This is a genomic window from Modestobacter marinus (assembly GCF_019799945.1).
Taxonomy (GTDB): Bacteria; Actinomycetota; Actinomycetes; order Mycobacteriales; family Geodermatophilaceae; genus Modestobacter; species Modestobacter marinus_B.
This window is the reverse complement of the sequence record NZ_JABGCH010000008.1, coordinates 1-163751: the sequence shown is the minus strand read 5'-3', so window position 1 is coordinate 163751 and position 163751 is coordinate 1. Positions and strand designations below refer to the sequence as shown.

The following is a 163751-nucleotide window of genomic DNA, read 5'->3' as shown; positions in this document are numbered from 1 at the left end:
ATGGCGGCCGTCGCCACCACCCAGCCGCACCAGCGCCTCGGCGAGGTCGTCCACCGCTACCTCGACGCCCTGGACCCCGACGGGCCGGAGCCGGACCCGACCGAGGGCCGGCGGCTGGTCATCGCCCAGCACGCCGACGGCAGCATCACCGGCCGGTTCGACCTGGACGCCGTCGGCGGGGAGAAGGTGCAGGCGGCGCTGGAGTCCATCGTGCAGGCATCGAGGCCGAAGGGCGACCTCCGGACCAGGGCGCAGCAGCAGGCCGACGCGCTGGTGCAGCTCGCCGACAACGCCCTCGCCTCGGGTGGGCTGCCGTTCCTGCGCCGGGTCAAGCCGCACGTGGTGCTCACCATCGGCGTCGAGGACCTGGCCGACCCGGGCCGGAACCCCGGGGCGGCGGAGACCGGGTTCGGCGCCACCCTGTCCGCCGCCCGCGCCCGGTGGGTCGCGTGCGATGCGACGCTGACCCGGATGGTGCTCAACCCCGACGGGCTGCCGCTGGACGTCGGGCGGGAGCTGCGCATCGTGCCGCCGCACCTGCGCAGGGCGGTGGAGCGGCGGGACCGGCACTGCGTGTTCGCCGGCTGCGGAGCGCCCACGCACTGGTGCGACGTCCATCACCTGCTGGAGTGGATCAACGGCGGCGAGACCAGCCTGGACAACAGCGCGTTGCTGTGTGAGCGGCACCACACGAAGGTCCACCACGGGTTCCGGGTCGACCGCGACGACGCCGCACCACCGGGCAGCCGATGGCGCACCTACCGCCCCGACGGCACCGAGATCCTCATCCACCCCCGGATGTGAGGGCCGACGCCCGCGCTGGCGTCCTGCGCCATGACCAGCAGCTCGTGCCCGAACTGCGGACACGTGTGGAACCTCCACCCCGGGGCGTCGATCTGGGTCCACGCCTGCGCTGTCTGCATCGCCGAGGAGGACGAGGGCGCCCGGGACGGGAACGACATGTGTTTCCACGTACCGCCGGGCCCCAGCGCGAGCCGGCGGGCCGTGTCCTGGTCGCTTCGTACGAACGTCGGCCTCTGAGGGGTGATGGTGTGTCCGTCGAGGACCGTCATGGCCAACGGTGGGCATTCATCCGGCCTGCTGGGGCGACACGCTCGCAGGTCGAGCGCCTGCTGGCACAAGTCCAGGAGGCCCTGCGGGTCGCGGCCGCGGTCGCCTTCCGGGACGCGTACCGGCCGCTTGAGAAGTGATCGGGCGCCGTGTCTGTCCGCCCGGGCCGCGCGCCTGGACTCGCTGGCGACGGCGGGCGCAGCCTGGTATCAGCTGGTCGGAGGTTCCCGCCCCGCTGTTCGTCGCGGCGCTCATTGCCACGCCGGGGTCGGGCGGCCGTGTTGACGTGATGAAGGGCTGATCTGCGACAGGAGCCGGTGGTCACGGTTGTGGCAGGGTGCCGCCGTGCCGCCGCCCACTCTCTCTCCACCACCGACGACCACGCCGGCGGCTGGCCGTTTCGCATCGTTTCCGGGTACGTGCTGCGGTGAGGTTCCTCGACGCGGACGCCGTCGCCGCGCTCGGCCCGGTCGCGGCCGTCCGGGCGATCACCGACGCGCTCCGTGGCGGGCTCGACCCCGCCACCGACCCGCCCCGGACGACGGTCGGCCTCTCGCAGGGCCAGTTCCTCCTCATGCCCTCGGAGACGGCGGCCGCGGCCGGCGTGAAGGTCGCCACGGTCGCCCCGGGCAACCCCGCCCGCGGCCTGCCCCGCATCCAGGCCACCTACCTGCTGTTCGACCGGGAGTCTCTCGCGCTGCACGCCGTCCTCGACGGCACGGCGCTCACCACGCTGCGCACGCCCGCGGTCTCGGTTGCCGCCGTCCTCCCGCGGCTGCCGGACCGGCCACTGCACGTGGCGGCGATCGGCGCCGGACCCCAGGCGGTCGGGCACGTCGCCACGCTGGCCGCCGTCCGGCCGCTGGCCGGCGTCACCCACCTGGTCCGCGATCCGGAGCGGGCCCCGCTCGACGCGCTCCGGCTCGGGTCCGCGGCGGCCGAGGAGGCGCTGCGACACGCCGACGTCGTCGTCTGCGCCACCTCGGCACGCACACCGCTCTTCGACTCGGCCCTGCTGCGCGACGACGTCGTGGTCGTCGCGGTCGGCTCGCACGAGCCCGACGCCCGTGAGCTCGATGCAGCTCTGCTGGGCCGGGCCGGTGTCGTGGTGGAAGACGTCGCCACAGCACTGCGCGAGGGCGGGGACGTGGTGCTCGCGATCGCCGAGGGCGCACTCAGTGCCGCTGACCTCGTGCCGCTGCGCGACGTCGTGACTGGTGAGGCCACCGTGCCCGGCGACCGGCCGCTGGTGTTCAAGAGCGTCGGCATGTCGTGGCAGGACCTGGTCGTGGCCGAGGCGGTCCTCAGCGCGAGCGCCGGAGACGCTGCCTCGTAAGCTGGTCTCCCGTGAGCTTGACCATCGGGATCGTCGGCCTGCCCAACGTCGGGAAGTCGACCCTCTTCAACGCCCTGACCAAGAACGACGTGCTCGCGGCGAACTACCCGTTCGCGACCATCGAGCCCAACGTCGGCGTGGTCGGCGTCCCCGACCCGCGGCTCGGGAGGCTGGCCGAGCTGTTCGGCTCCCAGAAGATCGTCCCGGCGACGGTGTCCTTCGTCGACATCGCCGGCATCGTGCGCGGCGCCAGCGAGGGGCAGGGACTGGGCAACAAGTTCCTGGCCAACATCCGCGAGAGCGACGCGATCTGCCAGGTGATCCGCGTCTTCACCAACCCCGACGTCGTGCACGTCGAGGGCAAGGTGGACCCCGAGGACGACATCGAGACGATCAACACCGAGCTCGTCCTGGCCGACATGCAGACCCTGGATAAGGCAATCCCACGGCTGGAGAAAGAGTCGCGCAAGGACAAGGACCGCAAGGCCCTGCTCGACGCCGCCATTGCCGCGCAGGCCGTGCTCAACGAGGGCACCACGCTCTTCGCCGCCGGCGTCGACCCCGAGCCGCTGCGCGAGCTGACCCTGCTCACCACCAAGCCGTTCATCTACGTCTTCAACGTCGACGCCGACGAGCTGGCCAACGAGGAGATGCTGGACGAGCTGCGGGCGCTGGTCGCGCCGGCCGAAGCCATCTTTCTCGACGCGCAGACCGAGTCCGAGCTGATCGAGCTGCCCGCCGAGGAGGCCGCCGAGCTGCTCGAGTCGATCGGGCAGAGCGAGCCGGGCCTGGACCAGCTCGCCTCCGTCGGTTTCCGCACGCTCGGGCTGCAGACCTACCTGACCGCCGGACCGAAGGAGGCCCGCGCTTGGACGATCCGCCAGGGCGCCACCGCCCCCGAGGCCGCCGGAGTCATCCACACCGACTTCCAGCGCGGCTTCATCAAGGCCGAGGTCGTCGGCTTCGACCAACTCATGGAGGCCGGGTCGATGGCCGAGGCGAAGTCCCGCGGCTGGGTGCGGATCGAGGGCAAGGACTACGTCATGGCCGACGGCGACGTCGTGGAGTTCCGCTTCAACGTGTGACTGACTGGTCGTCTTTGATCGAGGGGTCGTTGAGGAGTTCGAGTCCGCATGTGATTGGTGTTCCTGAGGCCGAGGACCGACTACCCACCCGGGTACCCGGAGCAGGTGCGCGCACGCGGACTCAAGAAGGTGCCTCTTCCACCAGTATGTCGTCAGGCGCGTTGGCGAGCTCTACCGACCTCTTTCCTTCCCATTCTTGGACCCGCTGGTACTCGCTTCTCAGTTGTCGGTAGCAGGCTCCGACTTCACCGGGGGCGCTCAGGTCGTCGTTGAGGACCCGAAGGGTCTCGACTTGCAGGACAGGGGCTCCGATAATCACATTGCCGGCATCGAGTGTCTCCGCGCTACCGTCCCTGATCAAGGACACGCCTAGTCGGTACAAGTGCGTTCCGGTGATCTCCTGGGGGTTGGGGATCTGCATGGAGAACTCAAACCGGTCGGCTTGTGCCGGTTCGACGTCCTGGGCCACATCTACTCCAATCAGCTGACCCGGATCCGGATCCAACGGCAGAGGTACGTCGTAGGTTCTGCTGACTTCCAGAGCGCCCCCGGCTTCGCAGACGGGAAAGAAGGCGTGGTCGAGGACCTCCAATCGGGCGCCGGTCACGACGGACACTTGGTCGCCGACGTTTCGGAGCGCCACCTGCACCTTCGGTGGTACGAGCTCGTACTCGCCGTCTCCCTCATCGTCAACGGCTTCGCCCTCTTCGACCGTGAGTCCCACGACCTCAAGATCGGTCGTCGGTCGGCTCAGCCACCATGTCAAGACAGAACCGAAGATCGCCAAGACCACTGGGATGAGGATGGCGATCACCAGCTTCTCAGGTGTCAGCCAGTGCGACGTGGACTTGCCTGGCTCGTGTCGTCGAGTGGTCATGGGCACCTCCACGGCTCGACTCGTCCAGAGGTATGGCGCCGCCCTCACGGCTGCCACGCGGTCATTACGCGCGCTCGGACGGACATACCAGCCTGCGCGTCACCAGAGCGTCACGAGTCCGTCAGCGAAGGGGCATCGATCCTCATCGACACCCGCGGCAGGTGTGGCGGCATGATGGGTGTGGGCCCCATTCTTGAGGAACCGAGCGTTCCCCAATCTGTCGGTGCCCAGCTCGGTCGCACGACCGCCCTCTGCATGTCCGGGACGCGCTTGAGCAGGAGATGAACCAAAGCTGGTCGTGTCACCGGCACAACGGCGTCAACATGATCATCGTGGACACGGAAGTTTCTGGCTGACTCTCTGGTTGCCTGCTGTCGTTCGAGTGGCCGGAGTCCTACCGGGCATAAAGTCGGTGGGACGCGCTGCATCAACCCCAACTGGGTTCCAGAGTCGATGGCTGCTGCGCAGAGCACGGTGGGCGCGTATCCGCGCGTCGCGGTCGCGGGTGGGCACGGCGGTGAAGGCTGCGTCGGCCTCCCGGTGGTTCACCGCGTAGCCCTGCCACCTCGTCGAGCCGGCCGCCCAGCCGGGGGCTCGTCCATGAGTACCTCCTGACGGCCCAGCCGAGCCGGCTCGGTCGCACTCTCTGGAGAGGACGGCCGCATGACCACTCAGGAGCCTCCGCGCTCACGACCGTGGGCACCGCCGGCTGTCAACCAGTCGACGCCATGCTCGGCCCGCTCCTGGCCCGCGTCGGCACGGTCCATGGGGCTTCCCAGCCGCGGCATCGAGCGCGCACTGCGGGCACGGTCGACGACGGCGGCAAGGGAGTCGTCATGCGCGGTATGAGGCGACGGTCCATGGTGCAGGCCACCGCCTGCACGGGCGTGGCCGCGGTCCTGGGGAACGCCTTCGTCGGCAGGGCAGCGATGGACTGGTTCCGAGACCTCACCGCTCCACGCTGGCAGTTTCCGCTGGCTGCCTTCCTGGTCGTGGGTGCGTTCGACTACTTGTTCATCGGTTACGTGCTGGCACGGAGCATCGACCGTCGCGACGCCGGGAGCACTGCATGGAGCCTGCCGGTGCTCGTCGGTAACGAGGCCTGGAACGTCGCGGCTTCGGCAGCGGGAGCGCTCGTGCCGGGTTTGTCGGCCTGTGCGCCTTCGTCGTTCCCCTCGTGGCGCTCCGGCGATCGGTAGCGGGGGACGCACGCTCGCGCCGCACCCTGGCCCCGTACACGGCCTACGTCCTGCTCTACGACCTGCCGTGGATCTACCGGCTGTGGCAGCTGAACCCGACACGTGTGCCGACGAGCCCACCCGCCATCAGCAGCTGACGACCTCCGCGGACGACCGCAGGCCCCGCCGCGGGGAGCGGGCGGGGCCTGCGTCGTGCTGGCGTCAGAGGCTGCCCTGGCGCATCTCCTCCAGCAGGTGCTCGGCCTGGCGGATCGCCAGCGCGACGATGGTCAGCGTCGGGTTGGCCGCCGCACCGGTGGTCATGACCGAGCCGTCGCTGACGTACAGGTTGGTCACGTCGTGCGCTCGTCCCCAGCGGTCGACCACACCGTCGGCGGGGTCGGCGCTCATCCGGCAGGTGCCCAGGTTGTGCGTCGCCGGGTACGGCGGCGTGTGGTGGACGCCGAGCGCCCCGACGGCCCCGTACAACTGGTCCGCCGCGTCGTACGCGTACGTGCGCATGGCGACGTCGTTGGGGTGGTCGTCGAAGTGCACGTTCGGCACCGGCAGGCCGTGCTGGTCCTTCACGTCGGTGTTGAGCGTGACCCGGTTGCTCGGCTGAGGCATGTCCTCTCCGACGATCCACATCCCGGCGAGGTGGTCGTAGGAGTCCATCCAGCTGGTGAACTCACGACCCCAGCCGCCCGGCTCCAGGAAGCTGGCCATGAAGGCGGGCCCCAGCGACAGGGTCTCCATGTAGAACCCGCCGGCGAAGCCGCGCGAGGTGTCGTGCTTGGCCTCGTCGGCGACGATCCCGGCCATGGTCTCGCCCCGGTACATCCGCACCGGCCGCTCGAACCTCGCGTACGCCGACCCGGTCAGGTGGCGCATGTAGTTGCGGCCCACCTGCCCCGAGGAGTTGGCCAGGCCGTCGGGGTGCTGCCCCGAGGCGCTCATCAGCAGCAGCCGGGGGGTCTCGATCGAGTTGCCGGCCACGCAGACCACCCGTGCCGCCTGCCGCTGCAGCGCGCCGTTCGCGTCCAGGTACTCGACCGCATCGACCTTGCCGGTGGCGTCGTGGGTGATCCGGACCGCCTGGCAGTTGGGCCGGAGGTCCAGTTTGCCGGTCTCCAGCGCGCGCGGGATCTCGCGCACCAGGGTCGACCACTTGGACCCGTTCTTGTCGCCCTGGAAGTTGAACCCGTCCTGGATGCTGGCGGGCCGGCCGTCGTAGGGCGTCGCGTTGGTCCCGTACGGGCCGGTGGCGTAGTACCGGTAGCCGATCTTCTCGGCGCCGTTGGCGAACACGATGTAGTTGTTGTTGGCCGGCAACGGCGGGCGGCCGTGCCGATGGGTCGAGCCCATCGCCTGCTCGGCCCGGTCGTAGTAGGGAGCCAGGTCCTCCAGCGTGATCGGCCAGTCGAGCAGGCTCGCGCCGTCCACCTGGCCGTAGGTGGTGCGGGCCTTGAACTCGTGCGTCATGAACCGGGGCGTCGCACCCGACCAGTGCGTCGTCGACCCGCCGACGGCCTTGACGATCCACGCCGGCAGGTTGGGGAAGTCGCGGGCAATCCGCCAGCTCCCCGAGGTGGTCCGCATGTCCAGCCAGGCCATCTGGCCGAACGCCTCCCACTCGTCGTTCACCCAGTCGTCCTGCGTGAGGTACGGGCCCGCCTCCAGGACGACGCACGTCGCGCCCTGCCGGGTCAGCTCGTAGGCCAGGGTCCCGCCGCCGGCCCCCGAGCCGATGATCACCACCACCGGCTCGGACTGCTCGACCGGTGACCCGTGCCGGGCGACCTCGTCGACCGCGGTCATCGGGCCGTCTCCTGCGACTGGGACTCGACGAGCTCGACCCGGGGCTCACCGGGGTACTCCTCGATCCGGGGATGCGGGAGCCAGTCCAGGTCGTCGAACCCGCGGTCGATGTAGCCGCCCAAGGCGTAGGAGGGGCCCTCGTAGCCGACCAGCTCCCAGACGTCTGCGTTGTCGTAGAGCACCACCGCGGCGGTGCTGCGGATGCGGCGGAAGAAGTACTCGTCGGCGCGGTCGCGCAGCAGCGCCTCGGCGGCGGCGTCGTCCAGCGCGAGGAAGTCCCCGCCGGCCGCGCGGTCGAGGCCGGCCAGGCCCTGGGTCAGTGCCCGGTCGTCGGCGGCGTTGGAGTGGGCGGCGTCCTCGACGGCTGCGGCGGTGCGCTCGTAAGGCCCGTCCGGGAAGCGCTCGTGCGGATAGGCGACGCGCAGCAGGCGGACCAGCACCCGGCGGGCGCGGCCGGAGTCGGTGAGCTGCGCCCCGCCCTCCGGTGGTCCCTCGGTCTGCGCGCTGGTGTCGACCTGCAGGTCGGTGGGTTCCTGCTCGGACTGGTGCTGGGCGGTCTCCTGGGTCACAGAGGCTCCTGCTCGCGACGACGTTGTCGAGTGGTGTGCGTCACAGTAGGGCGCAGCCGACCCGCTGCCAACGCCGTGAGCTGCAGTTGACGCTGGCCGGGCGGCTGTCCAGCATGACGCCGTCGCAGCCGATCACGGAGAGGTCAACTCGTGTACTTCATCGTCGTCAAGTTCCAGACCAAGCCGGAGTGGACCGACCGCTGGATGGACCTCGTCCGCGACTACACCGCGGCGACCCGGGCCGAGCCGGGCAACCTGTGGTTCGAGTGGTCCCGCAGCCTGGAGGACGAGCACACGTTCGTGCTGGTCGAGGGCTTTACCGACGACGGCGCAGGCCCGCACGTGAACAGCGAGCACTTCGCCCAGGCGATGAAGGACCTGCCGCAGGCCCTCGCGTCCACCCCGAAGATCGTCAGCCGCCAGGTCGACGGGAACGGCTGGGAAACCATGGGCGAGCTCAGCGTCGACTGAGGGCCCACGAGGTCGCCCGGGCGCCGGCGGGTGCAGACTCGGGCGGTGCAGACCCGGAAGCTCGTGCTGATCCGCCACGCCCAGGCCGCCGACGGCCCGGTCGACATCGACCGGCCGTTGACAGAGCAGGGCCTGCGGCAGGCCGCGGCGATCGGACCCTGGCTGGAGCGCAACGGGCTGGTGCCCGGCGCCGTGCTCGTGTCCCCGGCCCGGCGGGCGCAGCAGACCTGGGACCGGGCGGCCGCTCCGCTGGAACCGGCACCGACGCCGACCGTCGACGCGCGGGTCCTCGACAACACCGTCGAGGCGGTGCTCGCGGCCGTCCGGGAGACGCCGGAGGAGGTGGAGACCCTGGCCGTCGTCGGGCACAACCCCGCGGTGCGGGAGCTCGTCGAGTTCCTCGACGACGGCCAGGGCGATCCGGCGGCCCGGCGCACGCTGGACACGAGCTTCCCGACCTGCGGGGTCGCGGTGCTCGACCTCGCCACGCCGTTCGCCGACGTCGCCCCGGGTGCGGCGACGCTCAGCGTCTTCGCGGTGCCGGGCGACTGACGTCCGGCCGCCCGGCACGGCGCGCCCGTGACGGGGCCCCGGCGAGGTGATGACCTCTTGTGAGCTCAGCGCCCGGACCTGGCACGCCGCGGTGGAGATCGCCCACCGCCACGGGTGGGCGTGAGCCTCGCCGGGCGGTCGAGGTGCTGGTCAGCTCCGGCCCGGACCGCCAGGATGGTGATCTCCGCCGGCCCACCACCCCGGGAGCGCCACCGTGACCGTCCCCCCGTACCAGCAGCCGGCCGCGATGGTCGTGCCGGCCTTCTTCGTGTCCCAGCGGATCACGATGATGATCAACCGGTACGAGGTCCGGGCGGCGAACCCCGACGGGTCGGAGGGGCAGCTGCTGGCCCTCGCCGAGCAGAAGCGGATGAAGCTCAAGGAGGAGGTGGTCTTCTTCTCCGACGAGTCCAAGAACCGGCCGGTGTTCTCCTTCAAGGCCCGTCAGCGGCTCGACGTGCACGCGCAGCACGACGTGTACGACGAGCAGGGCATGGTCCTGGGCACGTTCAGCAAGGACTTCGGCGCGAGCCTGATCCGGTCCACCTGGCACCTGTCGGCCCCGGGGCTGGAGGCGGTCGGGCGGGAGCGGCGGCCGGTCATCGCGGTCCTGCGCCGGGTCTGGGACTTCCTGCCCTACATCGGTGACGTCTGGGTGCCTTTCGTCTTCCACTTCGACTTCGTCGACACGGCCACCGGTCAGACGGTGCTGGTCAGCGAGCGGAAGAAGGCCATCCGGGACCGCTACACGGTCACCGTGCCCGACCCGCGGCTGGACTTCCGCGTCGCCGCGTCGATGGCCGTGGCCCTGGACGCGCTGCAGAGCCGCTGAGGCCGGACCTCAGACGTACTTGTCCTCCAGCTCGGCGAAGAACTCCTTGGCCAGCGCGACGAAGTCGGCCTCGCGCAGGGCGATCTCGTCACCGATCCGGTGGCCGAGCACCGAGGACTGGTGGCACAGCCGGATCTGCTTGTCGGCGAGCAGCGTGGTGCCGTGCATCAGCGAGCTGGCGAGGACCCGCACCTCGTTGAGCGCGTTCCCGTCCATGCCCTCGATGCCGCGCCCGCGGTGGACGAACCAGCTCTCCAGCACCAGGACCAGGTCGTTGAAGTAGACGGGCTCGAACTCGTGCACGGCGTGCGGCGCCTGGGCCTCGGCGACGAGCTTCCGGAAGGCCTCGACCCTGGCCTCGACCGCCGCCCGCCGGCCATCGATGTAGTCCTGGCTGTACGTGCTCGTGCTCAACACGGGGAGACGCTCCCTTGCGCCGGTGGTACCGGGCTCCGGTGTTGACCCGGTCTGTCAGCTTGACACGTCCGGCCGCCCGGCGGAACGCCCCCACCGGAACGCGCTGGTCAGCAGCCGCCCCCTGATGCCGTGATCACAGCGGGGAAGCGGATCGGGCGATGTCGCGTTGCTCCGGGCAACCGACTGGAAAGGCCTGTTCCATGCTCATCCCGCTGTCCGTCCTCGACCTCGCCCCGATCCCCCGCGGGGAGACCGCGAGCAGCAGCATCGCGGCCAGCGTCGCCCTCGCCCAGCGCGCGGAGCAGCACGGCTACCGGCGGGTCTGGTACGCCGAGCACCACAACATGCCGACGATCGCCTCCTCGGCCACCAGCGTGCTGATCGCGCACGTCGGCGCGCAGACCAGCACCATCCGGCTCGGCGCCGGCGGGGTGATGCTGCCGAACCACTCGCCGCTGACCATCGCCGAGCAGTTCGGCACCCTCGACGCGATGTACCCCGGACGGATCGACCTCGGTCTGGGTCGAGCCCCGGGGTCCGACCAGGCCACCATGTACGCGCTGCGCCGCGACCCGAACTCGGCCGACACGTTCCCGCAGGACGTCGTGGAGCTTCAGGGCTACCTCACCGGGGAGTCGCGGGTGCCGGGCGTCGACGCCGTCCCCGGCAAGGGCTCGAACGTGCCGCTCTACGTCCTCGGCTCCTCGCTGTTCGGCGCCCGCCTGGCGGCCGCGCTCGGCCTGCCCTACGCCTTCGCCTCCCACTTCGCGCCGCAGGCGCTGGAGGCGGCGGTCAGCACCTACCGCCGGGAGTTCCGCCCGTCGGCGCAGCTGGCCGAGCCGCACGTGATCGCCGGGGTGAACGTGGTCGCCGCGGACACCGAGGACGACGCCCGGCAGGCGCTGGCGGCGGTCCGGCGCGGCCTCGCCGTCGGGCTGTTCGGCCGTGGCGGCTCGTTCACCGACGAGGAGGCGGACCTGCTGCTCGACCAGGGCGCCGGCCATCACGTGAGCACGATGCTCACCCACACCGCGATCGGCACCGGGGACCAGGTCCGCGACTTCCTCCTCCGCTTCCAGAAGCGGGCCGACGCCGACGAGCTGATCGTCGCCTTCCAGTCGCCGACGCCCGAGGGCCGGTTGCGCGCGGTGGAGCTCACCGCCCAGGCGATGGAGTCCGTCCCCGCGTAGTCCCGCTCAGGCGCTGGGCCGGGCGGCGCCGATGAAGCCGCTCCAGCGCATCGAGGACACCCGGACAGCCGAGCCGCTCTGCGGGGCCTCGAGGACCTGGCCGTCGCCGAGGTAGAGGGCGACGTGGTGGATGGTCGACGGGCTGCTGGTGTCCGTCGCCCAGAACACCAGGTCACCGCGCTGCAGATCGGCCCGCGACACCTTCGGCAGCGCCCCGTACTGGGCGCTGGAGTTGCGGGGCAGGCTGATCCCCGCCTGGGCGTAGGCGTACCGGGTCAGCCCGGAGCAGTCGAAGCCGACGATCCCCGCGTCGACGCCCCAGCCCATGCTCGGGCCGCTCAGCGAGCCGCCGCCCCAGGCGTAGGTGGTGCCCAGCCAGCGCCGCGCGGACGCGATCGCCGTCTCCACGGCCGAGCCGTCGGCGGTGCCCGCGGTGGGGGCCGGGCTGCCGGCGGCCAGTGCACGCGTGACCGGCGCGGCGGCGGACGACGAGGCAGTCGGTCGTGGTGCGGGCCGGGCGGCCGCGGCGGCCCGCTGCGCGGCGGCGGCCTGCTCGGCGGCGTACTGGCGGGCGGCGGCCCGGGCCCCCTCCAGGCCGAGCAGCGCCTGCTGGGCCTGCTGGAGCTGCGCTTCGACGGTGGCCTGCTGGGTCGCGAGGTCCACGGCCTGGGCCCGCGCTGAGACCTCGAGCTGCTCGGCGGCGGCCAGCGCCTGCGCGGCCTCGTCCTTGAGGGCGGCGGCCGCGTCGAGGGCGGTGCGCGCCTCGGCGTCGGCCGCGGCGGCCAGCTGCTGCGCGGCGGTGACCAGGATGACGACGTCGGACCGGTGGGTGCCCGCGGCGTCGAGGAGGGCGGCCCGCTCCAGCATCTCGGCGGGGCCGTCGGCGGTGGTCAGTGCCTTCAGCCCGGGGGAGGTGCTGCCCTGGATGTAGCTGTGCCGGGCGAAGGTGGCGACGTCGGCGCGGGCGGTGGCCAGGTCGGCGTCGGCCTGCGCGGCGGCGGCGGCCGCGGTGTCGGCGGTGGCCTGCGCGGCCTCGTACTCGGCCTGCTTGCCCTGGAAGGCGTCGAGCGCGATGGCCGAGCGGGCCCGGGCGGCGTCCACCTCGGCCCGGGCGCCGGCCAGCTGCGCCGAGAGGGCGCCGACCTGCTGCGCGGCGGCGTCCTTCTGCTGCTGGGCGGCGCTGATCTGCGCGTCGCTCGGCGCGACCGGCGCCGCGGTGGCCACGGTCGGGGCGACGACCAGGAGGACGGCGGAGGCGGCGACCACCCCGGCGACGCGGCGGACCAGAGGTGCTCCCGACCGTCGGCCCGTGCTGATCTGCGTGCTCACTGATCCGCTCCTCGCGCTCTTCCCGGCCACCCGATCGGGTGACCCGACCCAGTGATCGACGCGCTCGGCGCACTGCTTGAGGGAGGACACGTCTGAGTTGCGCTCAGCACATACCGGTGGCGGCGGGCCCACGGCACGGGACCGCGGTGCCGTCCGCCGTCGGGTGCGATCTCCGGTACCGCTTCGGCCGGAAGCGGACCGTGCCGGGGTCTGCCAATCTGGTCGTTCGTGAGCACGGACGAGCACGCCGCGCTGCCCGATCCCCTGCGGTCCCTCCTGCACGAGCTCCACCTGCTTGCCCCCGACCGGCTGGCCGAGCGGGTCGCCGTGCACGCCGGCGACCTCGGGTTCCGGGAGACCGTGATCTACCTGGTGGACTACGAGCAGCTGCTGCTCCAACCGCTGCGGGGAGAAGGAGTACCGGAGCGTCAGGAGCTCAGCGTCGAGGGGTCGGTGGCCGGTCGCTGCTTCCGGACGGTGCAGTCGGTGCGCACCCCCGCCCCCGCCGGCGGTGAGCGATTGTGGCTGCCGCTCCTCGACGGTGTCGAACGGCTCGGCGTCGTGGAGCTCCTCGTCGAGCGGTGGAGCGACGGGCTGGAGCAGAGCGCCAGGGCCTACGTCTCCCTGATCGCCGAGCTGCTCGTGGTCAACGACGCCTACACGGACATCTTCAGTCGGCTGCGCCGGCGCAGGACACTGAGCCTGGCGGCCGAGATCCAGTGGGAGCTGCTGCCGCCGATGACCTTCGCGACCGACCGGGTCGTCATCTCCGGTGCCCTGGAGCCCGCGTACGACATCGGCGGCGACAGCTTCGACTACGCGGTCAACGGGCCGACCGCGGACGTCCTGGTGCTCGACGCGGTCGGCCACGGGCTGCCCGCGGCGCTGTTGGCCAGCGCGGCGATCGGTGCCTACCGGCACGCCCGCCGTGAGAGGCACGACCTGCCCGACATCGCCGTGGCCGTGAACCGGGTGGTCGCCGAGAACTTCACCGGCAGTCAGTTCGCCACGGCGGCCATCGTCCGGCTGGACCTGGACACCGGGCGGCTGCGCTGGGTCAACGCCGGGCACCCCGAGCCGCTGGTCCTGCGCGAGGGGGCCTTCGTCCGCCCGCCGGCGTGCCGGCCGCACCCGCCGCTGGGCCTGCAGACGAGCAAGCCCGGCGTCTGCGAGATGCAGTTGCACCCCGGCGACCGCGTGCTGATCTACAGCGACGGCATCGTCGAGGCCCGCTCGGTGGCGGGGGAGTTCTTCGGCGAGGAGCGGCTGGCCGACTTCGTCATCCGGGCCGGGGCGGCCGGCGACGCGGCACCGGAGACCCTGCGCCGGCTGATGCGGCACGTGTTGGAGCACCAGGGCGACCAGTTGCAGGACGACGCCAGCATCGTCGTCCTGGAGTGGCTCACCGCGACGTCGCAGCGGCTCTTCCCCTGACCGGGCGGGCCCCGCGCGTTACCTTCCCGGCCATGCCCGCCGACGTCCCCGCCCTGCCCACCGCCGAGCTGCACGTGCACATCGAGGGCACGCTGGAGCCGGAGCTGGCCTTCCGGCTGGCCGAGCGCAACGGGGTGCGGCTGCGGCACGCCGGCCTGGAGGAGCTGCGCCGGGCCTACTCGTTCAACGACCTGCCGTCGTTCCTGGACCTGTACTACGAGCTGACGGCGGTGCTCCTGCAGCCGCGGGACTTCACCGACCTCGCCGATGCCTACCTCGGTACGGCGGCGGCGCAAGGCGTGCGGCACGCCGAGGTCTTCGTCGACCCCCAGGCGCACCTCAGCCGGGGCGTGCCGCTGGAGGTCGTCATGGACGGGCTCGCCGAGGCGTTCCGGACGGCGGAGGAGCGGCACGGCCTCAGCGCCCGGCTGATCGTGTCCTTCCTGCGGGACCGCGACCCGGCGGACGCCGAGGCGCTGGTGCCCCGGCTGCGCCCCTGGCACAACGTGGTGATCGGCGTCGGCCTGGACAGCGCGGAGGTCGGCTTCCCGCCCGAGCCGTTCGCCCGGGCCTACGCGCTCGCCGCCGACGACGGGCTGCACCGGGTGGCACACGCGGGGGAGGAGGGCCCGCCGGCCTACGTGTGGGGGGCGCTGGACCGGCTCGGCGTCGAGCGCGTCGACCACGGCATCCGCAGCCTGGAGGACCCGTCGCTGGTCGCCCGGCTGGCCGAGGAGCAGATCGGGCTGACGGTCTGCCCGCTGTCGAACGTGGCGCTGCACTGCGTCGGCGAGCTCACCGACCACCCGCTGCGCCGGATGCTGCAGGCGGGCCTGCGCGCGACGGTCAACTCCGACGACCCGGCGTACTTCGGCGGCTACCTGCACGACAACACCGCGGCCGTCACCCGGGCACTCGGGCTGACCGCCGACGAGCGCCGGCTGCTGGCCGAGAACAGCTTCCGGGCGAGCTTCCTGCCCGAGCCGGAGCAGGCCCGGCACCTCGCCGCGGTGGCCGCGGCGGCCGGCTGACGTCAGCCGCGGAAGGTCCCGACCGTCACTGGTCGCGGTGCTCGGTGACCAGCCGGCGGGGCGCCCGGCACTCCCAGGCCTCGTCCAGCAGCTCGGCCAGCTCTCCGACCTCGATCGCGTCCAGCCGGACGAGCACCGCCGGGTACCCGTTGAAATGCGCGGTGGTGAAGTAGACGTCGGGGCTGTCGGCGATCAGGGCGTCGCGGGCGCCCACGTCGGGCACCTGGACGGCGAGCACCGGGCCGGTCGGTGCCCGCTCGCCGAGCTCGGCCAGGTCGGCCTTGCGCAGCGGCCGCTCCCACGCGAACGCCTTGTCGCGCACCCGCCAGCTGCGCGCCTGCTCGTAGGTCGGGCGCTCGGTGGTCTCGGGCAGGGCGCGGGCGAGCCGGTCGACGTCGTCCCAGGTGGCCATGGCCGGACCGTACGACCACCGGGCCGTCCTGCCCAGGCCGTGTCGCACGGGGAGAGCCGGCACGCGGGAGACCCACGTGCTGTCGGTGACCGAGGCGCTGGCCCAGTTCAGGGTCGGGTACCCGTTCGTCGACGACGCGATGGCCGCCGAGCTCTCCGCCCGCGGGGGCTGACGCCGGCGGGGACCACGCCGGGCGCGGTATCAGCGGGCTGCAGGCGGTCTCTGGAGGGGGTGATCGAGACGAGTCGGCATTCCCGCGCCGGGCGAGGGCCATCTCACGGCACAGCCGGGCACCCGCGCGGCGTTGCACCTGGTGTGACCTTCCGCTTCCTCGTCCTCGGCGACTCCCTTGCCTTCGGCACCGGCGCCACGCACCCGGAGGACACCCTGGGTGCCCGGCTGACCCGGGAGCTGGAACAGGCGGGGTACGCCGTCGACCTCGACGTGGTCGCCGTGCCCGGGGCCACCTCGCTCGACCTCGCCGCCCAGGTGCGCCGCGCCGGTGCGCGGGACGCCGACGTCGCCCTGCTGGTGATCGGCGCCAACGACCTCACCCGGCAGGTCCCGTCGGCGCGGGCCGCCGCGGCGCTGGGTGCCGCGGTGGGTGAGCTGCGGCAGCGTGGGACCGACGTCCTCGTCGTCCCCACGCCGGACATGAGCTCCGTGGCCTGGGTGCCGCCGGCGTTCCAGAGCGTCGTCGCCGGGCTGTGCGACCAGGCCCGCGCGCTGCAGACCCGCGCCGCGGAGGCGGTCGGGGCCGTGGTCGCCGCGGTGGCCCCCGAGGTCTCGCGCCGCTTCGCCGTCGAGCCGGCGCTGTTCTCCGCCGACCGGTTCCACCCCTCCTCGGCCGGCTACGCGCTGGTCGCCGAGGCTCTGGCGCCGCACCTGCTGGACCTGGTCGCGGGCCGGGAGGACGCGGCGGCCTGACGGCCGGGCCTTCAGCCGACGTCGACGACCAGCGCGCGGTGGTCCGACAGCGGCAGGGAGGGCGCCCACGTCCCGGTCACCGGTCCGAGCTCACCGCGCAGCAGCACGTGGTCCAGCTGCCGGTCGGGGACGTCGACCGGGAAGGTGAGCCCGCCGGCCAGCGGCCGCCACCCGGTCACCCGGGCCGGTGTCGGCGGCGTCATGTTCAGGTCGCCCATGAGCACCAGCGGCCCGGGGAACGTGGCGAGGTCCCGGCGCAGCCGGCGCAGCTGCACCCGGTTCCAGCCGGGCACGAACGACAGGTGCGTGTTCACCACGGTCAGCTCGCCCCGCGGGGTCTCGACCACGCCGATGAGGGCGGCGCGGGGCTCCTCGTCGACCACGATCACCTTCCGCGGGCCGGGCAGCCACATCGGGAAGGTGAAGGGGATGGCCGGCAGGCGGACCACCTGCCAGGAGCGCACCGGGTACCGGGAGAGCAGCGCGATGCCGTACGTCGCCGTCCCCGGCTGCTCCTCACCGGTCGCGGCGGTCCAGGTGGCCCCCGGCGTGCCGGCGATCGCGGCGGCGAAGTGGGAGTCCACCGCGCCCATGGCGGCCGCGGCCACCGCGGTCAGGTCGGCCAGGTGCGAGCGCGGCTGGTCCCGGTCCACCTCCTGGAGGGCCAGGACGTCGGCGTCGAGGTCCTTCACCGCGGTGGCGAACCGGTCGACGTCCACGCGGTCGTCCGCGAGCGAGCGTCCGTGCAGGATGTTGAAGGTCGCGAGGCGCACGCGTGAGCGCTACCCGGCCGGGTAGCCCCACACCCCGAGAACGCCCGCCGAGCCGAGGAGTTCGATTGCCCGCCGAACGGGATGCCCTGCGGACCGCACTGAAGCGCACCGCCTCCGCCCTCAAGTCCGACGGCGTGCCCTTCGCCCTGGCCGGTGGCTACGCCCTGTGGGCGCACGGCGCCCCGGAGTCGGAGAACGACGTCGACTTCGTGATCGCCGAGGAGGACACCGAGCGCGCAGCCAACGTGCTCGAGAGCGCCGGCTTCGAGGTGACCCGGCCGCCGGAGGACTGGCTGTTCAAGGTCGGCTGCGACGGCGCGATGGTCGACGTCCTGCACCGGATCGTCGGCGAGCCGGTGATGCCGGAGCTGCTGGAGCGGTCCGAGGAGATGGACCTGCTCGGCATCCGGCTCCCGGTGCTGCCGGCCACCGACCTGCTGTCGAGCAAGCTCCGGGCGATGACCGAGCACTACTGCGACTTCGGCCGGCTCCTCCCGCACGTCCGCGCGGTCCGCGAGCAGCTGGACTGGGAGCGGCTGCGCAAGGAGGTGGCGGAGAACGACTTCGCCGTCGCCTTCCTCTTCCTCGCCGACCGGCTCGGCATCACCCCGACCGAGGACGCCGGCTCCTGAGGAAGGACCCCGTCCCCCTCATCCCTCGCAAGCTCGGGACGAGCCTCCGGACGGGGCCTCGTTCGCGAGGCGCCGTCCGGAGGCAGGGGTCCTTCTATCAGCTGGTCGGCACGGCGCCGGCGCGCAGGGCGCCGAGCAGGTCGTGGTTGAGCCGGCTGATGGTCTCCATCGAGATGCCCTTCGGGCAGACCGCGGAGCACTCACCGATGTTGCTGCAACCGCCGAAGTCCTCGGCGTCCTGCTGCGCGACCATCCGCAGCACGCGCATGTCCCGCTCGGGCTGGCCCTGGGGGAGCAGCCCGAGGTGGGAGACCTTGGCGGCGGTGAACAGCATCGCCGAGCCGTTGGGGCAGGCGGCGACGCAGGCGCCGCAGCCGATGCAGGTGGCCGCGTCGAACGCCGCGTCGGAGTCCTTCTTCGGCACCGGCACGGCGTGCGCGTCCGGAGCGGTACCGGTGGGGGCGCTGATGAACCCGCCGGCGGAGATGATCCGGTCGAGGGCCGACCGGTCGACGACGAGGTCCTTGACGACCGGGAAGCCCCCGGAGCGCCACGGCTCGATGTCGATGACGTCGCCGTCCTTGAACGACCGCATGTGCAGCTGACAGACGGTCGCCTGCTCCGGACCGTGGGCGATGCCGTCGATCATCAGCCCGCAGGAGCCGCAGATGCCCTCGCGGCAGTCGTGGTCGAAGGCCACGGGGTCGTCGCCCTCGAGGATCAGCTTCTCGTTGAGCACGTCGAGCATCTCGAGGAACGACATGTCGGGCGAGACGTCGGTGACGTGGTAGGTCACCATCTTGCCCTTCTGCGTCCTGTCCAGCTGCCGCCAGACCTTCAGGGTCAGGTTCATCACTTGTAGCTCCGCTGTGCGAGGTGGACGTACTCGTACTCGAGGGCTTCCCGGTGCAGCACCGGCGGGGTCCCGTTCGGGGTGTACTCCCAGGCGGCGACGTAGGCGTAGTTCTCGTCGTCGCGCAGGGCCTCACCCTCGGGCGTCTGGCTCTCGGCCCGGAAGTGGCCGCCGCAGCTCTCGTTGCGGTGCAGGGCGTCCACGCACATCAGCTCGGCCAGCTCGATGAAGTCCGCGACCCGGCCGGCGTGCTCGAGGTTCTGGTTGAAGCGCCCTTGTTCGCCGGAGACCTTCACGTTGGTCCAGAACTCGTGCCGGATCTCCGGGATCCGGTCCAGCGCCTTGCGCAGGCTCTCCTCGGACCGTTCCATGCCGCACAGGTCCCACATCAGCTTGCCCAGCTCCCGGTGGAACGAGGCGACCGTGCGGGTGCCGTTGATGGACAGCAGCCGCTCGGTCTGCGCGCGCACGCCCTGCTCGGCCTCGACCGCCGCCGGGTGGGTGGCGTCCACCTTCGGGAACGGGCCGGCGGCCAGGTAGTTGCTGATCGTGTTCGGCAGCACGAAGTACCCGTCGGCCAGACCCTGCATCAGCGCGCTGGCGCCCAGGCGGTTCGCGCCGTGGTCGGAGAAGTTGGCCTCACCGATCACGAACAGGCCTGGGATGGTCGACTCGAGGTCGTAGTCGACCCACAGCCCGCCCATCGTGTAGTGCACCGCCGGGTAGATGCGCATCCCGGTCTCGTACGCGTCCTCACCGGTGATCCGGTTGTACATGTCGAAGAGGTTGCCGTACTTGGCCTCGATGGTCTTGCGGCCCATGCGCTGGATGGCGTCGGTGAAGTCCAGGTAGACGCCCAGCCCGCTCGGCCCGACGCCGCGGCCCTCGTCGCACACGTTCTTCGCCTGTCGGGAGGCGATGTCGCGGGGGACCAGGTTGCCGAAGGCCGGGTACTTGCGCTCGAGGAAGTAGTCGCGCTCGTCCTCGGGGATCTGCCGCGGGTCGCGCTCGTCGCCCCGCTCCTTGGGCACCCAGACCCGGCCGTCGTTGCGCAGCGACTCGCTCATCAGGGTCAGCTTCGACTGGTAGTCGCCGCTGACCGGGATGCAGGTCGGGTGGATCTGCGTGTAGCAGGGGTTGGCGAACAGCGCGCCCCGCTTGTGCGCCCGCCACGCGGCGGTCACGTTCGAGCCCTTGGCGTTGGTCGAGAGGTAGAAGACGTTGCTGTACCCGCCCGAGGCCAGGACGACGGCGTCGGCGAAGTGGCTGCTGATCGCGCCGGTGATCAGGTCGCGGACGACGATCCCGCGGGCCCGGCCGTCGACGACGATCAGGTCGAGCATCTCCGTGCGCGGGTGCTGCTCGACGTTGCCCAGCCCGATCTGCCGCTCCAGTGCCTGGTACGCGCCGTACAGCAGCTGCTGGCCCGTCTGGCCCCGGGCGTAGAAGGTGCGTGACACCTGGGCGCCACCGAAGGACCGGTTGTCCAGCAGGCCGCCGTACTCGCGGGCGAAGGGCACGCCCTGGGCCACGCACTGGTCGATGATGTTCGTGCTCACCTCGGCGAGGCGGTACACGTTGTCCTCGCGGGAGCGGAAGTCGCCGCCCTTGACCGTGTCGTAGAACAGCCGGTGCACGCTGTCGCCGTCGTTGCGGTAGTTCTTCGCGGCGTTGATCCCGCCCTGGGCGGCGACGCTGTGCGCGCGGCGCGGGCTGTCCTGGAACCAGAAGTTCTGGACCCGGTAGCCCATCTCGGCGAGCGTGGCCGCGGCCGAGCCACCGGCCAGGCCGGTGCCCACGACGATGATCGACAGCCGGCGGCGGTTCGCCGGGTTGACCAGCTTGGCCCGGAACTTGCGCTCGTCCCAGCGCTTGTCGATCGGGACGTCGCGGGGTGCCTTGGTGTCGGCGATCGGTTCGCCGACGGTGAAGAGGTCGAGAGGCATGTCGGTTCCCGTCAGTCGATCAGGCCGGAGGCGATGGACAGCGGCACGAGCAGGAAGCCCGCGGTGAGCAGGGTCGCCACGACGTAGGCGATCCCGTTCACCGCGCGCTCGCGGCGCTTGTTGGTCTGCCCCAGGGTCTGGGTGGCGGCGAAGATGCCGTGCCGCAGGTGCAGGCCCAGCAGCACCATCGCGAGCACGTAGAACAGCGTGATCGGGATGTTCTGGAAGCTGGCGACCAGCCGCTCGTAGGGCGTGGTGCCCGTGCCGGCGGGATTCACCGCGCCGAAGGTGAGGTCGAGGATGTGCCAGATGACGAACAGCAGCAGGATCACCCCGCCCCAGCGGACGGTGCGCGAGGCGAAGCTCTGCTGGACCCGCTTCTTGGTCACGTAGGCGACGGGGCGTGCCCGGCGGGCCTGGCGCCACAGTGAGATGGCCGACCAGAAGTGTGCGACGACCGACGCCAGCAGCACGAGCCGGATGATCCAGAGGACCGTGCCGTGCGGCGCGGCGGGCTCGCCGATGGTGCGGATCCAGTGCGAGTACTCGTTGAACTCGTCGGCACCCTCGAAGGCGTGCAGGTTCCCGATCATGTGTGCGATCAAGTAGAGGATCATGATGATCCCGCTGACCGCCATCACCGTCTTCTTGACGACCGAGTTGCTGAACCGCCCGGTCTTCGGCGCCCTGCGCTGGGGCTGCTGCGTCGTCACTGTCGCCACAGCCTCACAAGGTATTCCCCTTGCACACGTCACACCCAGCCAAGCCATCGTGACACGGCTCATGTAAGGCGACCCTTCCCCAGGGCCGCGGCCAGCGGGCGGCGGACGGCGCCGGCCGCCGTGACCGGCCCGTGACCGGCGGGCTCCCGGACCCGGGGGGAGACACCGCCCCGGGTCGGGAGGAAGATCGGGCACGACCGGACGTCGGGGCACCCGGAGGTGCCCTACCGAGAGGACGGGCACGTGCCAGGACCCACCCGCGGCTTCCTCGGCCGCCGGCGCACGACCAGCGATCCGCGGCTGCCCCCGGGGCAGTACGACGTCGGCGGGGACTGGCCGGTGCTCACCGCCGAGCCCACCCCCCGGATCAGCCCGGAGACGTGGTCGATCACCGTCGACGGGGAGGTGGAGAACCCGACGACCTGGACCTGGGACCAGGCGCACGCGCTGCCGACGTCGGCCTACCGTGGTGACATCCACTGCGTGACGACCTGGTCGAAGTTCGACACCCACTTCGCCGGCATCAGCGTGGACACGCTGCTGGACGTGGCCCGGCCGACCGCCGAGGGGCGGTTCGTCATGGCCGTCTCGAAGACGGGCTACACCACCAACCTGCCGATCGAGGACGTCACCGGCGGCAAGGCCTGGCTGGTGTGGGAGTTCGACGGGCAGCCGCTCCCGATCGAGCACGGCGGCCCGGTGCGGATGCTGGTGCCGCACCTGTACTTCTGGAAGAGCGCCAAGTGGATCCACACCATCACGGTGATGAAGCGGGACCAGCCCGGCTTCTGGGAGCGCAACGGCTACCACGACCGGGGCGACCCCTGGAAGCAGCAGCGGTACCAGGGTGACTGAAGACGGATCCCGCTCTCCTCACCCCTCGCACGCTCGGGACGAGCCTCTGCGCGGGGCCCAACTCGAGCCCCCGGCCGCCGAGCTCGGTGGGACCCAGGCACCCATGGGCGGCTGGCGGACGGCGACCGTCGCCGGCGTGCGCCGTCCCGTCGTGCGCTCGGTGCAGCTGCGGCTGGACGTCCACGACCGGGTCGACCACCTGCCCGGCCAGCACTACGTCGTCCGGCTGACCGCGGAGGACGGGTACACCGCGCAACGGTCCTACTCGGCGGCCTCTGCGCCGAGCGACCCGCTGGTGGAGCTGTTCATCGAGCGGCTGGCCGACGGCGAGGTGTCGACCTACCTCGCCGACGTGGTGGAGCCGGGGGACGAGCTGGAGGTGCGCGGGCCGATCGGCGGCTGGTTCGTCTGGGACGGCGCGACCCCCGCACTGCTGGTCGGTGGCGGCACGGGCGTGGTGCCCCTGGTGGCGATGATCCGGCACGCCCGCGACCTCGGGCGGCTGGACCTGCTGCGGGTGGCCGTCTCCAGCCGCACGCTCGCCGAGCTGCCCTACGCCGACGAGCTCGCCGCCGCCGGGGCGCTGGTCGTGCTCACCCGCGAGGCCCACGGGATCCGCCCGGCCGCGCGGATGACGGGGATGGACCTGTTCCCGCTGGTCGAGCCGGGCCAGACCGCGTACGTCTGCGGGTCGGCCGGCTTCGCGGAGGCGGCCAGTCAGCTGCTCGTGGGGCTCGGTGTCCCGCCGTCGTCCGTGCGGGTGGAGCGGTTCGGCCCCTCGGGCCTGCCGGACGCCTGGCGCTGAGCTGGGGGGCGTTCCGGCGCCAGGTCAGGTGAGGCTAACCTCAGCTCCTCGCAGTCGATCATGAGGAGCTCCCGTGCGACGCACGTCCCGTCTCGTCGTCCCCCTCGCCGTCCTGGCGCTCGCCACCGGGCTCAGCGCCTGCGGCGTGTCCGACGACGGCACCGCGCCGGCGGCGGAGTCCTCGCCGGCGTCCGACGCCTTCCCGGTCACGATCGAGCACAGGTTCGGCACCACCGAGATCGCCGAGGAGCCCGAGCGGGTGGTCACGGTCGGCTTCAACGACGAGGACTTCGTGCTGGCCCTGGGGGTGACCCCCGTCGGCGTCCGCGACAACATCGGGGACTACGACGCTCCTGGCCGTCCCTGGGCGGCGGAGCAGCTGGCCGGCGCCCAGCTGCCCACCGTCGGCGGCGAGGAGCTCGCCCTCGAGCAGATCGCGGCGCTGGAACCCGATCTGATCATCGGCGTCTACTCGTTCATCGACCAGGCGGTCTACGACCAGCTGTCCGGCATCGCGCCGACCCTCGCGCAGACCGACGAGTACGCCGACGGTGCGACGCCCTGGCAGGAGCAGACGCTGCTCACCGGCCAGGCGCTCGGCCGCTCGGCCGAGGCGCAGCAGCTGGTCGACGAGGTCGAGAGCCAGTTCGAGCAGGCGACGAGCGAGCACCCCGGGTTCGCCGGGACGTCGCTCGCCGTGGACCTGACCGGCGTCGGCTCGGGTCACTACGCGCTCGGACGGGACGACCTGCGCACCCAGTTCTTCACCGACCTCGGCTTCACCGTCCCCGAGACCAGCACCGACGTCAGCCAGGAGCGGCTGGACCTGCTCGACGCCGACGTCCTCACCGTCCTCGGCTACACGCCGGAGGACGCGGCGGCCGACACGCTGTTCTCCGGCCTCGACGTCGTCACCCAGGACCGCACGGTCCTGCTGGGCAGCTACAGCGGCGACGTGGCCGCCGCGCTGGGCTTCGGCAGCCCGCTGTCGCTGCCCTACCTGCTGGACACCGTCGTCCCGGCGCTGGCCGCCGCGGCCGACGGTGACCCGGCGACCGCCGTCCCGGCGCTCGGCTGAGCCGCCGGCGCCGCACCCAGGCCGGCGGGCTTGCCGGGGGTGAACAGCCAGGTCTGGAACAGCTCGTCGAGCTCCTGGCCGGACACCTCCTCGGCGAGGGCGGTGAAGTCCGCCGTCGTCACCGCCTCGCCGGCCTGTGCGGACACCCACTCGCGGACGAGCCTGGCGAACACGTCCTCGCCGACCGCGCTGCGCAGCGCGTGCAGCGTCATCGCGCCGCGGTTGTAGACCGCTGCGCTGAACAGGTCCTCCAGGGCCGGTCCGGGGTCGCCGGGGAGGTCCTCCCACAGCGGCGACTCCGGCGGCAGCGCGGCCAGCTGGTCGAACGACTGCTGGGCGGTCCGAACGCCCGCGCGCTCCAGCCACAGCCACTCGGCGTAGGTGGCGAAGCCCTCGTTGAGCCAGAGGTGCTGCCACGCGGCGATGCGGACCAGGTCGCCGGTCCACTGGTGGGCCAGCTCGTGCACGACGACGACGTCGCCCCGGAGCTGGTCGGTGAAGTACAGCGGGCTGTAGACCGGCCGGGTCTGCGTCTCGAGGGCGAACACCAGGGCGGCGTCGTCGTCGACGATCCCGCCGGCCGTTCCGAACGGGTAGTCGCCCAGCCAGTCGGAGAGCCAGTCGATGACCTCCGGCTGCCGGGCGAGGGAGGCGGCGGCGATCTCGCCCCGGGGCGGGCCGCCCATGACGGGGGTGAACAGGTCGGGGTCGAGGGCGTCCCAGTAGCGGACGCCGTCGGCCTCGTACTCGCGTACGTCGAACTCACCGATCGCCAGGGTCACCAGGTAGGTGGCCATCGGCTCCGCGGCGTCCCAGCGCCACGTCGTCCACCCGTCGGCGGTGGACTGCTCCTCGAGCGCGCCGTTGGAGATCGCCTCGAGCCCCTCGGGCACGGTCGCGGTGACCGTCACCGTGGCGGGGTCGAGCGGGTGGTCGTTCGCCGGGAACCAGGTGGCGGCCCCGTCGGGCTGCCCGGCGACCACCGCGCCGTCGTCGGTGTGCAGGAAGCCGGAGACGTCCGGCAGGGTCGCCGGGACGCCGGAGTAGGTGATCACCGTGGTGACGTCCTGGCCCTCCTCCAGGGGCTCGGCGGGCGTGATCGTGAGCTCGCCGCCGTCCCGGGTCCAGGTCGCGTCGTCGTCCTCGACCGTCACCGCGGAGACCGTCAGCCCCTGCAGGTCGAGGTTGAACGAGGAGAGCGGCTGGGTCGCCGCCGCCTCGATCGTCGCGGTGGCGGTGAGCTCGTCGGTGGCCGGGTCGTAGCGCAGCCGCAGGTCGTAGTGGTCGACGTCGTACCCGCCGTTGCCGTCCAGCGGGTAGTAGGGATCTCCGAGGCCCGGCGCGCCGGGCACCGGCTCGTCCCCCGGGGCGGCCACCGCCGTGCCGGGCAGCAGGGCGACGGCGACCGCGGTCACCGGCAACAGGACGAGGCGGCGACGGACCATGACCACTCCCCGGGGGACGTCGGGTGTCGAGGGGGCGGACGGTAGGACGCCGTCGTGATCATGGCGACCGCAGGGCACACGGCACCGCTCGTCGTGACGTGCCGCGTCGCGCGGCGACGGAGTGCCGCGTGTCCGCTGTCGGCGGCCGCGCCGGTCTGCTGGGGTGGCCGCGGAGGTGCTGGTGATCGAGATCGAGGGACTGACCAAGCGGTACCGCTCGCGGACGGCGGTCGACGACCTGACCGTCCGGATCGAGCCCGGCCGGGTCACCGGCTTCCTCGGCCCCAACGGCTCGGGCAAGACCACGACCATGCGGTGCGTGCTGGGCCTGACCCGGCCGACCCGGGGGACGGCGACGGTCCTCGGCGTCCCCTACGCCGAGCTCGACGAGCCGATGCGCTGCGTCGGCGCACTGGTCGACCCCCGGGCCCGGCACCCCGGGCGCACCGCGCGCAACCACCTGCTGGCCCTCGCGCAGAGCAACGCCCTGCCCGCGGCGCGGGTCGACGAGGTGATCGAGATGGTGGGGCTGGGGGCGGTGGCCGACGAACGGGTCCGCGGCTTCTCGCTCGGGATGGGCCAGCGGCTGGGGATCGCGGTGGCGCTGCTCGGCGAGCCCGAGGTGCTGCTGTTCGACGAGCCGGTCAACGGCCTGGACCCCGACGGCATCCGGTGGGTGCGGGAGCTGCTGCGGATCCTCGCCGCCGAGGGTCGCACCGTCCTGGTCTCCAGCCACCTGATGAGCGAGATGGAGGACACCGCCGACCACCTGGTGGTGCTCGGGCGCGGCCGGCTGCTCGCCGACCTGCCGATGACCGAGCTGCTCGGTGCCGACGCCGTCGTGCGGGTACGCAGCCCGCGGCTCGCGGAGCTGGCCGGCGCGCTGCAGCGGGCCGGCGGGCGGGTGGCCGCCGAGCCGGACGGCAGCCTGGCCGTCCGGGGGCTGGACCCCGCGGGGGTGGGGGACGTCGCCTTCCTCGCGGGCGTCCCGGTGCACGAGCTCAGCCGGACGACGGCGTCCCTGGAGGAGGCCTACCTCGCGCTCACCGGAGCCGAGGTCGAGTACCGGGCGGCCTCCCGGTGAGCCGCCCGGCGCGGCTGCCGGCCCTGCTGCGCAGCGAGTGGACCAAGCTGCGCTCGCTGCGCTCCACCTGGTGGTCGGCGGCGGTGTTCGTGGTGCTCGTCGGCACCGTGGGGTGGTTGGCCGCGGCGAGCACCCCGTCGGCGGACCGGCCCGGCACCGCCCTGGCGATCGCCCTCCTCGGGTTCGCGTTCGGGCAGCTGGTGCTCGTGGTCCTCGGCGTGCTCGCCGGCGCCGGGGAGTTCGCGACCGGCCTGGCCGTGGCGTCGCTGGTGGCGGTGCCGCGGCGGGTGCGCTGGCTGGCCGCCAAGACCGTCGTCGTCGCGGGGGCGGCCGCCGTCCTCACCGCGGTGGTGGCGCTGGTCTGCTGGCTCGCGGCGCGCACGCAGACGGCGGTGCCCGGCGGGGTGCCGCTGGCCGACGGGGAGGTGGTGCGGCCGCTCCTGCTGCAGGTGGCCGGTGCCGGGCTGCTGGTGCGGTGCTGGGGGTCGGGCTGGGCGTGCTGCTGCGCTCCACCGCCGGCGGGGTGGGCATCGGGGTGGCCCTGGTGTTCGTGCTGCCCCCGGTGCTCGCCTTCGGCGGAGGACGGACGGGGGAGCGGCTGTCCCAGGTGCTCCCGGCGCTGCGGGTGGGGGACGACGCGTTCCTCGCCGTCCCGACCAGCTGGCCGGTCGGCCTGGCGGTCGCGGCGGGCTGGGCCGCCGTCGCCTGGACGGCCGCCGCGGTCACGCTCGTCCGACGCGACGTGTAGCGAGGAGGTCGTTCCCGGGAGGTGCTCACCACCGGATGGCCGGCGGCCTCCTGGTGGTGACGTTGCTGCGGAGGCCGGGGCTTGAGTCAGCCGGCCGCGGTCCGTCGGATCGCCCTTACGTACCGGTCCAGCGCCAGCGACTGGGCCCGCCGGGCGACCGGCCCGCCGAGCCGGGACAGCGGTGTGGCGAGCCGGGAGAACGCCCGCAGCGAGTAGACGACGTCGCCGTCCGGCTCGAGGGTGACCACGAAGGACTCCTCGCCTCTCGCCGGGTGGCCGGGCAGCGTGCCGTAGCCGAACCCCCGCCGGTCCGGCTCGTCGAGCACCCACACCACCCGGCAGGGGACGTCCAGCCCCAGCCGGCGCAGCCCCGCCGTCAACAGGACGACGGTGCCCGGGGTGCTCGCCGGGCCGCTCGCCTCGATCCGCAGGCCCGCCCCGCGCTGCGCGGTCCAGCGGAACACCGCCGCGGCGGCCCGGTCGAACGCGTCGCGGCCGTGCCCCACCACCGCGGACCTGTCGACGTGGTCGTAGCCGGCCGGCAGCGCGCCGTCCCGGGTGGCGCCCACCTCGGGATAGGTGAACGGCGCGGCGGCCAGTCGCTCGAGGGTGCTGCGGCGGAGGAGTCCCACCCGGTCAGTCTGCGGGAGCGCGGGTAGGTGCCCGGCATGGGGACGGCGCTGGTGGTGGGAGCGGGCAGTGCGATCGGGTCGGCGGTCGCGGAGACGCTGGCCGGGTGCGGCCACGAGGTGCTGGGTTGGGGGCGGGACCCCGCGCGGTGGGCGGCGGCCGGGGTCCGCGGGGACGTCGTCGACCTGCGGCGCCCCGACCAGGTGCGGGCCGCGCTGGACCGGCTGCCCGACCGGCTGTCGGTCGTGGTGTACGCGGCGGGGCTGTTCGACTGGGCGCCGGCCGACGTGGGCGACCCCGACGTGTGGGACGAGCTGCTCGCGGTGAACCTCGCGGCGGCGATGCGGGTGACCCGGGGCGTCCTGCCCGCGCTGGTCGCCGGGGCGCCGTCGTGCCTGGTCCTCCTCGGTTCGGGCGCGGCCCGCACGCCGTTCGCCGGGAACCCGGCGTACGTCGCGAGCAAGCACGGCCTCGCCGGGTTCGCCCGGTCGGTCTTCCTCGACGTCCGGGACCGGGACGTCGCGGTCACCCTGCTCTCACCGGGCCTGGTGGCGGCCGGTGCCGGGCTGCGCGCCCCGGGGGTGCGCCCGGAGCAGCTCCTCCAGCCCGCGGACGTCGCCGACGCCGTCCGCTGGGTGGTCGGCACCCCGGCCCGCGTGTGCCCCGTGGAGGTCGAGCTGCAGCCCCAGCGCACCCCGTAGGCTGCGGCGCACTGTGCTCACCTCGGTCACCGCCACCCGGTACGTCACCCCGCTGCGCGAGGGCGGCTCCCTGCCCGGCCTGATGGAGGCCGACGACCTCGGCACGTACGTGGTCAAGTGGCGGGCCGCCGGCCAGGGCGTCAAGGTGCTCGCCGCCGAGGTGGTCTGCGGGGAGCTGGCCCGCCGGCTGGCGCTGCCGGTGCCGGTGCTGGTCACCGTCGACGTCGCGCCGGAGCTGGCCGTGGGGGAGCCCGACCAGGAGGTCCAGGAGCTGCTCCGCAACTCCGCCGGGCTCAACCTGGGCATGGATTACCTGCCCGGGGCGCTGGACTTCGAGGCCGGTGCCGCCCAGGTCGACCCGGAGCTCGCCGGCCGGGTGCTCTGGTTCGACGCGCTGGTCGGCAACGTCGACCGGTCCTGGCGCAACCCCAACATGCTCTTCTGGCACGGCCGGCTGCAGCTGATCGACCACGGGGCGGCGCTGACCTTCCACCACCACTGGCCCGGCGCCGCCGCGGCGGTCACCCGGTCCTACGACGCGGGGCAGCACGCCCTGGTCGAGTGCGCCGCCGACGTGGCGGCCGCCGACGCGGCCCTCGCGCCGCGGGTCACCCGGGCGCTGCTCATCGAGGTGCTCGCCCTCGTCCCCGACGCCTGGCTGGAGGGGCCGTCCCCGGACGAGCCCGCCGACGAGGTGCGCGCGCGGTACGTCGACCAGCTGCTCGCCCGGCTCGACGCCCGGGGCGCGTGGCTACCCGGCGTGGTCGCCGCGGCCGCCGACGGCGGGGCCGGGCGGCGCAGCGCGCCGCGGGGCCAGAACCGGCCGGCCTGGCTGGGGCCGCCCCCGCCGGAGGGGGTGACGCAGCGGTGAGGGACACCTTCGAGTACGCGCTGCTGCGGGTCGTGCCGCGGGTCGACCGGGGGGAGTCGCTGAACGCGGGGGTGCTCGTGTACTGCCGGCAGCGCGACTACCTCGGCTCCCGGGTGCACCTGGACGTCGACCGGTTGCGGGCCCTGGACCCGACCGCCGACCCTGCGGCGATCTCCGCGGCGCTGCAGGCCGCGGCCGACGTGTGCTCGGCCGCCGTGGGGGCCGGGGCCGCCGGGCGGGAGGCGCTGGGGTCGCGGTTCCGCTGGCTGACGGCGCCCCGGAGCACCGTCGTCCAGCCCGGCCCGGTGCACACCGGGCTCACCGCGGACCCCGACGCCGAGGCCGACCGCCTGCTACGCCTGCTGGTGCTCCCGCTCGAGGGCTGAGCGGTCCGCGACCGGCGCGGGCAGGTCCCGGCCGCGGCGCAGCCGGCCGGCGACGATGACCGGCACCGCCAGCCACATGACCGCGCCCATCAGCTTGCTGCCGTCCTCGATGATCAGGATCTGCCGGCTCACGACCTCGTCGAAGGCGACGGAGATCCCGAGCAGGCCGAGCCCGAGGAGGAAGGCGATCAGGGGCCCCGGCCGGCCGCCGAGCACGAACAGCGCCAGCAGCACGAGCCCGGAGGCGGCGTAGAGCGCCAGGAACCAGGGCTGCGGGATGCCGTTGTCCGGCCCGGCGACCTCGTGCAGCTGCAGCGCGTCGTCCGCGGCGAGAACCCCGGTGAACAGCGCCAGGCCGCTCAGCCGGAGGCGGTCCTCCGGCTCGAGCCAGGCCACGAGCAGCGACAGCCCGGCGACGACCGCCCACACCATGCCGTTGAGCAGGCTGACCGACCCCGAGTACCACGGCAGGTTGCCCAGCGCCGAGCCGTCCTGGGTGAAGACGGCCACCGGCTCGTGGAACCGGACCGCGGCCAGGACCATGGTGGCCAGGAGCAGCACGCCGATCGTCAGGGCGCCGGCGATCGCCTTCCAGGCCGGCAGGACGGGCCAGGCACCCGTGCGGAGGTCGGTGGAGATGGCTGGGCGGCGGCGCACTCGGTCACTGTAGGTGAACGCTCGGGTGCCTCGTGTTCACCCGATGGGGTGAACCTCTGTCACTCCGCGGGGCGTCACTCACGAAGGGGCATCGGCTGGAACAGTGCGTCGACGCGGCGGGCCAGCCGCAGGTCGAGCTCGGTGACGCCGCCGGCCGAGTGCGTGACGACGGCGACCCGCAGCGAACGCCACCGCAGGTCGAGGTCGGGGTGGTGGTCGAGCTCCTCGGCCACGTCCGCGATCGCGACGACCGCGTCCACGGCGGCCCGGAAGCTGGGCAGCCGCACCGTGCGCTCGATGCCGTCGGGCCCGCCGGACCACAGCGGCAGGTCGCGCAGGCCGTCCGCGACGGCGTCGGGGGACAGGCGAGGTGGGCGGGGCACGCGCCCATCGTGCTCGTCAGACGTGCAGGCCGCACTCGGTCTTGCCGCGGCCGGCCCAGCGTCCGGCGCGCGGGTCCTCTCCGGCGGCGACGGGACGAGTGCAGGGCGCGCAGCCGATCGAGGCGAACCCGATCTCCTGCAGCGGGTTCACCGGCACCTGGTGCTCGGCGATGTAGGCGTCGACGTCGTCCTGCGTCCACGCCGCGAGCGGGTTCACCTTCACCATGCCGCGCTTGGCGTCCCAGTCGACGACCTTCGTGCCCGCCCGGGTGGCCGCCTCGTCCCGGCGGACGCCGGAGCCCCACGCGCTGAAGCCGGCCAGCACCCGCGCCAGCGGCTGCACCTTCCGCAGCGAGCAGCACAGGTCCGGGTCGCGCTCGTGGAGCTTCGCGCCGTGGACGGCGTCCTGCTCGGCCACGGTGTGCGGCGGCGTCACGTTGACCAGCGTGATGGGCAGGACGCCGGCGATCCAGTCCCGGGTGCCGATCGTCTCGGCGAAGTGGTAACCGGTGTCGAGGAACACGACGTTGACGCCGGGGATCGCCCGGCTGGCCAGGTGGGCCAGCAGCCCGTCGGCCATGCTCGAGGTGATCGCGAAGTCCTGGCCGAAGGTCTCCCCGGCCCAGGTGAGCACGGCCAGGGCCTGCTCGACCGGGTCGGCGATGCCCTCCAGGCGCGCGTCGGCCTGGGCGGCCAGCTCCGGTGTCGGCTGGACGAGGGCGGTCGTCATCAGCGCTGCACCCCCGTTCCGGTCAGGCGGACGGTGAAGGTCCGCAGGCAGGCGCCGCAGTGCCAGCCCGCGGCGTCGTCCCCGTGCGGCGTCAGGTCTTCCTCACCGCAGTACGGGCAGTGGAACGGTGGGAGGTCTCGGGTCCTTCCGGACGTGGGCTCGCTCACAGCAGCCACTCCTCCTCCGCGCGGGAGACGTAGGCGGCGAACCGCTCGCCGGGCTCGCGACGCTCGAGGTAGCCGCGCAGCACCCGCTCGCAGTAGTCGGCCGTCTCTTCCTTGGTGATCTTGTGGCCGCGGAACTTGCGGCCGAAGCTCGCCTCGACGCCGAGGTGGCCACCCAGGTGCACCTGGAAGCCCTCGACGCTCTCGCCGGCGGCGTTGCGGACGATCATGCCCTTGAAGCCGATGTCGGCGGTCTGGAACCGGGCGCAGCTGTTCGGGCAGCCGTTGACGTTGATGCCGATCGGCTCGTCGAAGTCCGGCAGCCGCTTCTCGAGCTCGTTGTACAGGTCCTGCGCGTGCTGCTTGGTCTCGACGATCGCGAGCTTGCAGAACTCCAGCCCGGTGCAGGCCATGGTGCCGCGGCGGAAGGCGCTCGGGCGCACCAGCAGGTCGTGCTCGGCCAGCGCGGCGACCAGGTCCTCGACCCGCTCGTCGGGGACGTCGAGGATGACCAGCTTCTGCTGCGTCGTCGTCCGGATCCGGCCGCCCCGGGTGCCGTACTCGGCGGCCAGGTCGGCGATCCGGGTGAGCAGGCTGCCGCTGATCCGGCCGGTGCGCAGGGCGAAGCCCACGGCGTTGGCGCCGTCCTTCTGCTTGCTCACGCCCACGTGGTCGCGCTGGTCGTGCTTGGCCGGCGCCGGGGCCGGGCCGTCGGGCAGCTCGGCGTGCAGGTACTCGTCCTGCAGCACCTGGCGGAACTTCTCCGGACCCCAGTCGGCCATCAGGAACTTGATCCGGGCGTGGTTGCGCGACCGGCGGTAGCCGTAGTCCCGGAAGATCGAGGTGCAGCCCGCCCAGACGTCGGTGACCTGGTCCGGGCGGACGAACACCCCGATCCGCTTGCCGAACATCGGGTTGGTCGACAGGCCGCCACCGACCCACAGGTCGTAGCCGGCCTCGCCGGCCTCGTTGACCACGCCCACGAACGCGACGTCGTCGATCTCCGGCTCGGTGCAGTGGTCGACGCAGCCGCTCATCGACGTCTTCCACTTGCGCGGCAGGTTGCTGAACGCCGGGTTGCCGATGTACTTCGCCACGGTCTCGGCCAGCACCTCGGAGGCGTCGAGCACCTCGTCCTCGAGGATCCCGGCCAGCGGGCAGTTGAGCATCACGCGGGGCACGTCACCGCAGGCCTCGGTGGTGGACAGCCGGATCGACTCGAGCCGGCGCCAGATCTCCGGCACGTCCTCGATCCGGATCCAGTGCAGCTGCACGTTCTGCCGGTCGGTGACGTCGGCGACGTCCCGGCCGAACTCGGTGCTGATGCCGCCGATGACCCGCAGCTGCTCGGTGCTCAGCTGCCCGCCGTCGATGCGCACCCGCATCATGAAGTAGGAGTCCTCGAGCTCCTCGGGCTCCAGCACGGCGGTCTTGCCGCCGGGGATGCCCTGGGCGCGCTGGGTGTAGAGGCCCATCCAGCGCATCCGGCCGCGCAGGTCGCCGGCGTCGATGCCGTCGAACCCGGTGTGCGCGTAGATGTCGAGGATCCGCTGGCGCACGTCCAGGCCGTCGGAGTCCTTCTTCATCCGCTCGTTCGGGTTGAGCGGTTCCCGGTAGCCGAGCGCCCACTGGCCCTGTCCGCGCTGGGGCCGGTTGCTGGTGCGGGTGGGGGAGGACACGTCAGTACTTCTCCAATTGCGCCGGCACGGGCGTGCGCGACGCGGCCAGGTGCGGAGCAGCCGAGAGGGCTGCGGAGGGGGCCGAGGTCAGCGCGCGGTGGGACACGCAGCGCTGGAGACCCGCGCCAGGTCGACGTGCAGGCGGGCCACGAGGAGGGCTCCGCAGTCGGTCACGCCGCCCATCCTCCCACACGACGGAAGGGGTCGGGCCCGTCCGGCGGTCAGAGCCGGGCGAGGAGGTCCCGGACGGCGGGCAGCAACGGCCGGTCCGCGGGGATCCAGTCCAGGTCCTCCAGCTCCTCCGCCGTCGCCCAGCGCAGGTCGGTGTGCTCGTGGGCGACGAGCTCGCCGCCGCCCACCCGGGCCCACCACACCCGCAGCGTCGACGCGCCCGGGGTGCCGCCGGCGACCACGCCGTCCAGCGGCACCTCGCCGAGGAACGCCTGCGGCAGGACCTGCACGCCCAGTTCCTCGGAGCACTCCCGGACCAGCGCCGACAGGTCGGACTCGCCCGGCTCCACCTTGCCGCCGGGGAACTCCCACAGCCCGGCCAGCAGCCCCGAGCCGCGCTGGGCGACCAGCACCCGGCCCCGGCCGTCGACCAGCGCCGCGCCCACCACCTGGGTCACCTCCAGCGCCCGGGAGGCCGCTGCCGCGGCGAAGGCGTCCAGATGCGCCTGCATGGACCGGACGACCCGGCGGCGCAGCAGCGTCTGGTCCAGCAGGCTGCCGAGCGGGCCGGGCACCACGGTCTCCCAGTCGACCTGCTCGGAGACCAGCGTGCCGGCGCCGGTGGCCGAGAAGTGCCGGGTGTGCACCAGGCTGCGGAGGCCCCCACCGGGTGCCGCGGCGTACCGGTCGCTCCAGGGACGCACGGACTCGACCTCCCGCAACGGCCGCGGCCACGGGCGACCCAGCGTGCGGGCGACGTCGAACGCGACGGTCAGCGGGGCCTCCACCAACGTGGTGAACCTCAGCTGGGACACGCGTTCCAGCTTCGCAGACACGGCAGGATGACCTCGTGCGCATCTCAGCTCGGGTCGACTACGCCGTGCGGGCCGCCGTCGAGTTGGCGGCCGTCGCGCCCGGCTCGCTGACCTCCGAGCGCATCGCCCAGGCGCAGAACATCCCCACCCGCTTCCTCCAGGCGATCCTCGGGGACCTGCAGCACGCCCGGCTGGTCACCAGCCAGCGCGGCCGGGAGGGCGGCTACCGGCTGGCGCTGCCGCCCTCGGAGGTCTCGATCGCCCGGGTCATGCGCGTCGAGCAGGGCTTCCTGGCCGAGGTGCACGGCCAGCGGCCCGAGGAGGTCGAGTACCCGGGCGCGGCCGCTCCGCTGGCCAACGTCTGGGTCGCGGCCCGCGAGGCCTACCGGCGGGTCCTGGAGAACGTGACCCTGGCCGACGTCGTCGCCGGCACGATGCCCCCGCAGGTGGCCGAGATGATCGAGCTCGAGAGTGCCTGGCGGTCCTTCGGCGTCCCCATCCCTACCGACTGACCCCCCGCATCGGGAGCCGGGCGTAGCCGTCGGCGCGCATCGAGCCGCGTACTCCAGCCCGGCCACGGCGGCGGAGTCCCGCCCCGGCGAGCACGCCGACCCAGACGCCGTCGCGCACCGCGTCGCGGGCGGCGGCCGGGGTGCCCTCGTCGTCGAAGCCGAACGAGCCCAGCGCACCGGGGATGGTCGGGTCGATGGTGATGTTCACCAGCTCGGAGCCGAAGCGGAGCGACCCCAGCCGGTCCAGGTCCAGCCACGAGGTGCCGGCGAAGGCCGCCTCCCAGCCGAGCTCGCGCACCAGCTCCCAGCCGCGGGTGCCGTACTGCCCCCGGAAGGCAGGGTAGGAGCGGCGCTGGGTCTCGCCGTCCCCGACGGTGAGGCAGTGCATCCCGGCGCCGCACTCCCGGATGTGCTGCCCCAGCCGCGCGCCCTCGCTGGAGACGAGGGCGGTCCGGGTGTCCCAGGCCTGCGACAGCGCCTCGGCGACCGCGACCCCCGCGGCCCGCATGGTCCCGGTGACGCCGGTGGGCAGGTCGCCCTTCTCGGCGATCGGGACGGCGAAGGGGCCCTCCCGGCACCGCTGGCCCAGCCGCCCCGGACCGGCGGGACGGCGACCAGCTCCATCGCCGGGCACGGCGGCCGAGGCCTGCGCGATCGCGCGGTCATCGACTCGTGGCGCCGGTCGACAAGGCGCGCGTCGGCGTACCGGGCCCCCACGGCCAGGGCGCCCTCCACGGCGGCCGCCGCCGCGTCGAAGGCCGCGGCGTCCACGGGAGCAGCTGAGCTCGTCATCACCGGTCATCCTGCGCCGGGTCGTCCACCGGCACGAGCAAGCCCCCGCAGCCAACGAGCGCCGTCCCCGGCGGGCGGGGACGGCGCTCGTGACGTCCGGTTCAGCGACCCGCAGGGGTCACTTGAAGACGTCCTTCACCTTCTCGCCGGCCTGCTTCAGGCTGCCGGCGGCCTGGTCGTTCTTGCCCTCGGCCTGCAGATCGCGGTCGCCGGTGGCCTCGCCGACCTTCTCCTTGCCCTGGCCGGACACCTCCTGGGCCTTGTTCTTCATCTTGTCCATGCCACTCATGTCAGTCTCCTCGACTCGGGGGCCGTGCCCCGGTGGTACCCAGCCGGAGGACGTGGCACACCCGGGACGGACGCGGCGTCCGGGCGGCGCGCGGAACCCTGTGGTGGGTCGCCGGAAGGGCCGTAGTTCCTGCGGCTGTCGGGCCTCCCATCCGGGCAGTTTCCGTGCCCGCGCCGGTGGTCCTGAGCACAGGTCACGAAACGATGACGGACGTGGACTGCGGGTAACGGCTCTGCCTAGGGTTCGGCCGTCGCCTCCCTTCGACAGCGTCGTGCCAGCTGCCTGACAGGGGGTGCCATGGAGAACCCAAGTTCACCCGGCGATCCGGGGTCGCTCCGACCTGATCGTCCCCCCGCGCCCGCGGGTCGAGGAGGCAAGCAGACGTGAAGTTGAGCAAGCGCACCGCGATGCTGGTGGCCACCGGCGTCACCGGCGCGATGGTGCTGTCCGCCTGTGGCGGCGACAGCGACAGCGGGGGCGGCGAGTCCGCCAGCGGTGAGGGCCGCGTCGTCTTCGGCGAGGCCACCGACTGGCCGGAGAACCTCTTCCCGCTGATCTCCGCGGGCAACGCCACCTCGACCGCCGACATCGAGGCCGAGCTGCTGCCGCAGGCCTACGAGATCCAGCCGGACTTCACCGTCCAGTGGAACGACGAGTTCCTGACCGAGGAGCCCACCTCCGAGGTCGTCGGGGACAGCCAGACGGTCACCTACAAGATCAACCCGGACGCGGTGTGGAGCGACGGCACCCCGATCACGGCCGACGACTTCGAGTTCAGCTGGCGCATGCAGCGGTCCTCGGACCCGGCCGCGGGCGGGTGCCCGGCGCTGCTGAGCACCTCCGGCTACGACCAGATGACCGCCGTCGAGGGCGCGGACGAGGGCAAGACTGTCACCGTCACCTACTCGCCGCCGTTCGCCGACTGGCAGTCCTCCTTCGCCGGCAACAACAGCCCGGTGTTCCCGGCGCACCTCATGGACAAGGACACGCCCGAGGCGCTGTGCGAGTCCATCTCCACCGGCTGGCCGATCGCGGACGGCCTCCCCGGCGACATCTCCGGCGGTCCCTGGCAGCTGAAGAAGGAGAACATCAACGTCGGGCAGCAGATCGTCGTGCTCACCCCGAACGAGAACTACTGGGGCGAGAAGCCGCAGCTGGCCCAGCTGGTCATCCAGGGCATCGGCAACGACCCGACGACCGCCGTCCAGGGTCTGTCCAGCGGTGAGCTCAACGTGATCTACCCGCAGCCCCAGCTGGACCTGGTCGACCAGGTGCAGGGCCTCGAGCCGAACGTCACCAGCGAGATCAACTTCGGTCTGTCGTTCGAGCACCTGGACTTCAACACCACCGACCCGATCCTCTCCGACGTGAACGTCCGCAAGGCGTTCGCGCTGGCGCTGAACCGGCAGGAGATCGTCGACCAGACGGTCGGTCAGTTCTCCTCCGACGCCCAGGTGCTGAACAACCACATCTGGAAGAACAACCAGCCGGAGTACCAGGACAACGCGCCGGCCGAGTACAACGCCCCCGACCCCGAGGGTGCCAAGGCGCTGCTGCAGCAGTCCGGCTGGACGCCGGGCCCCGACGGCATCTTCACCAAGGGCGGCCAGCGGCTGTCGATCCGCGTCGACACCACCGCGAACAACCCGCTGCGCCAGACCACGATCGAGGTCATGATCCCGCAGCTGGCCGCGGCCGGCATCGAGGCGACGTTCAACGCCAACCCGGACATCTTCGCCGGCCCGGACAAGCCGACCAGCCTCATCGCCGGTGGGTTCCAGGCCGCCCTGTTCGCCTGGGTGGGCAACCCGTTCGTCTCCTCGCAGCCGCCGATCTACCAGCAGGTGGTGGGTGACGCGGTGGGCCAGAACTACTCCCGCATCGGCACCCCGGAGATCGACGCGCTGTTCGACCAGCTCATGGTGACCCCGGAGCGCGAGCAGCAGGTCGCGATCACCAACCAGATCGACTCCCTGCTGTGGGAGCAGATGGGGACGCTGCCGCTGTACCAGAAGCCGACCTTCATCGCCTACACCAGCAACATCGAAGGCGTCGAGGACAACCCGACCCAGGCCGGGCCGCTCTGGAACGCCTCCACCTGGACGGTGCAGTGACCCCTCGGGTCAGCTGAGCACCCTCTGCGCACCACCCGGTCCGGTGCCGCCCCCACGGCGGCACCGGCCACCGGCGCCCACGGCCCCCGGTCCCCCCGGGGGCCGTGGGCGGTCCGGGAGCCATCCGCACGACCCGGGCGCCCCTCCGTGTCGGGGGCGCTGAACAGGTCGTTCCTCACCGGACGACGTCGTCCGTCGGCGTAAGGTCACCGCATGCTTTTCTTCACGATCCGGCGCATCCTCGCGTCGGTCCTCGTGTTGCTCGTCAGCTCGTTCCTCGTCTTCGCGCTCTGCGCCGCGAGCTTTGATCCGCTGTCGAACTACTACAACCTCAACCCCCGGCCGCCGCAGGCGTTCTTCGACAACCTGCGCGAGCAGCTGGGCCTGAACGACAACTTCTTCGTCCGGTACTGGAACTGGCTGTCCGGGGCCCTCACCGGCGACTTCGGGACGACGGTCAACGGCACCCCGGTCGCCGACCAGCTCGGCACCCGGCTGATGGTGACCGGCCGGATGATCGTCGCCGCGGTGATCATCGCGGTGATCCTGGCCATCGTGATCGGCGTGATCGGCGCGGTCCGCCAGTACAAGGCTTCCGACTACGTCTTCACCTTCATCGCCTACCTGCTGATCGCGCTGCCGGTGTTCTGGTTCGCCGCGCTGCTCAAGGAGTTCGTGGCCGGCGGGATCAACGACCTGCTCGGCAGCCAGGTGCTGTACACGATCGGCGAGGAGACGCCGGGGCTGTCGTTGTACGCGTCCGGCTGGGAGCTGTGGTCCGACCGGTTGGGTCACCTCGTGCTGCCGACGATCAGCCTGGCGCTGCTGTCCTTCGCCGCCTGGAGCCGCTTCCAGCGCGCGGCCATGCTCGACGTGCTCGGCTCGGACTACATGCGCCTGGCCCGGGCCAAGGGTCTCACCTACCGCCGGACCGTGCTCAAGCACGGGCTCCGCAACGCGCTGATCCCGCTCACCACCGTCGTGGCCCTGGGCATCGGCACGCTGTTCGGCGGCGCGATCATCACCGAGACGGTCTTCGTCTGGCACGGGATGGGGGAGTACCTGATCCAGGACGGCATCAGGAACAACGACACCAACGTCGTGCTCGGCTGGCTGCTGGTCAGCGCCGCCTTCGTCGTGGTGTTCAACCTGGTCGCCGACCTCCTCTACGCGGTGCTCGACCCGCGCATCCGGCTCTCCTGAGCCGCAGCTCTCCAGGAAGAAGGAGTTCATGGCCACGACCCAGGCCACTCCGGACAGCACCGGCGGGGTGCTGCCCGCGGTGCCCGGCACCCCGCAGGGCGGCGGCGGGGTGCAGCGCGAGTTCGGTGTCAAGGCGCGCAGCCAGCGCCAGCAGATCGTCCGGCGCTTCCTGCACAACAAGGTCGGGATGGCCGGCCTGGTGATCTTCGTGCTGATGGTGCTGTTCGGGTTCGTCGGCCCCTTCGTCCACGGCATCGACTACGGCAGCCAGAACGCGCAGGCGCAGTCCGTGTCGCCGGGCACCGCCGGCTACCTGCTGGGCAGCGACGAGATCGGCCGGGACCTGCTGGCCGGGCTGATGCAGGGCGTGCAGCGCTCGCTGTTCATCGTGCTGCTGTTCGTGGTCATCGCCCTGCCGCTCGGGCTGCTGGTGGGGGCCCTGGCCGGCTACTTCGGCACGTGGGTCGACAGCCTGCTCATGCGCGTGGTGGACCTGATCCTCACGGTGCCGCTGCTGGTCGTGCTGATCGTCGTGGCCAGCAACTTCCCCGGGTCCCGCACGCCGCTGGGGGTCGGCATCATCCTCGGCCTGTTCGGCTGGCTGGACCTCGCGCGGATCGTCCGCAGCCAGTTCCTCTCCCTGCGGGAGAAGGAGTACGTGGAGGCCGCGCACTCGCTGGGTGCCTCCGACGTGCGGATCATCTTCAAGCACCTGATCCCGAACGCGCTGGGCTCGCTCATCGTCTGGACGACGCTGGCGGCGGCCACCGCGATCATCCTCGAGGCGTCGCTGACCTACCTCGGCTTCGGCGTCAACGGGGCCAACCAGACCTCGCTGGGCCGCCTGGTCTCCGACGGGGTGCAGGCCGCGAGCACGCGACCCTGGCTCTTCTACTTCCCGGGCATCACCCTGCTGATCATCGTGCTGTCGATCAACCTGATCGGCGACGGGATCCGGGACGCCTTCGACCCGAGCAACCGCCGCGTGCGGGCCTGACGGCACTGATCACGAGGAGTTCCATGTCCATCGGGACCTCGGGCCCCGGCGCGTCCGCGACCGGTGCCAGCTCCCTCGGCACGCTGAGCAGCGGGCGGTCCACCAGCCTGCGCGGCTTCGACGTGTCCGCCCCGCTGCTGGAGGTCACCGACCTCAACGTGCAGTTCCCCAGCGAGGACGGGCTCGTCCACGCGGTCCGCGGCGTCGACTACACCCTCCGCTCCGGGGAGGTGCTCGGCATCGTCGGTGAGTCCGGCTCCGGCAAGTCGGTCACGTCGCTGGCCGTGATGGGCCTGCTGCCGGGCAACGCCCGGGTCACCGGATCGGTGCGGTACCGCGGCCAGGAGCTGCTCGGCCAGACCGACCGCAGCATGTCGCGGGTGCGCGGCAAGGGCGTCTCGATGATCTTCCAGGACCCGATGACGTCCCTGGACCCGGTGTACCGGGTGGGCGCCCAGATCGAGGAGACGCTGCGCACGCACGACCGGTCGCTGTCGTCGCAGGCGGCCGAGGCCCGCGCGGCCGAGCTGCTGGAGCTGGTCGGCATCCCGAACGCCCGGGAACGGGTGCGGTCCTTCCCGCACGAGTTCTCCGGCGGCATGCGACAGCGCGTCGTCATCGCCATCGCCATGGCCAACCAGCCGGACGTGATCATCGCCGACGAGCCGACGACGGCGCTGGACGTCACCGTGCAGGCGCAGATCCTGGAGGTGCTGCAGACCGCGCTCGAGGAGACCGGCGCGGCGATGGTCATGATCACCCACGACCTGGGCGTGGTCGCCGGCATCGCCGACCGCGTGCTGGTCATGTACGCCGGGCGGCCGGTCGAGGTCGGCAGCGTCGAGGACATCTACTACGAGCCGCGGATGCCCTACACGCTCGGCCTGCTGGGCTCGCTGCCCCGGTTGGACGCCAGCACCCGCGAGCGGCTGACCCCGATCGTCGGCTCGCCGCCGTCCCTGCTGAGCATGCCGCCGGGGTGCCCGTTCGCGCCGCGCTGCCCGCTGCACGTGCCGCAGTGCGACGAGGCCGAGCCGCCGCTGCTCGAGGTCGGTCCCGGGCACAGCGCCGCCTGCATCCGCACCGAGCAGGTGGAGCGGGCCCACGGGCACGCGGCGGAGGTCTTCAGCGAGACCGCCGCGGACACCCTCCTGGCCGGGGAGTCGCTGCCGGCCGACTACACCGTGGGCGAGGGCGCGCGCGACGCGTCGTCCCCGGGCGCACCCCTCGCCGACCAGCCCGAGCCGGCCGCCACCGGGCCGGGCGCCGGCAGCGACACCGGCAGCGTGGTCTCCGACCACCGCCCCACGAACGGAGACCGGGCATGAGCGCCCCCACCACCGACCGCGCCGACGGCCCGGTCCGCCGCGGCGAGCCGATCCTCTCGGTGCGCGGCCTGGAGAAGCACTTCCCGATCAAGGGCGGCGGGCTGATCAAGCGCACCGTCGGTGCGGTGCGGGCCGTCGACGGGGTCGACCTGGACCTCTATCCGGGCGAGGTGCTCGGCCTGGTCGGCGAGTCCGGCTGCGGCAAGTCGACCACCGGCCGGGCGATCCTGAACCTGCAGCCGGCCACCGGCGGCTCGGTGAAGTTCGAGGGCCGGGAGCTGGTGGGGCTGTCCCGCAAGCAGATGCGCCCGCTGCGCCGGGACATCGCGCTGGTGTTCCAGGACCCGTACGCCTCGCTCAACCCGCGGCTGCCGGTCTTCGACATCGTGGCCGAGCCGCTGGTGATCCACGGCCTCACCAAGGACGACGCCGAGCTGCGCAACCGGGTCCGCGAGCTGGTCGAGACGGTCGGGCTGAACCCCGAGCACACCAACCGGTACCCCGCCGAGTTCTCCGGCGGCCAGCGGCAGCGCATCGGCATCGCCCGGGCGCTGGCGCTGCAGCCGAAGGTCCTGGTTCTCGACGAGCCGGTCTCCGCGCTGGACGTGTCGATCCAGGCAGGGGTGATCAACCTGCTCGAGGACCTGAAGAACGACCTGGGCCTCAGCTACCTGTTCATCGCCCACGACCTGTCGGTGGTGCGCCACATCTCCGACCGGGTCGCGGTCATGTACCTCGGCCGGATCATCGAGGTGGCGGAGCGGGACGAGCTGTTCGAGCGGCCGGCCCACCCCTACACCCAGGCGCTGCTGTCGGCGATCCCGCTGCCCGATCCGCGTCGGGAACGCGCGCGGCAGCGGATCATCATCTCCGGGGACGTGCCGAGCCCGGCGAACCCGCCGTCGGGCTGCCGCTTCCGCACCCGCTGCCAGAAGTTCGCCCACGTCCTCACCGACGCGCAGCGGCAGAAGTGCATCGACGAGGACCCGCAGCTGGCCGACCGCGGTGCCGGCCACCTGAACGCCTGCCACTACGCCGAGGCCACCCGCGTCATCTGAGCGCTCCCGCCCGGTCGGACACCCCCGCCCGGGTGATCGGGCGGGGTCGGCGAGGATGTCCGGGTGACCGCGGACCGCCGACTGCTGCTCGTGCACGCCCATCCCGACGACGAGACGATCAACAACGGCGCCAGCATGGCCCGCTACGTCGCCGAGGGGACGGCCGTCACCCTGCTCACCTGCACCCTCGGTGAGGAGGGCGAGGTGCTGGTGCCGGAGCTGGCCCAGCTCGCCGCCGACCAGGCCGACCAGCTCGGCGGGTACCGGATCGGTGAGCTCGCCGCCGCGATGGCTGCCCTCGGGGTCACCGACTGGCGGTTCCTCGGCGGCGCCGGCCACTTCCGCGACTCCGGGATGATGGACACCCCGGCCAACGACAAGCCCCGCGCGTTCTGGCGGGCCGACCTGGCAGAGGCCGTGGCGCACGCGGTCGCCGTCGTGCGGGAGGTGCGGCCCCAGGTCGTGGTCACCTACGACGAGAACGGCGGCTACGGCCATCCCGACCACATCCAGGCGCACCGGGTCGCGATGGGCGCGGTCGAGACCGCCGCCGACCCGGGCTACCGGCCCGACCTGGGCGAGCCTTGGACCGCGGCGAAGGTCTACTGGACCGCCATGCCGCGCTCGGTGGTGCAGGCCGGCATCGAGGCGATGGCCGCGCTGGGGGAGGGCTCGCCGTTCGAGGGGCTCGGCGACCTCGACGACGTCCCGTTCATCGTCCCCGACGACGTCGTGACCACCGCGGTCGACGGCCGGGCGTACGCCGGCCAGAAGGACGCGGCGATGCGCGCCCACCCGACGCAGATCATGGTCGACGGCCCGTTCTTCGCGCTGTCGAACAACCTGGGCCAGGAGGTCATGGGCACCGAGTACTACCGGCTGGTGCGCGGCGAGCGCGGGCCGGGCGCCGGTCCGCACGGCTGGGAGGACGACCTTTTCGCCGGCCTGTCCTGATGCGTGCCCTGCGGCTGCTCGGCTGGGCGGTGGCGGCCGTCGTCGTCGCCGCCTGGCTGGCGCTGGTGGAGGTCTTCTGGCTGCCGTGGCGGCTGGCCGGGATCCCCGTCCCGGTCTCGATCGTCGCCGCGGTGGTGGGCAACCTGCTGCTCGTCGACGCCGCCCGGCGGCTGTCGGGGTCCCGGCTGGTGGCCGCGCTGCCGGCGGTCGTGTGGCTGGTCATCGCGGTGGCGGGGGCGATGCGCCGTCCCGAGGGCGACCTGCTGCTGCCGGGCGGGGACACGGTCACCTCGACGCTCTCGCTGGCGTTCCTGCTGCTCGGCGTCGTGGCGGCGGCGTTCGCGGTCGGCCGGGCCCTGGGCGGCCCGGTGCCGCGCCCGCAGGTCAGCCCACCCGGCGCCGGTAGTGGTACCGGTGGTGCTCGATGAGGCCGGCCCGCCGGTAGAGGGCCCGCGCGGCGGTGTTGCCCGCGGTCACCTGCAAGTAGAGCGAGTGCGCGCCGCGGTCGACCGCCCAGGCCCGGAGCCCGGCCATGACGGCGGTGGCCAGACCCTGCCGGCGTTGCTCCTCGGCGACGGTCACCGCGGTCACCCCGAGCCAGCCGTCGGTGAGCACCCCGCGGCCGACCGCGGCGAGCGGCGCCGGCGCGGGGGTCAGCCGGACCGAGGCGAACACGACGTCCTGGGCGTTCGTGAGCACCCGGGCGGCGACCGGGGGCAGCTCCGCGCCGCGGTACCGGTAGCCGGCCAGCCAGGCGTCGTCCGGCGCGGGCGCGAGGTGCACCGGGACGCCGTCCAGCTGCCCCCGGACGAGGGGACCGGTCAGCACGAGGACGTCCTCGTCGCGGGCCCAGCCGGCGGCGGCGAGGGCCGCGTCGGCGGCCCGGGAGGCGACGCCGGGGAGCTGCGCGCACGGCTGCAGTCCTCGCTCGTCGTACCAGCGGGCGACGGCCGCGACGGCCTCCGGCAGCGGCCGGCCCGGGTCCCCGACGACGAGGGCGGAGTTCGCCCGGCCGGTGAAGCCGCCGGCCGCGCGCAGCAGCCAGTCGCCCAGCCGGTCCTCCTCCAGTGCCCGCCACCCGCGGGCGGCGACGAGCTCGAGGTCGGCGACGCCGAGCGGCGAGCGTCTCTGTCCCATGCCGCGATCCTGCGGGGCGGGGATCCGCGGGCGGCCGGTGGGGTGTGCGGAGCGACCCGTCGCGCTGGCGGGGAGGACGACGGGTGATACTAGGGAAGATCGATCCCCGCCCTGGTCCGGCCAGGGGAGCAGCCCGCCAGCACGTCCCGGAGGAACCCGTGACCTACGTCATCACCCAGGCCTGTGTCGACGTCCTCGACAAGGCGTGCATCGACGAGTGTCCGGTGGACTGCATCTACGAGGGCGAGCGGATGCTCTACATCCACCCCGACGAGTGCGTGGACTGCGGCGCCTGCGAGCCGGTCTGCCCGGTGGAGGCCATCTACTACGAGGACGACGTCCCGGACAAGTGGAAGGACTTCTACAACGCCAACGTGGAGTTCTTCTCCGACCTGGGCAGCCCCGGCGGCGCGGCCAAGACCGGGAAGATCGCCAAGGACCACCCGCTGGTCGCCGCCCTGCCGCCGCAGGGCGAGGCGCACTGACCACGGGCGGGTCGGCCTCTCCCCGCCGGCTCCCCGACTTCCCCTGGGACTCCCTCGGAGCGGCCCGTGCCCGGGCCGCGCAGCACCCGGGCGGGGTCGTCGATCTGTCGATCGGCACGCCGGTCGACAGCACGCCCGAGCTGCTCGCCGCGGCGCTGGCCGGTGCCGGGGACGCCCCCGGCTACCCGACGGCGCTGGGGACGGCGGAGCTCCGGCGCACCGCCGCCGCCTGGCTGTCCCGCCGGCTCGGGGTGGAGCTCGCCGACCCGCTGGGCGCCGACCCCTCGGTGGTCCCCACGGTCGGCTCCAAGGAGCTCGTGGCCCTGCTGCCCACGCTGCTGGGCCTGCACCGTGGCACCGTGCTGATCCCGGAGGTCGCCTACCCCACCTACGAGGTGGGCGCGGTCGTCGCCGGGCTCGCCGTGGTCCGGACGGACACCCCACCGACCGATCCGGGCGACGCCGTCCTGGTCTGGCTCAACTCCCCGGGCAACCCGCACGGCCGGGTGCTCACCGACGAGCAGCTGGGCGCGTGGGTGACGTGGGGACGGGCGCACGGGGTGCCGGTCGTCGCGGACGAGTGCTACATCGAGCTGGGCTGGGACGTCGCTCCCCGCTCGCTGCTGCACCCCGACATCGCCGGGCCCGACCACCGCGGCCTGCTCGCGGTGCACTCGCTGTCCAAGCAGTCGACCGCCGCCGGCTACCGCGCGGGGCTGCTGTCGGGTGACCCGGCGCTGGTCCGCCGGGTGTGGGAGGTCCGCCGTCACCTCGGGTTGCTCGTGCCCACGCCGGTGCAGGCGGCGATGGTCGCCGCTCTGGGCGACGACGAGCACGTCGAGCGGCAGCGCGAGCGGTACGGCCGCCGGCGCGACCGGCTGGCCGCCGCGGTGCGGGCCGCCGGCGCGCGGATCGACCACTCGGAGGCCGGGCTCTACCTGTGGGTGACCCGGGACGAGGACTGCTGGACGACGATCGACTGGCTCGCCGAGCGGGGCGTCGTGGCGGCGCCGGGCACCTTCTACGGCCCGGCGGGGGCGAGGCACGTCCGGATGGCGTTGACCGCGACCGACGAGCGGGTCGACGCTGCTGTCCAGCGCCTGGCCGGTTGAGGCTATACACGCACCGTAGCCTTTTGTGCTTAGCGTGTAGCGACGCGCTCGAATTGTTTCGGGTTCAACCGTCCCGTTCAGCTGTTTGAACGCGCTGTCCGCCGGATCCCCGGCAGGCGCCCTCTTACGGTCCTGACGTCGCGTGACCCAACGGGGGTCGGCTGTCATCGAGGATCCGCACACACATGTCTCCTGCTCGTCCTGCCGCCGCGTCCTTCTCGGCGTTCCGGTCCCCGAGGCGCGTCGCCGCCGGCCTGGCCATCTCGGCGTTCGTGGGCGGGCTCGGTGTCCTCAGCCCCGCGGTCGCCGACGCGGCGCCCGCCAGCGGCATCTGCAACGGCGTGGTCAACCAGCTGGCGCACCGCGGAGCGGTGCAGGAGAACCTCCTCAAGGCCGCCGCGAAGAAGAACGCGGACCAGCTCGCTCAGCTGCAGACGGAGCGGGCCACCCTGCAGGCCCAGGCGGACGCCCTCGCCGGGCAGATCGCCGACGTCGACGCGGCCCTGGCCGACCTCGAGGTGCAGGGCACTCAGCTCGACACCGACATCGCGGCCGTCCAGCAGCAGCTGGACGCGCTCACCGAGCAGGAGAAGGCCACGACCGCTGCCGTGGCGGCCGCCCAAGGGCAGCTCGCCGGGCTCCAGACGCAGCGCACCGCCGTCCAGGACCAGCTGACCCCGCTGCAGCAGCAGCTCCAGGCGGTTCAGGACGAGCGGCAGGACCTCGTCGCCCAGGCCGGGCAGCTGTCGTCGGACATCGAGGCCGCGCGTGCCCTGGCCGCCACCGCCGGCGAGCAGCTCCGCGCCCTGCAGACCACCGGCGACCAGGCCGCGGCCGCGTTCGCCGAGGCGCAGGCGGCCGTCCGGGGCGGGGAGGGTGAGCTGGCGGACCTGCAGCAGGTCGCCGACGCCGCCGCGGCCGCCGTGGACGAGGCGCAGCAGGCGGTCACCGACGCGGAGTCCGAGCTGGCCCGGCTGGCGACCGACGAGACGGCCGCGCAGGCCGACGTGGACGCCGCGCAGGCAGCGCTCGACGACGCCGACGCGCGGCTGACGACCCTGCAGCGCGAGGCGGACGACGCCGAGGCCGCCGTCGTCGCCGAGCAGACGCGGATCAGCGCGGCGGAGCGGGAGCTGACGTCGCTGCAGGCGGACACGAAGGCCGCCGCCGACGCCCTCGCCGCCAAGCAGGCGGAGATCGCCCAGGCCGAGTCCGGGCTGCCGGCGCTCGAGGCCCAGCAGCGGAAGGCCGCCGACGCCGTCGCCGCCAACGCCGCGGCGATCACCACGGTGAACGACCAGATCGCCGCGCTCCAGCGGCAGCTGACCACCGCGACCGCGGCCGTCACGGCCAAGCAGGCCGAGCTCACCAGGGCGCAGGGTGAGCTCGCCACGCTGCAGGCCGGCAAGACCAAGCTCGAGACCGAGATCGCCGACCTGACCAAGCAGATCGACGCCATCAACGGCAACGGCGCGGCCAAGCGGGCGCTGCAGGACCAGCGCACCGCCAAGCAGGCGGAGCTGACCACGGTCAACCAGCAGCTCACGGCCAAGACCGCGCAGATCACCACGCTGCAGAACGACTTCAAGGCACTGCAGGACCAGGTCGCCTCGCTGAACGCCCAGCTGCTGGCCAAGCAGACCGCCAGCAGCGACCTGCAGAAGCAGGCCGCTCCGCTGCAGGCTGCGCTGACCGACGCCACCGCCGCCGTCACGGCCGAGCAGGCCCGGATCGCCACGCTGCAGGGCCAGCTGCCCGCTCTGCAGTCCGCCGTCACCTCGGCCAACGGTGCGGTCGCCGGCAAGCAGAGCGAGCTCAGCACGCTCCAGGCGCAGCTGCCCGGGCTGCGGTCCGCGGTCGACACGGCCGCGGCCAAGGTCGTCGCACAGCAGGCCGTGGTCGCCGACCTCGAGCGCCAGCTGACCACCGCCAAGACCGGCCTCGACGCCCTGAAGAAGAAGGTCAGCGACCAGAAGACCGTCCTCGCCTCGGCGCAGAGCGCGCTGACGAAGGCGCAGGGCGCCCTCACCTCGGCGACCGCCGCGGTGGAAGCCAAGAAGCTGGACCTGGCGACGCTCCAGGCCCGGGCGCGGACGGCGCAGGCTGCCCTGGACGCCGCGAACGCGGCGGTGACCGACGAGCAGGCCGAGCTGGCCGCCCTCAACGGTCAGGTCGACGGACTCGTCGCCCAGCTCGCCGACCTCAACAGCCGGATCACCGCCACGGAGGGGGAGGTCCTGGCGCTGCAGGGTCAGGTCGCTCCGCTGCTGGCCGAGCTCGACCAGCTCAACGGCGGCGTCAGCAGCACGGAGGCCCAGCTGGCCACGTTGCAGGGCCAGCTGACGTCGCTGGACACCCACCTCACCGGCGCGCAGGCCACGCTGCGGGACCTGGAGGCGCAGAAGAAGGCGAACAAGGACGCGATCGCCGCCCAGAAGGTCACGGTCAACCAGCTCGAGGACCGGGTCGGCGCCGTCCAGAAGGAGATCAGCGCCCTGGACGGCCAGATCGCGCTCGGCGGCTGCGTCGCCTGAGCGAGCGGGACGGACCGGGCGGGCAGGGGGCCGATGACCACCTGCCCGCCCGACCCGTGTCCGCCCTGGTGCGTGACGCCGCACGGCGAGCTCGCCGGGGAGGACGACCGGGTCCACGTCGGGGAACCCGTCGTGATCGCGGACGGCGTCCTGGCGCGGCCCTGCATGTCCGTCGAGCCCGGTACGGGGACGACCGACGGCCCCTACGTGCTGATCGGGTCGACCGAGTGCACCCCGGCGGAGGCGGAGGCCCTCGGGAGGGCGCTCATCGCGATGGCCAGGGCCGGTGCGGTCACCCGCCCCGCAGCACCTGGAAGGCGCTCTCCCGGTCCTTGACCCGGAGCTTCCGCAGCACGGTGGAGACGTGCACCCGGACCGTGGTGGGCGAGACGAACAGCCGCCGGGCCACGTCCTCGGTGGCCAGGCCCTCGCCGAGCAGCTCCATCACCTCCCACTCCCGGGGGCTGAGCTTGGCCGCCGCGGCCGAGCGGCGCCGGAACCGCGGCCGCGCCGGGTCCCGGAACTCCGCGAGGATGCGGGTGACCAGCGACGGGGGCATGGCCGCCTCGCCGGCGAGCACGCCCCGCAGCGCACCGGGCAGCTCCTGCGGGTCGCCGTCCTTCAGCAGGTAGCCCGCCGCTCCGGCGCGCAGCGAGTCGAACAGGTCCTCGTCCGCGCGGGACTGGGTGAGCATCACGATCGCGGTGTGCGGCAGTGCCCGGCTCAACCGCCGGGCGGCCTGGATGCCGCTACCGGGCATGTGCACGTCGAGCAGGACGACGTCCGGCCGGTGCTCCAGGGCCAGCTGCACCGCCTCGTCGGCCGTGGCGCCTTCCGCGCACACCTCGCACCCACCGGCCTCGAGCGCCTCCCGGACCCGACCGCGGACGCGCGCGTGGTCGTCGGCGATCAGGATCCGCACCCGGTCGTCGGCTACCACCTGACCGTCACCACGCTCCCCCTCCCGGGTGCGGCCCGGACCTCCAAGGAGCCGGGGAGCGCGCGGGCGCGCTCCCGCATGCTGGTCAAGCCGTAGCCGCCGCTCCCTGCGGTGACCGCGGCCACGTCGAACCCCGTGCCGTCGTCGCGCACGGCCAGCCTGCTGCCTGCCGGGTCATTGCTCAATTGGACGCTGATCCGCCGGGCACGTCCGTGCCGCACGGCGTTGGAGACGGCCTCCCGCGCGATCCGCACGAGGGCGTGCCGCTGGTCGGGGCGGGCGTCGACGGCGTCGTCCAGGTCGACCTCCAGATCGACCTGGTACCGGCGCGACAGCTCCTCCGCCGCCCGGTGCAGGACCAGGCCCAGGGGCTCGTCGGCGGTGCGGCCGAGCGCCTGGACGGCGGTCCGTGCCTCGTCGAGGGCGCGGTCGCAGGCGCTCGTGATCCGGTCCCGGGCAACCACCGTGGCGGGCAGGGCGGAGCTCTCGGCGCGGATGTACGCGAGCTCCTGGAGGAGCCCGTCGTGCAGTTCGCGGGCCAGCCTCCGGCGGTCCTCCAGCACTGCTGCGTCGGCGCGCAGCCGCCAGTAGGACTCGATCTCGCGGACCGCACCGACCAGCAGGCACAGGTAGAAGCCCAGCCGCAGCGCGTCGCCGCTGTAGACGTAATCGGAGTAGATCGAGGGGAAGAGGAAGTAGTGCACCCGCGCTGCAGCGGCCAGCACGCAGCCGGCGGCGAGCCAGCGGAGCAGGTCGTCGCCCCCGGCCGGCCGGGCCTGCCGGACCAGGGCCACGGCGGCGACGCCGTAGAGGACGGCGCCCAGCGCCTGCGCGGCCAGGACCGCGGGGTGGGCCACGAGCTGGGGGCTGGTCGCGTCGCCGATCGGTGCGGACAGCTCGACCAGCGGGGAGAGCTGCTCGCCCCGGACGACGCCCAGCGTGCCCGCGCCGATGACGAGGGCGGCCACGGCCCCGGTGAGCGACCGGGCCTGGCGCCGTCCCGCTCGCGCCGTCCGGGGGACGAGCGCGGCCACCGCCAGCAGGAGAGTGCCGAGCAGGCGGACCGGGACGGCTCCCCAGTGGCTGGCGTCCTCCACGGCGGCGGAGACGGCGGAGGGCAGCGCGGTGAGCGCGAGGTTGGCGAGTGCGACGACCAGCAGACCGAGCGTGAGCAGCAGCTCCTGGGTCCGGGCGCTCTGCCTGTACCGGCCGTACAGGAGGAAGGCGACGAGCAGGGCGACGACGGCGTTGGCCGTCTCCAGCACCACGTGGAGGGTCGGTGCCCGGTAGGCGAACCGCAGGTCCGGGATGGTGACCACGGCGAGGGTGAGCGCGGTGGCGACCGCTGCGGCCGCGCAGCTGAGGCGCGCAGGCCGGGGCAGCACCGCCCGACCCCCCGTGGCCGTCATGCGCGGAGACTAACCACCACGTGAGCACACCCAGCCGGCCGCCCGGTGGTCCGCCCTCGGAAGGGTGACCGGCGGGTCAGCCGGCGACCTCGAACCGCAGCGGTGCGAGGGCGGTGCCGGGGGCGGGCGTCCACCCGTCGGCCGGCGTCCACCGCCAGCCGTCCGCGGTCACCCGGGTGAGCCCGAGCCGCTCGGCCTGGGCGACGGCCCAGGTGCCCCCGGGCCGGCCGGCCGCCGCGTCGACCTCCACCACGCCGTCCGGACCGACGGTGGCGGGCACCCCCAGCTGAGCGGTGGCGGCGGCGGCGACGGCGGCCGGGTCGCCGCCGCCGGCCGTGGAGGGGGCGCAGGCGAGCGCGCCGGCCTCGGTCGAGTACAGGGCGCCGGTGAGCGTCACCGCCATGGTCTCCCACTGCTGGTAGGCCTCGGGGAAGCCGCTGCGCTGCACTCGCTGAGCGACCTCGGTGAGCCGACTGATCTCCCAGCCCGGCACGCGCACGAGACCGTCGTAGAACTTCCCGGCGGCGTACACCGGGTCCTGCACCTGCGCCTCGCTGCCCCAGCCCTGCGACGGGCGCTGCTGGAACAGCCCGAGGGAGTCGCGGTCGCCGTAGTCGAGGTTCCGCAGCCGGGACTCCTGCTGGGCCGTGGCCAGGGCGATCACCGTCGCCCGCGGCGGCAGGCCCCGGGTGCGGGCGACCGCGGCGATCGTGGCGGCGTTCGCGGCCTGCTCGGTGGTGACGGTCAGGTCGGAGCCGCGGACGGCGCAGGTGCCGGCGAGCACGCTGGGTCCCTGCTCCGGGCGGGTGTGCCAGAGCCACACGCCGACGCCGACGAGCAGGACCACCAGGAGCAGGGCGCGGCCGGACCCGCCGCGCTCCTGGCGCCGCGGGGGCTTCCGGCGCGCGGGCGGGCGACCGGACCGGGCGGGTGGCCGGCGGGCCGGGGGGCGACCGGACCGGGCAGGTCGCTGCCGGGTCGCCGTGCGGGTGGTCGCCATCACGCCGATGGTAGGTGGGGCTCCTGTGCCGGACCTGCAACGACGACCGTGGGCAGGCTCACCCGGCGCGCCGTAGCCTCCCGACGACGCCGGGGCCCGCCCGGTGCCGCGCACGGACAGGAGACCGCATGCCCGCCGCCGTCCCGTTGCTCCCCGGGATCGTCGCCACCGACGTGCCCACCGCCCGGCTCACCCAGCAGGTGCTGCACCCGGCAGGGCTCGACCCGTCCGGCGGTGAGGCGCTGCTCTTCGTGCACGGCAACGTCAGCTCGGCGGCGTTCTGGCAGCCCCAGCTGCTGACCCTGGACCCGCGCTGGCGCCCGCTCGCCGTCGACCTGCGCGGCTACGGGGGGACCGAGCCGCTGCCGATCGACGCCCGCCGGGGCCCGGGCGACTGGTCCGACGACCTGTCGGCTCTGGTCGACGCACTGGACCTGGAGCGGGTGCACCTGGTCGGCTGGAGCTTGGGGGCCGGCGTCGTCCTGCGGTTCCTGCTCGACCGTCCCGAGGCCGTCGCCTCGGTCGCCCTGGTGGCGCCGGTGTCGCCCTACGGCTTCGGCGGGACGGCGGGGGCCTCCGGCCGGCCGATCCACCCCGACGGCACCGGCTCGGGCGGTGGCGCCGCGAACCCCGCGTTCGTGGCGGCCCTCGCCGCGGGCGACGCGACGGCGGACACCCCGGTCAGCCCCCGGTCGGTGCTGCGCGCCCACTACGTCGCGCCGGGGTCGCTGCCGCTGGACCCGCAGCTCGAGGACGTCTTCGTCGCCGCGATGCTCAGCACCCGGACCGGCCCCGACCACTACCCGGGCGACGGGGTGCCCGTGGACGCCTGGCCGGGCATGGCGCCGGGGGAGCGGGGCGTGCTCAACACGATGGCGCCCACGGTGCACGACCTGTCGGGGATCACCGAGCTGGCCCGCAAGCCGCCGGTCCTGTGGGTGCGCGGCGAGCTGGACCCCATCGTCTCCGACGCCTCCGCCTACGACCTGGCGTACCTCGGCTCGCTGGGCGCGGTGCCCGGGTGGCCGGGCGCGGAGGCCTTCCCGGCCCAGCCGATGATCACCCAGACCCGCGCGGTGCTCGACCGCTACGCCGCCAGCGGGGGCAGCTACCGCGAGGTGCTGATGCCCGGGGTGGGTCACTCACCGCACGTCGAGCGGCCTGAGGAGTTCGCCCTGGCGCTGGTCGAGCACCTCACCCACCCGGCGGCCGCGCCGTCCAACACCCCCGAGACGCCCAGCCCCGACGACCTCCGCATCTGAAGCGGGCCCCCTTGCAGGGGGGCCCGCTTCAGTTCGCGTGCAGGGCGGCGTTCAGGGCGCCCCAGTCGCCGTCCCGGGGAACGGCCTCGAGCGCGCCGCTCACCGAGTTGCGGCGGAACAGCAGCCCGTCGCGGCCGGAGAGCTCTGCCGCCTTCACCAGGGAGCCGTCCGGCAGCGTGACCTTGGAGCCGGCGGTCACGTAGCACCCCGCCTCGACCACGCACCGGTCGCCGAGGGAGATCCCGATGCCGGCGTTGGCGCCGAGCAGGCAAGCCGTCCCGATCGAGATGACCTGCTTCCCACCGCCGGAGAGGGTGCCCATGATCGACGCGCCGCCGCCGATGTCGGAGTCCGCGCCGACGACGACGCCCGCGCTGATCCGGCCCTCCACCATCGACGGGCCCAGGGTGCCGGCGTTGAAGTTGACGAAGCCCTCGTGCATGACCGTGGTGCCCTCGGCCAGGTGGGCGCCCAGCCGCACCCGGTCTGCGTCGGCGATCCGCACCCCCGACGGGACGACGTAGTCGACCATCCGCGGGAACTTGTCGACCCCGAAGACGGTGAGGTGCCCGGTGGCGCCCCGCAGCCGCCCGCGGACGGCGTCCAGCTCCGTCGCGAGCACCGGTCCCGCGCTGGTCCAGGCCACGTTGGCGAGCAGGCCGAAGACGCCGTCCAGGTTCACCCCGTGCGGGCGGACGAGCCGGTGCGAGAGCAGGTGCAGCCGCAGCCAGACGTCGTACGTGTCGACCGGCGGCTGGGACAGGTCGGCGATGGTGGTGGCGACGCCGATGACCTGCACCCCACGGGCGTCGTCGGTGCGCACCAGCCCGGAGTGGTCCGGCCCGAGAAGACCCTCGAGTTCGAGCACGCCGAGCCGCTGGGTGCCGCTCTCGCCCTGGTCGGCGGAGCTGAGCGACGGCCGGGGGAACCAGGTGTCCAGCACGGTGCCGTCGGCGGTCACGGTGGCCAGGCCGACGCCGTTGGCGCCGGTCGTCTCTGCTGCGGTGGTCACGGACGTCGAGGCTACCCAGCGGCCGGAGCTGCAGGCGGGCTGCAGGGGCCCGGCCCGAGCGTCAGCGAGGGCGGGGCAGTCGAGGTCCTCCCACCCCGCGTTCATGTGAGGGCTCGGGTGGCGCACCGGTGCGCCGGCGGCCCGGCACTTAGGCTCGGCAGGTGTGAGCGCCCCCGCCGAGCCGGCTCCCGAGCTGGACCTGACCGCCGACGTCCTGACCCTGACCAGGGCGCTGGTCGACGCGCCCTCGGTGTCGGGCAGCGAGGGTCCGCTCGCCGACGCGGTGGAGGGCGCGCTGCGGCAGCTCGGCGGCCTGGACGTCGAGCGCGTCGGCGACACCGTGCTCGCCCGGACCAGCCTCGACCGGCCGACCCGGATCGTGCTGGCCGGCCACCTGGACACCGTGCCGATCGCCGGCAACCTGCCCAGCTGGATCGACACCGTCGACGGCGAGGACCGGCTCTACGGCTGCGGCACCAGCGACATGAAGGCCGGCGACGCGGTGATGCTGCGGCTCGCCGCCCGGTTCGGCGTGCCCGGCGCGCAACCGGCCCGCGACCTCACGTTCGTCTTCTACGACAACGAGGAGGTGGAGGCGGTCCGCAACGGCCTGGGCCGGGTGGCCCGGGAGCGGCGCGGCTGGCTCTACGGCGACCTGGCGATCCTGCTGGAGCCGACCGACGGTGTGGTCGAGGGCGGCTGCCAGGGCACGCTGCGCGTCGTGCTGACCGTTCCGGGGAAGCGCGCCCACAGCGCCCGGTCGTGGCTGGGCGTCAACGCCGTCCACGGGGCCGCGGGCATCCTCGGCACGCTCGCCGGCTACGCCGCGCGGGAGGTGGAGATCGACGGCCTGCTGTACCGCGAGGGTCTCAACGCCGTGCGGATCGAGGGCGGGGTGGCGGGCAACGTCGTCCCCGACGAGTGCCGGGTGACGGTCAACTTCCGGTACGCCCCCGACCGCGACGAGGACCAGGCCGAGGCACACGTCCGCGAGGTCTTCGCCGACGCGCTGGCCGCCGGGGTCACCCTGGAGGTCACCGACTCCTCCGGTGGCGCGCTGCCCGGGCTGTCCGAGCCGGCCGTCGCCGCGTTCGTCGCCGCCACGGGGCAGCCGGCCCGGGCGAAGCTCGGCTGGACCGACGTCGCCCGGTTCGCCGCCTTCGGCATCCCGGCACTCAACTACGGCCCCGGCGACCCGAACCTGGCGCACAAGGCCGACGAGCACGTCCGCCTCGACCGGCTCCAGCCGGCCGAGGACGCCCTGATCGCCTACCTCAGCGGGAGTGACGCATGAGCAGCACCAACGGCACCGGCCGGCGCCCACGGCCCACAAGGCACCGCGGGCCGGTCACCCTGCGCGGCGGCGAGCCGGACCCGCAGGAGCGGGGGACGACGACCGACCAGCGGCTGCTGGACCAGCGTGGCCCGACCGACTGGGTGCACGCCGACCCGTGGCGGGTGCTCCGCATCCAGAGCGAGTTCGTCGAGGGCTTCGGGCTGCTCGCGGAGCTCCCGCGCGCGGTCAGCGTGTTCGGCAGCGCCCGCACGCCGCGGGACTCCGAGCACTACCGGACCGGCGTGGAGATCGGCGCCGCCCTGTCCGAGGCCGGCTACGCGGTGATCACCGGTGGCGGCCCGGGGGCGATGGAGGCGGCCAACAAGGGGGCCTCCGACGCCGGTGGCCTGTCGGTCGGGCTCGGCATCGAGCTGCCGTTCGAGCAGGAGCTCAACGAGTGGGTCGACGTCGGCATCAGCTTCCGCTACTTCTTCGTGCGCAAGACGATGTTCGTGAAGTACGCGCAGGCCTTCGTCATCCTGCCCGGCGGCTTCGGCACCCTCGACGAGCTGTTCGAGGCGCTGACGCTGGTCCAGACCCGCAAGGTCACCCGCTTCCCGGTGATCCTCTTCGGCTCGTCCTACTGGTCCGGGCTGGTCGACTGGATCCGCGACACCCTGGTTGAGGCGGGCACGGTCAGCGCCGCGGACATCGACCTGCTGCACGTCACCGACGACGTCGACGAGGCGGTCGCGCTCATCCGGGAGGCGGAGTCCGCCCGCGTCGCCGAGCCCGGCGGCATGCGGCTGCGGCCGGCCCAGGGCCTGCCCGCCGCGGACGAGTCGGTGCCGTCGGCCACGGTCGACGACTGACGTGTCCGCCGTCGCCTTCGTCATCGGCCTGCTGCTCGTCGGGGGCCTGCTCTTCCTCGGCGCGTCGCTGCTGCTGGGACGGGGCGAGACGCAGCCGCCGGCCGAGGCTGACCGCTCGCCCGTCGAGCTGCCCGAGGACCGGCCGGTGGTCGGGGACGACGTCCGCGCGCTGCGCATCTCGGTCGCCGTCCGCGGGTACCGGATGACCGAGGTCGACTGGCTGCTGGAGCAGTTCGCCGCGGTGCTCGACGAGCGGGACGCCGAGATAGCGACGCTGCGGGGCGAGCTCGCTCGCCGTCCGGCGCCGGTCGTCGACGTGGACCAGGACACCGACCCGGGGACCACCCCGGCCGGGGCGGGCGAGCGCGGTACGGAGGGGGAGGGGCGCGGTGCCTGAGCTCGTGGAACAGGTCGAGGTCGACGCGCCGCCGGAGCGGGTGTGGGCGGCGCTGGTCGACTGGGACCGGCAGGGCGCGTGGATGCTGCTGACCGACGTGCGCAGCGACGACGAGACCGGCGGTCAGGGCGTCGGCGGGCGGCTGGCGGCGGTGACCGGGGTGAAGCTGCCCGGGGGCCGCCGGGTGGGCGTGCTGGACAGGATGCTGATCACCGAGTGGACGCCACCGCGGATCGTGCACGTCCGGCACACCGGCCGGGTGGTGCGCGGCACGGGCACCTTCGAGGTGCGGCCCCGCGGGGACGCGGCGTCGACGTTCGTCTGGACCGAGAGTCTCGACCTCCCGCTGGGGGTGCTCGGCCGGCTGGGCTGGCCGCTGGTGCGGCCGGTGATGGCCGCCGGGGTGCGGCTGTCGCTGCGGCGGTTCGCCGTGTTCGCCCGCGACCACCGGGGCTGACTCAGCCGGTGACGGCCGGCGCGGCCCGGGTGGCCTCCCGCGAGCGGTACCAGCCCAACCACAGCAGCCCGGCGACGAGCACGTGCACCACCGTGCCGCCGTGGTACATCAGCTGCGCCCCGGCCTCGGCGTGCAGTGTCCCGGCCGGCGGCTCGACGTACAGCCGCTTGGCCAGGACGTCGTGCGCCGCCGTCCCGGCGGCCAGGGCCACCGCCCGGGCGACCACCCCGCGGCGGTGCGGTGCGGGGTCGACCGCGAGGACGGCGGCGGTGGCCAAGCAGCCGGTGAGCAGCACGTGCCCGGTGACGAGCAGGTGCACCCCGGGCCGGTGCGCCGTCGCGCCGAGCAGCCCGGTGCCGTAGACGGCCCACAGCCCGGCGACGTTCAGCGCGGTGGCGACGAACGGGTCGGTGAGCAGCCGGAACGGACGGCTGCGGAGACCGCGGGCGAGCCGCCGGCCGGCCGGCACCGGCAGGGCCCGCAGCCCGAGCGTGACCGGCGCGGCGAGGACGAGGAGCACCGGCGCGACCATCCCGGCGAGCAGGTGCCCGGCCATGTGCGCGCGCAGGTCGCCGTGGGCGTCGGCCAGGGGGCCGGTGAGCGCCGCCGCCGCGCAGCCCAGGCCGGCCAGCCAGCTCGCCGTCCGCCGGGAGGGCCAGGGAGAGCGGCTGCGTCCGGTGGCGCCCAGGTACGCCACCGCGAGCAGCAGCAGGACCCCGAGCGCCAGGCCGGTCACCGGGTGGCCGCCGCCGACCTGCTCCGCCGCAGCAGGAGGACGCCGGCCAGCAGCAGGAGCACGCCGCCGGCCACCCACGTGACGTCGTAGCCGGTCAGGTCGACGCCGTAGCGGATCTGGTGCACGCGCAGCACCTTGTGGTCGACCAGCCCGTCGAAGGTCTGGAAGCCGCCGGCCCCGGCCAGCACCGCGCCCCACCAGCGGCGGGGTGCCCACACCCCGCGCCGGCGGGCGTCGGCCAGCAGGGCCAGCCCGGCCACCGTCGCCGACCAGGTCGCGGCGTGCAGGACGCCGTCGGAGACCAGCCCGACCGCGCCGGTGGACCGGTCGTAGAAGTGGTGCCAGTGCAGCAGCTGGTGGAAGACGATCTCGTCGACCGCGCCCATCGCGCCGGCGCCGAACAGCAGGCCGGCCACCAGCAGGCGGCGGTCCGGCGGTGCGGCGGTGGTCATGGGCCCTCCGGTGGGTCCCCGGCTCGCTGCCCACCGGCGCATCCGGGGAAACGGCGGCGGCTCCCGCGGCAGCGGCGCGGGGGTGTCGGTGGGGTCGGCCAGAATGACCGCGTGACGACGACGTGCGAGGTGTCCGGGTGAGCCGCCGGGGCTGGGTGCTGTTCCTGGCCATGTCGCTGATCTGGGGTGTCCCGTACCTGCTGATCAAGGTCGCCGTCGAGGAGTTCTCGCCGGTCCTCGTGGTCTTCCTGCGCTGCCTGATCGGCGCGGCGCTCCTGCTGCCGTGGACGATCGCCCGCGGCCAGCTGCTGCCCGCGCTGCGGCACTGGCGGGCGCTGCTGCTGTTCACGGTGCTGGAGATGACCGGCCCCTGGCTGCTGCTGTCCTGGGCGGAGCAGTCGCTGTCGTCCTCGCTCACCGGGCTGCTGGTGGCCGGGGTGCCGTTCGTGGCAGCGCTGACCGCGCGGCTGGCCGGCGACGAGGACCGGCTGTCCCCGGTGCGGGTGGTCGGGATGCTGGTCGGCGTGGTCGGCATCGTCGCGCTGCTCGGGCTGGACGTCGCCGGGGCGCAGCTGACCGCGATCGGTGCCGTCGCGCTGGTGGTGATCGGCTACGCGACCGCGCCGATGGTGGTCAACCGGGCGCTGGCCGACGTGTCGGGGGTGACCGCGAGCGCCATCGCGCTGACGGTGACGGGCCTGGTCTACGCGCCCTTCGCGGTGCCGCAGCTCGGGGACGTCGCCACCGCCCCGGCCCGCGCCTGGGGAGCCGTGGTGGCCCTCGGCGTCGTGTGCACGGCGGTGGCGCTGGCGCTGTTCTTCGCGCTCATCCGGGAGGTGGGCCCGCAGCGCGCGCTGGTGATCACCTTCGTCAACCCGGCGGTCGCGGTGCTGCTCGGCGTCCTGCTGCTCGACGAGCCGTTCACCCTGGGCATCGCCGTGGGCCTGCCGCTGATCCTGCTCGGCTGCGCGCTGGCCACCCGGCGCAGTCCCCGGCAGACCGAGCGCTGCGAGCTCACCGACGTCGACGCCGCCGTCCCCTGACTCAGCCGAGCCGGCGCAGCTCGGGCCAGATCCGCGACCAGGGGGCGGTCCGGTCCGAGGCCACCCACACCGGCCGGCCCTGCTCGTCGTTGTCCAGGCCCACCCCGTTGTCGATCCGGGCGGCCTCCCGCACCTGGCCGAACCAGCGACGCAGCTCGGCCTCGGGCAGCCCGACCGCGAGGACGGTGTCCGCCGACTCCGGCGGTGGGCCCCAGTCCCAGTAGGCGTTGTGCCGGCTGTACGCCGGCGCGAGTCCGGGCAGGTACCGGTCGACGGCCCCGGCCTCCCCGTAGTTGCCGGTGAGGACGACGACCTCCGCGCCGGCCGGCAGCTTCTCGCGGACCCCGGCGACGGTGGCCGCGAACGCCGGCCAGCCCACCGTCTCCCCGGCGTCGTAGTTGATCGCGGGGACCGGGCTGCCGGCGAGCCGGTCGACCGGCAGCACCGGCAGGAACAGCAGCCCGCCGACCAGCAGGCTCAGCGCGGGCGCGGCCGCGAGCAGGCCCCGGCGGACCCGGGACCGGCCGCGGCGGGCCCAGGCCAGCGCCGGGTCGGCGCCGGCGGCCAGCAGGACCGGGTAGAGCCCGGCCAGGTAGTAGGGCTTGCCCCCGGTGAGGAGGAAGACCACCGCGAGCAGCGCGTAGGCGACGGGCAGGCAGCGCCACGGGCGCAGCGCCGGGTCGCGCAGCAGGCGCCACCACCCGGCGGCCCACACCGGCCACAGGAACGGGCTGACCAGCACCAGCTGCATGGGCAGGAACAGGAACCACGGCTCGCTGGTGCCCGAGCCGCCGGCCGCGATCGCCGCCGAGAGCTCCAGCTGCGGGAACCCGTGCACCGCCTGCCAGACCAGGTTCGGCGCCCAGAGCAGCAGCGCGACGGCGGCCGCCGCCCACGGCCACCCCGACCGCAGCACGGCGCGCGGCCCGGCCATCAGCAGTCCGCCGAGCACCGCGGCGAGCAGGAAGGCGGCGAGGGTCTTGTTCTGCAGCGCCACGCCCGCGGCGAGCCCGACCAGCAGCCAGCTGCGGCCGCCGTTCCGCAGCGCCCGGACCAGCAGCCAGCACAGCAGCGTCCAGGCGAGCACGTCGAGCGTCGCCGTCGACAGCAGGTGGCCCACGGCCAGCAGCACCGCCGCCCCGGCGGTCGAGGCGGCCGCGAGCAGCTGGGCGGCCCGGCCGCCCCCGAACTCCCGCGCGAGCAGCCCGGCGAGCAGCACCACCGCGCCGGCGGCCAGCGCCGAGGGGAGCCGCAGCGCGACGAGGGAGCCCGGGGCGAGGCTGTCCATGAGCCGGGCGAGCAGCGGCGTCAGCGGCGGCTGGTCGACGTAGCCGAAGGCGAGCTCCCGGCCGGCGCGCAGGAAGTACAGCTCGTCGCGGTGGTACCCGTACCGGCCGGCGGCGGCCACGAGCAGCGCGGCCAGCCCGGCGGCGAGGACGGCGAGGCCCCGCCGGCTCACGGGGGGACGGAGAGGACCGGTCGCGAGCTCCGGGGACGTCGCTGCGGCCACGGAGGCAACCTAGTGCCGCACCCGGGCGCCTGACGCCGCTAGCCTCAGCGCCCGTGGACCGCTCCCGATGCGCGTGGGCGACCAGCGCCCCGGAGTACGTCACCTACCACGACGAGGAGTGGGGCACCCCGCTGCACGGCGACGATGCCCTCTTCGAGCGGCTGTGCCTGGAGGCGTTCCAGTCCGGGTTGTCCTGGATCACCATCCTGCGCAAGCGCCCGGCGTTCCGGGCCGCGTTCGCCGGGTTCCGGATCGACGCGGTCGCCGAGTTCACCGACGACGACGTCGCGCGCCTGCTCACCGACCCGGGGATCGTCCGCAACCGCGCGAAAGTGCTCGCCGCCGTCCGCAACGCCCGCGCGGCGCAGCAGCTGTCCGAGGGGTTGTCCGCCCTGCTCTGGTCCTTCGCCCCGGACGGGACCCGGCCGCGGCCGCAGACCCTGGCCGAGGTCCCGGCGACCAGCCCGGAGTCCACGGCGATGGCCAAGGAGCTCAAGAAGCGCGGCTTCGCCTTCGTCGGGCCGACCACGGCCTACGCGTTGATGCAGGCCACCGGCATGGTCGACGACCACGTCGCGACCTGTTTCCGAGCCCTCCCGTAGGCCGACCCGCGGGGTCCGGGTTGGTCGAACAGGGTCCGATACGGGATCATGAGTGCCGGAGCTCTGCACAACAGGTGCCACACCGCGGTCGTTCGGGTCGTGGGTGGCGGGTGAAGGAGGCACGCATGGCGGCCATGAAGCCGCGCACGGGTGAAGGTCCCCTCGAGGTCACCAAGGAGGGCCGCGGCCTGGTCATGCGCGTACCGCTCGAGGGTGGCGGGCGGCTGGTCGTCGAGCTGTCCCCGGACGAGGCCACCGCCCTCTCCGAGGCCCTCAAGGGCGCGACGAGCTGACCCGCCGCGGGCCTGCCCCCGGGCAGCTCCGCGGACCACGACACGGCCCCGGCCGTCGGCATCACGCCGGCGACCGGGGCCGAGTCGGTTCCCGGGGACCGTCGTCCCCCCGGACGGGTTGCCGACCGGGCGCGGCGGGCATGGCTCCTCCTGTCGCGCGACGAGGCGCGACCTGATCGGAGGGGGACGCACATGACCGGCGGACTGGGCGACAAGGCCAAGGACTTCCTGGGCAGCGACAAGGGCGAGCAGGCCAGCGACAAGGCACTGGACAAGGCCGGGCAGGTCGCCGACGAGAAGACCGGCGGCACGCACGACGCCCAGATCGACAAGGGGCGCGACCTCGCCGACGACCGGCTGGGCACGCCCGGCGACGGCAGCTGACCGACCGCCCGCGGGGGACGGTGCCGCTCCCGGCGCCGTCCCCCGCGGGCGTCCGGCAGGATCGGCCGGGTGACCGACCCGGGCGCGGACCAGACCAGCGGCGTCGTCTTCCCGACCGGCCCGGACGGGCGGCGCAGCACCGCGGCCGTCGGCCGTGCGGTCGTGGCCGACGCGCTCCGCCCGGTCGACCCTCCGGGCGCCCGCGCCGCCGAGCACGAGACCAACTGGCGGACCGGCTACCTGACCCACGTGCGCCGCACGGTCGAGGCCGCGGAGCCCGCCCGTGAGGCGGCGCTCGCCGTGGCCGGCGCGGGACTCGCCTCGCTGCACACCCGCATGCGGGTCGCCGGCCCGGACGGCGAGGCGGACCTCGGCACCCTGGCCACGGCACCCGCCCGGCGGACCCTCACGACCGTCGATCTCACCGGGCAGGCCGAGCCGGAACGTGAGTTCACGCTGCCCTACCGTGGCCGGCGGCTGCGCGGGGACGAGGTGTCCCGCCGGCTGGACGCGTGGGTCGCCGCCGGCGTGGTCGAGCCGAGCTGCGCGGAGGCCGTCCGCACGGTGCTGGCGCACCCCGAGTGGCTGGCGCTGCCGGGCAGCACGGTGGCGGTGCTCGGCGCTGGGGCCGAGATGGGCCCGCTGACCGCCCTCCTGCGCTGGGGCGCCCGGGTGGCGGCGGTCGACCTGCCCCGCCCGGTCCTGTGGCAGCGCGTGCTCGACACCGCGCGTCGCGGGGCCGGGACGCTGCTGGTCCCGGCGGACGGCGACGCGGACCTGGCGGCCACCGCCGGCGCCGACCTGATCGCGGAGGTCCCGGAGGTCGCCGACTGGCTCACCGGGCTGCCCGACGATCTCGTGCTGGGCAACTACGTGTACGCCGACGGGGCCACCAACATGCGGGTCTCGGTGGCGGTCGACGCGCTCACCCTGCGGGTCACCGGCGCCCGGCCGGACACCGCGCTCGGCTTCCTCGCCACGCCCACCGACGTGTTCGTCGTCCCGCGGGAGGCGGTGGAGGCGTCCGTCGCGGCCTACGCGGACCGGTCGCGGTCGGCGAAGCTCCTGGGCCGCCCGCTGCGGACGCTGTCCGCGGGCCGGCTGCTGCAGCGGGCGTACGTGCCCGGCGCCGACCCGGGGATCAGCGACAGCCTGGTGCCGCAGCAGGGCCCGAACTACGCGCTGGCCAAGCGGCTGCAGCGCTGGCGGGCGTCGGTGGCCAGGGCCGCGGGGGCCACCGTCTCGCTCAACGTCGCCCCGCCCACCCGCACCCGCTCGGTGGTGAAGAACCGGGCGCTCGCCGCGGCGTACGCCGGCGCCCACCGGTTCGGGGTGGAGGTGTTCGAGCCGGCGACGTCCAACGTGCTCATGGCCGCGCTGCTGGTGCACGACCTGCACACCGGCGGCGGGCCGGCGCACGCGCACCCGTGGCAGGACGAGGCGCACGCGGCGGCCCACGGCGGGCTGTGGCGCACGCCGTACGCGCCGCGCAGCGCGCTGGGGCTGGCCGCCGTCCTCGGGCTCGGCGCGGCCCGCGGCTGACGTCCCCACGGCCCGCGGACAGGGTAATCACTCAGGGTCGGTTGGGGGAACGCTCAGGGCGCTCCCCGATGTACGCGGCAACCATCCGCCGACAGGCTCGTCGGCATGCACACCACACCCCCTCAGCACCGCCGGGTGTCCCGTTGATCGCCGTCCGGGGGCTCACCAAGACCTACGGCCAGAAGGTCGCCGTGGACGGCGTCACGTTCACCGTCGAGCCCGGCCGGGTCACCGGTTTCCTCGGCCCGAACGGGGCCGGCAAGTCGACCACGATGCGCATGATCCTGGGGCTGGACCGGCCGACGGCCGGGAGCGTGACGGTCAACGGGCACCGCTACACCGACGCCCCGGCGCCGCTGCGCGAGGTCGGCGCGCTGCTCGAGGCCCGTGCGTTGCACCCGGGCCGCACCGCCCGCAACCACCTCCGCTGGCTGGCGGTGAGCAACCGCATCCCCGAGCGCCGGGTCGACGAGGTGCTCGACCTGGTCGGCCTGACCGAGGTGGCCGACCAGCGGGTCGGCAAGTTCTCGCTGGGCATGGGCCAGCGCCTGGGCATCGCCGTCGCGCTGCTCGGTGAGCCCCCGGTCGTCGTCCTGGACGAGCCGGTCAACGGCCTGGACCCCGAGGGCATCCGCTGGGTGCGCACCCTGGCCCGGCAGCTCGCCGAGCAGGGGCGCACGGTGCTGGTCTCCAGCCACCTCATGTCGGAGATGGCCCTCACCGCCGACCACCTGGTCGTGATCGGCCGTGGCCGCGTGCTGGCGGACTGCTCGATGCCGGAGTTCATCGCCGAGCACGCCGCTTCCCACGTCCGGGTGCGCACCCCGCGCGCCGCCGAGGGGGAGACCCTGCTGCGCGGCCACGGCCTGGACGTCGCCCGCACCGGCGACGAGCTCCGGGTGCAGGGCCTGGACGCCGCGGGCGTGGGTGAGCTGCTCGGCGGCCAGGGGCTGCTGCTGCACGAGCTGACCCTGGTCCGGTCGTCGCTGGAGGACGCCTTCATGACCCTGACCGCCGACAGCGTCGAGTACTCCGCGGCGATGCCGCAGGAAGCGGGGGCAACCCGATGATCGACACCGTCTCCCTCGACCCCAACCGGCACGTGCCCGGCGTCCGCCGGCCCGGCTTCGGGGACACGGTGCATGCCGAGTGGGTGAAGTTCTGGTCGGTGCGCTCGACGTTCTGGTCGATCGCGATGCTGTTCGTGCTCGGCGCCGGCCTGACCGTGCTGGTCTGCGCGACCAGCGCCGAGTGGCTGGCCAGCAGCGACGCCGACGAGTCGCCCGCCGCGTTCGTCACCTGGGGCATGATGTTCGCCCAGATCACTGCGGTCGCGCTGGGCACGCTCATCGTGACCACCGAGTACGGCACCGGCATGATCCGGGCCACGCTCGCCGCCAGCCCGCGGCGCGGCTCCGTGCTCGCTGCCAAGGCGGTCGTGCTCACCGGCACGCTGCTCGTCGCCGGGACCGTCACCGCGTTCGCCGGCTACCTGGGTGGCAACTGGTTCCTCGACCGCGAGGGCATCGGCATCGCGCTGTCCGAGGACGGCGTGCTCCGCGCGATGGTCGGCAGCGGGCTGTACCTGGCCGGGCTGGGGCTGTTCGCGATGGCCGTGGGGTTGCTGATCCGGCACACCGCGGCGGCGCTGTCGATCGTGCTGGCGCTGGTCTTCGTCGTCGGCAACATGGCGTTCCTGCTGCCCGGCTCCTGGGGCGAGTATATCGCCAAGCTGCTGCCCGGCAACGCCGGCGGCGGGATCGCCACGCCGGTGTCGTTCAACCCGCAGCTGCTCGGCCCGTGGACCGGCTTCGCGGTCTTCGCCGCGGAGACGGCGGCGCTGCTGATCGCGGCGTACGTCGTCTTCCGGCGCCGGGACGCCTGAAGGAGACCCGCTGCCCCCCACCCTGCAGCGGGGCCGACGGCGCCGAGCCCGTGCTCCGCACGGGTTCGGCGCCTGTCACGCGGGACCGATGAGCCCGGCCACGATCTGCGCGGAGAGGGTGACCAGCGGCAGCCCGCCACCGGGGTGCGCCGAGCCGCCGACCAGGAAGAGTCCCGGCACCGGGGAGGCGTTGCCCGGCCGCAGGAAGGCCGCCCGGGTGCCGTTGCTGGAGGTGCCGTAGATGGAGCCGCCCGGGGTCGCGGTGTCGTGCTCCAGGTCGGCGGGGGTGCGCACGACCCGCCAGCGCAGCCGGTCGCGGACGTCCAGGCCGCGCGCCGCCATCGTCGCGAGCACGCGGTCGGCGCAGGAGTCGGCCAGGCCCGGGGCCGTCCAGTCCACGCCCGCGCCCGGCTCGTGCCGCGGCGCGTTGACCAGCACGAACCACGACTCGCTGGCGTCGTCCGGCCGGAGGGTCGGGTCGTCGGGTGCGCTGACGTAGACCGTCGGGTCGGCGACCGGCCGCTTCGGTCCCCGCCGGCCGAACAGCGCGTCGAACTCGGCGTCGTAGTCGGCGGGGAACAGCACCGTGTGGTGCCCCAGCCCGGGGGTGCGGCCGCGCAGCGCCAGCAGTAGCACCAGGCCGGAGGAGGACGGCGTCGTCCGGCGGAGGCCCGCGCGCGGGCGCCGGGCGGGCACCGACGGGGGCAGCAGCTCGCCGTACAGCGCGGCGGCGTCGGCGTTGCAGACGACGACGTCGGCCGGCACGCGCGTGCCGTCCCCCAGCCGCACCCCGGCCACCCGCCCGCCCTCGACGAGCACCTCGCGCACGGGCATCTCGGTCAGGACGTCGGCCCCGCGCTCGGCGGCCCGCTCGGCGACCGCCTCGACCAGCCGCCGCAGCCCGCCGCGCACGTACCAGGAGCCGAAGGCCTGCTCGACGTACGGGACGGTGAGCAGGGCCGCCGGCGCGCGCCGGGGGTCGGAGCCGGAGTAGGTGGCGTACCGGTCGAGCAGCATGCGCAGCCGCGGGTCGGTCAGGTACTGGCGGCCCACGCCGCGCAGGGTGCGGCCGGGGGCGACGGTCCGCAGGCCGGCGGCGTCCCGGGCCAGCCGGAGGAGGGTGGCCGGACCGGCGAGCGGGGAGCGGAGGAACGGCCCCTCGGTGGCCCGCCACATCGCGGCGGCCCGCTGCAGCAGTGCCGCCCACTGGGCTCCGGTGCCCTCGCCGAGGGCGGCGTCGAGCGCGGCGGGCACCTCGGCCAGCTGACCGGGCACCGCCAGCGACGTCCCGTCGGCGAACCGGTAGCCGACCGCCGGGTCGAGCCGCCGCAGGTCCAGCACGTCGTCCAGGGCCGTGCCGGTGGCGTCGAACAGGTCGCGGAGCACCTGGGGGAGGGTGACCAGGCTCGGGCCGGTGTCGAAGCCGTGACCGTCGCGGCCGTACCAGCCGAGCTTGCCGCCGACCTGCGGCGCCTGCTCCAGCACGGTGACCGTGTGCCCGAGGGCGCCCAGCCGGGCGGCGGCGGCCAGGCCGCCGAGTCCGGCACCGACGACGACGACCCGGGCCACCCCCTCACCGTAGCCAGCCGCCCGGGCACCCGTGGTGCGCTCGGTGGTCCGACCGCCCGCGGGCTGGCACGCTGCCCGGATGGTCTCCTGGCACCGGCACGCCCGCCGAGCGGACGTCGCGCTCCGTGATCTGCTGTCCCGGATCGCCCGGCGCGCGGGGTGGACGCCGACCGTCCTGGCCCACCCGGGGTACGGCAGCGGCGGCCGGCTCCGGGTGCTCGGCCGGGTGCTGCTGGCCCCGCGGGTCCTGCACCCGGAGGAACGCCGCGCCGTGCCGGGCTGGCAGCGCTTCCTCACCCTGGAGAGCCCTGGCGCGGAGGTGACGGTCGAGGTCGCCGGGCAGCAGCACCGGGTCCGCAGCGACGACGACGGGCTGCTCGACGTCACCCTGGACGTCCAGCTGCCGGACGCGGGCGCCGTGCCGGTGACCCTGCGGGCCGGCGACCGGACGTCCTCGGCGCCGGTGCACCTCGCCTCCCCGGACGCCGCCCGGGGAGTGGTCTGCGACATCGACGACACGGTGCTGGTCACCGGGATCACCACGCCGCTGCGCGCCGCGTGGCGCACGTTCGTGCAGCCGATGGACGAGCGGCAGGCGGTGCCCGGGATGGCCGAGCTGCTCCGGGTGCTCACCGGGGGCGCGCCGCACGTGCCGGTGGTCTACGTGAGCAACGGCCCGTGGAACCTCGCCGGGCCGCTCACCCGGTTCCTGGAACGCGCCGGGTTCCCCGCCGGGGCGCTGCTGCTCACCGACTGGGGGCCGACGTCGGACCGCTGGTTCCGCGACGGGCGCGCGCACAAGCGGGCCACGCTGCAGCGGCTGGCCACGGACCTGCCGGGTGTGCGGTGGACGTTGGTGGGCGACACCGGCGAGCACGACCCGGCGCTGTACGAGGAGTTCGCCCGCGCGCAGCCGGACCGGGTGCGTGCCGTGCTGCTGCGGGACGTCTCCAGCAGCGGCACCCGGGTCGAGCGGTTCGGGGACGTCCCGGTGGTCTACGCCCGGGATGGCGCCGAGCTGGCCACGGCGCTCCCGGTGAGGGACTGACGGCCGAACAGCTCCGCCAGCGCCGCGTCGGACCCGGCCAGTGCGCGCCGGTCGAAGGTGCTGCTGGAGGCCACCAGCTCGCCCGCACCGGTGCGGTCCAGCAGGTCACCGAGCCGCTCGCCGACCTCGGCCGCCGGCCCGGCGATCGCCGCACCCGCGGTCTCCGCCACGTACCGCTGCTGGGTCGGCGTCATGGGGTGGGCGCGAACCGCGGCAACCGGCTCGAGCGGCGGGAACGTCCCGGCCGTGCGCGCCTGCGCCATCGCCCACGCCTCCGGCAGCAGCAGCTCCTGGGCCCGGGCGGCGGTGTCCGCTACCAGCACGTCGAGGCTGACGGCGACGGTGGGCTCCGGGTGCTCCACCGAGGGGCGGTACTCGTCCCGGTAGCGAGCCAGCGCGGCCGCCCCCGGGCCGGGGTCGCCGCCGACGCCGAGCAGCGGGCCGCCCACGATCACCGGCAGGCCTAGCGCGGCGGCCACCGACAAGCCGCGGCCGGTGGCCAGGACGGTCATCGGCACGGGTGCCGCGGGGCGGGGGCGGGCGGTGATCTCCGCCGTCCCGGCCAGGTACGCGCGCAGCTCGGCGAGGTCGGCGGCGAAGTCGGTCTCGTGCTCCCGCAGCGCCCGCCGGACCGGGGCGGTGAAGCCAGGGGAGCGGCCGAGGCCGAGGTCCACCCGGCCGGGCGCGAACGCGGACAGCATCGCGAATTGCTCGGCGACGACGAGCGGCTGGTGGTGCGGCAGCATCACGCCGGCCGAGCCGAGCCGGAGGGACGTCGTCCGGCCGGCGATGGCCGCCAGCAGCACCGCAGGGCTCGCTCCGGCGACCCCGGAGACGCCGTGGTGCTCGGCGACGAAGAAGCGGTCGTAGCCCAGCTGCTCGGCGCGCACGGCTCGCTCGACGGTGCCGGTCAGCGCGTCGGCGTCCGGCTCTCCGGCGCGGGTGCGGGAGCGGTCCAGCAGGGAGAGCCGCATCAGAACGCGTACCTGATCCGCAGCCACGAGGCGTGCTCCGCGACGAGCTGCCGCAGCCGGTCGACCCCGGCCCGCTTGACGTCGTTGCGGTAGCGGACGTTGAGCTGGCCGTTCTGGCTGCGCTTGGGCTGCTGCAGCTCCGGCCGCCACAGCACGTCCTCGGCCTTCGGGTGCCAGCCCAGGTTGACCTCGTGCAGCCCCGCGTTGTGGGTCAGCGTGATTACCTCGGCGGCCGCCTGCGCCTTGGCCACGGCGCCGAGCCCGTCGTCCAGCTGCAGGAGCAGCGCCGTCCAGTCCGCCTCCCAGCCGTCGCGCAGCACGACGGGGGAGAGGTTGAGGTGCACCTCGTACCCGGCGGCCACGAAGTCGTCGACCGCGGCGATCCGCTCGTCCACCCGGCTGGTGCGGACGTCGAGCAGGCGGGCGTCGGCGTCGGGCATCACCGAGAATCGGATGCGGGTACGGCCCTGGGGGTCGAGGTCGAGCAGCTGCCGGTTGACGTACTTGGTCGCGAAGGACGCCTTCGCCGTCGGCAGCTCGCGGAAGGTGGCGACCAGGTCGGCCACGTTGTCGCTGACCACCGCGTCCACCGAGCAGTCGCTGTTCTCGCCGATGTCGTAGACCCAGCTGACCGGGTCGGCCTCGTCCGGCTCCGGCTTGGGGCCCTGCCGGGCGACGTGCCGGCGCAGGTAGCCGCTGATCTGGTCGATGTTGGTGAAGACGGTGATCGGGTTGGCGTAGCCCTTCCGCCGCGGCACGTAGCAGTAGGCGCAGGCCATCGCGCAGCCGTTCGCCGTCGACGGCGCGATCCAGTTGGCCGAGCGGCCGTTCGGCCGCGCGGACAACGACTTCTTCACCCCGAGCACGAGGGTCTCGGTCTTCACCCGCACCCAGCGGTCGACGTTGCCCTCGTTGCCGTGCAGCTCGGGGATCTGCCAGTGCGAGGGCACCTCCACCAGCTCGGCGCGGGGGAAGCGGGCCAGCACCTGTCGACCGCGCGGCGACGCGGCGGCCGCGGGCTCGGCGTACACGGTGCGGACCTGCAGCAGCCGGCTGTCGACCGGGGTCTCGGAGGGCCCGACGTCGAAGAGGGTCAGCGCGTCGGTCACACCAGGTGCAGCGCGCGGCCCGGCACGGCCATTCCGGCACCCGCTGTGCCCTTGCCCCTAGGCTCGCAGCGCTCCGCCGTCCCGACCCCGGAGGTCTTCTGTGCTGGCCAGCATCGGATACGCCGTCGCCTACACCGGCGTCGGCATCCTGCTCCTCGTGGTGGGCGCCGTGGCGCTCGACCTGCTGACCCCGGGCCACCTGGCCCGGCACATCTACGAGGAACGGTCGGTCAACGCCGCCGTCGCCCTCGCGGCGGGCTTCCTCGGTCAGGGGGCGATCGCCTTCACCACCATCTGGACGAACGCGACCAGCGGGTTCGGCACGGCGCTGGGCTGGACGGTGGTCTTCGGGCTGATCGGGATCGCCCTGCAGGTCGTCGCCTTCGTCGTCCTGGACCTGCTGACCCCCGGCAAGCTGGGCGCGGCGCTCATGCAGGTGCCGTTCCACCCGGCCAGCCTGGTGACGGCGTCGGCCACGCTGGCGGTCTCGGCGATCATCGTCGCCTCGATCTGGCCCTGACGATGAGCCGGATCAACGACGTCGGTGGCATGTCCGGGTTCCCGGCGATCATCGAGGAGCCCGACGAGCCACCGTTCCACGCCGACTGGGAGGCGCACGTCTTCGCGCTCAACGGGGCGCTGATCAAGCGCGGCGTCTACAACCTCGACGAGTTCCGCGACGCCCAGGAGCGGCTGCCGGTGCAGGAGTACCTCGCCGCCTCGTACTACGAGCGCTGGTTCGCCGCGATCAGGACCCTGCTCGCGGAGAAGGGCGTCGCGACGCCGGACGAGCTGCATGTCCCGCACGACTGAGCTCGCGCCCGGGATGCGGGTGCGCACCCGGGCCACCGACCCGGTCGGGCACACCCGGCTGCCGCGGTACGCGCGCGGGGCGGTCGGGGTGCTGGTCGAGCGGGCCGGTGCGCACCCGCTGGCCGACGAGCGGGCCCGCGGCCGGGCGACCGAGCCGCACCCGGTGTGGCACGTGCGGTTCGCCGCCGCGGACCTGTTCGGCTCCGGGGACCACACGGTCACCGTGGAGCTGTGGGAGGACTACCTGACCCCGGTGGAGGAGAGCTGATGAGCGACGACCACGCGAGTTCCCTGATCTCCGCGGAGGTCCGGCACGTCGAGGCGCTGCTGGAGTCCCGCGGCCTGCTGGGCGCCGGGGAGATCGACACCCGGATCGACGAGTTCCTCGCCGGCGGCACCCCGGCCAACGGCGCGCGGATCGTCGCCCACGCCTGGACCGACCCGGGGTTCGCCGCCCGGCTGCTCGCCGACGCGAACGAGGCGATCCGCGAGGTCGGGCTGTCGATGGCCGGCGGGCTGCAGGAGCAGCGGCTGAAGGTGGTGGCCAACACCGCCGAGGAGCACAACGTCGTGGTGTGCACGCTGTGCTCCTGCTACCCGATCGCGCTGCTAGGGCCCTCGCCGAGCTGGTACAAGAGCGAGGCCTACCGCTCGCGCGTGGTCCGGGACCCGCGCGGGGTGCTGGCGGAGTTCGGGCTCGAGCTCCCGGCGGCCACCCGCATCTCGGTCTGGGACGCCAGCGCGGAGTCGCGGTACATGGTGGTGCCCCGCCGTCCCGCCGGCACCGACGGGCTGACCGAGCCGGAGCTCGCCGGGCTGGTCACCCGCAAGGGCCTGATCGGCACCGCCGCCGTCTGAACACGGCGGCGGGATCGGGGCCGTGCGCGCGGGATCAGCCGCGGGCGGCGAGGACCCGCTCGTAGACCTGCACGGTCTGCTGGGCGATCGCCGGCCAGCCGAACTCGGCGAGCACGCGCTCCCGGCCGGCCCGGCCCATGTCGGCCGCCCGCGCGGGGTCGGCGAGCAGCTCGCTGACCCGCGCGGCCAGGCCGGCGGCGAAGCCCGTGGGGTCCTCGGCGTCGTAGGGCACCAGCAGCCCGGTGCGGCCGTCGTCGACCACCTCGGGGATGCCGCCCACGGCGCTGGCGACGACCGCCGTCCCGCAGGCCGCCGCCTCCAGGTTGACGATGCCCAGCGGCTCGTACACCGACGGGACGACGAAGACGGTGGCACCGGTGATCAGCGGGACCAGCTTGTCCCGCGGCACCATCTCCTCGATCCAGATCACGCCGGTGCGGCGGGTCTGCAGCTCGGCGACCGCATCCGCGACCGCCTGCCGCTCCGCCGGGGTGTCCGGGGCGCCCGCGCACAGCACCAGCGCGGCCTCCGGCGGCAGCTGCTCGGCCGCGGCCAGCAGGTGCATGAGGCCCTTCTGCCGGGTGATCCGGCCGACGAACAGGGCGTAGGGCCGGTCGGGGTCGACCCCCATCGAGCGGACGACGTCCGGGTCCTCGATCGGCCGGTAGGCCTCGGCGTCGACGCCGTTGCCGACCACGAGCACCTTGGCCGGGTCCAGCTCCGGGTAGACGTCGAGCACGTCGGCCTTCATGCCGCGGCTGACCGCGATCACCGCGTCGGCGGTCTGGTAGGCGGTGCGCTCCACCCAGGACGACAGCCGGTAGCCCCCGCCGAGCTGGTCGGCCTTCCAGGGCCGGCGCGGCTCGAGGGAGTGCGCCGTCACCACGTGCGCCGCGCCGTGCACCAGCTGGGCGAGCAGCCCGCCGGTGTTGGCGTACCAGGTGTGCGAGTGCACCAGGTCGGCGCCGCCGAGGGCGGCGGCCATCTCCACGTCGATGCCGACGGCCTGCAGCGCGCCGTTGGCGCTGCTGAGGCCCGGCGGGACGGCGTGGCCGGTGGCGTCCGGACGCGCGCCGCCGAAGCAGTGGACGTCGATCTCCGGGCCCCCGGGGAGCTCGCGGAGCGCGGCGACGAGGTGCTCGACGTGCACCCCCGCGCCTCCGTAGACGTCCGGCGGCCATTCCCGGGTGATCACTCCGACGCGCACGGGGTCACCCTAGGGCCGGGCGGGCCGGTTGGCGCTCCGTGCCCGCGCGCTCCCTGCCCCGCCGGGCCGACCGGGCCGGCAACGGTCCGCGTCCGTCCCCGCCCGGGTGACGCAGCGCCGTCCGCCGGTTTCTGGCTGTCACCGCCGCTGACCTGCTGTTCGTCGCGGCGGGTGACGAGAATGGTGAGCCGGTGCCCACGAGTGCGCAGTGCGGGCGATCACCGGATACGTTGCGACCATGCGTGGCGGTCCGAGAGTCCTGGGCATGGTGCTGGCCGGTGGAGAGGGGAAGCGGCTCGCGCCGCTGACCCAGGACCGGGCCAAGCCGGCGGTGCCGTTCGGCGGCAACTACCGGCTCATCGACTTCGTGCTCTCCAACCTGGTGAACGCCGACATCCGGCGGATCGCGGTGCTCACCCAGTACAAGAGCCACTCGCTGGACCGGCACATCACCACGGTGTGGCGGATGTCGACGCTGCTGGGCAGCTACATCACGCCCGTCCCGGCGCAGCAGCGGCTGGGGCCGCGCTGGTACACCGGCAGCGCCGACGCGATCTACCAGAGCCTCAACCTCATCTACGACGACCGCCCGGAGATCGTCGTCGTCTTCGGCGCCGACCACGTGTACCGGATGGACCCGGCGCAGATGATCGCGCAGCACCTGGCGACCGGCGCCGGGGTGACCGTGGCCGGGCTGCGGGTGCCCCGCAAGGAGGCCACCGCGTTCGGGGTCATCGACTCCGACGAGAGCGGCAAGGTCGTCCAGTTCCTGGAGAAGCCGGCCGACCCGCCGGGGCTGCCCGGCAGCCCGGACGAGACCTTCGCGTCGATGGGCAACTACGTGTTCACCACCGACGCGCTGCTGGAGGCGCTGCGGGTGGACGCCGCGGACGACAACTCCGTGCACGACATGGGCGGCTCGATCATGCCGATGATGGCCCAGGCCGGGGACGCCTACGTCTACGACTTCAGCAGCAACCAGGTGCCCGGGGAGACCGAGCGCGACCACGGCTACTGGCGCGACGTCGGGACGATGGACGCCTACTACGACTCCCAGATGGACCTGGTCTCGGTCACCCCGATCTTCAACCTCTACAACAACCGTTGGCCCATCTACACGCTGCCGCCCCAGTTCCCGCCGGCCAAGTTCGTGCTCGGTGGGCGGGCCGAGGAGTCGATGGTGAGCGCCGGGGTGATCATCGACGGCGGCTCCGTGCGCGGGTCGGTGGTCTCTCCGGGGGTGCGCATCGAGCGCGGCGCCCGGGTCGAGGACTGCGTGCTGATGGACGGCGTGCACATCGGTGAGGGCGCGACGGTGCGGCGGGCGATCCTGGACAAGAACGCGATCGTCCCGCCGGGCGCGCGCATCGGCGTCGACCTGGACCGGGACCGGGAGCGGTACCACGTCAGCGAGGGCGGAGTGACGGTGCTCGGCAAGGGTGCCCGCGCCATCTCCTGAGAAAGGGCCCCCGTGCCCCCCGACCCGCGCCCGGCTCGGGCCGGGACCCTGCACGAGGGCGGTTCCAGCCCGGCGCCGCTGGTCGTCACGCTGCTGCTCGACGAGGTCGCGCAGCAGCACTTCGACCGGCTGCGTGCGGCGCACTTCCCGGCGGCCCGCAACCACCTCGCGGCGCACGTGACGCTCTTCCACGCGCTGCCGGGGGAGCGGGTCGCCGACGTGCGCGGCGAGCTGGCCGCAGGTGCCGACCGGCCGGCGTTCGGCGTCGCGGTGACCGCCGTGCGGTTCCTCGGCCGCGGCGTCGCCTACGACCTGGCGGCTCCCGAGCTGACCGCGCTGCGCGACCGGCTGGCGGCCGTGTTCACCGCGGACCTCACCCCGCAGGACCGGCAGTGGCGCCGGCCGCACGTGACGGTGCAGAACAAGGTCGACCCGGCGGTCGCCCGGGCGGTGCACGCCCGGCTGGCGGCCGGCTTCCAGCCGTGGACGGCGGAGGCCCGGGGACTCGGCCTGTGGTGGTACCGCGGCGGCCCGTGGGAACCCGCAGGCGCCTACCGGTTCGCCTGATGGACGGAGTCCTCTCTCAGACGCGTTTGGTGGCGACCAGCAGGCCCGCGCCCATCGGCAGGACGGCGCAGGTCAGCGTCTCGTCCTCACGGAGGATCCGGGCGATCTCCCGCCAGGCCACCGTCTGCGCGTCCCGGGCCGACCGGTCGGCGATCCGGTCCTGCGCCAGCAGGCCGTGGCAGACGAGCGAGCCGCCCCGGCGGACCAGCCCGAGCAGGCCGTTGAGCTGCCCGGAGTACTCCAGCGGCGGGCCGGCGCAGACGACCAGGTCATAGGCGCCGGGGGAGAGCCGGGGCAGCACCTCGGCGGGGGTGCCGAAGATCAGCCGGGTGCGCCCGCTCGGCGTCGCGGCCTCGGTGAACGCGCGCCGGGCGGCCCGCAGCTCGGCGGGGTCGCCGTCCAGGGCGGTGAGGACGCCGTCGGGCCGCATCCCCTGCAGCAGCCACAGCCCGGTGACCCCGCCGCCGCTGCCGATCGAGACGACCGCCCGGGCGTCGGAGCCGGCCGCGAGGACGGCGAGCGTCGCGCCGACGGCGGGCTCGACGGGCTCAGGGGTGCCGAAGGCGGTGGCCGACGTGAGGGCGCGCTGCCTTGCCGCGAGCATCGCGGGGGTCTCGGTGGCGAAGGAATCGGCCCAGGCCGCGGCACCGGTCGGGGAGCCTCCGGAGGGGGGCGGTCCCGCGGTGCTGGTCACCCGGCGAGGGTAGTGGCGGGGCGGTGTGCCCGCCGTGGCGGGTGCTGCCTGGGAACTCCCTGTGGGTCTGCGCCTCCGGGAACACCGCCCGGGACGTCCTCCGTTGATCAGGACGTGCGTCTGCCGCGTACCGCCGTCCGCCGTCCCTCCGATGAATCCGTTCCTGCCGGGGAGGTGTCCGGGCCGGGCGTCTGCGATCCTGGTGTGGTGAGCGAGGCCGCAGCGACCGGGCCGGGTACCGCCGTGCCCGAGGCCGCCCCCGTCCTGCCGGCCGACGCCGCCGACGGGTGGGTCGCCCCGACCTGGGACCAGGTCGTGCGCGAGCACTCCGCGCGGGTGTACCGGCTGGCCTACCGGCTCTCGGGCAACCAGCAGGACGCCGAGGACCTGACCCAGGAGACCTTCGTCCGGGTCTTCCGCTCGCTCGCGGACTTCTCGCCCGGCACCTTCGAGGGCTGGCTGCACCGCATCACCACGAACCTCTTCCTGGACATGGTGCGGCGCCGGCAGCGGATCCGGTTCGACGCGCTCCCCGAGGACACCGAGCGCCTGCCCGGGTCGGCGCCGTCGCCGGAGCAGGTCTACGCCGACACCCACCTGGACCCGCAGGTGCAGGCCGCGCTGGACGCGCTCTCCCCAGAGTTCCGGGTGGCCGTGGTCCTCTGCGACATCGAGGGCCTCACCTACGAGGAGATCGCCGCCACCCTGGGCATCAAGCTCGGCACCGTGCGCAGCCGCATCCACCGCGGTCGCGTGCAGCTGCGCGAGGCGCTGGCCCACCTGGCGCCCCGCCGTCCCGCCGCCGCGGAGGAGGTGATCCGGTGAGCATCCCGGAGAGCCACCTGGCGCAGGAGGCCATCGCCGCGCTGGTCGACGGCGAGCTCTCCGGCGGCGCCGCGAACCGGGCGGCCCGGCACCTCACCGGCTGCACCCAGTGCCGCCTGGCCGTGCAGGCCCAGCGGGAGGCCAAGGCCGCCCTGCAGCGGGACGCGGACGTCGCCGTCCCCGGTGCCCTGCTGTCCCGGCTGAACGCCATCCCGTTCACCGCCGACGTGTCCGGTGGCGGCCTGGGCGGGCTGAGCGCCGCCGCCGGCGGGCTCACCGCCGGCTCGTGGGCGATCCCGCTGGCACCGCCCGAGCCCCCGGCCCGCCCGGGTCATGCCCGCTGGCTGCGCCGGGGCATGACCGGCGCCCTCGCCGGCCTCGGCCTGGGTGTCGCCGTGCTCGCGGTCGGCCTGCCCGCGGCCGAGCGCACCAAGGACGTCCCGCCGCCCGGCTCGGTCGCCGGGGCGGTCCGCGAGACCCTGCCCACGGAGCGCACCGACGTGGTGCCGCCCGTGGTGCGCACGATCAACGCCGTCACCGCACTGCCACCCGGCGGGCCGAACTGACGGCGAGCACCGGCGCGGGCTCGCGTCCGGACGACTCCGCCTCCGCGCAGCCCCCCGTCGAAACCGCCGGCGAGCAGGCCTTCGCGCGCCCGGCCGGCACCGCGGGTCCCTTCGCGCCGGCTGACCGCCCACCGCCTCCGCGCCCGGTGCAGAGCCCCCCGCCGCCCCCGGCCGAGCAGGCCGCGTTCGGGCGGCCCGGGGACGTCGCCGGCTCGTTCGCCGGCGACCGGCCGACGGCGCCCCCGCGCCCCACGCCACCTCCGCCGCCCGAGGCGGTGCTGCGCGCCTTCGCCCCGCGCGGCGGGGCCACCGGCCTCGGGGAGCCGCCGGAGGGGCGCCGCCAGCCGCGGCGGACCGCGACCGGCCCGTTCTGGAAGGCGGACGCGACCGCCGACCCGTGGCGGGACCCCTACGCCCCTGCGGCGCTCGGCGCGCCGGCCCGCTACCCGGAGGACGAGGAACGCCGCTCTGGCCCGTTCCTCGTCGACGCTCGCGGACGGCGCAAGGTCCGGCTGCGTGACGTCTCGGTCCGGCTCGCCTCGCTGGCGCTGCTCGCCCTGATGCTCGTCGGCCTGGTCAGCGGCACGACGGCCTGGTTCCTCGGCCGCACCGCGGACGAGGAGCCGTTGCTGTCCCCGGACACGCAGCTGTCCGAGGTGTCCCCGGGCGCCAGCCGGGAGCCGGGCTCGGTCGCCGACATCGCCGCGCGGGTGGGCCCGGCCGTTGTCTCGGTCGAGGTCCGGCTGGCCAACGCCGGCGCCACCGGGTCGGGGGTCGTCGTGGACGCCGAGGGCGGCTACGTCGTCACCAACAACCACGTGATCTCCGGTGCCGCGGACTCCGACGACGCGGAGATCCGGGCGGTGTTCAGCGACGGCAGTGGCTCCGCGGCCCGGATCGTCGGGCGTGACCCGGCCAGCGACCTCGCCGTCCTGAAGGTGGAGAAGCCGGGGCTGGTCGCCGCCTCCCTCGGGGACTCCGGGGAGCTCGTCGTCGGCGACCCGGTCGTCGCCATCGGCTCGCCGCTGGGGCTGGCCGGCACGGTGACCAGCGGGATCGTCAGTGCGCTGGACCGGCCGGTGCGGCTGTCCGGGGAGGGCAGCGACACCAACGCGGTGATCAGCGCGGTGCAGACCGACGCGCCGATCAACCCGGGCAACTCCGGCGGAGCCCTGGTCGACAACGCCGGCGCGGTCATCGGCATCAACACCGCGATCGCCTCGGTCGGCGGCAACGGCACGACCGGTGGCTCCATCGGGCTGGGTTTCGCGATCCCGGTGGACACGGTCCGGGAGATCGCCGAGCAGTTGATCTCGACCGGTCAGGCGGTGCACGCCTCGCTGGGCGTCAACGCCCGCTCGGTCACCGACGGCACCCGGGACGGTGCGCTGGTGGTCAACGTCGAGCCGGCCAGCGCCGCGGCCGAGGCCGGCATCCAGGAGCAGGACGTCGTCATCGCGGTCGACGGCGAGCCGGTCGGCAGCTCGGAGGAGCTGCAGGTCGCCGTCGACGCCCACGACCCGGGCGACACGGTGACGGTGGAGCTGGTGCGCGGCGGCAGCTCGACCGAGGTCGAGGCCACGCTCGACACCGCCTGATGGAGGACCGCCGTCCACCTCCGGCCCGGGCGGCCCACCTACCCTGGACGGCGACCGCGGCTGCGCCGCAGGGGTGCCGGGCGCGAGGAGGAACGGTGTTCGACTCGATCGGCTGGGGTGAGATCGTCGTCCTGGCGCTGGCCGCGCTGTTCATCTTCGGTCCCGACCGCCTGCCGACCCTGGCCAAGGACGCGGCCAGCGGACTGAGGAAGGCGCGCACGGCGATCACCGGGGTCCGCGGCCAGCTGCACGACACGCTGGGCGACGACTTCGACCACCTGCGCGACCTCGACCTGCGGCAGTACCACCCCAGGACGTTCATCCGGCAGCAGCTGCTCGAGGACGAGGAGCCCCCCGCGCGGCGGGCCGCCGGGTCCAGCGCACGCACGCGCAACGCGGCGGTGCGGACGGCGGAGGCGCAGCGGCCCCGGGACTCCGCCGTTCCCCCGCCCTTCGACGCCGACGCGACCTGACTGTCGTCCTACCGGACCCCACCGCGGCCAGCAGAAGGACCTCGGTGCCCCCACGGGCCCCTGCACCGAGGCCGGCACGACAACGTAGCGGCCGGCCACCCCTCGCGGGGTGACCGGCCTCCGTCGTTCAGGCCTTACCGGCGGACGGGGGTGAGCCCGAGCGACATGCCGGACAGGCCGCGCTGACGGACGGCGAGGCCGTCGGCGATCGCGCTCAGCGCCTGCGCCGCGGGAGCGTCCGGCTCGGCCAGCACGATCGGCGCGCCCGCGTCACCGGCCTCGCGCAGCCGGGTGTCCAGCGGGATCTGGCCGAGCAGCGGCACCCGGGCGCCGAGGGTCCTGGTCAGCGCGTCGGAGACCGCCTGGCCGCCACCGGAGCCGAAGACCTCCATGCGGGAGCCGTCGGGCAGCTCCAGCCACGACATGTTCTCGATGACGCCGACCACCTGCTGGTGGGTCTGGGTGGCGATCGCCCCCGCCCGCTCGGCCACCTCGGCGGCGGCCAGCTGCGGGGTGGTGACCACCAGGATCTCGGCGTTGGGCAGCAGCTGGGCGATGGAGATCGCCACGTCACCGGTGCCCGGCGGGAGGTCGAGCAGCAGGACGTCGAGGTCGCCCCACCACACGTCGGCGAGGAACTGCTGCAGCGCGCGGTGCAGCATCGGCCCGCGCCAGACGACCGGGGTGTTGCCCGGGGTGAACATGCCGATCGAGATGACCTTCACGCCCATCGACTGCGGCGGCATGATCATGTTGTCGACCTGAGTGGGCTTGTCGTCCACGCCGAGCATCCGCGGCACCGAGTGGCCGTAGATGTCGGCGTCCACCACGCCCACCGACAGGCCGCGCCTGGCCAGCGCGGCCGCCAGGTTCACCGTGACGCTGGACTTGCCGACCCCGCCCTTGCCCGAGGCGACCGCGTACACGCGGGTCAGCGACCCCGGCTGGGCGAAGGGGATGACCGGGTCGGCGGCGTCGGTGCCGCGCACGGTCTTGCGCAGCTCGGCGCGCTGCTCGTCGTTCATGATGTCCAGGACGACCTGGACGGCGGTCACGCCGGGGACGGCGGAGACGGCTTGGGTGACCCGGTTGGTGATCGTCTCGCGCATCGGGCAGCCGGCGACGGTCAGGTAGACCTCGACCCGGACGGCGCCCGGGTCGCCGCCGACCCCGATCTGCACGTCCTTGACCATGCCGAGCTCGGGCAGCGGGCGGTTGATCTCCGGGTCCTGGACGGTCGCGAGCGCCGCGTTGACGGCGTCCAGCGCCGGCGACCCGGTCAGCGTGTCGGACATGCGGGATGAGTCTCCTTCGACGGGGAGCCCGGGACAGCCGAGCCCCGCACCTGCGAGAACCCGGACGCGGGCGAACTCCACTGTACGGCCGGGGACGGGGGCGCCCGTTCGTCGCTGGTGTGAGCCAGGGCATGTCAGTACCGCTCACTAGGGTCAGCAGGGTGTCGACGTCGGACCGTTCCCGGACCCTCCGCGACGCCATCGGTCTCGGGGCCGCCGTCGGCCTGTACGGCGTCGCCTTCGGTGCGGCGGCCGCGGGAGCCGGCCTGAGCACCTGGCAGGCGCTGACCATGTCCGCGGTGATGTTCACCGGCGCCTCGCAGTTCGCGCTGGTCGGCGTGCTGAGCGCGGGCGGGGGAGCGGCGGCCGCCGTCGGCAGCGCGCTGCTGCTGGGCACCCGCAACACCGTTTACGGCGTCCGGCTCGCGCCGCTGCTCGCGCCGCGCGGCTGGCCGCGCCGGGCGGGCGCCGCGCACTGGGTGATCGACGAGACGACCGCGATGGCCGTCGCCGCGCCGGACCGCGAGCTCGGCCGGGTCGCCTTCTGGGCCACCGGCGCGACCATCTACCTCGGCTGGAACGTGACCACCGTGATCGGCTCGCTGGGCGCGGCCGGCCTGGGGGAGACCGCGCAGGCGGCACTGGACTCCGTCGTCCCGGCCGCGTTCCTGGCGCTGCTGTGGCCCCGGTTGACCCGCGCGGCGAACGAGCCGGCCGTCCAGCGGCGGGTCGCGCTCGGCGGGGCGGTCGTCGCGCTGGTGCTCACGCCGTTCGTGCCGCCGGGCGTGCAGGTGATCCTCGCGGTGGTCGCGGTCGGGCTGGCCGGCCGGCCGCGCCGGGTCGCCGCGGAGGAGACCGCGTGAGCTCCGGGACGCTGTGGGCGGTCGTCCTCGTCGGCGCGGTGGGCTGCTACCTGCTCAAGCTCGCCGGGCTGTCGGTGCCCGCGGCCTGGGTGGAGCGGCCGTGGGTGACGCGGGTGGTGGAGTTCGTGCCCGCCGCGCTGCTGGCCGCGCTGGTGGCCGTGCAGGTGGCGAGCTCCGGCTCGGCGCTGGTCCTCGACGGGCGGCTGGTCGGGCTGGCGGTCGCCGCCGTCGCGCTGGCGCTGCGGGCCCCGTTCATCGTCGTCCTGGTGCTGGCCGGCGCTGCCGGCGCGCTGGTCCACGTCCTCACCGGCTGATCGCCCTGCGGGCAGGATGGGCGGTGTGCTCATCGTGATCGGCGGGGTGCCCGGCGTGGGGAAGACGACGGTGGCCCGCGCGGTGGCCGGCCGGCTGGGGGCCGCGCACCTACGGATCGACGCCTTCGAGGCCGCGCTCGTCGTGCAGGGCCTCGTCCCGTCCCCGGCCGGGGTCGGCACCCACGGGTACGACCTCGCCCGCGCGGCCGCGGACACCTGCCTGGCCGCCGGCACGGACGTCGTGGTCGACGCCGTGTTCCCGGTGGCCGCGTCCCGCCGGGCGTTCCGGGAGCTGGCGGCCCGGCACGACACCCCGGCGCACTGGCTGCGGCTGATCTGCACCGACCCGGCCGAGCACCGCCGCCGGGTCGAGCAGCGGGTCGCGGACCTGCCCGGGCACCTCGCCGCGGACTGGCCCGCGGTCACCCGGCGGGACGTCGACCAGTGGCACGAGCGGCACACCGTCGTCGACACGGCGAAGGGCGACCCGGTGGCCGCCGTCCTCACCGCCCTGGGGCGCTGAGCCTCAGCCCGCGGTCTCCGGCGCGGCCTCCCGCCGCTTCTTGCCGGACTTCTTCTTGCGGTCGTGACCGCCCTCGTCGCCGTCCTCGCTCAGAACCCGGTTGAGCTCACCGCGGATGAAGTCGCGGGTGGCGAGCTCCCCGACCGCGACCCGCAGCGAGGCCAGCTCGCGGGCGAGGTACTCGGTGTCCGCACGGGTCTGCGCGGCCCGGCTGCGGTCCTCCTCGGCCTGCACCCGGTCCCGGTCGGCCTGCCGGTTTTGCGCCAGCAGGATCAGCGGCGCGGCGTACGCGGCCTGGGTGGAGAAGGCCAGGTTCAGCAGGATGAAGGGGTAGGGGTCCCAGCGGAGGTTGACCGCGGCGACGTTCAGCACGATCCAGACGATCACGATGATCGTCTGGACGGCGAGGAAGCGCCCGGTTCCCAGGAAGCGGGCGATCCCCTCGGCGAACCGACCGATCGCGTCGGGGTCGAAGCGCAGGGCGCTGCCCAGCGACCGGTTGCCGCGGGGCTGGTCGAGCCGCTGGTCGGCGCGCCGGTCCGGGTCAACCACGGCGGGTCCGCTCGCGCCAGTCCTCGGGCAGGAGGTGGTCGAGGACGTCGTCCACGCTCACCGCGCCGACCAGCCGCCCCTGGGCGTCGACGACCGGGGCGGCCACCAGGTTGTAGGTGGCGAAGTAGCGGGTCACCTCGCCCAGCGGGGCCTCCGGGTGCAGCGGCTCCAGGTCGTCGAGGACCCCGCTGACCAGTCCGGACGGGGGCTCGCGCAGCAGTCGCTGGATGTGCGCCAGCCCCAGGTACCGGCCGGTCGGCGTGGCCGACGGCGGCCGGCAGACGTACACCTGGCTGGCCAGCGCCGGGGTCAGCTCGGGCACCCGGACCCGGGCGAGCGCCTCGGCGATGGTGGCGTCCGGAGTCAGGATCACCGGCTCGCTGGTCATGATCCCGCCGGCGGTGTCCTCCGAGTACTTGAGCAGCTGGCGCACCGGCTCGGCCTCGTCGGGCTCCATGAGCTCCAGCAGCCGGTTGCGGTCGACGTTGGACAGCTCGGCCAGCAGGTCGGCGGCGTCGTCGGGGTCCATCTCCTCGAGCACGTCGGCGGCCCGCCGCTCCTCCAGGGTGCCCAGGATGACGATCTGCTCGGCCTCGGGCAGCTCGCCCAGGACGTCGGCCAGCCGCTCGTCGCTGAGCGCCTCGGCCACCTCGTGCCGCCGCTTGATCGGCAGCTCCTGCAGCGCGTGCGCGACGTCGGCGGCGTTGAGGTCGCGGTAGGTGGCGATCAGCGTCTCGGCGCTCTGCCCGGTCTCCGGCAGGGCCAGCCCGTTGACCTCGTCCCAGGCCAGCTGGTGGAGCTGGCCGCGGCGGCCGAGCCGCCCGGGCTCCTGGACGGCGAGGCGGGAGAGCACCCAGTCGCCGGTGCGGGTCTGCTCGATCGCCGCGTCGACGACCGTGGCCGGCCGGCCGGACTCCACGATCGTCACCGACCGGTCCAGCAGCTCCCCGAGCACGAGCGTCTCGCCGGCCCGCTGCTCGAAGCGCTTGAGGTTGACGGTGCCCGAGGAGAGCGTCACCGAGGTGGCGTCCAGTCCGGTGACCCGGCCCATCGGGCAGAAGATCCGGCGCCGGGCGACCACCTCGACGATGAGGCCGAGCACCCGCGGCACGGCCGTGCCGACCCGGAGGGCGACCAGCACGTCGCGGGCCTTGCCGACCCGGTCGCCGTTGGGGTCGAAGACCGTCAGCCCGGCGATGCGCGAGACGTACGCCCTCGTCACCGTCGTCACGGGGGGAGGCTACCGTCGCGACTGTGACGACCCCCGGAGATGGACGGCTGGACTACGAGGTCGTGGACGTGTTCGCGCCGCATCCGTTCAGCGGCAACCAGCTCGCCGTCGTCCTGGACGCCGGGGACCTGACGACGGCGCAGTGCCAGACGCTGGCCGCCGAGTTCGGCTACGCCGAGTCCACCTTCGTCAGCGCGCCGACCGAGCCGATCGCCTCGTATCGGGTGCGGATCTTCACCCCGCGCACCGAGCTGCCCTTCGCCGGGCACCCCAGCGTCGGCACCGCGCACACCCTCGTCCGGCTCGGCCGGCTGCCCGCCGGGGTCGTGCAGCAGGAGTGCGGGGCCGGCGTGGTCGCCATCGAGGTGGACGACGCCGGTGCCCGGCTCACCGGCGGCACGGTGTCGCTGCGCCCGGGACCGGAAGCCGCCGCGCTGGCCGCGGCCCTCGGCCTCGACGCCGCGGACACGACCGGCCGCCCGGCGCACCTGGTCGGCTGCGGCATCGACTTCGCCCAGCTCGAGGTGCGGCCCGGGGCGGCAGAACGCGCCGTGCCCAACCCGGCCGCGCTGGGCGCCGCGCTCTCCGGGGTGCACGGCGGGGTCTCCGTGCTGGAGTGGGACGCCGCCACCAGCTCGGGCACGGTGCGGGTGTTCGCCGACGGCCTGGACTTCCAGGAGGACCCGGCCACCGGCTCGGCTGCCCTGGGCACCGGCATCTGGCTGGCCGCGGTCGGGCTGGTCGGCGAGGGCACCACCGAGTACCGGCTCGCCCAGGGCGCCGCGGTCGGCCGGCCGTCCGAGCTGGCCGGCCGGGTCACCGTCACCGGCGGCGAGGTCGCCCAGGTCAGCGTGGCCGGGGCGGTGCGGCCGGTCGCCACCGGCACCGTCCTGATCCCATGACCGGCGTCGCCGCGGCGGCACCGGCCTGGGCGGTCACCCGGCCGGGGAGCCGCGAAACCGCGCTCATGGCGGTGGCCGTCGCCGGCGTCTCCTTCTCCGGCCCGCTCACCGCGATGGTCACGACGTCCTTCCTGGCGATCGCGTTCTGGCGCAACGCGGCCGGTGCCGCCCTGCTGCTGCCGGTCCTGCTGCTGCGCGAGCGCGGGACGCTGGCCGGCCTGCGCCCCCGCGACCTCACCAGCTCGGTGGTGGCCGGGCTGTTCCTGGCGGCGCACTTCGCCGCCTGGCTGCCGAGCCTGTCGATGACGACGGTCGCCGCGTCCACGGCCCTGGTGACGACCACCCCGGTCTGGACGGCGCTGGCCGCGCGGTTCTCCGGGGTCGAGCTGCCCGCGAAGGTGTGGTGGGGGCTGGCGCTGGCCGTGCTCGGCGCCGCACTGATCGCCGGGGTCGACGTCACCGTCTCCTGGGAGGCGCTGGCCGGGGACGGCCTGGCGCTGCTGGGGGCGATCTGCGCGGGCGGCTACATGCTCGCCGGCGCGCGGGCCCGGGAACGGCTGACCACCTCGGCCTACGCGGTGACCTGCTACTCGGTGTGCGCCGGCGCGCTGGCCATCGCCGCGCTGCTGGCGGGCCTCCCGCTGGCCGGCTTCAGCACCCGCGACTGGTGGCTGATCGCGGCGATCACCTTCTGCGCCCAGCTGCTCGGGCACACCCTGCTGAACCTCGTGCTCTCCTCGGTCGGCCCGACCGTGGTGGGCCTGGTGATCCTGCTGGAGGTGCCCGGCGCGCTGCTGGTGGCGCTGGTGCTGCTGCAGCAGGTCCCGCCGCTGCTGGCCCTGCCCGGGATGCTGGCCGTCGTCGTCGGCGTCGCCCTCGTGGTGCGGGCCGGCCGGCCCGTACCCGAACCCGAGCCGCTCTGAGGAAGGACCCCCCGCCCCCCGCCACTCGCGAGCTCGCGGCGGGCCCCTGCGGGGCGGCCGACCTCTACTCTTCGGTAACGACGCGCCGTCGATCAGCGGAGGCACCGTGGCCGAGCTCCGATCCCGTCGTTCGAACCTCGCCGTCCCGGGGAGCAACCCCCGGTTTCTGGAGAAGGCCAAGGGACTGCGCCCCGACCAGGTCTTCCTCGACCTTGAGGACGCCTGCGCTCCGCTGGCCAAGCCCGCGGCCCGCAAGAACATCGTGGCGGCGCTCAACGAGGGCGGCTGGGGGCCGAAGATCCGCGCCGTCCGGGTCAACGGCTGGACGACCGAGTGGACCTACCGCGACGTCATCGAGGTCGTGGACGGCGCGGGCGCGGAGCTCGACTGCGTCGTGCTGCCCAAGGTCGCCGACGCCGGCGAGGTGCGGGCGCTGGACCTGCTGCTCGCGCAGGTGGAGCGGGCCAACGGGCTCGACGTCGGCCGGATCGGCATCGAGGCGCAGATCGAGGACGCGCGGGGGCTGGTGAACGTCAGCGCGATCGCGTCCGCCAGCCCGCGGGTCGAGACGCTCGTCTTCGGCCCGGCCGACTTCATGGCCAGCATGAACATGAAGACCCTCGCCGTCGGCACCCTGCACCCCGACTACCCCGGCGACCCCTTCCACCACGTCCTCATGACGATCCTGGTGGCCGCCCGTGCCGCCGGTGTGCAGGCGATCGACGGGCCGTTCCTCCAGGTCCGCGACGTGGACGGCTTCCGCGCGGCGGCCCGGCGCTCGGCGGTCCTCGGCTTCGACGGCAAGTGGGTGCTGCACCCGGACCAGATCGAGGCGGCCAACGAGGTGTTCGCGCCGTCCCAGGAGGACTACGACCACGCCGAGCTGATCCTCGACGCCTACGACTGGTCCACCTCCGCGGCCGGCGGCGCGAAGGGCTCGGCGATGCTCGGCGACGAGATGATCGACGAGGCCAGCCGCGCGATGGCGCTGGTGATCGCGGGGAAGGGCCGGGCGGCCGGCATGTCCCGGACGTCGTCCTTCACCCCGCCGCAGGCCTGAGCAGGTCCTCCTGCGCACCCTTGTGCTCTGAGTGCAGGGGGCACTCAGAGCACAGGCGTCCGCAAACTGTGTCCTCCCGGCCGCTCGTGCTCTGCCCACCACGGTGGGCAGAGCACCACTCTCCGGGGAGGGCTCAGCCGGTGGCGCCAACTCGTCCGCCGTCGAGGTGCTTGGCTGCCTCGCCGGGACAGCGGGCTGAGCTCGTGCTCGGCCAGGAACCGGCGGACCCAGGCCGGATCGGTCTTGGCCAGGTCGCGCAGCGCCCAGCCGATCGCCTTGCGGACGAAGAACTCCGGGTCGGCGGCGTTGACCTCGATCACCTCGGCGAGCAGCTCGGTGTCGGTGCGGTCCTTTGCCCCCACCTGCGCGATCACGGCGCTGCGCCGCAGCCACCGGTCCGGCGAGCGCGCCCAGTCCCGCAGCACCGGCGTCATCGCCCCCGGCTGTGCGAGCAGCAGTGCCCGCACCCGGGGGGAGACGCCGTCCACCAGGTCCCACCACGCCCCGGTGACGATCATCTCGGTGTGCAGCGGCAGCAGGTCGAGGGCGCCGTCGGCCACCGGCAGACCGGTGAGCGCGGTGGCCGCGTACCGCTCCTCCCGGTACGTGGCGGCGCGCCAGAGCTCGCCCGCTGCCCGCTCGACGGCGCCGACCGAGGCCGGCGGGTGCTCGGTGGCCGCCGTCCGGGTGAGCCGACGGACCTCCGGCATGCGCACCCCGATGCAGGGCTGCGTCGACTTGAGATAGGTCTGCATGCCGCGGCCGCGCTCGGGGTCGGCGGCCGCCCGCAGCGCCGCGCGCACCGCGGAGACGAGGGCGGTCAGGGCCGGTCCCCGCGCCGGGCCGCCATCGGCAGCCACACGGCCACCGCCATGATCAGCAGGGCGAGCGGCAGGTGCAGCGCGAGGCTGCCGTCACCGGCCCGGCCGAGGAAGTACTCGGCCACCAGCAGCACCAGCAGCAGCGCCGTCCCGACCAGCAGGTCGCGCCGGGTGCGCAGCCAGAGGGCGGCCGCGATCGTCGCGAGGGCGGCCAGCGTCACCGTCGCCTCGCCGCCGTGCTGGTGGACCGAGTACCAGGGGCCGCCGGCGTCGGGGCGCAGGAACAGGCCGGCCCACAGTCCCTGCAGCAGCACGCCGAGGGTGGTCAGCCCCACCAGGGCGCTCCACGCCGGGTGCGGGCGGGCCGTCCGTACGGGGGTGTGCCGAGGAGTGACCATGCCCCGAGTCTGCCGTGTGCGCTCCACTCCCGAAGGCGCCGACGCGGCGGCTCCCGGTGTCCCGGGGGCCGCCGCGCCGTGGTGACGTGAGATCAGGGCCGGTAGCCGTGGTCGGTCTTCCATTTGCTGACCGCGGCGTCCCACACGGACCGATCGCTGACGACCCGCATCCCGGCCGTGTCGGCCGGATAGGCCCCGCCACCCAGCCACACGATGGTGGAGGGCTTGTCCGGGCAGGCGGAGTCGTCGACGACCGTCCCCGGAGGCAGTGCCATCGAGTCGGTGCCGTTCAGGGACACCGAGTCGACCTTGAACACCGAGCACTTGATGATCACGCGGTTGCCCGACTCCGACCACTTGAACAAGGCGTTCTCGCCCATCACGACCTTGCCGCCCTCGACGTGGGGCGTCTCGTAGAGGCCGATCAGCATGTGGTCGAGGGTGAGGGTCTCCGACGCGGGCGTCGGCCACGACCGGTCACTCGACGGGCGCTCGGAGATGCCGGTGTTGCACTGCTCCCACAGGTTGTCACGGAGCACCCCACCGACGGTGTAGTCGTTCTCCATGCAGTCGTCCCGGATGCGGGACAGGTAGGTGCCGGTCACGAGGAACGTGGCGTTGTTGGCGTTGACGCCGTTCTCCTGCGGCTTGATGCCGTCCTCGACGTTGTCGCAGCGGACGTTGTGCACCTGCATCGACTCGATGGCGATGATCTTGACGCAGGCCGCGTTGAACTGGTCGTGGTAGTAGCTCCAGGTCTGGCTGTCATCCGCCTGGCCGAGGATCGTGCCGCCGACGATGCACGTGCGGGCGGCCGCAGTGCCGGTGCCGGCCGCGAAGACCGAGTTGGTCGCCGGGTACGCGGTCGAGGTGATCCCGGACAGGTCATAGGTGGCGTCGTTCTGCGGGGCCTTCGCGACCCACTGGGTGGTCAGCGTGGTGCCGGCCGAGAGGGGGCGCACAGCGGCGCGTCCGGCACCTCCGCACCGGTTCGGGGTGACGGTCCCGGCGCCCGCGCCGCTGCCGGGGGGCGTGGGTGCTGGTGCCGCCCCTGGTGCTCCTGAGGGTGCCGGCGTCGGCGGCTGCGCGGGTGACGGCGACGGCGACGGTGCTGGTGCTGGTGAGGGGGCCGGCACCGGTGCCGGTGCCGGTGCCGCGCTCGATGCGGTCGCGTACTCGATGTGGAGGGCGGGGGACTTCTTCGCGCCGCTCTCGAACGCCTCGGCGGTGCGCGTCCCGGTCCCGCTGATGACGAGGGCGAGGGCGCTGCCGCTCTCCCAGCCGGAGCGGGAGACGACCTCCTGGACCACCGACGACAGGTCCGGGGTGCGCTGATCGGCACCGCGGGCCCCCGCCGTCGACCAGGGTGCCGGCGTCCAGGAGACGTTGGCCGTCGTCCGCGGCCGGGCGGAGACGTCCGTCGAGGCGGCGGTGAAGATCGCCGCGTCGTCGGCAGCCTGGCCGGCGATGGTCAGCTCGGCCGGGTCGGTCCCCACCTCGTCGGACTGGAACTGCACGTAGGCCCTGCTGATCGTGGCCCCGGCCGGAACGGAGATCCCGGTGAACCGCAGGCCCACGCTCTGCGCCGTCGACCCGTCGGTGCCGAGGTCCAGGTCGCTGCCCGACACGGCGGTCCGGCCGGGGCGCTCCTCCACGTCGTTCGCGGCGGCCTGTACGCGGATGTCAAGCACGGAGGGTTTGTCTGTGGACGACAGGACGCCCAGGCCGGAGGACGCGAGCGTGACGGCCAGCGACGCGGTCGCCAGCTTGATGGAGCGCTTCATCAGTTGTGTGGATCCTCAGGTGAGTGAGTGCGGTGAGTACACGCTACGTAACGAATTGTGATCTTCACGTAGTGGTGCGGGGGGTGGGGGTGGACTCCGAACCCGCTGGTGGGCACGGCGTGCCGCAGTGGAACTGCCCCGGTGTGCGCCTGCAGCTCGGGATGAGATGTGGCGAACGTCACAGCGATTCGGGTGTTTCGCCGTTCCTGGGTCGAAGTCGCGTCGGATCGCCCGACGAGTACGGCCCCTCGGCGCGTCAGCGGGGAGCGCGGGACACGCGGGTGGCTACCTACGCCGGCAGTGCCCATGCCCCGGGTCCGCCGCGCGACGAGCCGTGCGGGCGGGCTCCCGCGCCGATCGGCCGCTGACCTAGGGTCTGCGGCACCGGTGACCCCGTGCTGGTCGGACCCGCAGCGGCCCCGGCGAGGGAGCGAGCGTGACCGACCAGGGGGTGACCGGGGCCGAGGAGCTGCAGCGGGAGCTGGCCGGGCTGCGGATCGCGGAGCGGCGGGCCGAGGAGCGCCTGCAGCGGCTGGCCGCCGTGGCTCTCGACCTGCTCGGCGCTGAGACCGTCGAGGACCTCACCGCCGTCGTCATCGGCCGGGGGCTGCCGGTGCTCGGGGCCGACGGCGGTGCGGTGGCCGTGCGCGACGAGAAGGCCCGCGTCGTTCGGCTGGCGGTCAGCGAGGAGCTGGGCCAGGAGGTCCAGATCGCCTACGGCGAGCAGCCCTGGGACAGTCCGCTGCCCGGGGCCTGGGTGGCCGTCCACGGAGAGCAACTGCTGCTCCCGAACGAGGCCGCCGGACTCGCCTGGGCGCCGGAGACCGCCCCGGTGTTCGCCACCACCCAGCGGTACGCCTGGGCCGCGCTGCCGTTGCGGGTGGGCAACCGGCTGCTCGGCTCACTGGTGGCCTCGTGGGTGGAGGAGCGGGAGTTCGCCGAGGACGAGGTCGACCTGCTCCGCGCGTTCGCCGCGCTGTGCGCCCAGGCGCTGGACCGGATCCAGCACCTGGAGGCTCAGTGGGAGGCGGTCCGCGCCGTGCAGCGGCTGGCCGAGGGGCTGCAGCGGGCATTGCTCACCCGGCCCGCCACCCCGGACGCGTTGGAGATCGCCGTCCGCTACCAGCCGGCCGCCCAGCAGGCCCAGGTCGGCGGCGACTGGTACGACGCGTTCATCACCGCGGCCGGGGCGACGCTGCTCGCGGTCGGCGACGTCAGCGGCCACGACACCGAGGCGGCCGCCGCGATGGGGCAGTTGCGGAGCCTGCTGCGGGGGCTGGCCTATGACAGCGACGACGGCCCGGCGCGGCTGCTGACCCGGCTCGACCGCGCGATGCGGGGCCTGGAGGTGGAGACGCTGGCCACCGTCGTCCTGGCCCGGGTCGAGGAGGACGCTGACAGCACCCGCTGGCTGCGCTGGTCCGCCGCCGGCCACCCGCCGCCGCTGCTGCGCCAGCCCGACGGCCGGGTGGAGGTGCTCGACTCGGTGGACCTGCTGCTCGGCCTGGATCCGGAGTCCCCGCGCAGCGAGCACCGCGTGCGGCTGCCGCCGGGCAGCGTGCTGCTGCTCTACACCGACGGGCTCGTCGAACGGCGCGGCAGCGACCTGGACGCGGGCGTGCGGCGACTGGTCGAGGTGCTGGGGGCGGAGCTGGACCGGAGTGCCGAGGAGTTGTGTGACGCCGTCCTCGCGGCGATGACCGACCTGGCCAACGACGACGACATCGCCGTCCTGGTGCTCCGCACCGCCGCCTGACCGCGACCGTGCGTCTTGGGACGTCCCGGATGATCAGCGTCCCGGCCGCGTGGTAGCTGGTGCGCGCCGGCAACCTGCCCGCCCTGCCTGCGCGCGACCCGCGCCGGGCGGAGCGCCGTCCGGCTGCGGCTCATGACCGCCGCCCCCGAGACGGGCCGCCTGGCTCCAACTCGTGTGAGAACGATCGCTGCGTGACGCTCGGTAAGAAAGTCATCGCCATCCGTTGCTGGTGCGACAGAAAGACTACGGTCCGTCCACAGGAGCTCGGCAGAAGGGTGCTCCTTGCCCTTACAGTCACCCGACCTTTGAGGCGAAGTGACTGTTCAACGGGGGTGTCGTGGCTGCTGCGCGCAGCGCTGTGGACGTGGTCGACGGCGAGGTCCGGGAGCTCATCCGGCGACGCGGTCTCGACCCGTTCGTGGATCCGGCGCCGGTGCGGGTGCTGGTCCGCGACGTGCTGGCCGACTACTCCGAGCGGTCGCTGTCCTCGGCGCTGCCGCCGGTCGGTGACCCGGAGGCGGTGGCCCGGGACGTGCTGGACCGGGTGGCCGGGTACGGGCCGCTGCAGCGGTACCTGGACGACCCGGAGGTCGAGGAGATCTGGGTGAACGCGCCGGGGCGGGTGTTCGTCGCCCGGCGCGGCCGGTCGGAGCTGACGACGACGGTGCTGGGGCCGGGGCAGCTGGCGGACCTGGTGGAGCGGATGCTGCGCACCTCGGGACGGCGGGTGGACATGTCGACCCCGTTCGTGGACGCGATGCTGCCCGACGGCTCCCGGCTGCACGTGGTGATTCCGGACGTGACCCGCCGGCACATGGCGGTGAACATCCGGAAGTTCGTGCTGCAGGCGCACAGCCTCGACGAGCTGGTCGCGCTGGGCACACTGACCGCGCAGGTGGCCCGGTTCCTGGATGCCTCGGTCGCGGCGGGGCTGAACGTGCTGGTCTCCGGCGGCACCCAGGCCGGGAAGACGACGCTGCTGAACTGCCTGTGTGCGGCGATCCCGGCGCGGGAGCGGGTGATCACCTGCGAGGAGGTCTTCGAGTTGCGGGTGCCGCTGCCCGATGTCGTCGCGATGCAGACCCGGCAGGCCAACCTCGAGGGCGCGGGGGAGATCCCGCTGCGCCGGCTGGTGAAGGAGGCGCTGCGGATGCGCCCGTCCCGGCTGGTGGTGGGCGAGGTGCGTCAGGAGGAGTGTCTGGACCTGCTCATCGCGCTGAACTCCGGACTGCCCGGGATGTGCACGCTGCACGCCAACAGCGCCCGCGAGGCGGTCGTGAAGATGTGCACGTTGCCGTTGCTGGCGGGGGAGAACATCGGTCACGCGTTCGTCGTCCCGACCGTCGCGTCCAGCGTCGACCTGGTGGTGCATGTGGGCACCGACCCCTCCGGCCAGCGCCGGGTGCGGGAGGTGGTCGCGCTGCCGGGCCGCACCGAGGGCAGCGTGGTGGAGACCGCCGACGTCTTCACCGGCCGCGACGGCCGGCTGGTGCGCGCCGACGGGTACCCGCCGCACGCCGACCGGTACGCCGCGCACGGCTTCGACCTGGCCGCCCTGCTGGGGGATCGCCCGTGACGGCGTCGGGTGGGCTGCTCGGTCTGCTGCTCGGGGTGGGGCTGCTGCTGGTCTGGCGCAGCGGGCCGCGCGCGCCGGTGCGGCGCACCGCCACACGGCCGGGGCGGCGCCGGCGGCTGCTCGCCGCCGCCGGGCTGACCGGCATCAACGGCGCCCAGCTGTTCGCGCTGCAGGTGGCACTGGGCCTGGTCGGAACCGTGCTGGTGCTGCTGACCACCCGGACGGTGACGATCAGCCTCACCTTCGGCTGTTTCGGCGCCGCCGTGCCGTACCTGCTGGTGCGCCGGCTGGCCGGCAAGCGGCGCGCCGATCTGCGCGAGGTGTGGCCGGAGGTGGTCGACAACCTGGCGTCGGGGGTGCGGGCGGGGCTGTCGCTGCCCGAGGCGCTGGGCGCGCTCGCCGTCCGCGGGCCGGAGGTGCTGCGGCCGGCGTTCGCCCGGTTCGCCGCCGACCACCGCTCCAGCGGCCGGTTCGGCGAGTCGCTGGACCGGCTCAAGGACGACCTGGCCGACCCGGTCGGCGACCGGATCGTGGAGACCCTGCGGGTGGCCCGCGAGGTGGGCGGCAGCGATCTGGGCCGGGTGCTGCGGACCCTCGCCGCGTTCCTCCGCGAGGACGCCCGGGCGCGGGCGGAGCTGGAGACCCGGATGGGCTGGGTGGTGTCCGCGGCCCGGCTCGCGGTCGCCGCGCCGTGGGTGGTCCTCCTGCTGCTGGCGACCCAGCAGCAGACGCTGGCGGCCTACGACAGCCCGATGGGCACCGCGCTGCTCGCCGGCGGCGGGGCGGTCTGCGTGGTCGCCTACCGGTTGATGCTGCGGATCGGCCGGCTGCCGGCCGACGTGCGGGTGCTGCAGTGAGTGAGCATCGCAGCGAGCGCCAGCGGGCGGGGAGCGGAGCGAACGGGCCGCGGAGCGGATGGGTGTCGTCGTGAGCTCGGGTCTGCTGGGGATGCTGCTCGGGCTCACCGCGGGCACCGGGTTCCTGCTCGCGTTCGCCTTCGCGCCGCCGTTCCGGCGGGTGCGGCTGGTCGACCGGCTGGCGCCCTACGTGCACGACACCCCGGCGCCGTCCCGGCTGCTGGGCACGGCCACCCAGCCGGGGCTGCTGTCGGCCGCGCGCCGGGTGTTCGGCCCGGTGCTGGTCGACGGCGCCCGGCTCGTCGACCGGGTGCTCGGCGGTCGTGCCTGGGTGCGGCGGCGGCTGGACGCGCTGGGCGAGGAGACGTCGGTCGAGGACCTCCGGGTCGAGCAGCTGGTCTGGGGCGGGCTCGGCCTGCTCGGCGGCGTGCTCGTCGCCGGGGTGGGCTCGGTGCTGGCCGGAACGGTGAACGTGCTGTCGGTGGCGCTGGTGTGCGTGGCCGGGCTGGTCGGCGGGGTACTCGGCCGGGACTGGTGGCTGACCCAGCAGGTGCAGCGCCGCGAGGAGCTGCTGCTGGCCGAGTTCCCGGTCATCGCGGAGCTGCTGGCACTCGCGGTGACGGCGGGGGAGAGCCCGACCGCGGCGATCGCCCGGGTGGTGCGGCTCTCGGGCGGCGAGCTGGCCGGTGAGCTCGACGCGGCGCTGGGCCGCGCCCGGGCCGGGGTTCCGTTGGTCGAGGCGCTGCAGCAGCTGGCCGACCGCACGTCGCTGGAGGCGCTGGCCCGGTTCGTCGACGGCCTGGTGGTCGCGGTCGAGCGCGGGACGCCGCTGGCCGAGGTGCTCCGGGCGCAGGCCGCCGACGTCCGGGAGGCCGGCAAGCGCCGGCTGCTGGAGGCCGGTGGCCGCAAGGAGATCGCCATGATGGTGCCGGTCGTCTTCCTGGTGCTGCCGGTCACCGTGGTGTTCGCCCTGTTCCCGGGGTTGATCAGCATCGTCTCGCTGGCGCAGTGACGCGCGGCGACGGAGAGAGGAAGGACGACGGATGCGCGCGTACGCGTTGCTGACCGCCGCGCTGCACGCCTGGATGGCGCGGCTGCGGAAGGGCGATCCCGAGCGGGGTGACGTGCCGGGCTGGGTGATGATCACGGTGATGACGGCGGCGTTGGTGCTGGCGATCCTGATCCCGTTCCGGGAGGCGATCGTCACCGCGGTGACCAACGCGTTGTCCTCGGTCACGAGTGCCCAGTGAGCCGCTGACCGGGGCCGGTGACCGCGAGCGGGGCAGCGCGGTCGTGGACTTCGTGCTGGTCGGCGTGCTGGTGGTGACGCTGCTGCTGGGGGTGCTGCAGGTGGCGGTGTACGTGCACGTGCGGAACGTGGCGGTGGCCAGCGCGCAGGAGGGTGCCCGGTACGCGGCGAACGCGGACGTGCCGGCGGAGGCCGGGGCGGCGCGGGCGGTGGAGGTGCTCGGGCGGGCCACGTCGGCGCGGACGGCGGCGGGGCTGCGTTGCACGTCGACCGAGGAGGTCGCCGGCAGCGGGCTGCGGCTGGTGGTGGTGCGGTGCTCGGGGTCGGTGCCCAGCCTGCTGGCGGCGTTGGGGGAGCTGTTGCCGTTGTCGGTGACCGGCCGGGCGGTGGAGGAGGGCCCGTGACCGGCACGCCACCGGTCGACGACGGTGAGCGGGGCTCGGCGATCGTGGAGTTCGTGTTCATCGCGCTGGTGGTGTTCGTGCCGCTGGTGTACCTGGTGGCCGGGTTCTCGGCGGTGCAGCGCGGGGTGTTCGCGGCGAACGAGGCGGCGCGGGAGGCCGGGCGGGCGCTGGGCACGGCGCCGGACCCGGCCAGCGGGCAGGCGCGGGCGGCGGAGGCGGTGCGGATCGCGGTGCAGGACCAGTCGGTGGCCGCGACCGACGTCCGGCTGGCGTACGCCCCGCCCGGGGCCGGCTGTGGTGCGGCGGGGAGCTACCGGCCGGCGTTGGTGCCGGGGGAGGAGTTCTCCGTGTGCGTGACGGTGACCGTGCGGGTCCCGCTGCTGCCGCAGTTCATCGACGCCAACACCGCCACCGGCCAGTTCCTCGTCGAACGCGATCGCTACATCGACGGTTGAGAGTCGTCGACGGCCCCGGAGCACCGAGTGCACCTGCCACCGGGGCAGCGTGTTGCTGCTCTACACCGACGGGCTCGTCGAACGGCGTGGCAGCGACCTGGACGCGGGCGTGCGGCGACTGGTCGAGGTGCTGGGGGCGGAGCTCGACCGGAGTGCCGAGGAGCTGTGCGACGCCGTCCTCGCGGCGATGACCGACCTGGCCAACGACGACGACATCGCCGTCCTGCTGCTGCGCACCGCGGGCTGACCCGCGGCCGCAGCGCGGACGCCGGTCGACTCAAACGGTCGCGTCCAGGGTGTCGGTGTACCCGTCGTAGGCCAGGGTCGTCGCCCCTGCCGTCTGGCCGTCCGTGATGCGGTTGATCCGGAAGGCGGCGACGTCAGCCTTGCGCACCACCTGGTCGTCGGCGCCCGTGCACACCTCGTTGAAGGTCACCGAGGACCCGGACCCAGGGCTCATGCAGCTCGGGATCCAGACGCCATCGCGCGTCTGCACGTCGAGCGAGTACGTGCTGCCTGCCGTCGCGCTCCATCGCAGAGCGACGGTGTTCAGCGTGTTGAGGGAGCCGTCGGCCTTGAACATCAGCGGCTGGACGTAGACGTCGCGGCCGGCGTAGTCGCCGTCCGCGGTGAACCTGGCGACGTGGTACAGCGTGTAGAACTGGCCGTGCCGATCGGTGACGGTGTTGTGCCCCTGGTTCTCGATGAGTCGACCGTCGCGTGCCTTGAGGGGCGACGAGAACGAGTGCTTCGCCTGCTCTCTGGTCAGATCGCTCACCTGGGCGCCCATGAAGTACTGCATCCCGTAATTGCTCTTCATGTTGCCCTGGCTGTAGAAGAGGTACTGCCTGCCCTCGCGGCTGAAGAGCGTGGGCGCCTCATTGATCTTCTGCTCGGCCTGCCGGCTCGGTCGGGTCACCTCGAAGACCTGCTCCGGCGCGTCGAGTGGGAAGGCGGACACCACCGTGCCGGCCGCCGGGTCGAACCAGGTGTAGTGCAGCCACAGGCGGGCCCCGTCGGAGTACACCGACGGATCCAGTCGCATGGCGTTCTCGCACCCGTCGTCCGGGCAGTCCTTCGTCTCGTAGGTGCGGGGATGTGTTGTGTTCTCGTTGATCGCGTGCGGCGCGCCGAATTGCATGTCGTTGGTGGTGGCCGGCGCGGTCGCGTAGAAGATCGTCTGCTGGCTGTTGTTCGACGGGCAGGGGTCGTCCTTGTCCACCCGACTGGCCACGAAGTACAGCACGTAGTCGCTGCCCTGCTTGTTCAGTTCCGGTGCCCATTCCCGGCAGTACCGATGGTCGGGGTCGAGCGCGTCCGGGTCGTAGCGCTGCAGCAGGCTGAAGGTCAGCAGGTCGGTCGAGGTGTAGATCGGCAGGAAGTCCTGGGACGACGTTCCGGACATGAAGTACAGGTTGTCGTCGACCTTGTAGATGTCGGGGTCGGCGAGCCCCTCCACCGCGAGACTCCGGCCGTACGGCGAGATGTCGGCGTGAGCGGCGCCGACGCCGACCAGTTGCGGCAGGAGGGCGGCGAGAAGGGCGAGCGCGAGCGCCGGTACGCGGCGGCGCCTGGGCGCACGGACGTGGCGGATCTTCCTGTCGGACATTTCGTGGCCCCCCGTGTGCCGTGCTGCCCTCGAACGAACGTCTTGCCGCGGCGCTCCGCACTGCCGGCCGATGCGGGCTCCGCGGTTCGGTCGGGGCGGACCCGAGCGAATATGGCATGCCGGGCCGGTCGGCAGCACCCAGGCATCGGGGTGGCGGTGACGCTGCGAATTGGCCACACCGAGCACCGCGTGCGCCAGCCTCCTGATGCGGCCCTCCGGGGGGCGCAATGCGGATGCGGCAGCTCCGTGACAGGTGCGGTCCTCCTCCCGGTCGACCACCATGTCCGGGCGGAGCCGCCTGGGCCCGCCGCTGGACCGACCGGAGGGCGTCGATGCCGCGACCTGCCTGCGACGACTCGCGGCCGTCTCACGCCACGACCCAGCCGCGGGAGCACGACGGGCACGGAAGGGAGTTCCGCGCCGACATCGAGGGGCTCCGCGCGATCGCCGTCCTCGCGGTCGTGCTCTTCCACGCCGGGGTCGCCGGACTGGCCGGCGGCTACGTCGGGGTCGACGTCTTCCTGGTGGTCTCCGGCTTCCTGATCACCGGGATGCTGTGGCGCGAGCTCCAGGCGACCGGCACGGTCCGCCTGGCCCGCTTCTACGGCGGCCGGGCCCGACGTCTGCTGCCCGCCGGCGCCGTCGTGCTGGTGTCCACGGCGGTCGCTGCAGCCTGGCTCCTGCCGCCGCTGTCGGCGCGGGTGGCCCTCGGCGACGCCGTGGCCGCTGCGGTCTACGGAGCGAACTACCGGCTGGCGCTCCGGGGGACGGACTACCTGGCCGCCGACGAGCCGCCCTCACCGTTCCAGCACTACTGGTCGCTGGCGGTGGAGGAGCAGTTCTACCTGCTGTGGCCTGCCCTGCTGGTCGGTACCGCCTGGTTGACGGGGCGCCGTTCCCTCGTTGCCCGGCGGGTGGTGCCCGCGGTGGGAGTGCTGACCCTGGTGACCGCGGGCTCCTTCGCCCTCTCGCTGTGGTGGACGCACTCGTCGCCACCGTGGGCGTACTTCTCGCTGCCCTCGCGGGCGTGGGAGCTGGGGGTCGGTGGACTGGTGGCGTTGAGCGTCCCGGCGTGGCGCCGGCTGCCGCCCACGGTCGCCGCGACGGCGGGGTGGACCGGTCTGGCCGTCGTCCTGGCCAGTTGCTGCCTGCTGGACGAGGGGACGCCGTTCCCCGGAACGGCCGCGCTGCTGCCGGTACTGGGGACGGCGCTGCTGCTCGGCGCCGGGAGCCGAACGACCAGGCGGGGTCCCGCGGTCGTCCTGGAGCTCTCCCCGCTGCGGCGCATCGGGCGTTGGTCCTACTCCTGGTACCTGTGGCACTGGCCGGTGCTGGTCCTGGCACCCACGGTGGTCGGGCGCGAGCTGGGGCTGGGGGACCGGTTGCTGGCCGCGGCCGTGGCCCTCGTGCTCGCGGTGGCCACCCTGCACGCGGTGGAGGACCCGTTGCGCTTCGCCGCGCCGTTGCGGCGGTCGGCCGGACGCAGCCTGCTGCTGGGCGGTTCCGCCACGGCCATCGCGGCGACCGCGGCGCTGGTCGCGCTGGCCGCCGTCCCGGCGCCGGTCGGCAGCGGTGCCGCCGTCGAGGCGGCGCACCTGTCGGTGCCGGACGTCCCGACCTCGACTGCCTCCCCGAGCCCCGAGGTCGATCCGGTGCCGGTGCTCGACCCCACCGAGGTCGTCGTCCAGCAGCTCACCGCCCAGGTGCAGGCCGCGGTGGCGGCGTCGGCCGGCGCCCAGGCCGTGCCGTCCAACCTGACCCCGTCGCTCAGCGCGGCCAAGTCGGACGTCCCCGCGGTGTTCAGCAGCGGCTGCGTACGGACCTGGCTGGCGGCCGAACCGCGGACCTGCGAGTACGGCGATCCCGCCGGGCCGGTCTCGCTGGCCCTGGTCGGCGACTCGCACGCGGCTCAGTGGGTGCCGGCACTGCAGCCACTGGCCGAGCAGCGGGGCTGGCACCTGCAGTTCACCGGCAAGGTCACCTGCCCGCTGCTGGACCTCGCCATCACCAGCCCCTATCTCGGCCGCGCCTACACCGAGTGCGTGGCCTGGCGGCAGCAGGTCGTCGAGCAACTCGAGGCGCACCCCCCGACGCTGGTGCTGCTCAGCATGGTGCGCCGCTACGGGGCGGACTTCGGCTTCACGTCCTACGACCAGCAGTGGCTCGACGCCCTCACGCGCCTGGTGAGTGATCTCCGCGCGACCGGGTCGCAGGTGCTCGTGCTGGGCCCCATCCCGGATCCGCACACGGTGGTGCCGACGTGCCTGTCCGCGCACCTGGACTCCGTCGGGGCCTGCACGCCCGCCCGTGCCACCGCGGTCGACGACCAGGGGGTCGCGGCGGAGGTGGTGGCCACCGAGGCGGCCGGCGGCGACTACGCGGACGTCACCGACCTGTTCTGCACGGACGCCTCGTGCCCGCTGGTCGTCGGCAACCGGCTCGTCTTCCGTGACGACAACCACCTCACCGCGAGCTATGCGACCTTCCTCGGGCCGGTCATCGGAGCGCTGATCGACCGGGAGCTGGCCACCGGATCACGCTGAGCGCACCGTCCGGGGAGCCGGCCACGGCCGCCGGGGCAAGGGGCACGGGGCGCGCGTGGTACGGGCCCCGTGCCCATCGGCCGGCTCAACCGCAGGCGGGTTCGGCGCTCGCAGAATCAGTCGTCGTGGTCGTCGTCGTCGTCGTCGTCGTCGTCGTCGGGTGGCTCCTCGTCGTTGCCCCCTCCCACATCTGCGGCCTCTCCGGTCCAGAACGACGTCTCCTTCATCGCTCCACTCCACGTCAGCGAGATGTGGATGTGGTCGGTGTGCGGGTTCGGCCCGCCGTACCGTCGCCAGCCGTCGTCTTCATGGGAGGCCGACCAGATGCGGCCGTTCCAGATCACGTACATCACGCCGAGTCGTCGGGCGTTGTACGCGTCCTCGTCGTCCGGGCCCTCGTCGAGGAGCCAGTCGATGAAGTCCTCGGCGACCTCCCGCTCGTTCGGCCGGTTGACGCTCAGCATCCAGTCGAAGGCGCGGCCCTCCTTGTGCTCGCTGCGCCCCCCGATGGAGCAGTTCCGGGTGATCCCACCGTTCCGCCCCGTGCCGTAGTAGTCGAACAGCAGCTGGGCGAGCGCCTGGGTTCCGGGCTTGGCCACCGGATCGCAGGTGGACTGGGGCTGGTAGTCGGCGAAGGGCTCGATGGGGTCCGGCGCCTCGGCCGGGGCCTCTGGCCCGTTGTCGGACGCCGCCTGAGCGGCCGGGGCAAGGCCTCCCATCACGCCGGTCGTCGCGAGGGCGACCGTGCAGGAGAGCAGCACCCGCCGGAGGGAGGCGGGGCGCCGGGGGGCGGTACGGCGGAGGGGGCGAGCTGAGGAGTCCATGAGCGCTCCGTAGGTGAGTGGTATCGCCCCACCCAAGGGAACCGGTCCGGTCCGCGTCGAGGGTCTCGGCCGCGAAACGTCGTCGACACCCGCCCGACTGCGGCGCGTCAACTGCTGTTTCGAACTGATTCATTTCGGACCGTTCCTGTCCGTCTGATGGAATCCCGGCGCGCGGCCTCGCTGCTGAGAACGTCAATGGACAATCCTGCAGACCACGCTGCCGGAGGTCATCGACGCAGACAACACCGCGGACATTTCGGCGTGGACCGCGACGGCTACGTCGTTCGGCCGTGGCCGCCCTGGTCGACATGGAGTGCGCTGATCACGTGGCACGAAGGCCTGATCGCGAGCTCCGTCATTCAGTCGGGGGAATTGAGGCCGTGTCGAAGGAATGAGTGCTGCCGCGAGCGCAGGGCACTCGTTGGCCCGCCGGACACCTCCTCGGCCCATTGTCATCAGACCGATCCGGGTGTGCTGGTCGGTATTGCGCTGACCTGCGATGACCCTGTCGATCGTGTGCTCATCTGCGTGGTGAACAGCCGATCTCCGGAAGGCGGCGCAGGATGCAGCGGAGTGTGCTGCCGGTGGGGCACGGCATGCCGGCCTGCGCACCGGCAGCCGGGGAGGTGCTGAGGTGCGTCGAGCGCTGACCGGTACTGGCTGTCGACGTCGTGGCAACGCCTCGGGTCGCGGACGCGGCACCCAGGCAGGTGGCAGCGCGGGTGCGGCGGTCGGAGTGGCGGCGCGCCGGTGAGCCGAGGCCGTGAGCCTGCGAGATGACCCGGATGATGAGTGCCCGGGCCGCGTGGCAGCTGCTGCGCGCCGGCAACCTGCCCGCCCGCCTGCGCGCGACCCGCGAGGGGCAGAGCGCCGTCCGGTTGCAGCTCGTGGCCGCCGCCCTCGAGACCGGCGTCCTCGACGCCCTGGGGGTCCGGTCGGGGACGACCGAGGACCTCGCGGAGCGCACCGGCGCCACGGACACCCCGCTGCTGGCCGCGTTCCTCCGGGTGCTCGCCGCCGCCGGGTTGGTGCGGGCCGACCGGGCCACCTGGCGGCTCACCAGCAAGGGCCGTGTCGTCCTGGACGACGACGTCGTCCGCGCCTCGTACGAGGCCTTCGGCGGCTTCCACACCGCTCTGTACCGCGACCTCCACCGGCAGCTGACCGGCGGCCCGTCCCGCCGGGACGTCGCCGAGCGCGGGGAGGTCATCGCCCGTGTCTCCGCGGCCTTCGAGCCGTTCGTCCGGGCGGTGCTCACCCGCACGGTCGTCGAGCGGCGGCCCCGGCGGGTCCTGGACGTCGGCTGCGGCGCGGGCCTGGAGCTGGCCACCATGCTCGAGGCCGCGCCGGAGGCCGAGGGCGTCGGCGTCGACATCGACGAGCCTTCCGTCGAGCTCGCCCGGCGGACGCTCGAGCGGCGCGGCCTCGCCGGCCGCGCGACGGTCCTCCACGGCGACGTGCGCCGTCTCCCCGGGCAGGTGGGCGAGGTCGACCTCGCCCTGCTGGCCAACGTCGTCTATTACGTCCCGCTGGGCGACCGGGTCGCCTTCCTCCGCGACCTCCGCCGAATGCTCGCCCCTGGCGGCGTCCTCCTCGTGGTCACCACCGCGGCCACGCCCTCCCTGTTCAGCCGGCACTTCGACCTGCTGCTGCGCGCGCAGGAGGGCGCTCTGGAGCTGCCGGACGCTGAGCAGCTGGTCACGCAGCTGACGGAGGCGGGGTTGCGCCCGGAGCAGTCGCAGCGCATCGCCCCCGGCGCCCCGATCGTCGCGGTGGCCGCCACCCGCACCTGACCCCGTGCACGGCTCCCGGGCGCCGGACGCGGGGGACGGTCGGGTGGCCCGGCGGTCCCTTCCCCGGCCACCTGCCCGAGCCCTACGTTGTCCCCCGGACGTCCGCACCGGGGGAGTGGGGTTCGGCATGCCTGAGTTCGTCGGAGTTCCGGACTGGACCTGGTGGGAGAACGCCGGCGCGGGCCTGGCGATCGCCGATGTCGACGGGGACGGGCTGCCCGATCTGGTGGTCCTGACGATCGACGAGCCGGAGGGGACCAATCGCGGCTTCTACCGGGTCGGGTCCGGGTTCGTGGACGGTGCGGTCACCCAGGGCTGGGGGCCGTGGCAGGAGGTCCCGGACTGGTTCGCCGAGTCCAACGCCGACGCCGGGGTGGCGGTCGTGGACGTCGACGGCGACGGCGCCCTGGACCTCGTCGTCTTCATGGTCGACTCGCCGTTCGGGCAGAACGGCGGCTACTACCGCGTCGGCTCCGGCTTGGCCGCCGACGGGACGGTGACCGGCGGCTGGGGGCCGTGGATCGCCGTCCCGGACTGGACCTTCTGGGAGAACCAGGGAGCCGACATCGTGGTCGCCGACGTGGACGGCGACGGCCGGCTCGACCTCGTGGTGGTGATGGTGGACGCCCCGGAGGGCGCCAACGCCGGCTACTACCGGGTGGGCCGGGAGCTCGCCGCCGACGGCACCGTGACCGGCGGCTGGGGGCCGTGGATCGCCATCCCGGAGTGGAACTTCTGGGAGAACCAGGGCGTCGGCGCGGCCGTCGCCGACCTTGACGGCGACGGCCGCCTCGAGCTGGTCGTGTTCTGCGTCGACAACCCGGTGGAGGACAACGGCGGCTTCTACACCGTGGGCTGGGGGCTCGACGGGACCGGCCGGGCGGTCGACGGCTGGGGCCCCTGGACGCAGCTGGACACCTGGCCGTTCTGGGAGAACGCCGGTGCGTCGATCGCGGTCGTGCCGGCCGACGCGGGTCACCGGCTCGTCGTCCTCACCGTCGACAACCCCCCGCAGGGCAACGGCGCGTACCACTGCGTCACCGAGCTGACCACCGACCGGGACACGGCCGGGGACGTCGGCGTCTGGCGGATGCTGGACTTCGAGACCGAGGTCAACCCGGTGCACGCCGCGCTGTTGCACACCGGTGAGGTGCTGTTCTTCGCCGGGTCCGGCAACGACGAGGCCAAGCTCGCCGCGCAGCAGTTCCGCACCCGGGTGTGGCGCTACCCGTCCCCGGTGCTCGAGGCGCCGGACACGCCCATCGACCTGTTCTGCTGCGGTCAGGCATGGCTCCCCGACGGCCGGCTGCTCGTCGCGGGCGGCACGGAGCAGTACGACCCGTTCCACGGCCTGCGCGACGCCCTCGTGTTCGACCCGGCCACCCGCGTCTGGTCGGAGCTGACCCCGATGGCCGGCGGCCGCTGGTACCCGACGCTGGCGCCGCTGCCGGATGGGCGGGTGCTGGCGATCTCCGGGCTGGGGGACGACGGACACCTCAACGACGTCCCCGAGGTCTACTCCCCGCCGGACGACGCGTGGACGCCGCTGCCCTCACCCGGACCGTGGCCGATGTACTGCCACCTGGTGCTCCTGGCCGACGGGCGGTTCTTCTACACCGGCGGCCAGTACATGGGGAACAACGGCGTCCGGCCCTCGGTGTGGGACCCCGCCACCGGTGCGGTCACCGAGGTCGGCGGGATCAACTCCCCGGACCTGCGCAACCAGTCGGCCAGCGTGCTGCTGCCGCCCGCGCAGGACCAGCGGGTGATGATCGTCGGCGGCGGCCCCTCCGACATGCACAACATGGCGATGGCGGTGCCCGACGCCGCGGTCGTGGACCTCACCCAGGCCACGCCGGTCTACCAGCCGGTCGCGCCGATGCACATGGGGCGGATGCACCTGTGCGCCACGCTGCTGCCCGACCGGACCGTGCTGGTCAACGGTGGCTCGGAGATGGAGGAGAGCACGGCCGAGGCCACCTTGGACGCCGAGATCTTCGATCCGGCCACGGGGGAGTGGATGCACGCCGCGGCGTCGCGGGTGCCCCGGCTCTACCACTCGGTCGCCCTGCTCGTGCCCGACGGCCGGGTGGTCACCGCCGGGTCGAACCCGGCCCGCCGGGTCGAGGAGCTGCGCATCGAGGTCTACTGGCCGCCCTACCTCTTCCGGGGCGGCCGGCCGACGCTCGCCCTCGCGGATACGGCGACCGGCTACGGGGACACCGTGTCCGCCACGGTGGCTGGCGAGCGGCCGATCCGCTGGATGTCCCTCATGCGCCCCGGCGCCGGCACGCACTCGACGGACAACGAGCAGCGGCTCGTCGACCTGGCCTTCACGACGGGGGAGGACGACGAGGTGAGCGTGCAGCTGCCCGGGAGCGCCGCACTCGCGCCGCCCGGCTGGTACATGCTCTTCGCCGTCGACGAGGACGGCGTCCCCTCCGAGGCCGCCTGGCTGCAGCTCGGCTGAGCAGCTGTCGCCTGCCGACCTGACCGGCTGCCAGGCTGCTGCCCGTCCGCCCGGAACGGCTGACGTGTCGGCTCAGGACTCGGGGGTGTCCTGCTGCACCTCACGTTCGGAGATCTCTTCGACGGTCACCGGCGCGGGTGCAGCGGGCCCGAAGACCCGCGAGGCAGCAGTGATCGTGCCCTTGAGGACGTACTGCATGTAGTTCGCGGCGGCCATGGGCCCCACGCCGAAAGGCAGCAGCCCGGCCAGGAGGGGCGGTCCGACCGCCAGCGACCAGGCCCGGAGGATCTCCGACTGTGAGGCGGCGATCTCCTGCCGCTCCTTCGGCGTCAGGGCCGCCAGGGCGTCATACGCAGCGGCCTGTCCCAGCAGGGACGCATGCGGTCCCAGGATGGCGTCGGGGCGGATCTTCCCGGTCTTGTCGAGCTTGACCGCTCCGTCCGTGAGAATCAGGAGGACGGCGATGCGGGTGAGTTCCGGGTCAGTGAGATCCCTGTCGTGGAGGAGTCCGACCTTGATCGCCGCACTCACCGACTCCTTCAGGACCTCCCGCAACGCGACGGGGAGCGCGGCGGCCGAGATCGCTGTTCCCACGCCCGGGAGGATCGACGGCAGGGAGTAGGAGACCGCCCGCGCCGCCTTGATCCGGTTTCCGCGCGTCACCTGGTTGACTAGGTCTCCCGGCGCCACCAGGGGCTTGCTCGCCCGGACCTTGTCGACAGCCGCCCGCGCCTCCTCGAGGGAGGGTTGGAGAGTCCGGTTGATCAGCGCCATCGCACGCTCGACCGTCGCCTCGACATCGAACTCCGGCTTCGGGAGGTTGAAACCGCCGGTCATGTGGGTCTCCTGTCCGTTGGCGACTCATGGAGGATGCCAGCAGACACTCCGGTCGGAGACCCCGCGGGGTCCCGACCGCCGATCAGGCGATGCGCTCCGACTCCTAGACGGAGCCGGGGTCCGCTCGAGTCTCGCTCGACCTAGTGACGCTGGGCGATCGAGTCACCGCCATCCGTTGCTGGTGCGACAGAAAGATCACGGTCCGTCCACAGGAGCTCGGCAGGAAGGCGCTCCTTGCCCTTACAGTCACCCGACCTTTGAGGCGAAGTGACTGTTCAACGGGGGTGTCGTGGCTGCTGCGCGCAGCGCTGTGGACGTGGTCGACGGCGAGGTCCGGGAGCTCATCCGGCGACGCGGTCTCGACCCGTTCGTGGATCCGGCGCCGGTGCGGGTGCTGGTCCGCGACGTGCTGGCCGACTACTCCGAGCGGTCGCTGTCCTCGGCGCTGCCGCCGGTCGGTGACCCGGAGGCGGTGGCCCGGGACGTGCTGGACCGGGTGGCCGGGTACGGGCCGCTGCAGCGGTACCTGGACGACCCGGAGGTCGAGGAGATCTGGGTGAACGCGCCGGGGCGGGTGTTCGTCGCCCGGCGCGGCCGGTCGGAGCTGACGACGACGGTGCTGGGGCCGGGGCAGCTGGCGGACCTGGTGGAGCGGATGCTGCGCACCTCGGGACGGCGGGTGGACATGTCGACCCCGTTCGTGGACGCGATGCTGCCCGACGGCTCCCGGCTGCACGTGGTGATTCCGGACGTGACCCGCCGGCACATGGCGGTGAACATCCGGAAGTTCGTGCTGCAGGCGCACAGCCTCGACGAGCTGGTCGCGCTGGGCACACTGACCGCGCAGGTGGCCCGGTTCCTGGATGCCTCGGTCGCGGCGGGGCTGAACGTGCTGGTCTCCGGCGGCACCCAGGCCGGGAAGACCACCTTCCACATCTCGTCGAGTGGACGTGAGTGCCGTCGGCAGCCCCTGCAACGACGACAGGCCGCTCTGATCGTGTATCAGGCCGCTTCCTCCCGCGCTCCTCACGACTGATGTTCCGTCTCGCATCGAAGGGAGCCGACCATGGGGAAGTTTGATTCCGTGGACCGGGTTGGCCGTAGTCGCAGTTGGTCTCGGGCTGCTGTTCCTCCTCCCTGCCAGTCCTTACTGTCCCTACGCGGGAGGTACCGGCATCGTGGCCGCCAGCCCGTGCGACGAAGCGCAGGCGGCGGAGGAGAGCAAGGGCACCCTCCAGTGGATCACCGCAGCTGGTTACCGGGATGATGGGTCTCGGGGCGCTCATCCAGGCGGTCAAGAAGCACTGACGGACGCGGAAGTGTCGGCCGCCACGTGGTCTTGGTGACCAACGCACCCCAGCGGCGGCTGGTCCTCTTCGTGCGGCTGGCCCGGTGACGAGTGACGTACGCGGCCTCGACCAGCGCCCCGCCACGTCGAGGTGCTGCACGGCGGCCCGTGGATCGCCGGGGTCCGGGACGGCCTGGGGCCGCCGGACGGCGAGTGGCGGGCATCGGTGACCTACTCAGTCGTCCACGCCGTGCAGACCGCGTTCTGCAGCGGGCAGCGGACGCAGACCGCGTCTCGCACGGACCGGTGCCGGAGACGGGCTGTGCAGCCGCTCCGACCTGGAGGGACTTCTTCTGCGCTCTCGACCCGACGGGCGAGGGCGATGGACCGGTCGCGTCTCCGGCACCGCCGGGTCTCGCGTACGCCGGGTGATGGGTGTACGGCTGACGCGTGAGCGGTCGGGGCACCGATTTCTTCATCAGTCACGCCGGTCGGGACACCGGGTGGGCGGAGTGGCTGGGGTGGCAGCTGCAGGAGGCCGGCTACAGCGTCGAGCTGGACGTGTGGGACTGGGCCCCAGGCCAGGACTTCGTGGCCCGGATGTCCGCGGCGCTGGAGCGAGCCGATCGGCTGCTGGCGGTGTGCACCGAGGCCTACTTCGCCTCCGCGTACGGCGGTGCGGAGCTGCGCGCGGCCTTCGCTCGCCAGGCGAAGGCGGGAGGCCGGATCGTGCCGGTGCTGGTGGAACCGGTCATCCTGCCCGCGTTGTACGCGCCGCTGATCCATCTGGATCTGACCGGCCTGGACGAGGCTGCGGCGGCCGCCCGGCTGCGGACCCGGCTGGCCGGGGGCCGCCCGACCGGCCCGCCCGCGTTCCCCCGCGGGGATCCGGCGCGGGCTGACAGCCGAGGCGACCGGCCGCGGTTCGCCGGTGCCCTGCCGGCGGTGTGGCGGGTGCCGCCGCGCAATCCACGGTTCACCGGCCGGGACGGCATGCTCACCGAGCTGCGTCGGCGGCTGCACGCCGACGAGGGCACGCTCGTGGTGCAGGCGCTGTACGGGCTGGGCGGAGTGGGCAAGACTCAGCTGGCGATCGAGTACGCGCACCGGTTCGCCGCCGACTACAAGCTGGTCTGGTGGATCGACGCCGAACAGCCGGTGCTCATCCCCGATCAGCTCGCCGGGCTCGCCGCCCGACTCGAACTGCCACCCGGGCCGACGGTGGCCGACACCGTGGACCGGCTGCTCGCCGAGCTGCGCAGCCGCGGCCGGTGGCTGCTGATCTTCGACAACGCCGAGCGGCCGGCCGACATCGCCGCCTACCGGCCGGGCGGGACCGGGCAGGTGCTGATCACCTCCCGCTATCCCGGCTGGGGCGCCTTGGGCGGGCGGCTGGAGGTCGACGTGCTGGCCCGGATGGAGACGATCGCGCTGCTGCGCGCCCGGATCCCGCAACTGGCTGAGGAGCTGGCCGACAAGCTCGCCGTAGAACTCGGCGATCTGCCGCTGGCCGCCGCCCAGGCCGCCGGTTACCTGGAGCAGACCGACCTGCCGGCGGCGGATTATCTGCGCCGGTTCCGTGCCCACCGGGCGAGCCTGCTCGCCCGCGGCGACGTCGTCGGCTATGCCGGCCGAATCGACACCGCCTGGGCGTTGTCTCTGGATCGGCTCAAATGCGACGACCCGGCGGCGGTGCAGCTGCTGGAGCTGGCCGCCTTCCTCGCGCCCGAACCGATACCGCTGTCGGTGTTCGGCGACCACGCCGACCTGCTGGATGAGCCGCTGCGCACCACCGCCGCCGACCCCGACGCCCTCGCCGACACCGTCGGCGCGCTGGTCGGCTACTCGCTGACCCGCCGCTCCGCCGACGGCTTCCAGGTGCACCGGCTGGTGCAGGCGGTGATCCGCCAGCAGCTTGCCCCCGACCGGCGGCAGGCCACCGCCGAGCAGGTGATCGCGCTGCTGGCCGCCGCATCCCCCGGCGACCCAGACAATCCGGTCAGCTGGCCCGGCTACGCCCAGCTCGCTGCGCACGTGCTCGCGACCGCCCCGCTGGGCGACTCCTCTCCCACCGGCCGGCGACTGGTCTTGGATGCCACCCGCTACCTGCAGGTGAAAGGAGACAGCTCCGGCAGTCGGGCCGTCGTCGAGCCGCTGCTCGACCGCTGGCGGTCGGTCCTCGGCCCGGATCATCCGGACACCCTGACCTCCGGGAGCAGGCTCGCTTTCGCCCTGATCGGGCTGGGCGAGGCAGAGCCGGCCCGCGCGCTGGGCGAGGACACCCTGCAGCGGAGCCGCCGGGTGCTCGGCCCGGACCACCCGACCACTCTGGAGGCGGCGGCCGCCTTAATACACGTACTGGGCTTGGTCGGCGAGGTGGAGCCGGCCCGCGCCCTGGCCCAGGACATGCTGCAGCGCTCCCGTCGGGTGTTCAGCCCAGACCACCCCCTCACCCTGTGGGCGGCGGCCGCTGTGACCGTCGCTCTCGTCTTGCTGGGTGAGGTGCTGGCGGCCCGGGCCGTGGGCCAGGACACGCTGCAGCGCTGCCGCCGAGTGCTCGGCCCCGACCACCCCAGCACCCTGTCGGCGGCGGGCGGCCTCACCTGCGCACTTGTCCCGCTGGGTGAGGCCGGGCCGGCCCGCGCCCTGGGGGAAGACACGCTGCAGCGCTGCCGCCCGGTGCTCGGCCCCGACCACCCCAGCACTCTGGTGGCGGCGAACGGCCTCACCCTCGCCCTGGTCGTGCTCGGCGACGCCGAGCCGGCCCGCGCCCTGGGCCAGGACACTCTGCAGCACTGCCGCCGGGTGCTCGGCCCGGACCACATCCTCACCCTGACGGCGGCGGTCGCCCTGATCGGCGCCCTGGACCGGCTGGGCGAGGCCGAGCCTGCCCGCGCCCTGGGCGAGGACACGCTCAAACGCTGCAGCCGGGTGTTCGGCCCGGACCACCCGGTCACCCTGTTGGCGGCGAGTGCGCTGACCCACGCCCTGGTCCTGCTCGGCGACAGTGAGCTGGCCCGCGCCCTGCGCCGAGACACCCTGCAGCGCAGCCGCCGGGTGTTCGGCCCGGACCACCCGGTCACCCTGTACGTGACCCAAGTCGCCAACATTGGCCATGCCACACCGGGTGATGAGGCTGCGGAAGGCACGAGCGGGCCGCCGTGAACGTCCTATCCATCACCTGGAACCGAAACCTTGACGTCTTCCCGCGACCCGCCCCCCGGGGGAGGATCCCGGACCGAGGCGATGGCGTCTCCACGTGTCTCAGTCCATGCGGCGCACCATCACACCGCCGCCGTAAGGGAGTGTCCCTCAGCGGGGAACGACTACGGACGCCAGTGGTTGAGTGCTCAAACTTCTGAACCTGGCGCGCCGATTGCTCACCTCACGGACGGTCATGTAGAGGGACGGGGCAGGGGGTACCCCCCGGTTGTCCGCCACTGCTCGTCGGTTCTACGCCTCGGCAACACTTGCGACGACGTCATGCTGACGGCCGTTTGGCGACGACGTCGGCGACCCCCGCAGCACCATCACCCCTTGCACACGTCGACGTACTCAAAGCCGGAGACATAGTCGCCCCACTCGTCGCGGCTGAGGCCGCCGCCGGTGATGGAGCAAGCCGTCACCATGGCGTGATCTCGAAGTTCTAGAAGATCGGTGAGGTTCCACAGCCGCACCGTGCCGTCGAAGCCGGCGGAGGCCAGGGTGTGCCCGTCGGGGGCGAAGGCCACCCCGCTGACCCCGTCGGTGGGGCCGGTCAGCGGGGAGCCAGCCGGGGTGGGGGCGGCCGGATCGGTGAGGTTCCACAGCCGCACTGTGCCGTCATCGCCGGCGGAGGCCAGGATGTGCCCGTCGGGGGCGAAGGCCACCGATAAGAACCCGGCGGTGTGGCCGGTCAGCGGGGACCTCAGGAGGGTGGGGGCGGCCGGATCGGCGAGGTTCCACAGCCGCACCGTGCCGTCGAAGCCGGCGGAGGCCAGGGTGCTTCCGTCGGGGGCGAAGGCCACCGAGAAGACTGGACCCCCGTGGCCGGTCAGCGGGGACCCCAGCGGGGTGGGGGCGGCCGGATCGGTGAGGTTCCACAGCCGCACCGTGCGGTCGCGGCCGGCGGAGGCCAGGATGTTCCCGTCGGGGGTGAAGGCCACCGACAAGGCTCCGCCGCTGTGGCCGGTGAGCGGGGAGCCAGCGGGGTGGGGGCGGCCGGATCGGTGAGGTTCCACAGCCGCACCGTGCGGTCGCGGCCGGCGGAGGCCAGGATGTTCCCGTCGGGGGTGAAGGCCACCGACAAGGCTCCGCCGCTGTGGCCGGTGAGCGGGGAGCCAGCGGGGTGGGGGCGGCCGGATCGGCGAGGTTCCACAGCCGCACCGTGCCGTCGATGCCGGCGGAGGCCAGGATGTGCCCGTCGGGGGCGAAGGCCACCGACAAGGCCCCGCCGCTGTGCCCGGTGAGCGGGGACCTCAGGAGGGTGGGGGCGGCCGGATCGGCGAGGTTCCACAGCCGCACCGTGCCGTCGATGCCGGCGGAGGCCAGGATGTGCCCGTCGGGGGCGAAGGCCACCGACAAGGCCCCGCCGCTGTGCCCGGTGAGCGGGGACCTCAGGAGGGTGGGGGCGGCCGGATCGGCGAGGTTCCACAGCCGCACCGTGCCGTCGATGCCGGCGGAGGCCAGGATGTGCCCGTCGGGGGCGAAGGCCACCGACATGACTTGGCTGCCGTGGCCGGTCAGCGGGGCGCCCAGCGGGGTGGGGGCGGCCGGATCGGTGAGGTTCCACAGCCGCACCGTGCCGTCGAAGCCGGCGGAGGCCAGGATGTGCCCGTCGGGGGCGAAGGCCACCGACCACACCTCGCGGGTGTGACCGGCCAGGGCCCCCGCATACGGCGTCGTGAGCACGTTGTTCACCAAGGCAGATCGGGTCTCAGGACTGTCATGAAGGTGAACGGCGGCTTCGTTGAACCGCAGCGCCGTGCGTGGGTCTTGGTCGAGACGAACTTCGGCCTGGGCCAGAAGCTGGCGGGCGGTGGCGAGGAGTTGGCGCTCCTCGGCGACACGCCTCTGGTCCTCCGCGGTGCGTTGCTGGTCGAACGCGAAGGCGGCGAGGCCCAGAGCGAGGACCAAGAGCGACGACAGGATGGTGACGGCTCTGCCGCGGCGGCGCCGGTCGCGGCGGATGCTGGCCCGCAGGAAGTCCCGAGCGTGGGCGCTGAGCTCGACGCGGTCGGCAACCAGGTTCCGGCGGGGGCGTGGCCACCGGCTCGCCCATCCTCGCCTTGGAGCAGGCACCTCCGCGGCGGGCGCCGTTCCGTGCGATGTGCGGACGGTCTGAAGCCGGGCACCGGTGTCGGATAGCGCGGCGGCCAGGTGCCCCCGTTCCCACAGCCGCGCCGACGGCTGCCCTTGCTCGGCCCAATGTTCGGCGGCTCGCTCGATCTCGCGGCGGGCGCGCAGCGCCGTAGCGGAGGCGGTAATCGCCTGGCCCAGCGGTGGCCACGCGGAAAGGAAGGCTTCGTGGGCGACGCCGAGGACGACGCGGTCATTGTCCGTGTCGGTGGTGAGCAGCCGGCGGTCGACGAACGGCTGCAGCTCGGTGCGCACCTGTTCGGGGAGCTCGTCGCGGCGGATGCGCCACCGGGTGGGGCGGTCTTGTTCGTCGACGGTGACCAGTCGCAGCAGCTCCCGGATCACCTGGTCGGGGTTGCGCCCCCCTGCGGTGACGGCGTCGGCGAGTGCCGCGTCGGCCTGCCCGGCCAGCACTCCGTGCACCTCGCCGAGTTGCTCGTACCGCGCGGTGGATAGCCGGCCGCCGCGGGCGACGCCCTTGGTGAGCTGGGCCAGGGTGTAGGCCAGCAGGGGCAGGGCCTCGCCGCCGCCGGTGTCGGTGACCAGCCGGGTCACCAGGTCGGCGTCGATGGCGATGCCGGCCCGGTCGGCCGGGCCCTCGATGACCGCGCGCAGCGCCTCGGGTCGCAGCGGCCGCAGCGCGTGCGTGCGGGCCGGGAGGACGGACAGTTCCGGGCTGGCCAGCACTTGATCGAGGAACTCCGGGCGCAGCGTGGCGATCACCTGCACCGGCCCGGCGAGGGCGTCGCGCAGCAGCTCGGTGAACCGGGACCGCTCCTCACACCCGGTCTGGGTCAGCAGCTCCTCGAACTGGTCCACCATGATCAGCAGGTGCCGGCGGCGGCGACCGGGCACGGCGAGCAGCAGGTCGTCGACCAGCCCGCCGACCCCGCCGTCGTCGAGCCGGCGGCGCACGTCGGTAGCGGTCCAGCACAGGCCGAGCTGTTTGGCCGACGCGGCCAGCTCGCGGGCCAGCGCCGCGGTCGGTTCGGTGCCCGGCAGGATCGCCGGTAATATCCACCACTCCGCCTCCGCGGCCATCACCGGCAGCAGCCCGGCCCGCACCAGCGAGGATTTGCCGCAGCCGGACGGGCCAACGACGGCCAGCATCGCCGGATCGGCTCGCTCCGCCGGCGAGCGCAGCAGCGTGGCCAACTCGTCGATCTCCCGGGCGCGGCCGAAGAACACCGAGTGCTCGTCGGTGTCCAGCGGGCGCAGGCCCGGGAACGGCGAGCGGTCGTCGAGCCAGCCGGACCCGCCCGCGGCGTCCACCCGCAGCAGCTCTGCGGCTAGCTTCGCCCGGGCGGTGGCCGGGTCCTTGGTCATGTCCACGTGCTGGAGGGACTTCACCAGCGGGTGGCTCACCTCGGGTTCGGCTCGGACGGGCAGAACCCGGCTGCCCCGCGAGTGGGCGATCGCCACCTCGGCGGAGCACCACACCGACTCCAGGTAGGCCGAGGTCAGCACGCAGACCACGGCGTCGGCCCAGCGCAGCCGCTCGTGCAGCCGCCTCTCCCACTCCTCTCCGACACGGATGCCGCCGTCGAGGTCCTGATCGAGGAACACGTCGTGGCCGTCGTCGATCAGCCATCGGTGCACCTCGCCGGCCAGGGCAGTGTCCTCGCCGGAGTGGCTGACGAAGACCCTGGCCATGAGCCACCCCCAGGGGCGTGTTCCGTGCCGGTTCAGCGTCGCGGGTTCACCACGGACCGTCGACGCCGAGCGCGCCCCGCCGCCGGGGCTTCCGTGTCCGGATCGGTCTTCAACAGAGGCCCGGACGAGCGCCCGTGATACGGCCCTGTGGTCAGCCCGCCGGTGGGCGCTCTCGGTCAGCCAGTTCGCGGCCCTGCGTCCACTTCGCGTGCTCCTGGGAGATGAGGCCCTCCAGCCGCTCCGCGAGCACACGCTGCCGGTCCCCGGTCGCATAGGGCCCGGCGCCGGACAGGAACAGGAACTTCTCGTGCTTCAGCGCCTCGGCGGTCGACCGGTACAGCACCCAGTTCGTCTGCCACTGGAACAGGTGCTGAACGGACTCCAGGATGACGACGGTCGCTCCCAGCGCGGCCGTGAGCAACGCCGGTCCGCCCACCCCGGCCACCACCGGGATGGCTGCCGCGACGACGATCTCCACGACCTTCAGCCGGAGGAACGCCCGCTGAGCGGCGGTGCTCTTCCGGTCGTACCAGTCGAGCTGGTCGACCAGCCGCGCCCAGGCCGGATGGTCCAAGCCGGGGTCGGCGCGTGACCCGGTGTCCTCGGGACCCGTCATGGCGCCATGCTTCCGCGTTGGGCTCGGGTCGGTCCATCAGCCCGACCCTGCGACGCGCAGACGGGAGGTGCCTAGTAGCGGGCGGCCGGTGCGTCTCCAGGAGCCGCCGGTCCGGCCGGGAGCTCCGGGCAGGTCCGTTCGTACGGAAGTCCGGGCAGCACCTGGTGCCACTCCTGGATCGACATGTTGCGGTTGAGCAGCGAGCAGCCCGCTATCAGCCACGAGTCGAACTCCCGGTCCCACAAGCGTGCCGTCCCGTGAGGCTCGCGCTGGCGAGCTGCCGGCCGTCGGGGCTGATCGCCACTCCGAGGACCTGGTCGGAGTGGCCGGTCAGCACGCGAGCGCCGGACGAGCCGTCCGCGCTGTCGCAGAGCCGGATCGCGGGGTCCCCGATCGATGCGGCGAGGAACCGCCCGTCCCGGCTGAACGCCACGCCGTAGACCTCGCCGGTCGCGCCGGTCAACGGCCCCCCGTGCGGACGGCGGGCGGGGAGGTCCCACCGCAGCACGGTCCCATCGGCGCTGGCCGAGGCGAGCTGTCTCCCGTCCGGGCTGAACGCGACGTCCCACACGGCGTTCGTGTGGCCGGTGAGCGGCGGGCCCGTCCTGCCGACCTCTCGCCACGTCCCAGACCCGGACGGTTCCGTCCTTCCCTGCGGAGGCGACCGACGCGCCGTCCGGGGCGAACGCCACTCCGTAGACCTCCTCGGCGTTCCCGGTGAACTCCATCAACTGCCGGCCTGACGCCGCATCCCACAGCCGCACTGTGCCGTCGACGCCGGCCGAGAGCAGCTGCCGGCCGTCCCGGCTGACGTCCACCGCGGTCACCTCGCCCACATGTCCATCCAGCACACCGGTAGGTCTGCCGGTCTCGGCGTCCCACACCCGGAGGGCTCCATCCGCACCGGCGGTGGCGAGGAGCCGGGAGTTCCGTCCGAACGCGACACCGTTGACGGCCGCGGGGTGGTCGAGCACCGGGACGTCGTACGGCCGGCCCGACGAGACCTCCCACAGCCGGGCGGTAGCGTCCTTACCGGCCGTGGCCAGCAGGCGGCCGTCCAGGCTGAAGGCCACGTCCTCGACGGCGTCGGTGTGCCCGACGAGCGGGCGGCTGACCGTGATGGTCTCGACCACGTCCCACAGCCGGACCGTGCGGTCCCAGCCCGCGCTGGCGAGGGTGCGCCCGTCGGGACTGGACACGAGGCCCTCGACCTCGTCAGTGTGGCCTCGGAGATCGAGACCGAGCGGCCGGCCGGTGTCCACGCTCCACAGCCGCACCGCGTCATCGGCGTCCGCCGTTGCCAGCAGTGTGCCGTCCGGGCTGAAGGTCACGCCGCGCACGGCGTGTTCGTAGCCGTCCAGCGGCGGACCGTTCGGTTGGTGCGTGATCGGATCCCAGAGCCGGACGGTCTGGTCCCAGCTCGCCGTGGCCAGCCGGCGACCGTCAGCGCTGAACGCGACAGCCTGGACATCGTCGGCGTGCCCGACGAGCGGGGCGCCGTCCGGGCGGCCGCTGGTGACATCCCAGAACCGGGCGGTGGTGTCGGCGCTCACCGACACCAGGAGACGGCCGTCCGGGCTGAACGCCACGTCGTAGACCTCGCCGGTGTGGCCGGCGAGAGGCTCGCCGCGCTGCCGTCCCTCGGCGACGTCCCAGAGCCGGACGGTCCCGATGGTCGACCTCGGGCTGTTCTTCTGGCGCCCGGAGGACGCGGCCGATCCGCTGCGGTTCGCCCGCGACTACTTCTTCGAGCTGACGCCGCAGATGGGCGCGCTGATCGCGGGGATATCCGCACCGCCCGAGCCGTGCGTACCCCCCCGAGCTCCAGGGCACCCCCGGGTTCGCCATCCTGGTCGTGAGCTGGGGCAGTTCCGAGGAGCACGCGGCCGCCGTCGAGCCGCTGCGCAGCCGCGGTCCGGCCTTCGAGCTGGTCGCCGCGATCCCGTACGTCGCCCTGCAGCAGATGCTCGACGCGGGCTCGCCGTGGGAAGCCCACGCCTACGACGAGTCCCTCAACTTCGACGAGCTCCCGGACGAGGCGATCGACGTCCTCGTCAGCTGGCTGCCCCGCAAGACCAGCCCACTGTCCCTGCTGCCGATGTTCCCGCTGCGCGGCAGGGTCCGGGACGTCCCCGACGACGCCACCTCCTTCGGCCCGCCGCGGAGCCGCCGCTGGGCGGTGAGCATGGAGGCGGTCACCACGGACGCGGAGACCCTGGCCGCCGACCGGCAATGGGCGCGCGACCTCTGGACGACCCTGCGGCCGTACGCACCTGACGACGGCGCCTACGTCAACGTCGAGTACGACACGGACGCCGCGCGCGTGCGCACCTCCTACGGCGAGCAGAAGTACCGGCGGCTGGCTGCCCTCAAGGCGGAGTGGGACCCCGAGAACGTGTTCCGTTCCACCGTCAACATCGCACCGGAGCCGGCCGGGGCCGACGTCCCCTCCCCGCGCGGCACCACGGAGGCCTCGGTGACCGAGCGCAGCGGCTGAGCGGCTTGCTGGGCGGCGGTGCATCGAGGGTGATCACCCTCGTCGTCTGTCAGGCGTCCTTGTCCCGGTTCGCCTTGACCAGCTCGGCGAGCAGCCGGTTGGTCTCGCGTTGCTGCACGACCAGTTCCTCGAGGAGTTGACGAGTGACGACGGTCTCGTTGAGCGGAGGGGCGCCGAAGCTCGTCGAGATGGCCTTGACCATGGGCCGACGGTAGATGGACCAGCTCGCTCGCGCGCGGTGGCGACCCGTCCGGACGGATGAGATGGCGAGGTGGCTCCCTGCCGGGCTCGGACCGACACCTGGGTGAGGTATTTCCAGCCCTTGGTGTCCTCGTGGCAGGCGGCCACCGCGCCGACTCTCGGTCCAGCTGATCGGGCGTCCGCCCGGACCCTGACCCGAGGGAGCACCGGATGACCACCATGGGTGTTGAAGAGCCGCCATCGGCCGAAGTGCCACAGCGCGGAGGGTTCCTCGGATCGACCGGGTCCACCGGGCGGGCGAGCCCACGCTTCGAGCTGACGCTCGCCGTGCTCGGCGCGGTGTGCAGTGCTGTCGCCACCGGTGTCCTGGACCGGCTCGACGTCTCTGCGACCGGCAAACTGATCGGCTTGGCGGTAGGTGCCGCGCTCCCACCCTTCATTGCCGTGGCCGGCCGGTGGCAGCACGTCCGGGTCGCGGCCGCGACGCTGATGACGGTCCTGGCGCTGATCCTCTCCTACAGTGGCTGGCTGGTCTTCGCGAACGTCTCCGATACGGAGCCCGTCGTTCCAACCCCACAACAGGTCATAGTGGGGCTGGCTGGCGGGGGCGACGCCCCGGCCGATGCCCCGGCCGAAGACCCGACCGACGCCATCGAAATGTGGGAAGGTGAGCTCGGCATCCGTGTGTCGCCCGGTTCCATCACGTGCGACGAGTCGGGGGCGTGCAACGGCGTGACCGTCACCAGCATCGGTACGGGATTGCTCGCCATCACGGGCCTCGAGCTCGAAGATGAAGGCGCGACGACCTTGCAGGCGAGCGGCTGTGACAACGCACAGCTCACACAGGGCGGCAAGTGTATTATCACACTCGCCTTCGCTGATGGGAAACCGCCGAAATCCGTGCCGACCCACCTGGTGATCCACCAAAACTTCAAGGGTCCCGCGACGAAGGTCCCGCTCGTCGCGGCCGACCCGGCCGACCCGACCGACGCCATCGAAATGTGGGAAGGTGAGCTCGGCATCCGTGTGTCGCCCGGTTCCATCACGTGCGACGAGTCGGGGGCGTGCAACGGCGTGACCGTCACCAGCATCGGTACGGGATTGCTCGCCATCACGGGCCTCGAGCTCGAAGATGAACGCGCGACGACCTTGCAGGCGAGCGGCTGTGAGAACGCACAGCTCACACAGCGCGACTCGTGCTTTATCACGCTCGCTTTCGCTGATGGGGGACCGCAGGAATCCGTGTCGACCCGCCTGGTAATCCACCAAAACTTCAGAGGTCCCGCGACGAAGGTCCCGCTCGTCGCAGAAGGCCAAGACAGCTCGTCATCGAACCTCGCGGTCGGCAAGGCAAAATGCTTTGTCTCGGGTGGTGATCCGGACCCGGACACGGGCGAGGTGGCAGGGCTTCTTACCATCGACGTGCCGCTCTCTTGGGAAGGGGCGTCCGACCCGCCCACGGTCACCGCCAGCGTGGCCGTGGACGGTCTGCAGTGGACGTCATCCAATGTGGACACGGCCGCGGGCACCCTTCACGTCTCCGACAAATATGAGGGGCCTCAGCCGAGCGAAATCCGGATCATGGTCGACTCGGCAAGTCAGTTCGCCGAGTCGGACGAGCGCGACAACACCGCCGTCTGCTAGCTGTACCCGGCCAGGACGTTGGTGACGGCGGTCGGGCCTGAACGCAGGAGAACCTCCGAGTGGAGTGTGGCTTGTATAAAGGCCCCCATCCGCCCGGAGGTTCTCGTGTCCCACGGTGATACCCGACTCACGGTCCACGGCGTAAGCTGATCATCGACCGGCGTACTTCGGGCTGGAAGCAAGCGCACATTGCCGCGGCGATGGGCATCTCGCGCAAATGCGTGCGGAGCTGGCTCGCCCGCTACGAGGCCGAGGCGGTCGCGAGGGGCGTCGAGGTACCTCCGTGTGGCCCCTGTGGAGCCCGCGGCACAGCGTGACCGACTCGTGGTCGGCTGCGAGAGAGTCGCGGTCGCGGCCCAGCGCTGTGAGGACGATGGCGTAGGTCTGTAGGGCGCCCGGCCAGGTCGAGGGTATAGGTGTCGGGGTGGGCGGTGGTCAGCGCCCGGTAGGTGGCGGTGGCCTTCTCGATGGCGGCCAAGGCGTCCTCGCGGCGGCCCAGGTCGCCAGCCGACCCGACAAGCTGTTCAGCGACGGCGCGCATTCTCCGAGGAGGCGGTCAGGGGCAGGTGGCTCATCGCCCTGCTGCAGATCTTGACGGTCGTATGGGCCTTCGTCGGGCGTCACTGCGCGGGAACGGCGAACGTCCGTCGGGACCACCCGGCCCGAGCCGAGCACGAGACGAGCACGGGGACGCGTAATCCCGGTGCTCGTCGCGCCGGACGGCCCTCAAGTGACCGCGAGCGCGCCGTCCCTGGACCGGGCAGCGGTCGGTAGTTGCGCGGCGGCGTGATGCAGCCGGAAGCAGCCGCCCTCAGAACGACGAGTGCGGCGCCCCCATGCCCGGGTCGATCTGCGCCGGTCCGGCCGCCGAGGGCTCCACGTCGATGTCGAAGATGCCGGTCGGGACGTAGACGGTCGCGCACGAGTTCGGGATGTCGACCACCCCGGACAGCCGTCCCTCGATCGGCGCCGACCCCAGCAGCAGGTACACCTGCTCACGGCTCCAGCCGAACCTGCTGAGGTAGTCGATCGCGTGCAGGCAGGCCCGCTGGTAGGACAGGTCGGAGTCCAGGTACCGCTGCTCGCCGTCCAGCGTCACCGACGTGCCGGAGAACGCCAGCCACCGGTCGTAGCGCGGCTCGACGTTGCCCGGCATGAAGACAGCGTTCTCCGCCACCCCGTAGGTCTCCATGCCGCCCTTGATCAGGTCGACGTGCAGGTCGAGGAACCCGCCCATCTCGATCGCGCCGCAGAAGGTGATCTCCCCGTCGCCCTGGGAGAAGTGCAGGTCGCCCATCGACAGGTTCGCGCCCGGCACGAAGACCGGGTAGAACACCCGGGTCCCGCGGCTGAAGTTCTTGATGTCCTGGTTCCCGCCGTTCTCCCGCGGCGGTGCCGTCCGGGCCGCCTCGGCCGCGACCCGGTCGAAGTCGGCGCCGGTCAGCGAGCCGAGGACGGCGTCCTGCGGGAGCGGGGGCAGCGCCAGCGGCGGCACCCGGTCCGGGTCGGTGGCGATCAGGGCACCCTCGCGCCGGTTCCACGTCGCGAGCAGGTCGGCCGACGGCGCCGTCCCCATCAGCCCCGGGTGGATGATCCCGGTGTAGGAGACCCCGGGCACGTGCCGCGACGTCGCCGTCTGACCGCGGAAGTCCCAGATCGCCTTGTAGGCGTCCGGGAACTGGTCGGTGAGGAAGCCGCCCCCGTTCTGCTTCGGGAAGATCCGGTGTACCCCCACCCCTGGCCGGCCAGCGGGCCGGAGTCCTCCTGCGGGATGGGCCCGACGTCGAGGATGTCGACAAGCAGCAGGTCGCCCGGCTCGGCGCCCTCCACCGCGATCGGGCCGCTGAGCACGTGCACCGTCGACAGCGGGGCGTCCCGGACGTCGTCGGCCGAGTCGTCGTTGTGGATCGCGCCGTCGAACCACTCCCGGCAGTGCACCCGGAAGACGTCGCCGGGCCGCACCGTCACCGCCGGCGGGATGTCCGGATGCCAGCGGTTGTGCCCGACCAGCTCCTGCTCGGTGAACCGCTTCGACGAGTCCAGGGGGAAGACGAGCTCGGGCATCAGGGGCTCCAGGCCTAGGGACGGGGGAGTCGAGCGAGGGCGGGGTTGTGCGGTGCCGTCGGCGGGCGGCCGCGCGACGGCGGCCGGGAGACGACGGCGGGGGTGTCTGCGGTGCTCTCCGTGCGATCCAGCAGTGCCCGGTGGCTCGCCGACCCGAGCGACAGGCCCGGCGGGGTGAACACCCGGGGCGCGGCCGAGTCGCAGTGCGGACAGGGGGACGTGTCCGGCGCCGTGCCGATCGGTGCGGCCACGTCCAGCAGGCCGTGCTCGGCGCAGCGGTACACGTAGACGGCCATGCGGCCGCTCCCCTCGGAGGCGGACGTGACCCGGGGGATGGTGCTCCCGTCGACCGACGGAGCACCAGCCCTTTCGCCGCGGTGGCGGGAACGCCGAGGGGCGGCCCCGGGAAGCCCGGGGCCGCCCCCGTGGAGCGCGAAAGGTGCGGTGCGTCAGAAGGCCTTGCAGGTGAGGTAGGCGAAGCCCTCCTGCGCGGCCTGGAACGGGTCGAACGTGGCGTCGCCGAAGCGCGGGTCGTGCTCGACGACGTAGTACTTGGTGCTGCCGCCGGCCGCGGCGAAGATCGACGGGAAGTCGATGCTGCCGCGGCCGACGATCTCGATGCGGTCCCCCAGCTCGGGGTTGAGGTCCTTGACGTGGAACAGCTGGATCCGATTGCCGTACTGCTCGATCAGCGCGACCGGGTCAGCACCGGCGAAGGTCGCCCAGTACAGGTCGAGCTGGTAGACGACGTTCCGCGGGTCCGTGTTCTGCATCAGCACGTCGTACGCGGTGCGGTCGCCGAAGACGGTGGTGAACTCCCAGTCGTGGTTGTGCACCATCAGCGTCTGCCCTGCCTTGCGGGCCTGCTCACCGACGCCGTTGAGGTACTGCGCGTAGGCGGTCCACTCCGCTTCGGTCTCCAGCTTCGGGGTCGCGCCGGAGGAGAAGTACTTCACGCCCAGCACGCGGTTGTCCTGCAGGATCTGCGCGATGTCGGCGGGGCTGGTGGGCGTCCCGACGTCCACGTGCCGCCCCGAGGCCTTGAGCCCGTACTCCTTCAGCACGTCGGCGTACTGCTCCGCGGTCCAGCCGCTGAGGGTGAACGGCTCGACGTTGCGGTACCCCATCTCGCTGAGTCGGCGCAGCACCTCTTCATGGCGGGCCTGGGTGGCCGCGTCGGTCCCGAAGCCGACGTACTCGGCGAAGGTCCACAGCTGGATGGAGACCTTGCTCGCCGGGAGGCTGTTACCGACACAGTCGGAGCTGCCGCGGGCTGCGGTCGACGGCGCGGCGCTCGCCGTGCCGACCAGCCCCACGAACAGGACTGTCGACAGGGCAGCGAGCAGCACGGCCCGCAACGTGTGGCGCAGGCTTCCTGATGTCTTCATGAGTCCCCTTCGAGTCATGGAACGGAGCACGCCGTCGTCCCCACGCTCACCTTGGCGAGGTCACCGAACGCAGCTGGATGTGTGCCGTGCGCCACAAACTAGCAACGCTGCTGCACCCCCTTGGGGTGAAGGTGGGTCACTCGTGCGCGGGAGTCCGGAGCGGGCGGGGCCGCCCCCCCGTCGTCGCCGTCGGTCACGTCCGGTCGGACGCCCGGGGGTCGGGCCGGTCACTGGGGCGCGTGGTGCCGCTGGGGCGCCCTGACCCGTCTGTGCTGGTCAGCGCGGCGATGCCCCTGACATGCTCCGCGGAGCCGATCGGCGCGATCCACGGGGGACGACATGAACAAGCTGCAGCGCGCCATCACCGCGACCACGATCGCCGGGGTCGGCCTGACCCTGCTCGCGAGCCCGGCGCAGGCCAAGGGTGACGAGATCGGCGGGGTCGGCGAGCAGTACTTCCTCAACGACAGCTTCAACGGGGCGGCCAACCGCGTCCTCTTCTACGGCGAGGGCCGCGACCGGGCCTACGTCGGCGACTGGGACGGCAACGGCACCGACACCCTGATGCTGCGCCGCGGCAACACCTTCCTCGTCCGCAACAGCAGCACCACCGGTGGAGCCGACTCGACGTTCGCCTACGGCGACCCCGGGGACACCGTCCTGGTCGGTGACTGGGACGGGAACGGCACCGACACCCTGGCGGTCCGTCGCGGCGGCACCTACCACGTCAAGAACACGGTCAGCACCGGCTACGCCGACACGGTCTTCTCCTACGGCGACCCGGGCGACAGCGTGCTGGTCGGCGACTGGGACGGCGACGACGACGACACGCTCGTCGTCCGCCGCGGCGGCCGCTACTTCGTGAAGAACGACCTGAACACCGGGTACTCCGAGACCGACTTCTACTACGGCAACCCCGGTGACACCGTGCTCGTCGGTCACTGGTCCGCCGGTCAGAAGGGGGACGCTCTCGGCGTCCGCCGCGGCGGGACCTACCACCTGCGGAACTCACTCACCTCCGGGCCCGCGGACACCGTGTTCGGCTACGGCAACCCGGGCGACACCGCCTTCGTCGGCGACTGGAACGGCGACGGGATCGACTCTCTCGGCGTCCGGCGCCCGAGCAATCCCGGCGACGACCTCGACTGTCCCGATTTCCCGACACGGTGGGACGCGCAGGCGTACTTCGACTACTACTACCCCTACTACGGCGACGTCGCCCGCCTCGACGCGGACAACGATCGCAAGGCCTGCGAGGCGAACGCCGGCTGAGCGGAGGGCCTGCCGGCGGGTAGTGGAACGTCCACCGGCAGGCGCTCCGGAATGGCCCGGGAATGGCTCCCGCGTGCGGCCGTCCCGGGCCATCGCCATGCCGTGGGAGGCGCCGGACAAAGCGACCGGGCGCCCACTCCCGGTGTGCATGAAGTGGTGCTCGGGTTCGACGACGACACCCTCCGGTGTCGCCCGCCACCGTGTCCACCGACGTGACCGACGACGAGAGCGACACCAGCGCACGCCCTCCCGGAGGCGCCGGTCCCGGTCGCCGCGCCGTCCCGGCGGTGACGAACAGCCCGGTCACGGTTGCTGAGAGCGCTCACATAGTCCCACCCCGGTAGACCCACGCACCAGGTCGGTCGGAGCGAGTTCAAGCCCCTGACCTGTGTCTTCGCAGGTTTCTCAGAGAGAGGGCTTGACGAGCGCTGAGATAGCGCTAACTTATGACGTAGCCCCACCCGTGAGGCAGGTCACAGACCCTCCCGGGACCGCAGTGCAGCGCACCACCGCACCGCGAACGCGCTGGTCGGAGGCTGCCTGCAGCGCACGCAACGTCGCTCGACTGCACAGAGAGGAATCAGGGATGACCGTGCACGATGCCGCGACGGCACCGGACAGCTCGGTGGCACTCACCTTCTTCAACGATGCCGAGGCGCGCACCGTGGAGGCGATCTCCGAGCGGATCATCCCCGACGGGGGTGACGGCGCGGGCGCGACGTCCGCCGGGGTCGTCTACTACATCGACCGCTCCGTCAGCGGCATCAGCCAGAACCTCCAGCACGTGTACCGCACCGGCCTGCGGGCCCTGGAGCGGTTCTGCCAGAGCGAGTTCTCCGCCCCGTACGTCGATCTCTCGGCCGAGCAGCAGGACGACGTCATCCGGCGCTTCCTGGGCCCCGAGGTCGTGGGCCCGGCGGAGACCCCGCAGATGTACGGCGACGAGGTGGGAGAGCGCGGCGAGCTCGACCGGGACCTGCCCATCCTGCGGCGGCTGTTCGCCGTCGTCCGTGAGCACGCGATCGAGGGCTTCTTCTGCGACCCCGTCTACGGCGGCAACCGCGACGCCGTGGGCTGGCAGCTCGTCGGCTTCCCGGGCGCGTACTGGGGCTACACGGCCGAGCAGATGGGTCCCGGCTTCGACGGCCGCACGCTCCCCATCGCCACCCTCTCCGACCTGCGCCGGCAGCTGCAGGAGAAGTCCCTGCCCGACAACTCGACCTACTACGGCAACGAGGAGAAGTGACCATGCCCGCGAGCAAGATCGACGTCATCGTCGTCGGGGCCGGTGCCTCGGGTGCGGTCATCGCCTCGGAGCTGGCCCAGGCCGGCCAGAAGGTCGTCCTCCTCGACAAGGGCCCCAAGCACACCACCGAGGACTTCCGGCTCAAGCAGGACGAGATCCGCTACTACGCCCGCGGCTCGCTCGTCCCGAGCATGGACACCGACCCGATCACCTGGCGCGAGACCAGCCAGGACGGCGACGGCGAGCTGGCCCCCTGGGCGGCCGGCCCGCTGGGCACCGCCAACCCGCTGCACCTACCGCCGTCCCTGGGCGCCGGCGGCGGCACCATCCACTGGGGCGGGGCCTGCTGGCGGTTCCGCGAGACCGAGTTCCGGATGAAGACGGAGATCGAGGAGCGCCTGGGCAAGGAGGCGCTCCCCGAGGGCCACACGCTGGTCGACTGGCCGATCAGCTACGCCGACCTCGAGCCGTACTACGACAAGACGGAGTGGGAGCTCGGCATCTCCGGCCGCGGCAGCAACGTCGCCGGCCGCCCCGAGCTGAACGAGAACCCGTGGGAGGCGCCGCGCCAGCGCGACTACCCGATGCCGCCACTGCGCCAGGGGACGGCGGACATCGAGTTCGCCGACGCCTGCACCCGGCTGGGGTACCACCCGTTCCGCACCGCCGCCGCCATCGCCTCAGAGCCGTTCAAGGGTCGCTCGGGCTGCACCTACTGCGGCTTCTGCCACGGCTACCCCTGCCACGTCGACGCCAAGACCTCGACCCACGTCGCGGCCCTGCCCTACGGCGAGGCCAGCGGCAACCTGGAGATGCGCGACTACTGCCGCGTCTACAAGGTGAACCGCTCGAACGACGGCAAGCGGGTCACCGGGGTCTCCTACTACGACGCCGACGGCCGTTCGGTCGACCTCGAGGCCGACCGCGTGGTGCTCGCCTGCTACGCGCTGGAGAACGCGCGGCTGCTCCTGGCCTCGGGCATCAACGCCAACGGCCAGGTCGGCAAGCACCTCATGACCCACGCCTTCGGGTTCTTCATGGGCCTCACCAAGGAGCCCTCCAACCCCTACATGGGCACCCTGGTTGCCTCCACGTCCATCGAGGACTTCAGCGGCGAGCTGGTCCACGAGTACGACCCGACCGTCCTGTGGGGCGCGCCGATCATCAGCTGGCCGGGGGACTACCAGCCGATCGAGATCGCGCACGCGATGCCGCCGGCCGCACCGCGGTGGGGCGCCGGCTTCCGCGACTGGATGCGGGACAACTACGGCCACGTGTGGTCGATGTACTCGCAGACGGCGAACATCCCGACCAACGACACCTACGTCGACCTGGACCCGACCAGGAAGGACCCGTGGGGTCAGCCGGCGCTGCGCATGACGCACGGCTGGGGTCCGTGGGACCAGAAAATGGTCGAGTTCCTCCTCACCATCAAGCGCAAGATCGCGCAGGAGATGGGTCTCACCTACTGGTGGGAGGAGACCACCAAGCCGGACTACCACCTGTCCACGCACGAGGTCGGCACCCACCGCATGGGTGAGGACCCCGCCACCTCGGTCGTCGACGTCCACGGCCGGTCCCACGAGTGCGACAACCTGTACGTCGTCGGCGGCGGCCAGTTCCCCAGCTACCACGGCTACAACCCGACCGAGACCATCTGGGCGATGGCCTACATGACGGCCGACGACATCCTCGGCCGCTCCGCGCCGGCGCCCGTCGCCGCGCACACCCACGACGGCCACACCGGCCACGCCTCCGCCCACACGCACGCCCACTGAGAGGACCAGAGCATGCAGACGCGAGCACTGGGCAGCACCGGGCTGTCCGTCACCCCGCTGTGCCACGGCACGAGCCCGCTGGGCAACTTCCCGGCCCAGTACGGGTACGAGGTCAGCGAGGAGCAGGCCGTCGCGACGATCCTGCGGGTCCTCGAGGGGCCGATCAACTTCATCGACACGTCGAACAACTACTTCGACGCCGAACGCCGGATCGGGATCGCCCTGCGCGACCGGGGCGGCCTGCCCGACGGCTTCGTCCTCGCCACGAAGGTCGACCCCGAGCACGGCAGCACCGACCTGTCCGGCGCCCGGGCGCGGCGCTCGGTCCAGGAGAGCCTCGAGCGCCTGGGGCAGGACCGCCTCCAGCTGGTCTACATCCACGACCCGGAGATCCACGACTTCGACGAGGCCACCGGCCCCGGTGGTGTCGTGGAGGCGCTCGTCGCTCTGCAGCAGGAGGGCGTGATCGACCACATCGGCGTCGCCGGCGGCCCGATCGACCTCATGCAGCGGTACGTGGAGCTCGACGTCTTCCAGGCGGTGATCAGCCACAACCGGTTCACGCTGGTCGACCAGTCGGCCCGGCCGCTGATCGACTCGGTCGCGGAGCGGGGCATGGCCTTCGTCAACGGCGCGCCGTACGGCGGCGGGATGCTGGTCAAGGGGCCGGACGCCCACCCGAACTACTGCTACGCGCCGGCCCCCGAGGCCACCAAGAACCGGGTCCGGGCGATGGAGCGGGCCTGCGCGGAGCACGGCGTGCCGCTCGCGGCGGCGGCCCTGCAGTTCTCGCTCCGCGAACCGAAGGTGGCCTCCACGATCGTCGGCATGTCCACGCCCGAGCGGGTGGAGCAGACCCTCGCGCTGGCCGCGACGGAGATCGCGCCGGACCTGTGGGCCCAGCTCGACGAGCTCGCGGCCCCGGGCCGGAACGGCGTCGAGGAAGCGGCTGCCCAGACGACGTCGTGATAGCGCTAACACCGCGGGTGGTGCCCGCGCGGCACCACCCGCGGCGAACCCGCACCCATCGGCACTCCCGTACTCGGACAGGGCGGTCAACATGAGCACGAGCACGGCGGGCCCGGCGCTGCGCGCCGTTGGGCTCACGAAGAGATACCCCGGTGTCACGGCGCTGGCGGACGTCGACCTCGACGTCCACGCCGGCCGGATCCTGTCGCTCTCCGGCGCCAACGGTGCGGGCAAGTCGACCCTGGTCAAGATCCTTTCCGGGGCGGAGCGGCCCGACGAGGGGCGGATCTGGGTCGACGGCGAGGAGGTGCACCTCACCAGCCCGCACGCCGCGCGACAGGCCGGCATCTACACCATCTATCAGGAGCTGAGCCTGGTCCCGTCGATGTCGGTCGTGGAGAACATCTTCCTCGACGACTTCGCCACCGGACTGCTGGTCCGCCGCTCGAAGCTGGAGGCGAAGGCCGAGGCGCTGATGGAGCGGCTCGGGGTGGACGTCGACGTCCGGGCCGCGGTGAACACCCTGCCGCTGGCCAAGCAGCAGCTGGTGGAGATCGCCAAGGCGCTGAAGTCCGAACCCCGAGTGCTGCTGCTGGACGAGCCCACGACCACGCTCCCGCCCCGGGACGTGAACCACCTGCTGGAGCTCATGCGGGACCTCGCCCGGTCGGGGGTGGGCCTCATCTTCATCTCCCACCGCCTCGACGAGGTCACGGACGTGTGCGACGAGGTCGACGTCCTCCGGGACGGCCGGCGCGTCGGGCACTTCGACACCATCCCCCCGCACCACGACATCGTCCGGGCGATGGTCGGCGACCGCCTGGAGAACTCGCTGTCGGCGGCCGTGGCGGAAGGCGCCGAGGGGACGCTCGGCGGGGTCGCCACCGACGAGGTCGTCCTCCGGGTGCGGGACCTCACGGACGGGCACCGGCTCAGCCCCTTCTCCTTCGACCTGCGCCGGGGGGAGGTGCTCGCGGTCACCGGCCTCCTCGGCGCCGGCCAGACCGAACTCACCGAGTGCCTCTTCGGCATGCGGGAGACCGTCAGCGGGACCGTGGAGATGGAGGGCCGCAAGGTCCGGGTCCGCTCGCCACGGGAGGCGATCGGGGTCGGGCTCGGGCTCATCCCGGAGGACCGCAAGTCCCAGGGCCTGGTCCTGGACATGAGCGCCAGCAAGAACATGACGCTGGCCTCGCTGGGGTCCTTCACCCGCATGGGCGTGCTGGACCACGTCCGCGAGAGCCGGCACGCCCGCGGTCAGGTCGACGAGCTCGCCATCAAGTGCAGCAGCGTGAACCAGACCGCCCGGACCATGAGCGGCGGCAACCAGCAGAAGCTCCTGCTCGCCCGCTGGCTCACCAAGAACAGCAAGGTGCTGGTCCTCGCCGAGCCGACCCGTGGGGTCGACGTCGCGGCCAAGGAGGAGATCTACCGCCTCATCCGCGCCTACCTGCGGCGTGGCGGCGCGGCGGTCGTGGTGACCTCCGAGGTCGCCGAGGCGGCGCTGTGCGACCGCGTGATGGTCCTGTCCGGAGGCCGGGTCGTCGCGGAGGCCACGCACCAGGAGATCCGCAGTCAGCAGCAAGACCTCCTCACCCACCTCAGATGAGCACCACTCCCGATCCGATGGAGGAACCCATGTCGGTCTCTTCAGAGACTGCATCCCAGAGGCCACCTGGCCTCACGTCGTCAGGGCCGGCCTCCGCGGGAGGCGGCGGCAAGCGGCGCCGGCTCCGGGTCGGCCCCCAGGGCTACCTGCTCGGAGTGTTCGTCCTCGTGGCCCTCGTGGGCTCCTGGACCTCGGAGTTCTTCTTCACGGTCCGGAACCTCGAGAACATCGCGGTCGCCGCATCGGTGGTCGCGGTGCTCGGCATCGCCCAGTTCATCGTCGTCGTCACCCGGGGCATCGACCTCTCGGTCGGGTCCGTCGCGGCCCTGGCCACGGTGGTCGCGGCCGTGCTGCTGAGGCAGGGGCAGGGCGTCCTCGTCACCGTCGTCGTCACCCTGGTGGCCTGCGCATTCTGCGGTCTCATCAACGGCCTGCTGATCGTCTACGCCAGGATCGCGCCGTTCGTGGCGACCCTGGCCATGCTGAGCATCGCCCGTGGTGTGGCCTTCCTGGTGCAGGTCGGCACGCTGATCGTGATCAGCAACGAGACCTTCCTCGACATCTTCGGCGGGCGCACCGGATCCGTGCCCAACGTGGTGATCATCGCGCTGGTCGTGACGCTGGTCGCGGCGTTCGTCATGCGGTTCACCCCGCTCGGCCGCCGGTTGTACGCCCTCGGCGGCAACCCGGAGGCGGCGCGACTGTCCGGCCTGCCGGTCAAGCGGGACCAGGTCATGGCCTACGTCACCAGCGGCCTGCTCGCGGGGCTCGCCGGGCTGATGCTGGCCGGGCGGCTGTCCCAGGGCAGCTCCCTGGTCGGTGCGGGCTACGAGCTGGACTCGATCGCGGCGACCGTGGTCGGCGGCACGTCGCTGTTCGGCGGCACCGGCGACCCGATCAGCACCGTCCTGGGCGCGCTGATCATCGGGATGATCGGCAACATCATGAACCTGGCCGGCATCCAGTCCGAGCCACAGCTGATCATCCGCGGACTCGTCATCCTCGTCGCGGTCTTCCTCACCTCCGGCGGCGGCATCCAGCGGATCCGCGCGGCCTTCTCCAAGCTCCGTCGCGGCGGCAAGTCAGGCGCTGACGGCGGTGGTCCCACCCCTGCTCCAGCCCCACCCGAGCCGGTTCCGGCTGCGGGCGGCTCCGACCTGTCCGCAGAACCCCGCCCCACCCCGCCACACGACACCACGGAAGGAACTCGATGATGCGCACCACCACCGGCGTCGCCGTCACCACTGCCCTCGCGCTCGGGCTGACCCTCACCGCCTGCGGCTCCGGAGACGGCGGGGGTGGCGGTGACGGAGCCGCCGCGGCCGACGGCGACACCATCCAGATCGGCTTCTCCCAGCGCCGCCTCGCCGGCAGCGACTGGTGGGCCACCCTGCTCCAGGGCGCCGAGGACAAGGCCAAGGAGCTCGGCGCCGAGATCACGGTGACCGACGCGGGCGGCGACACCGTCAAGCAGAACTCGGACGTGCAGACCCTGCTCACCCAGGGCATGGACGTCATCATCATGAACCCGCACGACCCCACGGGCGTGTCGGAGGCGGTCAACGCCACGGTGCAGGACGACGTCCCGCTCGTGGTCGTGAACAGCAACCTCTCCGAGGAGCTGGCCGCGAACCAGTTCTGCTACGTCGCCGAGGACCAGACAGCGGTCGCGGAGTCCCTCGGTGCGGCCATCGCCGAGGAGGCCAAGACCAAGTGGGGCAGCGAGCCCATCACCGCGGTCGTGGTCGGCGGGTACTCGGGGGAGACCGTCACCACCCTGCGTGGCGACGGCGTGGTCGCCGGGTACGAGAGCGTCGAGGGCGCCCCGCCGATCACCTACCTGCCGATCCGGTACGGCGAGTGGCTGCCGGACAAGGCGCTGAACCCGGTGCGTGACGTGGCGACCGCCAACCCGGACCTCGACGTCGTCTTCAGCCTGAGCGACGTGATGCTCCCGGGTATCAAGCAGGGTCTCCAGGACGCCGGGATCCTCGACCAGGTCGTCATCGGCACCTACGACGGCCAGATGTCCGTCGTCAAGGAGATGATCGACAACCCGGTGGGGCCGGTCCAGGCGGACGCCTCGAACGAGCCCTACAAGATGGGCGCGACGGCGGTCGAGAAGGCCGTCGCGGCGGCCAAGGGCGAGACCCAGGACGACGTCTGCCCGGGCAGTGAGTTCTTCATCGACACGTTCATCGCCACCCCCGAGACGGCCGAGCAGTACTACGACCCGTCGCGGATGTACTGATCCAGAACTCCTCGCCCGGCCGCCGTCGGCGCGGGTGGGGACTCCGCGGCCACTCGGCCGCACCCCGGGTCCGGGATCCCCTCCCGGACCCGGGGGCCGGCGGTCCCGCAACGGGACCGCCGACATCCTCCGACGACCGGCAGGGCCGAGTCGTGGACCCCAACGCAGGACCAGACGTGCGCGGGCGCATCTCCGTGCACATGATCGAAGGAGCTCCAGTGGTCGAGCCGTATTCCGTCGTCGCACTCTCCCCGCGGACCTTCCAGATGAAGGAGCGCGAGGACGGCGTCGAGAACGTCAAGCGCATCAACAACTTCATGGACACGGCCGTGATGGTCGGCGCCTGGGAGGGCGCACCCGTCCGCCTCGTGGTCATCCCGGAGATGGCCATCCAGGGCATGATCGCCAACACCCCCGGCAACCGGGAGCGGGAGGCCCACTTCGCGGTCACCATCCCGGGGCCGGAGACCGACGAGTTGTCGAAGAAGGCGCAGCAGCTGAACACCTACATCGCCGCTGAGCTGTACATGGTCAAGGACGACGACTTCCCGGACCGCTACTTCAACGTCGCCTTCATCATCGACCCGAACGGAGAGGTCGTCTACAAGCGGTACAAGGCGACGAGTGACGCCTATGAGGGCGGCATGCTCGGCAACATGAACCCGCATGACGTGTGGGACGAATTTGTCGAGAAGAAGGGCAACGGGAACGCGATGAACGCGATCTTCCCGGTCGCCCGGACCGAGATCGGCAACATCGGCATCGCCATCTGTCACGAGGGCGTGTACCCGGAGATCGCGCGTGGCCTGGCGATGAACGGGGCGGAGATCATCATCCGGCCCACGCTGATCGAGCCGGCGGTGATGACCGGGATGTGGGAGATCCAGAACCGGGCGCACGCCCTGTTCAACGCGGCGTACGTCGTCGCTCCGAACCTGGGGCCGGAGATCCTGCCCGACGGCGGGATCCAGGACCTGTTCGGCGGGCAGTCGATGATCGTCAACCCGCGTGGGCAGATCGTCGCGCAGCAGAAGGGGTGGACGTCGGGCGACTCGTTCGTCTGCACCACCATCGACATCGAGGCGCTCCGCCGCCAGCGCATCGCCAACGGTCTGTACAACCAGTTCAAGGACCTGCGGACCGAGCAGTACCGGGCCATCTACGACCAGCCCATCTACCCGAAGAACCAGTACCTGGACGCCCCGCCGACCGAGGGCTGGCTCGCTCGGGAGGACGCCACGCGCGCCCGCAACATCGAGCTGCTCATCGAGCGGGGGGTCCTGACCCCGCCGACCGGTTACCAGCGGAACGGTGGCAGCGCGAACACCCCGATCTCCGACACCGTGGAGAAGACCGCCAAGGGGTGAGCCGGCCGGCGTGCGCAGCGGCGGGGCTCCTCCTCCGCCGTTGCGCACGCCCCGGGCCCGCGGGAATGCCGCGACCGGCTGATCCGTCGTTCGAGGCAGGCGACCGGACGTCGTCGTCGACCGGTCGGGCTGAACCGGACTGCACCCGAAGGGGCAATTGCAGGATCTGGCCCGGAGACTACGGTCCGAAGAGGCGGTCTCGGCCACACCCGGGCGACAAACGAAAGGCATGGAATGTCGGTCCCCAGCGAGTCAACGGCGCCCCGGATGATCGACGTCGCACGCTTGGCCGGCGTCTCGCAGCAGACCGTCTCGCGGGTGCTGAACCAGAACGCCTTCGTCAGCAAGGAACTGCAGGAACGTGTGGAGCGCGCGGTCCGGGAGCTCGGATACCGCCGCAACAACGCCGCCCGGGCCCTCGTCACCCGGCAGACCATGCACCTGGGTGTGGTGACGGCGGGCCCGATGCAGTACGGGCCGGCCCAGGCGTTGTTCGGCATCGCCGAGGCGGCCCGCGAGCTCGGGTACGCGACCAGTCTCGTCAGCCTGGGGGACATCGACCGGGAGACCATGCGCCAGGCGCTCGACCACCTCGTCGCGGACGCGGTGGACGGGATCATCGTGCTGGCCCCGACGGTGGCCGCGGCGGACGCCGTCGAGGGGCTGGCGTCCTCCGTGCCCCTCGTCATGTTCGAGCCCGGTGCGCTGGACCGCCCGCGCACCGTGGCGCACGACGAGGTGATGGGTGCCCAGACGGCCACGCAGTACCTCCTGGACCTCGGCCACCCGACGGTCCACCACCTGGCCGGTCCTCCGGGTTGGCTCGGTTCCGCTGCCCGGATCGAGGGGTGGCGCCGGGCCCTGACCGAGGCCGGTTGCCCCATCGCCGAGCCGAGGGTCGGCGACTGGACCTCCGCGTCGGGGTACGACGTCAGCCTCCGGATGCTGCAGCGCGACAAGCCCACCGCCGTCTTCACGGCGAACGACCAGATGGCGATCGGCCTGCTGAAGGCGGCGTCCGAGCTCGGCATCCAGGTCCCCGAGGACCTCAGCGTGGTCGGGTTCGACGACATCCCGGAAGCGCAGTTCTTCAAGCCCGGCCTGACCACCATGCACCTGGACTTCATGGAGGTGGGGCACCGCTGCGTCGAACGCCTGCTGCAGTACATCCGGGGCAGCCAGACGCCCCCCGAGCCCGTGGTGGCCCCCTTCCTGGTGCCCCGCGCGTCGACGGCGCCGTACCGGCCGCGCTCCTGACGCCGCGGGGGCGGCCGGCTGGGAGCGCCGGGGTCAGCCCATCGTCTTCTGGCCGTCGATCGACTCCCGCAGGATGTCGGCGTGACCGGCGTGCTGGGCGGTCTCCGCGATGACGTGCAGGAACACCCGCCGGGCCGACCAGCGGGCGCCCGGCTCGAACCAGGGTGCCTCCGGCAGGGCGTGGTCGGCGTCCAGGTCGGGAAGGGTGGCGACGAGCTCGTCGGTGTGCTGCGCGACCGCCTCGTAGTCGGCCAGCAGGCCGGCCAGCGTCTCACCGGCCGCGAGGTGCCAGTGCCGGTTCAGCACGTCGGGGCCCCAGTTGCGGTGCATCGCCCTCGCCCCGGCCTCGGCGAAGCGGACCCATTCCGCCTCGGTGGCCGCCACGTGCTTGATCAGTCCGGCGAGGTTGAGGGCGCTGGCGGTCGGTCGCAGCATGGCCTGCTCGTCGGTCAGGCCGCGGACTGTGAAGCGCAAGAAGTACCGGTGCCGCCGCAGCGACTCGATCAGGTCGGCCCGCTCGCGGGTGAGGGTGGTCGAACCGGTCATGGGATCCGCCTTCCGTCGTCCTCCGGTGGGTGGGTGCCGACGCTAGGGGCAGCGGGCGCCGGATGGGACGGACGGCGATCTCCGCGGACGGCGGATCCGGCACGACCCCACGGGTCGGAACGACCAGGTCGTTGGACTCACGAGGACGAACGCCCTGGTGCGGAGGGTGCGGCAGGTCCTAGCCTCCGTGCCCTTGCCCCGGCACCGGAGAGGACCCCCGCCCCCATGACCGACGACGTCGCCCAGTCCTACCTGGTCAGCCCGGCCTGGTTGATCGGGGGCCTGCGCAACGTCCCCGGCTATCTCGGTGCGGGTGGCGGTCGGCTGACCTTCGTCAGCGACACCCCGGTGTTCGACGTCCCCCTGGACGAGGTCACCGACGTGACGTGGCCCTGGTACTGGTTCGGCGGGGGCGTCAAGCTCAGCGCGGGCGGCCAGCGGTACAAGGTCACCTTCGTGCGGCCGAACGGCATGCCCGCCCCGGACCCCTCCATGCTGGAGTCCGCCATCGGTGTCTTCGGGTTCCTCGCCGGGACCTGGCACGACGTCTCCGCGCTGCGCGGGCTGGCCGACATCGGCACGGGGCGCGCTGCCGGCAAGCGCTGGAAGGAGTTCCTCGGCGCCTGACCGCACCCGGCCGAGGGGGAGGACCCCACCCACCCGTGCGCTCCGCCCCCCGGAGGTGTGCTGCTGGCAGCCTGTCGCCTCGCGGCGCATCCTCCTAGCTTCGTCCTCGAGATCCGCTCGAGGAGGAGACATGAGCACCACGACCACGACCACGCCGACGACGGGCGGCCTCGCCGGGCTCGCCCGGCGGCACCCCGTCCCGGTCTTCCTCACCATCGCGCTCGGCTCCGGGTGGACCGCGCTGACCATCCCCAACCTGGTCGGGCAGGAGAACGGCCCGTTCCTGGTCCTGATGCTCGTCGTCCTGGCCGGGAGCGCGCTGCTCGTGACCTCCTGGACCGGAGGACCGGGAGCGGTCCGCCGGCTGCTGGCCCGGGCGCTGCTGTGGAGGTTCGAGCCCTGGCGGTACGCGGTGGTCCTGCTCGGCATGCCGGTCGCCACGCTCGCCGTCGGAGCGGCGCTGGGGACCGCGGCGGTCCCCGACGACTGGGCCGCCTTCGCCGGCACCTACCTGTTCATGACGGTGGTGTTCGGGTTGCTGCTCGGGAACCTGTGGGAGGAGTTGGCCTGGACCGGCTTCCTGCAGTCCCGGTTCATGGCGCGGCACGGGCTGCTGCGTGGCTCGCTGATGACCGCTCCGTGGTTCGTCGCGATCCACGTGCCGCTGAGCTTCACCCCGGGGTGGACCTGGTCCAGCGCCGCGTTCAACCTGGCGCTGGTGCTGCTCATCGCGCCGTTCATGCGGTACCTGCTGGGCATGCACTACCTCGACACGCGGGGCAGCCTGCTCGCCGTCGGGCTGCAGCACGCGGCGTTCAACGCCTCGGCCGACCTGGGCAGCGCGGGGTGGGAGTACGCGATCGGGCTCGTCGTCCTGACCGTCGTCATGGCGGCGCTCCGGCACCGCCCCCGGGGGCCTGGTGCGCCCCGCCCCCGTGGCGAACGCTGACCCGGCAGGTCTCGATCCCTGCTCGTCGACCGAGGCGGAGTCCGTGATGACCGATCAGCGAGCCCGTGCCCGGACCCCCCTCCTGGCGGCTCTCGTGCTGCTCGCGGGGTTGCTCGCCCCGCAGGTCGCCGCGGTCCCGGCGCACGCCGCGGCGCCCGACGACACCGCCCTGGAGACGGCGTTGCAGGCGGACGTCGAGGCCTACCTCGCCGACCGCGGCACGGCCGAGCACATCTCCGCCGCCGGGCTGAGCGTCAGCCTCGCCGACCGCGACTCCAGCATCGACGTGGGCGCGGGGACGACGAGCATCGGTGGCGCGGAGCCGATGCGAGCCGACGGCGTCTGGCAGCTCGGCAGCCACACCAAGGCGTTCACCTCGGTGCTGCTGCTGCAGTACGAGGCCGAGGGGCGCCTGTCGATCGACGACCCGCTGGGGGAGTGGCTGCCGCAGTACCCGCAGTGGGCCGACGTGACGATCCGGCGACTGTTGAACATGACCAGCGGCATCGCCGACTACGACTCCGAGCCGGCCTTCCTCGACGCCTACGTCTCCGACCCGCGGACCCACTTCTCGGCCGAGCAGCTGATCGGCTACGTCGAGGACGCCCCGGGCACAACCGGCTGGAGCTACTCGAACACGAACTACGTGCTCGCGGAGCTGGTCGTCGAGGAGGTGACCGGGAACAGCTACCGGGAGGAGCTGGAGGAGCGGCTGCTCGAGCCGCTGGGCCTGGGAGACCTCTTCTACCGGGAGCACCTCTACCCGTCCGCGGTGACCGATCGGGAGCCCGCCGGCTACTTCGCCAACGACCAGGTGCCCCACCCGTACAAGGAGTTCGTCGGGACGGACACCAGCCGGGACACGCTGTCCTGGGCGCGGGGCGCGGGCGGCATCATCGGGACGACGGGTGACCTGACCCGCTGGGCCCGCGCCCTGTACTCGGGCGAGCTCCTACCGGCCGAGCAGCAGGCCGAGCTGACCAGCCTGGTCTCGACCACGACGGGGCAGCCGATCGAGCAGACGTCGACGGACGACCCGAGCGCGTTCGGTCTGGGGGTCGCCCAGGTCATCGCCGAGCCGCTCGGCACGTTCTGGGTGTACGAGGGCGGCACGCTCGGCTTCCGGACGCTGCACGTGTACCTGCCGGAGTCCGGGGTGATCATCGCCATCGGGCTGAACAGCGCGACGGCCGACGACCAGATCATCGCCCTGGCGCTGTCGGTGCACGAGACGCTGGTCGCGCAGGGGGCCGTCCCCGCACCGGTCGCGGCGGCCGCCTGACCCTGGGGCGCGGGCGTGATCAGCAGCGGCGACAACGGGCCGCGGCGCGAGTAGAACTGGGGCGAGGGACCGCATCCCCCGTGGTCCTCCGCTCGTCGCCACCGACGCATCCCGGGAGCTCCCATGAGCACTCCCATCCGCACCCGCCGACACCTGGGGATGCACCGCCGGGGTCCCGGCTCCACCGGCCACGGCGCCCGTCGTCCCGCGCCCGGGGACCGCTCCGGTTCCCGCCACCCCACCGGCCCCGAGCAGACTCCCTTCTGGGACCGGCACCACTGGGTGGTCCCGGCGCTCGCCGTCGGTGCGGTCGTCGGCGCCTTCCTGATGATGATCCTGCTGACCGCCCTCGCCGGCGGCTCGACGCCCTTCACCGGCTGACCGGCGGCCCCACCCCGAGCAGGCCGGTCGGGACGTCCGTCCCGACCGGCTCACTGCACCATGTCGCGGTTCTGGGTGTGCTCGCTGACCTGGGGCGGTAGGTCCGGGCTGGACCGGCCCGCCTGCACCAGTGCGGTGGCGTGTGCCCAGCACAGCCGGCACAGGTGGGTCGGGTCCGGCGGGAGGATCGGGTGCCCGCCCAGCGGCCGCACCTCCACCCAGCCCACGGCGTCCGGTGCGGCCGAGACGGCCCCGCACTCCGAACAGCGGTAGAGCACGCTCATGCGTCCGTCCTCCAGGCTGAGGAACGACGTCGGTCCCCGGGACGACCAGGGTGCCCCTTTCCGGCGCGCCCCGCAGGCGGCCCGGCCAGGGCGCCGCCGTCAGCTCCCGCGCTTCACCTCGGCGTCCAGGACCCCGCGCAGCGCCGTCTGGAGGGCCGGGTCGGCGTGCTCGCCGCGGTCGAGCGCCTCGCGGGCCGGGCCGGGCAGCAGGCTCACCTCGATGTCGTCGAGCCAGGTCATCTCGCCCCCCACCTGGCGCCCCAGCCGGAGGGTGCCGCCCTCCCGCCGGACCTGGTACTCCTCGCCACCGAGCTCGATCGTCATCGATCCGTCCACGCTGCGGCCCTACCCGGGCCGGCGCCACGTTCACACCCGCGGTGGACGTCGTGACACGCCGTACGGACGACACGCCGACAGCCGGTGACGACGCGCCCGGCCCTGCGTCGGGGCGGCGTGCGTGTGCTCACTCTTTCCGGGCGACCCGGCGTGGCTTCATGCAGTCTGCGGCGGCGGGTGTCGATGGTGACAATGGACTGGTCGCGGGGACGGCGTCCGGCGTGTCGCCGGGCGGGCGGAGGTGGACGTGGCGGAACGAGCCGATCGGCCGGAGCTGCCGGTGGACGTGCGCAGCGGCGGTTCAGCGGGCAGCCACGCCGTCCTCGTCGAGGCTGTTCTGGACGCGCTGCCCCTACCGACGGTCCTGCTGGACGCCGACGGCCGGATCCTGCTGGCGAACACCGCCTGGACGGTGGCGACCGAGTTCCTCGAGGACCCCCGGCTGCAGGTCGGGGTCGGCGACGACTACCACGAGATGGCCCTCTCGCTGCGCGACGACCTGCGCACCCGGATCCTGATCCAGCAGCTCCAGGAGCTCGGCCGCGGCGAGCGGGAGACGGTCACCTTCGACTACGCCCTGCCACACCGGAACGACGCCCGCTGGTACCACCTGCAGGCGTCCCGGGTCGACCAGGCCGGCCAGGTCGTCGTCACCCACACCGACATCACCTCCCGGGTGCAGGCCGAGCAGACCTCCGCCTGGCAGGCCCGGCACGACCACCTCACCGACCTGCCCAACCGGGCGCACCTGCACGAGCTCATCTCCGCGGAGCTGCTCCGGCCCGACCGCGGCCCGGTGAGCGTGCTGTTCATGGACGTCGACGGCTTCAAGGACGTCAACGACACCCTGGGCCACGAGGTGGGCGACCAGCTGCTGCGCGAGCTGGCGCGGCGGCTGAGCAAGCGCACCCGTTCCGAGGACACCGTGGGCCGCCTCGGCGGGGACGAGTTCGTCGTGCTGTGCCGCGACTGCGACGTCGACGGCGCGCTGCGGCTGGCCGAGCGGTTCCAGTCGACCTTCGAGGACCCGTTCGACCTCGCCGGGGAGGTCGTCACCGGCCTGAGCGTCAGCATCGGCGTGGCCACCGCGGACGCCGGGCAGGTCCGCTCCACCGATCTGGTCCGCGACGCCGACCTGGCGATGTACGCGGCCAAGGCCGCCGGCCGCAACCGGGTCCGGGTCTTCAGCCCGGAACTGCGGGACGCCGTCGAGCAGAAGGTGCTCGTCGGCGCGGAGCTGCGCGAGGCGATCGCCGACGGGCAGCTGGTCCTGCACTACCAGCCGGTGATGTCGCTGCCCAGCGGCGCGATCTCCGGCGTCGAGGCGCTGGTGCGCTGGCGTCATCCCACCCGGGGCCTGCTGCAGCCGGGGGAGTTCCTGCCGCTGGCCGAGCACAACGGCCTGATCGTGCCGCTCACCCGCTGGGTGCTGGGTGAGGCGACGCGGCAGGCGGCCGCCTGGGAGCAGGCCGGCCTGCCGCTCGTCGCCGGGGTGAACATCAGCGCCGCCCACTTCGGCACCGGGACGCTGGTCGCCGACGTCCACGACGCGCTGACCGCCGCCGGCCTGGCGCCCGAGCGGCTGGTCCTGGAGCTCACCGAGACCAGCGTCGCCGAGGACCCGCTGCGCGCCGCGGCGCAGTTCGCGCAGCTGCGGGTCGCCGGAGTCGAGGTGTCCATCGACGACTTCGGCAGCGGGTTCTCCTCGCTCAGCCAGCTGGTGTCGATCCCCGCCGGCGTGCTCAAGCTGGACCGGAGCCTCATCGCCTACACCGCCGCCCGGCGCAGCGAGGCGGCCGCCGCGATCGCGGCCGTCGTCGGGCTGGCCGGCGCGTGCGGCATGCGCAGCCTCGCCGAGGGCGTGGAGACCGCCGAGCAGCTCCAGCTGGTGACCGAGCTCGGCTGCACCTACGCGCAGGGCTTCCACATCGGCCGGCCGATGCCGGTCGACGAGCTCGACGCGTGGCTGGAGGAGCAGCGGCTGGCCGGCACCCAGCCCGGGGCGGCCTCGGCCGACGACCTGCAGCGGGCCTGACCTGCACACCGGTCCGGGTCGCCGACGGCGGCCGACCCGGGCAGGCTGGAGCACCGTGCGCCGTTCCCTCCCCGCCGTCCTCGTGGTGCTGTCCCTCCTCGCCACCGGGTGCGGAGCGCAGTCCGGGAGCGCGGTCGAGGCTGCGAGCCGGACGACGGCGCCGGTCGCCGCCGAGAGCCCGGCGCCTACCAGCGGGTGATGGCCGGGACGCCGCCGTTCGTCCACGCGGGCTTCACGCTGTTCTACGACGAGGACACCCGGTCCGGCCCGCTGATGGCGCCCGCGGAGGTGCTGGCCCTGGTGCCGCAACCGGAGTACGTGCTCTACGAGTGAGGGCTCAGCCCGGCTCACCGCGCATCTCGTTCAGCCGGGCTCGCCGCGCATCTTCCGTCGCGCGACCACCACCAGGTCGACGAGCGCCACGGCGGCCAGCGCGAACAGGGCGACGGTGAGCCACAGCGGCGCGCCGGCGGCCTGCACCACGATCCCGCCGACCACGCACACCACCAGTCCGAAGACCGCCAGCACCAGGCGCAGGGTGAGTGCGCTCTGCGCGGGCGGGGCGCCGCCGATGCCCGCGGTCGGGTCGTGGTGGTCGGGGAGGCCGCGTTGGTAGTCGGCCCGGGAACGCCGTCCCGAGGGCTCGCTCATGCTCTTCGAGGGTACTCAGCGGACGGGCGCACTACCCTGGACCAACGTGGCCGCTGACTTCTCCGTCGTCCTGGACGAACTCGACACGACACTGTCGTCGATCGAGGCGGTGCTGCGTGTCGACGACCTCCGGAAGCAGGTCGAGGAACTGGAGCAGCAGGCCGCCGCGCCGGACCTCTGGAACGACGTCGAGGCCGCCCAGGCACTGACCTCCAAGCTGTCCTACCTGCAGGGCGACCTCCGCCGGGTCGAGGACCTGCGCAGTCGCCTGGACGACGTCGGCCTGCTGCACGAGATGGCCGTCGAGGAGGGCGACGCGGCGACCCTGGCCGAGGCGGAGCGGGAGCTGGCCGGCCTGCGCACCGCGATCGACGAGCTCGAGGTCCGCACCCTGCTCTCCGGCGAGTACGACTCGCGCGAGGCGCTGGTCACCATCCGGTCCGAGGCCGGGGGCGTGGACGCCGCCGACTTCGCCGAGATGCTGATGCGCATGTACCTGCGGTACGCCGAGCGGCACAAGTACCCGGTCGAGGTCTACGACGTCTCCTACGCGGAGGAGGCCGGGATCAAGTCGGCCACCTTCGCGGTCAAGCAGCCCTACGCGTACGGCACCCTCTCGGTCGAGCAGGGCACCCACCGCCTGGTGCGCATCTCGCCGTTCGACAACCAGGGCCGCCGGCAGACCTCCTTCGCCGGCGTCGAGGTGCTGCCCGTCGTCGAGCAGACCGACCACGTCGACATCCCGGAGAACGAGATGCGGATCGACGTCTTCCGTTCCTCGGGCCCCGGCGGGCAGAGCGTCAACACGACCGACTCCGCCGTCCGGATCACCCACCTGCCCACCGGCATCGTGGTGTCCTGCCAGAACGAGAAGAGCCAGATCCAGAACCGCGCGGCCGCCCTGCGCGTCCTCCAGGCCCGGCTGCTGGCCCGGCGCCAGGAGGAGCAGCGCGCCGAGATGGACGCGCTGAAGGGCGAGGGCAGCAGCTGGGGCAACCAGATGCGCTCCTACGTGCTGCACCCCTACCAGATGGTCAAGGACCTGCGGACGGAGACGGAGACCGGCAACACCACCGCGGTGCTCGACGGGGACATCGACGCGTTCATCGAGTCCGGCATCCGCTGGCGGCGGCAGCAGGAGTCCACGCCGGCCGGCTGATCGGCGCCGCGTCGCTCCGTCACACCGCGCTCACAGACTTGCGGGGCGCGCCGTGCGGAGCGGCGGTGCGGCGGCTCGCGGCAGGTACCGTGGCCCCTCGTGATCGAATTGCAACACGTCACCAAGATCTATCCGACCTCTCCGCGGCCGGCTCTCGATGACGTCTCGATGCAGATCGACAAGGGCGAGTTCGTCTTCCTCATCGGCTCCTCGGGTTCGGGCAAGTCCACGTTCCTGCGGCTGCTGCTGAAGGAGGACAACCCGACCAAGGGCACCGTCGTGGTCAACGGCAAGAACCTGACCACGATGAGCAAGTGGCAGGTGCCCAAGCTGCGCCGCACGATGGGCTGCGTCTTCCAGGACTTCCGGCTGCTGCGCAACAAGACCGTCGCCGAGAACGTGGCGTTCGCCCTCGAGGTGATCAACAAGCCGACGCGCACGATCAAGCGGGTCGTCCCCGAGGTGCTGGAGATGGTCGGGCTCGAGGGCAAGGAGAACCGCCTGCCCAGCGAGCTGTCCGGTGGCGAGCAGCAGCGGGTGGCCATCGCCCGCGCGTTCGTGAACCGGCCGCTGGTGCTGCTCGCCGACGAGCCCACCGGCAACCTCGATCCCGAGACCAGCCAGGACATCATGCTGCTGCTGGAGCGGATCAACCGCACCGGCACCACCGTGGTGATGGCCACGCACGACTACCACATCGTCGACTCCATGCGGCGCCGCGTGATCGAGCTGAACGACGGCATCCTCAGCCGCGACCAGTCCCGGGGCGTCTACGGCGTGGGCCGCTGAGATGACCGCCCCCCGCACGCTGCACCACACGACAGGGAACTGATGCGCGTCAACTTCGTCCTCTCCGAGGTGGCCGCCGGGCTGCGCAGGAACCTGACCATGACGGTCGCGATGATCCTGACGACCGGCATCTCGCTGGGGCTCATGGGCACCGGCCTGCTGATCGCCAACATGATCGGCGAGATGCGGGACATCTACTACGACAAGGTGCAGGTCTCGATCTACCTCGCCGACGAGGTCTCCGACCAGCAGCGCGACGCGATCGCCGCCCAGCTGGAGGGGTCCACGGAGGTCCGGGACTACATCTACGAGTCCAAGGCCGAGGCGTACGAGCGCTTCAAGCAGCAGTTCCAGGAGCAGCCGGCGCTGATCGCGAACACGCCCGAGGACGCGCTGCCCGAGAGCTTCCGGGTGGAGCTGGTGAACCCCGAGCGGTACGAGGTCATCGCCGAGCAGTTCCCGGTCGGGCAGAACGGCGTCGAGGACGTCCGCGACGAGGGCGACTTCCTCGACCGGTTGTTCAGCCTGCTCAACGGCGCCCGAAACGCGACGATCGCGGTGGCCGTCGTGCAAGCCCTGGCCGCGTTGCTGCTGATCTCGAACACGATCCAGCTCGCGGCCTTCAACCGGCGCAACGAGACCAACATCATGCGGCTGGTCGGCGCCTCCCGCTGGTACACCCAGCTGCCCTTCATCCTCGAGGCGGCGGTCGCCGGCCTGATCGGTGCGGGGCTCGCCATCGGCGGCCTGGTGCTCACGAAGGTGCTCTTCGTCGACAAGACCCTGGCCGGGCCGATCAAGGCGGGGATCATCCCGCCGGTCGACTGGTCGGCGATCATCGCGATCAGCCCGGTCATCGCCGCGGTCGGCATCGGGCTGGCCTCGATCGCCGCGGCCGTGACGCTGCGCCTGTACGTCCGCCTGTGACACCGGACCCCGGCTGCCGGCACCGGGCCCCTGCCGGGGTTGGAGCGGCGGCAGGCGCGCACCGGGGTGGCCGGTAGCCTGGGGACATGCCGCGTGAGACCGGGCGCAAGCTCATCGCCCAGAACAAGAAGGCGCGGCACGACTACTCGATCCTCGACACCTACGAGGTGGGCCTGGTGCTCACCGGCACCGAGGTGAAGAGCCTGCGGGCCGGCCGTGCCTCGCTCGTCGACGGCTTCGCCACCGTCGACGACGGCGAGGTGTGGCTGCAGCACGTGCACATCCCCGAGTACGCCGAGGGCACCTGGACCAACCACGCGCCGCGCCGCAAGCGCAAGGTGCTCATGCACCGCGCCGAGATCGAGAAGCTGATCGGCAAGACCAAGGAGGGCGGGCTCACGCTCGTCCCGCTGGACCTGTACTTCAAGGACGGCAAGGTCAAGGCGACGCTGGCGCTCGCGCGGGGCAAGAAGACCTACGACAAGCGACAGGACCTCGCCGAGCGCGACTCGCGCCGGGAGATGGAGCGGGCCTTCGGCCGCTACGTGAAGGGACGCCGGTGAGGGGAATCGCCTTCGACCGGTTCGGCGACGCCGACGTCCTGGAGCTGCGGGACGACCTGCCCGAGCCACCGGTCGGCCCGGACACCGTGCTGGTGCGCAGCCGTGCCGCCGGGGTCAACCCGGTCGACATGGCCATCCGCGCCGGGTACCTGGCCGGCGCCTATCCGCACCACTTCCCGATCGTCCCCGGCTGGGACCTGGCCGGCGTGGTCGAGGCCGTCGGGCCGGCCGTCGTCGACTTCGCGCCCGGCGACGAGGTGTTCGGCTACCTGCGCCGGGACGACGTCCAGTGGGGGACGGCGGCCGAGCTCGTCCCCGCCCCGCAACGCTGCCTCGCGCACAAGCCCTCCTCGCTGTCGTTCACCGAGGCCGGTGCCGTGCCGCTGGCCGGGCTGACCGCCTACCAGGCGCTGACCGAGGCGCTGGCCGTCGGTGAGGGGGACCGGGTGCTGGTGCACCGCGCCGCCGGCGGTGTCGGGTTCTTCGCCGTGCAGATCGCCGCCGCGCTCGGCGCGCACGTCATCGGCACCGCGAGCCCGCGCAACCACGCGTTCCTGCAGGACGCCGGTGCCGCCGAGGTGCTCGACTACTCCGCCGGGCCGATCAGCGAGCAGCTGTCCGAGCCGGTGGACGCCGTCCTCGACCTCATCGGCGGCCCCGCGCTGGCCGACGCGCCGAAGCAGGTCCGGGACGTCGCCCGGATCGCCAGCATCGTCGACCCGGTGGTCAACGAGATGGGCGGCCGGTACGTGTTCGTGCGGCCCGAGCGGCACGACCTCGAGGAGCTCGCGCGGATGGCCGACGCCGGCCAGCTGCGGGTCGTGATCGCGAAGGCGTTCCCGCTCGCGCAGACCGCGCAGGCACAGGAGCTGGTCGCCGGCGGGCACGTCCGGGGCAAGGTCGTCGTCACCCTGTGAAGACGACGCTGTGACTCCGGCGCCGCCGGTCTCGGACGACGACGTCCCGCGCTGGTGGCGTGAGCTCGGTGTGCCCGGGCTGGTCGACGTGCACGTGCACTTCCTGCCCGAGCGGGTGCAGGCCAAGGTGTGGCGGTACTTCGCCGACGGCGAGCGCAACTACGGCCGACCGTGGCCGGTCACCTACGCGCTGCCGGTGGACGAGCGGCTCGCCGTCCTCGACCGGCTCGGCGTCCGCGCGTTCCCGACGCTGCCGTACCCGCACAAGCCCGGTATGGCCCCCTGGCTCAACGACGAGGCGGCCGCCTTCGCCGCGCAGCACCTGCAGGTGCTGCAGTCCGCGACCTTCTTCCCGGAGCCGGAGGCGCCGGCCTACGTGGCCGCGGCGCTGGACGCCGGGAGCCGGGTGTTCAAGGTGCACGTGCAGGTGGGCAGGTTCGACCCGCGCGACCCGCTGCTCGACGCGGTGTGGGCGCGGCTGGAGGAGACCGGGACACCGGTGGTCATCCACTGCGGGTCCGGGCCGCGGCCCGGTGTGCACACCGGGCCGGCGCCGATGAGCGGCCTGCTGGAGCGCTTCCCGCGGCTGCAGCTGGTGATCGCCCACCTCGGCATGCCGGAGTACGCCGCCTTCCTCGACCTCGCCGAGCGGTACGAGCGCGTGCACCTGGACACCACGATGTTCGCCACCGACTTCATCGAGCAGCTGATGCCCTTCGACCGCGAGCTGCTTCCGCAGCTGGGCGCGCTGCGGGACAAGGTCGTGCTGGGCAGCGACTTCCCGGCCATCCCGTACCCGTACTGGCACCAGCTGGCCGCGCTGCAGCGGCTCAGGCTGGGTGCCGACTGGCTGCGCGCAGTGGTGTGGGAGAACGGGGCCCGGCTGTTCGACCTCGCGGCCTGATCAGCCGGTCTGCCCCGGAGGCGTGTAGTCCGGACGCAGCTGGGACGCGCGGTCCAGCTGCTCGGGCGTGAGCAGGACGACCGTGCGGACCTCGACGGCGCCGGTGCCGCGGACGGTCAGGGCCAGCGACGCCATGGACTCCTGGTCGGGCATGTCGATGATCGTGTAGACGTCGTCCCCGCCGAAGGCGAAGTCGAACGTCTCGAGGCGCCCGCCCAGGCCGGTGACGGCCTTCTCCACCGCCGTCTTCCGGGCCGAGCCACCGGCGCTCATCAAGCCCTGGGCACCCTGGGCGGTGTAGTCCGCGATGAGCAGGAATCGGGGCACGGTTGCCTCCTCTCGGTGGTCCCCCGTGCGCGGGCGATGGTCCGACCGGGTGTGCGCGGGCGCAACGCCCTGGCCTGCCTGCGCGGGGAGGACGGCGCGGCGGCGACCGGCTGTCGGCCCGGGAATCCGGTTCGCGACGCCGTCCTGTGGCCCCTAGCCTTCGTCCTCGTGCCCGAGCTCTCCCTGCCCGCCGGCCTGACCGCCCGCCCCATGCGGGCCGACGACATGGCGGCCGCGGCCGACCTGCTCGCCGCCGCGGAGGTGGTCGACGACACCGGGGAGCACGAGAGCGCCGAGGGCCTGGCCGACTGGTGGGTCAACGACCTGGTCGACCTGACGCGGGACAGCCTCCTGGTGCAGACCCCGGACGGCGAGGTCGTCGCCCTCGCCGCGGTGGTCGCGCCGCCGACCTTCCGCGACGCCTTCACGGTGTACCTGGAGGGCTGCGTGCACCCCGACCGGCGAGGCCGGGGGATCGGCCGCGCCCTGCTGGCGTGGCAGCTCGCGCGCGGCGCGCAGGTGCACGCCGAGCGGCACCCCGAGGCGCCTGCCCGGCTGACCGTCTCGGTGTTCGCCACGATGGGGACGGCCGAGGCGCTGGTGCGCCACGCCGGCCTCACCCCGCAGCGCTGGTTCTCCCAGATGGCCCGGCCGCTGACCGGGCTGCCCGCGACGCCGGCGGTGCCCGGCGTCCGGCTGGTGCCGTTCACCTTCGACCGGGACGACGAGGTGCGCCGCGCGCACAACGCCGCCTTCTCCGGGCACTACGGCTCCAGCGAGCGGGACGCCGCCTCCTGGCAGGTGCTGTTCACCGGGCAGCGGAGCTTCCGACCCGACCTCTCCGTCCTCGCGATCGAGGACGGCGCCGTCCTCGGCTACGTGCTCGCCTACGTGTCCGAGGCGACCACCGAGGCGACCGGCGACCGCGAGACCTACCTCGGGCAGATCGGGGTGCTGCCGCACGCGCGCGGGCGGGGGATCGCGAAGGCGACGATCACCGAGGCGCTGCGCCTGGCCGCCGGGCACGACTGCCAGGTCGCCGCCCTGCAGGTCGACAGCGAGAACGGCAGCGGCGCGGTCGGCCTGTACGAGGGGCTGGGCTTCGTCACCCAGCGCACCCGCGTCTCCTGGGTGCGCGACGTGTCTCCGCCGGCCTGACAGCCGTCCCGGGTCCGCGGCCTGGCTCCACGGCGGAAGCTGTCAGTGCCCGGCGGCATGCTCACGGCGACCGCTGGACGCAGGCAGGAGGGACCCCCATCGCCGTGGACGACCAGGCCGACCCCCGCTGGACCACCAGCGGCTGGGGGTACGGCGTCAAGACCCAGGACCAGGCCTTCCGGGCCGTCAACCGGATCGTCTCGCTCGCCGCCGGCCGGCGGTACGTGTGGCGGGGGAGCAGCGACCGCTCCCACCGGCTGCGGTCGTCGCTGCTGCGCGACCTGATCATCGACGAGTCCGAGCCGCTGCCCACCGAGCTGGAGCTGCGCCGGCGCGAGCTCGCGGTGCTGCGCGAGGCCCGGGAGTGGGGGCTGGCGCGGGAGCTGGGGCCGCCCGCGTCGGATCTGCACCTGCTCGCCCACCTGCAGCAGCACGGCGTGCCGACCCGCCTCCTGGACGTCACGCACAACCCGATGACGGCGCTGTGGTTGGCCTGCGAGGGCGGCGACGAGGCTGGCGTCCTGTTCGCCTTCGACGTCACCGACGCCCCCACCTACGACACCGTCGGGCTCCCGTCGGACCCGCTGGACTGGTCGCTGCGGCTCGCCCTGGCCGTCTCGGCGAGGAGGGCAGCGCCCTTCCTCGTCCGGCCCACCCGGCCGAGCGCCCGGATGCGGGCGCAGGAGGGGCTGTTCCTGTCGGCCGCGGTGCCGCTGGGACCTGCCCTGCCCGGCGTCGACGGGGTGCCCCTGCCGACCGGGGAGCCCCCCGGCCCGGCGCGGCTCGCGGGCCTGTTCGCCCCGGAGGAGCGCGGTGCCGGCCGCCCGGCCCGGGTGCCGTTCTGCGCGGTCGTGATCCCGGCCCGCATCAAGAGGAAGGTCAAGGAGCACCTGACCGCGCTGAACCGGCGGCGCAGCACGGTGTACCCCGACGTCGACGGTTTCCGCGAGGCCCTCCGGGACGGCGAGGTCGCGCTCCATCCGCTGCCCGACGCCGTCCCGGCGCACGAGGACACCGACGCAACCGAGCGCTGAGCGCGACCCGCGGCCCTCCGCGTCAGCTCGGGTCGTTCCGGGTCAGCTGCGCGTCGCGGAGGTCGGCGTGCATCTCCCAGGGCGCCTGGGGGAGGACGTCGCCGGTCTCCAGCAGGGATTTTAGGTTGGCCAGGACGGCGGGCCAGCCGGCGGACACGGCCTCCAGGTCGGACTCGGTCGGCAGGTCCTCGTGCCGCACGGTGATCCGGACGATGTCCTGGTGGCGCTCGATCGTGAACGTCACCCGCGACGGGCTGCCGTCGCGCTGCTCGTCCGAACCCGGGAAGGTCAGCACGAGGCGTTCCGGAGGCCGGGCCTCGAGCACCGTGCCCGTGACGTCCGCGATGCCCGAGCCGTCGGTGCGCACGTGCTGCCAGGTCGAGCCCGGCTGCCAGTCGGACTCGTTGCGGTGCCCCCAGAACCGGGCGGTGAGGTCGGCGCTGGTGAGTGCTTCCCAGACCTGCTCGGGCGTGGCCCGGACGTAGGTGACGTAGATGTAGGTGGGCGGGGTGGTCATGTGCTGCTCCTCGGCTCTGTGCCGGACGGCGCTGAGGACGCGCAGTCGGGGCGTCTCGAACTTGTCGATCCACCGCTCCTGGATCTCGTGCAGCGGAACGGGGTTGAGGTAGTGCAACTTCTCCCGGCCGTGCCAGACGGTGCTGATCAGGTTCGCCGACTCCAGGACGGCGAGGTGCTGGGACGCCGACTGCCGGGCCATCGCCAGAGAGCCGCAGAGCTCGCCGAGGGTCTGGCCGTTCCGCTCGTGCAGCCGGTCGAGCAGCTGACGCCGGGTCGGGTCGGCCAGTGCCTTGAACACCGCCCTGAGGTCTTCCGGCACGGGGGAATCATGCAGGCATTTGCCTGCATGATGCAAGAGCCCGTCGCCCGCTACGGTCGGCGGGTGACCCGCGCCGAGCCGTTCCCCGACCTGCGGCTGGTCAGCCGCGTGCACCGGCGCCTGGAGCCGCTGCACTCGCACGTCTACTTCGCCCCCGAGCTGGAGGAGCACCTGACGGCGACCGGCCTGCGGCCCGGGCGGATGGTGTACTTCGCCGGCCGGGCCGCTCCCATGGGCGCGGTGGGCCCCGGCGTCGTGACGGCGACCTTCTCCAACTTCGCGCCCGCGCTGGTGGCCCGGCACATCCCGCGGGCCTGGACGCTCGCCTCGCCCGAGCAGGTGCTCGCGGCCCGGCACGAGGCCGCGCGCGCGTCGCTGACCCGGCTGCTCGGCGACGGCGTGGCCCAGGAGGTGGCCGAGCTCGCGGCTCTGCTCCAGGAGGCGTGCGGTGCGCTGACGCCGGAGGGGCGGCCGCTGTACGCGGCGCACGCCGACCTGCCCTGGCCGGCCGATCCGGTGCTGCGGCTCTGGCACGCGGTCAGCCTGCTGCGGGAGCACCGCGGCGACGGCCACGTCGCCGGCCTGCTGCGGTTCGGGCTCTCCGGACTCGAGGCGCTGGTCACCCACACGATCACCGGGCGCGGCTTCACCCGGCCGGCCGCCCAGGCGACCCGCGGTTGGTCCGACGAGGAGTGGGACGCGGCCACCGCCGCGCTGACCCGGCGGGGTCTGGTCGCCGACGGCGCGCTGACGGAGGACGGCGTCCGGCTGCGGACGGCGGTCGAGCGGGAGACCGACGAGCTGTCCGCGGCGCCGTTCGCCGCCCTGGGCGTGGAGCGCACCGAGCGGGTCGGCGAGCTCGCCCGCGTGCTGACCGGCCGAGTGCTGGAGAACGGCGCCTTCCCGGCCGGGCTGCTCGCCGGCCGCTGACCGACCCGCCCGTGCGGGGGAGCGGGCGTGCGCCGTCGTTCCCCGGCGTGTCACGATGGTCGACGGCCCGCGGAGTGGGCGGAGCCCAGGGACGTCGGGAGGTGACCGGGACGATGCGCACCGAGCCCCCCAGTCACAGTCCCGAGGTCCCCTCCCGCTGACGCCCCGGTCGACGTCCGATCCGGTCGGGGTGCTGCGTGCGGGGACCTCCTCGACGTCCCCACCTCTGCGTCCCTCCGGGAGTCCGTCGTGACCGACCGCCGCCGCAGCACCCCGCGCGCCGCACTGTCCACCCTCACCCGCCGCCCCCGCCCGGTGCTCGTGCCCCGGCTGCCCGAGGCGACCACGCCCGAGCCGGCACCCCGGTCGCGGCTGGTCGACAACGCGGTCTACGCGGCCGGACGGCGGATCGCGACCCCGGCCTCGCCGGCCGAGAGCCACGAGTGGCTGACCGAGGGGTTCGACGACCGGATGGTGTGGCTGGGCCTGTACCGGCCCGAGCCCGGCGAGCTGGGGGAACTGGCCGAGCAGTACGGACTGCCCGAGCTCGCCGTCGAGGACGCGATCAAGGCCCACCAGCGGCCGAAGTTCGAGCGGTACGGCGACACGCTGTTCGTCGTCCTCAAGGCCGCCCGGTACCTCGACGCCGTGGAGGAGGTCGACTTCGGCGAGCTGCACCTGTTCCTGGGCAAGGACTTCGTCATCACCGTGCGGCACAGCGAGTCGCCGGACCTCTCCCGGGTGCGGCGCCGGCTGGAGAGCGACCCGGAGCTGCTGGCCCGGGGGAGCGAGGCGGTGCTCTACGCCATCCTGGACGCCGTCGTCGACGGGTACGCCCCGGTGGTCGCCGGCCTGGAGAACGACATCGACGAGATCGAGGTCGAGGTCTTCCGCGGTGACCCGCAGGTGTCCCGGCGCATCTACGAGCTGTCCCAGGAGGTCGTGGACTTCCAGCGGGCCGCCCAGCCGCTGACCGGGATCCTCGCCGCGATCACCGCCGGCTTCGAGAAGTACGGGGTCGGTGAGGACCTGCAGAGCTACCTGAGGGACGTCGCCGACCACGTGACCCAGGTGACCGAGCGGGTCGAGGGCTTCCGGCTGCAGCTGCGCGACATCCTCACCGTCAACGCGACGCTGGTCGCCCAGCGGCAGAACGACGAGATCCGCGAGCTCACCGAGGCGAGCATCGCCCAGGGCGAGGAGGTCAAGAAGATCTCCGCGTGGGCGGCCATCCTCTTCGCCCCGACCCTGGTCGGCACCGTGTACGGCATGAACTTCGACCACATGCCCGAGTTGCACTGGCGGCTGGGCTACCCGGCCGCGCTGGTGGCGATGCTGGCGGTCAGCGTCGTCCTGTACCTGGTCTTCAAGCGCCGCGACTGGATCTAGGAGGCACCCGCTGCGCGGCGCGGAACAACCAGGTGGCGGGGCCAGTTAGACTGGACGCACAACTACACAGGGGGTGAATGGTCTCGACTGCGGTCGGGTGACCAGGGGAAGCGAGCCGAGGAAGGCAACGATGAGCTCGTTAACCACGCGTTGCAAACAACACAAGCGCCGACTCCAGTCAGCGCGACTTCGCCCTCGCTGCCTGATAGCAGCGTAGGCGGGTCTGTCAGCCCGGGTTCGTCATCGGCCCGGACCCTGGCATCAGCTAGATGACTCACCGTGCGTGCCGGCCGCGGACGCGCATGGGACACCTCACAGCGGCTGGGCCCGTCACACCGACTCGTTCGCGTGATCGGTGGGGTCGAGCAGAGACAGAGCGGACTGCGCTCGGAGAAGCCCTGGTGATGCGTCGTAGGACGCGGGTTCGATTCCCGCCACCTCCACCCACCCCGGGATGCTGGCGACAAGCCAGCACCCTCGTTGGCCAAAAGCCGGGGGCCACCGCGGACAGCGGTGGCCCCCGGCTTTTCGCTGCTCAGTGCTCCAGTAGCTCTCTGACGCACTGCGTGCTCGCCTACGAAGGCCACGAACTCAGCGCTTGGTCCCCCCTGCCGTAGCGCGATGTCCGCCTCCGGCTGGGTACATGTCGGAGGCCCCGTCCGTCCGGTCGGGTTCGCGCACGTGCGAGTGCACTGGGGCCGCCGGCACTGGCCGCGGCTTGCAGCAGTACGGGAACCCCCTCAGACCAAGATCATGCGGGACCGTCCGGACCTACCGTTCTCACGACCAGGCGCACGAGTTCCATGGGCCCCGGTCGGCCGTATCCCGCCTCAGCCTCCAGCCTTGCGGCTTCCCGCTTGGTCTGCTCCGCCTCCGCGTCACGGCCCAGGGTCCGCAGACCGATTGCGAGGTTGCGAAGGGCGGTTGTCAGGGCGTCGCGGTACCTGTCGAGGTGACGCGTGTTCAGTCCGCGGTACAGGGTCACCGCCTCCTCATCAGCAGCCAGCGCGTCCCGGTCGCGGCCCAATTCGGCTAGCACGTAGGCAAAGGTCTGCAGGGAGCTGGCGAGGTCCGAGGTGAACGCGTCAGGTTGGGTGGCCGCGAGCCGGCGGCGGAGGGTGACGGCTTCCTCGATCGCGGTCAGGGCGTCTCCGGCGCGGCCGAGGTCGGCCAGCTGGTTCGACAGGTTGTGCAGCGAGCGGGCGAGGGCCGGGGTGAACGCGTCAGGTTGGGTGGCGGCGAGCCGGCGGCGGAGGGTGACGGCTTCCTCGATCGCGGTCAGGGCGTCCTCGGTGCGGCCGAGGTCGGCCAGCCGGTTCGACAGGTTGTTCAGCGAGCCGGCGAGGTCGGGGGTGTAGGCGTCGGGTTGGGCGGCGGTCAGCGTGCGGTAGGTGGTGACGGCCTCGTCGATCGCGGTCAGGGCGTCCTCGGCGCGGCCGAGGTCGGCCAGCCGGTTCGACAGGTTGTTCAGCGAGCGGGCAAGGTCGGGGGTGTAGGCGTCGGGGTGGGTGGCGGCCAGTCGGCGGCGCAGCGTGACGGCCTCGTCGATCGCGGTCAGGGCGTCCTCGGCGCGGCCGAGGTCGGCCAGCCGCACCGACAGATGGTTCAGCGACGTGGCGAGCGTGGGAGTGTGAGTGTCGGGGTCGGTGACGGCGAGGTCGCGGTAGGCGGCGACGGCCTGGGCGGTGAGCGTGACGGCGAGCGCAGCCAGTCCGATGCTGCGCTGGGGCAACCGGGCTACCTGGGCGGCGGCGGACTGCGGTTGAGGAGCGAGGGCGAGGGCGCGGCTGAGCAGGTCGGGCAGCTGGCCGGCCGGATCGGCGAGTGCGGTGGTGAGCAGGTCGGGTAGCCGGGTGGCGAGCAGCCGGTCCAGCGCCTGATGGACTGGGGGTCGGGTGGCGGCGCGGGTCAGCTCGGTGAGCAGCTGCGCGACCTGGGCTCCGCCAGGGGCCCGATCATCGGCGGTGAGCCGGTCGTAGCCGGGGAGGACCAGATCGGCGAGGTCGGGGCAGGTCGTCAGCAGTTGTTCGGTGAGCAGGTCGGGGCGCAGCGGGCTGATCCACGGCGGACCAGCTCCGGGGTAGAGCTCATGCAGCCAGGTCGCTACCGCTGCCCGGGCCCCGACGGCGGCGTCGCTGAAGTCGCGGATGAGGGTGAGCAGCGCGGTGGTGGCGGCCTCGTCGGGTGGCGCGAGCAGGGTGGCCGCGGCGACGGCCTGCTGGCGGGTGGTCGCGCCGCCGGTGGGCACGTCCGATGGAAAGGTCTCTGCCCATCGGGCCCGCTCCCAGTCGAGGACCGCGTCCAGTACGCGCTCGCGCACCGCGTTCCCGGTGGTCGGCACCTCGGCGCTGGCTGCGGTCAGCAGGGCGGTCATGTGCACCAGCAGCGGGTTGGCGAATGCCGCATCGGTCAGGTCGGGAGCCGTGCGTTCGGCGGCGTCGGCCGGGTTGGGCACGTGTCGGGTGAAGGCGGTGAGCGCCTGAAGGTGGTGGGTTGCTCGTTCGCTGTCCGGCAGTTCACCCTCCATGAGCGCGAGCGATTCCTCTGCCAGGTCGTCGGTGAGGTGGTCGGTGCGCTGGTTGAGGATGGCCCACCAGCCGGCGGTGTGGCGCGCCAGCAGCAGCAGCCGCACCGGCGGCGCGTCCGGCGGCCAGTAGCCCAGGATGCGCACCAGCGCCTCGAGCAACCGCCCGTGGAGGTCGGCGTCGTCGACGACGAGCAGGGTGGCCCGGTCGAAGGTCAGCTCAACCCGCCCGCCTGGGGTGTCCGGGTCGGCGAGGCCGGCCTGCCAGCCGTGCCCGGCCATGCGGACGCAGACCTCCGCGGCCAGTCGGGACTTGCCCGCACCACCGGCACCCAGCAGCAGCCGCAGCGGTCGGCTGGGCCCGTTCAGGCACCATGCCTGCAACGTCTGCAGCTCCTGCTCGCGGCCGAGAAAAGGCACGATGCCGTACTCGGGTAGCAGAAGCCGGGCCGGCTGCCTCGTCCCGAGCCACGCAGTAGGCGGCCGGTACGGCGGCATGACGGCTAGCGAGGTGTCGGCGGTGAGGGCCAGCCGCAGCCGCGGCCCCATCGGAGTGACGATGGCGGCTGAGGGACCGAGCAGCGCGATCAGCGCCGGGTCGGCCAGCAGTGGCGCGACAGCGGCGGCGACCACCCGGTCGGTCCCGAACCGGCCGGGATCCACCACCACCACGCCGATCAGGAACGGGCCGGCGAACAGGGCCGCCCCGGACATCCCGGCCCACGGCGAGCCGCTGTTTCGTTCGGTCGGAGGGGAGGTCAGCACCGTGACTGCCAGCTGCCCGGACTTCAGTTGGGCGGCGGGGGCGAGGAACCCGTACAGGTGCTCGGTATCGCGCACCCGGTTCGGACGCTCCTGCGCCCACGGGAACCCGACGGCGCTGACCGCGATCGGCTCGGTGCCCTCCATCCGGCCCCAGCGCGGGGCTGGACCGGCCGGCGGCAGCCGCGGCGCGTTGGCCGTCAGGCGCAGCACCGCCACGTCGGCGGCCTCGTTCCGCCACACCACGACCGCCGGAAGCCAGTCCGCGTGGCCGATCGGCCGGGCCTGGCACACCCCGGCCGGCTCCAGCGTGTCCAGCACCGGCGCGTCCGGTGCGGCCACCGGCAGCCCGGCGACCACGTGGGCAGCGGTGAGGACCAGCTGCTCGGTCAGCCGGTAGCCGGACCCGACCTCTCCCGCTGCTCGGGTCGGGGCCGGCGGCGCGTAGAGCTCGATGACCCGTCCGACGTCCATCCGCGCCTCCGGTCCGCCGTTGCCGCTCCGCCGAAGGAGGGCAGCTCACTACGGCGGCGGACCGGGCACCTGGTCGCCGATGTACAGCGGCTGGCCGCGTTCGTCGACCGGGGTGAGTGTCAGGGTGACCGTCTGCGTCTCCGCCTGCGACCACTTGGCGGATCCGCCGGCCTCGATCACCCAGAACCGCACCTTGCCCTCCGGACCGCCCTCCCGGCCGGTCACCACGGTGAACTCCACCTGCACCGGCCCCACCGCGAACTGCAACCCCGATTCCCGGGCCGCCTGCGCCTCCCGCAGCTCCGCGCGCAAGCCGGCCACGAACGCCGCCACCGGCACCCGACCGTTCTCATCGCCCACGGTGATCCTCCTCGACGACAGCCCGAACCGTGGCACGGCGCCCTCCCAGCCGGAACCTCATCCCGGATCCCACAGCGGGACACGCCGCGAAGGTGGGGAGACTTCCCGTTCCCACGACGAGGCCCCCGAGTTCCGCGACTCCGTCGTCGGACAGAGTCTGACCTTTGTGACTCAGGACGAAGACGTCCGTGGGTGCCTCGCGCGCGGCGAGGCGGTCAGTTCCGTGCTGTACGCGCCCGTGTCCTCGGGGCTCTCGGCCCCCGGCGGCGTCGGACGCCACCAAGCGGTATCGGTCGTCGCGCCCCGGCACCGGCTCGGCTTTCGAAGTGCTCCATGCCCGCTCAGCCCATGCCGAGCCCGGCGCTGCCGCGCGGTGCCACACGGACCGCCGGATCACCGAGCACCACATGGACGCGGGCGTCGTGCGTGGCCGTCCACAGTCCGACCAGATCTGCGTCGTCGATGCGCTTGCCGTACCTCCGGAACCCGTCCATGCGGCGGGTGAGTTCGGTGGCGATCTCCGCGTACCGGGAGGTCAGGCTCTCCATCGCCCATCCGAGCCGGGCGCCGTCCATCAGCGCCAGCAGGGTGCTCTGGAGAGGGGGCACCTGCGCGGCCAAGCCCCTCCACGGGAACGAGCAGCTCCAGGCCCGGCCGACGTGCCCCACGAAGGCCAGCGCGCCGCCGGCGGGCGCGCCGAGCAGCCGCTGGGGAAGCCGCGCGGTGAACCCGGTAGCCGGCAGTTCCGCGCCGTCGGGACCCCCCGGGTAGTCGGAGACGTGGGGTGTGCCCGCCCCGAAACCGGCGAAGGAGAACACCACCTTCGGCCCGACCGGCGTGTCGGAGCGCAGGTGGTGCGCGGCCAGGTACTGCTCCTCGTTGACGGGGCCGCGAGCGGCAAGGGGACCGGGCCAGTTCTGGCAGAGCAGGGCCCCGGCGAGGTCGCGGTGCGCCCGCGTCCCCCCGATGCCGTGGCTCGCCGTGAAGAGCAGATCCGGGGCCTGGGGACCGGTCAGGAGGTCCTCCAGCCGGGTGCGCGTGGCACCCGCGCCGATGTCGGTGTCGACGTGCCAGGTCCGCGCCGCCTCCCGCAACTCCTGGTGCAGCGGCTCCGCGAGTCGCGAGGCGCTCAGGGTTGTGGGCGTGTCCCCGGGATGCCGGGTGGCGAAGAGGTGGAGCCGGCGTGCAGAGGCCGTGGGGACGCCGTCGGCCGGGACGTCCAGGCTCCGCTCGGCGGCCACGACGGTCGCCGCGTAGGCGGCACAGGCCTCGGCATCCTCGAGATCCAGGCGCCCGACGGCGTAGGACACAGCCAGCTGGTACTGGACGTCGAAGGGGATCTCGTCCGGTGACCCCGCGAGCAGCAGGTAGTAGGGAACCTTGTGCGGGTCGGCGACTGACGGGCCCATTCCGTAGCGGGCCAGAAAGTCGTCCTTGTCCTCCCCGGGACGCAGTTCGAGGCGCTGGAACAGGTCGCCGGCCTGCTCCTCCCGCAGCCGGAGGAGAGGGTCGAGGGCCTCCAGCACCGCGGGGTCGACGTCCGGCGGGACGACCACGCCCCAGCCCACCGAGGCCAGATCCTGCGGGTCACGCCCATAGATGACCCCGAAGTGATCCTCGTCGTCCTGCCGGCGCCGGCGCAGCTGGCGCACCCCCGGGGGCGGAGTGGGATCATCCCGCAGGGCGCGAGCCACGTCGGCCAACGCCAGCTGAGGCGTGAGGTAAGCGCCCGTGTCGGCGTCGATCCCGTTGAGCACGAGCGGGGCGTCCGCCGCCGCGACCCCGGTCACCCCTCATCACGCCGGCACGGACGGCAGGTCTTGAAAACGATGCTCACGAGCCCCCTCCAGGACTCACGATGCCGCCCACGTGTGCGAGTCGACGCCGGATCCGCCCCTCACAGGAAGACGTACAGGTCGTACCCACCTGGCAGACTGGTGGATGCCCAGCACTGCCACTCAGGATCGCTACAAGGGTTGTGCGGACCCGCGGCTTGGCAGGACGCCAAGTCCGGATAGGTCGCCACGAACGTCCAGCCGGCAGCAGCTGCCGGTTCCGCGGCAGAAGAGGGAACAACTGCGTACGCGGGTGCGGCCGTGAGAGCCGGGACCATGGCCGCGAACGACGTGGAGGAGCGCCGCGGCCATGGACCGTCGTAGGTCACGCGTTGCCCCTCCTCTCCTTGAATCGATCTCCGTCTTCCGGGACATCGCCCGTTGGAACAGAGTCCACGGGCTCGATTCTGATACTGGATGCGTTCCTCTGATGGCGCCTCACTTGCACGGCATGGTGGTCGAGTCGGACGGCTACGACGAGTACTGCGCTGGCGGGGCATCTTCCGGTGCACCGTTCCCTGCCGGCAGGGTGGGACAGGTCCGCTGGTACTCCAGTTCCGCGGCGAACTGCTCCCATTCGTCTCGGGACAGGTTGCGGTTGACCAGCTGGCAGCCGGCCCTGACCCAGTCCGAGGGCGGTTCATCCCACCAGCGCAGGTACCACAACAGCGCCGTCTGGTCCGTGCCCGCGGAGACGAGGAGGGAGCCGTCGCGGCTGAACGCCACCCCGTTGACCGCGCCGCCGTGGCCTGCGAGCGGCTCGCCGTCCGGCCGGCCGGTGGCGGTGTTCCACAACCGCACGGTTCCGTCGGTGCTGGCGCTGGCCAGCAGACGCCCGCCCGGGCTGAACGCGACCGCGTTTACCGCGTCGATGTGGCCCTGCAGCGGCTCGCCGGCGGGCCGACCGGTGGCGGTGTCCCACAGCCGCACCGTTCCGTCGGCGCCTGCACTGGCCAGACCGGTGCTGTCGGGGCTGAACGCCACCCCTCTCACCCGATCGAGGTGGCCGGTCAGCGGCGCGCCGTGTGGCCGGCCGGTGGCCGGATCCCACAGCCGCACCGTCCGGTCGTGACCGGCGGTGGCCAGCAGGGCTCCGTCCGGGCTGAACGCCACCCCCCACACCGGGCCGGTGTGGCCGGTCAGCGGATCGCCGTGTGGCCGGCCGGTGGCCGGATCCCACAGCCGCACCGTCCGGTCGTTACCGGCGGTGGCCAGCAGGGCCCCGTCCGGGCTGAACGCCACCCCCCACACCGGGCCGGCGTGGCCGGCCAGCGGATCGCCGCGCGGCCGGCCGGTCGCGGTCTCCCACAGCCGCACCGTCCCGTCGCCGCCGGCGCTGGCCAGCAGGGTCCCGTCCGGGCTGAACGCCACCCCGCTGACCACGCCTCGGTGGCCGGTCAGCGGCTCGCCGTGCGGCTGGCCGGTGGCCGTCTCCCACAACCGCACCGTGCCGTTGGCGCCGGTGGTGGCCAGCAGGGTCCCGTCCGGGGTGAACGCCACCCCGAGGACCAGGCCGGGATCGCCGGCCAGCCGTCGGCGGACGGAATAGGTGTCGGCGACTGCCCAGATCCGCGCCGTCTGGTCGGTGCCGGCGCTGGCCAGAGAAGCACCGTCGGGGCTGAACGCCACGGCGGTCACCGCGCCGTCGTGGCCGGCCAGCGGATCGCCGTGCGGACGGCCGGTGGCGCTGTCCCACAGTCGCACCGTCCGGTCGGTACTGGCGCTGGCCAGCAGGGGCTCGCTCGGGCTGAAGGCCACGGCGGTCACCGCGCCGCGGTGGCCCTCCAGCGGCGCGCCGTGCGGCTGAAATGTGGCGGTGTCCCTCAACCACACCGTTCCGTCCGTGCTGGCGCTGGCCAGCAGGGGCTCGCTCGGGCTGAACGCCACGGCGGTCACCGTGCCGGTGTGACCACGCAGCGGCTCGCCGTGCGGCTGCCCGGTCGTGGTCTCCCACAGCCGCACCGTACCGTCGTCGCCGGCGCTGGCCAGCAGCGCGCCGTCGGGGCTGAACGCCACGTCGTTCACCGTGCCGCCGTGTCCCTCCAGCGGCGCGCCGTGCGGTTGGCCGGTAGCGGCGTTCCACAGCCGCACCGTTCGGTCGGTACCGGCGGTGGCCAGCAGGGCCCCGTCGGGGCGGAACGCCACCGCGGTCACCGCGTCGGTGTGGCCCTCCAGCGGCGCGCCGTGCGGTTGGCCGGTGGCGGTGTTCCACAGCCGCACCGTTCGGTCGGTACCGGCGGTGGCCAGCAGGGCGGCGTCGGGGCGGAACGCCACGGCATTGACTGCGCCGCTGTGACCCTCCAGCGGCGCGCCGTCCGGTCGGCCGGTGGCTGTGTCCCAGAGCCGCACCGTCGCGTCCTCGCCGGCCGTGGCCAGTAGCGCCCCGTCAGAGCTGACCGCCGCGTCGAACACCGCCCCCTGGTCGCCGCGGAGCAACAGCATGGTGCGGTGGGTGAGTTGGGCCAGCCCGGTGACCAGCCCGGGGGGAGGGGGCTCGTCCTGGCCGCTGGCCAGGCTCAGGCTCTGCAGGCCGAGCAGGATGGCCAGATCCGGACGCGTGCTCACCAACCGGTCCGCACGGGCGGCCAGCTCCCGCGCAGCGGCCAGATCGGACGCCTCTCGGGCGTCTCCCGACTTTCGCCAGGCATATAGGCCGAGCGCGGAGGCAGCAACCAAGAGCAGTGCCATTGTCGCCGCGATCGAGCGCGCCTGACGCAGCCGGCGGCGGGCGCTCCTTTCTGATGCCCGTCTCGATGCCTCGAGGAACTCCCGCTGCCGGTGCGTGAGTGCACCCGATCGGACGACGTCGTCCTCCTCCGCGGCGGCGAGGTCCGCGCCCAGCAGGAGCAGGCGGTCCGGCTTGCCCTCCTGCTCCCACAGCGCGGCCGCGCGCTCGAAAGAGGACAGGTGCTGCGCGCGCCAGGCGGCGTTGTCCCGCCGGACAGGTTCGATCAGCCGGTCGTGCGCCAGCTCGTACCACGTGGCCTGCCGACGCATCTCGGCGCGGACGAGGTGGGCGTCGAGGAGCTCGCCCAGCAGGCGGTGCCCGGCCTCCCCGAAGGGCTCGGGGCCCTCCAGCACCTGGCTGCGCAGACCCTGTGGGGTGATCAGGCGGTCCTCGAACCACTCCCGGATGGCGCGCTCAGGCACCCCGGTCCGCTCCGCCGCGGTGCGGACCCGCTCGGCGTAGTAACCGGCCAGCGCCTGGTCCACCCTGCCCAAGGCCTCGACGTCGACGCGGGTGATCTCCGTGGCATCGGAGGGCAGCATTGACCACAGCAGGTGGCAGACGACCTGCAACTGGACCGGCTCGACGGAGGAGCCGAGCACCTCGGTGACCCCGCCCGGCCGCTGCATGCGCACGGTCCGCAGGTCGTCCACCAGCTGCCGGGCGGCCTCCTCGGTGAAGTGGACGCCCGCCTGCTCCGCCGGGCGGCGCATCGCCTCGAGCGCCTGGTCCACGGAGAGCAGATCCAACCGGAACCTCGTCCGGAACCGCGTCGGGATGTGGATGAGGTAGGGGTCCAGGGCGGCGAGGAAATCCTCCCGCATCGAGAACAACGCCCAGTGGCCCCGGTCGCGCAGCGTCTGGCCGAGCTCGTTGAAGAACGCGTGCTTCGCCGGCTCGTCGGTGGGGTCGGCGGTGAGCACCTCCTCGAACTGGTCGAAGACCAGCACCTGGTTACCCGGCCGGCCGTCCCGGTCGGCGTGGGCGTCCAGGTACTCCCGCAGCGTCAGGGTCGCCAGCTCGGCGACCGGTCGCTGGCTCGCCGGCGGCACCCCCTCTTCGAGGGAGAGCAGCACGCTCATCACGTAGCGGTTGCGGGGCTCGGGCATCCCGGGCCGCGGCTTGAGCGCGTGGGTGACCCGGATGACCGGCAGCACCTCGAAGCCGGCCTCCTGCAGGGACGGAATTAGGGCGGCCTGGATCAGCGACGTCTTCCCGGCCCCGGAGGGCGAGTACAGCAGGACGATCCGCTCGGCGACGAGCAGGTCGAGCAGGTCCTCGCGTTCCCGATCGCGTCCGTACAGCGGGTCGCCCAGCCGGAAGGACGTCGGGCCGACGTAGGGGTTGCCCACCCGTGGCGGCGTGTCGGTGGCGGTCATCTCCGCGCACCCCAGGCCTGCGCCAACTCCTTGACGAAGTGCTCGGTGCTACCCCAGTACAGGGACACCCGGGCGCTGTAGAAGTAGCTCTCCAGGTACGTCCGAGCGCGCGCGGCGTCGATCGTGGCGCCCTCCTCCGGGTCGACCTGGACGGCGACGTGCGTGTACAGATCACGCCGCCGT

At 73.2% G+C, this 163751-nt stretch carries 165 protein-coding genes, 1 other RNA gene and 5 pseudogenes; 107 read left to right on the top strand and 64 right to left on the bottom strand.

The features are described 5' to 3' along the window. From HK417_RS10185 to ychF, 4 genes are all read left to right on the top strand, one after another. Positions 1 to 804: HNH endonuclease signature motif containing protein (locus HK417_RS10185; RefSeq protein WP_222265987.1), on the top strand; the 804-nt coding region annotated here is incomplete at its 5' end. A gap of 30 nt (positions 805 to 834) precedes the next feature. Next, entirely contained in the window at positions 835 to 1041 is a 207-nt protein-coding gene (locus HK417_RS10180) for a hypothetical protein (protein WP_222265986.1), read from the top strand. A gap of 457 nt (positions 1042 to 1498) precedes the next feature. Continuing rightward, a complete protein-coding gene (locus HK417_RS10175) occupies positions 1499 to 2407 on the top strand; it encodes an ornithine cyclodeaminase family protein (protein WP_222265983.1) in 909 nt (302 codons plus the stop codon). A gap of 11 nt (positions 2408 to 2418) precedes the next feature. Beyond that, positions 2419 to 3492, top strand: a complete 1074-nt coding sequence (gene ychF / locus HK417_RS10170; RefSeq protein WP_222265981.1) for a redox-regulated ATPase YchF — start codon at positions 2419 to 2421, stop codon at positions 3490 to 3492. A 121-nt stretch (positions 3493 to 3613) separates the two neighbouring features. On the opposite strand, the gene HK417_RS10165 is transcribed toward ychF, so the two are convergent. Further along, on the bottom strand, positions 3614 to 4369 hold the full coding sequence (locus tag HK417_RS10165; RefSeq protein WP_222265979.1) for a hypothetical protein: 756 nt from the start codon (positions 4367 to 4369) through the stop codon (positions 3614 to 3616). An 860-nt stretch (positions 4370 to 5229) separates the two neighbouring features. On the opposite strand from HK417_RS10165, the gene HK417_RS10160 reads away from it, so the two are divergent. Both HK417_RS10160 and HK417_RS10155 read left to right on the top strand, forming a co-directional pair. Next, positions 5230 to 5568, top strand: a complete 339-nt coding sequence (locus tag HK417_RS10160; protein ID WP_222265977.1) for a tryptophan-rich sensory protein — start codon at positions 5230 to 5232, stop codon at positions 5566 to 5568. Further along, complete coding sequence (locus HK417_RS10155; RefSeq protein ID WP_222265975.1) at positions 5547 to 5705, top strand: hypothetical protein; 159 nt, start codon at positions 5547 to 5549, stop codon at positions 5703 to 5705. Before HK417_RS10160 ends, HK417_RS10155 begins: the two co-directional genes overlap by 22 nt. Before the next feature lie 64 nt (positions 5706 to 5769). Here HK417_RS10155 and HK417_RS10150 read toward each other — a convergent pair whose 3' ends face one another. Both HK417_RS10150 and HK417_RS10145 read right to left on the bottom strand, forming a co-directional pair. Next, positions 5770 to 7365: a GMC family oxidoreductase gene (locus HK417_RS10150; RefSeq protein ID WP_222265973.1), complete on the bottom strand. Its 1596-nt coding sequence runs from the start codon at positions 7363 to 7365 to the stop codon at positions 5770 to 5772. Next, positions 7362 to 7934, bottom strand: a complete 573-nt coding sequence (locus HK417_RS10145; protein ID WP_222265971.1) for a hypothetical protein — start codon at positions 7932 to 7934, stop codon at positions 7362 to 7364. The genes HK417_RS10150 and HK417_RS10145 overlap by 4 nt, the downstream gene beginning before the upstream one ends. 150 nt (positions 7935 to 8084) lie before the next feature. On the opposite strand from HK417_RS10145, the gene HK417_RS10140 reads away from it, so the two are divergent. From HK417_RS10140 to HK417_RS10130, 3 genes are all read left to right on the top strand, one after another. Beyond that, the gene (locus HK417_RS10140; protein ID WP_222265969.1) at positions 8085 to 8405 is read left to right on the top strand and encodes a putative quinol monooxygenase; all 321 of its coding nucleotides are present in this window, start codon (positions 8085 to 8087) and stop codon (positions 8403 to 8405) included. A gap of 45 nt (positions 8406 to 8450) precedes the next feature. Beyond that, the gene (locus tag HK417_RS10135; RefSeq protein ID WP_222265967.1) at positions 8451 to 8957 is read left to right on the top strand and encodes a SixA phosphatase family protein; all 507 of its coding nucleotides are present in this window, start codon (positions 8451 to 8453) and stop codon (positions 8955 to 8957) included. A gap of 214 nt (positions 8958 to 9171) precedes the next feature. Next, complete coding sequence (locus tag HK417_RS10130) at positions 9172 to 9789, top strand: hypothetical protein (RefSeq protein ID WP_222265965.1); 618 nt, start codon at positions 9172 to 9174, stop codon at positions 9787 to 9789. Between the two features lie 9 nt (positions 9790 to 9798). Here HK417_RS10130 and HK417_RS10125 read toward each other — a convergent pair whose 3' ends face one another. Continuing rightward, entirely contained in the window at positions 9799 to 10206 is a 408-nt protein-coding gene (locus tag HK417_RS10125) for a hypothetical protein (RefSeq protein WP_222265963.1), read from the bottom strand. A gap of 200 nt (positions 10207 to 10406) precedes the next feature. On the opposite strand from HK417_RS10125, the gene HK417_RS10120 reads away from it, so the two are divergent. Next, positions 10407 to 11396: an LLM class flavin-dependent oxidoreductase gene (locus tag HK417_RS10120; RefSeq protein WP_222265961.1), complete on the top strand. Its 990-nt coding sequence runs from the start codon at positions 10407 to 10409 to the stop codon at positions 11394 to 11396. A 6-nt stretch (positions 11397 to 11402) separates the two neighbouring features. Here HK417_RS10120 and HK417_RS10115 read toward each other — a convergent pair whose 3' ends face one another. Continuing rightward, a complete protein-coding gene (locus tag HK417_RS10115; RefSeq protein ID WP_308123487.1) occupies positions 11403 to 12725 on the bottom strand; it encodes a C40 family peptidase in 1323 nt (440 codons plus the stop codon). A gap of 228 nt (positions 12726 to 12953) precedes the next feature. Between HK417_RS10115 and HK417_RS10110 the strand changes: the two genes are divergently transcribed. Continuing rightward, positions 12954 to 14159 (top strand): PP2C family protein-serine/threonine phosphatase, encoded by a 1206-nt coding sequence (locus tag HK417_RS10110; protein ID WP_222265958.1) that lies wholly within the window; start codon positions 12954 to 12956, stop codon positions 14157 to 14159. 32 nt (positions 14160 to 14191) lie between these two features. After that, positions 14192 to 15190 carry an adenosine deaminase gene (locus HK417_RS10105; RefSeq protein ID WP_222265956.1) on the top strand — a complete coding sequence of 333 codons (999 nt, stop codon included), beginning with the start codon at positions 14192 to 14194 and terminating at the stop codon, positions 15188 to 15190. 25 nt (positions 15191 to 15215) lie between these two features. Here HK417_RS10105 and HK417_RS10100 read toward each other — a convergent pair whose 3' ends face one another. Beyond that, positions 15216 to 15602 (bottom strand): MmcQ/YjbR family DNA-binding protein, encoded by a 387-nt coding sequence (locus HK417_RS10100; protein ID WP_222265955.1) that lies wholly within the window; start codon positions 15600 to 15602, stop codon positions 15216 to 15218. Here HK417_RS10100 and HK417_RS10095 point away from each other — a divergent pair. After that, the gene (locus tag HK417_RS10095) at positions 15601 to 15774 is read left to right on the top strand and encodes a hypothetical protein (RefSeq protein WP_222265953.1); all 174 of its coding nucleotides are present in this window, start codon (positions 15601 to 15603) and stop codon (positions 15772 to 15774) included. The genes HK417_RS10100 and HK417_RS10095 overlap by 2 nt on opposite strands. Positions 15775 to 15917: 143 nt before the next feature. Then, positions 15918 to 16529 carry a GDSL-type esterase/lipase family protein gene (locus tag HK417_RS10090; RefSeq protein WP_222265951.1) on the top strand — a complete coding sequence of 204 codons (612 nt, stop codon included), beginning with the start codon at positions 15918 to 15920 and terminating at the stop codon, positions 16527 to 16529. 11 nt (positions 16530 to 16540) lie between these two features. On the opposite strand, the gene HK417_RS10085 is transcribed toward HK417_RS10090, so the two are convergent. Then, positions 16541 to 17302 (bottom strand): endonuclease/exonuclease/phosphatase family protein, encoded by a 762-nt coding sequence (locus HK417_RS10085; RefSeq protein ID WP_222265949.1) that lies wholly within the window; start codon positions 17300 to 17302, stop codon positions 16541 to 16543. Positions 17303 to 17367: 65 nt separating this feature from the next. Between HK417_RS10085 and HK417_RS10080 the strand changes: the two genes are divergently transcribed. Then, the gene (locus tag HK417_RS10080; protein WP_222265947.1) at positions 17368 to 17934 is read left to right on the top strand and encodes a nucleotidyltransferase; all 567 of its coding nucleotides are present in this window, start codon (positions 17368 to 17370) and stop codon (positions 17932 to 17934) included. Between the two features lie 97 nt (positions 17935 to 18031). On the opposite strand, the gene HK417_RS10075 is transcribed toward HK417_RS10080, so the two are convergent. The 3 genes from HK417_RS10075 to HK417_RS10065 are packed head-to-tail and all read right to left on the bottom strand — an operon-like array spanning position 18032 to position 21455. Next, positions 18032 to 18787 (bottom strand): succinate dehydrogenase/fumarate reductase iron-sulfur subunit, encoded by a 756-nt coding sequence (locus tag HK417_RS10075; protein WP_222265945.1) that lies wholly within the window; start codon positions 18785 to 18787, stop codon positions 18032 to 18034. Then, positions 18787 to 20733 carry a fumarate reductase/succinate dehydrogenase flavoprotein subunit gene (locus HK417_RS10070; RefSeq protein ID WP_222265943.1) on the bottom strand — a complete coding sequence of 649 codons (1947 nt, stop codon included), beginning with the start codon at positions 20731 to 20733 and terminating at the stop codon, positions 18787 to 18789. Before HK417_RS10070 ends, HK417_RS10075 begins: the two co-directional genes overlap by 1 nt. Before the next feature lie 11 nt (positions 20734 to 20744). Further along, positions 20745 to 21455, bottom strand: a complete 711-nt coding sequence (locus HK417_RS10065; protein WP_222265941.1) for a succinate dehydrogenase cytochrome b subunit — start codon at positions 21453 to 21455, stop codon at positions 20745 to 20747. Positions 21456 to 21698: 243 nt separating this feature from the next. On the opposite strand from HK417_RS10065, the gene HK417_RS10060 reads away from it, so the two are divergent. The 3 genes from HK417_RS10060 (at position 21699) to HK417_RS10050 (ending at position 24193) form a co-directional block, all read left to right on the top strand. Beyond that, on the top strand, positions 21699 to 22310 hold the full coding sequence (locus tag HK417_RS10060) for a sulfite oxidase-like oxidoreductase (protein WP_222265939.1): 612 nt from the start codon (positions 21699 to 21701) through the stop codon (positions 22308 to 22310). Positions 22311 to 22413: 103 nt separating this feature from the next. Next, positions 22414 to 23115, top strand: a complete 702-nt coding sequence (locus tag HK417_RS10055) for an FAD-binding oxidoreductase (protein ID WP_222265937.1) — start codon at positions 22414 to 22416, stop codon at positions 23113 to 23115. A gap of 73 nt (positions 23116 to 23188) precedes the next feature. Beyond that, on the top strand, positions 23189 to 24193 hold the full coding sequence (locus HK417_RS10050; protein WP_222265935.1) for an ABC transporter substrate-binding protein: 1005 nt from the start codon (positions 23189 to 23191) through the stop codon (positions 24191 to 24193). Here HK417_RS10050 and HK417_RS10045 read toward each other — a convergent pair. Next, entirely contained in the window at positions 24112 to 25638 is a 1527-nt protein-coding gene (locus tag HK417_RS10045; protein ID WP_222265933.1) for a M1 family metallopeptidase, read from the bottom strand. The two genes, HK417_RS10050 and HK417_RS10045, sit on opposite strands and share 82 nt — an antisense overlap. Positions 25639 to 25819: 181 nt before the next feature. Between HK417_RS10045 and HK417_RS10040 the strand changes: the two genes are divergently transcribed. Then, a complete protein-coding gene (locus tag HK417_RS10040; RefSeq protein ID WP_222265931.1) occupies positions 25820 to 26722 on the top strand; it encodes an ATP-binding cassette domain-containing protein in 903 nt (300 codons plus the stop codon). On the opposite strand, the gene HK417_RS10035 is transcribed toward HK417_RS10040, so the two are convergent. Then, entirely contained in the window at positions 26682 to 27104 is a 423-nt protein-coding gene (locus HK417_RS10035) for a hypothetical protein (protein ID WP_222265929.1), read from the bottom strand. The genes HK417_RS10040 and HK417_RS10035 overlap by 41 nt on opposite strands. 93 nt (positions 27105 to 27197) lie before the next feature. Between HK417_RS10035 and HK417_RS10030 the strand changes: the two genes are divergently transcribed. Beyond that, positions 27198 to 27470, top strand: a complete 273-nt coding sequence (locus HK417_RS10030; protein ID WP_222265927.1) for a hypothetical protein — start codon at positions 27198 to 27200, stop codon at positions 27468 to 27470. 86 nt (positions 27471 to 27556) lie between these two features. Here HK417_RS10030 and HK417_RS10025 read toward each other — a convergent pair whose 3' ends face one another. Then, positions 27557 to 28102 (bottom strand): DUF1990 family protein, encoded by a 546-nt coding sequence (locus HK417_RS10025; RefSeq protein WP_222265925.1) that lies wholly within the window; start codon positions 28100 to 28102, stop codon positions 27557 to 27559. Positions 28103 to 28138: 36 nt separating this feature from the next. Here HK417_RS10025 and HK417_RS10020 point away from each other — a divergent pair, with 36 nt between their 5' ends. From HK417_RS10020 to HK417_RS10010, 3 genes are read left to right on the top strand one after another with little or no spacing between them, the layout of a single operon-like run. Further along, positions 28139 to 28801, top strand: a complete 663-nt coding sequence (locus HK417_RS10020; protein WP_222265923.1) for an SDR family oxidoreductase — start codon at positions 28139 to 28141, stop codon at positions 28799 to 28801. 13 nt (positions 28802 to 28814) lie between these two features. Beyond that, positions 28815 to 29672 (top strand): HipA family kinase, encoded by an 858-nt coding sequence (locus HK417_RS10015; protein WP_222265921.1) that lies wholly within the window; start codon positions 28815 to 28817, stop codon positions 29670 to 29672. Then, positions 29669 to 30058 (top strand): DUF3037 domain-containing protein, encoded by a 390-nt coding sequence (locus HK417_RS10010; RefSeq protein WP_222265919.1) that lies wholly within the window; start codon positions 29669 to 29671, stop codon positions 30056 to 30058. The genes HK417_RS10015 and HK417_RS10010 overlap by 4 nt, the downstream gene beginning before the upstream one ends. Here the strand turns inward: HK417_RS10010 and HK417_RS10005 are convergent. The 6 genes from HK417_RS10005 to HK417_RS09980 all read right to left on the bottom strand — a co-directional run bounded on the left by HK417_RS10005 (position 30026) and on the right by HK417_RS09980 (position 34678). Next, the gene (locus HK417_RS10005; protein WP_222265917.1) at positions 30026 to 30715 is read right to left on the bottom strand and encodes a hypothetical protein; all 690 of its coding nucleotides are present in this window, start codon (positions 30713 to 30715) and stop codon (positions 30026 to 30028) included. The two genes, HK417_RS10010 and HK417_RS10005, sit on opposite strands and share 33 nt — an antisense overlap. A gap of 74 nt (positions 30716 to 30789) precedes the next feature. After that, positions 30790 to 31098 carry a 4a-hydroxytetrahydrobiopterin dehydratase gene (locus tag HK417_RS10000; protein WP_222265915.1) on the bottom strand — a complete coding sequence of 103 codons (309 nt, stop codon included), beginning with the start codon at positions 31096 to 31098 and terminating at the stop codon, positions 30790 to 30792. A 16-nt stretch (positions 31099 to 31114) separates the two neighbouring features. Beyond that, entirely contained in the window at positions 31115 to 31828 is a 714-nt protein-coding gene (locus HK417_RS09995) for a phosphoadenylyl-sulfate reductase (RefSeq protein WP_222265913.1), read from the bottom strand. Next, a complete protein-coding gene (locus tag HK417_RS09990) occupies positions 31828 to 31995 on the bottom strand; it encodes a hypothetical protein (protein WP_222265912.1) in 168 nt (55 codons plus the stop codon). The genes HK417_RS09995 and HK417_RS09990 overlap by 1 nt, the downstream gene beginning before the upstream one ends. Then, complete coding sequence (locus HK417_RS09985; protein WP_222265910.1) at positions 31992 to 33671, bottom strand: nitrite/sulfite reductase; 1680 nt, start codon at positions 33669 to 33671, stop codon at positions 31992 to 31994. Before HK417_RS09985 ends, HK417_RS09990 begins: the two co-directional genes overlap by 4 nt. Positions 33672 to 33892: 221 nt before the next feature. Beyond that, the gene (locus HK417_RS09980; protein ID WP_308123486.1) at positions 33893 to 34678 is read right to left on the bottom strand and encodes a (deoxy)nucleoside triphosphate pyrophosphohydrolase; all 786 of its coding nucleotides are present in this window, start codon (positions 34676 to 34678) and stop codon (positions 33893 to 33895) included. Between the two features lie 14 nt (positions 34679 to 34692). On the opposite strand from HK417_RS09980, the gene HK417_RS09975 reads away from it, so the two are divergent. Next, positions 34693 to 35169 (top strand): RrF2 family transcriptional regulator, encoded by a 477-nt coding sequence (locus HK417_RS09975; protein ID WP_222265908.1) that lies wholly within the window; start codon positions 34693 to 34695, stop codon positions 35167 to 35169. Here HK417_RS09975 and HK417_RS26430 read toward each other — a convergent pair. Continuing rightward, on the bottom strand, positions 35159 to 35803 hold the full coding sequence (locus tag HK417_RS26430) for a metallopeptidase TldD-related protein (protein WP_222265906.1): 645 nt from the start codon (positions 35801 to 35803) through the stop codon (positions 35159 to 35161). The two genes, HK417_RS09975 and HK417_RS26430, sit on opposite strands and share 11 nt — an antisense overlap. Before the next feature lie 276 nt (positions 35804 to 36079). Next, positions 36080 to 36250: a CsbD family protein gene (locus HK417_RS09965; RefSeq protein ID WP_222265904.1), complete on the bottom strand. Its 171-nt coding sequence runs from the start codon at positions 36248 to 36250 to the stop codon at positions 36080 to 36082. 383 nt (positions 36251 to 36633) lie between these two features. On the opposite strand from HK417_RS09965, the gene HK417_RS09960 reads away from it, so the two are divergent. The 7 genes from HK417_RS09960 to HK417_RS09930 all read left to right on the top strand — a co-directional run bounded on the left by HK417_RS09960 (position 36634) and on the right by HK417_RS09930 (position 44332). Further along, on the top strand, positions 36634 to 38364 hold the full coding sequence (locus HK417_RS09960) for an ABC transporter family substrate-binding protein (RefSeq protein ID WP_222265902.1): 1731 nt from the start codon (positions 36634 to 36636) through the stop codon (positions 38362 to 38364). Positions 38365 to 38577: 213 nt separating this feature from the next. Continuing rightward, positions 38578 to 39567 (top strand): ABC transporter permease, encoded by a 990-nt coding sequence (locus HK417_RS09955; protein ID WP_222265900.1) that lies wholly within the window; start codon positions 38578 to 38580, stop codon positions 39565 to 39567. Between the two features lie 28 nt (positions 39568 to 39595). Beyond that, positions 39596 to 40564 (top strand): ABC transporter permease, encoded by a 969-nt coding sequence (locus HK417_RS09950; protein ID WP_222265897.1) that lies wholly within the window; start codon positions 39596 to 39598, stop codon positions 40562 to 40564. A gap of 23 nt (positions 40565 to 40587) precedes the next feature. After that, the gene (locus HK417_RS09945) at positions 40588 to 41892 is read left to right on the top strand and encodes an ABC transporter ATP-binding protein (RefSeq protein ID WP_222265896.1); all 1305 of its coding nucleotides are present in this window, start codon (positions 40588 to 40590) and stop codon (positions 41890 to 41892) included. After that, the gene (locus HK417_RS09940; RefSeq protein WP_222265894.1) at positions 41889 to 42950 is read left to right on the top strand and encodes an ABC transporter ATP-binding protein; all 1062 of its coding nucleotides are present in this window, start codon (positions 41889 to 41891) and stop codon (positions 42948 to 42950) included. The genes HK417_RS09945 and HK417_RS09940 overlap by 4 nt, the downstream gene beginning before the upstream one ends. A 63-nt stretch (positions 42951 to 43013) precedes the next feature. Beyond that, on the top strand, positions 43014 to 43904 hold the full coding sequence (gene mshB, locus HK417_RS09935; RefSeq protein ID WP_222265892.1) for an N-acetyl-1-D-myo-inositol-2-amino-2-deoxy-alpha-D-glucopyranoside deacetylase: 891 nt from the start codon (positions 43014 to 43016) through the stop codon (positions 43902 to 43904). Beyond that, the gene (locus tag HK417_RS09930; RefSeq protein ID WP_222265890.1) at positions 43904 to 44332 is read left to right on the top strand and encodes a hypothetical protein; all 429 of its coding nucleotides are present in this window, start codon (positions 43904 to 43906) and stop codon (positions 44330 to 44332) included. Before mshB ends, HK417_RS09930 begins: the two co-directional genes overlap by 1 nt. Here HK417_RS09930 and HK417_RS09925 read toward each other — a convergent pair. Continuing rightward, the gene (locus tag HK417_RS09925) at positions 44289 to 45041 is read right to left on the bottom strand and encodes a GNAT family N-acetyltransferase (RefSeq protein ID WP_222265888.1); all 753 of its coding nucleotides are present in this window, start codon (positions 45039 to 45041) and stop codon (positions 44289 to 44291) included. The two genes, HK417_RS09930 and HK417_RS09925, sit on opposite strands and share 44 nt — an antisense overlap. Positions 45042 to 45199: 158 nt before the next feature. Between HK417_RS09925 and fdxA the strand changes: the two genes are divergently transcribed. The 4 genes and pseudogenes from fdxA to HK417_RS09905 all read left to right on the top strand — a co-directional run. Further along, positions 45200 to 45526 (top strand): ferredoxin, encoded by a 327-nt coding sequence (gene fdxA / locus HK417_RS09920; RefSeq protein ID WP_222265886.1) that lies wholly within the window; start codon positions 45200 to 45202, stop codon positions 45524 to 45526. Continuing rightward, complete coding sequence (dapC, locus tag HK417_RS09915; RefSeq protein ID WP_222266014.1) at positions 45523 to 46638, top strand: succinyldiaminopimelate transaminase; 1116 nt, start codon at positions 45523 to 45525, stop codon at positions 46636 to 46638. Before fdxA ends, dapC begins: the two co-directional genes overlap by 4 nt. Before the next feature lie 185 nt (positions 46639 to 46823). Continuing rightward, on the top strand, positions 46824 to 49172 hold the full coding sequence (locus tag HK417_RS09910) for a hypothetical protein (RefSeq protein ID WP_222265884.1): 2349 nt from the start codon (positions 46824 to 46826) through the stop codon (positions 49170 to 49172). Between the two features lie 27 nt (positions 49173 to 49199). Continuing rightward, positions 49200 to 49508, top strand: a pseudogene (locus tag HK417_RS09905) (DUF6907 domain-containing protein); the annotation flags it as partial. Here HK417_RS09905 and HK417_RS09900 read toward each other — a convergent pair. From HK417_RS09900 to HK417_RS09890, 3 genes are all read right to left on the bottom strand, one after another. Continuing rightward, a complete protein-coding gene (locus tag HK417_RS09900) occupies positions 49465 to 50112 on the bottom strand; it encodes a response regulator transcription factor (protein ID WP_308123485.1) in 648 nt (215 codons plus the stop codon). The pseudogene HK417_RS09905 and the gene HK417_RS09900 sit on opposite strands and share 44 nt — an antisense overlap. Then, positions 50106 to 51521 (bottom strand): sensor histidine kinase, encoded by a 1416-nt coding sequence (locus HK417_RS09895; RefSeq protein ID WP_222265880.1) that lies wholly within the window; start codon positions 51519 to 51521, stop codon positions 50106 to 50108. The genes HK417_RS09900 and HK417_RS09895 overlap by 7 nt, the downstream gene beginning before the upstream one ends. A gap of 76 nt (positions 51522 to 51597) precedes the next feature. After that, the gene (locus HK417_RS09890; RefSeq protein WP_222265878.1) at positions 51598 to 52521 is read right to left on the bottom strand and encodes a hypothetical protein; all 924 of its coding nucleotides are present in this window, start codon (positions 52519 to 52521) and stop codon (positions 51598 to 51600) included. Between the two features lie 128 nt (positions 52522 to 52649). Between HK417_RS09890 and HK417_RS09885 the strand changes: the two genes are divergently transcribed. Continuing rightward, positions 52650 to 53783, top strand: coding sequence for an alpha/beta fold hydrolase (locus tag HK417_RS09885; protein ID WP_222265876.1), 1134 nt, complete (start codon positions 52650 to 52652; stop codon positions 53781 to 53783). A gap of 28 nt (positions 53784 to 53811) precedes the next feature. Here the strand turns inward: HK417_RS09885 and dapD are convergent, their stop codons facing one another. Beyond that, positions 53812 to 54795 (bottom strand): 2,3,4,5-tetrahydropyridine-2,6-dicarboxylate N-succinyltransferase, encoded by a 984-nt coding sequence (dapD, locus tag HK417_RS09880; RefSeq protein WP_308123484.1) that lies wholly within the window; start codon positions 54793 to 54795, stop codon positions 53812 to 53814. A 163-nt stretch (positions 54796 to 54958) separates the two neighbouring features. On the opposite strand from dapD, the gene dapE reads away from it, so the two are divergent. From dapE to HK417_RS09860, 4 genes are read left to right on the top strand one after another with little or no spacing between them, the layout of a single operon-like run. Further along, entirely contained in the window at positions 54959 to 56089 is a 1131-nt protein-coding gene (dapE, locus tag HK417_RS09875; protein ID WP_222265872.1) for a succinyl-diaminopimelate desuccinylase, read from the top strand. Continuing rightward, positions 56086 to 56943 carry a TIGR00730 family Rossman fold protein gene (locus HK417_RS09870; protein WP_222265870.1) on the top strand — a complete coding sequence of 286 codons (858 nt, stop codon included), beginning with the start codon at positions 56086 to 56088 and terminating at the stop codon, positions 56941 to 56943. The genes dapE and HK417_RS09870 overlap by 4 nt, the downstream gene beginning before the upstream one ends. A 1-nt stretch (position 56944) precedes the next feature. Next, on the top strand, positions 56945 to 57340 hold the full coding sequence (locus HK417_RS09865; RefSeq protein WP_222265868.1) for a DivIVA domain-containing protein: 396 nt from the start codon (positions 56945 to 56947) through the stop codon (positions 57338 to 57340). Continuing rightward, complete coding sequence (locus tag HK417_RS09860) at positions 57333 to 57797, top strand: SRPBCC family protein (RefSeq protein ID WP_222265866.1); 465 nt, start codon at positions 57333 to 57335, stop codon at positions 57795 to 57797. Before HK417_RS09865 ends, HK417_RS09860 begins: the two co-directional genes overlap by 8 nt. 1 nt (position 57798) lies before the next feature. Here the strand turns inward: HK417_RS09860 and HK417_RS09855 are convergent, their stop codons facing one another. Further along, the gene (locus tag HK417_RS09855) at positions 57799 to 58533 is read right to left on the bottom strand and encodes a cytochrome c oxidase assembly protein (protein ID WP_308123483.1); all 735 of its coding nucleotides are present in this window, start codon (positions 58531 to 58533) and stop codon (positions 57799 to 57801) included. Continuing rightward, positions 58530 to 58985 (bottom strand): DUF2243 domain-containing protein, encoded by a 456-nt coding sequence (locus HK417_RS09850; RefSeq protein ID WP_222265864.1) that lies wholly within the window; start codon positions 58983 to 58985, stop codon positions 58530 to 58532. Before HK417_RS09850 ends, HK417_RS09855 begins: the two co-directional genes overlap by 4 nt. Positions 58986 to 59122: 137 nt before the next feature. On the opposite strand from HK417_RS09850, the gene HK417_RS09845 reads away from it, so the two are divergent. Further along, positions 59123 to 60028: a DMT family transporter gene (locus tag HK417_RS09845; RefSeq protein WP_222265862.1), complete on the top strand. Its 906-nt coding sequence runs from the start codon at positions 59123 to 59125 to the stop codon at positions 60026 to 60028. Position 60029: 1 nt separating this feature from the next. Here HK417_RS09845 and HK417_RS09840 read toward each other — a convergent pair whose 3' ends face one another. Beyond that, positions 60030 to 61487, bottom strand: coding sequence for a glycosyltransferase family 39 protein (locus HK417_RS09840; protein WP_308123482.1), 1458 nt, complete (start codon positions 61485 to 61487; stop codon positions 60030 to 60032). Positions 61488 to 61591: 104 nt separating this feature from the next. Between HK417_RS09840 and HK417_RS09835 the strand changes: the two genes are divergently transcribed. From HK417_RS09835 to HK417_RS09810, 6 genes are all read left to right on the top strand, one after another. Next, complete coding sequence (locus tag HK417_RS09835) at positions 61592 to 62140, top strand: DNA-3-methyladenine glycosylase I (RefSeq protein ID WP_222265858.1); 549 nt, start codon at positions 61592 to 61594, stop codon at positions 62138 to 62140. Between the two features lie 125 nt (positions 62141 to 62265). Then, positions 62266 to 62433, top strand: coding sequence for a DUF3117 domain-containing protein (locus HK417_RS09830; protein ID WP_081807929.1), 168 nt, complete (start codon positions 62266 to 62268; stop codon positions 62431 to 62433). Positions 62434 to 62625: 192 nt separating this feature from the next. Further along, positions 62626 to 62817 carry an antitoxin gene (locus tag HK417_RS09825; RefSeq protein WP_222265856.1) on the top strand — a complete coding sequence of 64 codons (192 nt, stop codon included), beginning with the start codon at positions 62626 to 62628 and terminating at the stop codon, positions 62815 to 62817. Positions 62818 to 62886: 69 nt separating this feature from the next. Next, positions 62887 to 64359 carry a hypothetical protein gene (locus HK417_RS09820; RefSeq protein WP_222265854.1) on the top strand — a complete coding sequence of 491 codons (1473 nt, stop codon included), beginning with the start codon at positions 62887 to 62889 and terminating at the stop codon, positions 64357 to 64359. Between the two features lie 143 nt (positions 64360 to 64502). Beyond that, positions 64503 to 65429, top strand: coding sequence for an ABC transporter ATP-binding protein (locus tag HK417_RS09815; protein ID WP_222265852.1), 927 nt, complete (start codon positions 64503 to 64505; stop codon positions 65427 to 65429). Further along, entirely contained in the window at positions 65426 to 66244 is an 819-nt protein-coding gene (locus HK417_RS09810; RefSeq protein WP_222265850.1) for an ABC transporter permease subunit, read from the top strand. Before HK417_RS09815 ends, HK417_RS09810 begins: the two co-directional genes overlap by 4 nt. 75 nt (positions 66245 to 66319) lie before the next feature. Here HK417_RS09810 and HK417_RS09805 read toward each other — a convergent pair whose 3' ends face one another. Next, positions 66320 to 67813 carry a phytoene desaturase family protein gene (locus HK417_RS09805; protein WP_222265848.1) on the bottom strand — a complete coding sequence of 498 codons (1494 nt, stop codon included), beginning with the start codon at positions 67811 to 67813 and terminating at the stop codon, positions 66320 to 66322. Between the two features lie 79 nt (positions 67814 to 67892). Between HK417_RS09805 and HK417_RS09800 the strand changes: the two genes are divergently transcribed. Next, positions 67893 to 68861 (top strand): App1 family protein, encoded by a 969-nt coding sequence (locus HK417_RS09800; protein WP_222265846.1) that lies wholly within the window; start codon positions 67893 to 67895, stop codon positions 68859 to 68861. On the opposite strand, the gene HK417_RS09795 is transcribed toward HK417_RS09800, so the two are convergent. Beyond that, positions 68810 to 69835 carry an MsnO8 family LLM class oxidoreductase gene (locus HK417_RS09795; protein WP_222265844.1) on the bottom strand — a complete coding sequence of 342 codons (1026 nt, stop codon included), beginning with the start codon at positions 69833 to 69835 and terminating at the stop codon, positions 68810 to 68812. The genes HK417_RS09800 and HK417_RS09795 overlap by 52 nt on opposite strands. Beyond that, a complete protein-coding gene (locus tag HK417_RS09790; protein ID WP_222265842.1) occupies positions 69835 to 70944 on the bottom strand; it encodes a spore photoproduct lyase family protein in 1110 nt (369 codons plus the stop codon). The genes HK417_RS09795 and HK417_RS09790 overlap by 1 nt, the downstream gene beginning before the upstream one ends. Positions 70945 to 71044: 100 nt before the next feature. Between HK417_RS09790 and HK417_RS09785 the strand changes: the two genes are divergently transcribed. From HK417_RS09785 to HK417_RS09770, 4 genes are read left to right on the top strand one after another with little or no spacing between them, the layout of a single operon-like run. Continuing rightward, positions 71045 to 71464 (top strand): DUF350 domain-containing protein, encoded by a 420-nt coding sequence (locus HK417_RS09785; RefSeq protein WP_222265840.1) that lies wholly within the window; start codon positions 71045 to 71047, stop codon positions 71462 to 71464. A gap of 2 nt (positions 71465 to 71466) precedes the next feature. Next, positions 71467 to 71757 carry an SH3-like domain-containing protein gene (locus HK417_RS09780; protein ID WP_222265838.1) on the top strand — a complete coding sequence of 97 codons (291 nt, stop codon included), beginning with the start codon at positions 71467 to 71469 and terminating at the stop codon, positions 71755 to 71757. After that, positions 71741 to 72025 (top strand): SH3-like domain-containing protein, encoded by a 285-nt coding sequence (locus HK417_RS09775; protein WP_222265836.1) that lies wholly within the window; start codon positions 71741 to 71743, stop codon positions 72023 to 72025. Before HK417_RS09780 ends, HK417_RS09775 begins: the two co-directional genes overlap by 17 nt. After that, a complete protein-coding gene (locus HK417_RS09770; RefSeq protein ID WP_222265834.1) occupies positions 72025 to 72615 on the top strand; it encodes a nitrile hydratase subunit alpha in 591 nt (196 codons plus the stop codon). Before HK417_RS09775 ends, HK417_RS09770 begins: the two co-directional genes overlap by 1 nt. 34 nt (positions 72616 to 72649) lie before the next feature. Here the strand turns inward: HK417_RS09770 and glgA are convergent, their stop codons facing one another. Then, positions 72650 to 73822 (bottom strand): glycogen synthase, encoded by a 1173-nt coding sequence (gene glgA / locus HK417_RS09765; protein WP_222265832.1) that lies wholly within the window; start codon positions 73820 to 73822, stop codon positions 72650 to 72652. A 238-nt stretch (positions 73823 to 74060) separates the two neighbouring features. Here glgA and glgC point away from each other — a divergent pair, with 238 nt between their 5' ends. Next, positions 74061 to 75281 carry a glucose-1-phosphate adenylyltransferase gene (glgC, locus tag HK417_RS09760; protein ID WP_222265830.1) on the top strand — a complete coding sequence of 407 codons (1221 nt, stop codon included), beginning with the start codon at positions 74061 to 74063 and terminating at the stop codon, positions 75279 to 75281. A gap of 12 nt (positions 75282 to 75293) precedes the next feature. Next, positions 75294 to 75848 carry a 2'-5' RNA ligase family protein gene (locus HK417_RS09755; protein ID WP_222265828.1) on the top strand — a complete coding sequence of 185 codons (555 nt, stop codon included), beginning with the start codon at positions 75294 to 75296 and terminating at the stop codon, positions 75846 to 75848. A gap of 16 nt (positions 75849 to 75864) precedes the next feature. Here HK417_RS09755 and HK417_RS09750 read toward each other — a convergent pair whose 3' ends face one another. Continuing rightward, entirely contained in the window at positions 75865 to 76542 is a 678-nt protein-coding gene (locus HK417_RS09750; protein ID WP_222265826.1) for an O-methyltransferase, read from the bottom strand. A 207-nt stretch (positions 76543 to 76749) separates the two neighbouring features. Here HK417_RS09750 and sigE point away from each other — a divergent pair, with 207 nt between their 5' ends. From sigE to HK417_RS09730, 4 genes are all read left to right on the top strand, one after another. Further along, on the top strand, positions 76750 to 77367 hold the full coding sequence (gene sigE / locus HK417_RS09745; protein ID WP_439957915.1) for an RNA polymerase sigma factor SigE: 618 nt from the start codon (positions 76750 to 76752) through the stop codon (positions 77365 to 77367). Beyond that, the gene (locus HK417_RS09740) at positions 77364 to 77933 is read left to right on the top strand and encodes an anti-sigma factor family protein (RefSeq protein ID WP_222265824.1); all 570 of its coding nucleotides are present in this window, start codon (positions 77364 to 77366) and stop codon (positions 77931 to 77933) included. The genes sigE and HK417_RS09740 overlap by 4 nt, the downstream gene beginning before the upstream one ends. Positions 77934 to 78079: 146 nt before the next feature. Then, a complete protein-coding gene (locus HK417_RS25295) occupies positions 78080 to 79531 on the top strand; it encodes a S1C family serine protease (protein ID WP_308123481.1) in 1452 nt (483 codons plus the stop codon). Positions 79532 to 79626: 95 nt separating this feature from the next. Further along, on the top strand, positions 79627 to 80004 hold the full coding sequence (locus tag HK417_RS09730) for a sec-independent translocase (protein ID WP_222265822.1): 378 nt from the start codon (positions 79627 to 79629) through the stop codon (positions 80002 to 80004). Positions 80005 to 80138: 134 nt separating this feature from the next. On the opposite strand, the gene HK417_RS09725 is transcribed toward HK417_RS09730, so the two are convergent. Then, complete coding sequence (locus HK417_RS09725; RefSeq protein ID WP_222265820.1) at positions 80139 to 81299, bottom strand: Mrp/NBP35 family ATP-binding protein; 1161 nt, start codon at positions 81297 to 81299, stop codon at positions 80139 to 80141. Between the two features lie 161 nt (positions 81300 to 81460). On the opposite strand from HK417_RS09725, the gene HK417_RS09720 reads away from it, so the two are divergent. From HK417_RS09720 to HK417_RS09710, 3 genes are read left to right on the top strand one after another with little or no spacing between them, the layout of a single operon-like run. Further along, complete coding sequence (locus HK417_RS09720; RefSeq protein WP_308123480.1) at positions 81461 to 82162, top strand: AzlC family ABC transporter permease; 702 nt, start codon at positions 81461 to 81463, stop codon at positions 82160 to 82162. Further along, positions 82159 to 82476 (top strand): AzlD domain-containing protein, encoded by a 318-nt coding sequence (locus tag HK417_RS09715; RefSeq protein WP_222265815.1) that lies wholly within the window; start codon positions 82159 to 82161, stop codon positions 82474 to 82476. The genes HK417_RS09720 and HK417_RS09715 overlap by 4 nt, the downstream gene beginning before the upstream one ends. A 25-nt stretch (positions 82477 to 82501) precedes the next feature. After that, positions 82502 to 82999, top strand: coding sequence for an AAA family ATPase (locus tag HK417_RS09710; protein ID WP_222265814.1), 498 nt, complete (start codon positions 82502 to 82504; stop codon positions 82997 to 82999). 3 nt (positions 83000 to 83002) lie between these two features. Here the strand turns inward: HK417_RS09710 and HK417_RS09705 are convergent, their stop codons facing one another. Then, positions 83003 to 83551, bottom strand: a complete 549-nt coding sequence (locus HK417_RS09705) for a DUF1003 domain-containing protein (RefSeq protein WP_222265812.1) — start codon at positions 83549 to 83551, stop codon at positions 83003 to 83005. Continuing rightward, positions 83544 to 84782, bottom strand: coding sequence for a magnesium transporter MgtE N-terminal domain-containing protein (locus HK417_RS09700; RefSeq protein ID WP_222265809.1), 1239 nt, complete (start codon positions 84780 to 84782; stop codon positions 83544 to 83546). Before HK417_RS09700 ends, HK417_RS09705 begins: the two co-directional genes overlap by 8 nt. 23 nt (positions 84783 to 84805) lie before the next feature. Here HK417_RS09700 and HK417_RS09695 point away from each other — a divergent pair, with 23 nt between their 5' ends. From HK417_RS09695 to HK417_RS09685, 3 genes are all read left to right on the top strand, one after another. Then, complete coding sequence (locus HK417_RS09695; protein WP_222265807.1) at positions 84806 to 85684, top strand: PhzF family phenazine biosynthesis protein; 879 nt, start codon at positions 84806 to 84808, stop codon at positions 85682 to 85684. After that, positions 85681 to 86607, top strand: a complete 927-nt coding sequence (locus tag HK417_RS09690; protein ID WP_261326263.1) for a DMT family transporter — start codon at positions 85681 to 85683, stop codon at positions 86605 to 86607. Before HK417_RS09695 ends, HK417_RS09690 begins: the two co-directional genes overlap by 4 nt. Before the next feature lie 106 nt (positions 86608 to 86713). Beyond that, positions 86714 to 87667, top strand: a complete 954-nt coding sequence (locus HK417_RS09685) for an HpcH/HpaI aldolase/citrate lyase family protein (protein WP_222265795.1) — start codon at positions 86714 to 86716, stop codon at positions 87665 to 87667. 44 nt (positions 87668 to 87711) lie between these two features. Here the strand turns inward: HK417_RS09685 and HK417_RS09680 are convergent, their stop codons facing one another. From HK417_RS09680 to HK417_RS09670, 3 genes are all read right to left on the bottom strand, one after another. Continuing rightward, entirely contained in the window at positions 87712 to 88527 is an 816-nt protein-coding gene (locus HK417_RS09680) for a DNA alkylation repair protein (RefSeq protein WP_222265793.1), read from the bottom strand. Further along, complete coding sequence (locus HK417_RS09675; protein ID WP_222265791.1) at positions 88488 to 88886, bottom strand: hypothetical protein; 399 nt, start codon at positions 88884 to 88886, stop codon at positions 88488 to 88490. Before HK417_RS09675 ends, HK417_RS09680 begins: the two co-directional genes overlap by 40 nt. A 92-nt stretch (positions 88887 to 88978) precedes the next feature. Then, positions 88979 to 90670, bottom strand: a complete 1692-nt coding sequence (locus HK417_RS09670; protein ID WP_222265789.1) for a hypothetical protein — start codon at positions 90668 to 90670, stop codon at positions 88979 to 88981. Between the two features lie 436 nt (positions 90671 to 91106). On the opposite strand from HK417_RS09670, the gene HK417_RS09665 reads away from it, so the two are divergent. The 8 genes from HK417_RS09665 to HK417_RS09630 all read left to right on the top strand — a co-directional run bounded on the left by HK417_RS09665 (position 91107) and on the right by HK417_RS09630 (position 97214). Then, positions 91107 to 92426 (top strand): PP2C family protein-serine/threonine phosphatase, encoded by a 1320-nt coding sequence (locus HK417_RS09665; protein ID WP_308123479.1) that lies wholly within the window; start codon positions 91107 to 91109, stop codon positions 92424 to 92426. Positions 92427 to 92763: 337 nt separating this feature from the next. Continuing rightward, positions 92764 to 94002: a CpaF family protein gene (locus HK417_RS09660; RefSeq protein WP_308123478.1), complete on the top strand. Its 1239-nt coding sequence runs from the start codon at positions 92764 to 92766 to the stop codon at positions 94000 to 94002. After that, positions 93999 to 94859 (top strand): type II secretion system F family protein, encoded by an 861-nt coding sequence (locus HK417_RS09655; protein ID WP_222265787.1) that lies wholly within the window; start codon positions 93999 to 94001, stop codon positions 94857 to 94859. The genes HK417_RS09660 and HK417_RS09655 overlap by 4 nt, the downstream gene beginning before the upstream one ends. Before the next feature lie 58 nt (positions 94860 to 94917). Next, positions 94918 to 95871: a type II secretion system F family protein gene (locus HK417_RS09650; RefSeq protein WP_261326262.1), complete on the top strand. Its 954-nt coding sequence runs from the start codon at positions 94918 to 94920 to the stop codon at positions 95869 to 95871. 31 nt (positions 95872 to 95902) lie between these two features. After that, positions 95903 to 96109: a hypothetical protein gene (locus tag HK417_RS09645; protein ID WP_222265785.1), complete on the top strand. Its 207-nt coding sequence runs from the start codon at positions 95903 to 95905 to the stop codon at positions 96107 to 96109. Beyond that, positions 96099 to 96512, top strand: a complete 414-nt coding sequence (locus HK417_RS09640) for a TadE/TadG family type IV pilus assembly protein (RefSeq protein WP_222265783.1) — start codon at positions 96099 to 96101, stop codon at positions 96510 to 96512. Before HK417_RS09645 ends, HK417_RS09640 begins: the two co-directional genes overlap by 11 nt. Beyond that, positions 96509 to 96967 carry a TadE/TadG family type IV pilus assembly protein gene (locus HK417_RS09635; RefSeq protein ID WP_308123477.1) on the top strand — a complete coding sequence of 153 codons (459 nt, stop codon included), beginning with the start codon at positions 96509 to 96511 and terminating at the stop codon, positions 96965 to 96967. Before HK417_RS09640 ends, HK417_RS09635 begins: the two co-directional genes overlap by 4 nt. Continuing rightward, positions 96948 to 97214, top strand: coding sequence for a SpoIIE family protein phosphatase (locus HK417_RS09630; protein ID WP_222265994.1), 267 nt, complete (start codon positions 96948 to 96950; stop codon positions 97212 to 97214). The genes HK417_RS09635 and HK417_RS09630 overlap by 20 nt, the downstream gene beginning before the upstream one ends. A gap of 30 nt (positions 97215 to 97244) precedes the next feature. On the opposite strand, the gene HK417_RS09625 is transcribed toward HK417_RS09630, so the two are convergent. Next, positions 97245 to 98576, bottom strand: a complete 1332-nt coding sequence (locus HK417_RS09625; RefSeq protein WP_222265781.1) for a family 43 glycosylhydrolase — start codon at positions 98574 to 98576, stop codon at positions 97245 to 97247. Between the two features lie 332 nt (positions 98577 to 98908). Between HK417_RS09625 and HK417_RS09620 the strand changes: the two genes are divergently transcribed. Next, a complete protein-coding gene (locus tag HK417_RS09620; protein WP_222265779.1) occupies positions 98909 to 101119 on the top strand; it encodes an acyltransferase family protein in 2211 nt (736 codons plus the stop codon). Between the two features lie 116 nt (positions 101120 to 101235). On the opposite strand, the gene HK417_RS09615 is transcribed toward HK417_RS09620, so the two are convergent. Continuing rightward, positions 101236 to 101943, bottom strand: coding sequence for a hypothetical protein (locus HK417_RS09615; RefSeq protein ID WP_222265777.1), 708 nt, complete (start codon positions 101941 to 101943; stop codon positions 101236 to 101238). A 776-nt stretch (positions 101944 to 102719) separates the two neighbouring features. Here HK417_RS09615 and HK417_RS09610 point away from each other — a divergent pair. Together HK417_RS09610 and HK417_RS09605 are read left to right on the top strand one after the other, a co-directional pair. Beyond that, positions 102720 to 103736, top strand: a complete 1017-nt coding sequence (locus HK417_RS09610; protein ID WP_222265775.1) for a class I SAM-dependent methyltransferase — start codon at positions 102720 to 102722, stop codon at positions 103734 to 103736. Positions 103737 to 103863: 127 nt separating this feature from the next. Then, positions 103864 to 106206, top strand: coding sequence for a galactose oxidase-like domain-containing protein (locus HK417_RS09605; protein ID WP_222265773.1), 2343 nt, complete (start codon positions 103864 to 103866; stop codon positions 106204 to 106206). Positions 106207 to 106278: 72 nt separating this feature from the next. Here HK417_RS09605 and HK417_RS09600 read toward each other — a convergent pair whose 3' ends face one another. Then, a complete protein-coding gene (locus tag HK417_RS09600) occupies positions 106279 to 107043 on the bottom strand; it encodes a hypothetical protein (RefSeq protein ID WP_222265771.1) in 765 nt (254 codons plus the stop codon). A 289-nt stretch (positions 107044 to 107332) separates the two neighbouring features. On the opposite strand from HK417_RS09600, the gene HK417_RS25290 reads away from it, so the two are divergent. Then, positions 107333 to 108079: an ATPase, T2SS/T4P/T4SS family gene (locus HK417_RS25290; protein ID WP_308123476.1), complete on the top strand. Its 747-nt coding sequence runs from the start codon at positions 107333 to 107335 to the stop codon at positions 108077 to 108079. 702 nt (positions 108080 to 108781) lie between these two features. Continuing rightward, positions 108782 to 111496, top strand: coding sequence for an FxSxx-COOH system tetratricopeptide repeat protein (fxsT, locus tag HK417_RS09590; RefSeq protein ID WP_222265769.1), 2715 nt, complete (start codon positions 108782 to 108784; stop codon positions 111494 to 111496). Positions 111497 to 111861: 365 nt separating this feature from the next. Here the strand turns inward: fxsT and HK417_RS25280 are convergent, their stop codons facing one another. The 6 genes and pseudogenes from HK417_RS25280 to HK417_RS26915 all read right to left on the bottom strand — a co-directional run. Continuing rightward, entirely contained in the window at positions 111862 to 112200 is a 339-nt protein-coding gene (locus HK417_RS25280) for a WD40 repeat domain-containing protein (RefSeq protein WP_308123475.1), read from the bottom strand. 114 nt (positions 112201 to 112314) lie between these two features. Continuing rightward, positions 112315 to 112476, bottom strand: a pseudogene (locus HK417_RS26925) (WD40 repeat domain-containing protein); the annotation flags it as partial. A gap of 217 nt (positions 112477 to 112693) precedes the next feature. Further along, positions 112694 to 115321: pseudogene (locus HK417_RS25275) on the bottom strand (nSTAND1 domain-containing NTPase); the annotation flags it as partial. 151 nt (positions 115322 to 115472) lie between these two features. Further along, positions 115473 to 115937: a DUF4231 domain-containing protein gene (locus tag HK417_RS25270; protein WP_261326260.1), complete on the bottom strand. Its 465-nt coding sequence runs from the start codon at positions 115935 to 115937 to the stop codon at positions 115473 to 115475. A 214-nt stretch (positions 115938 to 116151) separates the two neighbouring features. Further along, positions 116152 to 116508, bottom strand: a complete 357-nt coding sequence (locus tag HK417_RS26920) for a WD40 repeat domain-containing protein (RefSeq protein WP_368858520.1) — start codon at positions 116506 to 116508, stop codon at positions 116152 to 116154. Between the two features lie 64 nt (positions 116509 to 116572). After that, a pseudogene (locus tag HK417_RS26915) lies at positions 116573 to 117610 on the bottom strand (WD40 repeat domain-containing protein); the annotation flags it as partial. A gap of 182 nt (positions 117611 to 117792) precedes the next feature. Here HK417_RS26915 and HK417_RS26125 point away from each other — a divergent pair. After that, the gene (locus tag HK417_RS26125; RefSeq protein WP_222265763.1) at positions 117793 to 118434 is read left to right on the top strand and encodes a BBE domain-containing protein; all 642 of its coding nucleotides are present in this window, start codon (positions 117793 to 117795) and stop codon (positions 118432 to 118434) included. A 49-nt stretch (positions 118435 to 118483) separates the two neighbouring features. Here the strand turns inward: HK417_RS26125 and HK417_RS09545 are convergent, their stop codons facing one another. Next, positions 118484 to 118636: a hypothetical protein gene (locus HK417_RS09545; protein ID WP_222265761.1), complete on the bottom strand. Its 153-nt coding sequence runs from the start codon at positions 118634 to 118636 to the stop codon at positions 118484 to 118486. A 209-nt stretch (positions 118637 to 118845) separates the two neighbouring features. Between HK417_RS09545 and HK417_RS09540 the strand changes: the two genes are divergently transcribed. Both HK417_RS09540 and HK417_RS26910 read left to right on the top strand, forming a co-directional pair. Continuing rightward, positions 118846 to 120279: a hypothetical protein gene (locus tag HK417_RS09540; RefSeq protein WP_222265759.1), complete on the top strand. Its 1434-nt coding sequence runs from the start codon at positions 118846 to 118848 to the stop codon at positions 120277 to 120279. A gap of 146 nt (positions 120280 to 120425) precedes the next feature. Then, on the top strand, positions 120426 to 120596 hold the full coding sequence (locus tag HK417_RS26910) for a helix-turn-helix domain-containing protein (protein WP_222265991.1): 171 nt from the start codon (positions 120426 to 120428) through the stop codon (positions 120594 to 120596). A 494-nt stretch (positions 120597 to 121090) separates the two neighbouring features. Here the strand turns inward: HK417_RS26910 and fmdA are convergent. The 3 genes and pseudogenes from fmdA to HK417_RS09520 all read right to left on the bottom strand — a co-directional run bounded on the left by fmdA (position 121091) and on the right by HK417_RS09520 (position 123731). Then, positions 121091 to 122343 (bottom strand): annotated as a pseudogene (gene fmdA, locus HK417_RS09530) (formamidase). Between the two features lie 14 nt (positions 122344 to 122357). Then, positions 122358 to 122639: a zinc ribbon domain-containing protein gene (locus tag HK417_RS09525; protein WP_222265757.1), complete on the bottom strand. Its 282-nt coding sequence runs from the start codon at positions 122637 to 122639 to the stop codon at positions 122358 to 122360. 153 nt (positions 122640 to 122792) lie between these two features. Beyond that, positions 122793 to 123731 (bottom strand): sugar phosphate isomerase/epimerase family protein, encoded by a 939-nt coding sequence (locus HK417_RS09520; protein ID WP_222265755.1) that lies wholly within the window; start codon positions 123729 to 123731, stop codon positions 122793 to 122795. 339 nt (positions 123732 to 124070) lie between these two features. Here HK417_RS09520 and HK417_RS09515 point away from each other — a divergent pair, with 339 nt between their 5' ends. The 9 genes from HK417_RS09515 (at position 124071) to HK417_RS09475 (ending at position 135480) form a co-directional block, all read left to right on the top strand. Then, entirely contained in the window at positions 124071 to 125003 is a 933-nt protein-coding gene (locus tag HK417_RS09515) for a hypothetical protein (protein WP_222265753.1), read from the top strand. A gap of 586 nt (positions 125004 to 125589) precedes the next feature. Further along, positions 125590 to 126249 (top strand): gluconate 2-dehydrogenase subunit 3 family protein, encoded by a 660-nt coding sequence (locus HK417_RS09510; protein ID WP_222265751.1) that lies wholly within the window; start codon positions 125590 to 125592, stop codon positions 126247 to 126249. Between the two features lie 2 nt (positions 126250 to 126251). After that, complete coding sequence (locus HK417_RS09505) at positions 126252 to 128027, top strand: GMC family oxidoreductase (RefSeq protein WP_222265748.1); 1776 nt, start codon at positions 126252 to 126254, stop codon at positions 128025 to 128027. Between the two features lie 12 nt (positions 128028 to 128039). Continuing rightward, entirely contained in the window at positions 128040 to 128996 is a 957-nt protein-coding gene (locus HK417_RS09500) for an aldo/keto reductase (protein WP_222265746.1), read from the top strand. Positions 128997 to 129087: 91 nt separating this feature from the next. After that, positions 129088 to 130605, top strand: a complete 1518-nt coding sequence (locus HK417_RS09495) for a sugar ABC transporter ATP-binding protein (RefSeq protein ID WP_222265744.1) — start codon at positions 129088 to 129090, stop codon at positions 130603 to 130605. A gap of 155 nt (positions 130606 to 130760) precedes the next feature. Further along, positions 130761 to 131819, top strand: coding sequence for an ABC transporter permease (locus tag HK417_RS09490; protein WP_222265742.1), 1059 nt, complete (start codon positions 130761 to 130763; stop codon positions 131817 to 131819). Then, positions 131816 to 132856 (top strand): substrate-binding domain-containing protein, encoded by a 1041-nt coding sequence (locus tag HK417_RS09485; protein WP_222265740.1) that lies wholly within the window; start codon positions 131816 to 131818, stop codon positions 132854 to 132856. The genes HK417_RS09490 and HK417_RS09485 overlap by 4 nt, the downstream gene beginning before the upstream one ends. Positions 132857 to 133032: 176 nt before the next feature. After that, positions 133033 to 134223 carry a nitrilase-related carbon-nitrogen hydrolase gene (locus tag HK417_RS09480; RefSeq protein WP_222265738.1) on the top strand — a complete coding sequence of 397 codons (1191 nt, stop codon included), beginning with the start codon at positions 133033 to 133035 and terminating at the stop codon, positions 134221 to 134223. Positions 134224 to 134490: 267 nt separating this feature from the next. Next, positions 134491 to 135480 (top strand): LacI family DNA-binding transcriptional regulator, encoded by a 990-nt coding sequence (locus tag HK417_RS09475; protein ID WP_222265736.1) that lies wholly within the window; start codon positions 134491 to 134493, stop codon positions 135478 to 135480. A gap of 33 nt (positions 135481 to 135513) precedes the next feature. On the opposite strand, the gene HK417_RS09470 is transcribed toward HK417_RS09475, so the two are convergent. Next, positions 135514 to 136026: a DinB family protein gene (locus tag HK417_RS09470; RefSeq protein WP_222265734.1), complete on the bottom strand. Its 513-nt coding sequence runs from the start codon at positions 136024 to 136026 to the stop codon at positions 135514 to 135516. Between the two features lie 225 nt (positions 136027 to 136251). Here HK417_RS09470 and HK417_RS09465 point away from each other — a divergent pair, with 225 nt between their 5' ends. From HK417_RS09465 to HK417_RS09450, 4 genes are all read left to right on the top strand, one after another. Then, positions 136252 to 136653, top strand: a complete 402-nt coding sequence (locus HK417_RS09465; protein ID WP_222265732.1) for a hypothetical protein — start codon at positions 136252 to 136254, stop codon at positions 136651 to 136653. A gap of 130 nt (positions 136654 to 136783) precedes the next feature. Continuing rightward, a complete protein-coding gene (locus HK417_RS09460; RefSeq protein ID WP_222265730.1) occupies positions 136784 to 137602 on the top strand; it encodes a CPBP family glutamic-type intramembrane protease in 819 nt (272 codons plus the stop codon). Between the two features lie 46 nt (positions 137603 to 137648). Beyond that, entirely contained in the window at positions 137649 to 138884 is a 1236-nt protein-coding gene (locus tag HK417_RS09455; RefSeq protein WP_222265728.1) for a serine hydrolase domain-containing protein, read from the top strand. 123 nt (positions 138885 to 139007) lie between these two features. Beyond that, positions 139008 to 139265 (top strand): hypothetical protein, encoded by a 258-nt coding sequence (locus tag HK417_RS09450; protein ID WP_222265726.1) that lies wholly within the window; start codon positions 139008 to 139010, stop codon positions 139263 to 139265. A 50-nt stretch (positions 139266 to 139315) separates the two neighbouring features. Here HK417_RS09450 and HK417_RS09445 read toward each other — a convergent pair whose 3' ends face one another. Beyond that, a complete protein-coding gene (locus HK417_RS09445; protein ID WP_222265724.1) occupies positions 139316 to 139549 on the bottom strand; it encodes a hypothetical protein in 234 nt (77 codons plus the stop codon). Positions 139550 to 139648: 99 nt separating this feature from the next. Continuing rightward, a complete protein-coding gene (locus HK417_RS09440) occupies positions 139649 to 139873 on the bottom strand; it encodes a hypothetical protein (RefSeq protein WP_222265722.1) in 225 nt (74 codons plus the stop codon). 259 nt (positions 139874 to 140132) lie between these two features. Here HK417_RS09440 and HK417_RS09435 point away from each other — a divergent pair, with 259 nt between their 5' ends. Genes HK417_RS09435 through HK417_RS25250 form a run of 3 tightly spaced genes read left to right on the top strand, consistent with a single transcriptional unit; the run spans position 140133 to position 142253 of the window. After that, entirely contained in the window at positions 140133 to 141920 is a 1788-nt protein-coding gene (locus tag HK417_RS09435; RefSeq protein ID WP_222265720.1) for a putative bifunctional diguanylate cyclase/phosphodiesterase, read from the top strand. A gap of 55 nt (positions 141921 to 141975) precedes the next feature. After that, positions 141976 to 142119: a hypothetical protein gene (locus HK417_RS09430; protein WP_222265718.1), complete on the top strand. Its 144-nt coding sequence runs from the start codon at positions 141976 to 141978 to the stop codon at positions 142117 to 142119. Beyond that, positions 142119 to 142253 (top strand): hypothetical protein, encoded by a 135-nt coding sequence (locus HK417_RS25250; protein ID WP_261326258.1) that lies wholly within the window; start codon positions 142119 to 142121, stop codon positions 142251 to 142253. Before HK417_RS09430 ends, HK417_RS25250 begins: the two co-directional genes overlap by 1 nt. 30 nt (positions 142254 to 142283) lie before the next feature. On the opposite strand, the gene HK417_RS09425 is transcribed toward HK417_RS25250, so the two are convergent. Then, the gene (locus HK417_RS09425) at positions 142284 to 142571 is read right to left on the bottom strand and encodes a DUF6343 family protein (protein ID WP_222265716.1); all 288 of its coding nucleotides are present in this window, start codon (positions 142569 to 142571) and stop codon (positions 142284 to 142286) included. 46 nt (positions 142572 to 142617) lie between these two features. Between HK417_RS09425 and prfB the strand changes: the two genes are divergently transcribed. The 6 genes from prfB to HK417_RS09395 all read left to right on the top strand — a co-directional run bounded on the left by prfB (position 142618) and on the right by HK417_RS09395 (position 147830). Next, entirely contained in the window at positions 142618 to 143730 is a 1113-nt protein-coding gene (gene prfB / locus HK417_RS09420; RefSeq protein ID WP_222265714.1) for a peptide chain release factor 2, read from the top strand. Between the two features lie 99 nt (positions 143731 to 143829). Then, the gene (ftsE, locus tag HK417_RS09415) at positions 143830 to 144519 is read left to right on the top strand and encodes a cell division ATP-binding protein FtsE (RefSeq protein ID WP_222265701.1); all 690 of its coding nucleotides are present in this window, start codon (positions 143830 to 143832) and stop codon (positions 144517 to 144519) included. Between the two features lie 42 nt (positions 144520 to 144561). Further along, positions 144562 to 145446: a permease-like cell division protein FtsX gene (gene ftsX, locus HK417_RS09410; RefSeq protein WP_222265699.1), complete on the top strand. Its 885-nt coding sequence runs from the start codon at positions 144562 to 144564 to the stop codon at positions 145444 to 145446. A gap of 86 nt (positions 145447 to 145532) precedes the next feature. Then, on the top strand, positions 145533 to 146009 hold the full coding sequence (gene smpB / locus HK417_RS09405; RefSeq protein ID WP_222265697.1) for an SsrA-binding protein SmpB: 477 nt from the start codon (positions 145533 to 145535) through the stop codon (positions 146007 to 146009). Continuing rightward, entirely contained in the window at positions 146006 to 146926 is a 921-nt protein-coding gene (locus HK417_RS09400) for an NADP-dependent oxidoreductase (RefSeq protein ID WP_222265695.1), read from the top strand. Before smpB ends, HK417_RS09400 begins: the two co-directional genes overlap by 4 nt. A 10-nt stretch (positions 146927 to 146936) precedes the next feature. After that, on the top strand, positions 146937 to 147830 hold the full coding sequence (locus HK417_RS09395; protein ID WP_222265693.1) for an amidohydrolase family protein: 894 nt from the start codon (positions 146937 to 146939) through the stop codon (positions 147828 to 147830). Here the strand turns inward: HK417_RS09395 and HK417_RS09390 are convergent, their stop codons facing one another. Further along, the gene (locus HK417_RS09390) at positions 147831 to 148157 is read right to left on the bottom strand and encodes a GYD domain-containing protein (RefSeq protein WP_222265691.1); all 327 of its coding nucleotides are present in this window, start codon (positions 148155 to 148157) and stop codon (positions 147831 to 147833) included. 15 nt (positions 148158 to 148172) lie between these two features. Here HK417_RS09390 and HK417_RS09385 point away from each other — a divergent pair, with 15 nt between their 5' ends. Together HK417_RS09385 and HK417_RS09380 are read left to right on the top strand one after the other, a co-directional pair. After that, positions 148173 to 149315 (top strand): GNAT family N-acetyltransferase, encoded by a 1143-nt coding sequence (locus tag HK417_RS09385; protein ID WP_308123474.1) that lies wholly within the window; start codon positions 148173 to 148175, stop codon positions 149313 to 149315. Positions 149316 to 149419: 104 nt separating this feature from the next. Beyond that, on the top strand, positions 149420 to 150349 hold the full coding sequence (locus tag HK417_RS09380) for an FRG domain-containing protein (protein WP_222265689.1): 930 nt from the start codon (positions 149420 to 149422) through the stop codon (positions 150347 to 150349). Positions 150350 to 150371: 22 nt separating this feature from the next. Here HK417_RS09380 and HK417_RS09375 read toward each other — a convergent pair whose 3' ends face one another. Beyond that, entirely contained in the window at positions 150372 to 151187 is an 816-nt protein-coding gene (locus tag HK417_RS09375; RefSeq protein ID WP_222265687.1) for an ArsR/SmtB family transcription factor, read from the bottom strand. A 63-nt stretch (positions 151188 to 151250) separates the two neighbouring features. Here HK417_RS09375 and HK417_RS09370 point away from each other — a divergent pair, with 63 nt between their 5' ends. The 3 genes from HK417_RS09370 (at position 151251) to ssrA (ending at position 153952) form a co-directional block, all read left to right on the top strand. After that, on the top strand, positions 151251 to 152117 hold the full coding sequence (locus HK417_RS09370; RefSeq protein ID WP_222265685.1) for an SCO6745 family protein: 867 nt from the start codon (positions 151251 to 151253) through the stop codon (positions 152115 to 152117). A 249-nt stretch (positions 152118 to 152366) separates the two neighbouring features. Continuing rightward, the gene (locus tag HK417_RS09365; protein ID WP_222265683.1) at positions 152367 to 153506 is read left to right on the top strand and encodes a magnesium and cobalt transport protein CorA; all 1140 of its coding nucleotides are present in this window, start codon (positions 152367 to 152369) and stop codon (positions 153504 to 153506) included. 69 nt (positions 153507 to 153575) lie between these two features. Then, positions 153576 to 153952: a transfer-messenger RNA gene (gene ssrA, locus HK417_RS09360) on the top strand. 305 nt (positions 153953 to 154257) lie between these two features. On the opposite strand, the gene HK417_RS09355 is transcribed toward ssrA, so the two are convergent. From HK417_RS09355 to HK417_RS09335, 5 genes are all read right to left on the bottom strand, one after another. Continuing rightward, positions 154258 to 157266, bottom strand: a complete 3009-nt coding sequence (locus HK417_RS09355) for a tetratricopeptide repeat protein (protein WP_222265681.1) — start codon at positions 157264 to 157266, stop codon at positions 154258 to 154260. A gap of 48 nt (positions 157267 to 157314) precedes the next feature. After that, positions 157315 to 157626 carry a trypco2 family protein gene (locus HK417_RS09350; RefSeq protein WP_222265679.1) on the bottom strand — a complete coding sequence of 104 codons (312 nt, stop codon included), beginning with the start codon at positions 157624 to 157626 and terminating at the stop codon, positions 157315 to 157317. 341 nt (positions 157627 to 157967) lie between these two features. Next, entirely contained in the window at positions 157968 to 159416 is a 1449-nt protein-coding gene (locus tag HK417_RS09345) for a hypothetical protein (protein WP_222265677.1), read from the bottom strand. A gap of 516 nt (positions 159417 to 159932) precedes the next feature. Continuing rightward, on the bottom strand, positions 159933 to 163568 hold the full coding sequence (locus tag HK417_RS09340) for an nSTAND1 domain-containing NTPase (RefSeq protein WP_222265675.1): 3636 nt from the start codon (positions 163566 to 163568) through the stop codon (positions 159933 to 159935). Beyond that, on the bottom strand, positions 163565 to 163751 hold a 187-nt coding region (locus HK417_RS09335; protein WP_222265673.1), incomplete at its 5' end, for a hypothetical protein. The genes HK417_RS09335 and HK417_RS09340, both read right to left, overlap by 4 nt.

Coding starts and splice junctions, on each gene's coding strand:
- HK417_RS10180 (WP_222265986.1), top strand. CDS start 835: ATGACCAGCAGCTCGTGCCCGAACTGCGGACACGTGTGGAACCTCCAC.
- HK417_RS10165 (WP_222265979.1), bottom strand. CDS start 4,369: ATGACCACTCGACGACACGAGCCAGGCAAGTCCACGTCGCACTGGCTG.
- HK417_RS10160 (WP_222265977.1), top strand. CDS start 5,230: ATGGTGCAGGCCACCGCCTGCACGGGCGTGGCCGCGGTCCTGGGGAAC.
- HK417_RS10150 (WP_222265973.1), bottom strand. CDS start 7,365: ATGACCGCGGTCGACGAGGTCGCCCGGCACGGGTCACCGGTCGAGCAG.
- HK417_RS10120 (WP_222265961.1), top strand. CDS start 10,407: ATGCTCATCCCGCTGTCCGTCCTCGACCTCGCCCCGATCCCCCGCGGG.
- HK417_RS10105 (WP_222265956.1), top strand. CDS start 14,192: ATGCCCGCCGACGTCCCCGCCCTGCCCACCGCCGAGCTGCACGTGCAC.
- HK417_RS10095 (WP_222265953.1), top strand. CDS start 15,601: ATGGCCGGACCGTACGACCACCGGGCCGTCCTGCCCAGGCCGTGTCGC.
- HK417_RS10100 (WP_222265955.1), bottom strand. CDS start 15,602: ATGGCCACCTGGGACGACGTCGACCGGCTCGCCCGCGCCCTGCCCGAG.
- HK417_RS10075 (WP_222265945.1), bottom strand. CDS start 18,787: ATGAACCTGACCCTGAAGGTCTGGCGGCAGCTGGACAGGACGCAGAAG.
- HK417_RS10070 (WP_222265943.1), bottom strand. CDS start 20,733: ATGCCTCTCGACCTCTTCACCGTCGGCGAACCGATCGCCGACACCAAG.
- HK417_RS10055 (WP_222265937.1), top strand. CDS start 22,414: ATGGGCGGCTGGCGGACGGCGACCGTCGCCGGCGTGCGCCGTCCCGTC.
- HK417_RS10045 (WP_222265933.1), bottom strand. CDS start 25,638: ATGGTCCGTCGCCGCCTCGTCCTGTTGCCGGTGACCGCGGTCGCCGTC.
- HK417_RS10020 (WP_222265923.1), top strand. CDS start 28,139: ATGGGGACGGCGCTGGTGGTGGGAGCGGGCAGTGCGATCGGGTCGGCG.
- HK417_RS09995 (WP_222265913.1), bottom strand. CDS start 31,828: ATGACGACCGCCCTCGTCCAGCCGACACCGGAGCTGGCCGCCCAGGCC.
- HK417_RS09965 (WP_222265904.1), bottom strand. CDS start 36,250: ATGAGTGGCATGGACAAGATGAAGAACAAGGCCCAGGAGGTGTCCGGC.
- HK417_RS09955 (WP_222265900.1), top strand. CDS start 38,578: ATGCTTTTCTTCACGATCCGGCGCATCCTCGCGTCGGTCCTCGTGTTG.
- HK417_RS09950 (WP_222265897.1), top strand. CDS start 39,596: ATGGCCACGACCCAGGCCACTCCGGACAGCACCGGCGGGGTGCTGCCC.
- HK417_RS09945 (WP_222265896.1), top strand. CDS start 40,588: ATGTCCATCGGGACCTCGGGCCCCGGCGCGTCCGCGACCGGTGCCAGC.
- HK417_RS09940 (WP_222265894.1), top strand. CDS start 41,889: ATGAGCGCCCCCACCACCGACCGCGCCGACGGCCCGGTCCGCCGCGGC.
- HK417_RS09930 (WP_222265890.1), top strand. CDS start 43,904: ATGCGTGCCCTGCGGCTGCTCGGCTGGGCGGTGGCGGCCGTCGTCGTC.
- HK417_RS09925 (WP_222265888.1), bottom strand. CDS start 45,041: ATGGGACAGAGACGCTCGCCGCTCGGCGTCGCCGACCTCGAGCTCGTC.
- HK417_RS09910 (WP_222265884.1), top strand. CDS start 46,824: ATGTCTCCTGCTCGTCCTGCCGCCGCGTCCTTCTCGGCGTTCCGGTCC.
- HK417_RS09895 (WP_222265880.1), bottom strand. CDS start 51,521: ATGACGGCCACGGGGGGTCGGGCGGTGCTGCCCCGGCCTGCGCGCCTC.
- HK417_RS09890 (WP_222265878.1), bottom strand. CDS start 52,521: ATGGCGACCACCCGCACGGCGACCCGGCAGCGACCTGCCCGGTCCGGT.
- HK417_RS09885 (WP_222265876.1), top strand. CDS start 52,650: ATGCCCGCCGCCGTCCCGTTGCTCCCCGGGATCGTCGCCACCGACGTG.
- HK417_RS09870 (WP_222265870.1), top strand. CDS start 56,086: ATGAGCAGCACCAACGGCACCGGCCGGCGCCCACGGCCCACAAGGCAC.
- HK417_RS09850 (WP_222265864.1), bottom strand. CDS start 58,985: ATGACCACCGCCGCACCGCCGGACCGCCGCCTGCTGGTGGCCGGCCTG.
- HK417_RS09830 (WP_081807929.1), top strand. CDS start 62,266: ATGGCGGCCATGAAGCCGCGCACGGGTGAAGGTCCCCTCGAGGTCACC.
- HK417_RS09825 (WP_222265856.1), top strand. CDS start 62,626: ATGACCGGCGGACTGGGCGACAAGGCCAAGGACTTCCTGGGCAGCGAC.
- HK417_RS09810 (WP_222265850.1), top strand. CDS start 65,426: ATGATCGACACCGTCTCCCTCGACCCCAACCGGCACGTGCCCGGCGTC.
- HK417_RS09800 (WP_222265846.1), top strand. CDS start 67,893: ATGGTCTCCTGGCACCGGCACGCCCGCCGAGCGGACGTCGCGCTCCGT.
- HK417_RS09795 (WP_222265844.1), bottom strand. CDS start 69,835: ATGCGGCTCTCCCTGCTGGACCGCTCCCGCACCCGCGCCGGAGAGCCG.
- HK417_RS09780 (WP_222265838.1), top strand. CDS start 71,467: ATGAGCCGGATCAACGACGTCGGTGGCATGTCCGGGTTCCCGGCGATC.
- HK417_RS09775 (WP_222265836.1), top strand. CDS start 71,741: ATGTCCCGCACGACTGAGCTCGCGCCCGGGATGCGGGTGCGCACCCGG.
- HK417_RS09770 (WP_222265834.1), top strand. CDS start 72,025: ATGAGCGACGACCACGCGAGTTCCCTGATCTCCGCGGAGGTCCGGCAC.
- glgC (WP_222265830.1), top strand. CDS start 74,061: ATGCGTGGCGGTCCGAGAGTCCTGGGCATGGTGCTGGCCGGTGGAGAG.
- HK417_RS09725 (WP_222265820.1), bottom strand. CDS start 81,299: ATGTCCGACACGCTGACCGGGTCGCCGGCGCTGGACGCCGTCAACGCG.
- HK417_RS09690 (WP_261326263.1), top strand. CDS start 85,681: ATGACCGGCGTCGCCGCGGCGGCACCGGCCTGGGCGGTCACCCGGCCG.
- HK417_RS09675 (WP_222265791.1), bottom strand. CDS start 88,886: ATGGTCACTCCTCGGCACACCCCCGTACGGACGGCCCGCCCGCACCCG.
- HK417_RS09670 (WP_222265789.1), bottom strand. CDS start 90,670: ATGAAGCGCTCCATCAAGCTGGCGACCGCGTCGCTGGCCGTCACGCTC.
- HK417_RS09650 (WP_261326262.1), top strand. CDS start 94,918: ATGGGTGTCGTCGTGAGCTCGGGTCTGCTGGGGATGCTGCTCGGGCTC.
- HK417_RS09645 (WP_222265785.1), top strand. CDS start 95,903: ATGCGCGCGTACGCGTTGCTGACCGCCGCGCTGCACGCCTGGATGGCG.
- HK417_RS09625 (WP_222265781.1), bottom strand. CDS start 98,576: ATGTCCGACAGGAAGATCCGCCACGTCCGTGCGCCCAGGCGCCGCCGC.
- HK417_RS09620 (WP_222265779.1), top strand. CDS start 98,909: ATGCCGCGACCTGCCTGCGACGACTCGCGGCCGTCTCACGCCACGACC.
- HK417_RS09615 (WP_222265777.1), bottom strand. CDS start 101,943: ATGGACTCCTCAGCTCGCCCCCTCCGCCGTACCGCCCCCCGGCGCCCC.
- HK417_RS09610 (WP_222265775.1), top strand. CDS start 102,720: ATGACCCGGATGATGAGTGCCCGGGCCGCGTGGCAGCTGCTGCGCGCC.
- HK417_RS09605 (WP_222265773.1), top strand. CDS start 103,864: ATGCCTGAGTTCGTCGGAGTTCCGGACTGGACCTGGTGGGAGAACGCC.
- HK417_RS09600 (WP_222265771.1), bottom strand. CDS start 107,043: ATGACCGGCGGTTTCAACCTCCCGAAGCCGGAGTTCGATGTCGAGGCG.
- HK417_RS25270 (WP_261326260.1), bottom strand. CDS start 115,937: ATGACGGGTCCCGAGGACACCGGGTCACGCGCCGACCCCGGCTTGGAC.
- HK417_RS09545 (WP_222265761.1), bottom strand. CDS start 118,636: ATGGTCAAGGCCATCTCGACGAGCTTCGGCGCCCCTCCGCTCAACGAG.
- HK417_RS09540 (WP_222265759.1), top strand. CDS start 118,846: ATGACCACCATGGGTGTTGAAGAGCCGCCATCGGCCGAAGTGCCACAG.
- HK417_RS09525 (WP_222265757.1), bottom strand. CDS start 122,639: ATGGCCGTCTACGTGTACCGCTGCGCCGAGCACGGCCTGCTGGACGTG.
- HK417_RS09520 (WP_222265755.1), bottom strand. CDS start 123,731: ATGAAGACATCAGGAAGCCTGCGCCACACGTTGCGGGCCGTGCTGCTC.
- HK417_RS09515 (WP_222265753.1), top strand. CDS start 124,071: ATGAACAAGCTGCAGCGCGCCATCACCGCGACCACGATCGCCGGGGTC.
- HK417_RS09510 (WP_222265751.1), top strand. CDS start 125,590: ATGACCGTGCACGATGCCGCGACGGCACCGGACAGCTCGGTGGCACTC.
- HK417_RS09505 (WP_222265748.1), top strand. CDS start 126,252: ATGCCCGCGAGCAAGATCGACGTCATCGTCGTCGGGGCCGGTGCCTCG.
- HK417_RS09500 (WP_222265746.1), top strand. CDS start 128,040: ATGCAGACGCGAGCACTGGGCAGCACCGGGCTGTCCGTCACCCCGCTG.
- HK417_RS09495 (WP_222265744.1), top strand. CDS start 129,088: ATGAGCACGAGCACGGCGGGCCCGGCGCTGCGCGCCGTTGGGCTCACG.
- HK417_RS09485 (WP_222265740.1), top strand. CDS start 131,816: ATGATGCGCACCACCACCGGCGTCGCCGTCACCACTGCCCTCGCGCTC.
- HK417_RS09475 (WP_222265736.1), top strand. CDS start 134,491: ATGATCGACGTCGCACGCTTGGCCGGCGTCTCGCAGCAGACCGTCTCG.
- HK417_RS09470 (WP_222265734.1), bottom strand. CDS start 136,026: ATGACCGGTTCGACCACCCTCACCCGCGAGCGGGCCGACCTGATCGAG.
- HK417_RS09465 (WP_222265732.1), top strand. CDS start 136,252: ATGACCGACGACGTCGCCCAGTCCTACCTGGTCAGCCCGGCCTGGTTG.
- HK417_RS09460 (WP_222265730.1), top strand. CDS start 136,784: ATGAGCACCACGACCACGACCACGCCGACGACGGGCGGCCTCGCCGGG.
- HK417_RS09455 (WP_222265728.1), top strand. CDS start 137,649: ATGACCGATCAGCGAGCCCGTGCCCGGACCCCCCTCCTGGCGGCTCTC.
- HK417_RS09450 (WP_222265726.1), top strand. CDS start 139,008: ATGAGCACTCCCATCCGCACCCGCCGACACCTGGGGATGCACCGCCGG.
- HK417_RS09445 (WP_222265724.1), bottom strand. CDS start 139,549: ATGAGCGTGCTCTACCGCTGTTCGGAGTGCGGGGCCGTCTCGGCCGCA.
- HK417_RS09440 (WP_222265722.1), bottom strand. CDS start 139,873: ATGACGATCGAGCTCGGTGGCGAGGAGTACCAGGTCCGGCGGGAGGGC.
- HK417_RS25250 (WP_261326258.1), top strand. CDS start 142,119: ATGGCCGGGACGCCGCCGTTCGTCCACGCGGGCTTCACGCTGTTCTAC.
- HK417_RS09425 (WP_222265716.1), bottom strand. CDS start 142,571: ATGAGCGAGCCCTCGGGACGGCGTTCCCGGGCCGACTACCAACGCGGC.
- ftsX (WP_222265699.1), top strand. CDS start 144,562: ATGCGCGTCAACTTCGTCCTCTCCGAGGTGGCCGCCGGGCTGCGCAGG.
- smpB (WP_222265697.1), top strand. CDS start 145,533: ATGCCGCGTGAGACCGGGCGCAAGCTCATCGCCCAGAACAAGAAGGCG.
- HK417_RS09355 (WP_222265681.1), bottom strand. CDS start 157,266: ATGGACGTCGGACGGGTCATCGAGCTCTACGCGCCGCCGGCCCCGACC.
- HK417_RS09340 (WP_222265675.1), bottom strand. CDS start 163,568: ATGACCGCCACCGACACGCCGCCACGGGTGGGCAACCCCTACGTCGGC.